The following is a 227,634-nucleotide window of genomic DNA, read 5'->3' as shown; positions in this document are numbered from 1 at the left end:
CGCCAGCAGCGCCGGTCCGAAGGGATCGGCGAGGATCTCAACACGTCCACGACCTGGATCAGGGCTTCGGGAACGGCAGCGCCGGTCCGAAGGGATCGGCGAGGATCTCAACATCGAACGTAACCCGGTACCGCACCGCCGGGGCGACGGCAGCGCCGGTCCGAAGGGATCGGCGAGGATCTCAACATCGAACGTAACCCGGTACCGCACCGCCGGGGCGACGGCAGCGCCGGTCCGAAGGGATCGGCGAGGATCTCAACACGGCCGAGGCCACGTTGTCGGTTGAACATGTCCCGGGCAGCGCCGGTCCGAAGGGATCGGCGAGGATCTCAACCCATTCGAAGCCGTGCGCGCTAAACGCTGCACCGAGGCAGCGCCGGTCCGAAGGGATCGGCGAGGATCTCAACAAGGGGCGCGGCCCGATCCAGATCACGGGACGCCACGCAGCGCCGGTCCGAAGGGATCGGCGAGGATCTCAACCGCGAGAAGTACGACGTGCTGCGGCTCAAGGCCATGCAGCGCCGGTCCGAAGGGATCGGCGAGGATCTCAACAACTGGTCGAGGCGCATCGGCTGCACCACGCTGTGCAGCGCCGGTCCGAAGGGATCGGCGAGGATCTCAACATGGGCGTGAACCGGCGCAGCGGACTAGCGACAAGCAGCGCCGGTCCGAAGGGATCGGCGAGGATCTCAACGGGTTCGGCAGCTTCGACATTGACGTGCCCAACGCGGCAGCGCCGGTCCGAAGGGATCGGCGAGGATCTCAACACCGAAGCACTGTCACCCGTCGCGATCGAAAACCAGCAGCGCCGGTCCGAAGGGATCGGCGAGGATCTCAACGCGTGCGTGCCTTGCGTGCGGTCACCTCGGACCATGCAGCGCCGGTCCGAAGGGATCGGCGAGGATCTCAACTACCGGGCCCGGTCTCGTGCTCGTGCTGTCGCCGAGGCAGCGCCGGTCCGAAGGGATCGGCGAGGATCTCAACCGCCGTCGTCGGCAGCGGTGCGGCGACCGCGCGATAGCAGCGCCGGTCCGAAGGGATCGGCGAGGATCTCAACACGGTGGCGACCCAGTCTGATCCGGAGCTGGTTGAGCAGCGCCGGTCCGAAGGGATCGGCGAGGATCTCAACTCAGGGCGAGGGCGAGATACTGGTGGGCGCCGCCGCAGCGCCGGTCCGAAGGGATCGGCGAGGATCAACATGAATCCCGCTGCACCGCTTAACACCCGAGCCCAGGCAGCGCCGGTCCGAAGGGATCGGCGAGGATCTCAACTCCGCCCGGGCATCGACCGACCTGAGCTCTCACCCGCGCAGCGCCGGTCCGAAGGGATCGGCGAGGATCTCAACGCCTAGCGAGCACTCACAGACCCCGATAGCGCGGTGCAGCGCCGGTCCGAAGGGATCGGCGAGGATCTCAACGTGTCCGAGTGGGGTGATGGGCGGATCACCACCGGCAGCGCCGGTCCGAAGGGATCGGCGAGGATCTCAACCCATAAGCGGGTGGCGAACCATCGCGGGACCCCGCAGCAGCGCCGGTCCGAAGGGATCGGCGAGGATCTCAACACGCGCAACCTGTTCGGCCGCACTGACTGAGAGGTGGCAGCGCCGGTCCCAAGGGATCGGCGAGGATCTCAACCGGTGCTCCGTACAACGGCCGCGCTGGTCGTGACCGCAGCGCCGGTCCGAAGGGATCGGCGAGGATCTCAACACGGGCGCCGGCGCGAATGGGAAGTCGGTCTTCATGCAGCGCCGGTCCGAAGGGATCGGCAGGATCTCAACGTCGAGCAGGTCGAGGAAATGGACTGGTCGTGGGAGCAGCGCCGGTCCGAAGGGATCGGCGAGGATCTCAGCTGAGAGGAGGTGGTGCCGAGTGAACCGCAAGCAGGGCAGCGCCGGTCCGAAGAGTTCGGCGAGGATCTCAACGGGACGGTCGACAACGACTACATCGCTGCGACGCCTGCAGCGCCGGTCCGAAAGGATCGGCGAGGATCTCAACCCCTGCTGTGCTACGAGTCCGACAATGCGGTCAGGCAGCGCCGGGCCGAAGGGATCGGCGAGGATCTCAACCCAGAGTTAGGTATCGAGCTTCCCGCCGAGCCCGTGCAGCGCCGGTCCGAAGGGATCGGCGAGGATCTCAACGACCAGGACACCCACCAGTACAAGAACCAGGTCACGCAGCGCCGGTCCGAAGGGGTCGGCGAGGATCTCAACGACTACGTCGGCGCGGTCACCGATCCCGAAGACCCAGCAGCGCCGGTCCGAAGGGATCGGCGAGGATCTCAACCGGATCGAGGTCGCGGCAGGCGCGCTGCTCTTCCGCAGCGCCGGTCCGAAGGGATCGGCGAGGATCTCAACTGTGGTCGATCGTTGGCGCGCTGGCCCCGACATCGCAGCGCCGGTCCGAAGGGACCGGCGAGGATCTCAACGTCTACGTTTTCGGCGACGCCTTCAACGGCAGCGAGGCAGCGTCGGTCCGAAGGAATCGGCGAGGATCTCAACACGAAGCGAGCGTGAGCGCGACCAGTTCGGGCACGTCGGCACCGCTGCCCATCACCATCGCCTCGGTGAACTTCGGTTCGCCGAGGCGGTCTTGTGCTTGCTGTTCGATGCGGAGGGCGTCCGGGTTGGCGCGGTCCGCTGACCCGCGCACCCGGTTCGCCGCGCCGAGTAGTTGGGTTGCCTGGGCGTCGTTGCCGGAGCACTGGGCGAAGTTTGCGATGCCGACGATGACCTGCGCGGTCAGTGCCGCGTAGTCGGCGGCGGTCGCCGCGTCGTAGGCCGCGCGAAGGTGCGTGCGGGCGTCCGTTGGCTGCTCGGCCAGGTAGCCGAGTTGGAGGTGAACTGTCGCGGTGACGTTGGGCAGTGCGGCGTCGTCGCCGAGCAGCGTCTCGGCGAGCTTGAGTTGCTCCCGTGCCACTGCTGAATCCCCTTGCCAGCGCGCCAGCTCCGCGCGAGTTAACGCGACCTCAGCGAGTGCGGTCGGCCAGCCCGTCACTTCAGCGCGACGCTGTGCGTCGTCGAGAGCGGCCGCGCTTGCTTCCTGCGCGCCTAGCGACCAGTGCAGCCGTGCTTGGTGGAGACGCATGCCGACGATGTCTTCGGTCGCGCCGATTTCCGTGATCGCGGCAATCGCCTCATCGAAAAGGTCACGCGCAGTGCCGAATTCGCCGCGTAGTGTGGCGCGGCTAGCCAGTTCGGACAGGGCGAAGGACATTCCCCAGCGTTCGCCGAGGTCACGGAATTCGGCGAGGGCTTTCGTGAGATACGGCTCGACCGATGCGTCATCGTGGCCGAGCACCGTGCGCATCTTGCCTAGTTGGAGCCGGGCAAGCGCGCGCACCCACGGATCATCATCGGCGAGAACAGCTTCGAACGCGGGAAGGAATTCGTCGGGGCCAGCGAGCATGCGCTCAAGCGCGGGAACGAAACTCAACGCTGGATGTCCGCCGCGCCCAGCGGTATTCGCTTCGTTGGCTCGTCGAATCCACTCCGCGACCTGCTGCGCGTCATTGCGCCCCGACGTCATGAAGTGCACTACGAGGCCATAAACTGTTGCTGCCGTGCGATTTTCGACTTTCACCCCGTCAGCAGTTCGCGCAGCCGCCAACACCAGGTCCGTGCCCATCGACTTATACCCCGCGAGCCACCAGTACCACCCCGCAGCGGCGGCCAGTTCCAGTGACGCGGTGGCGTCGCCGGAAGCGAGCGCCCCGCGCATCGCGGCCGTGATGTTGTCGTGGTCGGCGGCGAGGATGCGAAGCCATTCGAGCTGCTCAGCGCGACGAAGGTGAGGTTCGGCGCTCGCGGCCAGCTCGGTGAAATACGCGAGGTGGGCGGCCCGCGCTGACTCGGCCGCCCCCGATTCGACCAGCTTGTCGGCCGCATACTGCCTGATGGTTTCAAGCATGCGGAAGCGTTGGGTGTCGGTCGCGACGACTAACAGCGACTTGTCTGTCAGTGCGGTGAGCAGGTCGAGCACCTCCCATTGCTCAACGTCGCCCGTGACGCAAACCCGTTCTGCCGCTTCAACACTCGCGCTCCCAGCGAAAACGGAAAGTCGACTCAGCACCGTGCGTTCGGCGTCGGAAAGTAGTTCCCAACTCCAATCGACAACCGCGCGCAACGTGCGATGCTGCGCGATCGCGGTGCGACTGCCGCCGGTGAGCAGGCGGAAGCGGTCATCGAGGCGGTTGGCGAGCTGGTCGAGCGACATCGTCCGCAGGCGTGCTGCCGCGAGTTCGATGGCGAGCGGGATGCCGTCGAGCGCACGGCAAACGCGTTCAGCCGTTGCGAGATCCGCTCCGGCGATAGCACCACCGACGGCAGCGGCGCGGTCGCGCAACAGGGCGACGGCGGCAGACAGCTCAAGCGGCCGCACCCGCCACAGTGCCTCGCCCGTAATGCCAAGCGGCTCACGGCTTGTCGCGAGAATGCGCACGCGTGGACACTCACCGAGGATCCGATGCGCGAACGAAGCGGCGGCGTCGATCACGTGCTCGCAGTTGTCCAGCACCAACAGCGTTTCGCGTTCGCGCAATGCGGCGATGAGCCGATCAAGCGGGTCAGTATTCTCACCGCCCGCATGCAGTGAGTCGCGCAAACCGATTGCGGCAAGGGCAGATTGGGCGATTTCGCGGACGATATCGCTAACCGCCCGACTTTGCGCACCTGGACCCACATGTGCGTCAGCGACCACTCGCGACCCCCTCACTGCCGTGAGCTCAACCAACCACGCGCCCTCGGGTAGGTCAGCCAACATCGTGTGCGCGGTCTCCACCGCGAGCCGCGTCTTGCCCGACCCGCCCGAGCCAGTCAGTGTCGTGAGGCGATTACGCGCGATCAACTCACGCACTACCGCGATATCGGTTTCCTTGCCGACGTAACTCGCCAGTTCAGTCCGCAGATTCGTCGTCCGCTCCTGCGGTCGACCACCAACTTCGCCACGCAAAAACGCCACATGCAGGTCCGACAGTTCCGCCGACGGGTCGACGCCAAGCTCGTCGGCCAGTGCTTCGCGGGCGGTCTGATACACCGTAAGCGCCTCGGCCCCGCGCCCAGCGGCGGCGAGTGCGCGCATCAGCGAAGCGACGAGCCGCTCGCGAACGGGGTGCCGCGCAACCAATTCCGTTAGCTCAACGACCAATTCGGCACCGCGACCCAATCGCGTCTCCACCTCGAACCGATCTTCGAGCGCGGCCAAGTGCAGATTTTCGAATCGGGTGACAACCGCGTCGATGAGTTCGTTCTCGCCGAGCCCCTGCAACGGCGTGCCGCGCCACAACGCGCACGCCTCGCCCAAGAGTTGCGCCAGCCGGACGTCGTCAGCACCTCGCGCGGCGTCAAGTAACTGCTCAAAACGCGAAGCGTCGACGGAGGCGGCGTCGATGGCGAGCCGATATCCGCCGGCGGAAACGTCGACTGACCCGTCCGGCAGCACCCGCCGCAACCGCGAAACCAGCGCTTGCAACGCGTTCGCCGCGTCGGCAGGCGGCTCTTCGCCCCAAATCCAATCGACCAGCTTCGCCTTGCTGACCGCGCGACCAGGTTCGAGCGCCAACGCGACAAGCAGCGCGCGCAGGCGAGCACCGGGCAGCGCTATCAGTTCACCGTCGACATTGCGGATTTCCAGCGGCCCAAGCATCGCGATCTGCATTGACATATTGTGCCGCGCTAACTATCTGACCGCACGCCCCAATATTCGCGCGACGGGGGAATGGGTTGTGGCCCAGCGGTTATGCGCTGAGCGCGCGCTATCAGCGACCACATCAGCACGATGTCAGCTCGCTGTCAGCGCGGCCAGCGAAAGTAGTGACATCAACAACGGCAGCGGCCACGAACGGACCGCCCGCCACCGACTCACGAAGAGGAGCACCCCATGTTCACCACCCCCGCCGCCCAGCCCGTCGCCGTCGCCGTCGATGTGCTCTCCGCCGAAGTCACCGTGGTCGCCTCGCACCGCGACACCGCGACCGTGCAGATCAACCCCGCCGACCCGAGCAAGAAGGGCGACGCGAAGGCTGCCGAGCAGACCACCGTCGACTTCACCGCGGGCACCCTGACGGTGACCACGCCGAAGAGTTGGCGCACGCACACCCCGTTCGGCGGCAACCCGTCGATCGAGGTGATCATCGAGGTGCCGTCGGGCTCGTCGCTGACCGCCGACGCGGGCGTTGGCAAGTTCGTTGCCCACGGCGAACTCGGCGATGCCCAGCTGACCATCGCGCTCGGCGACATCATCATCGACCGGCCGCTTGGCTCGGTGACGGCGAAGACCGCCAAGGGCGACATCCGCGTCAACGAAGCGAGCCGAGGCGAACTGCGCTTGGAGACCAACGTTGGCGAGATTGAGGTTGGGGTGAACCCCGGCAGCACGGTGCGCGTCGATGCGAACGCGGTGGTTGGCACCGTGACCAACGAACTGACCCCGGTGGTCTCGCTGCAGGGCGACGTCGTGACGGTCAATGCGCGAAACTCCTACGGCAACATCGTTATTCGCCACACCGCGAAGATCTAGCGGCAAAAACAACGCCCTGGTTCGAACAATTCGAACCAGGGCGTCGTTGTCGATTACCTAACCTTTGATCAGCTGCGGGGTGTCGTCCTCAGCGGAGTCGGTAGGCCGAGCCGGATCGTCGAGCACAACCTCGATCGCATCATCCATCGCCCCGTGCCCACCGTGCGGGTTAGCCGACCGGTTGGGCAGCAGTACCGCCATCGCGACAACGATCAGCGCGAGCACCGCCGAAACGAGGAAGGCCAGCTTCATGCCGTCGAGCGTCGCGATTTCGCGACCGACCCCATCGGCGATCAGCGACTTCGTGTGCGCCGACATGACCGTGACGACAAGCGCGGTACCGAACGCGGCAGCGACCTGCTGCAATGTGCCGAGCATCGAGCTGCCATGCGAGTACAGGTTCATCGGCAGCGCGCCAAGACCCAGCGTGAACACCGGCGTGAAGGCCGCGGCGAGCGAGACCATCAGCAGGATGTGCAGTGCGAGCAGGATCCAGTACGGCATGGTGAGCGAGATCTGGGTGAACCCGAACAGCGATGCCGCGATGCCGATCGAACCGGGAATCACCAGCGCACGACCACCGAAACGGTCGAACAGTTTGCCGACCGTCGGGCCAAGCAGACCCATCGCGAGGCCACCGGGCATCACGAGCAGACCCGTCTCCAACGCCGAAAGGCCACGCAGGTTCTGCAGGTACAGCGGCAGCAGAATCATCGAACCCATCATCGCGAGGAACGCGATGGACATGAGCACGAGCGACTTGGTGTAGGTGCCAACGAGCAGCACCCGCAGGTCGAGCAGGGGGCTGCCATCGCGCTGCAGGAACAGCTGACGCACCGCGAAAATGGCGATCAGTGCGACACCACCAGCGACGATGAGCGAAGCGATGAGGTAATCGCCGCCAGCGAATTCGCTGAGGCCGTAAACGAGCCCACCGAAACCAAGCGCGGCGAGGGCGACGCTGGGTAGGTCGAGCACGCTGGGCTGCGGTTCACCGACGTTCTTGAGCTCACGCAGACCGAGCCAGGTGACAATGCCAGCGATCGGCAACATGACGACAAACAGCAGTCGCCACGAGTCGATGACGGACAGGTTGATCTGCAGGATCAGGCCAGAAATCACCGGTCCCATCGCGGGGGCGACCGAGATCGCGAGCGTGACGTTGCCCATCACGCGACCACGGTCGGATTCGGCGACAACCGTCATGAGGGTGGTCATGAGCAGCGGCATCATGACGGCGGTGCCACCGGCCTGGATAACGCGACCGATGAGCAGCACAGCGAACGTGGGCGCGAGCGCGGAAATGATCGTGCCCGCGATGAACACCCCCATCGCGGTGGCATACGCCTGCCGCGTTGTGACGCGCTGCAAGAACCAGCCCGTTGTGGGGATGATCGCGGCCATCGTGAGCATGAACGCGGTCGAAACCCATTGTGCGGCAAGCTCAGTGACGTGGAACGAGGTCATCAAACGCGGGATCGCGTTGATCATGATGGTCTCGTTGAGGATCACGACGAAGGTCGCGAGGACGAGGACCCGAACGACAGGTGGTGTCCGGCCCTTCGTCGGTTTTGAGCCGAGGTCGGCTGGCATCGGGTTACCTCCATAGGCGGAAAATCGGATTTAGTTTCGTGAGCCACCTGAGTAGACGAAGCTGAACCGTCTAACTCACCGGGCGTCGACGAGTATTCCGCTCACCTCTGACATAAATCGCGGCATTTTCCTGCCGTAGCCATTTCTACGGTCGACAAGATCGCCAGGTGGGGCCAGGTAAAGGCTCGCGCAAATAGCTAATAGTGATGCTGATCACACATGATTAAGTTGCTGCGAGAACCTGTTCCGCGACCGGCGCGACCGGAACACTCTCCCGTCGCCCAGCGCGGTACAACCACTGCATCGCCGCCAGCCCAACAAGCGCGAGCAAGCCGCTCACGATGCTCGCCGCCAGACCGGGCGGTCGCCACGTGACGACGAGTTCGGCGTTGTGGGTGCCGGGCGGAATGTCGAACGCGACGAACGTGTCGGCGACCATCCGAACGGGAATCTCGTCGCCGCCCAGCGTCGCGCGATAGCCGGGCCAGGCGAGACGCGAAAGCACAACGCGCCCACCGGTTCCCGACGAAACAACCGCACGGTTAGTGAGCCCGGCGTCCGACATCACTGTCGCGTGCACCCCGGACTCATGCGCGATGAGGTCGTCGCGCACCGGCAGCGGCAGTACACGCTCAAGCACCCAGATCTGCTGCTCGTGGCCTGGATAGTCGACGAAACGCCAGCCCATCGGAGCCGGGTGATGGCCGGCATCCGGGAACAGTGATCGTTGCAGCACCACCCGATCGAGCCGCATCAGGTCGACAATCGGGGTATCGGTCGTCTTGGCGTGAGCGAACGCGCGCTGATACGCCTCGGGGCACGTACCGCCAGCCCAATCCATGCACAACAGGCCAGCGAACGCCGCGTGCCCGACGGGGGTGTAGCCGTTCACGTACTGCAAGCCCATGTTCTTCGCGTAACTGCCAACCGCGATCGAGCCGTACGCACCCGACAGCGTGCGCTGGTCGGCAGGGATCGCGACCCGGTCGGCTAACTGAAGCGTGCGGCCGGGGAACTCGGGGAACGCGGCCTTCATCTCCGACCGTCGTTCCGGGAATTGGTACGAAAGGGGAGTGGGCGGCGCGCTAACAACCTGCGCGAACGCGATGGGCAGTGTGGCGGCGATGGTCAACGCCGCGGCCGCGATAGTGCCGCGCGTGCGCGCGAGCCACACGGCAGCCGCGCCAAGCCCCGCGACGAACGCGACGGCGACGAGGTGCCACTCAAGTCGGTCCGGCGCTGCCGACGCCGAGCGAACGAACAGCAACCCAAGCAGCGTCGCAACGGCCCAGTACCGACGGCGACTAGGCGCGAACGTCCCGAATCGACTGATGAGCACGCAGACAAGCACCAACAGCGCGATAGCGACCATCGGCAACACCCGCGCTGGCCAGCGCAGCGGCCCAATCGCTCCCGGCCCGGCGGTCCACATCAGCGCGGCAGCGCCGAAGATCGCGATCCCACTCCACTCGCGGCATTGCTTCACCGCAGCACGCCAATCGATGAAGGCAAGCGCGGGGATGACAAACCAGGCAACGTAGACCATCGGCAGCGGCTGCACATGTCCCCACCAGGCGGTAAAGGCGGGCAACGTGCTTGGGAGGCTCGCGTTGAGCGACTCCGACCACCCGACGGTGAGGAATGGATCGTTGTGCACGGTCGACACGTCGCCACGCCACGTCGCCTGCGACGAAAGCAGGATCGGCAGGTTCGCGATCATCGACGCGCAAACCGCGAGCAACGCGACGCCACCAACGCGCGCGACAACCTCGACGCGACGCTGGTAGAGGTACTCGCCAACCAACACCGCGGCGATCATGAGGCCGGATTCGACTGCGGGGAACGCGTATTGGATCGTGAGCGCCAGGTAAAGGAAGACGAAAAGCGGAATTGGTCCACTGCGTCCGCGTGCGTAAAGCACAGCCGATGCCCACGCGTGCACGAGCCACGCGGTGCCGGTCATCGAGGTGAACCAACTCGCGGTGTCGAAGAACAAAAACCACCCGCTGAACGGGAACGCGACGCCAGCGACGGCGGCCCAGTGCGCACGCGCGCCGTAGGCGAGGCAGATGCGGTAGACGCCGAGCGCGGCGATGATCGAGAACACCAGTTTGACCAGCGTCGCGTAGAGCGCGATGTTGTCGAACGAGGGCGCGAGCACGTAAACGAGCAGCTGGGCCGGGTTGTAGAGCCCGGCTTCTTCCAGGCTGTAATTGCCTGCCATCCACTCCCACGGCACCATCGCGGGGAAGCGGCCAGCGCGCAGTTCGGCACCGAGTAGCTGCCACATCGGCGCGTACTGAGCTTCGGTGTCGTCGGTGTAGAAATGGCGCGAATTGCCAAGCAGGACAGCCACATACCCCGCGATCACCGTACCGACGACGATGCCCGCCCACTTCATCGTCGCGCTACGCGGCTTTGCGCCCACACTTGTCCACACGAGCGCGGGAGCATAGGCCATCGAAGTGAATCGGACAATACGGGCGAATGGATGTGCGGCCAACTCGAACCCCCTGCGCGAATCGACATTTGGCGCATGAGGTTACCGCTGGGGTCTGACAGGTTGTTGGGGAGTCGAAGATTCGCCCGATTAATGGACGTTTGTCCAGCTCAGCCATAGTTAGCTGGGGTTGATCTTTGTTGATAGTCTGGCCGAGTCCCGGCGCCCCTTCGAGAGAGCACGTTATGCAGTTCGAGATCGTCGAGCGAGACGAAACCTGGGTGGCCGGCCTTCCCGTCCGCAGCCCGCGACGGGCGCTTGGCGAGTTGCGTGATCGCGACCTCGAAGCGGCGTGGTCGGCGGTCCTGCATCAGGAACTAGCTGGCCCCCTTGCCAGCGTGTACACCGACTACAGCACTGAACTCGGCACGTACAACACCCAGATCGTTGGCTACCAGTGCGCCTCGCTCGACGAGGTCACGCGCGGCCATCTCGCTGCCCGGCTGCCCAAGGGCACCTTCGCGCGCTTTTCTTCGATCGGCAACTTCCCGCAGGTGATGACTGATTTGTGGACGCAGATCGCCTACGCCGAGGAACACGGCCAGATCAAGCGCACCTTCACTGGCGACTTCGAGTGCTACCCGCACGCCTACAAAATCGATCTGTACCTGGCGGTCGACGCGCGATGAGCTATTCGATCGTGGTGCGCGATGCCGCGCTGTACGCGGGTCTTGTTGTGCCGAAGGTGCACCCGAGTTTCAAGGTCAGCAACAGCGAGCTCATCGAGTTCCTCAAAGATCGGCTCACCGACCGCGACGACGCTGGCGACGGCCCGCTGCACACCGTCTACGTGCCCGATTCGGCCGGTAATTGGACCGCGTTGATCGCGCGCGAGTTCGATCGTCCCGAACTCGCGCCGGTCGGCGACCTGCTTGTTCGGGTGCCTCGCGGGCTGTACGCGCGCTTTGTGCCTAATGGCGACTACCACGACCCGGTCGAAGACGTGTGGGCTCAGGTCGACGACGCGACGATGTCGGGCGAGATCGCACGCGCGTTCCGCGAGGAGATCGAGGTCTGGCATGGGCGCGAATCGGTCGAGCTGTTCGTCTCGATTTCGGCAGATAGCTAGCAGTTAGCTGGTTAAGTACCGATCGGTCGGGATGAATTGCGTTCGCCTGCTCTTACCTATTCTGACCTGCGGTTATTTCACCTCCGCCGGAATGTTTCCGGAAAAGTAGCCACTGCTCTGGCCTAAACCCCGCTGATGGCGGATACTTCACCAGTCGGTATCGGCAAGGTCGGTGGCCACGCGCAGGCGTGGCGCACGGAGTAGGAACGCGATGGCTGTGGGATCGGCGTGCACCGGCGATTGGTTGCGGCGGGTTCACCGTCGCGCGCCCCGAGTTGGACAACAGTGGGGCGTGGCCAGTGCGTGAGGGCGAAGCAGCACCAGATAGCGCGCACGCGGTAGTGCTCGATCCGGCTCAGGTCGACGATGCGGCGATGTTGCGGCGCCTGTTGGCCAGCCCTGGCGTCACCAGCACCGACCTCCGGCCGGGAATGCGGGCCGAACTCGCCCGACTTGTCGGCGCGCCGGACGACGATCCCGCCGCCGACCGCTGGGTCTACTACCCGTGGCGCCGCGCCGTTGTCGCGATCGTCGGCCGTACCCAATTCCAAGCTATTCGCTCCGACCGCAACCGCAACAAACTCACCGCGGCCGAACAGCAGCGCCTCGCGAGCCGAACCATTGGTGTTGTTGGGCAAAGCGTGGGGCACTCGATCGCCTACACGCTGGCACTGGAAAGTGTCTGTGGCCGTTTGCGATTGGCGGATTTCGACGACATCGAGCTGTCGAACCTCAACCGCGTGCCCGGCGGGTTGTTCGACGTTGGACTCAACAAGTGTGTTGTCACCGCGCGCAGGATCGCCGAGCTCGATCCCTATCTCCCCGTTGAGATTTGGTCGGAGGGCGTCAGCGCGGACACCGTCGATGAATTTGTCGCTGACCTGGATCTTGTTGTTGAGGAATGCGATTCGCTCGACATCAAGTTCGCCGTCCGCGAAGCTGCCCGAAGGCACGCGCTGCCGCTGGTGATGGAAACAACCGACCGCGGCCTCATCGACATCGAGCGCTTCGATCTTGAACCAACGCGCGAACCGTTCCACGGCCTGCTCGGCGCGACAACCGGCGCTATGCTCGCCGACCTGAGCACCCGCGAAAAGGCCCCGCATGTGATGCGCATTCTCGATCCTGAGCAACTGTCAGCGCGCATGGCGGCGAGCCTCGCCGAAATCGACGAAACCATCACCACCTGGCCGCAATTGGGCAGTGACGTGCAGTTGGGCGCGGCACTTGTCACCTCGGCGGTCCGGCGCATCGGGCTCGGGCAGAAGCTGAGTTCAGGTCGAACGCGCGTCGACCTGGACGCCGTGCTCGATCACGTCGTCGAACCCAACATCGAAACCGACAGTGTCGAACTCGCCTTCGTGAATGACGAGGTAGTCGACAGCACGGCCGTCGCCGACGCGCCAACGGCCATCGTCGCCTGCGCGAACCGCGCCCCCTCGGGCGGCAACGCGCAACCGTGGACTATCACGGCCACCGACGACGCCTTCCACATCGAACTCGACCCATCGCGCACCACCGACATGGACGTGCGGTTGCGTGGCAGCGCGGTCGCCGTCGGTGCCGCGCTGCATAACGCGCGCGCCGCCGCAGCCGCGTTTGGCCTGGTCGGCGAACCGGTCTTCACCACTGACGGCCCGCATCGACTCACCGCGACCATCCGCTGGGCACCCGGCGCGGACGAGGCATTGGCCGCCGACTACCCACGCGCACTCGCACGCACCACAAACCGACACCTCGGCACGCACCAAGACCTCCCGGCCGACGTGCTCCCCGAGCTCGCAAAAGCAGCTGGTGACCAGCCCCTTTACGCGATTACCGCGCGACAAGCGATCGACCGTGCCGCCGTGCTCCTCGGCGAAAGCGACCGCGTCCGCTACCTCACGCCGCGCCTGCACGAGCAGCTCTACACCGAACTGCGCTGGCTAGGTGAAGACGCGAGCACCGGCATCGACGTGCGGTCATTCGAGCTGGCTCCCGACGAGCTAGCGAAGCTGCGCGTCGGTCGACGAAGCGACGTCATGGCCCACCTTCGCCAGTGGGGCGCTGGCAACGCGCTTGGCGAAGCCACCCGCGACCGGGTGCGCGCGAGTTCGGCGCTCGTCGCGATCGGCGTCACCGCGCGTTCCGGCGAGCGTCCCGACCTGGTTGATTACGCCCACGCGGGCGCCGCGGTCGAGCGAGTGTGGCTGCGTGCGGAGTCGCTTGGGCTCGCCGTCCAACCGGTGTCGCCGGTGTTCCTCTACGCCGACCCGACCGATTTGCCCATCATTTCTTCCGAATTCGCGGATACACTTGGCGACAGTCAAAGGAGTTTCGCAGACGTACTCGGGTTCGATGCGGATCAGAATGTGGCCTTGGTTCTTCGACTGAGCTACGCCGCCGTCGCGAGCGTTCGCAGTCGACGGTTGAGTGCCCGGCGGTAGGAACGACGGATAGCGCGGATCGGAGAAATGGTGCCTCGGCAGACGCTCGACTCATTGGTGACCTCGGTTGCCTCCGAGTTGATGGGCGTCGACGCGACGACGATGGTCGCTGCTACGCAGCGGGTGCTCGCCGCGTTGGTTGAACATTTCGATGTTGATGTCAGCTACCTGCGCCACACCGATCGGGAGCGGCGCGCCACCGTGCTGGTCGCCGAGTGGCCGCCACGGGAAGACATTCCCGACCCCGATCCGCTGGCTGTCGTCGAGTTCGAAACCGCTGATTCGGTGTTTCGCGCGTTGGAATACGCCACCGAGCCGTTGGTCGTGCGTCCAGATACTGACAGCGCCGACTACCAGGAGACCATCCGCAAATCGTCGGGCATTCCTGAAGTGGCGATGGCGTGCGTTCCGCTGGTTTCGCGAGGGGAATCGACCGGTGTGCTCGGCTTCGTCAAGATGGGCGACCGGGTGTGGACCAGTCGCGAACTCAATGTTCTCAAGGCCATCGCGGCACTGTTTGCCCAGCTCCAGGCCCGTGTCGTTGCCGAAGAGAAGCTGCGCTACATCGCTCTGCACGACGACCTCACCAGCCTAGCTAACCGTCGCGCGCTGCTGGAATACATGGAACGTCGGCTCGAAGCGGGCAAGCCGGGACCGGTCGCGACGTTCTTCCTCGACCTTGATCGGCTCAAAGCGCTCAACGATTTCCTCGGCCACAGCGCCGGCGACAACTTCATTCAAACCCTCGCACGCAGGCTCGAAACCAACCTTGAGCCCAACGACATGATCGCCCGCCTTGGTGGCGACGAGTTCGTGATTGTCCCCGCTGCCCCGATGGACGCCGTCGCCGCCGAACTTGAGGCGACGCGCATTCAGCAATTCATCGGCCGTCGCGTTTCGGTCGGGCAAGAGTCGGTGAGCCGTGGGGTGAGTGTTGGTGTTGCCCTTGGCATTCCAGGGCAGACGTCGGTCTCCGACGTGCTGCGTCGCGCAGACCACGCCCTGCTTTCCGCGAAATCCGGTGGCGGCAACGGGGTCGCGGTCTTCACCGATGCCATGCGCGCGCAGTTCGAACTGCAAGATGACGTCGAATTGAACTTGCGCAGTGCGGTTTCCGACGGTTCGCTCGTGCTGCACTACCAGCCCGAGGTCGACCTGCGCACCGGTCGCATCGTCGCGCTGGAAGCCCTTGTGCGCTGGCAACATCCGACGCGCGGATTGCTGCCGCCCGGTGCGTTCGTCTCGGTCGCCGAAGCAACCAACCTCGCTGGCGAACTTGGTCGCTGGGTAATCCGTTCTGCCTGTTCGCAATTCGCGGAGTGGCGGCAACGCGGGCTGGCGTCGAACGTGGTGATGCGGATCAACGTGTCGCCGGTGCAGTTGGTGAGTGCCGATTTCGTTGAGCGCATTGAAGACGTGCTTCACCTGTTCGGTATTGACGGCAGTTCGATCTGCTTGGAAATCACCGAACATGTTGTCGTGCAAGACCTTGTGCGCACGCGGCTCACCTTGCGTGGGCTCAAACGGATGGGCGTGCAGATCGCCATCGACGACTTCGGCACCGGCTACAGCTCGCTTTCCCACCTCAAAGCGCTGCCCGTCGACGCGGTGAAAATCGACCGTGGATTCGTGCAGAGTCTCGGCGACAGCAACGACGACCTCGCGATCGTGAAGTCCATCATCGGGTTGGCCGGGTCGTTCGGACTTGGTGTGGTCGGCGAGGGCGTTGAGACGGCGATGGCCGCGCGCACGCTCGTCGGGCTTGGTTGTTATCGCGCACAAGGCTTTTTGATCGCGCGGCCCATGCCCGCCGCCGATGTAGAAGTGCAGTTGCGTGAAGGTCGGATTCCGCTCGACTTAGACCTGCCGCGCGCGGGTCGTGGCGTGGCGCCGAGCTGACGAGGACATGCCAGCCCGTGAGTGGATGCTGGTAGAGACCCTCGTTGAGGATCTCGCGCCAACGCTTGTCGCGACCGGAGCCGACCCCAAAGAATGGTTGCCGGTCAGTCGGTGGCGGCGCGAATTTGGTCCGCGTACCTGCGCCGCCTTGGTCGATGCCGTGCAGCGCTGCCGCAGAACGGGCGAACAGGTGCGGATCGAAACTGATAAGGCGCTGGTACTTGCGGTACCGGTGATCTGCGCGTTCGGCGACGTACACGGCGTCGAAGTGTGGTGCGGCACTGACGATGTCGTCCCGCCGCGTCGTCAGGTTGCGGCCTGGGATTGGCAGGCGAACTCCGAATTGGCTTACCACGGACCAGGTTTAGAAGAGCTTGTCTTCGCGCGGGAACCCGAGCTAGTCGAAGTGGTGCGCACGCCGCCCGATGCGTTCGGCAGGATGGTCCGCTTCGACGGGCGCGTCGAGTACTTGGCGGTGGCGACGAGACTGGTCGACGGCGCGCGGTGGCAGGGCGAGGTCGACATGCGTGGCGACGATGACGTGGTCCGCCACTTTCAGATGGTCACGCGTGCGGTGCCCGCTCAACAGCGGGTCACCGCACTGATGCACGCCATTCCTGAACGGACACAGCCAGATCCGCTGCCCGACCCTGACATCGTGATGCTGCGCGCGGTTTCGCAGACCAGTGGTGTTGGGGTTGGGCTGGTCGAGTTGTCGTCGGCGCTGATTTACGAGTGGGCTGGCGAACCGCCACCGCCGTTGGATCGGTGGGCGGTCGAGCGACCGTGGGTCGACCCCGACGACCTCGCCGAATTGCGCGCTGCCTGCGCTGAGCTGGTCGACCGGCCCGGCGCGGTGCACCGCCTCGCGCTGCGGGTGCGCTTCGGCGCGGGCGATGTGATGGTTGCCGAGGCCGAGTTGGCGGCGACGACGTCGGGGCATGGGCTGTTGCGGGTGTGGTCGAGTCAGGCTGGTTAGTCGGGTCTTTCGCCGCTGTTCACGTCGCGTTGTCCGTGCTGGTTCCGTCGGTAACCCGGACGGGGAAACGATCGGGAAGTGCGCATCGTGCAGCTCGCCAACTTTTACGGCCCGCGCTCAGGTGGGCTGCGTACGGCGCTGCATCACCTCGGCGAGGGATACGTCGCGGCCGGGCATGAGGTGGTGCTGATCGTGCCGGGGGCACGTCGGTCAGAGGAAGTACTGCCCAGCGGCGCGCTGCGAATTACTTTGCCCGCTTTGTCGATTCCCTGGACCGGCGGTTATCGCGCGGCGGACCCTCGTCGCGTTGCCGACGCTTTGCGTGGGCTCGCGCCGGACGTGCTTGAGGTTTCCGACCGACTGACGCTTCGCGGATTCGGTCGATGGGCCTCTCGACGTGGCGTGACCAGCGTGATGATTTCGCACGAACGCCTCGACCGGCTGCTTGGCCAATTCCTCCCGCGACCCGCGGCGCGGCACTGTGCTGACATCGCCAATCGTCGGACCGCGACCGACTACGACATGGTCGTCTGCACAACGGAATTCGCGCGCGCGGAGTTCGAACGCATCGGCGCTGGCAACGTGGAACTTGTCCCGCTCGGCGTTGACCTCGACCTGTTCAGTCCACGTCAACGCGACACCGAACTGCGCGCTGACCTTGGCGTCGACGGGTATCCGCTGCTTGTGCACTGCGGCAGGTTGTCGGTGGAGAAGCGGGTCGATCGCAGCATCGAGGCGGTGGGCGCGCTGTCGCGGGCGGGGATGCCGACGCGGCTTGTTGTCGCCGGTGACGGGCCGCGTCGCGATGCCTTGGAACGTCGCGCGAAGACGTTGCCGACGCTGCCAGGTGGGATGCCCGCTGTGCATTTCACGGGGTTCATTAGCGACCGGGCGATGGTCGCGAAACTGCTTGCCACCGCGGATGTTTCGCTGGCGCCCGGCCCGCACGAGACGTTCGGGCTTGCCGCGTTGGAAGCGCTTGCCGCGGGGACGCCGGTGGTGGCGAGCCGGTCGTCCGCGCTGGCCGACATCGTCACGGCCGAATGCGGCGCGATCGCCGCCGACCGTCCGCGTGCCTTCGCGCAGGCCGTCACCGACGTGCTCGCCATGCCGACTATTGGCCGACGTCGCGCGGCACGGACCCGCGCGGAACAGTTCACCTGGCCGCGCGCGGTCGAGGGGATGCTCGCGGTACTTGGCCGCTAGGTCCTACTCCGCAACCGCCTCGCACACCGTCGCCCCGGTGAGCGTCGGTTCACATCCCGGCGCGCGTGGCGTTCCGTTCAAATGCACGTCAAGCACGCGCGCACCCGGACCCTCGGCACCCAAGCGGTCGTGCTCGTTCACCAATTTGCATGACCCGAGCGACAGACAGCCGCAGCCGATGCACCCAGTCAGGTTGTCGCGCAAGCGAATCAGTTGCGTGATGCGCTCATCGAGCTCAGTCCGCCACACCGACGACAGGGTTTCCCAATCGCGGCGGGTAGGTGTTCGACCTTCGGGCAGACGTTCCAGCGCACCGCGAATCTCGCTGAGCGGGATGCCAACTCGCTGGGAGATGCGGATGAACGCGACGCGGCGCAGCGTCTCGCGCGAGTAGCGGCGTTGATTGCCACTCGTTCGACGACTCGTTATGAGACCTTCGCGTTCGTAGAAGTGCAACGCGGAGACTGCAACTCCACTACGCTCGGAAAGCTGCCCGGGGGTCAGCTCCTTAGTTTGCCAGTCGGCCGCCGTCATCTTCGCTCCTCCCGCGTGAACCTAAATAATACTTGAGGTTTTGCCTGGATGGCGGCTGAACGGGAAAATCTGTGAATAACCACTACGGTTCTCGCATGGGAACACGCCCTGCCGTCACCTCCGAAGTCGGCGCGTTGCGCACGGTGTTGCTGCACCGCCCCGGCGACGAGTTGCGCCGCCTCACCCCGCGCAACAACGATCAGCTGCTCTTCGACGCCATCCCGTGGGTCGAACGCGCCCAAGCCGAGCACGACGCGTTCGCCGACGTGCTTACCGCGCGCGGCGTTGAAGTGCTGTTGCTTGCCGATCTGCTCACCGAAACCTTGACGGCAAGCGGTGCCGCGCGCATTCAAGGTATTGCCGCCGCCGTCGATGCCCGTCGACTTGGCCACGATCTGGCCGACCAACTCGCCGCCGAACTGCGCAAGATTCCCGCCGCCGACCTCGCCGACGTGCTGATGGCAGGCATGACCTTCGACGAGCTGCCGTTCGGGCCCGACTCCACCTCGCTGGTACGCAGGATGCACCACGGCGGTGACTTTGTGATTGACCCCCTGCCCAACCTGCTTTTCACTCGCGATTCTTCGGTGTGGATCGGGCCCAAAGTCGCCATTACCTCCCTCGCGCTGCCCGCTCGCAGTCGCGAAACCTCACTTACCGATTTGGTGTATGCCTTCCATCCTCGCTTTTTAGGGGTGCGTCGCGCATACGAATCCCATACCGCGCCCATCGAAGGCGGCGACGTGTTGCTGCTTTCGCCAGGCGTTGTGGCCGTTGGCGTTGGCGAGCGAACGCGACCGGCGGGCGCGGAAGCGTTGGCGCGCAGTCTCTTTGACGATGGACTCGCTCACACGGTGCTCGTTGTGCCGATCGCGCAGAACCGCGCGACAATGCACCTGGACACGGTATGCACGATGGTCGACACCGACGCTGTCGTGATGTACCCGGGTGTGCGAGACAGCTTGCAAGCGTTCACGATTCGCCGACCAGAAGGCTTCGACGGGCGCTTCGACCGCACGTCGCTCAGCATCACCGGACCCGAACCGTTCCTCCCCGCCGCGGCGAAAGCGATGGGCATCGACGAGCTGCGCGTCATCGACACCGGCCGCGACGGACCGGCCGCCGAACGCGAGCAGTGGGACGACGGCAACAACACGCTCGCCCTTGCGCCGGGCGTCGTCGTCGCTTATGAACGCAATGAGATGACCAACGCGCGGCTAGCCGACGCGGGCATTGAGGTTGTCACGATCAGCGGCTCGGAATTGGGTTCCGGCCGCGGCGGACCTCGCTGTATGTCGTGCCCGCTAGCCAGAGATGAGGTGTGATGTTCCACGTTGAGTTGTCGGCAGGCTCGACTCAGCCGCCGTATGAGCAACTGCGGATGGCGGTGATTGTGCAGGTCAGGGCGGGCACGCTCACCGCTGGCACGAAGATTCCGACCGTGCGCGCCTTGGCCGCGCAGCTGGGGATCGCGCCGAACACGGTCGCGCGGGCGTATCGGGAGCTCGAAGCCGACGGTGTGCTCGAAACGCGCGGACGGCAGGGTTCATTCATCGCGTCAACGGGCGACCCCACCCGCGACATCGCGGCGCGCGCGGCATCGGCCTATCTCGTGACGACACGCCATCTCGGCATCGACGACGAAACCGCGGTTGAGCTGGTGCGCGCCGCGCTTTAACGCCAGCTCGGCAGCCAGAGATGGTCTTGCCAGTTGCCTGGCGTGATCGCCTGGCCGGTCAGGATCGGCCACAGCCACACGAAGTTGGCGACAACGAGACCAAGGTAGATGCTCACGATGAGCAGGCCGAGGGCGTAGCGCTCGTTCACCGGCGCTGGCAGATACGCGCCATTCGGGCCGCGTGGAACGCCAGGTGGGCGCGCTGGGCCGAGGATGTCGCCGAGAATCAGCGCGATGCCCATCACAAGGAATGGCGCGAGGACGACGGCGTAGAAGAAGTACATCTGCCGGTCGAGGGTCAGGAACCACGGCAGCAGCCCAGCGCCGTAGCCGACCAGGATCGCCGCGTACCGCCAGTCGTGGCGAACGACCGAACGCCACAGCATCCAGCCCAACGCGGGGAACGCGAGCCACCAGATCGCGGGGGTGCCGATGGCCATTACGGCTTTCACACATTGCGCTTGTGAACAGCCACTCGCGCCGTCGGCGTAGTAGTAAAGCATCGGGCGCAGGCCCATCGGCCACGTCCACGGCTTCGATTCCCACGGGTGATGGTTGCCCGCTGAGTTGGTGAGACTGGAGTGGAAGGCCAGCGTCTCGCTTTGGTAGTACCAGAGCGAACGCAGCGCGTCGGGCAGGAACGAGAAGGTGCCGCCGGTACCGATCGTGCGACCCACCGAGTAGCGATAAACGCCGTCCTCGCTGGCGAACCAGGCCCAGTAGCTGCCCAAATAGACCAGGATCGGGATCACAACCAGCGCGTACAGCGCGGGCCCGACGTCGCGCACGAACGTGCCGACCCACGGCCGTTTCACGCCGTAAGTCCTGCGCGCGCTCACGTCGAATGCCACGCTCATCAAGCCGAAAAACACGATGTAGTACAGGCCAGACCACTTAGTTCCACACGCCAAACCGAGCAGCACGCCAGCGCCGAAGCGCCACCAGCGCACGCCAAGTCGCGGTCCCCATTGCGAAAGCGCGGTGCGGCCTGCGGCGTCGGCGCGCGCGAGTCGTTCGCGCACCTGGTCGCGGTCGACGATCAAACAGCCGAAGGCGGCCGTGACGAGCAACGCCATGAAGATATCGAGCATGCCGATGCGCGACGAGACGAACGTCAGGCCGTCGCAGATCAGCAGCAGGCCAGCGAACGCGCCGATGAGCGTTGAGCGGGCCATGCGACGCACGATGCGCACCACGATCAGCACAAGAATCGTGCCCGCCAACGCCGCGCTGGCTCGCCAACCCCAGGCGTTGTAACCGAAAATCGCCTCGCTGAACGCGATGAACACCTTGCCGATCGGCGGATGCACAACAAGCCCGTAGCCGGGGTTGTCTTCGATCCAGCCGCCGGTCACCATCTGCCACGCCTGCGGCGCGTAATGCTTTTCGTCGAAAACAGGCGTGCGCGCGTCGGTTGGGTAGTTGAGCATCATGAAGCGCGTGACAGCGGCGATCGCGGTGATGACGGCGGTGACGAGCCAGCCGCGCGCTCGGTCAGCAGGGCCGAAATCAGGGCTGGGGCGCAGCGGGGCAGGGGAGACCAGCCGACGCTGCGGGCGCGTTTCGGTCACCGGGATCACGCCCCGATCGTAGGCGGTGGAATGCGGCATCTCTCGCTCGCCCGACACTGTCACCCCCTGGTTCGACCGCCTGACACAATAGTGCGATGTTGGTCTTGGCGGCTACACCCATGGGCGAGATCGGCGACGCGTCGCAACGACTGCGCGACGCGCTCGGTTCAGCCGACGTTGTCGCGGCGGAAGACACGCGGCGCACCCGGTCGCTGGCGAAGGCGCTCGGCGTCGAGATCACCGGGAAAGTGGTCAGCTTCTACGACCACGTCGAGGCGGCGCGTCTGCCCGGTTTGCTTGATGATCTTGCCGAGGGTAAAACCGTACTGTTGGTGACCGACGCTGGTATGCCGTCAGTGAGTGACCCCGGCTATCGCTTGGTGGCCGCTGCGGTGGAACGCGACCTGCCGGTCACGTGCCTGCCCGGCCCGTCGGCCGTCACGACGGCATTGGCCCTGTCCGGCCTGCCGGTTGAACGTTTCTGCTTCGACGGTTTCGCCCCGCGTAAGGGCGGCCAACGTCGAGAGTGGTTGCGCACCTTGGCAACTGAGCCACGCGCTGCCGTTTTCTTTGAAGCACCGCATCGCCTTGCTGACTGCTTGGCCGACGCCGTCACCGTTTTGGGGCCGAACCGTCGCGCTGCGGTCTGCCGCGAACTCACCAAGACATACGAGGAAATCAAGCGCGGCACGTTGGCCGAACTGGCTGAATGGGCCGTCGAAGGCGCGCGTGGCGAGATCACCGTGGTTCTCGAAGGCGCGCAACCGGTTTCGGCCGACCCCGCCGACCTGGTTGGCGAGGTTGAGGACCTTGTCGAAAAGGGAATGCGCTTGAAAGACGCATCCGCCCACGTGGCGAATGCCAACGGGACATCCCGAAACGACCTGTACGACGCGGTTTTGGCGGCGCGTTCAGCCGAATAAAAAAGCGGCGCACGAATGATCGTGCGCCGCTTCGTTATTCAGACGCTCAGTCCTTAGGAACCACGTAGCGCGGGAAAACCGGTTCCGGTGCAGGAAGATCGGTGCCCGCGACCAACGGGGTCGGGATGTCGGCGAAGGTGGTTGCCTTGGTGCCGAGCAGGTCGAGGATCTTCGCCGACGACGACGGCATGACCGGCTGGGTCAGGATCGCAACAACGCGAACCACTTCCAACGTCACGTAGAGCACCGTGGCCATGCGGGCAAGGTCTTCGGGCGTGCCCGACTTACGCAGGGCCCACGGTGCGTTGGCGGAGAAGTAACGGTTGGTTTCGCCGAGGGTCAGCCAGATCGCTTCCAACGCCAAATGCAGCTGCTGGGCGTCGAAATCAGCGCGAACCCGGTCGAGCAGGCCGTACGCGCGGTCGAGCAAAGCCTGGTCGTCGGCGGTGAACTCGCCCGGCGTCGGCACCTTCGCGTCGCAGTTCTTATTGACCATCGTCAAACTGCGCTGGACCAGGTTGCCGAATTCGTTGGCGAGGTCGGCGTTGATGCGACCGATGATGGCGTCGTTGTTGTAGTTGCCATCCTGGCCGTAGGAGATCTCGCGCAGCAGGAAGAAGCGCAGCTGATCAAGGCCGAACGTCTCCGCCAACTCAAGCGGGTCAACGATATTGCCCGTCGACTTCGAAATCTTCTCGCCGTTGTTGTACAGGAAGCCATGCACGAAAACCCGTTTCGGCAATTCGATCCCGGCCGACATCAGGAACGCGGGCCAGTACACGGCGTGGAAGCGCGTGATGTCCTTGCCAATGATGTGCACATCAGCGGGCCAAAACTTGGCGAACTGTTCGGAATCGGTGTCCGGGAAGCCAGCGCCGGTGAGGTAGTTGGTGAGCGCGTCGACCCACACGTACATCACGTGATCGGGCTCGCCGGGCACCGGAACACCCCAGTCGAACGTGGTGCGCGAGATCGACAGATCCTTCAGCCCAGCCTTGACGTAGCTGACGATCTCATTGCGTCGCGTCGCGGGCGCGATGAAGTCGGGCTGCGACTCAAACAGTTCGAGCAGCTTGTCCTGGTAAGCCGAGAGCTTGAAGAAGTAGTTCGACTCCTCGGTCCAGGTGACCGGGGTTTGGGTGTCGGTCGAAACCCGGGTGCCGTCGGCGAGGACGGTGGTTTCCTCGTCGGTGTAGAACGCCTCGTCGCGCACTGAATACCAACCCGAGTAGTTGCCCAGGTAGATGTCGCCCGCTTCGAGCATCCGGTTCCACAGCGCGACCGACGCGGCCTTGTGGTCTTCGTCGGTGGTGCGGATGAAGCGGTCGTGTGAGATGTCGAGCGCCTTGTCCATCGCCTCGAACACCGCCGAGTTGCGCGCGGCGAGTTCGGCGACGGGAATGCCTTCGTTCGCGGCGGTCTGCTGCATCTTTTGGCCGTGCTCGTCGGTGCCCGTCATGAAGAACACGTCGTAGCCGTCGAGTCGCTTGAATCGAGCAAGCGCGTCGGTCGAGATGTACTCGTACGCGTGCCCGATATGCGGCGCACCGTTGGGGTACGCGATGGCGGTCGTGATGTAGAAGGCGGGCGCCTCAGCGCCGTCAGAGGATGCGCTCACAACTGCCCCTCGCTGGCGCTCGGCGCAGTCGTGACCGCAGATGCGGCTGTGCCCATTGATCGCTCGCTTCGCTCGCTCATGATGCGAACTACTGTAATCGGCGTGGCAAACACAAATCGTCCGGCTCCGCCCCTTCCGACGCCGCTCGCACCGCTGATCGACGCGCATACCCACCTTGACGCGTGCGGCGCGACCGATGCCGCATCGGTGAGCGCGATTCTCGACCGCGCGAACCAGGCGGGCGTTGGACAGGTGGTCACCATCGCCGACGACCTCGCCGCAGCGCAGTTCGCCGTGCGGGCGGCCAACTGGGACGACCGCGTCTACGCGGCCGTCGCGCTGCACCCAACCCGCGCGAACGCCCTCGACGACAAGGCCAAAGCCGAACTCGAATACCTCGCGACCGACCCGCGCGTTGTCGCGATCGGCGAAACTGGCCTCGACTACTACTGGCCCGGCAAACTCGACGGTTGCGCCGACATCGAAACCCAAATCGACGGCTTCCGCTGGCACATCGACCTCGCCAAACGCGTCCGCAAACCGCTGATGATCCACAATCGCGAAGCCGACCACGACCTACTCACCGTGCTGCTCGACGAAGGCGCGCCCGACACGGTGATCTTCCACTGCTTCTCCTCGGACGCGACGATGGCCGAAGCGTGCGTCGCCGAGGGGTACGTGCTGAGCTTCTCAGGAACGGTCAGTTTCAAAAACTCCCATGAGCTGCGCGAAGCCGCGAAACTCGTGCCCGACGATCAGATCTTGGTCGAAACCGACGCGCCCTTTTTGACGCCGCATCCCTATCGCGGCGCGCCGAACGAGTCGTACTGCCTGCCCTATACCGTGCGCGCGCTCGCTGAGGCACGCGAACAGGACCCGCAGGAACTCGCCGACATCACCGCCGCCAACGCGCGCAGGCTTTATCGAATTCGCTAGTCGTCAAGACCGATTTACGGCCGTTTTTCGGCCGACGTGATCGATGACACCCGCCGCCGCCAGGTCGTTATCTACCTGCGGCGGCGTCATTGAATCGTGATGTTTATTCCCGCTGATCGGGACCACGACTGTTGCCTGACGCGGATCTGGTCGTTATCTTCCTGTAATCATGTCGGCTATTTCGCGGATCAACTCGTCTCGCTCACCGCTGCTCTACGCGGCGGTGGCAGCCATGTTGCTGGTCCTGATCGCGGGCGGCGCGATGGCGATCGTCAACCACAAGACCGTCGTGTTGCTCATTGACGGCGAGCGCACCGAGTTCTCGACGATGGCACGCGACGTGAAGTCGGTGCTGCGCGACGCTGGCCACCCCATCGCCGACCGCGACAAGGTGGTTCCCGCCGCGAGTACCAAGGTTGCCGATGGTGCGACCATCACGCTCAATCGCGGCAAGGAAATCACCGTCACGGTCGACGGTCAGCCGCGCAAGGTCTGGACAACCGGCGTCACCGCGGGCGACGCGCTCGCCGCGTTGAGCATCCCCGCCGATACCCATGTCGTGCCGACGCGCACCGAGAAGCTCCCGCTCACCGGTGCCGCGCTGAACGTGGTCAGCCCGCGCACGGTGAGCCTCGTCGACGGTGTCGCGTCGCCCGTCGACCTGCGCATCGCCGCCCCGACCGTTGGCGAGTTTCTGAGCGCGGCAGGCATCATCCTCAAGGATCAAGACTTCGCGACGCCTGCGGTTTCGACGCCGCTCACCGACGGCATGAAGGTGGCCGTCACTCGCCAGCGCACCGAAAACCGTACGGAGACACTGCCTCTCGACCCCACCGAGCAGATCATCGAAGATCCAACGCTCAACATGAGTCGGACCATCGTGGAAAACCCGGGCGCGCCCGGCGTGCACAACGTGACGTTCGCGGTCACGTTGGTGAACGGCGTCGAAGACACTCGGGTCCAGATCGGCTCGACCGTGCTCACCCCGGCCCAGCCGAAAACCGTACGTAAGGGCGCTAAGCCGGGCACCGAAGTGCCGCCGGTGCGCGATGGTTCGACCTGGGACGCGCTCGCGCAATGCGAGTCGACGGGCAACTGGTCGATCAATACCGGAAACGGCTATTACGGCGGCATTCAGTTCGATCAGAGCACGTGGGAACGTCAGGGCGGCACCCGCTACGCGCCGCGCGCCGACCTCGCTACCCGCGAAGAACAGATCGCCATCGCTGAGGTCACCCGCGCTCGCCAAGGTTGGGGTGCGTGGCCCGCATGCACCGGCCGGCTCGGGCTCAGTTAATCCGTCGCGCTTAGCCCGCGCGACGGCATCGCCTCCGCGCTGACAAGTTGGGCAACTGTCCAGCAACAGGTAGTCTCGGCCGCGCAACGCAACCGAGACCCGGAGGGCTACGCACGAATGCCTAAGACTTTCAATCGCATCGCAACCGGGATGGCGCTCACCGCGGCCGCTCTGGTTACCGCGACCCACGCCACCGCTTCCGCAGCGCCAGGCGCGGTGATCGCCACCGAAGCAAAGCCTGCTGGCTGGCACGGGATGTCGCGCGGGTCGGTCATCGAATACACGACGACTGATTCGGCTGGCGTCGAACGTCCGGTGTCGGGCGCGCTGTTCCTCCCCGAGGGCGACGCGCCGGCAACCGGCTGGCCCGTCATCGCCTATGACCACGGCACCCTCGGCTCAGGCACCGGCTGCGGTGGCCAGGCTGATCCGGACGATGCGCCGCTGCCGGTCAACCGGGCCGCTGAAGATGAGCTGATCAAGCGGTTCGTTGACCAGGGTTACGCCGTCGTCGCACCCGACTACCTCGGTCTCGGCCGTTTCGACACCGGCCCGCACCCCTACCTTGAGGTGCGAAGCGAAGCCACAGCCACCATCGACCTCGTGCGCGCCGCCCGTGCCGCCAACCCGGACCTGTCGCGCACGTGGACGGCACTCGGTGCCTCGCAGGGCGGCCACGCCGCGCTCAGCACCGCGTCCGTGCAACAGAGCTACGCCCCCGAACTCGACTTCCGTGGCACTGCCGCCGTCGATCCGGCCTCCGACGTTGAGAAGGCACTCCCGCTGCTTGGTCCCGGCATCCCCGCCATCGAGGGCACCGGCGCGATCACCGGCTTCATCGTGAGCATCCTTGCCGGCCTGCGCGAAACCCATCCCGAGGCCGAGGTTGACAGCTACCTCACGCCGCTTGGCCGCGAGGTGCTCGACGCCGCTGGCAGCCAGTGCATCGACGATCAGGTCAAGGCCCTCAACGGCATTGGCTTCGGCGACCTGTTGGCTCGCCCGCTGTCTGACGGCCCGCTGCGCGGCGCGCTCAACGAGTACATGACGCTGCCGACGTCCGGCTACGACAAGCCAATCCTGTTGCTAGTCAACGCGACTGACGCCGTTGTGCCTTCGCCGTTGCACGCCGCTCTCATCGCCCAGTTCGCCGCGGGCAATGTCGACTTCGATACCGTCGTCGGCTTTGGTCAGCACACCACGCTCGACGACAACATGTGGTCGGCGCTTGACGCGTTCATCGAACGAGTCAATGTGGCGGAGCCGCAGCGCTGATCCGTCGGGATCTCGCCGCAAGAACAACTACACTCGCCAGACAATCCGTTGCCTGGCGAAAGAAAAGGCCGTTGTCGAAGAACTCCCTGCGCGTTGGTTTAGTCGCGACTGTCGCGGCCATCAGCTTGCTCGGCGCCGGGGTCGCACCCGCCGCCGGGCAAGAGCCTGGATCGGTCATTAGCGCGCAAGCTCGGCCCGCTGGCTGGCACGGCATGGATCGCGGGTCGGTTGTCGAGTACTGGACAACCGACTCGGCGGGCAACGCCCAACCGGCAAGCGGCTCGCTGTTTCTCCCCGCAGGCGATGCGCCAGCCACGGGCTGGCCGATCATCGCCTACGACCACGGCACAAGCGGGTCGGGCATGCACTGCGGCGGCCAGGCCGATCCCGAACTCGCGCCGCTGCCCATGATGCGCGCGGCCGAGGATCGACTCATCAAGCGCATGGTCGACGCCGGTTATGCCGTCGTCGCGCCCGACTACCTCGGCCTTGGCCGTTTCGACACGGGCCCGCATCCCTACCTTGAGGTGCGAAGCGAGGCGACAGCGACCATCGACCTAGTGCGCGCTGCCCGGGCAGCCAACGGCGACCTTTCGCGCACGTGGAGCGTCACCGGCGTCTCGCAGGGCGGTCACGCCGCGCTCAGCACGGCGTCCGTGCAGGCCAGCTACGCGCCGGAACTCGATTTCCGAGGCACCGCGACCATCGACCCCGCCTCAGACGTCGAAAAGATCCTGCCCCTCATCGGCCCGAGCATGCCCAAGCTTGAGGTGTTCGCGTCGGCGACCTCGTTCGTCGTCAGCATCTTGGCTGGCCTGCGCGCGGTGAACCCCGACGCCAACGTCGACTCCTACCTCACCCCGCGCGGCAAGGAAATCGTCGACGCGGGCGCGACCCAGTGCATCGACGAACTGCTGACGATCGGCAAGGGCCTCGCGCCCGCCGACATTCTCGCCCGTCCGCTTGAGGGCCTGCGCGGCCCGCTCGCCGACTACATGATGTTGCCAACGACGGGCTATCGCGACCCGGTTTTCCTGTCGATCAACGTCGCCGACACGATCGTCCCGTCCCCGCTGCACGCCGCGCTCGTCGCGCAGCTTGGGCTGGGCGGCGTCGACCAGCAGGTCGTGCTCGGCAACGGTCAGCACGGCTCGGTTTCGCCCGACCAGCTCGCTGCCTTCGACGGCTTCCTCGCGCGCATCAACGCGGCACCGCCGCAGCGCTGACACGTCGCACGCGCGTCGATTGGTAGGTTCTAGCGGTGTCCGAACCTGAGATTCCCGCTCGCGGAAGCGCCGCGCTACTCGGTCCCACCGAGGTGCGCACGCTCGCCGAACGCTTTGGCGTCCGCCCGACCAAACAGCTCGGACAGAACTTCGTCCACGACGCCAACACCGTGCGCCGGATCGTTTCGGCGGCAGGAGTTGGCAGCGCCGACACCGTGCTTGAGGTTGGTCCTGGCCTCGGTTCGCTGACGCTCGCGTTGCTCGACGTTGTCGACCAGGTGATCGCGGTTGAGATCGACCCAGTGCTGGCGAACTATCTGCCCGAAACCGTCGGTGACCGCGCACCCGAGCTCGCCGACCGGCTCAAGGTTGTCGAAGCCGACGCGCTGCGCGTGCGTCCCGATCAGCTGCCCGCCGAGCCGACCGCGCTCGTCGCGAACCTGCCCTACAACGTCGCGGTGCCGGTGTTGTTGCACCTGCTTGGGTCGTTGCCGAGCATCAAGGTTTCGCTTGTCATGGTGCAGCTTGAGGTCGCTGACCGGCTCGCCGCCCAACCTGGCAGCAAGGTCTATGGCGTGCCGAGCGTGAAGGCCGGTTTCTTTGGTCGCGTCCGCAAAGCGGGAAACGTTGGGACGCAAGTCTTTTGGCCCGTTCCGCGAGTCGAGTCCGGTCTGGTTCGCATTGATCGGTACGAAGAACCGCCATGGTCGATGGATGACGACCACCGCAGGCGCGTCTTCGCGGTGATCGACGCCGCCTTCGCGCAGCGGCGCAAAACCCTGCGCGCGGCCCTGTCGGGGTGGGCTGGTTCGCCTGCCGAAGCCGAACGACGACTGGTCGCCGCGGGCATCGACCCAACCGCGCGCGGTGAAACGTTGGATACGGCGGCTTATGTCCGCCTGGCCGCCCAGGCCAACTAAACGCGAAAACGGGACCGGCGTACCGGTCCCGTTTCGGGTTTGTAGACCTCAAGCCAGCGCGTAACCGGCTTCGTCGACGGCAGCCGCGACGTCGGCGTCGGCAATCGGCGCGTCGGCGGTGACTTCGACGCGACCGCTCGCCAGATCGACATTCACGCTGGTGACGCCGTCGATCTTGCCGATTTCCTCGGCGACCGAGCTGACGCAGTGGCCGCAGGTCATGCCGGTGACGGTGTAGGTGTTCGTGCTTGCTGTTGCCATGAGCCGACTCCTTCGCTGATACGTCCGGGGGGTATCCCCGTTGGAAATGAAGGTACCCCCCGAGGGTATTTGGTGCAACCCTTAGTGACGCGAAGATTTCCGTCAGATGTCAGAGCCACCCATTACGCTTGGTGATCGTGCTGTCAGTAGTGCCCAGCCCGGTCGTCGTGCGCGCCCCTTCGAAGGTGAATTTGCATCTCGGAGTCGGTGACCTGCGCCCTGACGGCTATCACGACCTCACCACCGTGTTCCAGGCGCTCTCGCTTGCCGACGAAGTCAAACTCGCGCCATCGAGCTCGCTCACGGTTCGCGTCACCGGCGAAGGCGCTGCCGACGTGCCGACCGACCGCAGCAACCTCGTTTCCAAAGCGGCCGTTCGACTCGCGCACCTCGCCGGTCGCGCTCCGCTCGTCGAAATCGCCATCAACAAGGGCATTCCCGTCGCTGGCGGGATGGCGGGTGGCAGTGCCGACGCCGCCGCCGCGCTCGTCGGCCTCAACGAACTGTGGGACCTCGGCATGAGCCGCGACGAGCTGTCGAAGGTGGGTGCCGAGCTCGGTAGCGACGTCCCGTTCGCGCTGCACGGCGGCACCGCGCTTGGTACCGGCCGCGGCGAACGGCTGCTTCCTGTGTTGTCGCGCAACACCTTTCACTGGGTGCTCGCCTTCGCGAAAACCGGCTTGTCCACTCCGACGGTTTTCGCAGAACTCGACCGGCTTCGCGCCGAAGGCCACCCGCCACGCCTGAACGACCCGCAAAAACTCATGCAGGCACTCGCGGGCGGCGACCCACGCGTCCTCGCGCCGCTGCTCGGCAACGACCTCCAAGCCGCCGCGCTCTCGCTTCGCCCCGAACTTCGTCGCACGTTGCGCGCGGGCACCGAAGCGGGCGCACTCGCTGGCCTCGTTTCCGGCTCCGGCCCAACGTGCGCGTTCCTCTGTGAGAGCGAAACCGCCGCCATCGCCGTTGCCGCCGAGTTAGCGGGCGCGGGCGTTTCCCGCAGCGTGCGCACCGCGAGCGGGCCGGTGCCCGGGGCACGTGTCGTTGAGCGTGAGTAGGCTCGTACGGCCATAGATCCACGCGGAAGGCGGCAGCTACCCATATGTCCAACCTGATCAACCTCGAACAGGTCTCCAAAAGCTTCGGTATCAAACCGCTGCTTGATGACGTTTCGCTCGGCGTACACGCGGGGGAGCGGATCGGGGTTGTCGGCCTCAACGGTGGTGGCAAGACCACCCTGCTTGAGGTGCTGACCGGCCTTGAGCCGCCCGACAAGGGCCGCGTGAGTCGGGTCGGTGGGCTGCGGATGGCCGTCGTGACCCAGCGTGGCGTGCTGCCCGACGACGCGACCGTTGGCGATGTCGTGCTCGCCGGGTTGTCTGATGACCTGTCAACGGTCGACATCGCCGAACATGAGTGGGCCGCCGACTCGCGCGTGCGCTCGATCCTCGAAGGCATCGGCATCGCCGGCCTCGGCCTCGATACCTCGGTCACCAACCTGTCCGGTGGCGAACGCCGACGCGTCGCGCTGGCCGCAGCGCTGGTTCGCGATCTCGACCTGCTCGTCCTCGACGAGCCGACCAACCACCTCGACATCGAAGGCGTGCAGTGGCTGGCCAACCACCTCGTCGCGCGTCGGACCGCGCTCGTCGTCGTGACCCACGATCGCTGGTTCCTCGACACCGTCGCGACCCGCACGTGGGAAGTCATCGGCGGCAAGGTCGAGGTTTACGAGGGCGGCTACGGCGACTGGATCTTCGCCCGCGCCGAACGTGCCAGGCAGGCTGACGCGTCCGAAGCGCGTCGGGCCAACCTCGCGCGCAAGGAACTCGCCTGGCTGCGTCGTGGCGCGAAAGCCCGCACGTCGAAGCCGCGCTACCGCGTTGAAGCCGCCGAAGCGCTAATCGCCGACGTACCGCCGCCACGCGACGCGGTGTCGCTCGCAGCGTTCGCCCGCAAGCGGCTCGGTCGCGTTGTCATTGAACTGGAAGACGCGTCGCTGTCGACGCCGGACGGTCGGCAACTTGTCGGCGACCTCACCTGGCGACTCGCTCCGGGCGAACGTGTTGGCCTTGTCGGCGTGAACGGCTCGGGCAAGACAACGCTGTTGCGCGCTCTCGCCGGCGCTGCCGAACCGACCACCGGCAAGCGGATTCAAGGTCAGACCGTCCAAATCGGTTGGCTGCGACAGGAACTCGACGATCTGCCGACCGATCTGCGCGTACTCGAAGCCGTGCAGCAGGTCGCGCAGCGAATCATGTTGGGCGACAAGGAAATCTCGGCAGGTCAGCTTGCCGAGCGCCTCGGCTTCACCCCTGCCCGTCAGCGCACGCCGGTCGGCGACCTGTCCGGTGGCGAGCGTCGTCGCTTGCAGCTCACTCGCATCCTGATGGCCGAACCCAACGTGCTGCTGCTCGACGAGCCGACCAACGACCTCGACATCGACACCCTGCAACAACTCGAGGACCTGCTCGACAACTGGGCTGGCACGCTCGTTGTGATCAGTCACGATCGCTACCTCGTCGAACGAATCTGCGATTCAACCTGGGCGCTTTTCGGCGACGGCAAACTCACCAACCTGCCCGGCGGCATCGACTCCTACCTGGCCAAACGCGCCCAACTCGCCACCCCGACGGTGAAGTCGGGGGTGAAAACTGGTGCGGCGCAATCAGATTCGGCAACCCGCCGCGCGGCGCAAAAGGAACTGTCGAAGCTGGAACGTTCGATCGCCAAGCTCGACGAGCGCGAAGCCAAACTGCACGCCGCGCTCGCCGAAGCGGCAACCGACCCCGACAAGCTGGTCAAACTCGGCGGCGAACTCAAAGCCGTTGTGGCCGAGAAAGAAGCGGCCGAGGAGCGGTGGCTTGAACTTGCTGAAGATCAGTAGCTATTAGGTAGCGGTTTCGCGCCCGTCAACAACAACGGGCAGGCAGGTGCGCACGAAGTCGGCGCCGAACTCGGTCAAGATGATCGACCGGTAGCTGACCTTCGTGCCAAAACCTGAGCGCTTCAACGCTTCTCGCACCGGTTCCTGCGCTTCGATGAGCTGGTACCGGTGCGGGTTGCTCACCGGTTCGCGCGTGAATTCGACCAGGCCAAGCCGTCGTAGGTTCGGCAGATACTGCGGCACCCGGTTCGGGAAGCGAAGGCCAGCGTGCTCGCCGATCAGCGTGAGGCCCGAGATCAGGCGCTCGCCGCCGAAGGCGCGTTGACGGCCGGTGCGCACGTCGATCGACGGCTGCGGCCCGTCGATGTGCAGAAAGCGCAGGATGCGAGCCTCGTCGGGGGTGATTTCGGCGAGGATGCCCGCATACGCCGGATGCGTATCGGGTTGGCTCGCATGCGTGCTCGCCGATAGTCGCAACAGTTGCGCGCCCTGCTCGCGCAACGTTGGCAAGTTCTGATCGCCGGAATGTTGCTGCGCCGTTGGTGGTAGGCCGAGCGCGTGCCGAAGTCGGTCGCGCACTTCAGTTTCGGCTTCAGCTAGCACTTCGTTAGGTGGGGTGCCCGCGAGCGTTCCGCGTAGCACCGTGACAGTGACGCCTAAGGCCGTATCGACTGTCCACAACGTAACCCCGGTTGCCGCGGTGAAGGCGACGCGTGCCACTCCGGTAGCCGCGCGCACCCCCATCGCCGGGGTGACATTCCGCCGCTCAGCGACGGTTTCGGGCAGTGGAACCGTATGTCGTACGACCTCCGTAGAAGGAGGGGGTTCGTCTACATCCATGTGGTTGCTACTCCCGTTCCGAAGACCAGAATATGAGCGTAGCCCGCGATGAGACCTAGCGCGCCGCCATGGACAAAAAGCAACCATTCATCTTGTTTGATTGCCGATCGCAGCATGTCGACGAAGTCATGCGGCGAAAGTTGCGACATTTGCCGGGCGATGAATTCATTGACTTGCAGACCCTGTTGCCGATTGAACTGCGGATCGGCGAACGCAAGCGGCGCGATCGTCATCGCCTCGGCGGTGAGCGTGGATTGCAGCGAATTGTATTCGCGGGCGCCGAGCATCAGTTTCACGGCGGGACGGGCGGGGCCAAGCGCACGGTCGGCGGCCGGGCGCATGGTGTCTTCCAGCATTTGTAATGTGCGATCCGAGCGCGGCCCGTTGAGCAATTCGTCGCCGATATTGGCGATGGTGAGCACCTCGGTCGAAACGAGTTGGGCGTAGCCCGCGGTAATTTCGTTCTGGCGCTTCATCAGCAAACCGCGCCGCCACGGGCACCACCACTTCGCTTCGGCGGGCGCGAAGATCATCGTGAGGCCGACCCAGTTCACGACCCAGCCAATCACGATGCCGCCCAAGGGAAGTACGACCATCGGCGACAGGCTCGTCATGTGCAGCGCGGCGACGAGCAAGAGCCCGCACGGTGCGCCGAAGTAGAAGCCGAAGTTCTGCATGAACCGAAGTTCCTTGGCCCCCAACACTTGAAAGAGCTGGTTGAGCAGCTGCGGTCGCGCCTGGAAGTAGCGGATGACCATCTGCTTGACGTCGATGAGCTGGTCGATGTTGGCACCAAGTTCGACGGTGAGGTCGCGCAGGATTTCGGGCAGTTGCGAGCGAACACGCTCGTGCACCATCTCGCGAACCTGGGTGGGCAGGTTGTACCAAAGCTGTGGATGTTCGCGTCGCAGAATGACTTCAACGATGTCGCGGATCTGGCCGTCGGCGACGCCAGCGAGATGTTCGGCCAGTTTTTCCGGGTCGAGTTCGCGGTAGAAATCCGAGACGCTGCCGAGTTTGGCGAGACCCTTATCCACGGCGATGCTCGCCATTTTGTCGGCGCGCGAAGGAACGATGCCCTGCCAGCCGATGCGACCGTCGTAGCTGAGCAAGGGCAGCACTTGGATGCGCTTGGGCAGGAACGGGTAGATCGTGCGCAGGCCGGGAAGTCGAACGCCGTGAAACTTGATGGGCTGGAACAACATCAAGATGCCGGTCCAGTTGGTTATGTAACCGATCACCCCTGTGAAAAGAGGAATGGTCACAATTTCGAGCAGGAGTGTCGGATGGAGACCGAACACACTTTCTAACACGACACCCTCCTGCCGATGACCAGTGCGCCGCATCACTGGTATCTGTAAAAAATTAGCACCCCCGCGGCGAGGTGACCCTACTGTGAGCTAGGGAACTAGGTCCATTCGCAGTGTGGGGGAGCACAATGTAGTGTCTGAGACATCAGTCACAGAGGTGTCTTCCGATGGCGTACTGGCATCGGCTTATCGCAATGATGATCAACGACACTTGGTGACCGATCACAAACCGAGCCAGGTTCGACCGCGGTGGAGCAGGGGTTCATCCGGGCACTAATCTGTGGGCGCGCGATCGTGCACACGCTGAGGGACTTCGGAGTAAGACGTGACAGACGACAGGACCGGACAGGATCTGGCCCGTGCCGGTAACCGCGCCGTCGAGCGCAGCTCGGATGTCGAGCAGCGCCAGATCAGCAACGAAGCCAGGCTCATTCGCGGAGTTTTCCGCGCCGCCGGGCTCGCCGCTGGCACCGCGGTGCGCGGCAGTCAGTGGGCCGTTGGCACCACCTACGAAGTCACCAAGGAGTTGGCGCAAGCCGCCCTCGATGGCGAGTCATCAGCCGACATCGCCGAACGCACTGGCAACGCGCTGCGGTCCATCGCGCGCAGCGCCCTTGGCGTCACCGAGGGTTCGGTGCGCGAGATCGTCAGCTACGTGCCGACCCCGAATGGGTCTACGCAGCAAGCTATTACGGTTGGCCCGTACCTGCGTTCGGCAAGCACCGAAGACCTGCGCAGGCGCGGCGACGCGTTGCTCGCGCGGTCGGCGGATGTGTACTTCACCGAAGACGTGCACCCGGCCTACGACCGCATCCTCGATGAGATCGCGCCCGACGAAGCGCGGATTCTGCGGTTCATGTCGCTCAACGGTCCGCAACCGTCGGTGGACGTGCGTACTAACCGTCCGCTCGGCATCGGCTCGGAGCTCGTCCAAGGCGACCTCACCTCGGTGCCCGAACAGGCGGGTGTGCGCTACCCCGACCGTGCCCGCTCCTATCTGATCAACCTCAACCGCCTCGGCCTGCTGCTCACCTCCGACGACCCGGTCGTGCTCAGTCGTTACATGGTCCTTGAGGTGCAGCCGGTAGTCGAGACCGCGCTCAAGAAGGCCGGTCGCGCGCCCAAGATCGTGCGTAAGAGCTTGCGGCTGTCGGAGTTCGGCGAGGACTTCTGCCGTACCTGCTTCACGATCGGGAGCTAACCCTCAGCAGCGTTGACACCAGGTCACGACCCGGTTTCGGCAGTACTAGCGATCTGATACAGATCGGCCGATGTGGCCGATTCGGTGGGATCGTTAAGGCATGGAGCCAGGCTCGGGACTGCCCAACGTGCACGTCGACGACGTTGTCGTGCCCGCTAGGCGCGGTCACGTGCCGGTGTTTCCCGGCGACGACACGCCACTTGTCGCCGGGCACGCGATGGGGGAGGACCAGATGGCCGACGTGCCACCTGTCGAAGGTGACGACTACGCCGACGACTTCGCGCCCGAAGAAACGGCAACCGCGCTGCCACCGGACGATCCCGACGACGCCACCGCGATCCGCAGGCTCAAATACCGCTACCTACGCACACTCGACACCAAATCTTGGGATGAATTCGCCGAAACGCTGATCCCCGAAGCGACAGCTACCTACAGCGAATATCTGCAATTCGAATCGCGCGACGCTTTCTTAGCTTTCCTACGCAATACCCTTGGGCCGCATGTGATTACCGAGCATCGCTGCGATCACCCGGAGATCGACATCGACGGCGACACCGCGACCGGCACCTGGTACCTGGCCGACACCGTGATTATCCCCGAGCACAACATGTGCCTACGCGGTGCCGCGTTCTACACCGACCACTACGTGCGCTGCGACGACGGCCACTGGCGCATCGCCCACACCGGCTACGAGCGCACCTACGAGGTTGTGCTTTCGCTGAGCGACCTGCCGAGTTTGCGGGTGACCGCGAGTCGGTGGGGCATGATCGCCCAGGAAAACCACATCTCGTCGGTGCGACGCGATCCTGGTCCCGAAGCTGAGTCTGCTTAGTCGGCGGTCGCGACCAGCGGTTCGAGCGTCAGGTTCGGGTGTTCCTTCTCGATGTACTGCAAGCGCCACTTGTCGCTGAACAGGGCCAAGATCGCGCCGTCGGTGCGGGTGAACACCTCGACGCCACGCTGTCGGTCGAGTTCGGCGGCCGACTCGGCGTCGGTGCGTCGCGCCAGCGAGTAGCCGAGGAAATCAAGCTGCGTTTCGACGTTGAATTCGCCCTGCATGCGGGCGGTGACAACCTCGAACTGCATCGGACCAACCGCGGCGAGCACCGGCGACTGCTCGCCACGCGCGTCGTTGCGCAACACCTGCACGACACCTTCGGAATCGAGCTGGTCGATGGCCTTGCGGAACTGCTTGTACTTGCCCGCGCTCTGGGCACGCAGCGTCGCGAAATGCTCGGGCGCGAAGCTCGGGATCGGCGGGTACTCGACCTTTTTGTCGACGAAGAGCGTGTGGCCGGGCGCGAGGGCGGTCGCGTTGACCAGGCCAACGACGTCGCCAGGGTAGGCGGTATCGACGGTGGTTCGTTCGCGACCGAACACCGTGAGCGCGTACTTGGTCGCGAACGGGCGACCGGTTTGCGCGTGCGTCACAACCATGCCGCGCTCGAATTCGCCCGAAACAATGCGCATGAACGCGAGCCGGTCGCGGTGGGCGGTGTCCATACCAGCCTGGACCTTGAAGATCACCGCGCTGAACGGGTCGGCGGTCTCGCGTTCCTTGCCGTTCACATCGGCACGCGAACCGGGCGCGGGCGCGAGCTCAACGAGCGTTTCGAGCAGCTGACGAACGCCGAAGTTGAGCATGGCCGACGCGTAGATCACCGGCGAGGTCTGGCCAGCGAGGAACAGTTCCTGGTCGTGGTCCTGGCCGGTCGCCGAGAGCAGTTCGCTTTCCTCGGCCGCGGTCGTCCATGCCTCGGCTTCGCGTTCGAACGCCTCGTCGGGGGTTAGCGATTCCTCGGGGGCGATGGTCGCGCCACCAGCGGTTCGGGTGAAGTGGATGTACTCCTCGGCCGCACCTTCGGCACCGCGACGCAGCAGCCCACGGAAATCGCCAGCAATACCGACCGGCAGGAACAGCGGCGTCGGCGTGAGACCGATGCGCTCGCTGATCTCGTCGAGCAGCTCAAGCGGTGCCTGACCTGGGCGGTCCCACTTGTTGATGACGGTGATGACCGGGATACCGCGATGGCGACACACCTGGAACAGCTTCAGCGTCTGCGGCTCAAGACCCTTCGCGGCGTCGATGAGCATGACCGCGGCGTCGACAGCGGTGAGCACGCGGTAAGTGTCTTCGGAGAAATCGGAGTGACCAGGGGTATCGACAAGATTGATGACATTGTCGATATCGGAGCCAGCGGCCCGATAATTGAATTGCAGCGCGGTGGAGCTCACCGAAATACCGCGCGCTTTTTCCATCTCCATCCAGTCCGAGACCGTCGACTTACGACCGGCCTTTCCGTGGATAGCGCCCGCCTCCGAGATCATCCGCGCGTGCAACGCCAGTGCCTCGGTGAGCGTCGACTTACCCGCGTCAGGGTGCGAGATCACCGCGAAAGTGCGCCTACGCGCGACTTCGGCGGGCAGTCCGCGTGGGGTGGGCGCGGAGCCGCCTTCGGGGACTGAAGCCTCGGTCAACACAGGGCCTTTCTGGGGGCGGTCGGGACACGCACGGCGTGAGTTAGCCAGCCTTTTCAGGGTAGTCGGCTTGCCAGATGAGCCTGCATCAGGCCCGCGCTGGCCGGGTAGGCCGGTTTTTTCCGGCTCGGCGGATGCGGTATGGTTGGCGGGTTGTCTCGGCGAGGGTGAGTTTCTCGACCTGCTGCGGAAAGCTTTTTCGCACGGTCCGAATTACTAACCGTGATCGACGCGGCTCGGCCTTTATGGGTCGTCCTCGTTCGTTCTTCGTCCGACGAGTAGACCAACCAGACCTGCCGCAGGTGCGATTGTTTCGCTGCCACGCGGGTTGACCCATGAAACCAGCCGGAAGAGCCGTAGGAGCGCATTCGTTATGTCCGACGTCAACCTGATCGAAGCCACTCCCCGCACCGAGTTCGGCAAGGGTGCCGCTCGCCGCACCCGTCGCGATGGCAACGTCCCCGCCGTGCTGTACGGGCACCAGAGTGAGCCCCAGCACCTCGCGCTCGACGCTCGTGCGTTCGCCGCGATCCTGCGTGCCCACGGCACCAACGCCGTGCTCAACCTGGTCATCGACGGCCAGCAGCAGCTCGCGATGACCAAGTCGGTTGTGGTGCACCCCATCCGCCGCTACATCGAGCACGCTGACCTGCTCATCATCAAGCGTGGCGAGCGCGTCACCACCGACGTGAACGTCGTCGTCGTTGGCGATGCCGCCGCGGGCACCCTGGTCACCCAGGAAGCCAACACCATCTCCATCGAGGCCGAGGCGCTGCACGTGCCCGAGACCATCAACGTGCTGGTCGAAGGCATCGAGGCTGGCACCCAGATCCTCGCGAGCGACCTGCAGCTGCCCGAGGGTGTCGCCCTCGGTGGCGACCCGGAGGCGCTGATCGTCAACGTCATCGCCGCGCCTTCGGCTGCCGCGATGGACGAAGAGGGCGAAGGCACCGCCGCTGACGCCGTCACCGCTGAGACCGCTCCCGAGTCTGAGTAAGACTCGTCCGGATTCATGACTGAATCCATTGGGCCCGCGCTCGTTGTCGGACTGGGTAACCCCGGCCCCGAATACGAGCGCACCCGCCACAATGTGGGCTTCCTGGTCGCCGACGTGCTCGCGCAGCGCGTCGGCGGCCGTTTTGCCATTCACAAGAAATCGGGTGCCGACCTGGTTGAAGCCCGGTTCAACGGGCGGCACGTGCTCATCGCCAAGCCGCGCACGTACATGAACCTCTCGGGCAAGCCCGTTGCCGCACTGGCGAAGTTCTTCTCGGTGCCTGCCACCTCGATCGTGGTTGTCCACGACGAGCTTGACCTCGACTTCGGCGTGGTGAAGCTCAAGCAGGGTGGCGGCGAAGGTGGGCACAACGGCTTGCGATCGATCTCACAAGCGTTGACTACCAAGGACTATCAGCGTGCGCGGGTGGGCATCAGCCGCCCACCAGGCCGCCAAGACCCCGCTGATTACGTGCTCAAGCCGTTTTCCGGGCCGGAGCGCAAAGAAGTTCCGGTGATCGCCGAACAGGCCGCAGACGCGGTGGAACTGCTGTTGCAGCTGGGCCTTGAAGGCGCGCAGAACCGGCTGCACTGAATGCATCACCGCGTCGGTTTTCCGCCGACGCGGTGATGCTTTTTTTGAGCTATCGCAAGTGCATCGCGGTTGCCGCACGTCGCAATTTGCCTGACGAGGTCTTAGGCAATGCGCCCGGCCCAAGCACCGCGACGGTGCGTGGGCGGACACCTACTTCGGAAAACACCCCGTGCACGATGTCTTTTTCCATCCGCCGTACCTCGTCGGAGTCCTCGTACTCGGCGGATTCGACTACTACGGCGAAACTTTCGCGCTTATCGCCCGCGTCGAGCCGCACCGCGACCGCGTTGCCCGGCCGTACCCCTCGCACGCGCAGCGCGGCGCGTTCGATGTCGGTGGGGTAGATGTTGCGCCCGCCCATGATGATCACGTCTTTGCGCCTGCCGCACACGACGACCAGGCCCTCTTCGGTGAAGTAACCAAGGTCGCCGGTGTCGAGCCAGCCTTGCTCGTCTTGTGCGGAAAGGAAGCCGTCGACGGTCACGTAGCCGGAAGTGACCGCCCGACCGCGTAATTCGATGATGCCGACCGAACGGACGGGCAACGGCTGACGTTCGTCGTCGACGATGCGGCCTTCAAGATCGTCGACGAGGTAGCCGAGCGTGGGGAGCTTGCGCGCGTTGGCTGGCCCGTCGACAGGAACAGGCACCGCTTTGCCAACGGCTTCGAGCAGGTCGGCGTCGACCACGTCGACCACCGTGCCCTGGCCAGGATCGGGGATCGACACGGCGAGGGTGGTTTCGGCCATGCCGTACACCGGGGTGAGCGCCATCGCGCTGAGTCCGAACGGCTTTCCTGCTTCGGCTAGTTCGGCCATCGTGTCGGGATCGACCGGTTCCGCGCCGTTCCACATGTACCGCACACTCGACAGGTCGATGTTCGGCGATTCCGCTTGCCGCAGCCGACGGGCAAGCAGCGAGTACGCGAAATTCGGTGCGGCAGTGACAGTTCCGCGATATTTGCTGATGAGCTCAGCCCACAGCAGGGGGCGCGCGAGGAAGTCGAGCGGCGTGACGCAGACGACCTCGGCCCCGAATTGCATTGGGACAGCGAGGAACCCGACCATACCCATGTCGTGGAACAGGGGCAGCCAGCTGACCATGACGTCGTCGTCAAGGGAGAACTTGACCCGGTTGAACATGGCGGCGGCGTTGGTATAGAAGTTCCCATGCGTGACGCGCACCGCCTTGGGCGAGCCGGTTGACCCAGAGGTCAACTGCTGCAACGCGATATCGCTTTCGGTGGTGGAAAGTGGATCGGTGTCGACACCCGCTGCCAACTCCTCGATGCGCACAACCCGGATGCCGCGCTCACGCAAAACCGGTTCCGCCGCGTCAAAAGGTGCGCCGAGCACAACGGCGTCGGCTTCGATCATCCGCAGGACAGTTTCGGTATCGCGCACCCAGACCGCGAGATCGGTGCGCGGGGTTGGCTGGTGCAACATCGTGATGGCCGCGCCGCGCATCCAAATGGCCTGACAGACCGGCGCGATGTCGACCGGCAGACCGGCCAGCACGCCAACCGCGTCGCCGTGGCCGATGCCAGCCGCCGCTAGCCCGCCGGACATACGGCGGGCGAGCTGATGGATTTCCCCCCAGGTGTGCCGGACCGGCGCATCTGGTTCTCCGGTGACCAAACCCCGCGCACAAGGCGGCGTGGACAACGCGGTGGCAAACATTTCGTCGGTGAACCTGCTCAACGTCGGACCCCTTTGCGCCAACGATCAGTTACGGCCGTGCTCCGAACATGCTCCGAACAATCCCGCCCTACCTGCCCCGGTGTTGACCCCTAATTACCTTGGCGAAATGCTGCGCTCGACGATGAGGGCGGTCCCTATGGTTTACCCGATGCCACCGACAAAGCCTGCATCAGTGTCGCAGTCACGGCCCTGACCTGGGCCGAAACGGACGAGCGGGTGCGTAAATGGGCCATGACAACAACTGTCGTTGACTCGACAACGAATTAGCCGCGCACGGCTCACATTGATGCTGGCGGAATTGACTTCGCGCAACGAAGTATTTCGGTGAGCGCGGCGATGAAACGGTCAATATCGCCATGCGACACGAAATAGTGCGGCGACGCGCGTAGGACCGACGACAATCCGCGCGCGCTCATGTCGAGCAACGTCGAACTGGCGTGACTCACCGTGACGGTCACCGCATCGTCGCGCAGGCGGTCGCGCAACGCTTCGGGGTCCTGGCCAGCGACCGTGAACGACACGATGCCGCTGTTGTCGACACCTTGGTCGCGCACGGTCACGCCATCGACCTCACGCAGTCGCGCGCGTAGGTAAGCCGCCCGGTCAGCGACGGCCGCGTACACCTGCTCGGGACCCAAGTCGAGCAGGTACCGCACGGCAGCGCCCAGCCCAAGGCGCGCGGCAACCGAAGACTCCCAAAACTCGAATCGGGTTGCGTCCGGCGCGAGTTCGTATTCGGTCGGGCTGACCCATGCCGCGCTGTGCAGGTCGAGCCGACCGGGCTCGAACGCGGTCGCGTCGCGGACGTAGAGGAAACCGGTGCCTCGCGGCCCACGCAACCACTTGCGTCCGGTCGCCGACATCGCGTCGACGCCCAGCGCGGCCATGTCGATGGGCAACTGCCCGATCGACTGGCACGCGTCAAGGAGGACGAGCGCGCCAACTTTGTGCGCCAATTCGGTGGCGGCGGCGACGGGATTCACCAGTCCGCCGTTTGTTGGCGCGTGTTGCAGTGACACGACCCGAACCCGGTCGTCGAGCAGGTCGGCAAGGGCAGCCAGATTCAGTGCCCCGGTGGGGTCACTGGGAATGTGCTCGACTGTCGCGCCGGTCGCCCGCGCGCGTTGCAGCGCCGCGATCGCGTTGCTCGCGTAGTCGACACCGGAGATGAGGATGCGATCGCCGGGTCGCAGCGGGATCGAGTAAAAGAAATCCCCCCATGACCTGCTCGCACTGTCGCTGAGCGCGATGGTGTCGGCCGTCGCGCCGATCAGGGTGGCGATATCGGCTTTCACCGCGTCCAGTTCGGCGAGCCGTTCGTTTGCCGCACGATAGCCGCCGACGGTCGCTTCGCTGCGCAGGTGAGCGATGACGGTTTCGGTAACCACGTTCGGCGGCAGGGACGAACCGGCGCTGTCGAGGAAGATTTTGTGGTCGTCGAGGCCGGGGGTTTCGGCGCGCACGGCCGCTAGGTCGATCATGGGGTTCCACCCTAATCCGAAAGCTTGTTCGCCATTTCGTCACTTTTTCTGTCGGTGGGTCTCGCTACTCTGGATGGATATCGTCGGCAGCACCCAGCGCGCGGAGGTTGGCATGGCAATCATCATGGAGCGTTCTTCGCGGCCCAAAGGTGGCCTCGACCAGGGGGAACTCACATCGCGGGCAGCTGCGGAAGCCTACGTTGGCGGGGTGTGTTTCAAACTCGGGCCACCTCGGCTGATCGGTGCCGAACTGGAATGGCTCACCGCCGATCGCACGGGCGCGCGTCCCTCACTAGCCACCATCGTCGCCGCGCTCGGGCCACACGCTCCCGCTTCTCTCGCGCCGGCTTCGCCCGCGCAACCACTGCCCGGTGGTTCGGTCGTCACCATCGAACCGGGTGGTCAGATCGAACTTTCCAGCGCTCCCTTCGCTGATCCAGCCCTCTTGACCGCGCGTTTGCGTGCGGATGCCGCGCGGTTGCGCGATCTGCTCGCCGTTGCTGGAATCGGCATGATCGCCGCTCCCGCCGACGCCGAACGCGCACCTCAGCGCGTGCTTGACCTGCCGCGATACGCGGCGATGGAACGCCATTTCGCTGGCATCGGACCCTTCGGCGCGCTCATGATGTGCAACACCGCGGCCACGCAGGTCAGCATCGACGCGGGTGCCGATCCGCGCGAGGTACGCGCCCGGTGGACCGCGCTGTATGTGGTCGGGCCCGCGCTCATCGCGGCGTTCGCCTGCTCGCCGAGGTTGCACGGTGCCCCGGCGGGCGAATGGGCGTCACAGCGCATGCGCACGTGGTTGCGGCTGGATCCGGCCCGCACGCGGCCGCCCGTCGCCGATTGGGCCGACCCCATCACCGCGTACGCGCACTGGGCGCTCGACGTGCCACTGCTGTGTGTGCGATGTACCGAGGAAAGTGCCGACTGGTCACCGCCCGCCGGTGCAACCTTCGCCGATTGGCTCTCCGGAGCGCTCGACGACGAGGTGGGTCGCAGGCCAACCCAGGCCGATCTCGACTACCACCTCACCACCCTCTTTCCGCCGGTCAGGGCTTCTGGTCACCTTGAGGTTCGTTACCTCGACACCCAGCCGGGCGAGAATTTCGACATCCCGATTCACCTTTTCGACGCGCTGATGTCGTCGCCGGACACGGTTTCGGCAGCAACGACGGTTGCCAGTCCGGTCGCCGGTCAGTGGCTTGACGCCGCTCATCATGGGCTTCGCGTGCCCGAGTTGCGCAGGGTTGCCACCGACCTGTTCGAGCTGGCGTCCGACAACGCGCGCACCGCCGAAGCGGCAACGCGGCTACAGGAATTCGCACGTCAATGCCGCGCTGCGGGCCGTGGAGCGTATCGCGGCAGTTAAGCGCGCGTGTTCTCGAATTACCTTGTCGCCCAACAGTATTCGGAGACCTACCGTGACCCTGTCCGCTCCCGCCGACCACACGTCGCGCGAACAACTACGCGCCCGCATCGCCGAGGTGCTTGCCCGGGCTCGGGCCCGTACCCACACGCTCACCGATGCCGTCGACACGAATGAGCTTGTCGCCCAACATTCGCCACTCATGAGCCCGCTCGTGTGGGACCTCGCGCATATCGGCAATCAGGAAGAACTGTGGTTGGTGCGCGACGTTGGCGGTCGCGAAGCGGTGCGCGCCGACATCGACGAGCTTTACGACGCGTTCAAGCACGCGCGCGTGAACCGGCCCGCGCTGCCCCTGCTCGATCCGGGCCAAGCGCGCGGCTACGTGGGCGCCGTGCGCGAAAAGGTGTGGGACGTGCTCGAATCCGCATCGTTCGATGGCGGTCCGCTGCTCGCGAACGGGTTCGCGTTCGGGATGATCGCCCAGCACGAGCAGCAGCACGACGAGACCATGCTCGCCACGCATCAGCTACGCGTGGGCGCGCCCGCGCTGTCGGCGCCGGCACCCCCCAGCGCGGTTGTCGCCGCCAGCGGCGAGGTGCGCGTGCCCGCTGGCGAGTTCACGATGGGCACCTCAGCCGACCCGTGGGCGCTCGACAATGAGCGGCCCGCGCACCCGGTTTTTGTTGACGCGTTCGCGATCGACGTCGCGCCCATCACCAATGAGCAGTACGTCGCGTTCATCGCCGACGGCGGCTACGACCGGCCCGAACTGTGGTCCGAACGTGGTTGGGCGCATCGGGTCGAAGCGGGGCTCACGGCCCCGCAATTCTGGGAACGCGACACCGATGGTGCGTGGTATCGAAGGGCTTTTGGCGTCCGAACGCCGTTGGCACCGAAGCAGCCGGTGGTGCACGTGTGCTGGTTTGAAGCCGAAGCCTATGCGAACTGGGCGCACAAACGGTTGCCCACTGAGGCAGAGTGGGAGAAGGCCGCGCGCTACGACCCGGCAACCGGCACGTCGCGGCGGTACCCGTGGGGTGAAGACGACCCCAGCCCGCGCACCGCGAACCTGGGTCAACGTCATCTAGAACCGGCCGAGGTCGGCGCGTACCCCGAAGGTGCTTCGGCGCTTGGCGTTCAGCAGCTGATCGGCGACGTGTGGGAGTGGTGCTCAAGCGGTTTCGACGCCTACCCCGGCTTCCGCGCGTTCCCGTACCGCGAGTACTCGGAGGTTTTCTTCGGCGGCGACTACCGCATGCTGCGCGGAGGTTCGTTCGGCACCGACGCGGTGGCGTGCCGTGGCACGTTCCGCAACTGGGACCACCCCATCCGCCGCCAGATCTTCGCCGGTTTCCGCTTGGCCCGCGACCTGGGTCCGGATGAACTATGAAGCTAGCCAATGCTTCTCGATCAAGGACGAGGTGTCGCTAGATGTGTCGACACCTCGGGTACATCGGCCCACCTCATGCCGTCGGCGAACTGCTCGTGCGCGGCCCGCATTCGCTTGTCGTTCAATCGTTTACGCCCCTTGAAATGCGCGGGGGCGGCACGATCAACGCCGACGGATTCGGGGTCGCCTGGTGGCGAAATGCCGACGTCGGCATTGGACATGAGCGCGCGGCCGTCACCGCCTATCGCAATCCCGCGCCAATCTGGACCGACCCTGCCGTGGAAGAGGTGCTGCCACAACTGGAATCGCGTTCGGTAGTCGCTGCGGTGCGGTCGGCGACGGTCGGTATGCCGCTGTCGCGCGAAGCGTGCGCGCCGTTCACCGACGACCATTGGGCGTTCAGCCACAACGGTGTCGTCCCCGATTGGCGGGTGCACCTGCCCGCCGCCCAAGCCTCGCTCGACGACCAGTTCGCCGTTTACGGGCAGTCGGCGATGCTGTTCGACCTCACCACACTCACCGACTCGGCCGCGCTGTGGTGGCTGCTGCGAGGGCTGCTCGCCGCGATTACGCCCGACGGACCGATCACGTCCCCGGCACAGGCGCTCGCCGTGCTCACCGACGCGGTCATCCAGGTCGCGCCCAGTTCGCGACTAAACCTGTTGCTAGGCAATGGCTCCGAGCTGTGGGCAACCACTTGCTACCACTCGCTGTCGGTGCTTGTCGCCGACGACTACACCGTCATCGCCTCCGAACCGTTCGACGCCGACCCCCGTTGGCAAGCCGTCCCCGATCGTCACTTGGTTGTCGCCACTCCCGGCGCGGCCACGATTACCTCACTAGACAGTTCAGTCACCGAAAGGGTTGTTTCATGACAGCGCCGCTGTTGGATATTCACCTGACCGACGACGACCTCACCATCGGCCTGCGCACCGACGCCCTCAGTGGTCTCACCGCAACGCCAAAGACCTTGCCGCCCAAGTGGTTCTACGACGCACGCGGCAGCGAACTGTTCGAGCAAATCACGTTGCTACCCGAGTACTACCCGACGCGCACCGAACGGGCACTGCTCGCGCGCGTCGCTGACGAGATCGCGACGGCCGCGCATCCCGAAGTCCTCGTTGAGCTCGGCTCGGGTTCGGCCGTGAAAACCCGACTGCTGCTTGACGCGCTTACCGCCGAGGGTTCGCTGAAAACCTATGTGCCCCAGGATGTTTCCGCATCCGCGTTGCGCGCGGCGGCGGCCGAGATTGCCGAAGAATACCCGCAGCTAGGCGTACACGGTGTGGTCAGCGACTTCACCGACACCCTGCACAACCTGCCGCGCGGGGGCCGTCGCATGATCGCCTTCCTCGGCGGCACCATCGGCAACCTCGTCCCCACTGAGCGCGCGGAGTTTCTCGCTGGCATCAACGAGGTACTTGAACCGGGCGAGCTGCTGCTGCTTGGGGCGGGCCTCGTGATCGACCCTGCGGTCCTCGTCCCCGCCTACGACGACGCGCAAGGCGTGACCGCCGAGTTCAACCGCAACGTCCTGCATGTGCTCAACGGCAGGTTGGGTGCCAACTTCCACCCCGAGCAGTTTGAGCACGTCGCGCACTGGGACGCCGAGAACTCCTGGATCGAAATGCGGTTGCGCGCGACCGCGCCGATGACGGTGACCGTCGCTGAACTCGGACTCACCGTGACCTTCGCCGAAGGCGAGGAGATGCGCACCGAGATTTCGGCGAAGTTCACCCGGGACGGACTAGGTGCCGAGTTGGCCCAGGCGGGCTTCGCGCTCACTGACACCTGGACCGACCCCGACGAGCGGTTCGCCCTGTTCCTCGCCCAGCGACGTTAAAGGTCGAGATCGTCGGCGTGGTACTCGCCTGAGATCAGGTTCTCGTCGCCTTCGAGGTCTTGTTCCACGCCTTCTTCGCCGTTGAGGTCGTAGCCGTAGCGGTCGTCGAAGAGGTCGCCGTCGACGGCCCCTTCGCCGCGCACGCTCATCGCCGCCACCTCGGCAGGACGCTCGTCCTGCTCAAGCGCGGCGTGGGCGGCACCGCGTTCGGTCCACTCCTCGCTGACTTCCTTATTGATGCCGAGGAAGCCATTGGCGTCGGCTTCGTGATCGCGGATCACGTAGTCACGCGGCGGGTCTTCGACGAAACGCTCGTATTCGACGATGTCATTGGCCTGGTCGTCATCGCCCATGTCGAAGTCAAGAGGTTCACGGCTCATACGTTCCAGTATTCGCCTCGCGGCCGATCTGTGCAGGCAGGCACGCGCGAGCCTACTGGTCGGTGGTCGGCACGACCGGGGTGTCGTAGAACCACACGCGAAACGCGATCGCCGCCAGCATCGCGACGAGCGCGGCTAACGCGGCCCAACCGCCGAGTGGCTCGCCGCGCTTGCGCCCATAAAGCCCGAAACCGATCCCGACTGGGCCGAACAGGATCGGGAAGAAAACAAGCGCGATGCCCGCGCACACGAACCCGACCGTCGCCCAGATTTGCCGACCCGACGTCGCGGCTTGGCCGTCGTCAGGGAGAGCGGGTGCGGGCAGGTCGTAGGAGACGCCGGGACGGCCGGTTGGGTCGGTGGGCTCTTCGGGCTCGGCCGGGGCGTCACTCGACGGGATCCCATCGGCGGGACCGCCGTAGGAAAGCGCGGGACGTTCCGCGCGACCGGTCGGGGTTTTGTCCTGCACTAGATCGGGGTGGTCACGCGCTAAATCGAAGATATTGCCGAGCGCGGTAGGGTCGTCGGCGCTGGTCCCGGTGGCTTTGGGCTTGGCCTTGGACTTGGCGGGTTCAGCGGACTCCTTGCGCTCGTCGTCAAAGACCGACCTGCGCGGCTCATCGTCATCGAAGTTGATATCGAGATCGCCCTCCGACTCAGCGACGGCCTCAAACACCGGTTCCGAAGGTTCCGATGGCGAATCCTCGGCATCCTGGGCTGCCGACTTGTCCCCGCGTCGCGGTGGCAACCGCACCGCATCCGGCGGCTCCTGTCCAGGAACAGGCGGAATGTGCGGATCCGACGCGTCACCACTCATGTTTCCCAGTATCGCCGGGATTGAGCAACACGCCAGTAACCGTGCGTCAGGAGGCGTAGGTGTCTAACGAGACGGGGACCCACGCGCCAGCCCGGCGCTGATCAACCCGGTGTTGATAAAAGCGGCGAGGCCGCGCCCAAACTGGGCACGGCCTCGACAAAACGGCAGGAAATTACGCGTTGCCGTTGAAAAGCTGTGTGACAGAACCGTTTTCGAAGACCTCGCGGATGGTGCGGGCCAGCAGCGGCGCGATCGACAGCACCGTCAGCGTGGGGAACTTCTTGTCCTCGCTGATGGGCAGGGTGTTGGTGACGACAACTTCCTTGGCACCGCACGCGGCGAGGCGCTCGGCGGCAGGGTCGGAAAGCACGCCGTGGGTGGCGGCGATAACGACGTCGCCCGCGCCAGCTTCCTTGAGGACCTTGACCGCGCCCGCGATGGTGCCGCCGGTGTCGATCATGTCGTCGATCAGGATGCAGGTACGACCAGCGACGTCACCGACAACGCGGTTGGAGACAACCTGGTTGGGCACGAGCGGGTCGCGGGTCTTGTGGATGAACGCCAGCGGCGTGCCACCGAGCGAGTCGGCCCACTTCTCAGCGACCTTCACGCGGCCCGCGTCGGGAGAGACGACGGCGAGGTTGTCGGAGGCGTAGTTGGTGCGGATGTACTCCGACAGCTGCACGAGCGCGTGCATGTGATCGACGGGGCCATCGAAGAAGCCCTGGATCTGGTCGGTGTGCAGGTCGACGGTGATGATGCGGTCGGCACCGGCGGTCTTGAGCAGGTCGGCGACGAGACGAGCCGAAATGGGCTCGCGGCCACGGTGCTTCTTGTCCTGGCGCGCGTACGGGTAGAACGGCAGCACGGCGGTGATGCGCTTGGCCGACCCGCGCTTGAGCGCGTCGATCATGATGAGCTGTTCCATCAGCCACTGGTTGAGCGGCGCGGGGAAGCTCTGCAGCACGAAGGCGTCGGAACCACGGACCGACTCCTCGAAGCGAACGAAAATCTCGCCGTTGGCGAACTCACGCGCGGTCTGCGGCGTGATGTCGACGTCGAGTTCCTTGGCGACCTGCTCGGCAAGCTCGGTGTGTGACCGACCCGCGAAGAGCATCAAGTTCTTCTGGTTGTCGATCGAGAACGCGGTCACTGCTGGTTGCCATCCTTTTGCTCGATTGTCATATCTGACGTCTCGTTTGCCGCGATGGCTTCCGCCGCCGCGATTGCCGCAGCGGTTCCTGGACGGTTGCGCTGCACCCAGTTCTCAATAATGCGCTGTGGCCCACCAGACACCGCGAGTGCACCCGGTGGAACGCTTCTGCGCAGTACAGTACCCGCACCCGAATAGGCGCCGTCACCCACGGTGACCGGGGCGATGAACATGGTGTCGCAACCAGTTTTCACATGCGAACCGACCACAGTGTGGTGCTTAGTGACGCCGTCATAGTTCACAAAAACGCTCGACGCGCCGATGTTGCTGTACTCGCCGATCGTCGCGTCGCCGACATACGTCAGATGCGGAACCTTCGTGTGCGCGCCGATCGATGCGTTCTTCGTTTCAACGAATGTGCCGATTTTGCCTTCGTCGCCTAAGACAGTGCCCGGGCGCAGGTAGGCGAACGGGCCGACGGATGCGCCGTCGCCGATGCGCGCGCCAGTGCCGTGCGTGCGAATAACGCTCGCGCCGGCACCAACCGCGACGTCAGTGAGGGTCGTATCAGGCCCGATTTCGGCGTCTTCGCCAATCTCGGTTGTCCCGAACAGTTGCGTGCCCGGGCGCAAAACCGCGTCGCGACTGATCCGCACGCTCGCGTCGATCCAGGTCGTCGCCGGGTCGATGATCGTGACGCCGTTGCGCATGTGTCGTTCGAGGATGTAGCGGTTGAGCGTCGCGCCTGCCTCGGCGAGCTGCACACGGTCGTTGACCCCGGTGACCTTGTTCGAGTCGACAAGTCGCGCGCCGTGGACCGGATGCCCGGCCTCACGCGCGAGCTTCAACACGTCGGTGAGGTAGAGCTCGTGCTGGGCGTTCGCGGTGGAAAGTCGCTTGATCATCGTGCGAAGCACGGTCGCGTCGAAGGCGTAAACACCCGAGTTGACCTCGGTAATGCGGGCCTGTTCGGGTGTCGCGTCGGCATGTTCGACGATTTCGGCGACCGAACCGTCGTCGTCGCGCACGATGCGGCCGTAACCGTTGGCGTCGTCGGGAACGAAGGTCAACACGGTGACAGCGGGCCGGTCGGCGTAGCTGCGATGTTCGTCGAGCAGCGCGGCGAGGGTGTGCCCGTCGAGGAGCGGCACGTCGGCTGAGGTGACGAGCAGGTCGCCGGTGAAGTCGTCAGGGAGCGCGGTGAGCGCGCATTGCACGGCGTGGCCGGTGCCCAACTGTTGATCTTGAACCGCGCAGTCGATCTCGCGCGCCAACTTCTTCGCGACCTCGCCAACAGCGGATTCGACCTTCTCGCGGTCGTGGCCGACCACGGTGATCAGGTGCGCGGGGTCAATTTCGTCAGCGGCGTGCAGCGCGTGCGAAAGCATCGAACGCCCAGCCAGCGGGTGCAGTACCTTCGGCGTCTTCGATCGCATCCGGGTGCCTGCCCCGGCTGCGAGAACAACGACGGCAGTCTGCGGAGGCATGGATCTCCCGGGTTCGGTCGGTCGATGGTGTGCCCGTGTGCTCCGCCGCCAGGACTCGAACCTGAACTATCTGAACCAAAATCAGAGGTGCTGCCATTACACTACGGCGGATCGCGACACCAGTGGACCGCGGAAGTCCACCACTGTGCTAGGGCACACGGGTGATCCTCGCACACGATGGCGTCGGATGCCCAATCACCCCGGCCGCCTGTCGTGTCCGGCTGTCGTATGCACGCCGATCCGGCCTTGTTAGCCTTCCACACGCACGCGCCTCTTTCGCGAGCACATCGCACAACATGACCGGGCTGAACGCATAGAGCGGGGGAGCGTGTGACTTCTGGGGAGACCAAACCGTCTCGGACGCGCATGACGGGCACGCAGCGCAGGCAGCAGCTGATCGAGATTGGGCGCGCGCTTTTCGCCGAGCGCGGCTACGACGCGACGTCGATCGAGGAGATCGCGCAGCGCGCGCAAGTGTCAAAACCGGTGGTGTATGAGCACTTCGGCGGGAAAGAGGGGCTTTACGCCGTCGTCGTCGACCGTGAGATGTCGATGCTGTTGGAAATGGTCACGTCCTCGCTGACCCAGAATCGGTCGCGCGTGCGGTTGGAGCAGGTCGCCCTCGCTCTGCTCACCTACATCGAAGAACGCACTGACGGTTTCCGCATCCTGGTCCGCGACCAACCGGTGACGAACTCCGATGGTCGCTACTCAAGTCTGCTCAACGAGGCCGTGAACCAGGTCGCGCACCTGCTCGCCGGTGATTTCGGTCGACGTGATTTCGACACCAGCCTCGCCCCGCTGTACGCACAGGCGCTCGTTGGCATGGTTTCCACGACAGCCACCTGGTGGCTCGACGAGCGCACCCCGCCAAAAGAGGTGGTCGCTGCCCATCTGGTGAATCTGTGTTGGAACGGTTTGTCGCATCTGGAAGCCGAACCGGGGCTCAGCTCCGAATGGAATGGGAAGAGTGAGCGGGCGTGAGGTCGGTGCGAGAAGTCCGCGAGAAGCTAAGGGCCACAACGTTGCAAGTGGTAGCCGGGTGATAGCGCCTTTCGCAGACCGAATGCAGGATTCGGCTGCCTAATGTGGCGCTGATGGTACGGTTCTCCCATCCTTTTGGGTGCTGCCGGGCTGTATGTCGAACAAACTTCGGGATGTCGGTTTACTTCAGGATGGCTGGATTATTGGATGACAGGCGGATCTGATGGCTAGGCAAGCGCGCGCGGAGATCACCCGCGACTCCGTCCTTGCTGGCGCTGCCGATGTCTTTCTCCGACTCGGTTACGCGAACGCGAGTTTGAGCGAAATCATCTCGCAGTCCAATGTGACCAAGGGGGCCTTGTACTTTCACTTTGGGTCGAAGGAAGAGCTCGCGCGGGCGGTGGTTGACCAGGGCAACGAGTGACTCATCGGTGCGTGCCAGGGTTTCTTCGACAATCGGGTGCCCGCGCTTGAGGCGTGCATCGGCATCACCTATGTGGTCGCTGACCTGTCGATGAACGACGCGATGGTCGGCGCGATGCTCAAGCTCACGCATCAGATCGGCGACTACCGGGGTGCCCAGGGCGACAACATCGCCAAAGTTTGGGGCGAAACCTATCGGTTGCTGGCCGAGCGCGCGATCGCGCAGGGCGACCTCGACTCCGAGCTCGATGCCGACGTCGTTGGCATCCTGCTTCAGCAGCTCACCGCGGGCGTGCACATCGTCGCTGTTGGCACTGAGACGATGGACCAGATGGCGACGCGCATGGAGCGGGCCTGGTATTTCCTGCTTCCCTCGCTTGTTCCGCCGGAGAAGCTGTCGTATTTCCGCGAGTTCGCCGCGCGCCGGTTGCGGCGCTACGTCGTTACCTAGGCTCGCGCAACATCGCTCGGCAAAGCCGCTCGGGATTTTCTGTCGGTGCGCACGACTAGACTCGTCGCCAGACTCGCCGAACATCCCGTCTGCGTCCAGGAGCGTGCTTTGTCGACCGTGTCGTCCCCCCCAAAACCGCCGCTCGCAGGGCTGGCAGAGGTTGCCGGTCGCGATGCCGCGCTGCGTACCGTCGCTGATCTTGTTGGTAAGGCTGGGGTCGAGCTAGTCGCGCCGTCGGCGGCACGCCCGTTTGTCGCCGACACTATCGCCGCGCATCGTCCGCTTGTCGTCGTCACGGCTACCGGTCGTGAGGCCGACGATCTCGCGACCGAACTCACCGACATGCTCGGCAAGTCGGTCGCGCTTTTCCCGTCATGGGAAACGCTGCCGCACGAACGGCTGTCTCCGGGTGCCGACACGGTCGGCAAGCGCCTTGAGGTGCTGCGTCGCCTCGCCCACCCCGAAGACCCGGTTTATCCCGACCCGCTGCGTGTCGTCGTCACGACCGTTCGGTCGCTGATGCAGCCCATGACGGCAGGGTTGGGCGATGTCGAGCCCATCGTGCTGCGCGTCGGTGCGGAGTCCGATTTCGACGAATTGCTTACGCGCCTAGTCGAATTCGCGTATCAGCGCGTCGACATGGTTGGCAAGCGCGGTGAGTTCGCGGTGCGCGGCGGCATCCTCGACCTGTTCCCGCCAACGGCAAGCCACCCGGTTCGCATTGAGTTTTGGGGCGACGAGGTCAGCGAGATTCGTGAGTTCTCGGTGGCCGATCAGCGGTCGATCGCCGACCACGAGGTGAAGCAGGTGGTCGCGCAGCCATGTCGCGAACTGCTGCTCACCGAACCGGTACGCGAACGGGCAACCGCCGCCGCTGCCGAACATGCCGCCGACGCCGCGCTCGTTGAAATGCTCGACAAGATCGCCGAAGGCATCCCGGTCGACGGCATGGAAGCGCTGCTCCCGGTGCTCGCCCCGGGCACGATGAGCCTGCTCACCGAGGCGTTGCCCGAAGGCACCACGCTCCTGCTGTGCGATCCGGAGAAAATCCGCACCCGCGCTGCCGACCTGGTTCGCACCGGCGAAGAGTTCCTTGAAGCGTCGTGGACGGCGGCGTCGTTCGGCAGTGAAGCCCCACTTGGCGCGAACGGCCTCGACCTCGCCGCGTCCGGTTATCGCGGTCTCGCCGAACTGCACGCCAGCGCCGATCAGCGCGGGCTGCCGTGGTGGACGATGAGCCCGTTCGCCTCCGGCGATCCGGTCGAAGTGGTGTTGGGCATCCAGCCCGGACCTACCGCGCGCGGTAATGAGGAGCAGGTCGCGACCATTTTCGCGTCGCTGCGCGCGCACGTCACCTCCGGTGGAACGGCCGCGATCGTCGTCACCGGGCATGGCACGGCCGCGCGCATTATGGAACGTCTCGGCGACGCCGATGTGCCCGCCGCGCTGGTTGCTGAGGGGGTCGCGCCGGAGCCGGGCATCGTCGCTGTCATGTGCGGTTCGCTGCACGACGGGCTCATTTTCGATGAATCGGGCCTGGTCATCGTCGCCGAATCCGACCTCACCGGCAACCGCGTCACCTCCCCAGGCGACGGCCGCAAGTTGCCAGCCAAGCGCCGCAACCAGGTCGATCCGCTCGCGCTCACCTCGGGCGACATGGTGGTCCATGACCAGCACGGCATTGGCCGGTTCGTTGAAATGATCGAGCGCACCATTGGCGGTGCGCGGCGTGAATATCTGGTCATCGAGTACGCGCCGAGCAAGCGCGGTCAGCCGGGCGACCGTCTTTTCGTGCCGATGGAGTCGCTCGACCAGCTTTCGCGTTACGTCGGTGGTGAGATGCCGAGCCTGTCGAAGCTCGGCGGTTCGGACTGGACCAACACAAAACGCAAGGCGCGCAAGGCGGTTCGTGAGATCGCTGGCGAACTCGTTCAGCTGTACGCGGCTCGTCAAGCCGCGCCCGGTCACGCGTTCGCGCCCGATACGCCGTGGCAGCAGGAGATGGAAGACGCGTTCGCGTTCACCGAAACCGACGACCAGATGACGGCCATTACCGAGGTCAAGGCCGACATGGAGAAGGCCGTTCCGATGGACCGCGTCGTCTGTGGCGACGTTGGTTACGGCAAAACCGAGATCGCGGTACGCGCCGCGTTCAAGGCGGTGCAGGACGGCAAGCAGGTCGCGGTACTTGTGCCGACAACTCTTCTCGCACAACAGCATTTGCAGACTTTCGCCGACCGCGTCGCTGGCTTCCCGGTCACGGTGAAGGGGCTTTCGCGGTTTACCGATCCGGCTGAGGTGAAGGAAATTCTGGCCGGGCTTGCCGACGGCAGCGTCGATATCGTGGTCGGCACCCACCGCCTGCTCACCAAATCGGTGCGCTGGAAAGACCTTGGGCTTGTTGTTGTCGATGAGGAACAGCGCTTCGGTGTCGAACACAAGGAGCACATCAAGGCGCTGCGTACCCACGTCGATGTGCTCACCATGTCGGCAACGCCCATCCCGCGCACCTTGGAAATGAGCCTGGCAGGCATTCGCGAGATGTCGACCATCCTCACCCCGCCCGAAGAGCGTCACCCTGTGCTCACCTATGTCGGCGCCTACAACGACAAGCAGGCCACCGCCGCGATTCGCCGTGAACTTATGCGCGACGGTCAGGTTTTCTACGTACACAACCGGGTGTCGTCAATCGACAAGGCCGCCAAGCATATTCGCGACCTCGTGCCTGAGGCGCGCGTCGCGGTCGCGCACGGGCAGATGAACGAGGAAGCGCTCGAACGCACCGTCGAGGGGTTCTGGAAGCGCGAATTCGACGTGCTCGTGTGCACCACGATCATCGAGACTGGCCTCGATATCTCCAACGCCAACACCCTCATCGTGGAACGTGCTGATTCCCTTGGTCTTTCGCAGCTGCACCAGTTGCGTGGGCGTGTCGGTCGTTCGCGCGAACGTGGTTATGCCTACTTCCTGTACCCGCCGGAGAAGCCGCTCACCGAGACGGCGTACGACCGTCTCGCCACGATCGCGCAAAACTCCGACCTGGGCGCTGGCATGGCGGTCGCGATGAAGGACTTGGAGATTCGTGGTGCGGGCAACGTGCTCGGTGCCGAACAATCCGGCCACGTCGCTGGCGTCGGCTTCGACCTTTATGTGCGGCTTGTCGGTGAGGCGGTCGAGGCCTATCGCGCGGCTGCCGACGGTAAGCCGGTCGTCACTGAAGAGGTTAAGGAGGTTCGCATCGACCTGCCCGTCGACGCGCACATCCCACCCGACTACATCGCAAGCGACCGCCTGCGCCTTGAGGCGTATCGCAAACTCGCTGCGGCGCAGGATGATTCGCAGCTCGCCGCGGTCATCGAAGAGCTTGTCGACCGCTACGGTGCGCCGCCGGTCGAGGTCGAGCGGCTCGTCGCGGTGGCCAAGCTGCGTCTACTCGCTCGCGAATACGGCATCACCGAGATCGTTGTCGCCGGGGCTGGCGTGAAGATTGGGCCGTTCATGAATCTGCCCGATTCCAAGCAGTTGCGGCTTAACCGCCTCTATCCCAGCTCCACGTACCGCCCAACCACCGGACTGGTGCAGGTGCCGCTGCCACGCGTCGCCGACAGTGTCGGTGCCGACCGAGTACGCGACATCGACGCGCTGCAATTCGTCGCCGACCTGCTGCTCGCCCTTGATGGCAAGCCGCAGGGCTCGGTCGACCTGTCTGCTCCGGTGGTGGCCCCGACGGTGGCGCGATGAAAGACGAACTCCCCGACCCCGATACCGCGCAGGTGGCGGCCAGTTTGGCCAGCGCGGTCGACGTGATGGACCGGATGTGGCGCTTCGGCGGCTGGGAAATCACCCAGACGCACGACTCGCTTCGCCCGTATTTGCTTGAGGAAACCTACGAATTGCTTGACGCGATTCAGTCGGGGGACACCGAGACCATCAAGGAAGAACTCGGCGACCTGCTCTTGCAGGTACTTTTCCACTCGCGCATCGCCGAGGAGGCAGGCGAGTTCACCGTCGACGATGTCGCCGCCGCGCTCGTTGACAAGTTGGTGCACCGCAGTCCGCACCTGCTCGCCGACGAGCCAGCACCCGAAGTCCCGTTCGCCGAAAAGCTCGCCGCGCAGGAAAAGGCATGGGAGACACGCAAATCCGCCGAGAAGTCGCGGCGCTCGTGTCTCGACGGCATCGCGATGGCGCAGCCCGCGTTGGCGCTCGCGGAGAAGGTCATCGCGCGGGCCAGTCTGGCTGGGCTGCCCGGCGAATTGATCCCTGCCGACCTTCGCCACGTTGAGTTGGGCGGTCCCGACAGCGCTGAGGAACGCCTACGCAAAGCCACGCTGTCGTTCGCGTCCGTGATCGCCGCCGCCGAGGACGCCGCCGAAGCCGATCGCGGCCAACGCGACCCGCTCACCGCCGCCGACTGGCACAAGTACTGGCCCGCCACTTCCGAGTAATCGCGGGCAATGTCAATGCGCGCGTGCGGTAGTGCGAACTAAACTCGAATGCGAGCTAAGGACTTCGACAGCGAACGATCTTCTTGAGGTGACGTGATGGCAACTGAGGTCGAACATCCCGAGCTTGCGGTGCTGCCGGAGTGGCCGGTCGAGACGATCGCTGTTTTGGTCACCACCGACCCTGCCCCGCATGCGATTCCCGTTTCGTGGCCGGTGCGCGCTGGTGATCATCGAATCCTGTTGAGCCTCAGGTCAAATCGCGGTTCGCTCGCCCGGCTTCGCGTGCAGCCTGAGGTTGCGTTGCTCATTCTTGGCGGCGGCGATGTGGCGTTGTGCGCGCGTGGCCGGGCGAAGGTTATCGCTGAGCAAATGCCGACGGCGCAAGAGTATGCGGCGGTGCAAATCGACGTGGATGTCATCGACGATCACCGTCAGGGGGCCTTCGCCGTGGCTGCGGGGATTCAACGCGAAGTACTCGACGATAGCGAGTTGCTCGCACTGCGAGAACGGGTCGCAACCTTGCGATCTTGGACGTAAGTTACTTCACAGCACACCATTTCAGTCAGAACAGAAGGGTTCTCATGAGCGTCACACTCGCTAAGGGCGGCAACGTCTCGCTGTCGAAGCAGACCGATCACCTCACCAAGGTTTCGGTCGGGCTCGGCTGGGATGTGCGGACTACCACCGGTGCTGAGCACGACCTCGACGCCAGCGCGTTGGCGACTGGCCCCAACCTCAAGGTGCTGTCGGACCAGCACTTCATTTTCTACAACAACCTGCTCTCGCCCGAGGGCACCATCGAGCACACCGGCGACAACCTCACCGGTGAGGGCGACGGCGACGACGAGACCATCAACGTCGACCTGGTCGCTACGCCCCCGTCGATCACCAACATCTTCTTCCCGGTTTCGATTCACGACGCGGTGGCGCGTGGACAGTCGTTCGGGCAGATCCGCAACGCCTACATTCGGGTCACCGACTCGAACACCGGCGTTGAGCTCGCGCGCTACGACCTGTCCGAAGACGCGTCGACCGAGACCGCGATGGTGTTCGGCGAGCTGTACCGCCACGGCAACGAGTGGAAGTTCCGTGCCATCGGCCAGGGTTACGCGTCGGGTCTTGAAGGCATCGCGCGCGACTATGGCGTGCGGATCTAGGTCCCCGCTAAGTCCCGGCAGCAACAGATTCGGGTGTGCTGAGCGCGGCGGCGTTGTCGATGAGGGCGAAGTATTTGCGCAGCATCAACAACGCGGTCGCGGCTAGGCCGAGCGTGAGGCCCCACCACACTCCTGCCGGACCAAGATTCAGCGGGAACGCGAACAGCAGCGCGGCGGGCAGGCCAACGGCCCAGTAGCCGACAAGCGAGAGTCGCAGCCCCGTTGTTGTGCGTTTGAGGCCGCGGAGTAGTCCGGTACCGATGTTTTGCGCGGCGTCGAAGAACTGCAACACGATGCCGATCTTTAAGAGCGTGTAGGCGATATTTTCGGTGCTGGAATCGGTCGGGTTCAGGAAGGGTGCGAGCACGAATCCCGGTGCCGCCCAATATAAAACGCCGGTCACTAGCGTGATTGCGCCAGCGAAGGCGAGCGCGAGCCACGCGACGACGCGAGCTTCGGTGAAATCGCGTCGCGCGACGTGACGGCTCACCAAGATCGAAGCCCCGTGCGACAACCCGATCGCGAGCTGGAACACGATATAGATCACCTGGTAAACCACGTTGTGGGCGGCGAGCGCGGCAGGGCCGAAACTGCCCATCACCAGGGCGAGCACGGAGAACATCCCGGCTTCCGAACCGTAGGTGAGGGCGATCGGGGTGCCGAGCCGGACCTCGTCGATCAGGGTTTTGCGGGTCAACGGCCACGGCGTTGTCGGCAACGTCCGGCCGAGGAGTGGGTCATGATGGACCATCGCCCACAGGACCGCGCAGGTCACCGCGAAAACGAGCGAAGTCGCGATGCCGATACCGGTGAGGCCGCACGCGGGCAAGCCCAGCCAACCTTGGATAAAGGCAAGGGCAAGAACAAGATTCAGCGCGACCGAGCCCAGCGTGACGAGCAGCAGCGCCTGCGGTTTACGCATTCCGACCGAATACTGCCGCAGCACTTGGAACCACAGACACGGCAGTAGGCCGGGTGCGAGTGCGATCATCATCGGGCGTGCCGCGTCGAAAACGGCGGCGTCCTGGCCGAGCCAGGGGAGTAGCCAGCCGAGCCCGATGAGAACAGCGCCGCCGATCAGGGCGGCGAACGTGGCGATCACGAACGCCGCGCGCACGACGCCGCGCACGTCTTCGTCGGCCCGCACGCCACGCCGCTCGGCGTCACTCACGACGCTGGCGACCTGATTTCCACTGCCGGTGATCAGCCCAACGCACATCGTGCGGATTTGGTTGAACAGCACCAGTGCGAGGCCGCCGGCCGCGACTTCATCGACGCCGAGCGTGCCCATGAGCGCGAGATTGGTCGTCGAAACGGCGACTTGCGCGAGTTGGGTGAGCGCGATCGGTGCCGCTAGTCGACTGAGCGCGCCCGCTTCGATGCGCACGCTCATCCCGTGACCACTAGTCGACTGAGCGCGCTCACTTCGATCCGCATGCTCACCCCTCGACTACTAGCCGACTGAGCGCGCGCGCGTCGATGCGCACGCTCATCCCATGACCGCTAGTCAACTGCGAGCGCTCGCGTCGTTCCGCACGCTTATCCCTTGACGTCGTCTGGCACGAGCGGCGCGCATCCTTGGTCGCAGGCGAGGACGGTTGCGCTAGCGGCTCGGTTTCGCTGCGTGCGTGGCTGGGCTGAAACCCGGGGAGTCGGTGCGCGCGCTGGCTTTTCACTCCGCCGGGACCAGGTCGGCGCGGTTACTTGGTGCGTACTGGCGCAACAGTGCGCTGACCTCGGCTTCCATGCCAGGGTCGAGCAGGTCGTGCGCGCCCATCCACTCGTCGTCGAAAACGGTGTCGAGGTACTTCTCGCCGCCGTCGCAGACGATCGTGACGACCGTTGAGCCAGGCGGAAATTCGGCAAGTCGCTCCAGTGCGACGTGCACCGAACCGCCAGCCGATCCGCCAAGCAATAGGCCGTGGGTGCGGGCGATCGCGCGTGCTGTCGCGAACGCGTCGACATCGGACACCTTCACGCCCTCGTCAAGCAGGGTGTAGTCGACCGCCGTGCCGATCGTCGCGCCCGGCGGCGTGCCGGTGCCCGATTGCCAGTACGGACCACCCGGCCCGCCAAAGGCGATCGACCCGACGGGCTCAACGCCGATCACGCGGGCCGGTCGACCAAGGTCGGCGAGCCTGCGCGCCGTGCCGAACAGGGAACCGCCGGTGCCCACGGCAGAGACGAGGATGTCGACTCGGTCGAGGTCGGCCAGCAGTTCGTCGGCGACCGCGTAGTAGCCGACGGCGTTGGCCGGGTTGTTGTGCTGCTCGGTGAAGTACGCGTCGGGGCGGGCGGCGGCCATCGCTTCGGCGAGGTCTTCGCGTGCGGACGTGGCGAGGTCGTCGCCTGCGGCGTCGTCGCCGACGAAAACGAGCGTCGCGCCGAGCGCCCGCATCGCGCGGAGTTTGTCCTTGCACGCGTGATTGTCGACGACGGCGGTGAAGCGGTACCCGCGCTCTGCGGCGACGACGGCGAGGCCCAAACCGGTGTTGCCGGAAGTGGATTCGATGATGTGGCCGCCAGGCCGGAGTAGCCCGCGTTCCTCAGCGTCGAGCACCATCGAGCGGGCCATCCGGATCTTCGCCGCACCGGTGGGGTTGTGCTGCTCAAGTTTGAGTAGCAGGCGGGTGCCGGTGTCGGTGGTTGCGAGCTCGAAAACCGGGGTGCGGCCGATCAGATCCGTCACGCGCGTGACGAGAGTCATGAACGTCATCCTTTGTCGAGGGTCCAGGCGAGACCGTGAGTGGTGTTGTGCAGCACGACTTTTGGTGGAATTGGCAGCTCGTGAAACGACGACTCGTTCGAATCCATTTGGTAGCCAGCGGTATTGGGGTAGATGAGCAGGTCGCCGACCTTCGCACGGCGGGGGAGCGGGATGCGGCGGCGGCTTAGTAGGTCGGATTCGAGACACGTTGCCGCGCCGACCGTCGTCGGGGTGGATTCGCCTGCTTCCGGCGGCCACAGCGTTGGGTCAGGCAGATATTCGCTGTTGAACCACTGTTCGGACAGGCTCAGGCTTGTCCCGTCGACGGTGATGATGTCGTAAGGGCCGGTTGGGGTTTCGCGGGTTTTTGTGCCCTGGACGCGGAAAACGGAACAGCCCGCTTGGTCCAGCAACGCGCGGCCCGGTTCGATCGCGAGTTGAATCTTGTTGCGTCGCAGGACCGATGCGAGTTCGTCGGCTATCTCCCGCAGCATCACCGGGCCTGGTTTGGCGCAGTGGTACGGGTACGAGTCGTTGAGCGCGGGGGCAGACCCGTGGAACCATGCGTCGGAGTACTCGTCGCGAAACCGGTTCCACGCGTCGGCGGGCACGTAGTCGACTGCGAACCCGCCGCCGATGGAGACCAGATCAGCGCGATGGCCTGCTGCTTGGGCGCAGAGGCACCAGTCGATCGCGTGACGGGCGAGCGTGATGCGTGGTGCGGCGTCGTAACCGCCGAGATGAAAACTGAAGCCGCGCAACGATATTGGTCCGGCCAGGGGCAGGTTGGCGACGGCCCGCGTGACTTCCTCGTCGGTCATCCCGAACCGACTGACCACCCCGTCGGGCAGCAGTCGCAGTACGACAGACACCGGCTGGTCGACGCTCGCCCGCTCACTAAGCGCACGAACTCGCGCTAACTCATCGAGCCCATCGATAGCGACCGTCGCACCATGTCGGGCGGCAAGCCAGAGCAACTCATCCGACTTACTCGGCCCGGTCACCATGATGTTCGCCCCACGCACCCCACCGGCGAGCGCGCCGACGAACTCGCCAACACTCGCGACATCGACCCCGGCCCCAGCCTCCGCACAGGCCCTTACGACGCACGCGCCTTTGTTGGCTTTCTTCCCGAAGTAGATGACCCCGTCGACCCCGGAGGCTTGAAACGCGTCGTGAAACCCCCGCACATTAGCGCTGATCTGCTCGGGATAGAGCACGTGATAGGGACCGCCGAGTACGTGGGCGATTTCGCGCGGAAGTTGAGATGCGAGAAACGCACTCGCCCAATCACTTTGATGCGACGGCATCGATGGCGCAATGTGCGTCGCCCGGTCGACTGGGGCTCCCGCCTTGATCCGCTCAGGCGCTACCGCCACGCCGCGCCCCTTTCACTGACATCGCCGCGCCTCACTCCCACAGCGCGACCTCCTGCCCACGCCCCTCAGCGATCGCCCGCGCGGCCAACGCGTGCGCAACGGCAATGTCGGTCAACACAATTCCGCTGTTGTAGAGGAAAATCTTCTCGTCCTCCGACCGCCGCCCCACCGCCGATCGCGTCAACACCTGCGGCAATTCGGCGTCGACCGCCCGCAATGTCCCATCTGGACCGGCCATGTCCGTCCCGGTCAAGCGCATCTGCGCCTCGCTCGTCGCGATCACCCGGTCCGCGTCGACCAACGTCGAAGGGGCGAGCCCATATCCGACGAGCACGCACACCGAACCCGGCGCGAGGTCGCGCGATTCGATGGCGACTTCGGTCCCCGGACCTGCCGTCGCGAGCACAACGTCGGCCGTGCGGGCCGCCGCGTATGGGTCGTCGACCTCGGTCAGCAGCGCGTGCGGGGAGTCGTCGGCGAGGTGTTCGTGAACAGCCGCCAGGCCGTCGGCGTGCGTCCCGTACACCATCAACTTCCGCAGCTGCGGGTTCGCGGAAAGCAAGTGTGGCAACGCGTTTCGGCCCTGGGTGCCGGTCCCAATCAGTAACACGCTTTCCGCGCCACGTCGCACCGTCTCGCGGACTAGCAGCGCCGAAACGGCGGGCGTGCGCAACGCGCCGACCCGCGAGCAGTCCATCAGCGCGATCGGTGCGCCGGTGGTGTCGTCGTAGAGCGTGATGGTCGTGTAGTACCGCTTGGTGCTGCGGTCATGACTCGGGTCGAACTTGTAGGAGGTCTTCATCGCGACAACGCGCCGTCGCCCGTCGCGGCCCAACATGGCGTACGAAACCGAATTGCCGCCGGGGTCAGCGACACTCAGCTTGCGCGGGCTATCCGACTCACCCGAGGCGAACGCGAGATACGCCTCTTCAACGGCACGTACCACGTCGGCCGGGCTGATCGGCACGTCGGCCAGATCACTACGTGACAGCACCCGCAATGCGGGGCTGCGGTCACGGCTGCTCATGTCCTCGTTCATCGGCGTTACCCCAGTCCGGCCTGCCGTCGGTGGACGACCGGAACGGCGCGACCACCCGCTGCCCATACCCATTCTCATTCGCCTCGGCACCGCGCCGACGACGTTCGGGCAACCGGATATTGACGCGTTTGAGCCAGCGATCGGTGCCGTCATAGCGCGCGCGGAACGGGACGCGCCCGTGGACGGCGACGTCATTGTCAAGCAAAAGCACCTGACCGGGCTTGAGCGCGGGTGCTCTTCGCACGCGCGCGAGTTCGTCGCCAAGGCGCGAGTAGGCGCGCAGGAAGTCGGGTTGCGCGTCGTCGAGCGGCGTGTAAGCGGGGTCGTATCGCAAGGTGAGACAACCACTTTCGTCAGTCCACAGCGTCGGGCAAGGAGGTGGGCGCGAGAAGTCACCGGCTCCGTAGGAGATGTCCGGCAGGATCGGCACGACCGGTTTGTGCAGGATGTCGAAGTCGTCGCCCAGTTCCACTTCACGCACCGACGAAATCGTGGTCGCGACCCGATCGGGGTTGCGTAAGCACGCGAGCAGCAACAGATTCGCGCGGGCGGGATGAAACGCGTCCTCGGTGTGCGGCGCGAGTAGGACGGAACTGCTCGCGCCCGACTGTTCGTCCTCGTGACCGGCGGCGGGCACGATGTTGTTCACCAGCCGACCCGCCTGTTGCCCGTGCCAGCCGAACGGTTCACCGACGCAGCGGGCGAGGATTAGCAGCATCACGTCGACGACGCGCGCGGCGGGGTCGCCCGTTTGCGCCGCCTGCCAGCTCGCCGGTGTCGGCGCGAATTCCTGAGCATCGCAAGGGAATCCGTCGACAACAACCGCGCCCGATGCTGTCATTGGCACCCGCACAACATCACGCAGGTCGGCGGATAACTCCCGGACGTAGGCATCGAGAAGGTCGATGTGGCTGCCGTCACGTGATAGCGAGCAGATTTCCTTCGCGGCCACCCGTAGTCGCGCAGCGTCGGTAGCCGGAATAGCCCGCCGTTCTAGCTCGCTCAACCGTCGCGAATCTGGTTCGACGACAACACTTTCCACGAACGTCCCTTCCACGCACCGGTGAGACCCTGGGGTGAATCCGAACTCGATGAGCGAAGGTACTGCGTGGAACCACATTAGGCAAGACTTACCTAACGTGTCGGCCAAGAAATAGCGGAATCCGATAACCGAAATTTCTACCCCACGGTGTCGTACCGCGCTAAGCCGGGTTCGGCTTGTAACAGATCGCGATCTTGTTCCGAACAAGTCTGGTTGGCCAGCAACAGATTTCAGGAGAACGACGTAATGGAAGCTCCACACACACTCGACGCGGCGCCGTTGCCGGTGACGACGAGCGCGGTCGGGTCCGCACTGCCGAGTCGCAAGTGGATACTCGCGTTGGTTCTCGGCCTCGTCGTCATCCTGTCCGCGAGCGCGGGCACTATCGGCATCGCCTACTGGCTAATGCAGCCAAACGACGTCGCTTTCGCGATCGGCAGCTGCGTTGACGACGACACCGCGCCGGTCGAACGTGATTGCGCGGAACCGAACGCGATCTATCGGGTGACCGCGCGTGAGCGAGCGCAAGCCCCAACCGAACTCAGCTGTGTGAAACACGCAAACGCGACGCGCGCGGTCATCCAGCCGCTCGCTCACGGCAAGTCCGACATAGCGCTTTGCCTCACCCCGACCCGCGCGAATACCACCGATGCCGGAATGTTGACGGTCAACGACTGCGTCACAGTGCAAGAGCAAGGCCAGAAACTCTGGCGAGTCGACTGCGCGAAAGCTGATGTGCGTCGAGTCGTTGGGATCGAGAAACGAGAGAAGTTGCCGGTGAATGACGGTGCGTGCCGAGCCAGCACGACCGCGCGTCAGGCGTTCGCGCAAACATCGCTTGGTGGCCGCGCGATCGTGTTCTGTACGGTTTCGGCTCATCCGTCCTCGCGCGTCGAGGACGCGGAACCGGGTGACTGTTTCGACGCCGCGATCTTCGCGAAAACCTCCTGTGCCTCACCAACAGCGATGTACCGCGTGCTCGATGTGCGGCGCGAGTACTCGGAGCCAGCCAAGCCAATGTGCGCTTCGGTGCCCAACGCCACCGCATCCTTCGCGAGCTCAAGCGAGATCACCGACCTCAAGATCGTCAGCTGCCTAGGACCCGCCCAGCTCAATCACATTGGCTACGCGAACGTGGGAGCGTGCGTCACGGGACTTGAGCGCGCCGGCGACACAATCGACATCACGCTCGTTGACTGCGCTGACCCGGCGGCCGACGGCGTCGTTTCCGAGATCCATGCCGTCCACGAAGCCGAGTGTCCAAGAGGATTCGGTTCGTCCGCGCGCTTTAGCCGATCCGAGAAAACTGGTCCCGCGCTGTCGGTCTGCATCGCTGCGCGCTAGCCTGACCAGCCCAAACGCAAGCTCTTATGATCGATCTGGATCATAGAGACGTGCCTGGGACAAAGATCGGCGTGCTCGCCGTAGTAGCGATGACGGTGCTGCTCGGCGGATGTGGGGGCGGGGTCGACATTCCCGACGACATGCCGCCTGGGCCCGGCGTCCCGTTGCCCGCGATCAACATCGACGCGCCGGGTCGCGCGGCAACCCAGTTAAGCGATTGGGCCGACCAACAATCCGAGGAAGTCGGCGTCGACCCCGTCGCCCTTGAGGCTTACGGCTACGCCGCCGCCGTCATGGCAAGGGCTGAGCCCGAATGTGGCATCGCGTGGACAACCATCGCGGGCATCGCCAGCGTCGAAAGCGCGCACGGCACCCATCGCGGCGCGAACCTCAACAGCGACGGCACCGTTCGCCCCGCCATCATCGGCGTCCCCCTCGACGGAACCAAGGGCAACGCCGTCATCCGCGACACCGACGGCGGCAAACTCGACAACGACAAAGTCTTCGACCGAGCCGTTGGCCCACTGCAATTCATCCCCGAAACGTGGAAACGCTGGGGTGTCGACGCCAACGGCGACGGCAACATCGACCCGCAAAGCATCGACGACGCCGCCCTCACCGCCGCCCGCTACCTCTGCGCGCGCGGCGGCAACCTCACCTCACCCGACGGCTGGCAACGAGCCCTGCTCGCCTACAACCAATCCAACAAATACATGCACGTCGTACGGGATCGCGCCGCGATCTACAGCATTGGCCAACGCGTGTAGTTCGGTCAGGCCCGGAGTGCCGGTTACTCAGCAGTCGTCGAAGACGATAGGCTCAGCCACGCACGGACCATCCCGTGAGACCTACCGTGCCTTCCGTCGTAAGGAGTCGTTTTCGTGGCCATTATCGAACAGGTCGGAGCGCGCGAGATTCTCGATTCGCGCGGCAACCCCACTGTCGAGGTCGAGATCGCCCTCGACGACGGCACGCTGAGCCGCGCTGATGTGCCTTCGGGCGCGTCCACTGGCGAGCATGAGGCCGTCGAGTTGCGTGACGGCGATGAGCGATACAACGGCAAGGGCGTGCTCAAGGCCGTCGAAGCCGTTCTCGACGAGATCGCCCCGGCCATCATCGGCCTCGACGCCGTCGAACAGCGCACTGTCGACCAGGTGCTACTCGATCTTGATGGCACCCCCGATAAGTCGCGCCTCGGTGCCAACGCGCTGCTTGGCACGTCGCTCGCGGTGGCTCGCGCCGCCGCTGAATCGTCGGGCCTTGAACTGTTCCGCTACCTCGGCGGTCCGAACGCGCACGTGCTTCCCGTGCCGATGATGAACATCCTCAACGGTGGCGCGCACGCCGACACCGGTGTTGACGTGCAGGAATTCATGGTCGCCCCGATCGGCGCGCAGACCTTCCGCGAGTCGCTTCGCTGGGGTGCCGAGGTGTACCACGCGCTGAAGTCGGTGCTCAAGAGCAAGGGCCTGTCCACCGGTCTTGGCGATGAGGGTGGTTTCGCGCCCGACGTCGCTGGCACCAAGGAAGCGCTCGACCTGATCAGCGTCGCGATCGAGAAGGCCGGCTACAAGCTGGGCACCGACATCGCGCTCGCCCTCGACGTCGCCGCCACCGAGTTCTACACCCCCGGTGTTGGTTACAAGTTCGAAGGCAAGGTCCGCAGCGACGCCGAGATGGGCGCGTTCTACGCCGAGCTGCTCGACGCGTACCCGCTCGTTTCGATCGAAGACCCGCTTGCCGAAGACGACTGGGATGGCTGGGTCGCACTCACCGACCTGATCGGCGAAAAGGTGCAGCTTGTTGGCGACGACCTGTTCGTCACCAACCCTGAGCGCCTCGAAGAGGGCATCGCCAAGGGCGCGGCCAACGCGCTGCTGGTGAAGGTGAACCAGATCGGCACGCTCACCGAGACCCTCGACGCGGTCGACCTCGCGCACCGCAACGGCTACCGCACGATGATGTCGCACCGCAGTGGCGAAACCGAAGACACCACCATCGCCGACCTCGCCGTCGCCGTTGGTTCGGGCCAGATCAAGACCGGCGCGCCCGCTCGTTCCGAGCGTGTCGCCAAGTACAACCAGCTGCTGCGCATCGAAGACGCGCTCGGCGACGCGGGCACCTACGCGGGCGACGTCGCGTTCCCGCGCTTCACCCACGATTACTAAAGGGTAGCGTCGCAAAAGTAAGGCAGCGGTGAGATGAGGCGGTAGGCGATGACCGATCGACGTGCGCGTGGCAGCAGTCCCAACAGACGCGACACCCGCCGCACGTCGCGGTCAGCGCGTTCTCGACCGCCTCATCTCGACGCGCCGGGTCCGTCAGCGACCCGGACAACGCGTCGTCGGCCAACAAGCGGTCCGGCTAAGAAGAAGCCGCGCACCCAGTTGGCCCGCAACGAGCACACGATTCTTGGGCTTTCCACCGGTAAAGCGGTCATTTTGGCCGCCGTGCTGTGTGGGTTGGCGCTCACGCTCGCGGTGCCAACGCGCACCTATTTCAGTCAGCGCGCCGAGGCTGTCGCCTTGGCAACTCAGCGCACCGAACTCGAAGCCGACTTAGCCGCGTTGCGCGATCGCCGTGCGCAACAACAGGATCCGGCCTACATCCGTTCGGAAGCCCGTGATCGACTTCGGTTGGTCATGCCCGGCGAAACTCCCTACATCGTGCAGGTTCCCGGCATCGAAGCACCGACGCCGCCGCCGATGAGTACCCGTCGTCCCGCGCCCGACCCCTGGTACACCGACCTGTGGCGCAGCATTTCCGAACCCGTCCAGGAAGGACAACGGTGACCGCACCCTCGCAGCGCGATCTCGACATCATCGCTAAGCAACTCGGCCGTGAGCCGCGTGGCGTGCTCGCCGTTGCTTATCACACCCCCGACGGCCTGCCCGCTGTGGTGAAAACCGCGCCCCGGCTGCCCGACGGCACGCCGTTCCCCACGCTGTACTACCTGACTGATCCCCGGCTCACCGCTGAGGCGTCGCGGCAGGAGTCGGCGGGGGTGATGCGCGAGATGACTGAGCGGCTCGCCAATGATCCCGAAATCGCGGCCGCGTACCGGGCCGCGCATGAGAGCTACCTCGCTGAGCGCAATGAAATCGAGTCGCTTGGCACCGATTTCACCGGCGGCGGTATGCCTGACCGGGTGAAATGCCTGCACGTGCTGATCGCGCATTCGCTCGCGAAGGGTCCTGGTGTTAACCCGTTTGGCGACGAGGCCGTCGCGCTTGCGGCGGACGCTGGGCTGCGCGGCACGGCGATTCCGGCCGACTGGCCTTCTTCTGTTTCGGCCGAAGAATGAGCGAGCGCGTCGCCGCTATTGACTGCGGTACTAACTCGATTCGCCTGCTGATCGCGGATGTCGATGCTGCCGGTGCGCTCACCGACGTGGTTCGTGAGATGCGGGTCGTGCGGTTGGGGCAAGGTGTCGACGCGACTGGCAAGTTCGCGCCGGAAGCGCTTGAGCGCACGCGGGTCGCGCTTGCTGATTACGTGGAAACCATGCTGTCGCTTGGGGTTTCGCGTGTACGGATGGTCGCGACGTCGGCCACCCGTGACGCGTCGAATCGCGATGTGTTCTTCGACATGACGCGCGAACTGCTTGGTCGCGTGGTGCCGGGAGCGGTCGCCGAGGTGATTTCCGGCGACGAGGAAGCACGACTGTCCTTCGCTGGCGCGGTTGGTGAATTGCCCGCTGCGGCAGGGCCTTTCGTTGTCGTTGACCTGGGTGGTGGTTCGACCGAACTCGTCGTTGGTGACGCCAAGGGCGTGACGGCCGCCTACTCCGCCGACATCGGCTGCGTGCGGATCACCGAGCGCTGCCTGCCGTCGAACCCGCCGACACCCGAAGAGGTCGCTGCGGCAAGAGAATTCGCTGTTTCGCGACTCGACGAAGCCTTCGCGCACGTCCCCGTTGCTGGGGTGAAGACCTGGGTCGGCGTGGCAGGCACGATGACGACGATCGCCGCCGTCGCCATCGACCTCCCCGAATACGACTCCGAGCAGGTACACCTGACCGAACTGAATCTTCCTGCGGTACACCAGGTTTGCGACCGCTTGATCGCGATGACCCACGCCGAACGCGCCGCCCTCGGCCCCATGCACCCGGGCCGAGTCGACGTGATCGGCGGCGGCGCGGTGATCACCGAGGTTTTGGCCGACGAACTGGCACGCCGCGCGGGCATCGACTCCCTGATCGTGAGCGAGCACGACATCTTGGACGGAATCGCCCTGTCGATCGTGCGCTAGGGGCGTTCAGGTAGCCCCGGGTCTGGCCGTCGAACATGCCCGTCGGGCGCACGTCTAAACCCTGGTTTAGGCGTCCGCGCTGGTTTTCCCACGCGATCGCGGCGGCCAATTCCGCTAGCTGCAACGTTTCTCCCCTTTGCGTCGATGTCTGTTCGCTCGGAAGCCTTTCGAGCCCCGTCTGAACGCACGCCCGCGGCGGTCGGACAGGTGTGTTCCCCCGCTCACAACACCTTTCGGGTCGAGTGATGGCGGCGGAATCAATACACTGGGTGGAGATAGATCGCGCGGATTGGGCGCGCGAGGATGGGGGAGAGGTGACAAACGACGGTCCCGGGGGTCGGCGACCCGACGAGTCGCAGGGTTCCGATGGTGCGCAAGGTGCGTGGTGGACGCAGTCGCGCGAAACGCATGGCAACACCGATCCAACGGTGCATGCGCGCCCGTCAGACCCGTATTACGGGCAGGTGCCGCCGCCCCAGCAGGCGTGGAGTCAGCCTTCGTGGCAGCAGCCGCAGTACGTGCCGCCGCAGCCGCAGTACGCGATGCCGCCACGTCCGCCGATGCCGCCGCGTCGGTCGTCCAACACCACGCCGGTCCTGGTTGTTGTCGGAGCGCTAGTTGCGGTTGTTGTACTTGGTGTCGTCGCGCTTGTCGCGGTGAACGCAGGCGGCGAGGACGAAACCCCCTTGGCAGCAACAACTTCCGTCGCACCCACTACGACGACGTCGCTGACGACCACCAAGGCCGCGCCGACAACGACTAAGGCGTTCGACCCAACCACGCTCGACAGTGCGGCAACCGACACCACCCCGCTCACCGTCGCCGCGCTGCTCCCGCAGACCTACACCGACGCTAAAGGCATCGTGTACACGCGCAAAGCGAGTGGTGAGCATGGATGCACGATGAAAAGTCACTCCGACAACATCAATACCGCGCTCACCAAGAACGGGTGCGTCACCAACATCACCGGCTCCTACATCGACAAAGACGAACACATCCTTGTCTCGGTGAACGTGCTTGTCTTCCCCGATCGCGCGTCGGCCCGCGCCGCCTACGACGCGCTCGACGGCCCGATTCAGGACTGGGGAATCTGGTGTCCAACAACCGGTTTGGGGTCAACCACTTGCGACGGCGACCTACGTAAGGCGACGCACAGCCAGTGGTCAACGGTCGACCACCGCTACTTCACCCAGGCAACCGGCGTGTACATCGATTTGTCGAAGGACAACTCGCTGCTTGAGTGGTGCAGCGCGGGCGCGAAGGCGGCTTCGTCGAAGGCGGGACCGAGCAACTACGCGCGGTAACTCCTACGCGGAGGAAACGATGTTCGAGCATCGTTCATACCGTGTTGCCGTTGCGACCGAGTCGCGTTCCCGTGCGGGCGGCACCGTTTCGGCATGGCTTCTTCGCTGTCTCGGCGCACGCTGTTTCGTGCCTCCGCCCTTGGACTTGTCGTGTCGCCCGCGCTCGCCGCGTGCGGAAGCAACGACGGACCCGGTCTCGTTCGTGCACGGCCGAAGCTCACCCACGGTGTCGCTGTCGGTGATCCGCGCAGTGATGGGGCGCTGATCTGGGCGCGGTCCGACCAGCCCGCGACGCTGGTTGTTGAAACGTCGGCGACCGAGTCGTTCCGGGACGTGAAGCGATTCACCGGGCCGCTGCTCACGCCGGAGTCCGACGGCACCGGTCGCGTGCGGGTCAACGGGTTGCCCGCCGGGCAGGTTGTTCACTACCGCGTGCACCTTGAAGGTGATGGTGGGGCGAACTCCGAGCCGGTCACCGGCGTTTTTCGGACGGCACCTACCGCGGCCGCCGACATCAACCTTGTCTGGTCGGGCGACGTCGCTGGCCAGGGTTTCGGGATCAACCCCGACGTTGGCGGAATGCGCGTGTTCAAGGCGATGGCGGCGCGCGACCCGCACCTGTTCCTGCATTCCGGCGACGCTATTTACGCCGACAACGCGATCAAGGAATCGGTGACGCTGCCTGATGGTCGCGTGTGGCGCAACGTGACGGCGGAGGCGAAGAACGCGCCCGCCGAAACGCTGGACCAGTTCCGTGGCAACTACGCCTACAACCTCACTGACGACAACTACCGCGCGTTCAATTCCACTGTGGCGCAAGTGGTTCAGTGGGACGACCACGAGACGACGAACAACTGGTCCCCGGGTGGTACGGTCGCGGCGGAAAAGGGTTACCGCGAGCGCAGCATGGACGTGCTCGCGGCGCGGTCATGGCAGGCGTTCCACGAGTGGATGCCGTTGGAGACCAAGGAAGCGGTCGACGGTCGGTTGTATCGCAAGATCTCCTACGGGCCGCTGCTCGACGTGTTTGTTCTCGATATGCGCGCGTACAAGGATGCCAACAACGCGAACAACGGCCCGGCTGGTTCGATCTTCGGTGCGGCCCAAACCCGTTGGCTCACTGAGGGATTGCGCACTTCGACCGCGACATGGAAGATCGTCGCCGCAGACCTGCCTCTTGGCGTTGTCGTGCCGGACGGCAAAACCGCGTTCGAAGGTCCGGCTAACGCGGCTCCCGGCGCACCGTCAGGCCGGGAAACCGAAGTGGCGCAGGTGCTTTCGTCGATTAAGGCCAACAAGGTGCGCAACGTCGTGTGGCTCACCGCGGACGTGCACTACACGGCGGCCCACCGCTACGCGCCCGAGCGGGCCACCTTCACCGACTTCGACGAGTTCTGGGAGTTCGTCTCCGGCCCACTGAACGCGGGCGCGTTCGGCCCGAACGACCTAGACCCGACCTTCGGCCCAGAAGCGGTATTCGTGCACGCGCCGCCGGCCCCAAACACGAGCCCCCTCGACCTGGAATTTCAGCATTTCGGCGAGGTCCGCATCGACGGCAAGACATCGGAACTGACGGTGAACCTGTGCGATGCGACGGGGAAGGTGCTGTTCGCGAAGAAGTTGGAGCCTAAGAGGTGATACGCCTGTGGGCTAGCGGTAATCACACCCAGCCCAGCTCCATGGACAGGCTGCTCGAACGACCCTAGAGGTGCGGGCCGGCGGTGGGCGCCGTGAATGTGCGGCCCAGCAAAGCGTTGACGTCGAGGGTTTGCAGGTGTCGGCGAACCCGTTCCGCGAATAAGGGCGCCTGCGCCGATTTGAGCTTGTCGGGCAGTCCGACGCTGCGGTCCCCACCGCGTGTGAGGTGGTAGACGAGCTGTTCGCCGACAACCTCACGCACCACATGCGGCATCGCGGTGTCGACATGCTCGAAGAACTCGTCAGCGGTGTAGATCTCGTACGGAACGTCGCCAAGCTGCGTGAAGTCTTTACCATTATTGGTCAACAGGATGTCTGCATTGCAGTGGACTGCGGCGCAGTGAACATGCGCATCACCTGGATCCGGGTAGGTCACGGCGCGGTCGATTGTGTATCCGGTGACTCGTCCCGTCTTGAACGAGTTTTCGAGCCGCCGACGAATCCCACCCACCTGTGCGTCATCGAGAAGCGGATGATTCTTGCGGAAGTGGTAGTGGAACTCCGCCATAACGTCATCGGACCACAGCACTTCGAACATTTCATTGCCCGGGTTGAGGTATAGCAGCGCCAGCCAATCCCTGAGTGTGCGGGAGTACAGAACGTTGGCGTCCACGAAGACGCTGGCGACCCACCCGCTTGTCATGGCGGACATCGTACAAGCGGGTGGACAGCCCGAACGGCCCCAACGGAATTTGGCCCGCGCTGCTAGTCGGTCAGACCGAGCTGATCCTCGATTGCGCGCAATGCGTCGAAGGACTCTCGCTGGTCGGCGCGTTGTATATCCCGATGCGCCAGCACATCGGCGGTCTTCAGTCGGGTGTGCGAACCAACCTTGTGCGCGGGAATTTCCCCTGCGCTGATCAGCTTCATCAGTGTCGGGCGTGAGATCCCGAGCATCCGTCCGGCGACTGTCGTCGTCACCTCGTTCGGAACACTGCCGACCGTGACAGTGCAACCACGGGCGACGAGATCGAGAACTTGCGATACCAGCGCGGTGAGCTGTGCGGGCATCTCTACTGATGCGCCCGTGTCCAGGCTGACGGTAATCCCGGCGTTGCCGTGCGCCGAATGAGTGCTGCCAGCATTCTCCACGTGCGCAAGAAAAGCCCGGGCTTGCGTAGCTTCGTCTTCGCTGATCGACAGCACGGCTTTGTCATCGCGAATAAAGGAGGTGCTCATGTCTCCGAACTCCCCTCGGTCTCTCGGGTGTACCTACACCCAACGCTATCTCCTTACACTTATAAGTGCAAGGAAATAGCGTCGCGACACGATCGTCGGGGAAGTTGTTTGGCCGACGGCTAGCGGTGCTTGCACCCAGGGCAGCAGCATGGGCGGCGCTGGCCTTCTTCCAGCCCCTCCTGGGGGCGGCGGGCGCGGCTAGCGGCGTGATGTCTTCCCACGCCGCTAGCGCGACCGGGTTGCCAAGGAGTGCGTGGCCCGGTCAGCTGGGTTCAGGCAGCTTGCAGTTGTCGACCTTCGGGTTGACGCCCGCGTAGTTGAGTGGGCCCGCGATGACGGTTACCGCGATGGTGCCCAGCGTCGCGCAATTCTGCTCGCGCTCGGTGTAATAACCGCGCTGACCTGCGGCGAGGATGCCGATCAGCAACCAGACAAGCACGATGGTTGATGCGATGCGGGGAGTGTTGTTCGACATTGTTGTTCCCCTTGTCCTGCGGAAGCTACGCATGATCAGTAGTAGTGCTTACGGCCGGCGATGGGGCGTCCGACCGCACCGGCCACTGCCAGCGCGAGGCCGACGACGAGCAGGATCACGCCGACCGTGTTGAGGATGGGAATGCCGAAAACGAGTCCGGCTATGAGCAAGATCGCGCCAAAAAGAATCACGAGAGATCACCTAGTTCGATATTGCGGTTGCGGATGCCGGTGGGCACCCACAGTGATGGGGTGCCCGCTATTCCCACGTCGAAACAGGGTGCGGCCCGAATGGCGCCCGAGTGTGACCACGCTCGCTGGCCCCCAGTACCTCGAATTGGTTGTTGCGCAGGCCTAGTCAGTCACGAGTCCGCGAACCGCGGCAGCGACGGCGGGGGAGTCCTTGGCCAGAATCTTGGAATGGTTGCTTGCCACCTTCGCGCTGATCGTGACGTTCGGGTTGTGCGCGATGATGGGGTCGAGAACCGTTCTGCCCGACTCCATTTCGCCTTTCTCGCTGCCGAGGCTGTCGCCGGTTGCCAAGACGAACCGCACCGGGTGAGATGCCCGTTCCAGCACCGCCACGCTGGCAGCCGCGATCTCGTTCAGCTCGATATTGACCTCGGCATGCTGGGCCGCGCTCATTCGTGCTGCCATCCCGAACGGGCGAACGAACGGGAGCAGGAACCGCATTTTGTGGAACAGCTTGCGAATCCGCTCGGCGCTTTCCTCGCGGGTCAGGCCGAACGGGAATGAATCGACGGTCACCAGTCCGGTGACACGGTCGGGGTTGCGGTCGGCCCAGTGCCAGCCGAGGACACCGCCGTACGACCAGCCAACGAGGATGACCGGCCCGTCAACACCGCGCGCCGCGAGCACGGCATCGATGTCGCGCAGGCACGCTTCGAAGGAGTAGTCGGCGGACTGCTTGGACTTGCCGCGAGCGCGTTCGTCGAAGCGAATGTGGCGGTATCCGGGTCCCAGGTCGGCGACCACCTTCTTCCAGTGCGAAAGGTCGGCGTAGGCGCCGTTGAGGTAGACAACCGGCTGACCAGCGCCGCCGGTGTCGGTCACGTAGAGGGCGGTGTCGTCGACGTCGACCATGCCGGTCCAAGTCGAAGGGGCAGTTGAGCTTTCGTTTTTCGTCATGGGAGAACTATCAGCGCCCAACCTGACACCGCCCTGACGGCGACCTGACACGGGTTCTGGTTCCCAGAACGCAATTGCGGCTTTACGGCGCCGAAATATCGCGGCGCGACGCTAGGACCGTTGGTAAATCGATTGATCAACGGCTCGGAGGCAGCACCGGTGGAGATTTTCGTCAACGGATTATTCGTGCCGGTGCACGACGGGGCCGAACCGTATCGGGGGTATCTGATCGCGGCTGACGGCGTCGTCGTCGACACCGGCGCGGGCACCCCGGACATTCCAGCCCAAGCCACCGTCGTCGACCTTGCGGGAAAGTTGGTTGTCCCCGGTTTCGTCTCCGCGCACAGTCACCTGTGGCAGTCGGTTTTTCGCGGAATCGCCGATGGCTGTTCAACGTACGGCTGGATCGCCCAACTACATCAACGCTTCGGGGCGCGCTTCACCGAAGCCGACATGTACGCGTTCACCATGCACGGCGGCCGAGATCTCCTGCGGCACGGCATCACCACTGTCTGCAATCACACGCACAACTTCGGGTCTGGCGCGGAAGGCCAATGGCGAGCGGCGCTCGACCTGCCGATGCGAACTGTGTACGCGCACAGTCCAACTCACTCCGCAACGGCAGCCGAACGGCTCGCGGGAATCGAGTGGTTCCAGGAAACAACCGCCACTGTCGACGACCAACGCATCCTCGCGCGTTCCTACAACACAACGTGGCCGATGAGCGCGCCGGAGATGCGCAAGGAATCGGCACTGCTCGCCGAATACGGCATCGGCCAACACCTGCACTACCTTGAGGACCCCACCGTCATCGAACGACAGCGAGCGGAATTCCCGCTGCTGCTCGACACCGGTCGGGTCACCAGCGACACCGTGTTCGCCCACTTCATCCACACCACCCCCGAGATCGTCGCCGAAGCGGGCAAGCGGGGTGCGGCGATGGTCTGGAATCCGCTCTCCAACGGCCGACTCGGCTCGGGCATCCCCGATATCGCCGCGTATCAAGCGGCGGGAGTGCGGGTCGGGCTCGGCGTCGACGGCCAGGCCAGCGCCGACGTCGCCGATCCGTTCCAGAACATGCGCACCGGGCTGTACCTACTACGCGGCCTCGCTAAGAACGCCGGCGTGCTGAGCAGCCGCGACATCCTGCGCATGCACACGCTCGGCAGTGCCGAAGCGCTCGGCGTCGCGTCGCGGGTCGGCAGTTTGGAGCCGGGCAAGTTCGCCGACTTCGTTGTGCTCGACCCCGACCGCCCAAGCACCGGACCGCTCGCCGATGACGTTTACGCGCACACCGTGCTCGCACTGTCGGCGGCCAATGTCGTCGATGTCCGCGTCGGTGGGCACAGCGTGTCGACCGGGCTGTTCGACACCCCCGACACCGGCGATGCCCATGAGCGAGTCGCGCGGCTTCGCGCCGCGCTTTGAGTCAAATCTCATCGAAAACCCTTGGAGCTCAATCTATGTCAACCACTGAATCGATCGACCGGCTGCGCACCGACCTTGGCGCGATCGACCACTCAACCGACGCGCGCAAGCTGCGCAGCAAGAGCCGCGACCGCTTCGCCCAGAGTCCCGTTCTGCGCGACCTGCTGCGTGGCCGCAATGCCGAAATCTTCATCGCGCCCCAAACCAAAGACGAACTGCGCATCGCGGTAGCGGCGTGTGCGCGTCATCGGATCCCCATCACGGTGCGCGGCGCGGGTTCTGGTCAGTTCGGCCAGGGCGTTCCGCTGTCGGGCGGCGCGGTGATCGACGTGACCGCGCTAACCGGTGTCATCGGCTGGGCCGGTGCTGGCAAGGCGGTCCCGCGCACGGTCCGCGCGCTGACCGGCACCGTTGTCGCCGACATCGACGCCGAAATCCGACCTTCGGGTTGGGAATTGCGCATGCACCCGTCAACCGCGCAGCAGGCAACCATCGGCGGCTACATCGCGGGCGGCCACGCGGGAATCGGCAGCTGCCAGTGGGGGATTCTGCGCGACACCGGCAACATCACCGCGCTCGAAGTGATGACGGTGGAAGAACAACCGCGCCTGATCGAACTGCGTGGCCGCGACGTGAACACCGTGCATCACGCCTACGGTGCCAACGGCATCATCACCGAGGTCGAACTGCCGGTCACGCCCGCGTGGGAGTGGCACGAACTAGTTATCTCGTTCCCCGAGTTCGAGCAGGCGGCGCGCTTCTCGGTCGACATCTGCAACAGCGACGGAGTGCTCAAAAAGGTCGTCTCCCCGCACGCGCATCCGCTCCCGCAGTACTTCCCCGACTTCGCCGGGATGGTGCCAGACGGGCAGGCGATGGTGTTGCTGATGGCGGCGGTGCAGTCGGTGCCCAACGTCGAAGATCTAGTGCACGCCAATGGCGGCCAGATCCGCTACCGCTGCCTTGAGGGCAAGGGCACCTATGGCGCACCGCTGTATGAGTTCACCTGGGGGCATTCGATGATGCACTACCAGCGTCTCAACAAGAAGCTGATCGGTCTGCTCGCGCTGTATCCGCAGCAGGACTTGTACGAGGCGATCGTGCGCATCCACCGCGATTTCGCCGACCTGGGCCCAGTCCACCTGGAAATGAAGCGGATCGACGGTGACCTTTCTTGCCAGGGCTCACCGGTTTTCGAGTTCGAAAGCCAAGAGCAACTGGCCGACATCACCGAAAAGCTCCAGCGCGCAGGACTTTTCATCGCCAACACCCACACCCCAGTGCTCGGCGCGAGCGGCATGAAGCCGTGGGGGCCGAAAGAAGCTGCCTTCAAACGCGAATTCGATCCCTACGGCCTGCTTGCCCAGGGCAAGGCCGACGACGTTGTCACCGACGACATCACCACCTCAACCGCGCTGCCTAACAGCGGCTGGTCCTACCGCCTCAGCAACTGAGAAGGGCACCATCATGAAACTCAACCGCCGCCACGCCCTGCGCTTGACCGGCTGTGCCGGTGCCGCCGCCGCACTCGCCGCCTGCGCGCCAGCAGCATCGCGCTCCAGCTCAACCAGCAATTCCCTTGCGATGCAACTTGGTTGGATCAAGAACGTCCAATTCGCCGGCGAGTACCTCGCCCAGGAAAACGGCCACTACCGCGACGCTGGCCTCACCGTCGACCTCCTCGCTGGTGGTGCCGCGGGAACAAGCACCGAAGCGGGCATCGACACCGGCAAAGCGTGGGTCGGCACATCGACGCCGCAGAAGGTCGCCGCCGCGGTGGAACGTGGTGTGCCCGTTCGCATTATCGGCGCGACGCTGTCGTCGAGTCCGGCCTGCATCACCTCGCCCGAGGGCAAGCCGCTGCGGTCGCCGCGCGATCTCGTTGGCAAGCGCGTCGGCGTCGCCGACAACAACGTGCCGACGTTCGAAGCCATGCTCACCGCCAACGGCGTCGAGCCGTCCTCAGTACAGGTGATTCCGGTGCAGTTTGACCCGTCTCCGCTGGTCAACGGGGAGGTCGACGCGTGGTCGGGGTTCACGACGAACGAGCCGGTTTCGTTGCGTGCCAAGGGGTTTTCCACGTACTCGTTCCTTTACAGCGATTTCGGAATGCGAATGTGCGCGCAGGTGTTCGTGGTGTCAACCCAGTCGCTGGCCGACGACCGCGCCAAGTGCAAGTCGTTCCTCACTGCCGAGATCAAGGGCTGGAAAGACGCCATCGCCGACCCTGACCGCGCGGTCACGTTGACGGTGCAGAAATATGGCGTCGACCAGAAACTCAACCCCACCCAGCAACGCGCGCTACTCGACGCCACGCTGCCCTTGATCCAGACCCCCGACACCCGTCGCGACGGCCTGTTCACCATCTCGCCGAGCCTCATCGCCGATACCGTAAAAACGTTGGGCCGCACCGGTTCTAAGGTCACCGCTGCCGACCTCTTCGACACTTCGATCCTCACCGAGCTTTACGCCGAGAACCCGAGCCTGCGATGAGCGGCATCGAAATAAACTCGCTGACAAAGACTTTCACCACAGGAAAGCGCTCAGTTGACGCGTTGGTTGATGTTGACCTGTCGAGCAAGCAAGGCGAATTTTTGTCTTTGCTCGGACCTTCGGGCTGCGGCAAGTCGACCATCTTGCGCATCCTCGCCGGACTAGACACGCCCACGTCGGGTTCGGCGCTGGTCAACGGCCGCACCCCGCAGCAGTTGCGCACCGAACACGAGCTTGGCATCGCGTTCCAGGATTCGGCTTTGCTGCCGTGGCGCAGCGTGCGGGCCAATATCGCGCTGCCGTTGCAGGTCGCGGGGATGCCGGTCGACAACGCGGTGATCGATGGGTTGATCGAGTTGGTCGGTCTGACGGGGTTCGAAGCGGCGAAGCCCGCGCAGCTCTCCGGCGGTATGCGCCAACGTGTTTCGATCGCGCGTGCGCTGGTTGTCCGTCCCTCGGTCCTGCTGCTTGACGAACCCTTCGGTGCGCTCGACGACATGACCCGGCAGCGGCTCAACCTCGAACTCCTACGGATCTGGACCGAAAAACCGGCGACCACCCTCATGGTCACGCACGGGATCGGCGAGGCGGTATTCCTGTCGGACACGGTCGCGGTGATGTCGGCGCGGCCTGGTCGCGTGATCGAGGTCGTCGACATCGACCTGCCACGTCCCCGCATGCCCGAAATGCAGCGGACCCCGGAATTCCACGCGTTGCACGATCACCTGTCGGGACTACTCTTCGGCGAACGGAAGTCGGCATGAAAGGTGTTGCCAGTCTTCGCGGGCCGATTGCGCTGGTCGTGGCCTGGGCGCTGGCCGGGCTGTGGACGCAAGCCGTCCCGACGCCGTGGGCGGTGCTCACCTCGATCGCGCACGACGGATTCGCGCTCTATAGCCCGAACCTGTCGATTACCGCGTGGGGTGCGCTGCAAGGTTTCGCGTTTGGCAATCTCGCCGCCATCGCGGTCGCTCTCGCGGTCGCGGTGTTTCCGCGCACCGAACCGCTTGCCGCGCAGCTTGCGGTAATCAGCTACTGCATCCCGCTGTTGGCGCTCGGACCGATCGTGCTCGTTGTGTTCGGCGGGCGCACGCCGACGGTGTTCCTCGCCGCGGTATCGGTGTTCTTCACCTCGATGATCGGCACGCTGACCGGCCTGAAGTCGGCCAACCGTACGAGCATCGAGCTGATCAACGCCTACGGCGGAAAAGGCTGGCAGCGACTGATTCGCGTGCAGATTCCGGCCGCTTTGCCCGCGATGGCCGCCGCGTTGCAGATCGCCGCCCCCGCAGCCGTGCTCGGCGCGATCCTCGGCGAGTACCTGGGCGGCGTTGATAGTGGGATCGGAGTGGCGCTGACCGCGGCGCAGTCTTCCTACGACCTACCGCGTACGTGGGGAATGGCGCTGGCCGCCGGATTGCTCGCTGGTGCAGGGTATTTCGCCGCGTCGTTATCGGGGAAGGTCGTGCAGTCGACGTTGTACGGGCCGGGCGCGATCAGCCAAGGAGTCGAATCATGAAGAGCCTCTTGGCTTTCCTCGGTTCCGTCGCGTTGGCGACAGTGCTGGTGCTCGCTGGCTGGGTTGGCTTCCTCGCCGCGTTCCCGCAAATCGGGCCACGGATCGGACAGACCCCGATGGACGTATGGACTTACCTCTTCGCGAGCAAGCCCATCCACCGCGAGCAGATTATCGACGGGCTGGCCATCACCCTGTGCGACGCCGGGCTGGGCTTCGTCGTCGGCATGGTCATGGCGGTCGCCGGTGCGGCAGCGGTGCTGCTTTCGCGCGAATTCGAACGCGGCGTGGTACCCGTTGCGACCTTGCTGCGGTCAATTCCGCTGGTCACGCTCGCCCCGATCCTTGTCGCGACGTTTGGCCGTGGTCAACTGATGGTCGCGGTCACCGGCGCGCTGGTTGTTTTCTTCCCGGCGTTCGTCACGATTGTCGCCGGGTTGCGTGGGGCGCCGCAGCAGAGTTTGGACCTGGTTCGGGCCTACGGTGGCAGCGAGGCGCTGGCGCTGCGGATGGTCGCGCTTCCTGCCGCGCTGCCCGCGTTGTTCGCCGCGGTGCGAATCTCGGTGCCTGGCGCGCTTATTGGCGCGTTGATCGCCGAATGGTTGGGCACCGGAAAAGGTTTGGGCTCGAGCATGCTGCGGGCGATTCCGCGCTATGACTACCCGCAGCTGTGGGCGTCGATCGCGGTGGTCGCGGCGGCATCGATCGTGTTGTACACGCTGGTGGGGGCGGTCGAAAAGGTCGTCGCGCAACACTTCGCCGACCCAGCACTAACCTGATGAGCACGAATTCGCAGGAGGTACGCGTGCCACCGAGGCCGACTATGCGCGACATCGCGCGCGCCGCCGGTGTCTCGCCGTCGGCGGTGTCGTTGGCGCTCAGCGGAAAAGGTCGGCTGGAGGACAGCACCCGCGCCCGCATCCTTGCCACCGCGACCGAGCTCGGCTACCGGATCAACCGGGAAGCCCGCGCGTTGCGCACCGGGCGGACCATGATGATCGGGCTGGTCACGTCGCTCGTGGCCGACCAGGTCGATGACCAGGAATCCCGACTCGACTGGTACACCCGTACCGCATTGGCGGCCACAGGCGAATGCTTTCGACACGGCTATTCGCTGGTGCTCGTCCCGCCGCTTGGCGGCCAAGATCAGGTGCACGAACTCGCCGCTGACGGCGTGCTCATCATCGACCCCGACCCCACCGACGGCATCGTCGAATCGGCAACCGCGCGCGGTCTTGCGGTAGTGACGATCGGCGGATACGCACCGCCACCAGCCAGCTCGGTCGCCCTCGACCGCGATGCCGCCGTCGCGGTCGCGATGGAGCACGTGCTCGGAGCGGGTGCCCGCACGCCCGCGCTGCTAGTCGACGAGAGCGGTCGACAGAGCGCGGCGGCAACGCGGGAAGCCTTCGAACGCTGGTGCCCGACCGCGCACAAGCAGACGATCGTCGGCACCGTCGACTTTGCGCACGGCGGTGGCCGAACGCGCCTCGCAACCCAAGCGTGTGTGCGCCTGCTCACCGAGCACCCCGAGGTCGACGCGATCTACGCGCCACTCGATTCGATCGCCGCTGGCTGCGTAACCGCGGCCCGCGAACTGGGCCGCACCATCGGCACCGACCTGCATTTGATCACCTCGGAAGGCAGCATCGCCCGCGACAACGACCCCCCACTCCCGGCGATCGACACCCGACGCGAAGAACAGGCGGCGGCAGCGGTGCGCATGCTGGTGAGCGCGTTGGAGACCGGAACGCGCCCACCGAACGAGATGTTCCGCCCGGGTTTGATTGTGCGCTAGTGGGCGCCATCGCCAATCATTGCTCGGGGTGCGTTCGTATCGGAAACGGGAGTGCGGTTAGCGGGAGCGACGGCCGCCGCCCTTGTCTGTTACGCCGGGATGGCCCGTCGAAGCTTTCGTAATCCAGATCGTGCGCACTTCGTCGTCAATGGCGTACCAGATACGACCACCACCAGTCACCTCGTATTGCCACTGTTCAAGTTCAACCTCGCCGAACTTGACGACTCGCAGATTCGCCTTCAACTGGTGCTGCCGGTGCGGATTCGCCATGCTACGTGGGTCCGCCGTGATGTCCATCCACGCACGATCCAGCGCTTCAATCACGCTGCGCTGCAATTCAATCCATCCGCGTGCCGCCTGAGTGTTCTGCGCGATGACTCGCCACGGTTTCGGTCGTGGCAATTCGTCACCGCGCTTTACCGCGTTCACTCCGCCGCCTTAGGTCGGCCGATCTCCCCGTGGTTTGTGCGCTCGAAGGGTCCGCTCAGTTCGCGGACGAGCGCGGGATCAGTGTAGATCTGCGCGGTGTGTTTCCACGCGACCAGGTTGCGCTGAAACGGCAGGTAGAAGCCCGTGTCCGCGCCCGCGACGAGGTCGTCGAGCAGCTCGCGTACGGCCTCGGTCCGATGCTCCGCGGGCAGCCAAGTGAGCCAGGGAAGTTCTTCGGCGAACACCTCCTCGGCCATCTGCCGATTTGCCTTCGCCACCAGGGCGAGCGACCGAGCGGCGATCCTCAGCGCACCATCCATCGCCTGATAGCGTTCATCTCGTATCAGCACCACGTTCTCGGCATCGCGCCGTTCGAGCGTTACATCGGAATCGGCCAACAGCGGAAAGACCGACGTCTGTTTACGGATGAGCTCACTGAACGGTAGCGACTTCATGACCCGAGCATACGCCTAGTGCTGAACTATTTCAGTACCCGATGAGATTAGTTGCTCCGGAAGCGAAGGTCCGGCCACGGCGGGCGGCGCAGAATCGCCAGCGCCGCAATGACTCCGGTGAGTAAACCGATCCATTCGCCGAGTTGCGCGATGCGGTTGGAGTCCATCGCGGGCGTCCACTGTGCACGCCCTTCGTGGACCACGAATAGCCCGATGGCGCGAGGTTGCCGCAGGAGACCACCACGGCGCGAGACAGTGATGACGGTCGCCCCAGCCGCCGTCTCGATCGGCTCCCCGAACACCACAGGCTGCTCGACCACCAGCTGTTCAAGGCGATCCCTGATCGTCATTGCGTCCCCGCATCGTCGTCCGACAGTGCCGTCGAAGATACGCGCTTTGCGCGCTCACGGTCGGCTTGGCAAGTGCCTCAATCGGACTCGACCCGACTCTTGGCGGACTTTGCGAACCTCCCGTTCGGTCCGACGACAGCCCAGAATAGGTAGCTTCGCTACCGTGGTCGGCGCGGTAGTCATCGAAACCGGCGCGTAGCCCGCTGCTTGAGTCGGCTATGCGATAGGCGGCACGTCGCGCGAATCGTGAGCTGACCCGCATCGGAAGACGTGCTCAGAGCCAGTGTCCCCGTTCGCTCATCGAGCAGGCCAGGTAGAGGTCGACGCGGTCGCGGGCGGTGGACAGGTCGCGACCGGTCAGCCCTTCGATGCGCTGAATTCGGTAGTGGAGGGTGCTGACGTGGATGTGCAGGGCGCTGGCAGTGGTTCGCCAGGCGCCGTTGGATTCCAGGAAAGCGTGCAGGGTGGGGAGTAGATCGGTGCCGTGGTCAGTGTCGTAGTCGGTCAGCGGGCCGAGTAAGCGGTTGCGGTAGGCGGTGCGCACTTCGCCAGGGACACCGGCGAGCAGCAGCAGGTGGGAGTCGAGTTCGCGAGCGGTGACCAGCGCTAGTCGGCGAGGGCTGTCGCTGGCCAGTTGGGCGGCGTGGCGGGACTCGGCGAGGGCGCTGGCTAGCGCGGTGGGTCCTTCAGCAGTTGCGCTGAGCCCGAACGCGATTCGGCCGCCGAGGGCCGCGGGTTCCAGCTCGATCAGGCGGGTGCGTAGGAGTTCGGCGAGGTGGGTCTCGGTGAGGTCGGGGCCTGTCGTTGCGAAAACCGTCAGGCCGTCCTCGCCGCCGGCGATCACGGCACGACTGTCGGGGGCGGTGTCGAGGACGCTTTCGATCAGGTCGGCGGCGAGGTCCCACGGTCGGACCATTCCGCTGGTTGTTGCGGTGAGGACGAGCAGCGGGCGGGTGGGGTCGACGCGTGCGGCGCGCAGGCGGGCGCTCACCGAGTCGGCGGCCGCGCCCCGGTCGATCAGGTCGACCAGCTCGGTGTGCAAGTGCTGTTCGGTGCGTCGGCGTTCGTCGCGGCGCGCGCCCCCAAGCGCGAGCAGTTGGGCTGTTTGCTCGGCGGATTCGCCTTCGAGGTCGCCGGTGAGTTCGCCCCGGACTACGAGATGGCCCGCGCCCTGACTGCGTCGGCCGATCGGGTACATGGTGTAACCGTCAACAACCGCGGGCAGGCGGTCGGCTCGGTGTGCTGCCGCAGAAAGGGCGAATCTGGTTGTCGCGGAAAGGGTTTCACTGGACCCAGCGAGTACCCGGCCCGCTGGTGAGAGCGCCCAGCATTCCCGTCCGATGTCGGTTCCGAGCATGACGACGAGTCCGCCGAGGTCGGCACCCTCGACCAAGGCCTGCACCAGACGTCGATGCCGACCGAGCACTTCGGCGAGCTGGCGTCCCCGCTCCTTGTTCAAGCGCTCGATCACGGTGCGCGACAAGACGCTGTAGCTGAGCGCGGCGGGCGCGGCGAGCACGGGAACGCCGTGCGCGGCACAGGCACGCACGAGCGCGGGCGGGACGTGGCCGAGCAGGATGTCGCCCGCGACCAGCGCTGCCGCCCCGCCGGCGGCGAGCGACGCGGCGAAGGTCTCGCAGTCGGCATCGGTGCGATACCAACCCTCGCTGGTCAACACCACCTCACCACCAGTCAGGTAGGCGGCGGGCTCAAGGAGATCGGTGGTGTAGACCCAGCGGACTTCGCGGTCGAGCTCGGCACCCGGGGTCAGCAGGGTCAGGCCGAGCTGCTCCAGCGTCAACAAATCGGACACGCGCACGAAACAAATCTCCTCGGTACTCGAACGATCGTAGGAAGACGGTCGCCCAATCTGCCTCGTATTCGCACATCTTGACCCTATTCTGCCAGGTCACTCAGCTGATCTACTGAATGGACCGCGCGGACATCTTTCCTACGAATCATTGAAGGGGGCTTCTCATGGCCCGACCACCTTCCCTGCTCGGCAAGTTCGCCGATAGCGCTCGCGCGGCAACGACCGTGGAGACCGCAGGCATCGAACCCATCCCCGAACAGCAGCGGCGCGGCGGCCCGAGTGCCTCGTTCACGCTCTGGTTCAGCTCCAATGTTCAGTTCTCCAGCCTCAGTGCGGGCATGCTCGCCACCGCCGCCTTCGGATTGGGTTGGGCGCAGGCCATGCTCGCGATCACGATCGGCAGCGCCATCGGCGCGGCCGCGATCGGGATCACCTCAACCTTCGGCCCGCGCACCGGTGTCGGGCTGCTCGTGCAGACCCGGGGACCGCTGGGATACGTCGGCGCGATCGCGCCCGCCGCGCTGGTGTTCCTGAAAGCATGCGCGTGGTTCGCGGTCAACTCGGTGCTCGGCACCTTCGCCGTGCAGACCTTGCTTGGCAGCGGTTTCGCGGCCGCGTTCGCGATCGTCACCATCGCCCAGATTGTCATCGCCCTAGTCGGTTACAGCTTCATCCACATCGTGCAGAAGGCGATGGCGGTGGTGTTGCCGGTGCTGTTCATCGGCGTTTCGGTGTACGGCTTCACCCAAAGCGACCTCGGCGCGGGCTTCGATGCCGACAAGGCCGGAGCGCTCGGTCTGGCTGGCGCCTTCGCGCTAACGGTCGCCGTGCACGCCTCGCGCGCGCTGAGCTTCTCTACCTACGCCGCCGACTACACCCGGTACATGCCCGCCGACACCTCCGCGCGGCGGCTGTTCACCTACGCGTTCATCGGGACCATGCTCGGTTCGGTGTGGATCGGCGGACTCGGCGCCGCCATCGGCACGATCGCTTTCGTTGGCACCCCGACCGACCTGGTCACCGAAGTGCTGCCCAGTGTCCTCGCGGCCATTACCATGCTGGCCCTTGGCATTTCGACCGTCACGTCCAGCTGTTTGGACTGCTATTCCGGAGCTTTGGCCTGGCTGACGGCCGGTGTCCGGATGACGCGCTGGCAGGCTGTCCTCGTTGTCGGTTCGATCGGCGCTGTCCTGGGTTGGGTCACCGGCCAGGGCAACTACTGGGAGTCGTTCCAGAACTTCCTGATCCTGCTTGGCAACTGGATCGCGCCCTGGTTGGCCATCGTGCTCGTCGACCACTTCCTGACGCGTGGACCCGCCCGACCCCCGACGCGCATCGGTCCCGGATTCGTCGCCTGGCTACTCGGCATACTCGTCGCCGTGCCGTTCATGAGCCAGCCCGGTGTGTTCGTCGGCCCGATCGCCGAACACTGGCCGCCTCTCGGCGCGTCAGCCGCACTTGTCGCCTTCCTGACGGCAGGCCTCGTCCACTCTGTGCTGACGCGGACATCGCGCGCCAGCACCGCAACCGCACTCACCCCATCGAAGGAGATCCCCGCATGAGCACCGCCGGTTCGACAACCACGCTGAGCGAGACCGACCGCGCCCGCCTCGACCTTGCCGTCGCGGTTGCCCGCCGCTCCCGCGAGCACGGCAACCACCCATTCGGCGCGCTCCTGACGGGTCCCGACGGGGTTGTGTTGCTTGAGGCCGAGAACACCGTCACCACCGAACGGGACGCCACCGGCCACGCCGAAACCAACCTGGTGCGGCTGTCGAGCGCCGCTTACGACGCCGACTTCCTGCGCACCTGCACCCTTTACACCAGCACCGAGCCTTGCGCGATGTGCGCGGGCGCGATCTATTGGGCTGGTATCGGCCGCGTCGTCTACGCCCTAGGTGAGGACGAACTGCTCGCCCTCACCGGCGCGAACCCGGAGAATCCGACAATGGCACTGCCGTGCCGAACCGTTTTCGCGGCAGGTCAACGCGACCTGCCCGTCCTCGGACCCGTTGACCTCCCGGAGGCACGGGATGTGCACGACGGGTTCTGGGTCTAACCCAGGTCAGGACTTTCGGCCAGCCCCCGTCCAGTACCAAACGCCTCGGCCAGGGAGTTATCGGCGCTCGTGTCCACCGCGCCCATGGATTGAGTGACACCTAAATCACGGCGGAGTTCCGCGAAATCGCTCGCGTTGTACTGACTTCCGTGGTCGCCATGGAAGACCGCACCGGCTAGCTGTTGCGGTCAGTGGGCTATCTCGTTGTCGATCTGGGTTGCGATCGCTGGCCATGGCAGCGCAGGCGGGACGAAGGTGGACCAGTATTCGCAGGCCGATCTTGTGGCGCGGCTGACACCGAGTTCGCTGACGCTGGGCGATACGTTGGTGAGAAGTCGGCGGATAGTGCCGCCGCGTCCGCGTGGGCCGGGGCGGACCCCTTGTCCGATCACAAGGGCTGCGGTGCGCACCGCGTCCAGGGTATTCGGTGCCAGCGATGAGCGTCGCCCATGGACGTTCATGAGCCAGTCGCAACGATGTCGTGCCCACCGGAGGCGTTCTAGGCCGGAGCCGATGTCAGTGACGAGGTGATCGGGGTTGGTGGCGTTCCAGAGCAGGACGATGTCGCTGATTTCCATGCCTGCGTGCTCGATGTGGAGGGTGATTCCGTTAACTGGTCCGCGTTGCCACACCTGGGTTTGTCCGGTGATGCGGAGGTGGCGTGCGTGTAGCCCGATCGCGCCGAGTATGCCAATCCAGCTATCGAGGTGGGTGGCGTGATCGGTGATATTGCGGATGCGGCTGACCTGGGCGATGTTGACGAATGAGGTGAGGAATCCGTCGGCGAGTTGGCCGCTCGGTGTGCGATCGCCGGTGAATCGCACGACGGGCTGGGCGAGGAAACCTTCGCGCAGCATGATCGGCTGGTTGTCTTTGAGATAGGGGTCGGCGGCTTGGATGGCCGAGATGGTGAAGTCGGTGTCGCGTCCGCAGGCCAGCGGGAGAGGGGTCGCGCGGGCTATTCCGTGGCTGTTGAAGGCGGCCTCAAGGCAGCCAAGTAGCTCGATCCAATCAACGGCTCGTCTGGGTGGGGCATAAAGTGTTGCGGCACAACGCGATTCGATGTCTAGTTGCATTTCGTGGCGATGGATGATCCAGCGGTCGCCGAGCGCGCGGCGCAATGCGTGGACCAGATGGTCGGCGTGATTCACAGGTTGGCCAATGTGGTGAAGTGCTGGGCTGGGTCGAAGCGGGTGAGCCCGATCGCTTGAACTGCGGTGGGTTTGAGGCTGGCTGCGGATGTGATGGCGTCGGCTAGTCGTCGGGCGGCTTGGTCATCGTCAGCGTCGGGGTCGGTGAGCGCGATGCTTCCGGTGTCCGGGCACAGGGCCGCGTCGGCGCAGGTGCCGGTTCGCCAGGTGAGCGCGGCGATGGGGGTTCCGGTGCGCATGGATTCGCCGAGGGTGGCCACGCCTGCCTCGATGTAGGTGCGTGAGCAGGTGTAAACGTAGGTCGCGGCGCGTGCGAAGGCGTCGGTTTTGGCCGCGCCGCCGAGTTCGCCCACCATGCGGACGTGGTCGGCGCGAAAGAGCGCGGCGTGGTGCTCGACGTAGTCGTCGTCGAAGATCGGGCCGACGATATCGATCGTGCGGCCGAGGAGCGCGGCGGCCATGATCGCGAGGTGGGGAGCCTTGTCTCGATCGATTCGGCCTACCCACACCAGGTCGCGTCCGGCTCGTGGGGCTGGTTCGGATTCGTGGAAGCCGAATTGGACCGAAAGCGTTTGGATCGGATTGTGCGCCGCGTAACGGGCGACCATTTCCGGTGAGTAGCAGTACAAGCGAGACATTCGCCCGTCGAATGCCTCGTCGGTGTGAGTGAAGTCGGGGTTGTGTTGGAAGGTCGCGATCTGGGTGCTGAGGGTGTCTGCGACGTCACGCCAGGCTTGGCGGGATGGGTACTCGTGGCCGGCGATGAGCAGGTCGTACTTCGTGGCTCGTAGTTCGCGTGCCGCTAGCGAGTTCGGGGCGATGGCCTCAAGGCGGGGCGTGCGGATGGTCCACGTGTCGGCGAGTTCGCGTCGCCACGCGGGACCGATGAGGTGAACATCGGCACCCGCGCGGCGCGCACCAACGGCACACGCCCACAGCCAGCGTTCTATCCCGCCGTACCCGAGCGGGGGAAACAGGTAGTTACTGGGGAAGTCGCATATTCCGACAAGCATCGGTTGGCCTCATGACTCGGTGGTGCCGTCGGCGTTGATCTTCGCGAACCCGGTGAAGGGGACGAGGACCTGCGGAATCGTCACCGATCCGTCCTGGTTCTGGAACTGTTCAAGGATCGCTGCGACTGTGCGGCCGATCGGTAGCGCTGAGCCGTTGAGGGTGGCGGCGAGTTCCTTCTTGCCGTCCTTGTCCTTGACACGGATTGCGGCGCGGCGGGCTTGGAAGGTGCCGCAGTCCGAGCAGGAGCTGATCTCTCGGTAGGTGTTCTGGCTGGGGAGCCAGACCTCGATGTCGTAGGTGAAGGTGGCGGAGAAGCCGAGGTCGCCCGCGGCGAGCTTGACGACGCGGTAGGCGAGCCCGAGTTCGCGCAGGCAGGTTTCCGCGTGGTCGAGCATCAGGTCGAGACGTTCGCGCGACTCGGCCGCGCGCACGATCTGAACCAACTCGACTTTATGGAATTGGTGCTGGCGCAGGATTCCTCGGGTGTCGCGGCCGTAGGACCCGGCTTCGGAACGGAAGCACGGGGTCCAGGCGGTGTAGCGGTAGGGCAGCGCTTCGGCGGGCAGGATCTCGTCGGCGTGGAGGTTGGTGAGCGGGACTTCCCCGGTGGGGATGAGGAACAGTTCTTTGTCCGCGAGGCTGGTGCGGAACAAGTCATCCTCGAACTTGGGCAGTTGCCCCGTGCCGGTCATCGTTGTTCGGTTCACCAGGTTGGGTACCGAAATCTCTTGGTACCCATGCCGATTGATGTGCAGGGCGAGGAAGTAGGTGGCTAGGGCGCGTTCGAGCGCGGCCCCGGCTCCCTTCGTGACGCTGAAACGCGACCCGGACAGCTTCACCGCACGGGGGAAGTCGAAGATTCCCATCGCCTCGCCCAGGTCGACGTGATCGCGAGCCTGGAACGCGAACGCGGGCGGGTTGCCGTGTCGGCGGATCTCGACATTGAACGCCTCGTCGGTTCCGTCGGGGGCGTCGTCGGCGGGGAAGTTCGGGATGGTGAGCAGGACCTCGCGCAGTTCGGCCTCTGCCTGGGTCTGTTCGGCCTCGACGGTGTGGAGCTGGGCGTTGAGGCCACGCGATCGCTCGCGCACCGTCGAGGTGTCGGCTCCGGTCTTGGCGAGTTTGGCGAATTCGTTCGACAGCTTCTTGGATTCGGCACGCAGGTCGTCGGCCGTCTTGATTACGCGGTTTCGGCGTTGGAACAGTTTATCGATGAGACCGAGGTCGAGGCAGTAGCCACGGCGCGCGAGGCGGTTAACCGCCACCTGGCCGAGGTCGAGTAGGGCGCGTGCGTCATGCATGGGGAGCCTTTCTGCTGGTGGGGATCTGGACAGCGATCTGGGGTGGGAAGGCGCCAAGGTCGACGCGCCAGTTCTCGCCAATCTCGCGGTTTTCAAGCTGCCCGATGAGCCGCGTGGTCAGGCAGCGGAGTTCGTGATCGCCTATCGCAACCGGAACGAGTCCGGCTGCCGCTGGGAAGAAGACATCCGCCAGCGTGGCGTTCGGGTGGCGGCGCGTCCACTGAATTACCGAGACCAACAATCCATGGGCGACAACCAGACGCGGGCCAGACCAGTCCAGGGCTGTGTTCAGTCCGTGCATCATCCGAAGGATGCCGGACCGTTGCGATTCTTGTGCGTTGGGTGGAACCTGGTCTGGACCATGTTCGGCTAGCCAGATGGCGTACTCGGTGAAGTCCGCGCCCTCGAACACCCCGTAGTCCAGTTCCGCGAGAAGCGGTTGCTCAAGCAGGGTCGTTGTCGTGGGAGTGAGCCGTTCAGCGGTGTGTCGGCATCGGTGAAACGGGCTTGTCATCGCCGATTTAAAGGTGGCCGTTGGTAATTCGTTGCGGGCTGTTTGGCAGGCACGCAGGCCCTCGCTGGTCAGTGGTACTTCGACGGCAGGATCGCCGTTGAGCCGGAACTCCACGCTGTAGGTGGTCGGTGCATGTCGTAGCAAGTATGTGGTCATCGATCTAGGCCAATACCGTTGTGCCAGAGAGGATTTCATCGGTGAGTGCGGGGAAGCTAGCGAGTGTCTCGTGGATGAGTTCGTTAACCTCGGCGGCTTCGACCGCTCCGGTCGTTCGGATGAGAATGCGCCACGGCCGATCCAGGCGTTGTCCTGTCGCGCTGACCATGTGGACCTCGGCGTAGTTGCCGCTCACCTCGTGCAGTCGTTGCGCGAGCCGTCGAGCGGCGACGTTGTAGAGCTTGCCGACGTGATACACCGGGTTCTTGCCGTTGGCACCCTCGACGTTCATCGGCCGCAGTGGTGTGATGAGTCCGTTGACGCGGTTGCCGCGCCCGACGACGCCCTCGTCACCGGATTCGATGGAGCTGCCGGTGTAGGTGAGGTAAAGCTCGTCGCGGTCGGGGATATCGCGGGTGTTGATTCGGAACCGGACGGGCACATCCGGCATCGCGGTGAGGGCGAGCTGGTGGCATTCGGCGAGCACGGCTTCCTTATTGGCGAGGTAGGCCATGCGGTTGGGGACGTGCGCGCACTTTTGTGGCACGCAGGCGACGATGTCGACTTCCTCGGGCGTGCTGTAGCCCATGATCTTCACGTCCGAGCCGCACCACGGATTGGCCAGCGTGAACGGGCTTGTGGAGGAGAAATGATCGGCGACGGTACGGGCGAACTGCTCGAAGGGGCTGTCGGGGGCCCAGCCGGTGCCGAGGGAGGTGTCGTTGGAGAGGCGCACTCGGTGTTCGCGCAGGTCCATGATGCTGTTGGGGTTGAACCATTTGACGCGGTCGGGTGTTTCGGTGTCGACGTGGACCGCGCCGGGGCTGGAATTGCTGGTGACATTGAGTCGGATATCGAGGTGGCCGTCCAGTTCGGGCAGGCGCTCGTGGAAGAAGCCGCGCACAGTGTCTTCGATGATGTCGTCGACGGGAATGGTGCGTCCAGCGCACGAGCGGGCCGCTCGGCCATTGACTAGAACGCGCACGGGATCGATCATTCGGCCCGAGCCGTAGCGCACTTCGCTGGCTCCGCCGAGTAGCGCCAACTTGTCGAAGTTGTGGTGCAGGACGGCACCGAAGTCGTCGAGAGTGACGCGGCTGTAGACCCGCGACAATACCTCGGCGAGGTGGTCGGCCAGCGTGTCGGGATGCCCGAGACCCTTACGCTCGACGATATTGGTCGAGGTTGGCGCGGGGATCTGTGGCTCCCAGTCGATGGTGCAATCGTCGATTTTGGTTCTGATGTGCGGCATCGTGACTCCCCAGATGTGGAACTGCTCGGCGCTGGCGATGCCCGCCCCGAGGGTGGCTGTGAACCCAGCATCCCGGGCAAAACCACTGGTCGGAAGTGGTTGGCTGTGGACAAACTGGTTGTCCACAGCCGAAATCGCCAGTTGTGGGATGCTGGGTTGGACGGAAGGGGACGTGGTGAGTGTCGAATTCGGGGAAGGTCTCGCAGCGCGAGTCGCCGCGGTGCGGCATGATGCGCGGGTTCCGAGCATGACGGTCGCGGTCGCCGAGGCCGATACATTGCTTGGCCAGGCGTCGGCGGGCTACGCCGACGTGGAGAACTCGATTGCGGCCACGCCCGAGGTGCCGTATCGAATTGGGTCGATCACCAAGACATTCACAGCGGCCACCGTATTGATACTCGCCGAAGAGGGAGCTGTTCGGCTTGTCGATACGGTCGACCGATTCATTCCAGGGACGCCCTTCGGCGATGTCACCATCGCATCGCTACTTTCGCACTCAAGTGGTTTGCAGCGCGAAGCTCCCCTTGATATGTGGGAAACTATGCAGGGGCCGAATTCGGCTGGTCTACGCTCCGCGTTCGTCGACGTGGAACTAATTGCGCGACTGGGAGAGCGGTGGCACTACTCGAATCTCGGCTACGCCGTTCTCGGACAGATTATCGAGACGGTGACGGCGCAGCCTTTCGAGAGCGTCATCGAGCACCGGCTCTTGACGCCGCTGAAGCTCGGGCGCACCACATGGAGTGCACCTTCCGACGCCGCTGTCGGCTACCGCCTCGATCCGCATGGCGGCGGTGTGCATCGAGAGCCGGTGATGGACCAGGGCGCGATTGGCGCGGGCGGTCAGCTGTGGTCGACAGCTGGCGACCTGCTGGTATGGGGCGCAGCGCTGCTGGGAGCAAACTCAAATGTCCTGTCGCACTCTGTTATTGACCAGATGCACACCTTGCAGGTAATGGTCGATCCTCACGAATGGACGCGTGGCTGGGGTCTCGGATTGATCCTTGAGCGTTGTGATGAGCGGATTCTTGCTGGACACACCGGGTCTATGCCGGGGTTCCAGTCGGCATTGCAGCTGGACAGGGTGAACCAGCTCGTCGTCGTCGCGCTGGCCAACGCGACCCGGGGTGTCGATCTCTGCGGCTTCGCGACATCCGTCTTGCTCGACATCCCGGTGGAAGATCCGATGCTCCTGGACGGCGGGTACCCGCTACCGTGTCCACCCGAAGTTCAAGCGATTCTTGGCAGTTGGTGGTCTGAGTCGGATGAGACGATCTTCGGCTGGGGAGGCAACGCGCTACATGCGCATCTTGCCAGTGATCCGGGCCGCACCAGCACGACATTCGTAGCGCTGGGAAACGGGCGCTATCGGGCTGATATCGGCCGATTGCGAGGCGAGGTCTTGGTGATCTCGGAGTCAGCCCAAGGTGTCGAAGTACATTGGGCTACTTATCCATTCACTCGTGTGCCGCGATGAGCGCCGTCACGCGGACGGCCGCTTCCTCGGCTGCGTGACAGCGTGAACCAGCGAGCTGTGTTTCGACTCCTCTGAATAGGTCGAGAACTCTCGATGAGACAGGGCCTGCGTTAAGGCCGTCGATCGCACCGTCAACGCTGTTGGCTGCGGCGTCGGGTTCGTCGAGCTCGATTTTTGCGGCGGCGTGCTCAAGTTGCCAAATGGTCCGATTCCGCAGGAAGGCATCCGGGCTAGCCGCGTGCTGCTCGGAGAACGCTTCGATGGCACGGTCGGGCGAGCCGAGGTCGAGCATGCATGAGCCGCGATGCCCAGCTAGCGCGGCGGCATCGAAAACGTTGAGCCACAAAGGGTCTGGAGTGTCTTCGCGGTGCCTGCCAAGCTCGCTCTCGGCTTCGATGAGCATGTGGGCGCACAGCTCGGACTCGCCGAGTCGAGCATGGGCGCGCGCGGCCATGGTGGCAACGAAGGCGGATAGGCGGCGGTTGCCGCTTCGTCGAGCCCAGGCAAGCGCGCCGTACGCTTGCGCGACGCCGGTTGATGCATCCCCGTGCCAGGTGGTCATGAAGGCGGCGTTGGGGCCACCGATGAACGCAACGAGCTCGATCGCATTGGCTTGCTGGGCATTACGTCGCGCCTCGGTGAATGCCTTGTCCGCTGCAGTGGTATTGCCTCGATCGAAGAGCATCCACCCGGCTAGCTGATAAGCCTCAGCAACACCTCGGCGTAGATCATTTCGGAGGTCGGCCGGGTGGCGCTCCATCGCAATCGACGACGCCGACCGCGCGCCAGCGATCAACTTCTTCGTCTGTCCAGCGGACATCGTGTGGTCGGCGGCTCGGACGTCAGCGGTGAGCTGACGAAGCGTTCGACCGACGGTTTCCGGGTCTACGTCGCCCGACACCGGCGTGGTGGCAATGATGGCGGTAAACGGTTCAGCTAGCCGGATCAGTCGGCCGTCGGCGTTGAGCGCTTGATCGAGGAGGATGACGGTATCGCGGTGGGCACGCCGTTCGGCCCGCTCGATCCGTGCCAGGAGGTCATGGCTGATATTTACCAGCGGAGCGAGCTGGCGAAGCGACAATGCCGCTGCTGTCCGCCGGGCGCGCAGCTCGACTCCGAACCGCTGCTCGGCGGTGCGGTGTGGTGCGACGCGTCCCCTAGGCGTGGCCATGGGCCCAGTATCGCTCATGATTCTGAAATGCTCACTGGCACTGGACTGTATGTGCGCGCTGAACTTGAGCAGGCACCCTATCGCCGGGGTCGGGTCGCAACTCGCTCTACCAGAGTGGTGTTGCCCAGTCACTCCTTGAGTACTGAAACGATCGACAGGTCGACACCTTTCGCCTTCAGTAGTCGGTCCTGCCTGCCAAGGTTCACCTGGGTGAACGTGAACAGGCTGGTCGCGTTAATGGCCTCTTTCTCCTTCGCCATAACAACCACAACCTTCTTCGGTTTGCTTACCAGGACGGCCGCCGCGACTCCTGTTGCCAGATCGATGCTGGCACCTGAAAGACCTGCCACCGTACTGGCCCACGCGACAGGCTTATCGGGAGTTCGTCCCCAGTAGAGGACCGATGGCCGCACGCCCACCATCACGTGTTCCTCGGTGAAGTCCGTGTACTTGTCCCGGATTACCTTCTCCAGCGTTGGAAAGCCAACCAGCCGGTAGAGGGTCATGCGCGTCTCGGTGCTCGGTTTGCGTGCCACGTCTTCTATCTAGGGGTGGGCTGAGGGTCTGTCAAGGTTGAGCTCAACGAGCCCCGCAGAGGCACGGAGCCGAGCTTGATGACTGGGCCGATGGGCGGATACGGGTCGAGCTAGCCGACGATGACGTGCCGGTCGTCGAAGTCGTCAAGGCGGGGTTCGGCGCCATGGCCGGACAGAAACTCGCGCAAGTCGGCGATGGATGCCAATGCGGCGGAAGCCGCCCGCCCCGGCTGCGACTACTCCGGTGGTTGAGCTTCCGTCGAATGTGGTGCCGCTGTTTGGTCGTCGGTTTGGTTAGTGGAGAGTGACCGGTAGCTCCTCGGACTGAGGCTCAGCACCTTCGATCCACTTGAGCTTTGCAACGATCTGCGAGGGTAAGCCCATGTGGAAACCGGCTGTCCACCTGATCTTTTGAAAGGGCGGAAGATCAAACGCGGCACGGCTTTCGCGATAGACGGATTGCTCCCATTCACCAAGGTCGACCTGAAGCTCGTTTGCAGTTGTCGCACCACTCTTGTTCTCGACTACGACGTATGTGCGCTCTTTTCCGCGATAGTCGACCTCGCGCTCAACGTGTAGTCGGGGCATTGCGTGTTCTCCCTTTCGGACCACAGCGGGCGAGCTGAGCCCCAACTTGCTGATGTCGCTCTCGACTGCATCTCGCACTTTGTATGCCAGGTCGTTGAGATCGGCGTAAACGCCAAGCAGCCCTTTGCCCTGGAGCTCCTCACGAAAATTTTGCAGGCGAGTGAGCTCGGCTGGACTCGTACGGCGGTCAATGGGTTCATCGGAAAACCAGACGTGTACGGGCTTGCCGGTCGCAGCGGCGCGTTCGATCTCTTCAGCTGTGCCAGAAACGGCGTTGTCTGTTTCCTGGCCGAGCTTCGAATCGAAGAGCGCAATCACGATGTCGGCATCGTCAACGAGCTGGGAGTTGATAACACTTTGCCCGCCGGAAGCGCTTAGCGTTGGAACCGCGTCGGTCTTCCAAAATCGGGGCAGCAGTACGGTCTGCGCGTTCTCCGCTCGAGACCCGTTCCAGCCGTATAGCGCGTTCTTGACAGCTTTGACCTCGGGGGAGGTGTCGCCGGGGGAGGAGAATCATGACCTTGAGCACATTCGCCGCGAATGACATGGATCGGATTGTGCCACTGACCTCCGACAAGCCCGGCCAAACCACCCCCGCGCCGGGTGGTGCCAGGGTGGCGACCGCCGCTTTGCGCCGTGACCTGCGGCGAGACTCGCCTACCTGCGGTGAAAGAGTGCCCCCAGTCGGACTCGAACCGACACTGTGCGGGTGTGATTTTCCGACTTTCGTCACGTCCGATTACGTTCGGGTAATTCCGTAATTGTCTTGTCGCACAACACGTTTCGGGACGGTTCCTGTCCGGTAGCGTTCGTGACGAATTGGCAAGATTTGGGGGCGTTTATGTCCTGAAAGTGTCCGGCAAGTCGCCATGTCGAGGCCGTTGCCCGTCGAATATCGGCCGGTGCAAAAAACCACCTGACTGCCGCGAGTTGGGTTGCAATCCGTTGAATCTCGTTGATTCCCGTTGATTTTCGGTGAATAAACGGTGACCGAAAATTCAGCCATCGAGCCACTGAATGGCAAGCCAGCGGAGCTGGCGCGGCAGCCTTCCCTATGGACCGCTCGCGCATTGCTCGGCCACGTCGCCGCTGCACCAACGTCCAAGCGGGCAATCAGTGGTTACTGCGGTCAACGCTGGTCGGCGCGGCGGGGGTAACCACTGCCGTAACAGCAGTGGTTACCCGTTGTCTCGCGTCGGGATCTGGAAGCAGCTCGTCGTCGGCGGTAAGGGTCAACGAGTCGGCGGGGTCGCCATCGCTGCGGGCGGGGTGATCGTCGGGCAGCTCGTAGCGGTGCAGGCGAACGGCCGCGCCGTTGGTGATCGTGTCGCGGTGCGGGTCGGGTAGCCCTAGCCGCTTGGCGTACCGACCGATCGCGTGATCATGCTCGGCGACGAGGTGGTCGCGGATTGCCTCACGGGCAGGTCGCGCGATCCGGCGGGCCACTACGCGCCCCGATGCCAGCGAGCGTTAGCGGCGTATTGGTGGCGTGCGGACTTCGGCGCGGGCAGCTCGTCGGCGGTGAGCTTGAGCGACCCGACCAGCCTCGCGAGTTGGGCACGCGCTAGGCGAAGCTCAGTCATCGCGGGGTTGAGTTTGCCGCTGTCGGTGAGCACCTGCTCGGCCGCAGTTTCCAAGCGGGCAATGTCGTTGGCCGTGGCTTCGACGAGCGCGAGAATGGCGAGGTCGCGCTGGTCGAGTTCGATGCCGTCGCCTAGGTCGCGCCGGATCGAGTCGACCAGCGTCGCGCCAGGCGTGCGGCGGTTGCGTGGTGGCATATCGTCCCCTGACCTGGTCGTTTCCTACGTGTCATGCAATGCGCGGAATGGTTGGCGCTATGCAGATCCGCCCAAGTGACTAATCAGTCCTGGGTGGACCCCCACCCTCGGAGCAGCTGACCTACTGGCCAGGTGCTCCGTTGGTGGGTCTGATCGGTGTTGGTTAGAGCGTTTCGGGGTGCGTCGCGGCGTATTCGCGCGCCTGACGCTCGGCATCGGCGGCGGTGTAGGCCGCGCACAACTCCTTTGCGCGGGTGAGCGTGTTGAGCTGGAGGGTTGTCGTGGTGGCAAGGCGAAGCCAGCGACCACCGCGTTGCCCACCGACTGGCGCGCTCATGTACCGACCGGCGTTGAGAATGTCGACGGACTCGTCACGGACATAGAACAGCGCTTGAGTGACGCCGGTCGGTGACCCGTAATGCATCCACGGCAGTACCCCGAGGCAACCGACACTGCCCGAGCCGCCCAGCTGGCCAACGATGGCGTCGTTGATTCGGTCGAGCACTTGGCGATGCTTGGGCAGCGCGATCCATGCCGCGATCGCTTCGTCGCCAAGGTCGAGAACCTGCTCGGCTTGAGTGTCGGGGGTGATCCATTGCGCCGCGGCTTGAATGCCCGCGACAGCGTCGTTGAAGGCCGGGCGCAACGACTCAATGATTTGGTCAGCCGCGCTGTCGTTGAGCGTCTTTTTGAACTGGCGGGCCAGGTCACTGGCTGCTCTGGCTTTGAGTTCGGCGACGTTGACGACCGGCTGCGCGCGGGCTTCGTCGAGCAGCTTGCTCGCGTTGGCCGCTGTCATCGTGCCGTTGCGGATCTGCGAGCCAATGTCGACAGTCTCGCGATCCCACGCCGTAACCGCGTCGAGAGTTGCGAGGATCGACGTTAGCGACGCGGGGACGTTGCCCCCGGCTTGCTTGACGTCGTCGACGAATCGGCGGCAATCCTGCTCGTTCAGGTATGCGCTCATCGGCGTTGGTCCTCTCGCGTTGGTTGCCAATGTGGCGGGTAGATGTGCGGCGGTTCGGCTAGGCGGAGCTGGCCGGACCCGGTGATTATTTCTCCCCGCCGCACCCGTTCGAGGAAGTCGACGCCGGACTCGTCATGCTCATCGGCGGGCGTTGCGTCGCCAGGTGCGCCGGTTGCTGGGCGTGGCATTAGACAGCCCAGTTGGCGGGGTAGCCGCTGCTGCGGTCGCCGGCGCGGCGCGGTTCGGCCGTGGTGGTGGTTGGGTCGCCGGCGCGCTTGGCGGCGGGCTCGTCGAGGTTGCCGTGAACTTCAGCAAGGAATGTCGCCAACCCGGGGGCATCGAGTGCGGCGACGTAACGAACAGCGATGTCGCGCGCGAGCTGCTCGTCAATGGCCAACCCCGCAAGGTCGGGAGCATCGGGGCGCTCGGGCAGCTCGTTAGCGGTCGGGGCGGCGGGTCGTTTGGTTGGGCTCGTCATGCTGGTCGGTCCTTTCGGGCGTCGGCGTAGGCGGCGACAGTCGCAGAGTTGAAGCACCAATCGCGCCCAACCTTGCGCCCGTCGAGATCGGTGACGATGCGGCGAACGTGGCGGGTGCTGACACCTAATGCCCGTGCCGCTTCGGCCGTTCCGATCTGATCTGAGGATGAGCGCGCGGCGGGCTCGGGCTGTCCGCGTACGGACTCGGTGACGGCGGCGGCTTCGCGGGCCAGGCGTAGCCGCCTGTAGGCGCGGCGCACCGCGTCGGGGATAGGTGCGCCCGTGCGCTGCCTGGCGGTGATCAGTTCGCGCACCGCGAGCAGCGTCACGTCAATGTCGGCCAGCGTCAGCGGCTCACCTGCGGGTGTGCTCATCGCCCGACCGTGGGGGTGCAGTCGCGTGAACGCCTACCCCGACCGCTTGGTGCAGTTGCGGCGAGCGGTCGAGCAGGTGTGGGGATGGCGGTGGCCACGCGATGGCTTTGCGGTAGCGGCGGGCCAGGCGGTAGCGGTTGCGGTCGTCGCGGGTGATGGTGCGGTCGGATAAGAGTCCGGTGATCGCGTCGTCGATCCCGCGCTGTAGCTCGGCCATGATCACGGCGCGCAGCTGTGCCTGCCTGATTGGCCCGTACAGCGCTAGGGCGTGGACAACAGCCCGACGTGTGGCTTTGTCGGCGGTGACGGTCTCAGCCATGCCAGCACCGCCGGATGACGCGGGCCATACGCTGGGGCAGGCGAGTGTCAGGCCGGGAATTGTCACGGTGACGTTTTCCGGCGTGGTGCTCGTCGAGTGCGCCCAACGTTGCCAGGGTGAGCGCGTTGTCAATCTGGGCGTCGGTGAGTCCTCGGGCGCGCAGTAGCGGGGTGGCCGCGTGTGCTGCTCGGGCCATCTCGTCGACGATCGCGGCGAAGCGCTCGGCGGTGATGGTGGGGGCGTTCATGCGGCGTTCTCCTTCCTTGGGGGTCGCCCGACCGGTCGGGCAGGCGCTGGGTAAACCGTTGCGCCCCAGACTCCTTGGGGCTTGTCCTGTTCGGCAGCGGCATCGCTGCACGCGACCTGGACCCGACACTGGCCGCATACGCGGATGGCAGCGGCGTGGCGGAACTCGCGGTCGTCGGGGTCTTCGCGGATCTCGTCATGCTCGGCGTCGAAGAACGGGGCCATCCCGGCGCACGCGGCACCGGTGAGGCGTTCGTCGACGAGTGCGGCCAGCGGTGAGCGGGGGCGTCGGGTGGCGGTCACCGTGTGCGCTCCTGGTTGAGGGTGCGTGCTCGCGCGCGCGTAGGGGCCTTTTTCGCGTGGGCCTCAACTCCACAACCTCGCAGGTCGCGGGCGGTTGAGGGGGTCAACCCCTCAACCTCGCTGCTCGTGGGCTCAACCGGTCGGAAAATGGCGTCGGGTGCGCGCACGAAACGCCCGCGGCGAGTTGGTTGCAGTTGCCCGCGTCGGCAAGCCGCGGTGAGCAACGCGAGCGCCTGGCCCTCGTTGATCCCCAGCTCGGTGGCGAGCATCGCGGGCGTCGTCGCGCCGACGTTGAGCACGAAGCCCACGGCCAGGGTGACCGCGCGATCGTCGACGCTCATGACGTGGCGTCCAGTTCGTGTGCAGGGCACCGTTTTTCGTCGGGGTGGTGGTCGGCCACCCGGTTGCGGCATTGAGTGCCTAGGGCCGTTTCCGCGCCGCATGTGCGCAGTAGCGAGCGATGCCGTTGGCGCGGTCGTTGCGGTTGCGGTTGCGGCAGCTCAGGGAAGGCGTCGATGGTCTGGCAGGTGCTCATGCGGCACCGTCCTCGGCGAAGTCGAAGCTCGCTTCGTTGGCGGGCTTGTCGACGCAATCGGGGTGGATGCCAGCGGCGGCGGCGATGGGCCCAAGTTCGTAGCCGCACACGTCACACGTCACGTCGGGGTGACGCCCTGGCGGGTCGAATTGGGCCACGTTCTCGCCAGTGGGGCCCGTAAACGTGGGCTGGCCCAACTGGCCCGACTGTGCAGTTGGGCCAACAGGGTCGCTTGCATTTGCGCTGGTCGCGCCCAGTTGGGCCAGTGGGGCCAGTGGGGCCACGTCTACGCGCGTAGGCCCGACTGGTTGGCGGGGGTGGCCCGACTGGTCGACAGCCGGTAGCGACCAGTGCGAGACGCGCGGGAATCCAGCGCTCGTGTAGACGACTCCGAGCTTTTGCGCGGCGCGCTTGAGCGTGCGCTCAGATATTCCGGCCTTCTTCGCTTCGGCCTTCACGTCACGCGCGGGGGCGCTGCCGTTCTCGGTGAGGTAGTCCTCTAGCCACGCTTGCGCTTCGGCGCGCTCGCTACCGTCGCGCTCGGTATCGGGGTTGCGCAGCACATCGCCCACGGTCCGATCCGATGTGCCGATAATCGAGAACTTCGCGACCTCGGCGGTACTGCCTGAGTCGGTGGTGACCGCTTGGGATTCAATGCGGTAGATCAGCGCGAGGTCCTCCTGGCCCATCGAGTTCTTTTCCTGCGACATGATCCGGTCGCCCGCGTCGGACTCGGGATCTTTAGCGAAGCCGAACACCGCGCGCGCGAGCTCGCCGAAGGCAGACGAACCGTTGATGCCCGCGACGACGTCACCGTTGCCGGTCTTGCGTAGGTGAGCGATGCCGATCACGAGTCCGTCGATGCGGTCGGCGAGGTGTGCCCACGGTTCGAGCAGTTCGCGCACCTCGTTGTTGCGGTTGATGTCGACCTTGCCGCCCAACGTCGACATGAGCGGGTCGACGACAACGACGCGTACCCGGTGCGCGACGAGCTGGCGCGCGAGGTCGTCGACATGCTCGGCGGTTAAACGCGAGGCTTTGCCATCGGATTGCACCTCAGGGAAGAACACGCGTGTTAGATCCGCGCCAGCGGCGCGCAGCGAGGGTTTCACTACGTAGGTGAGCGATTCCTCGGCGGCGATGTAGGCGACGTTGACGGGCGAACCGTGCCAGCATCCGGCGAGGCTGCCATTTGATGCTTGCGCGGCGAACCAGCGGCCAGCGGTGGACTTGCCCGCGCCCGGTCGCCCAGCGAAGAGCGCGAGCGTGCCGACGGCGATGCGGCCATGTCCGTCGTAGGTCCATCCCCACGTTGGCACGTCGTCGGCGATCTCAGCGAAGGCGACCAGTCGCACCGAATGGGCGGGCCGCGCATCAGCGAGGGTCACGAGCGCGGCGACGGAATGCCCGGCGGTGATGTGGTCGGCTAAGTCTTTGCCGTCCTTGGCTTTGGCAACGGTCACCGATGCCGCGATGGGGCCAAGGTGTTTGGCGACGGCGTTAGCGCGCTCGCGGCCTGGCTCGTCGTCGTCGGCCACGATGACCACGGGCCGACCTGCCAGGGGTTGCCAATCAGCCTTGCCGGGTGAAGTTTTCGCGCCCGTTGCTTGCGAAACAGCATGTGCGCCAACGGTTTGCGCGGCGCGTACGTCCTTCTCGCCTTCGACGACATAGACGACGGTCGCGCGATCGGCGGGCAGCTTGTCCGCTCCGAACAGTGTGCGGTCGGCCTTGTTGCCATCGTGGGAGAATCTGCGCTCGTCGTCAGCGCTGTAGTAACGAACGACTTTGCGGCCACCGGGGTAGGTGTAGGTCGTGCGCGGCTTATCGAACAGATCGGCCATCCTGAGGCCAATCGCGGCGAGCACTTCGGCAACGTCGCCGTTGTGGCAGTTGAGCAAAACGCCATCGGGGTAGCGGCGGAACGTCGTTCCCCGGTCGGCGCTGCTGTGCCCCGGTGTTGATGCGCTGCCGTGGTCGCCCTTGTCGTCGACGGTGCAACCCGCTTCGCGTAGCGCGTCGACCACGCGGGCGTAGGCGCTGCCCGGTCCGGTTGCCCTAGGCTGAGCCATAGGTGAAGCTCCTTGCGTTTCGAGGAAAACGCCCCCGGTCGAGCTCGGTCGATCCGGGGGCGTTCTCGTTGTCGGAGTTAGTGCTCGGGTGTCGGGGTGTCGTGCGTTAGGTCGGGGGTTGTGGTTGGCCGATCGCGTTGGCGATGACGTCCAGCAGCTCGGCCACGGCAGCGCGGCGCGTCGAGTGCCCGACCGTGGTTATCCAGCGGGCTTGCTCGTCGCCGGGCAGACGCCAGCTGGCGAACCACCGGCGCGCGGTCAGCACGCCGTCGTGGTCGTCGCGTTCGGCGACGACCACGCCGATGCGCTGGCCTGAGTCCAGGGCCACGCGGTAGGCGCTGGGCCGCTCGTCCGGACGCGGGTAAGGCGCGACCGATGGCACGCGAATGAGGCGGGTCACCGATTGCCGTCCTCGGCCAGGTCGACGCGCTGGCGGATCTCGTGAGCGATGACGCTGGCGAGTAGGTAGAGCGTCGGGGCACCGATACCGGCGAACACAAGGGCGTTGGCGATCACGGGCGCTCCTGCTCGTCGACGACAGCCAGGATCGCGCTCACGTCAGCGTCGAGTTCGGCGAGCTGGCGGGCGTTCTCGTCGTCGGCCAGGTGCTCGCGGTCCTGCTCAGCTGCGACTGCGGCGGACGTATTGGAGATGGCCACGCCAGCGCGGCGCGCAGCGTCGTCGAGGTAAACCAACGCTCGTTGCCAAGCCGCGGGCGCGGGCATCGCCCGGATTTCGTCAAGTGCGGCGTCGAGATCCGGCAATGCGCCGATCTGAATCACCAAGCTGAGCTGCTGCCCGTACCGGCGGTGAAGCACGTCGAGCCACTCGTCGAGCGTTGCGCGCATGGGGTGCATCGTCAGCCCGACCAGTTGCGCAAACGCCCAAACGAAGTCGTCGCGTTCGTCGTTGCTCATCGCTGCACCTGCTCGGTGTCGTCGAGCTGGCGCGCGTTGTCGGCGGCCAGGTGCTCGCGTGCCCGTTCGGCCAGCTCAATCGGGTGCAGATCGGCCAAACCAACGGACTCGTTGTCTTCGATGCCATCGACGTGCACGACGGCGAGCAGGTGCGAGAACGTCGCGGGCTCAAAGCCCACGTAGCCGTCTTCGTCTTCGTGGAGCAGGGCGAAACGCTCACCGTGGTGAGGGATTCGGGGCGTTTCGAGTTGGTGCGTGCTGCCGTCGCTGCCGAAGAAGGGCCACGCGACCGGCAGCCCTAGACGGCGTTGAAGATCCGCGGCCAACTCAATCAGCGGCTTGCCGGTGAGTTCTGAGACCTGGGCGAAGTGGGTCATGGTGACCGGGTACTCACCGGTGAGGATGGCGCGGGCGCGTTCGACAGGTTCGCCGATGCGAGCGGCCCAGGTGGCGAGGTCAACGAGGGCCAGGGCGAGTGCCATGTACAGCGTTCGTGCCGCTTCGCGGTTGACCGGGACGGGGGTAGGATTCATAACTGATCTCTCTGATTTGGTGTCGGACTGGTCGATTGGCCCGTGAGCAGTTACCGCTGCTCGCGGGCCGTTTTCATTGGCGGGGGACATCAGGCCGCGCCCTGTTCGGCGCGCTCGATGAACTCGGCGATGGCGTCGGATGAGATGAGGCGACGACCGGCGACCTTGACGGATCGCAACTTGCCCTCGTTCATGAGGATGTAGACCGTCGACCTGCCGATACCGAGCTGCTCGGCAGCGGCGGGGATGGAGTGCAAGCGGTTCTGCTGTGGAGACATTCGAGCCTCTTTCGTATGAGTGACGAAGCATTTGCGCCATTCGTCGGTATCCATACGAGTTCTACCGGCGTCGGATGGAAAACGCAAGACATTGGACTAACGTCGTATCCATGACGACATGGGATGTTGAACTTGCAGCCCGAGTAGGCGGAGCGGTTAGGGCCTTACGCGAGGGCCATCAGCCGAAGTTGTCGGCGGCGAAGCTTGCGGAGGCCACGGAGCGATGCGGGTACGCGCTAACAAAGGCTCAGATCAGCGACCTGGAGCTGGGGAGGAAGAAGACCGTCACCGTTCCTGAGGTGATCGCGCTTGCGCTTGCGCTCAATGTCTCGCCCGTGCAGCTGCTCTACCCGGCATTACCAGACGGCGAGGTGGAGGTGTGGCCCGGGCATAAAACGCGCTCGATCCTTGCGACACAATGGTTTTCGGGCGAGATAATCGCGTCTGAAGCGAGTGACTACCCTAACGATGCCACGCCCGAGCGCCAAGTGTCGGAGCGGGTGGGAGTCGATCCGATAGTGCGCTCACGCGAGCTTGAGCGGTATCGGCACCGAGTCCTGAGCCTGGCGACGAGCATGGCTGAATATGACCTTGAGAGTGCGCGTAGGCGCGGAGACCCGGCGGCGATCGACGTTGCTAAGACACTTCTCGCCACTTACCGCGAAGTCGACAAGCAAGTGCGCGACTTCGTCGTGCAGGAGATGGCCGCGATGATGACAGCCGGGATGGATGTGCGTCCCGACGAGGGCATCGACGAGCTGTACCTGGAGGCGATGAAGAGAGCGAAGGGCGACGATGCCTAGGCAGCGCATGGCCCCCGGCATGTGGGGCAAAATCACCGTGCGTTGCGAGGGCGGTATGTACATCGCGATGGCGCGCGTACGCGACTGTGACGGGCAGCGACGCAAAGCCGAACGCAACGGCGCGAGCGAAGAGGCTGCCCGCACAGCGCTACTGGCGCATCTACGCGAGCGGACCGCGCCCGTGGTCGGGACGCTGGTCACGGAGAGGACCACGCTCGGCGAACTGTTCGACACCTACATCAGCAGTGCGCGCGTGTCGGAGCAATCGCGAGACCAATACACCAATGTGTGGAACCTGCACGGACGCAAGCAGATTGGCGCATTGCGCGTTCGCGAGTTTCCGGCGTCACGCGCGGACGCGCTGCTTGTCGGGATTGCCCGCGAGCGCGCCGCGACGGCCAAGACGTTGCGCACCGTCCTATCTGGCATGTTCAAGCTCGCGGTGCGCGCCGACGTGATTCCGACGAATCCCGTTCGAGAGGTGGACCTTGCGCGCGCGACCGCGCCAACGCCGGGGCTGCGACGGGGACCGCGTGCGCTCACGTCGAGTGAGTTCGCGACCTTGCGCGCTGCTGTCGTCGAGTACGCCAGGGTTACCGTGCCAGGCCGCAACGGACCTCCGCCGGGGCGGTTGCTGCCCGCGTTCCTCGACCTACTCCTGGCGACAGGTGGACGCCCGGATGAAGTGCTCGCGCTGCGGTGGTGTGACGTCGACCTGCTCGCCGATCCACCAACGCTCACGTTGTCGGGCACGCTCATTGACCACGGCCGGATCAAAGGCAGGCCGCTGCATCGGCAGGCGTACCGCAAGGGCGGGGCGGGCGATCACACCTTGCTCTTGCCGACTACGGCGGTCGACTCGCTGGCGGCGCTGATCAGCGAGTCGGGGCCGGGTGGTCCCACGCCGAACGCGCCGGTTTTCGCCAACCGTGACGGCGGATGGATGAGCTTGGCGAACATGCGCCGATGCTTGCGCGAAGCGCGGTCAGAGGGCATGGAGTGGGTGAAGTTTCGGTCGATTCGGCCGACCGTGGCGACGGCGGTTCGTGACGCGCTCGGCCCAGAGCACGCACAGGCGCAGCTCTCGCACGCGCGACTGTCGACCACCGAAGCGCACTACCTAGAGCGACGGACGACCGGCCCCGATGCACGGGCAGCGCTGGAGCGGTTCGCGGGTGCGCGAGAATGAATGTGTCCGGAAAGTGTCCAGTTTCGGTGCTGCCGCGCTGATTTGGTCGGGCCGTCCGTGGCATTTCCGCTGGTAGGGAGTGCCCCCAGTCGGACTCGAACCGACACTGTGCGGATTTTAAGTCCGCTGCCTCTGCCAATTGGGCTATGGGGGCGTGCCCGGACAGCGTAGCGAACAGTACGGGTGTACCGGAATCGAGTTCGCTGTCTGGGGTCGAAAGTCCTTACGGGGTGGGCGGGGTCGCGTTCTCGGTCTCGTTGCGGCGGCCCAGGATCGAGTGCCTACGACCGTAGGCGAAATAGATCACGAAGCCCAGTGCCATCCAGATCAGGAAGCGGATCCACGTTTCCACCGACAGGTTCACCATCAGCCAGAGGCACGAAAGGACGGCGAGGATCGGGAGCAGCGGCACCCACGGGACGCGGAAGCCGCGCGGCAGGTCGGGGCGGGTGCGACGCAGCACGATCACGCCGATCGACACAAGCACGAACGCGAAAAGCGTGCCGATGTTGACCATTTCCTCAAGCGTGCCGAAGTTGACGAAGCCAGCCAGGAAGCAGCACACAACGCCGACGATGACGGTGATGCGCACCGGCGTGCCACGCGAACCGGTGTGGGCGAGCCAGCGCGGCATGAGCCCGTCGCGCGACATCGCGAACAGCACGCGCGTCTGACCGAGGAACAACACCATAACGACCGTGGTCAAACCGGCAAGAGCGCCAATCGAAATCACGTTCTTCGCCCAGTCGACACCGTGAATCGCGAACGCGGTCGCCAACGTTGCGTTGTCACCAGCGAGATCGGTGTACGGCACCATGCCGGTGAGCACAACCGAGACAGCAACGTAAAGCACGGTCACGATCAACAGCGACCCGAGAATGCCACGCGGAACAGCCTTTTGCGGGTTGCGCGTTTCTTCGGCGGCGGTGGCGACAACGTCGAAACCAATAAACGCGAAGAACACCAGGCTGGCCGCGGCGAGCAGGCCGTACCAACCGAAGTTGCTGTTACCCGCGCCGGTGACGAAGGAGAACAGCGACTGATGCAACCCGCTCTCATCACCCGACTTACCCGGCTGTGACGGCGGAATGTAGGGGCTCAGATTCGACGCCTTGAAATACGTAATACCAAGGACAACAACAAGAGCGACGACAGCCAACTTAATCGCGACCGCGATCGCCGACACCCGCGACGACAATTTCGTGCCAAGCGCAAGCAAAATGGTGAGCACGGCGATCAGGCTCACCGCGCCCCAGTCGAAACTAATCGACCCGAAATGCACGATGGCGGAATCGAATCCGAACACGGTGCCCAGATACTGCGACCACCCCTTCGCAACCACAGCGGCGGCGAGGGTGAATTCCAGGATGAGGTCCCAGCCGATGATCCACGCGACTAGCTCGCCGAACGTGGCGTACGAGTAGGTGTAAGCGCTACCGGCAACCGGGACCGTCGATGCGAATTCCGCATAACAGAGCGCGGTAAGTCCACACGCGACCGCGGCGAAAACGAAGGCGAGCGATACCGACGGGCCGGCAACGTTGCCCGCCGTGCGGGCGGTGAGGGTGAAAATACCCGCGCCAACCACGACCGCGACACCGAAAATCGTCAAGTCCCACGCGGTGAGGTCTTTACGAAGTTTCGAATCAGGTTCGTCGGTGTCGAGGATGGATTGTTCCACCGATTTGGTGCGGAACAATCCGTTGGGGATCGCCACAGCATTTCTCCTTCTCGTTAGTGCACGCCGGGCATGTGGCGTTTGATCCAAGGGGCGATAGCGACCATGACAAGGCCAACGACAACCGCCGCCGCGCCAAGGACACCAAAGTAAGCAACCTCGTCATCGGGGCTGTAGAAGCGGGCGAGTGTGCCCGCCATCGACGTGCCGATGCCGACGGAGAAGAAATACAGGGCCATCATCTGCGACCGAAACGCGACGGGCGCGAGCTGCGTTGTCACGGCCAGTCCGATGGGCGAAAGCAGCAGTTCCGAGATAGCGAAGCCACCGAGAATCGCGAAGACGGCCAAGACGGGAACGGTTTTGCCATCAAAGCCAGCGAGTAAGGCGAAGAGCCAAAATGCCGCGCCCATGCCGATCACGCCAAAGGCGAATTTGATGGGCGTGCTCGGCGCGCGATTGCCGAGCTTGTCCCACATGACCGCGAACAGCGGCGACAGCGCGATAATCCACACCGGTTCGACCGAACCGATCCAGCTCGCGGGCGCTTCCCAACCGAAGATGCGCCAATCGACGCGTTCATCGGAATACACCGCGAGCAGGGTGAAAATCTGCTGGAAAAGCGACCAGAACACCGCGTTGGCGAGGAAAAGCGGAATGAACGCGCGCACCCGGGTGCGTTCGACGCGCGTGACTTTGGTGCTCGTGAGCATGACCGCGAAATAGGCGACCGATGCGAGCGCGATAACGATGGTTGTCGCGTCGGGCAGGTTTTCCAGCGTGAGCAGGTGCGTAGCGATCGCGACAACAACGGCGACGACGGCGATCGCGGCACCGATAAGCACCTGAATGAGTGCCTGTCGCGTGATCGGGTTAGACACCGAACGACCGTGGTCGCCGAGGTTGCGACGGAAAACAACGTACTGGGTCAGCCCGATGCCCATACCGACCGCGGCGACGCCGAAGCCCGCGTGGAAACCCCACTCACGTTGCAGCAGTCCCGTGAGGAGCGGGCCGGTGAACGCGCCCAAATTGATGCCCAGGTAGAAGAGCGTGAAGCCGCCGTCGATGCGCGGGTCGTCTTTGGGATAAAGCGTGCCGAGCAACGACGACGCGTTCGCTTTCAACCCGCCGCTGCCCAGCGCGACAAGTACGAGCCCAACACCAACGCCAGCGAGATCGGGGATGACCGCGAGCGCGATGTGCCCGGCCATGACGACAACGCCGCCGTAAAGGACGGTTTTCTCCATGCCTAGCAGCCGGTCGGCTACCCAGCCGCCAAGCACGGTCGACAGGTAAACGAGGCCGCCGTACGCGCCGACGATGCCGATCGCGGTGCTCTGCTCAAGCCCGAGGCCACCTTCGGTGGTCGAGTAATACAGGTAATAGCCCAGGATGGTGAGCATGCCGTAGAACGAGAACCGCTCCCACAGCTCTACGCCGAAGAGATTCGTCAGCCCGATTGGCTGGCCGAATAGTGTGCGCTCTCGTGACATGCGCAAGACAATCGCACGTCCTTACGGTGTACAGCAAATTTCCAGCGTGGTAGGTTTTCGTGCCGCAGAACCGCGAGCGCGTCTAGGCTGTGCATCGATGTTCATTGCCGAGGTCACGGTGCCGGTGCCACCCGCGACTGCCTTCGCGACGTTGGCTGACGGCTGGCTGTATGCCAGTTGGGTGGTCGGCGCTTCGCATATTGGCAAGGTCGACCCCGACTGGCCCGCTGTCGGCAGCCGCATTCACTATCGCTTCGGCCTGTGGCCGGTGCTCATCAGCGACACCACGGTCGTCGTCGCCGTCGACCCGCCGCATCATTTGGAACTCGAAGCGCGCCTCTGGTCGATCGGCTCGGCGTCGATTTTGCTCACCCTTGCCGAGAACAAACCGGGGCACACAACGATTCGGATGATCGAGCGCGCCGAGCGCGGCATCGCGCAACTCATCCCCGGTCAGGCACAGGATTTACTGTTCTCGGCGCGCAATCAGGAATCACTCGAACGCCTCGCTGGCCTTATCACCGCGCGCGCGGAAAGTCGCTGACGCCGCTCGCCGCCGAACGTGAGTGTCGACGGCGAGGCTCGCGCGAGTTAGCGCGGGAGGTAGCTCGAACCGCTGATGCGCGCGGTTCCGGTGTCGCCGTCGACGGAACCGCCGCTGGGGCCAACGCCCGAGCCGAAGTCGGCGTCGACCGAGCCGGACATGCTGCCCGTGCCACTGCCCGAACTGCTGCCCAGGTCGAGGGTGGCCGAGCCGCTTGGCAGGATGTCCCAGTCGATGCCGGGGAACGCGCTCGCTGATCCAGCGCCGATGATCGCGGTTGCTGCGGCGAACGCGACTACCGCGGCGGTTGTGCGAATGGACATGGAAATACCTCCGAAAGTCTTAGACGACTTACGTACGGTATCTGAAAGACGTGTATTTCATACCGAATCGGGCATTCATTGCCCGCCGCGCTGACCAACTTCCATTTGCACGCGATAGCGGTCGGCCCGATACCAACTGTGCGTTTGCTCAATCGGCAGTTCGCCGCTAAACGAGACGCGGTCGAAATGCAGAACGGGCGCGCCTTTTTTCACGCCAAGCAGTGCGGCGATCCCGCCTTCGGCGGCCTGGGCGTCGACGGTTTGCACGGCCCGTTCGATCGGCCTGCCGTAGCGCTCGGCGGTGGTCCGATAAATCGAACCCGTCAGATCGTGGGCGATGAGCTCGGGCAACAACTCTGGGTTGAACCACGCGTCGTCGACGCTGATCGGTTCCTCGTCGGCCAAGCGCAGCCTGCGCACGTGATAAGCGTTGGCGCCCTGGGGAAGTCGAAGCGACCGTGCAGTCGCCTCCGGTGCCTGCGCGATCTCGGCGACGAGCACCAGCGTGGTCGGATGATGACCGAGCGCGCGCATTTCCTCAGTGAACGATGCCAAATGCAACCGCGATTGGACTGGCCGATGCGCGACGAACGTGCCCTTGCCGCGCACGCGAACGAGGTAGCCCTCATTGACCAGCTGGCCAACCGCCTCGCGCACGGTAATCCGACTCACGCCGTACTCGGCCATCAAATTGCGCTCGCTGGTGAGCAATTCGCCAGGTTGCAGCTCTTGCGTACACTTTTGCAGCAGGATCGCGCGCAGTTGTTCGTGCTTAGGTACCGCGCTGTCGCGAAGCGGTGCGGGCATCGGCACGGTTCCTTACCCCTGGTACTGACTGGTTATGTCCGGTACCGAGAATACGCGACATCACCGGGCACGCCTAGCGGCTTTGCGACTCAGCGGTAGGCCTCGCACGCGGTGCGCGCTAGATCTTTGCTCGCGTTGTAGCTGTCGATGACGCTGTTGAGCTGATCGGTTGGCGCGCGACGTTGCAGTGCGTCAGCGAGCTTGGTGTTCTCGGTCGAATACGCGCGCAGCTCGGTCGCGATGTTGGGCAAGACATCGGCGGTGATTTTCGCGTCAAGGTCAGTACCGTTGGCGCGCATGGTCGTCACCGCGGCGTCGGCCTTGGTGTCGGCATCGGCAGCGCCGTCGTTGCTCGCGTCGATGTAGGCGTTGAACGAGCGAACGGAACTGGTGTTGACCGTGCGCAACGTGTTGCACGCGGTGACCGTCGCTAAGTCGACGGCAGCGGCACGCGACGCCGACGCCGCGGCAGAGACTGTCGATTTATAGGACGACAGGTCCGTCTGGTTGGCTTCCGCCACCCCATCGACCTGACTTGTACACCCGACCAACGCGCCAGCCGTGACAGCTGCGAGCGCGGCGACGAGTCCGACCCGATCCAGAAGCGGCATATACGTAACGTAGCGCGTCGTCATTGCACTGCGATATCAACAACCAATCGAGGCGGGTTGTTCAGCGTGCTGACCGCGAACGCGGGTCGGTCGGCATTCAGTCCGATGAACGACTGCGTTGTGCCTTCGTAGACGGTGTGGCGGTACACGCCGGTGACGGTCGGCGCGCTTGGATCGGTGACCGGGTCGGGGCCTTCATACGGTGCGACGACGGCGTCGAACGGGTAAACCGATCCGAGGATGCGCACTTCCAAAATCGAGCTGCCAGCGACGTCGATCTGCCTGCCGCTGCCGTCTTGGGTCGCGGCGTCGGTGTAGGCGACCTGCCAGCCTGGTGTGCCCTTTCCCGCGAGGTCGAAGACGACCCGGTCGTAACCGGTCCCGCTGCCGATGCGGATGCCGGTGAGACTCAGCGCCGCGCCCGGGGACGCTTCGCCTGCCTTCGGCGTGTTGTCGGATGGCGGTTGGGGATTGGCGTCGGCGAAGTGCGGGGGAGTCGACGTTGGCGCGGCCGACGTGACGGGCGATGACCGCGGCGCGGCGACCGGGTTCGCATCGTCGGTCCCGCAGCCCGACAGCAACACCACACCGGCGGCGACCAGCGACGACACAACAAGCTTGCGCATCTGCCGATGGTAGCCAGCCCAATTGCGTTCAGGCGCTAAGTAACTGGGTGCGTGTCCTGCCTTAACGTGGGCGCGATGGGTCGATGACGACACGCCCGCAACGATCTAGCACACTTGTCTGGTGGACAGTGTCGATGACGTACTCACCCGACTGCGGCGATATCCAGACGTTGAGGCGGTCAACCTGTACGCCGTCGACGCCGCCGACCGGCTGATCCTCGACACCGCCGCCGACGCTATCGCCGCTGCCGGTAGCGGTGAGATTGCGGTGATCGGCGACGCGTACGGCGCGTTGACGCTGGGGGTTGACGCGATGCGGGCGTCGCAGCAGGACGCGACCAGCCAGCGGACCGGCGGTTTGTCGCCGACAGACTTGGCCCGTCCGCCGCGCGTGCGCGTGCATCAGGACCTGCTCACCGGGGAACTCGCGCTGGCGGCGAACGCGCGCGAACTCGGTCGCGACGGCTCCTACGCTTCGCACGACCTCGGCCCCGAGCTGCTGACCGGCGCGAAGGTGGTGCTGCTGCGGATGCCGCGCATGCTCGCTGGACTCGCCGAAATCGCCGACGCCATCGCGCGCTACGCGTCGCCGGACGTGGTCGTTTTCGCTGGCGGCCGTGACAAGTACCTGACGCCGACGATGAATGACGTGCTCGCGCAATCGTTTTCGCATGTTCAGGCAGGCCGCGGTCGGCAGAAGTCGCGGGTGATCGTCGCGAGTTCGCCGCTGCCCGTTGCGGATTCGCAGTTCCCGGTCAGCGAGCGGCTGGCGGAAATCGACGGCGACGTTGTCGCTTACGGTGCCGCGTTCTCCGGTGCTCGACTAGACATCGGCACTCGATTCCTGCTTGAACACCTCGACCGCATGGCACCCGACGCTGCCGAAGCGATCGACTTGGGTTGTGGCACGGGCATTCTCGCGACCGCTCTCGCGAAGTCGCGGCCGGGTATCCAGGTGATCGGCACTGACCAGTCGGCCGCCGCTGTCGCGTCCGCGCGCGCGACCGCTGAGGCGAACGGGGTAGGCGACCGCGTGCGCGTTGTCCGCGACGACGCGATGTCGTCGGCGGCCGACAGCAGCGCCGACCTCGTCCTGTGCAACCCGCCGTTTCATGTCGGTGCCGCGGTGCACACTGGGTCGGCAATCAAGATGTTCGCCCAAGCCGGTCGCGTGCTGCGGCCCGGCGGCGAACTGTGGACCGTGTACAACTCGCACCTCAACTATCGCGGCATCGTCGCGCAGTTGGTTGGCCCGACGGACGTGATCGGGCGGAACAAGAAATTCACCGTCACGCGGTCGGTTCGCGAGCCACGTTCGCGGTAGAGTCCGATTTGTCCGAAGGTTTGGGGAACTTCGTTTGGCGCGGGCGCGTTAAACATGGCAAGTCACCCCAACTCCTTGTACGGCGACAGACCTAGGAAGGCGCACGGTGCGTACCTCATCGAATCCGGTGTTCAAGAACCTCCCTAAGCAGGAGGGGGTCGGCCCCGGCGGCTACGCGAACTTCGGTTCGGGCGCGGCGGGTGCTGGGCAATTTGGTCAGCAGCAGTACGGGCAGCAGCCCTACAACCAGCAGCAATACGGTCAGCAGCCGTATCAGCAGCAGGCCGTCGAACGGGCGATGACCATCGACGACGTTGTCACCAAGACGGGCATCACGCTCGCGGTGCTCACCGTCTCGGCCATCATCTCGTTCGCGCTTTCGTCGGCGAACCCGGGCCTTGCCGGTCCGTTCGTCATCGGCGGTGGCCTTGTTGGCCTGGTGCTCGTGCTCATCGCGAGCTTCGGCAACAAGATGGACCGGCCGGCGATCGTGCTCGGCTACGCCGTCGCTGAGGGCCTGTTCCTCGGCGCGCTTTCGCTGATGTTCACCGACGTCACCTTCGGCGGTGTTGGCGGTAGCGCCCTGATCGGCCAGGCGGTGCTTGGCACGTTCGGCGTGTTCTTCGGCATGCTCGTCGTGTACAAAACCGGCGCGATCCGCGTCACGCCGCGCTTCACTCGCATGATCCTCGGCGCGATGGTCGGCGTGCTCGTGCTGATGGTCGGCAACATCATCGCCAGCTTCTTCATGGATGGCGGCTTGGGTCTGCGCGACGGTGGCGCGCTCGCGATCGTGTTCAGCCTCGTGTGCATCGCGATCGCCGCGTTCAGCTTCCTGCTCGACTTCGACGCGGCCGACCAGCTCATCCGCGCCCAGGCCCCGGAAAAGGCCGCGTGGGGCGTCGCCCTCGGCCTCACCGTCACCCTGGTGTGGCTCTACGTCGAGATCTTGCGCCTGCTGAGCTACTTCCAGCGCGATTGAGAGACCAACAGCAGTAGCTAACAAAAGTGGCTCCCACCTCTCGGTGGGAGCCACTTTGGTATTTCGCGAGGCCCGGGCTAGCTCAAGCGCTCGATCACCAGCGCCATGCCCTGGCCGCCGCCAACGCACATCGTCTCCACACCGAACTGCTTGTCGTAGGTCTGGAGGTTGTTGATCAGCGTGGTCGTGATGCGCGCGCCGGTCATACCGAACGGGTGGCCAAGCGCGATCGCGCCGCCCGACACGTTCAGCTTGTCCTCGTCGATCTTGAGTTCACGCGCCGAACCGAGCACCTGCACGGCGAAGGCTTCGTTGATTTCGAACAGGTCGATGTCGTCGACCGACTTGCCCGCGAGCGCGAGCGCACGGCGAACGGCTTCGATCGGGCCGAGGCCCATGATCTCGGGCGACAGGCCCGAAACGCCGGTCGAAACGATGCGCGCGAGCGGGGTGAGGCCCAGTTCCTTGGCCTTGGTGTCGCTCATGATGACGAGCGCGGCGGCACCATCGTTGAGCGGGCAGCAGTTACCAGCGGTGACGGTGCCGTCGGGACGGAACACCGGCTTGAGGCCGGAAACGGCTTCGTAGGTGACGCCAGCGCGCGGGCCGTCGTCCTTGCTGATGACGGTGCCGTCGGGCAGGGTGACCGGCGAGATCTCGCGCTCGAAGAAACCAGCGGCGATCGCGGCTTCGGCACGGTTCTGCGAACGGACGCCCCAGCGGTCCTGGTCTTCGCGGCTGATGCCGGTGAGCGAGGCGACGTTCTCGGCGGTCTGGCCCATCGCGATGTAGGCGTCGGGGACGAGGCCGTTCAGTCGCGGGTCGGTCCACACGCCAGCGCCACCCTGGGCGTTTTCGACGGTGCGGGCTTCGGCGTCGGCGAAGATCGGGTTCTTGGTGTCGGGCGAGCTGTCGGCCGAGCCCTTCACGTAACGCGAAACGGTCTCGACACCGGCCGAGATGAAGACGTCGCCTTCGCCAGCCTTGATCGCGTGGAACGCCATGCGGGTGGTCTGCAGCGACGACGCACAGTAGCGGTGCACGGTGGTGCCGGGCACGGTGTCGAGGCCGAGCTGCACCGCGAGGATACGACCCATGTTGAAGCCGCCTTCGCCGGCGGGGGAGCCGGTGCCCAGAATGATGTCGTCGATCTGGGTGGGGTCGAGCTCGGGCACCTTGGCCAGCGCGGCGGCGACCATCTGGGTGGTGAGGTCATCGGGGCGCATGCCAGCGAGCGAGCCCTTCATGGCACGGCCGATCGGCGAGCGGGCGGTTGAGACGATGACGGCCTCGGGCATGAGGACTCCTTTTCAATGGCATACGCGAACGGCCGTTCACTTGTGCCGTTCGCCTTCGAATCTACGGCTCACGATCGGTGACGGGAAGACCAGGTTGCTCACACACCGCGGCGATGAGCACCGGCAACAATTGAGCAGCCGCGAGTTCGTAGCCCGCGGCAGAGGGATGGAAGCCGTCGCCAGCGAACAGCGTCTCTGGCGCTGACCGGAATTCGTTAGCGACAAGCGCCGATCCGAGCGGCACCGAGACACCGCCAGCGACGCCCGTCGCCATCGCCTGCGCCTTGGCGAGGCGCACACTCCAGTTCGCGACAACCGTGCGCAACGGTTGGCCGATCGCGCGGACCGTGCCCAGGTTGGGGCAGGTCCCGACAACAACGACGGCGTCGGCTTCGCGCAACCGGGACACGGCGGCGGCAAGCCTTCGTGCGGAGGCGCGGATCGAATGCTTCTTGGTGATGTCGTTCGCGCCGACGAGAATCACCGCGACATCCGGCGGCGGCCCTGCGATAAACATCGCGTCTACCTGCCCCGACAAGCCCTTCGACGTCGCGCCCGGGATCGCCTTAGTGCTCAAACGCACGCGCAGTCCGGTCGCGTCGGCAAGCCCGCGCGTGAGTCGAACGCCCGGTACCTCAGCTGCGGTTTTGCAGCCGAGCCCGGCGGCGGTTGAGTCGCCGAAGATCATCAGATGCAGGTCGGTTGGCACGCCTGGGCGATACGGCACGGGACCGTCAGCGAACGGCGCGTAGACGCCGTCGGCCTCGGGCGGCTTCGACGTGTCGCGCCCGATCGCCACCCGCGCGGCGGCGGCCTGTGCCATCAACAGCCGGTAGGTGGCCCACGACACCGTGCCCGCGCTCGACCCGGCGAGCACCGTGGTGACCCCTGCGACGGCCGCCGTACGCAGGCCAGGATTTCGCATGAGACAACGAAAGCAGGCGAGACGGCTCACATCAACCGACCAGGCCGTGCTGCCGAGCAAACGTTCTGCGACGATGTAGGGCATGCGCATCGCGGACCACGTAGTCGACCTGATCGGAAACACGCCCCTTGTTCGGCTGAACTCGGTCGTCGGCCCGAACGCTGGCTTGGTCGCGGCCAAGGTCGAATACCTCAACCCCGGCGGCAGCTCGAAAGACCGCATCGCGGTCAAGATGATCGACGCCGCCGAGAAGGACGGCCTGCTCAAGCCGGGCGGCACCATCGTCGAGCCCACGTCGGGCAACACCGGCGTCGGCCTCGCGCTCGTCGCTCAGCAGCGCGGCTACAACTGCGTTTTCGTGTGCCCGGACAAGGTCAGCGAGGACAAGCGCAACGTGCTGCGCGCCTACGGTGCCGAAGTTGTCGTGTGCCCGACCGCGGTCCCGCCGGAGCACCCCGACAGCTACTACAACGTCTCCGACCGCCTCGTCCGCGAGATTGATGGCGCGTGGAAGCCGAACCAGTACTCGAACCCCGGCGGCCCCGACAGCCACTACGAGACCACCGGTCCCGAGATTTGGCGCGACACCGAGGGCAAGGTCACCCACTTCGTCGCTGGCGTTGGCACCGGCGGCACCATCTCCGGCACCGGCCGCTACCTCAAGGAAGTTTCCGGCGGCAAGGTCAAGATCATCGGCGCTGACCCGGAAGGCTCGGTTTACTCGGGCGGCACCGGGCGGCCGTACCTGGTCGAAGGTGTCGGCGAGGACTTCTGGCCGTCGGCTTACGACGCGTCGATCCCCGACGAGATCATTGCCGTTTCGGATGCTGATTCGTTCGAAATGACTCGCCGTCTAGCCCGTGAAGAGGGCCTGCTCGTCGGCGGATCGTGCGGCATGGCCGTCGTCGCCGCCCTTGAGGTCGCGCGTCGCGACCCTGACGCGGTCGTCGTTGTGTTGCTGCCCGACGGTGGTCGCGGCTACCTGTCGAAGATCTTCAACGACAAGTGGATGAGCTCCTACGGCTTCCTCACCTCGCCGCTTGAGTCTGGCCCCGAGCCGCTCGTCGGCGACATCCTGCGCGGCAAGTCGGGCGAGCTGCCCGACCTCGTCCACACTCACCCGTCGGAAACCCTGCGCGACGCGATCGAGATTCTGCGCGAGTACGGCGTTTCGCAGATGCCCGTCGTCGGCGCTGAGCCGCCGATCATGGCCGGTGAGGTCGCGGGCAGCGTCACCGAGCGCGACCTGCTTTCGGCCGTGTTCGAAGGCCGTGCGGCGCTTACGGATTCGGTCGCTCAGCACATGAGCCCGTCGTTCCCGCTGATCGGTTCGGGCGAACCGCTTTCGGCGGCAACCAAGGCGCTGTCGGATACCGACGCGCTCATGGTGGTTGACGACGGAAAGCCCGTTGGCGTGATTACCCGTCACGACCTGCTTGGATTCATCAGTACCGGAAGCTAATTCGCTTCCTTGCGGTTGCGTGAACCTTGCGCTCGGAGCAGTCTGAGCTGGTATAACCGAAGTCGAGACAACTTTCGGCAAACCAGCGCTTCGAGCGTAAGGGGTCCGCAGTGAACGTCGTCGAGCCTGCTTTTACCGTGCTTGGGCTCAATCCGGTGTTGCCCGCCGCCGCTGGTTTCCTCGCACACGATCAAGTGGTCAGGTCGTTGCGGTCGCCGCTCGCTCCGTTGTTCGGTCGCCTTGCGGCAGCACTACTTTGGGGCTGCGGCGGGGTCGCGACCCTCACGGTGATGGGTGTTTCCGCCAGTGTCACCGTGCCGATCGCGCTCACCGTGCTCGTCGTCGTCGCGTCCATGCTCGCGCTAGGTTTTTCGGCCGGACTCATCCGCGCTCAGCCCGTCTGTGAACGGGCCGAGCTCAGCGGTTGAGTTAGCGGAAGGCGTTCGCGTCGGTGAGCGCCTTGCCGAGGACCAACTGATGCACCTCCGCGGTGCCTTCGTAGGTGAGCACCGATTCGAGGTTGTTCGCGTGTCGCAGCACCGGGTAGTCGAGGGTAATTCCGTTGGCGCCCAACAGGGTTCGGCATTCCCGTGCGATAGCGATGGCTTCGCGGGTGCTGTTTAACTTCCCCGCGCTGATCTGTTCGTTGCTGATCTCGTGCCGGTCCTTGAGGCGGCCAAGTTGGATCGCGAGCAACTGGCCCTTGCCAAGCTCAAGTGCCATGTCGGCGAGCTTGGCCTGCGTGAGTTGGTATGCGGCAAGCGGCTTGTCGAACACCTCGCGGCTGCGCACGTAATCGATGGTTGTCGTAAGACAATCGCGCGCGGCACCGAGCGCGCCGAAGATGATGCCGAAGCGCGCTTCGCTCAAACACGCCAAAGGTGAACTGAGACCGCGTGATTCGGGAAGAACGGCATCGGCAGGCAGGCGCACGTCATCGAAATCCAGTGCGGCCGTGATGGATGCGCGCAGCGACAGTTTGCGGTCGATCTCGCGTGCGGAGAATCCGGGGGTGTTGGTCGGCACGACGAAGCCGCGCACGCGAGGCTTGTCGCTGCCTGGCTCGTCGGCATACGCCCACACAACGGCGACGTCGGCCACAGATCCGTTGGTAATCCACATCTTTGACCCGTTGAGCACCCAGTCGTCACCATCGCGACGGGCCCGCGTTCGCATGCCGCCGGGGTTGGAGCCGAAGTCGGGTTCGGTCAACCCGAAACAGCCGATCAGTTCGCCCGCCGCCATCCTCGGCAGGTACTGCTGCTTTTGTTCCTCCGACCCGAAAAGCCAGATCGCGGTCATCGCGAGCGAGCCCTGCACCGAAACCATGCTGCGCACGCCGGAGTCGATCGCCTCAAGCTCTTGGCAGGCAAGGCCGTAGGCCGTCGCCGACGCGCCAGCACAGCCGTATCCTTCGAGGTGCATGCCGAGCAGGCCAAGTTTGCCCAGTTCAGGCGCGATTTCGCGGGCAGGGAACGTGCCAGTTTCGAACCACTCGCTGATGTGCGGGCGCAGCCGTCGTTCTCCGAAACGCGCGACCGTATCGCGAATTTCCCGTTCTTCTGCCGACAACAGCGAATCGATACCGAACAACTCTTCGACACTCCACATGCCGGTCAGCCTAACGATGCCGAATACCCCTGCGCAGCGACATGAAACCGGCCATCTAGTCTGGAGATTATGAGTGAGCTGGGATTCTCAACCAGGGCCGTCCACGCCGGATATGAACCTGATCCTCAGACCGGCGCGGTGAACGTGCCGATCTACGCGAGCTCGACCTTCGCCCAAGATGGCGTCGGCGGCATGCGCGGCGGTTACGAATACGCGCGCACCGGCAACCCAACGCGCACCGCGCTGGAAGCCAACCTCGCCGCCCTCGAATTGGGCGACTACGGTCGCGCCTTCGCCTCTGGCATGGCCGCGACCGACTGTGCGTTGCGCGCGTTGCTGCGCCCGGGCGACCACCTCGTGATCCCCGACGACGCCTACGGCGGCACGTTCCGCCTGATCGACAAGGTGTTCTCGCAGTGGGGCATCGAGCATTCGCCGGCGCACATCGCCGACCTCGACGCGGTTCGCGCGGCCATTCGCCCGAACACCAAGCTGATCTGGATCGAAACCCCCACCAACCCGCTGCTGAGCATCGGCGACATCTCCGCGCTTGCCGAGATCGCCCACGAAGCTGGTGCGAAGCTGGTTGTCGACAACACCTTCGCCACCCCGTACCTGCAGCAGCCGCTCACCCTGGGCGCTGACATCGTGCTGCATTCGACGACTAAGTACCTCGGCGGTCACTCCGACGTCGTCGGCGGCGCGCTGATCACCAACGACGCCGAACTCGACAAGGCCTTCGGCTTCTTGCAGAACGGCGCGGGCGCGGTGCCCGGCCCGTTCGACGCCTACCTGACCATGCGCGGCATCAAGACCCTCGCGGTCCGGATGGAACGTCACTGCGACAACGCCCAGGTGATCGCCGAATTCCTCGAAGGCCATCCGGCGATTTCGGAAGTGATCTACCCCGGCCTGCCGAGCCACCCCGGTTACGAGGTCGCCCAGAAGCAGATGCGTCGCGGCGGCGGCATGATCTCGGTTCGCCTTGCTGGCGGACGCGAAGCGGCATTGAAGTTCTGCTCGCGCACCGAGATCTTCACCCTCGCCGAATCGCTTGGTGGCGTTGAGTCGCTGATCGAACATCCCGGCGCGATGACGCACGCGAGCACCGAAGGTTCGGAACTGGAAGTTCCCGCCGACCTCGTTCGCCTGTCAGTGGGGATCGAAGACATCGCCGACTTGCTGGCCGACGTCGAACAAGCCCTGATCTGAGCAGGGAAAACTAGCAGATGAAACAACGGCCGCATCCGAGCTTCGGATGCGGCCGTTTGTGTTTGAGCTCAGTCGAGAACTCAGCCGTGGTAAGGCTCAGCGCTGACCAGCGTGACCTTCATGACCGAGCCGTTGGGCAGCGGGTACTGCCGGGTCTCGCCCACCTTGGCGTCGATCAGCGCGGAACCGAGCGGGGAGTTCGGCGAGTAGGTCTCCAGGTTGGAGCCGACAACGCCCTCTTCGCGCGTGGCGATGAGGAAGGTCTCGGTGTCGCCTTCGTCGCCGTCGTAGTAAACCGTGACAACCGAACCCGGCAGCGCGACGCCCGACTTGGTCGGCGCGACGCCAACCTTGGCGTTGTTGAGCAGCTCCTGAAGCTGGCGAATACGCGCTTCCTGCTGACCCTGCTCTTCACGCGCGGCGTGGTAGCCACCGTTTTCCTTGAGGTCGCCCTCTTCGCGACGCTCGTTGATCTCGGCGGCAATGACCGGACGATTGGCGATGAGCGCGTCGAGCTCGCCCTTGAGCCTGTCGTGCGACTCCTGGGTAAGCCAGGTCACATTCTCGGTCATCTCGATCACTCCCTAGTAGTTGTTCCCGGCGCGCCGGGATTGCGGAGACGCGCTCGCGAAGTGCGAAGAGCACCGGTATGCGCGCACGCCCAAGACCGCCAACGATGCGCTAGGGGGGTGAACCCATAAACAGTCGACGAAAGTCGACATCGCTGGCCGTCAATGCAGCAAACACGGCTCCGAACCCCGGAACCGTGTTTGAGGCCATTTTAGCATGTCTAGCAAAAATGCAGGTCAGGCTAGGCGGGGCTGGTTCGCAGGTAGTCGGGGACGTGTGCGGAGCAGCCGTAGATATCGCCTGCCGCTGGCCTAGACGATGCCTTGACGATGGTGTCTACCTGCACCGTACCCGCGTTGCCGCCGGAGATGAGCACCTCGCGCCTGCCGACTTCGACGGCATCGGCGTCCATCGCGCGAACGAAGCACACAACCGCCTGTTCGGGATGATCGCGCGTGACCTTCATCTTGATGGCGATGGTCGAATCGTCGACGACGGTGTAGCCGAGCTGTTCGGTCTCGATCGACTTCGGCCCGTATTTTTGGTAGCCGAGAAACGCGACACCCGCGCCCGCCGCGAGTACCGCCGCACCGACCAAAACCGCCGTTGTCCGCCGACGCACCGGTGTACGCGTGCCGTATCGGTCGGCGTGTCGCGCTTGGGCGGTGGTTGCGTCCGGTTCGGGGGTGGTCATCGGTGTCTCGCTCACGGGGGTGGTCGGAACAAACTGGGGGTCGGATGGAACTATAGGGAACGTGATGGATGCAAGCGGCCTGCGCCTCATGGCGGTGCACGCCCACCCCGATGACGAGTCGAGCAAGGGCGCGGCCACCATGGCCCGTTACGCCGATGAGGGCGTCGATGTCCTCGTTGTCACGCTGACCGGCGGTGAACGCGGCAGCATTTTGAACCCCGCGATGGACATTCCCGGCATCGCCGACCGGATTCAGGACGTTCGCCGCGAGGAAATGGCCGCCGCCGCAGCAGCGCTCGGGGTGCGTCAGCATTGGCTCGGCTTCATCGACTCGGGCCTGCCCGAAGGCGATCCGCTGCCGCCGCTGCCGGAAGGGTGCTTCGCGCTTGTCCCGCTCGAAGAGGCAGTCGAAGCGCTGGTCAAGGTGATCCGCGAGTTCAAACCGCAGGTCATGACCACCTACGACGAAAACGGTGGCTACCCGCACCCCGACCACATCCGCTGCCACGAGGTGTCGATGGCCGCGTTCGAAGCGGCTGGCGACCCGGACGCGTTCCCCGACGCTGGCCCGCCGTGGACGGTGTCGAAGATTTACTACGACCACGGTTTCTCGCTCAAGCGCCTAGAGACCTTCGCCGACGAATACGCGCGCATCGGCGAACCGTTCCCGCTGCAAGAATGGCTCGACCGGATGCGCGAATACAAGCGCGGCGACGCGTGGCATCGCGTCACCACCCAGGTCGAAGCGTCGAAATATTTCCCCCAGCGTGACGACGCCCTGCGCGCGCACGCCACCCAGATCGATCCCAACGGCGCGTTCTTCGCGATCCCGTTGGAGCTGCAACAACGGCTTTGGCCGACTGAGGAGTTCGAATTGGCTAAGACGCGGGTGTCCACCGCTGTCCCCGAGACCGACCTGTTCGCGGGTATCGAAAGCGATAAGCGGTGATTATCGAACTGCTCGCCCAGACCGGCGGCACGCCCACCGGCCCGGAATTCGGCAAGGCGTCGCCGTTCGGTCTGTTGCTCGTGCTGATCTTGCTCGCGGGCACGGTGCTGCTGGTGATCTCGATGAACAAGCACCTGAAGAACCTGCCCGAATCGTTCGAACCGGCGCATCCGGAAGCGGATCAGGCGGCTGACGAGGGAACTGATCCGGGCGCGGTCACGCTGGACGAGACCGATCCACCAGCGAAGTCGGCTTAACTTCCTACGCGATCGGGTCGCAGCAGGTCGGTGACAAGTTCGCCGACCAGGTCGCGTGCGGCGACCGCGTGTTCGGCGACCGACCGCGACGACCCACTCGCATTGTGTTCGATCACCGAATTCATCAATCCGAACAGCGCGACGAGGGTGCGTACGGCTGCGCGGCGTTCAGCGGAAGTCATTGCGGGTTCGGCGAGTGTCACACCTGCTATGTCGTCGCAGGTGGGTGCGGTGTTTCAGGCGACCTACCAGTCGATCAGGTCGAGTTCGGCGAGTCGTCGGAACACCATCATCGAACCGGGTGCCACGTGGTCCATGGCGGCGTACTCGCTGACGGTGAAATAGCGGAATTCGGCGATTTCGCCCGTGGCTGTCGGTTCACCGGTGAGGTCGGCGCGAAAACAGGTCATGTGCAGGCCGGTGTTTTTGCCGTGGCCGTACGCTTCGGCTTCGAAAATCCCGAATTCGGCGACGTCAGCTAGGCCGACACCGAGTTCTTCCTCGATTTCGCGATGCAATGCCTGCAATGGGGTTTCGCCCGGATCGATCTTGCCGCCAGCCATGTAGAACACGTCTTTGCCTTCTGGGCGGGTCTGAATGAGCCTGCGGTCGCGGATGTGGGCGAGAGCGGCGGTGTGGATCATGGTCTTACTTTAGGGAGCGACGCGCACGTGTTCGCGGTGAAATGCACCGCCGGATTTGTGCGCGTCGTCTCAATTGTCGGCCCTATGGTGGTGCGATTTCGGTTCGCGACGTGTCTTTCAATTCGACGCCCGACCGGCCAAGTGCCCGCGCACCGGCGACGAGACCGGCGACGACTTTCGCCGCATCGGCGTAGCCAAGGCCGCCGGGCGGGCGGATGTTGGAGACGCAGTTGCGGTCGGCGTCGGTGCGGCCGGGGCGCGGGAGGTGGGTCAGATAGATGCCGAGGCTGTCGGCGACCGAGAGGCCGGGGCGTTCGCCGATGATCACGAGCACCGTCTCGACGCCCATCGCGTCGGCGATGTGGTCGCCGAGCGCCACGCGTGCCTGGGTCGCGATGACCGAGGGAGCGAGTGTGAAGGTCGGGGCGAGCGCCGCCGTGAGCGCGTCGAGCAGGTCGGGACCGTGCGTCGCGAGCGCGAACGGGGAGAGTCCGTCGGCGAGCACGAAACCGATGTCGGCGCTTGCCTTCTCGATGCCCGACAGGTCGGCTGGTTCGCGACCGAGGTCGGGGCGGCGCAGGTACTCGGCCCGCGACGTCGCCTTGCTCGTGACCGTGACCGTGACCGGCTTGGCGTAGCCGCGTCGGGTGAGTTCGTCGATCAGTGCGGCGGTGTCGAGGGGCAGATGCACCGCGTCGCGTGCGGCGGCGTGCGCGGCGCGTTGGGCGAGCACCTCGCCGGTCGGCAGCGCGTCGCCGACACGGCCGAGGCCGATGCGGGCCTGGGTGGTGCGGCGCAGGTCCTGCCAGAAGTCGAGCGGCTGGCCCGGCTCGACGGGCTTCGGCTGGGTCATCGCGTCCCTCCTGGCGTACGGGTGTCAAGGATGACTATGGCTGTTGGGCAATCGAATTGGAGCGTGGCGCTGGCTACTCGCCGGACCAACGACGACACGCGTGTGGGGCCACGTGACCCCGACGCGCGCTTGGGCGAGGCGGCGCTCATCGCGGCCCGGCGAGCGCGCGCAACGGGGACTGCGGTGCGGCGACCTGACGCAGCCGACCATCGGACTCAAGCATGCCGAGTCCGTCGAGCCACGCCTCGAACTCGGGTGCTGGCTTGCGTCCCAACAGCTTTCGCGCATACAGGGCGTCGTGGAAGGACAGGCTTTGGTAGCCGAGCATCACGTCGTCTGCACCCGGCACCGTGATCACGAACGCGCATCCGGCGACGCCAAGCAGTGTGAGGAGCGTGTCCATGTCGTCGGCGTCAGCCTCGGCGTGGTTGGTGTAGCACACGTCGACGCCCATCGGCAGGCCGAGCAGCTTCCCGCAGAAGTGGTCTTCGAGGCCAGCGCGAATGATCTGCTTGCCGTCGTAGAGGTATTCGGGGCCGATAAACCCAACGACCGTATTAACCAGCAACGGATTGAATTGCCGCGCAACGGCATACGCGCGCGTTTCGAGCGTCTGTTGGTCGACCGGTTTCCCGCCGACCCCCCAGTGCGCGTTCGCGCTCAACGCCGAGCCCTGTCCGGTTTCGAAGTACATCACGTTGTCGCCGACGGTTCCGCGCTTGAGCGAGCGCCCGGCCTCGTTTCCTTCATTCAGTAGCGAAAGGTTAACGCCGAAGCCAGCATTCGCGGCTTGGGTTCCGGCGATCGACTGGAAAACCAGGTCGACCGGCGCGCCCGCTTCGATCAGTCCGATCGTTGTCGTGATGTGGGACAGCACGCACGACTGTGTCGGAATGTCGAAGCGCACGCGCAGTTCGTCGAGCAGGTGAAGCAGGTCGGCAGTCGCTCGTGGGGAGTCGGTTGCCGGGTTGATGCCGATCACGGCGTCGCCAGCGCCGAGCAGCAGCCCGTCGAGGGTGGCCGCCGCGATGCCGCGCGGGTCGTCGGTTGGGTGGTTCGGTTGCAGGCGCGTGCTCAGTCGACCGGGTAGCCCGATCGTCGTGCGGAATGCGGACGTGACCTCGATCGCGGCGGCGACGGCGATCAGGTCCTGATTGCGCATGATCTTGCTGACCGCGGCGACCATCTCCGGGGTGAGTCCGGGCGCGAGCGCGGCGAAGGTGCCGGCAGCGTCCGGGCCGCTCGCGACGGTGAGTAGCCAGTCGCGGAAGTCGCCGACGGTGAGGCTCGCGACGGGCGCGAACGCGGCAGGATCATGGCTGTCGACAATCAGCCGCGTGACCTCGTCAGATTCGTAGGGCACCACAACTTCGGTGAGAAACCGCGCCAACGGCACCTCGGCGAGCGCCCACTGTGCGGCGGCACGCTCAGCGTCGGTGGCCGCCGCACACCCGGCGAGCTCGTCGCCCGACCGCAGCGGCGTCGCCTTGGCCATCAGCTCGACAAGCCCGTCGAACGTATACGCCGTCGCACCAATAGTGCTGCGATACACCGTCATTCGAGCTCCTTTTCCGCTTTGGCAAGTGCGGCGAACTCCTCATCGGGCGAGTTCGCAACCAAATGCTTGCGACTGTAAAGACCGAAGTAGGCGAGGAAGGCGCAGAACACGCCTAGCGTCCAGAGTGCGGCCTTCGGGTCGACGATGAACGTCGCGACCACCGAAATCGCGGCGATGACCAGCGCGAATCCGGTCGTGACGATGCCGCCGGGCGTGCGGTACGGGCGAGCCATGCCGGGCTCACGCACGCGCAACACGATGTGGCTGACCATCATCAAGACGTAGCTCACTGCCGCGCCGAACACGGCCATGTTCAGCAGCATCGCGCCTTCGCCGGTGAGCGAGAGCCCGAAACCGATCACGCCAGGAACGATCAACGCGAGCATCGGGGCCTTGCGCGAGTTGGTGACCGAAAGGCTCGTCGGCAGGTAGCCCGCGCGCGAGAGGGCGAAGGTCTGGCGCGAGTATGCGTAAACGATGGAGAAGAAGCTCGCGACCAGTCCGGCGAGCCCGATGTAGTTGACGACCTTCGCCGCGCCGCTGTCGCCGAGCGCTTCGACGAGCGGGTTGCCCGACGATGACGCCGCGTCCGCACCAAGCGCGCCGGTGACGAGGAACAGCACAACCGCGCCGGTGACGATCAGCAGCAGCATCGCGACAATGATGCCTTTGGGCACATTCTTCTCGGGCTCGCTCGCTTCCTCGGCGGCGAGCGGCACGCCCTCAACCGCGAGGAAGAACCAGATCGCGAACGGAATCGCAGCCCAAATGCCCAGGTAGCCGAAGGGGAGGAAGCTCGAAGCGCCTGCGGCGTCGGTGGGGGCGATGTTAGTGAGGTTGCTGACGTCGAACTTGCCGAGCGCGGCGACCGCGAAGATGAGCAGGCCGACGAGCGCGATCGCGGTGATTACGAACATCGCCTTGAGTGCTTCGCCCGCGCCCGCGAGGTGTACGCCGATGAACAGCGCGTACACGGCCAGATACACCCACCAGCCGTCGGTGATGCCGAATAGGTTCAGCGATTCGACGTAGGCGCCGATAAACGTGGCGATCGCGGCGGGCGCGATGGCGTATTCGATGAGAATGGCTGTGCCCGTTGCGAATCCACCCAACGGTCCGAGCGCGCGGCGCGCGAAGGTGTAGCCGCCGCCCGCGGTGGGCAATGCCGACGACAGTTCGGCCATGCCGAGCACCATCGCGAGGTACATGGCCGCGACGACGACGCTCGCGATCAGCAGTCCGCCAAACCCGCCTTCGGCAAGACCGAAGTTCCAGCCGGAGAAGTCGCCGGAGATCACGTAGCTCACGCCCAGGCCCGCGAGCAGCACCCAGCCAGCCGACCCGGACCTCAGGGTCCGTTTAGCGAGGTATTCGTCGTTGCCGGGTGGAGGTGATACTTCGGTGCTCATCGCGGTCACTCTTCTCATGGGTCTGGCATTTCCTGATGAAGTGACAATGCGGGTTCACTGTTACGCGCAGGGGTCCGTGAGGTCATGTTCGGTTACATGTCGCACATATTTGTAACGCTGAGTGGATTGGTGCTAAGCACCGGGGAAACTACTGGGCTACCGAGTCGCCCGTGATGGGTGGGTGGGCAGCTAGTTCCTCAACCTCGCGGTCGGTGAATAGGCGTGAGCGGATCAGGAAGCGCACGCCGCGCGGGACTTCCAACGAGAAGCCCCCGCCGCGACCTGCCACCACGTCCACCGTCAGATGCGTGTGTTTCCAGTACTCGAACTGGTCGGCACTCATCCAAAACGGGGTGTCGCCCGACAAGGTGCCAAGCAGCACATCAGCGCGACCAACGCGAAACTCGCCGCGCGAGTAGCACATTGGCGAACTGCCGTCGCAGCACCCGCCGGACTGATGGAACATCACCGGGCCGTGTTGGGCGACCAGCTCGCGCAAGAGCGCTTCGGCGGCCTCGGTGAGTTCGACCCGTTCAACCATCAGAAGAAGCCGAGCTTGTTCGGTGAGTAGCTGACAAGCAGGTTCTTCGTCTGCTGGTAATGCTCAAGCATCATCTTGTGGTTTTCGCGCCCGATGCCCGACTTCTTGTAGCCGCCGAACGCCGCGTGCGCCGGGTAGGCGTGGTAGCAGTTGGTCCACACGCGGCCAGCCTTGATGCCGCGACCGAGGCGGTAGGCGGCGTTGATGTCGCGGGTCCAGACACCAGCGCCGAGGCCGTAGAGCGTGTCGTTGGCGAGTTCGAGTGCCTGGTCAACGGTGTCGAACGTGGTGACCGCGACGACAGGGCCGAAAATCTCTTCCTGGAAAATCCGCATGTCGTTGGTGCCTTGGAAGATCGTCGGCTCGACGTAGTAGCCGTCAGCGAGGTCGTCGACCGCGCGCACGCCGCCGCCCGTAAGTACTTGCGCCCCTTCCTTTTTCCCAATGTCGATGTAGGAAAGGATCTTCTCGAACTGGTCGTTACTGGCCTGCGCGCCGATCATCGTCGCCTCGTCGAGCGGGTTGCCGCTCACGATCGCGCGGGTGCGTTCGAGGCAGCGCGCCATGAATTCGTCGTAGATGTCAGCTTGAATCAGCGCGCGCGACGGACAGGTGCACACCTCGCCCTGGTTGAGCGCGAACATGACAAAGCCTTCAATTGCCTTGTCCAAGAAGTCGTCATCGGCCGCCATCACGTCGGACAGGAAGATGTTGGGGCTCTTGCCGCCCAATTCGAGGGTGACCGGCACGATGTTCTCGCTCGCGTACTGCATGATCAGGCGACCCGTCGTCGTTTCGCCTGTAAACGCCACCTTCGCGACGCGCGGACTCGACGCGAGCGGCTTGCCAGCTTCGGCGCCAAAACCGTTGATCACGTTCAGCACGCCGGGTGGCAGCAGATCCGCGATCAGCTCAATGACTTTCATGATCGACGCGGGCGTCTGCTCGGCGGGCTTGAGCACAACCGCGTTGCCTGCCGCGAGCGCGGGCGCGAGCTTCCACGTTGCCATCAAGATCGGGAAGTTCCACGGAATGATCTGGGCGACAACGCCAAGCGGTTCGTGGAAGTGGTACGCGACGGTGTCACCGTCGAGCTGGCTGATCCCGCCCTCCTGGGCGCGCAGGACACCGGCGAAGTAGCGGAAGTGGTCGATGGCCAGCGGCAGGTCGGCGGCGATCGTTTCGCGTACCGGTTTGCCGTTGTCCCAGGTCTCGGCGACGGCGAGCGGTTCGAGATTGGCTTCGATGCGGTCGGCGATGCGGTTGAGAATGTTGGCACGCTCGGTTGGTGACGTCGCGCCCCACGCGTCGGCGGCGCGGTGGGCGGCGTCGAGCGCCAGTTCCACATCGGCGGCCGTCGAGCGCGCGATCTCGCAGAACACTTGCCCGTCAACCGGCGAGGGGTTGCCGAAATACTGACCCTCCACCGGCGGCACCCATTTGCCGTCGATGAAATTGTCGTATCGCGGTGCGTAACTGACGATGCTGCCCTCGGCACCCGGCTTGGCGTAGATCATGAGTGACTCGCTCCTCGCATCAGCAAATGGTGATACAGGTCACTATCCTCTTTCGCGCGCATGGCCGGTTCGTTTCCGAGAACAAACCGCGCCGACATGATGTTGCGTGCGCGCCAATGGGATCTGCGTCACAGGGGTGCGATCATCAACCGATGTTTACCTTCACCAGCAGTGATGGCACCGTCATCCATGTGCACGAGTGGCTGCCCGCGGGCGAGCCGATTGGCGTTGTTCAGCTCGCGCACGGCATGGGCGAGCACGCGCAGCGCTACGGTCATCTCGCCGCGCGCCTCGCTGAGCTTGGTTACGCCGTCTACGCCGACGACCATCGCGGACACGGCCACAGCATCGTCGGGACGCCGGGTGAGCTTGGCGAAAACGGCTGGAACCTGCTTGTTGAGGACGAGGTTGCCCTCACAAAGCTGTTGCGCGACAAGCACTCTGAGCTGCCGGTCGTGCTGATGGGCCACAGCCTCGGCTCGTTCGCCGTGCAGCAGTATCTGCTCGATCATTCCGACCTCGTTGACGCGGCGGTGCTGTGCGGAACCACCGCTGTCGACCAGCTTTTCGGGCTCATCGCCGCATTCGACGGCGACCTGCTTGACTTCTTCAACGCCCGCTTCCAGCCAACGCGCACTGACGCCGACTGGATCAGCCGCGACGAAGCCCAGGTCGACGCCTACCTAGCCGACCCGTGGTGCGGCTTCGCGATCGACGACGCGAACATGGGCTTGCTCGCGGCAACGGCAGCCGAGCGCTTAGCGAAACCGACGACCGTACGCCACGACCTGCCGCTGTACGTGATGGTCGGCGACCAGTGCGCCCTCAACGACGGGCTGCGATTGTCGGACGAACTGGTCGCTCGCTACCGCGAGGCGGGCCTGACCGACATCACGTACCGCACGTACGAGGGCGCGCGCCACGAGGTCCTCAACGAAACCAACCGCGAGGAAACCGAAACCGACCTGATCGAGTGGATCACGCGCGCTCAGTAGGACCATCGCTCATGGTTTGAGCACGTAGCGGCCGCGCGTCCCGCCTTTCGCCGTTGCCACGTGGGCTTGGGCTGCCTCGGTCAGCGGCAACACCGCATGCACGCGGGCAGGCAGCCGACCGGCTGCCGCCCAGGTGAGCAGCTCGGCGAGCCGCGCGCTGTTCGCTTGCACCATCAGCGTGTTTACCGTGATTCCGCGCTCAGGCTCGGGCGTCAGGTTGGGTCGAACGCCGACGAAGGTTCCGCCGTCGCGTACCGGGGTCAAACTCCACGCCTGCTGCGATGTGGTGTCGACTACGGCATCCCAACCGGACTCGGCTTCGGTGCGGAAGTCGGCACCGAGGCCACGCACGAACGGTTCGTCTTCGGCGCGAGCGAGTCCGGTGACCTGCCAGCCACGGTCGGCTGCCAGCGCAACCACGTTCGCGCCGATCGCGCCGGCGGCACCCGTCACCAGCAGGCGGTTGCCGTCGGCGGGCGCGTCACCGAGCAGATCGACGATCTGTGCCGCGCTCAATCCGCTGAGCGGCACCGTCGACGCCGCGACCAGATCGAGTTCGTCAGGGACAACGGCGACGTCGGCAGCGGGCACGACGAGTTGTTCGGCGTAGGTGCCGAAGTCGCGGTCGAAACCGAGGACCACGCCCGCAACCCGGGTTCCCACAGCCAGTTCAACGCCCGGACCCGCCGCGTCAACGACGCCCGCGAAGTCCCAGCCGATACCGGTGTGCGACGGCTGGTTGATCATGCCCATCTGGTGGAAGAACCCGCTGACTACGCCGAGATCGGTGGGGTTGACCGGCGCGGCGGCGACAGCGACCCGAACCTCGCCGGGCCCGGGCTCGACGACCGGCAGCTCGATGATCTCGATCGAATCGGGTCCGCTCGGGTTACGGACAACTGCCGCGCGGAAAGTGTTGTCGTTACTCATCGTTCGTTCCTCCGTTAGCTTTGCTCTCTGATGTGGTCAACAGTGCGCCCCGAGTTTTGGAACGAACTTGGAGCGGACTTGGAAGGGCCAGGCTCTATTTGACGGCGGCTGCCGCATGCGCCATCGCGGTGTAACCGGCGTCGCTGGGGTGCAGGTGATCGCCGGAGTCGAAGGCTGCCGCCAGTCGTTGCGGGGCGTCCGGATCGGCCAGTGCGGTGTCGAAGTCGATGACCGCGTCATATTCGCCGGAGGTGCGGATCCAGTGATTCACACTTTGGCGCTTGGCTTCGGCCTCGGCCGAGTAGTACGGCGAGCCCTGCATGGGCAGCAGCGTCGCGCCGATCACACGTAGGCCTCGTGAGCGGGCCTGGGCGATGAGGTCGCGGTGGCCAGCGATCAGTTCGTCGGCCGATACGGGAGCGGGCGGCTCGCCGACCTCGGGTGCACCGGCGCTGAGTCCAATGTCGTTGATGCCTTCGAGGATGATGACGGTGGAGATGCCCGGCTGGGTCAGCACGTCCTGAGCGAATCGCCGCCGCGCGCTTTCCCCAAGCCAACTGGAATCAACGTTGACCCGATTGCCACCAATGCCCAGGTTCACCACCGCCCGTGGATTGCCTTGTGCGGCAAGGAGTTCGGCGAGTTCATCAGGAAAGCGGTGGTTGGTGTCGGCGGTCGACCCGACCCCGTCGGTGATCGAGTCGCCGAACGTGACGATTCCAGAGGTTCGCGGCGCCACACCGGCGACTTCGACCCGGGAGAGGTAGTACCAGGCCTGGGTGGTCTCGGTGAAGGCCGCACCATCGGTGTTGTCGCGGTGGTCGCCGACGGCACGGTAGGAGGTTTCGATGGCCTGGGAGTGCTGGGTGGCCGGTCCCGTCGCCTCGGCGATGTGGAGGCTGACGGTCAGCGCATCAAACGGCGCGAGCGGAAACAGGATCGGGTCGGTCAGCAGATCGGTGCCCGGTTGGATGTCAACGGACCCGGCGTTGCCGAAGGTCAACGGACGCAAAGTGTTCGGCACAATCGCGGCGTCGGACGCGCTGCGGGCAATGCTCGCGCCGGTGATCCGCAGCGGTGCGGTGCCATGACGATTGGACAGCTGAATCCGGGCAGCGACACCGCCTTCCGTCACGCGAACCACTTGGCGCAGTGTGTGATTCGAGAAGCCACCGTCTGACCAGTTCGGGGCCGGGAACTTGTCCGCTCGGTATAGCGAGGTCGCCCAGGCGGCGGACCACCCGGGTGGGGCCGGCGGCGTGTCGGCGGTCGCCCCGGTTGTCGGCAGCATGAGCAGGGCAACCAGCGCGAGCGCGGACAACAGGCTGGCAATGGCATGGGTGCGGAAACGCACGGCGGAATCCGTTCTGCGGTAGGTGGTATTAGGCCGCGTAAGCGGTGCGGACTTCGGCGGCGAACGCGTAGTCGCGCTGCCAATCCGGGCCTGTCGGGGCAAGGACAACCCGCTCAACCCCGGCAGCCTCGTACGCGGCTAGCTCATCGGCGGCCAGTCGGGGATCGGTGGACAACGCCGGTGCGACGACGGTGATCGCGGGCGTCGGCCGGTTGTGCTGCTCGGCAAGGTCGCGCAACTCGCCAACCAGGGTGGGCAGCTTGTCGATGCCCGGGTTGATCGGCATCCACGCGTCGCCGTAGGCGGCAGCTCGCCGCCGTGCCCGAGCACTGTTGCCCGCGATCAGAATGGGCGGAACCGGCGCGCCCGGTGTCAGGGCCACTTCAAGGCCATCTTCCAGTGTCGTCGGCTTCCCAGCGACCAGGTCCGGCAAAACGGCTAGCGAGCGATCGGTGCGAGCCCCGCGCTCCGCGAATGGCACGCCCGCGGCCCGCCAGCCGATGTCGCCGTGGGCAGGGTTGCCGGTGCCTACGCCCAGCAGCACTCGCCCGCCCGACAGCTGTTGCAGGGTGCCGATTTCCTTGGCAGCCCACGCGACCGGCCGCAGTGCAAGCAGCATCGCGCCAAATCCGACGCGTAGCTGGTCGGTCACCGCCGCGGCGGTAGCGAGCGCGATCGTGCTGTCGAGCATGGGCTGGCTCGCGATGAGATGGTCGGTGGCCCAAACAGATTCGAGCCCATAGCTTTCGGCTGCCCGTGCGCTCGCCCGCACGTCACCGGCTCCCGACATAGCGACATCCGGCCCGGATGTGGGAAGAAATACGCCGATCTGAACAGTCACCGGTTTGCCTCCGACTTTCTCTAACGATTGATGCAGGACCAACGTTAAGGCGCCCGAGTGAGCGTTCCAATGCGTGATTCACTCAAGTCCATGCCCGAAACGCGCACAGGGCGGTGGGCAGGTCTGCGGGTCACCACCTCGTCATGTTGTGGCGCACTACTGTTGATAGGTGTGAACCAGTTGAGTAGCGCCACGTCGCCCTACCTGCGTCAACATGCCGATAACCCGGTTGACTGGCAGGAGTGGGGGCCCGCGGCGCTTGCCGAAGCCGAGGCGCGCGACGTGCCGATTCTGCTGTCGGTTGGATACGCGTCGTGCCACTGGTGTCACGTCATGGCGCACGAATCGTTCGAGGACCCGGCCACCGCCGAGCAGATGAACGCCAACTTCGTGTGCGTGAAGGTCGACCGGGAAGAGCGACCTGACCTCGACGCGGTCTACATGAACGCCACCGTCGCGATGACCGGCCAGGGCGGCTGGCCGATGACATGTTTCCTCACACCCGACGGCGCCCCGTTCTACTGCGGCACCTACTACCCGAAGGAACCGCGCGGCGGAATGCCGTCGTTTACGCAGCTGTTGAGCGCGATCAGCGACACGTGGCGCACGCGACGCGCTGACGTCGACCAAGCTGCCGCCCAAGTCACCGAAGCACTGCGGTCGCAGTCGACCGGGCTGCCCGACGGCGAATTACCGCTCACCGCAGAGCTTTTGGACGCCGCCGTGCTGTCGATCGCGGGCGATGAGGACCGCGTCAACGGCGGATTCGGTGGCGCACCGAAGTTTCCGCCGTCCGCGCTGCTGGAAGGGCTGCTTCGCCAGTGGGAACGCACTGGCGACAAGGCGATTTTCGACGTTGTCGATCGCACCGCTGAGGCGATGGCGCGCGGCGGAATCTACGACCAACTGCGTGGCGGATTCGCGCGGTACGCCGTCGACCAGACGTGGCTCGTCCCGCATTTCGAAAAGATGCTCTACGACAACGCGCTGCTGTTGCGCACCTACGGGCACCTCGCGCGCCGAACCGAGCGCGGCCCGCTTGAGTCGCTGCCGCATCGCGTCGCGCGTGAGACCGTCGAGTTCCTCCTTGCCGACTTGCTCACTGCCGAAGGCGCTTTCGCGTCCGCGCTCGACGCGGACACCGTCGTCGATGGGCACAGCGAAGAAGGCGCGACGTACGTGTGGACGCAACCGCAACTTGTCGACGAACTCGGCCCGCTCGACGGCATGTGGGCCGCCGATGCGTTCGTTGTGACGCCCAAGGGCAACTTCGAACACGGCACCTCGGTGCTCACTCGACACAGCGACCCCGTCGACGTCGAACAGTCCGAACGGTTCGAACGGTTGCGCGCGCGGTTGCTTGAGGTGCGTGCCGACCGGCCGCAGCCCGCGCGCGACGACAAGGTCGTCACCGCATGGAACGGGATGGCGATCACCGCGCTCGCGGAAAGTGGTGCGGCACTTGGTGAGTCGACGTGGATCGACGCCGCCGCGCGTGCCGCTCGATTCCTACTCGACACGCATGTCGTCGATGGTCGACTGCGGCGCGCGTCGCTCGGCGGTGTCGTCGGGGCCGGCGCGGGCGTGCTTGAGGACTACGCGTGGCTGACGGTCGGATTGCTGGCCGTCTACCAGGCGACCGGGGACGGCGAATGGCTCAGTGCCGCACAGGAATTGCTCGACACCGCGATCGCGCACTTCGCCGACCCCGACCAGCCCGGTAGTTGGTTCGACACGGCCGACGACGCGGAAACGTTGGTCGCACGACCGCGCGACCCCATCGACGGGGCAACGCCGTCGGGGGCGTCGGTGCTCGCGGAGGCGCTGTTGACCGCTGCGGCGGCGAGCGCCCCGGACAAGGCTCTTGCCTACCGTGATCTTGCCGATCGCACGTTGGCACGCGCGGCGGTGCTGTTGGCGCGTGTGCCGCGTCAGGCCGGGCACTGGCTCGCGGTGAGCGAGGCGTGGTTGCGTGGCCCGTACCAGGTCGCGATTGCCACCGAAGACGTGGACACGGCAGCCGAATTGCTCAGCGCCGCACGCGAATCCGCACCCGGCGGCTCGCTGATCCTGGCCGCCAGCCCCGATTCAGCGCCGCTGCTGGCCGACCGTCCGACCGTCGACGGTCAACCGGCCGCGTACGTGTGCCGAGGTTCGGTATGCGACCTGCCGGTCACTACGGCAACGGAACTTGCTGCCGCACTTGCCATTTAGCCGCACGGCGCTGTTGCCAGGGCAGGCTTAATGACCTTCGGCGGGTTTCCGCTTGTCTGTCCACGTGCGAATCCGGCCAGCCAAACCGCGCAGGCGCAGGTCCTTGTAGCGCACCCAATGCGAGCGTTCCTCCGGGTCTGCCGCGTGAACAACGCTCTCGCTCACCAAGATTCGGCTCGGCACCTTCTTCGCGACGGCGGTCAGTCGCGCTGCCTCGTTGACCGCGTCGCCAATCACGGTGAACTCAAGGCGCGTGTCCGAACCGACGTCGCCAGCGAAAACGTGACCACGCGCCACGCCGATGCCGATGTCGAGCTCGCCATGTGACACCACGTCGTCGCGAATCTGTCGGGCCGCGCGCAGCGCCGGGGTCGCGTTGTCTTCGAGTGCCAGCGGTGCGCCGAAAATGCACAGCGCGGCGTCGCCAGCGAACTTGTTCACCAGCCCACCGTTGGTTTCAGTCGCTTCGACGACGATCGCGAGAAGCCGGTTCAGCTTGCTCACGAATTCCTCGGGTTCCATCTCCGCCGACAGCGCGACCGAGCCCGTGACGTCAACGAACAGCGCCGAGACAACGCGCACGTCGCCGGTGAGTGCCGTCGTACCAGCGAGCGCGCGTTCGGCGACCTCAGAGCCAACGTGCTTGCCGAACACATCCTCGGTGCGCATCCGCTCGCGCAGCGTGGCGGCCAGCTCGTTGACCGAATGCTGCAACCGACCGATTTCGCTGGTACTCCCGACCGTCACGCGCACGTCGAGTTCCCCGACGGTAATGCGGTCAAGTGCCCGATACATCGCGCGCATCGGCGACGCGACCGACCGCGCGAGCAGCCAGGTGGCGAGCGCGCCAACAAGGAACGCGATGACTGAAAACAGCAGTGCGGCGCGAACCCGGTCGCTTGCGGGAATCGAGGCATCCGACAACACGACGATCACGATCAACCCTGGGAGCGCGGCCGACACCGCCCAGGTCATGACGACGCGAACCAACACCGTCGACGTGGGATGCACGACCGGGCCGAGCACCCCGACAAGCACCGGCACCGCAGGTCGGACCAGCTGATCGAGGATCAGATAAATTGTCGCCGCCGATTCCAGCCCGCCCAGCGTGAAGCCAGCGGTGAGCACCCAAACGTGGTGGTAATCGGTGTAGTGGTTGACCAGCCAGACGGTGAGCAGCACGCCGGGAATCCACAGCAACACCGCACGTATCGTGATCGCCGCAGGCAGCCGCAACATTCGCGTTGCTTCGACCGGCGTTGGTTTGCGCCCATCGTCGAGCCAGCGCAGATAGCGTCTTCGGTCGTAGATCGCCATCGCGACCCCGACGGTCAACGCGACAGCGGGGTAGATCAGCATCAGTTTAACGGCGTGGTTCCAGTTGTCACCGAGCTGACTGAACACCCCGCCCGCCGACGCGATCAAGAAAATCGCGAGAAGCCCAACCGCGTTCGCGCCGATGACAACAAGCGCGAGCCCGAAGTAGGAGTTCAACGCCCAGCGCATGAGCCGCGTCATCGCGCCTCACCGCAGAAGGCGAGGTGCGGGTTGTCGACGCTGACAGGGAACACGGTTATCGAGCATAGGAGCCGACGGTGACAACTCCGCTGATCCGCGCCGGTCAGCCGAGCACAACGAGCCAGATCGCGACGTAATGGCACAGCGCGGCGACAACGGTGGCGGCGTGGAAGAACTCGTGATGCCCGAAGTCGGTCCAGGGATTCGGCCATTTGGTCGCATAGAGGACGGCCCCGACGCTGTAGATCACGCCGCCGATGGCGAGCAGCACCATCGGTACAACGCCGACGTTGTGCAGCAGTGACGCCGCGACCGGCACGATCGCCCACCCGAGCAGCAGATATAGCGGCACCCCGACCCAGCGCGGCGCGGTCGGCCACAGCACCTTCAATGCGATCCCGGCTAGCGCCCCGATCCACACGACAACCAGCAGCGTGACACCCGTTTTCCCGGGAAGCCCAAGTAGCGCGAACGGCGTGTAACTGCCCGCGATGAAGGCGAAGATCATCGAATGGTCAGCGCGTTTCATCCGCACGCGCGTCGCGACGCTTTGCCAGGTAATGCGGTGATAAATCGCGCTGACGCCGAACAACGCGCAGATACTCACCCCGTAGACGAGCGTCGCCCACCCGGCGCGCGCCGAAACCGTGAAGCTCACCGCGACGAGCACCGCGACAGCGATCGCCGCGATCCCCACCGCCCAGGTGTGAATCCACCCGCGAAAACGCGGTTTGCCAACCAGCTCCGATACCGCGAGTACTGCCTCCACCGAAACCTCCCGACCAGTAACCTACGGTACCGTAGGTTTGCGTCTAACGATACGGCATCGGTATGGCTGGCCGCCGCAAAGCTGGCTATCGCACGAGGCGGAGGCGGTGAATTAGCTGGGCGGTCGGAGTCAGCTCACATCCGCGCGTAAGGTGCTTGGCGTGGAGTTCCTGGGTCGGGTGCGTGGTTTGCCGTACCGCATCTACGAGTCCAGACTGTCGCGACAGCTGGCCGGTAAGCAGCACCCGCGACATGTCGCGGTGATGTGTGATGGCAATCGCCGGTGGGCGCGTGAAAACGGGTTCACCGATGTGAGTCACGGACATCGCGTCGGCGCGCTCAAAATCGCCGAGCTAGTTGGTTGGTGCGCTGACGCTGGCGTTGAGATGGTCACCGTTTACCTTCTCTCGACCGAAAACCTGCGGCGCGACCCCGAAGAGTTGGAAACGCTCTTCGAAGTCATCACCGACGTTGTCGAGGAACTGTCGGCACCGGAACAGAATTGGAGCGTCCGCATCGTCGGGTCGCTCGAAGGCTTCCCGGAGCTCATCGCCAAGCGATTGCGCGTTGCCGCCGAACGCACCGATGGTCGCGACGGCGTGCACGTCAATGTGGCTGTCGGGTACGGCGGTCGGCAGGAAATCGCCGACGCGGTGCGTTCGCTGGTGCGTCAAGAAGTCGCTGCGGGGGAGTCGGGCGAAGATCTGGTGCAGGCGATCACCGTTGACGCGATCGGTCAGCACCTCTACACCTCGGGTCAGCCCGATCCCGACCTTGTCATCAGAACCTCTGGGGAACAACGACTTTCGGGCTTCCTGTTGTGGCAGAGCGCCTATTCCGAGATTTGGTTCACCGAGGCATATTGGCCGGAGTTCCGGCGCGTCGACTTCCTGCGCGCACTGCGTGATTTCGCCGCACGGCACCGCCGGTTTGGCGTCTGAACGAACTTGTCGGACCCTGCGGCTAAGCTCCCGCACATCGACACAACAGCCAGCTCGACTACACATGCAGGGGTGCGCGGTGGGAGTTTCGGTGGTTCGGAAATGCGCTGTCTTGGTGCTCGCGTTGGGTGCTGTCGTCGCGACGATCGTCGGGTGTGGGGTCGATAAGCCAGCGCCGCCTCGAATCACGCCGCCGAGCAGTACGCAAGCGGCAGCGGGTCCAGTGTTTGGGTATCGCACGGAAAACGAGCTGGTGCTCGTGCGAGGCAGCGAAACCTTCCGTGCCGCAGGCGGTTTCGGGTATTCGCCAGCACCGGTCACGTTTACTCGCGACGGTCAATTCGCGTTCTCGGTGGAAGGCGCATCGAAAACCCTTGTCTCCATTGGGGTTCGCGACGGAGCTGTCTCGCGCATCGGATGTGGTTGCGCCGATGCGGTCGCGCTACGCGACTCGGTGCTCGCTTGGTGGCGCGAACCGGGCCAAATCATGACCTTCGACCTTGCGGGCACCACCCCGCCCGTGGTCGACCGCGAAATCGAGCTGCCCGCGTCACCCAGCCCGCTCACCGGCGGTGCCTTCGACGGCGCGCGGCTTGTCGCGGCGAATGACCGTTCGCTGCTACTCGCCCGCGTCGAGTCGCGTGGATTGTGGTGGGAGAAAAGCCATTTGTACGCGATCGGCCCCGACGCGGTGCTTCCGCTCGGCCGCGTACCGGGCATCGACGCGCAACTAGCCGCCGCCGCTGGTCCCGACGGGCACACCTTCGTTTTGGCTGGCATCACGGCACGTAGCGCCTCCTGCGGCACCGGCCATGTCGCGACTATCGACACCGAAACCAACGAGGTCGCCTCCTTGCCCGCACTGCCCGGCGAATGCTCAGCCGCGTACCGTCCGCGCTGGGGCGCCGACGGCAACATCACCGTGTCCACCCGCAAATGGGCCGATGCGACGAACTCGCCCGCCCAGGTCGACCGGCTACGCTTCGCCGCCCAGGGCTGGGCACCGGTTGGCGAACAACCCGTTGTCGACCGACTCGCGCGCGGGCAGGAATCAGTCGCCGAAGTGGTCGCTGGCGAACCAACCGAAATACGTTCCACCCCAACGGGAGTGCTCTACATCGAACGCGATGGCACCCGAACCGAACTCGCTCAAGCGGTGGTCTCGCTAGGGTCGCCTGCGGGGGCTTAAAGCTTGCGCAGGCGCAGCCGGTTGATGGTGTGGTCGGAATCCTTGCGCAACACCAAGGTCGCGCGTGGTCGCGTCGGCAGGATGTTTTCCACCAGGTTCGGCCGGTTGGTCGAGTTCCAGATGTCGCGGGCCGCCTCGGTGGCCTGCTGATCGGAAAAGCCCGAGTAGTGGTGGAAGTGCGCGTCCGGGTCGGCGAAGCCGGTCTTGCGTAGCGCCAAAAAGCGCTGCACGTACCAGTTTTCGATGTCTTCGATCCGGGCGTCGACGTAGATGGAGAAGTCGAACAGATCCGAAACCATCAGGCGCGGACCAGTCTGCAGCACGTTCAATCCCTCAACGATGAGAATGTCGGGCTGGTTCACGCAGTGTTTGGCGTCGGGCACGATGTCATAGGAGATATGTGAATAAACCGGCGCGCACACTTCAGGCGCACCCGATTTCACCTCGGTCACGAAGCGCAGCAGCTTGCGGCGATCGTAGCTCTCGGGGAACCCCTTGCGGTGCATGATGCCGCGTCGCGTCAATTCCGCTGTGGGATAAAGGAATCCGTCGGTGGTGATCAGGTCGACGCGGGGGTGATGGTCCCAGCGGGCAAGTAGTGCCTGCAGCACGCGCGCGGTTGTCGACTTGCCAACCGCCACACTGCCCGCGACGCCAATCACGAACGGCACTTGCTTGTCGGGGTGCTTCTCGCCGAGGAAGGTGGCGGTCGCGGCGAACAGTCGCTGGCGGGCGGCTACCTGGAGGTGGATCAACCGGGCAAGTGGCAGATAAACCTCGGCCACTTCTTCCAGGTCGATCTGCTCGCCAAGGCCACGCAGGCCGGTGAGTTCCTCCTCGGTCAGCACCAGTGGCGTCGACTTACGCAGGGTGCGCCACTGCTTGCGGTCGAACTCCACATACGGGCTGGGTTCGCTAACCCGTGCCACTTACTCGACACCTCGTCCGGGGCGACACCTACAGCTCTGCAACTCTGACCGCATAGCGAGATTGTGCTCCGTATCGGCCATCCGCGCGCAATGGGGGGTTTGCCTACTGGTCGGTAACAAAGATCGGCTCCCGTGCGCTCACGCATGCGGCTAATCTGGCCGGGTGCATGCACTGGTCTCGGAATACCTGCGGCTCGGACTAGCTTTCGACCGGCTCGAAGAGGGTTTTGTCGACGCCTACACCGGCGACCCGCAACTGCGGCGCGAAGTAGAGAGCGCCCCGAAACCCGATCCGAAGCTGTTGGCGAGTCGTGCGGCGAGTCTGCGCGCTGACCTCCCGAGCGCGGGCCTTTCGCCGCGCCGCACGGAGTTCCTTGACGCCCATTTGGTAGCGATGGAGTGCTCGGCGCGCAAGTTCGCTGGCGAGGAAATCGGCTTCATCGACGAGGTCCGCGCCTATTTCGACGTCGACATCGCCCCCGGAAACCCCGACGACTACGCCGATGCGCATCGCAAAATGGACGAGGTGCTTGGCGGTTCAGGTCCGCTGGCCGAGCGCGTCGTCGCTTACCGCAAGGCCGACGAGATCCCGCCGGAGAAGCTGCAGGCCGCTGTCGATGCGTTTTCCAGCGCGCTGCGTGAACGGGTGCGCGACCGCTACCCGCTGCCGGACCACGAACACGTCACCTATGAGGTGGTTGGCGACAAGCCGTGGTCGGGGTTCAACTACTACCTTGGCAATTTCGAGTCGCGGGTGGCGATCAATTCCGACCTCAAGCAGCACATGGCGCATTTGCCGTCGCTGATCGCGCACGAGTCATACCCGGGCCATCACACCGAGCACTGCCGAAAAGAGGCTGGGCTGGTCGCCGCGGGCGAGGCCGAGCAGACACTGTTTTTGGTGAACACCCCGCAGTGCCTCATGGCCGAAGGGCTCGCTGACCTCGCACTTTCGTCGATCATCGGGCCAGGCTGGGGCACGTGGGCGCAGGAGATCTACGCCGATCTCGGGTTGCGCTTCGACGGCGAACGCGCCGAACGCTTCGCCGCTGCTTCGGCGCAGTTGTTGAGTGTGCGCCAAGACGCGGCGCTGCTGCTGCACGACCAGCATCGCACCGAAGACGAGGTCGCGGCGTTTTTGCAGCGGTGGAGCCTGGCGACGCCGGAACGCGCGCGTCAGTCGCTGCGCTTTCTTTCGTCACCACTGTGGCGGGCCTACATCAGCACCTACGTCGAGGGTTATCGCCTGCTTGGTGGCTGGCTCGACAAGGCAGCCGACGACGGCGAGCGCATCGACCGTTTTGGCCGCTTGCTCGACGAGCCGCTGACGCCAGGTGCGCTACGTAAGTTGTTGTGACACTTCCTAATTCACATGATGATGGCGCAGCCGCCCGGGTTGAATAGGTTGCACAGCCAGTAGTTCAGCTGCAACAGCAACGCTTCGATCGGGTTCGACGGCGCGACTACTGGGGTGACGGGCATGATCGGTCCTCCTCGAATAGCGGATAAAAGCGAAATCAAGTGTGTGATCGCTCACATCCGCTGCGGTGTTACCTCAGCTGCGGTAATTGGCGCTGAGCCCCCCGCACAGTAGCGGTTTCGTGCCCAATAGACTGAGCGTCGTGACGCAGACGACCGCTTCGGTGAATACCCAGTCTCTCGGTGAGCTCGATCCCGAGTTGGCCGCCGCGATGGCGGGCGAACTCGCCCGCGAACGCGACACCCTCGAGATGATCGCTTCGGAGAACTTCGTGCCGCGCGCGGTCCTGCAGGCCCAGGGCAGCGTGCTTACCAACAAGTACGCCGAGGGCTACCCGGGCCGTCGCTACTACGGTGGTTGCGAAGCTGTCGACGTGGTCGAGACGCTTGCTCGCGACCGCGCGAAGGAGCTGTTCGGCGCGGAATTCGCCAACGTTCAGCCGCACTCGGGCGCGCAAGCCAACGCCGCTGTGCTGATGGCGCTGATGAACCCGGGCGAGACGCTGCTCGGCCTCGACCTTGCCCACGGTGGTCACCTCACCCACGGCATGCGCTTGAACTTCTCGGGCAAGCTGTATGACGTGCACTCCTACGGGGTGTCGAAGGAAGACCACCGCATCGACATGGACGAGGTGCGCGACATCGCGCTCAAGGCCAAGCCGAAGGTGATCGTCGCTGGTTGGTCGGCCTACCCGCGTCACCAGGACTTCGCGCGCTTCCGCGAGATCGCTGACGAGGTCGGCGCTTACCTGTGGGTCGACATGGCCCACTTCGCCGGCCTTGTTGCCGCTGGCCTGCACCCGTCGCCGGTGCCGTACGCCGACGTTGTCTCTTCGACCGTGCACAAGACTCTCGGTGGCCCGCGCTCCGGCCTGATCCTGGCCAAGCAGGAGTTCGCGAAGAAGCTCAACTCGGCGGTTTTCCCCGGTCAGCAGGGCGGCCCGCTCATGCACGTGATCGCCGCCAAGGCTGCCGCGTTCAAGATCGCCGCGACGGATGAGTTCAAGGACCGTCAGGCCCGCACGCTGTCGGGCGCGCGCATCCTCGCTGAGCGTCTCACCGGTGCTGACGTGCAGGGTAAGGGCGTTTCGGTGCTCACCGGCGGCACCGACGTGCACCTCGTGCTCGTCGACCTGCGCAATTCCGAACTCGACGGTCAGCAGGCCGAAGACGTGCTGCATGAGGTTGGCATCACCGTCAACCGCAACGCGGTGCCGTTCGACCCGCGCCCGCCGATGGTCACCTCCGGCCTGCGTATCGGCACTGCCGCGCTCGCGACCCGTGGTTTCGGCGATGCCGAATTCACCGAGGTCGCCGACATCATCGCCGCCGCGCTCGCTGGTACTTCCGATGTGGAGACGCTGCGCGGTCGGGTTTCGCGCCTCGCGCAGAGCGTTCCGCTGTACCAGGGCCTCGAAGATTGGCGACTGCTGGGCTAGCCGCTCAAAGCTCGCGGCGACGGGTTCCGGCATTGGTGTCGGAGCCCGTCGTTTTGTCTTTCGCGCGCGAAGTGAAGTGTTCGTTTGTCGGAAAGCACAAAATTCGGGCGAAAGGTATCCGGGAGTACTGATCAGTAGCAAGGTCAGTGCATGGAGTATCGACGCGAGCTCGCGCGTGAGACCGGCGGCTCGATCTACGCGTTCGAACTGCTTACCGAAGCTGAAGCCGCGCAATTAGTCGCGATGTTTCGGACAGCGCGGCAAAACGAGAAGGACGGGCTGGCCTCGGCCATCACCGCGGCGATTACCGCGATGCCCGCACCTTTGCGACGGATAACGCGCCGTCTGCTTTTCGGGGTCGAGTCATGATCGAGTCCGACCTTGAAGCACAGACGCAACTTGTTGTGCTCGCGCGCACGTTGCAGGTGCACCCGCGCGCGATCGCGCCCTTGAGTCGCCTTGGTGCCGACCACCTTTCGGCCCTGCAACGGCACTTGCTTTCGGCGCTGCACGCCGAGCACGCGGACACCTTTCGCCGCTTGGCCCCGCTTGTCCCGATCTTCCCGCTGGGCCTTGGCGTGAGCCTTTTTGAGCGAGTTGTGCCGCCCGTTCTCGCCGCCCGACTCCTTGGCACGATCGGTAATCGGTATCCGCAGAAACTCGCGCAAGCGCTGTGCGCGATCGACACCATTTACGCATGCGACGGTGCCCCATACCTCGACCCCGACACGTTCGCTGGCGTGATGCGTTACGGGACGGCGAAGCCCATCGCCGACATCATCAACGAATTGCTACGTCGCCGGGACTATTTGACCGCCGCTCGATTTTTGTCATCGATTTCCGATCCGATCGTTGACGAGTTGGAACGCAGCGTGCTCGATGACGCGGGACTGATGTTCACCGGCGCTTACGCCTACCCCGCGCATCGGCTGAGTTACATCATTCGGGTCCTCATCGATGGGCCAAATAATCGCATTCCAGGCTTTATTCATGCGACGCTAGTCGGCTCGGGCGAATTGCAGCACGCCAATTTGGCGATTCTGTGCAAAGTGGAACCTGACGTGACTGTGCGACTCGGTGAGTACCTTTTTGGGCGCGGCTCCGTCCAGGCGGTGGGGCGTTACGTGCTCAACGTCGTGCACCGCAACGCGGGTGCCACGCTACTTACCGTCGCAGGCCGTCTGAACCCCGCCGGGCTTTGGGGACTGTCGGGCAACCCGCAAATGCAGAACCCGGATGTGCTTGCGCGCCTTGTGCATTCGCTGCGCGGACGGAATGAGCCAGAGCCGTGGCGCGGGTTGTTCGCATTGGCGAGCCGAACCACCGCGCCCGCGCGGCACCACCTCGCCGAAGCGCTCGTCGCTCTTGACGAGGCAACCATCGCGGCGTTGCCAGCGCACGCGACCGACGCCGACGCGTGGTCGCCGCTTTTCCAGTTGCTGTCGAACGCGAACGCGCGCGGTCAGTCGCGTGTTGCCGCGATCTGGTCGCGGTTGTCGCCGGAATGGCAGGCGAGCATCGAACGCCACGTGCGCGAACACCGCTACGACACCCGCCTGAGCCGCATCACCAGCGCACTGACTCCGATCAGCCCGGACGAGGTCTTCTTCCGCCGCCGCCAACGGGTGCGTCAGCGCGGCGACGACGGACTGCCCGCGTGGTGAGTTAAACGCATGAACCGCCAGCGGGTCCTTGGGCGAAAGGGCGTCACGACCTAGGCTCGTCCCATGACCGATGAGCCGAAATTGCCCGATAACGATGTGACGCTCGTTCGCCAGTTCTTCGGGGCGCTCGAACTGGGCCTTGTCGACGAAGCGCTTGATCTGCTTGCCGACGACATCGTCTGGAAAAACACCGGGCTCCCGACACTGTCGGGCAAACCTCAGGTGGCCAAGGTGCTGCGTGCCCTCAACAAGCCGCAGTTCGGGTTCGGTGTCGACATCCACCACATCGCCGGGCACGACGGCGTTGTGCTTACCGATCGCACCGACTACCTCAGCGTTGGCCCGATCCGTACCGGGTTCTGGGTGTCGGGCACGTTCCACATCGCCAACACCCATATCACCCTGTGGGACGACCATTTCAGCATGGGCAACTTCACCGCTGGCGTCTTCAAGGGCATCGTCAACGCCATCATCAAGCGCTAACCGGTTATTTGCGCAGGTAGTCCAGGTAAGTTGGCCGCAGCACCTCGGCCAACTTGCCGTCACCGGCATGGATGTAGTCGTCAAGCATCGGCACGACGTACTTGATGTCGGCTTCGCTTTCGCCAACGTCGCCCGCTTCGGCTTCGGCGGCGGGAATGGCTTTGAGTAGCTGCCAGAGGAACTTCAGGTCGCCGTGGCGCACCGCCTTGCGTACCGCAAGATCGTGCAGCTGCTTCGAGGTGAGCGAGTCCAGATCCTGGTCATCGGCCATGCCGCGACTCTAGCTCAGCAGTATTTACTGCGAATTCACGGACACGTCCTCTCGTCCCGCAGCGCGCGCGCCGAATCGCCGGTAGCGTCGAAGCTGCGGGCCGCGTCGGAGTGGCTCGTACGGGAGGTCCGAAACCGTGACTGAGTTACTCAGTACGAGAGGGCCGGCACCCGGCCCTCGTGGCGGTTGAGTTCACCCTCAACTTCCTGAGGACGGACCGGTCCAGCGAGATCGTTCGCGTGGTGTCGCGCGAACAACTAAGGAGCCAACCGTGACTGATGCACGCTCCGTTTCCGCCGCGATGCACACGGCTCAGCACTCCCCGGCCACATTCGTTGTCGACACTTCGGTGCTGCTCTCCGATCCGTGGGCCGTCACCCGCTTCGGCGCCAACCAGGTGGTCTTACCGCTGGTCGTAATCAGCGAACTTGAGGCAAAACGCCACCACCACGAACTGGGTTGGTTCGCCCGCGAAGCCCTGCGCATGCTCGACGACCTGCGCGTTCGCCACGGCAGGCTCGATCAGCCGCTGCCGATTGGCACTGAGGGTGGCACTTTGCAGGTGGAGCTCAATCACACTGATCCCGCGCTGCTGCCCGCTGGGTTCCGCACCGACAACAACGATGCGCGCATCCTCGCGTGCGCGTTGAACTTCGCGGCCGAGGGCCGCTCGGTTGTGTTGGTTTCCAAAGACATTCCGCTGCGGGTCAAGGCGAGCGCGGTCGGGTTGCAGGCCGACGAGTACCACGCGCAGGATGTGGTCACCTCGGGGTGGACGGGCATGGTCGAACTCGACGTGGCCCGCGAACAGATCGACCAGCTCTTCACCGAGTCGATCATCGACTTGGAAAGCGCGCGAGAGTTGCCGTGCCACACCGGCATTCGGCTCCTTGGCGGCAGCTCAAGCGCACTTGGTCGCGTCACGCCCGACAAGCGCGTCCAATTGGTCAGGGAGCGTGAGGCTTTCGGCCTGCACGGTCGTTCGGCTGAACAGCGCATCGCCCTCGACCTGCTGCTCGACGAATCCATCGGCATCGTGTCGATGGGCGGACGGGCTGGTACGGGCAAGTCGGCACTGGCGCTTACTGCCGGGCTGGAAGCGGTCCTTGAACGGCGCACGCAGCGCAAGGTTGTCGTTTTCCGGCCGCTCTACGCGGTTGGCGGCCAGGAACTCGGCTACCTGCCCGGCTCGGAAAGCGAGAAGATGGGCCCGTGGGCTCAGGCGGTGTTCGACACCCTCGACGGCCTCGCTAGCCGCGAGGTGATGGAGGAAGTTCTCGCGCGCGACATGCTCGAAGTGCTTCCGCTCACCCACATCCGTGGCCGCTCGCTGCACGATTCGTTCGTGATCGTCGACGAGGCGCAGTCGCTTGAGCGCAACGTTCTGCTCACGGTGTTGAGTCGACTTGGCACGGGTTCGCGGGTGGTGCTCACCCACGACGTCGCCCAGCGCGACAACCTGCGCGTAGGCCGTCACGACGGTGTCGCCGCGGTGATCGAAAAGCTCAAGGGTCACCCGCTTTTCGCCCACATCACGCTCACCCGAAGCGAGCGGTCGCCCATCGCGGCGCTGGTCACCGAGATGTTGGAGGAATACGGTCCTTCGGCGTAGCTCGGAGCGTAAATAAAGGGGTCTGGCAACCTTGTTGCGATCGCTGTTTATCCCGGTGCCTAGTGGGTAATATCCACGAAGCTACCTCTAGCAACGGCTCGGCGAATTTCGGTTTGTCGGGCCGTTGCTAGTTCCGATTTCGGCCAGCTCGACTCGGAGGATGGACATGACCCACTTCGCTCGATCACGCGCTTTGGCCACCGGCGTCGCGGTTATCGCGGCTGCCGGCTTGCTGCTCACCGCCTGTTCAGACGACGATTCAAGCAGCGACAACGTCACCGCGAGCGCAACGTCAGCGCTCAGCGTCACCGCAACCCCCGACACCAGCGCCCCGTCCACGTCGGCAACAGCGGCAGGCGATTCAACAACGATCCTCACCCCCACCGGGGAAATCGCCGTTTCCGGCGAGATCTACAAGAAGTACACCGCGTTCGGCGGCACAACCAGCCCGCTCGGCAACCCCACCGGCCCGCAGGAAAACGGCCCCAACGGCGGCCTTTACCAAGACTTCGACGGCGGTGCCATCTACTGGTCGTCGGCAACGGGTGCCCACGTTGTCTGGGGCGACATCCGCGAAGCGTGGGATGCCGACGGCGGCGTCAACGGCACGCTTGGCTACCCGACGTCGGACGAGAAGGACATCACCGGCGGCAAACAGAGCGATTTTGAGGGCGGCACGATCACGTGGGTCAACGGGCAAACCACAGTCACGCCCAAATAATTCTGTCAATCCGCCCAGCGTGGGGGCCTTATCTATGGGGATGGTCCCCGCGCTTGGGCGCGACCGGCTAGTTTGTCGGGCGTGCAGAAAACTTTGACCGACCGCGAACTGCTCAGCGAACTGGCTCCCGTGGTGGAAACCAACCTCGCTCGCCACATTGAGGTGGCCGAGGGCTGGCAGCCGCACGACCTGGTGCCGTGGGCCGATGGACGCAACTTCGAATTCATGGGTGGCACCGACTGGTCGCCTGAGCAGTCGCAGCTCAGCGAAACCGCTGCGCTCGCGCTCACGGTCAGCGTGCTTGTCGCCGACAATCTGCCGTCCTACCACCGTGAGCTGGGCAAGTACCTGCGCACGGGCCCGTGGTGGCGCTGGGTTGGTCGGTGGACGGCCGAGGAGAACCGCCACGAGATCCTCATCCGCAACTACCTGATGGTGTCGCGTTCGGTCGACCCCGTCGCCCTGGAACGCGCGCGCATGTCGCACATGGTCGCCGGGTTCAACCGCCCGTCGTTGCACCTCATCGACGTGCTCGTCGCGTCGGCGTTCGAAGAGGCCGCCGCCGCGGTCCGGCATCGCAACACCGCCGCGCTCGGCGAGAACGCCTACGTCACCGCCATCGCCAACAAGCTCGCCGCCGACGACGAGCTGCAGGCGGAGTTCTTCGCCGACCTCGTTGCCGCCGCGCTCGACCTGGTGCCCGACCAGGCGCTGCGCGCGATCGCCGATCAGGTCGCCGCCTTCAAGGTGCCCTTCGTCGAGCTGCCGGGCGGCGGTTCGAGCGACACCGCGCTGGCTGCGGCGGGCATTTACGACCCGGCACGTGAAGGCGAACTCGTTTTCGCGCCACTGTTGAAGCGCTGGAACGTTTTTGGTCGCACTGACCTGGGCGAAGCTGGCGAGGCCGCGCGCGCGGAGCTGACGCAATACCACTAAGACTCACCTTTACAGCGGCGGCCGGACTGAGTTCGGCCGCCGCTTTTGGTTATTCGGCGACCTTCGCCATCGCTAGCACGTCGAGCTTCGCGTCGAGGTCGGCGAGTGAGATTTTGTCGGGAACAAGACCTCGATCGATCACCGTTTGGCGAATCGTCTTGCGTTCGCGCAGCGCCTCTTTCGCAACAGCAGCGGCTTCTTCGTAGCCGATCGCGGAATTGAGCGGAGTCACGATCGACGGTGACGATTCCGCGAGGTCGCGCAGATGCGCTTCGTTGGCGACGAGCCCGGTGATGCACTTGTCCGCGAAGAGTCGAGAGACGTTGGCTAACAGTCGAATTGACTCCAGGATGTTGCGCGCCATCACCGGGATGTAGACGTTGAGTTCGAACGCACCGCTCGCTCCGCCGAACGCGACGGCGGCGTCGTTGCCGATCACCTGCACCGCGACCTGCGTAACCGCCTCGGGCAGCACCGGATTCACCTTGCCCGGCATGATCGAGCTGCCTGGTTGCAGATCGGGCAGTTGGAGTTCGCCGAGCCCGGTGAGCGGACCCGAACCCATCCAGCGAATGTCGTTCGCGATCTTGGTGAGACTCACCGCGATAGTGCGCAACGCCCCCGATGCTTCGACCAGTCCGTCGCGCGCGGCTTGCGCTTCGAAGTGATCTTCGGCTTCCCGTAGCGCGTCAATGCCGGTGGCGCGCACCAACTCCGCGACGACGAGCGCGCCGAAATTGTCCGGCGCGTTGAGGCCGGTTCCGACGGCGGTGCCGCCGATCGGCAGCTCGCCGAGGCGGGGGAGCGTCGCCATGATGCGTTCAATGCCAGCCGCGATCTGGCGGGTGTAACCGCCGAACTCCTGACCGAGCGTCACCGGGACGGCGTCCATGAGATGCGTGCGGCCCGACTTCACCACCGAACGCCACTGAGTCGCCTTGTCCTGCAACGCGAGTCGAAGGTGGTCGAGCGCCGGGACGAGTTCGGTGATGACCGCTTCGGTTGCGGCAAGGTGCGTCGCGGTGGGGAAGGTGTCATTCGACGACTGCGACATGTTGACGTCGTCGTTGGGGTGCACGGTGACGCCGTTGCGTGCGGCGATCGACGCGATCACCTCGTTGGCGTTCATATTCGAACTCGTGCCAGAACCGGTTTGAAAAACGTCGATCGGGAACTGGTCATCATGCTGACCATTTGCGATTTCGGTAGCGGCGGCGATGATCGCGTCGGCGCGCACCGGATCGAGCAACCCAAGGTCCTTGTTGACCTGGGCCGCAGCGGCTTTCAACAGTCCGAGCGCGCGAATCTGCGAACGCTCAAGTCCGCGCCCACTGATCGGAAAGTTCTCCACCGCACGCTGGGTTTGCGCACGCCAGAGCGCGTCAACTGGGACGCGAACCTCACCCATAGTGTCGTGTTCGATGCGGAAGTCAGCAGCCATGAACCCACCCTAGGACGCGCACGCGGCCGATGGGCTGGCCCGCGCCGGAGGGAAATCCCACTGGGAGACCGGGAATAGCGCGACTATTCGTCGTCGGTCGGCCAGACCTCGCGGACACTCGACTCGAAAGCTTTCGCCTGTTCACGACCAGCGACAGCCGCCGCTTTCGCATGCGTCGGGTCGAGGGTGTTGGGGCCAATCGCGTGCAGCGACGCCGCGTCCGGGCTCACTACCGTGACGCGTGCGTGCCCGAGCTCATGCAGTTGCGCTGGTAAGCGAGCCGCGCGGCGCGGGGCCAGCGTCACGGGCGCGAGGGCGACAACGCGGTCGTAGCCCTTGGCGAGATTGAGATTGACTGGCGAGCGCACGCCGCCGTCGATGTATTCGACCCCATCAACCAGCGAGGGCGGCCACACGAACGGAATCGCACAACTGGCCGTGACGGCTTCGGCGAGCGTGGCATGTGAGTCGTTGTTGAAGATTTTCAACGCGCCCGTTTTCGCGTTGACCGCCGTAATCCACAGCGGGCGTTTCGGCCACGCGGTCTCAGGCAAACGCGACGAAACCGCGGCAAGTCGCGCGACCGGGTCAGCAACGTAAACCCCAGCCGCGTGCTTAGCGACTCGTCGCGCCGCGCTTTCGGGACTGCGCGCGGTTTTCACCAGATAGATCCACTCGGCGACGCGCTTCATCGAAATTCGCGCCGGAATCTCATCGCTGCGCGGCATCATTTGCCGCGCGTAGAGCTCCTCGGTCGACAGGGTGCTGCGGATTTGCGCCCCGACAACCGCGCCAGCGGAGGTGCCGATCACCAGGTCCGCGTTGCGCAGGTCGATGCCGTGCTCCCGCAGACCGGCGATCATGCCGGTTTCCCACGCGATACCGGTGATACCGCCACTGCCAAGGACAAGAGCGGTGCTGGGCGTTGCCATACATTAACTATATGGACGCCCAGCCCCAGATCACGGCAGCGGCGGGTTGGCGTTGTCGTCGCCGTCGAAGTCGACCGACGAGTACTCGCGCAGCTTCTCCAAGCGGTGGTAGGCGTCGATCATGCGGACCGTGCCCGACTTCGACCGCATCACGATCGACTGGGTCGACGCGCCGCCACCGTAGTAGCGAACGCCGCGCAGCAGGTCGCCGTCGGTGACGCCGGTCGCGCAGAAGAACACGTTCTCGCCCGAGACGAGGTCGGTGGTCGACAGCACGCGGTCGAGGTCGTGACCAGCGTCGATGGCCTTCTGACGCTCTTCTTCGTCCTTCGGGGCCAGCTTGCCCTGTAGCTCGCCACCGAGGCAGCGCAGCGCGGCGGCGGCGATGATGCCTTCCGGCGTGCCGCCGATGCCGACGAGGATGTCGACGCCCGAGTCGGGGCGTGCCGCCGCGATCGCGCCAGCGACGTCACCGTCGGAGATCAGCCGGATACGCGCGCCCGCTTCACGGGATTCGCGGATGAGGTCGGCGTGGCGCGGGCGGTCGAGAATGCAAACCGTCAGGTCCGAAACCGACAGGTTCTTCGCCTTGGCGACGCTGCGGATGTTGTCGCCGATGGGCGCGTTGATGTCGATCGAACCGGCGGCGTCGGGGCCAACGGCGATCTTGTGCATGTAAAACACGGCCGACGGGTCGAACATCGCGCCGCGCTCCGCGACCGCGAGCACCGAGATCGCGCCGGGCGAGCCCTTCGACATCAGCGTGGTGCCGTCGACCGGGTCAACGGCGAAGTCGACCTCGGGGCCGGTGCCGTCGCCAACCAGTTCACCGTTGTAAAGCATCGGGGCTTCGTCTTTTTCGCCCTCGCCGATGACGACGATGCCCTTCATCGAAACCGAGCTCACGAGTTGACGCATGGCGTCGACGGCGGCGCCGTCGCCACCTTCCTTGTCGCCACGGCCGACCCAACGGCCACTCGCCATCGCACCTGCCTCGGTGACGCGGACCAGCTCGAGTGCGAGGTTGCGATCGGGTGCCTCGCGGCGGCTGGGGGCGGGCGATGCTGCCGTCATTGCGGGATGCCTCCTTGGCGTCGGTGTACGCCGTAATTGTCGCATTAGAACCTGCACGCTCGTGCAGCACCCAGCGACCCATTCTCAGGTCACAATGGGCCCGAGTGGATACTGGTAGCCGTGGCACAGACCAAGCACCGCATCTTCAACGACTACCGCGACTTGTTCTGGTCGTTGATTCCGCTGGTGCTGATCGCGGTCGTGCTCGCGGGCGCGGCAAGCCAGTGCTCGGTCGCGACCAGTGGACCGACGCAGGGACAGATCCCGCGTTTCGACGTGACGACCGCGCTGAAAGCCGACGCGCGCAGCTTGCCGTTCGCGATCCGCAATCCTTCGCTGCCGGAAGGCTGGGTGTCGAACTCGGGTAGCCGCGAAGTTGTTGGCGGCGGCCAAGCCGTAACGACGGTTGGTTATCTGACCCCGCAGACCACGTACCTGCGCTTTAGCCAGACCGGCGCGACCGAGGAAGTGCTCGGCAGGCACGTGCTTGGCTCGCGCTACGCGAACGGCTCGGTCGACATCGACGGGCACAAGTGGAACGTCTACTCCGAGCCTGGCAGCGAAGCGGCGTGGATCACCGACTTCAACGGCACGCGCGTGCTCATCACCGGCGCTGGCAATGACGCCGCGTTCCGCACACTGGCGAAGGCCGTCGGTGCGGCGCAGCCGCTGCCCAAGTCCTAATACGTCCAGCCGCGATTGGGTAACCCGGTCGCCAGCGCGAGCGAAGACTCCGGCTCGACCTTCCCCTGCGCGAGCAGTGCGAACGGGTCCATTTCGCGTTTCAGCGCGGCTTCGTTCGCGCCCCACGGCTTCATCCCGCCCGCCCCGAGCAGCGGAGTGTGCGGATTGGCGACCGAAACGCCAAGCGCTTCGAGCCGTTCGGTGGCGCGTTCTAGGTGCGCCTTGCTGACGAAGTCGATGATCGGCGAACCCTGTGCGGACAGCCGACCACCGACGCGCTTGAGCTCCACCTTCAGCGGACCGAGGTCAGCGCAGTCGCGATGTACCGCGGCAAGCGACTGGTAGAGGCGATCGGGTGGGAACAAGCCCATGAGCCCGACGAGTTCGGGATTGTGGCGCTGATAGCGGGAAAGTGAATGGCCCCAGGTGAATTCGTAAAGGGGCGAGCCGTAGCAGCCTTTGCCTTCGCGGCAGCGGTAACGCAGGGTGCCGCCGGTTGCGGCGATGAGGTCGACGACATTGGGCACCGACTGCACAGCGACAAGCGCGAGCACCATCGAATCGCCGTCGGGAACAAGATCGGCAAGCTCGGGCAGGTAGCGCGGCAGCGGATGTGCTTGCGGCGAAATCACTTTCGTGAGCAGGCCGTCGCTGTTGCCGAGGTCGACCGAAAACCGCAGGGCCTGTTCGAAAGTCGGGAACGAGACAACCAGTTCGTGCCACTCCCACGCGGGCGCGACGGGCAATTCGACCTCGGTGATGATGCCGTTCGCGCCAAACGCGTGCTGCACCGCGGTGACAGCCGCGCCGCGCAGTTCGACAAGTCGCGGCTGTTCTTCGACGGTCATCACCTCGATCGCGGTGATGTTGCCGGTATCGCGCAAGATGCCCCACTGGCAGCTGCCGACCCCGGCGTGACCGCCCGCGATGTAGCCGCCGATCGTCGCGTGTTGCGCTGACGACGGATGCATTCGCAATTCCCACCCGGACCGGCGCAGGTGCGCGTCGATGTCGCTGACGATCGTGCCCGTCCGCGCGCGCACGCTGGTTGGCAACGCGCGGGATTTGTCGGCCCAGTCGACGATGCCGGTGATGGCGGCGACGTCGATGACCGCGCCGCCCGACAGCGGCACACCCTGCCCGAACTGTCCCGACCCCGCGCCACGCACGGTGATCGGCACACGCGCCCGCGCGCAGGCACCGACGGCCACGGCGAGTTCGTCTTTGGTTCGTGGCGCGATGAAGATCTCGGCATTGCGCCCGCGCAACACTTCGCGCAGCATCGGACTTTCGGCGAACCGGTCGCGACTCTTTCCGCGAAGTCGACGCGCGTCAGTCGACGACGCGATCGCGCCGAGGTCGGCGCGGACCCGCGCGATGGCGTCGGCGTTAGCGGAAGAAGGTGGCACGTATCGAGAGTGCGCGACGCGCGTTTCGGCCGAGTAAACCGAGTGCTCGCGGCGTGTGAAACCTACTCCGCCGGCTCCGCGTCGGACCGAGCCAACGCGTCTTCAACTCGACGTTGCGCACCCGCGAGGTGCTGTTCACAGCGGGTTGCCAACGCCTCGCCGCGCTCCCACAGCGCGAGGGAATCGTCGAGGTCGAGGCCGCCCTGTTCGAGCATCTTGACGACGTTCACCAGTTCGTCGCGGGCACGTTCATAGCCGAACGTCGCGATTTCGGCGAGCGTATCGGCGGGATTTCCGGCGGGGTCGGTCAACGCTAGGTCCTCTTCTCTTGAACTGGCTCAGCTGGTTTCTGCGTGATGCGTTGCGCGCCCAGCGCGGCGGCGGTGACCGCACCGTCGGCGACGCGGATGCGCAATTGGCTGCCAGCGGGGGAGTCGTCAATCGAGCGAACGACGTGGCGCTCGGGTCCGGCGACGCGCTGCACGACAGCGTAACCACGGGCAAGGGTCGCGGCTGGGCCGACAGCGGTGAGCTTTTCGCGCAGGTGTCGGGTGGCGGTTTCTTGGGTGCGAAGCATGCGCTCGACGTCGCGGCGGGCGGTGAGGCGCAGGCGTTCGACCTCATCGTGACGATGCGTGAGCTCGCGCAATGGATCGGCAAGCACCGGTCGCGACCGCAACTGCGTGACAACGCTGAGCTCGCGGCGCACCCAGCCGCGCAGCGCGGCGGCCGACCGCGCGCGCCACTCGGCGACGGCCGCGCTTTCGGCGGCGGCGTCGGGGACGATGCGTTTCGCCGCGTCGGTTGGAGTTGCCGCGCGCAGGTCAGCGACCAGATCGAGCAGCGGATTGTCCGGCTCGTGGCCGATCGCGCTTACGACCGGGGTGCGTGCGTTCGACACCGCGCGGCACAGCGCTTCGTCGGAAAACGGCAGGAGATCCTCAGTGCTGCCGCCGCCACGGGCGAGCACGATCACGTCGACGTGCGGGTTGCGGTCGAGGTCGGCCAGCGCGGTGAGCATTTGCGGCACTGCGGTTGGTCCCTGCACAGCGGTGTTGCGAATCTCGAAACATACTGCGGGCCAACGACTTTGGGCCACACTCAGGACATCGCGTTCAGCGGCGCTCGCGCGACCAGTGATGAGTCCGATCGTGCCGGGCAGGAACGGCAGTGGCTGTTTACGTCGGGCGTCGAAGAGTCCTTCGGCCGCGAGAAGCGCCTTGAGCCGTTCGATACGCGCGAGCAATTCGCCAATGCCAACGGGCCGAATCTCGGTGACCCGCAACGACAATGACCCGCGACCAGTGAAGTACTGCAACTTGCCGAAGACAACAACGCGACTGCCCTCGGTGAGAGGAATGGGGCTGTGGCGCAACAGGTCTGGATCGCACGTGAGCTGCAGTGACATGTCGGCCGACGTGTCGCGCAATACCAAAAACGCGGTACGCGTGCCGGGGCGGGAAGTGATCTGCGTGAGCTGACCTTCCACCCACACGCTGCCGAGACGGTCGATCCATTGCGAAACCTTGAGCGCGATCGACCGCACCGGCCACGGCTGCTCAGCCGAAGACCCGGGTGCGGGCGCGGCGGTTGCGGGTCCGTCAGCAGTCATAGGTCAGGTATACGCGGAGGGTCCGACAAAGAGAAAACGGCCGCGACCCTGCGCGGGTCACGGCCGTGAAAGCGTGGTTTTACTTGGCCTGGACCGTCGCGATGCGGTTGGTGAGCATCGTGACGAACGGCGCGCGGTCGCGAGTCTGCTGCTCGAACGCGAGCAACTGACCCAGCTCTTCCAGCGTGAGCATGCGCAGCCGTGCGCGCAGCTGGGCCAGCGTCATCGCGGGGTAGTCGTAGCGAATGGCGACCTCGGGAGCTTCCGGCGCTTCGTCGGCAGGCTCTTCGGCGGCCTCTTCTTCGGCGGCCTTTTCTTCGGAGGTTGCTTCGAGGACAAGCACCGACGCGGGAACGGCGTGACCGTTGGTCGCCGGGATTGGTGCCTCGTCGAAGAGATCGAAGCGGCTCGCGTTGGCGTTCGACACGGGCGCGGCAGGCGCGGAGGTGGCGGCGTCGTCGTCGAAGGTCGCCCACTCGGGCTGTTCTTGCGTGCCAGCGCCGATGCGCTCGAACACCTCGTCGCCCTTGAGCGCGAGGCTCGTGACGAACTGCTGCACGTGCATCGTCGTCTGGAGCACCCGGCTCAGCGCGGTGATCGGGAAATTGACCGCGACGATGGGTAGTCGGCGGGTCTCTTCAATCGCATAGACAGCGGCCCCAGCGGCTACCCGGGCCAGGAACGGAGGTCGGAACATGTACACAGCGTGCCGCAACTCGGCTGTGATGGATAGGGCAAGCGTGCGCCTGTGTGACGTGCGCCGCTTTACGGTTAGGTGACGTCGCCTTGCTACCGCGCCTGAGCGCCCGCGATCACGCACGTAAGCTTGGGCCCATGACCTCGGCAATTCCCTTGGACGTCGGCATCGCGCGTTCGGCGGGCGCGCCCATTCCCGGTGGCAAACGCGTGCTGCTCGCCGAGCCGCGCGGTTACTGCGCCGGTGTCGATCGCGCGGTGGAAACCGTCGAGCAGGCGCTCGTCAAACATGGTGCGCCCGTTTATGTTCGCAAGGAAATCGTGCACAACCGCCACGTCGTCGAGACGCTACGCGAGCGCGGCGTGATCTTCGTCGACGACAACGACGAGGTACCCGAGGGCGCGCTCGTCGTGTTTTCCGCGCACGGTGTCGCGCCGACGGTGCACGAAACGGCGGCCGCCCGCAATCTGCGCACGATCGACGCAACCTGTCCGCTCGTCACCAAGGTCCATCAGGAAGCCAAGCGGTTCGCACGCGACGACTTCGACATCCTGCTCATCGGGCACGAAGGCCACGAGGAAGTTGAAGGCACCGCGGGCGAAGCGCCGCAGCATGTGCAGGTAGTTGACGGGCCCGAATCGGTCGCGAGCGTCACCGTGCGCGACCCCGAGAAGGTCATTTGGCTTTCGCAGACCACGCTGTCGGTCGACGAAACGATGGCCACCGTCGAAGCGCTGCGCGAGCGGTTTCCCGCGCTACAAGACCCGCCATCGGACGACATTTGTTACGCCACGTCCAACCGGCAAACCGCCGTCAAGGCGATGGCACCGGAGTGCGATTTGGTGATCGTTGTTGGCTCGCGCAACTCGTCGAACTCGGTGCGACTTGTTGAGGTCGCGCTCGGCGCGGGTGCGGGTGCCGCGCAGTTGGTGGACTACGCGCGCGAGATCGACCCGGCGTGGCTGGTCGGTGCGACCACGGTTGGCGTCACCTCGGGTGCGTCGGTGCCGGAGATTCTGGTCGAAGGGGTGCTTGAGCTGCTTGCTGAGCATGGGTTCGGCGAGGTTCGGCCGGTCACGACGGCGAACGAAACACTGGTTTTCTCGCTGCCGCGCGAGGTGCGGGCCGCTCGCGGCAAGTAGCGCCGCATAACGACGAAGCGCCCCCGGATGCAATTCCGGGGGCGCTTGTCGTTGTGATTCGTGGGCGGTCGTCGCTTGAGCCGCCGCGTCGATGTCGGTTTAGACCGCGTCCGGGCGTCGGCGTTCCGTGCGCGATGAGTCGGCGCGGTCGCGGTAGCGCACGGCAGGCTGCGGGTGACCCTGAGCCTGGGCGTTCGCGTCGGTCCGCCTGCGCGGGGGAACGCGCGCGGGCTCGGGTTCGCGCGGTGCCGCGGCGTTGCGCGTTGGTCGACCCGTGCGGGCAGGTGCGGGCTTGCGCTCGGTCTTGCCGCGATCGTTTTTGCGCGGGTCGCCCTTGCGTGCCTCGTTCTTGCGGTCAGCGGCAGGGCCACGTTTGTCGGCGGGACGGCCGCGACCGGTTGGTGCCGCCATCACCTCGGTCGCGGGGTCGGTGACTGAAGCCGGGCGTGCCGATCCGCGCTTGCGTGCGGTAGCAGGCTCGGACTGGGCAGGCCGACTACGGCCGGGTTTGCGTTCGGTTCGACGTGCCGTCGCGCGTTCGCTCGGTTGGCGACTTGTAGGCGCGACAGCGGGGCCGCGGCGGTACACCGCGATGCGTCCCGCACCGATCGCGAGCACGAGCACGGTCGCGAGCATCATGGTCGGGAAGCGCTCAACCAGCGGAAGGATCAGCGTCGTGAGGATGTCTTTAAGCGACGTCGACACCTTGCCAACCAACAACTGACACGCGATCGGCACCGCGACGAACAGCAGCAGCGGCGGGGTGACCATCGTCGAGAAAATCCCACGGAACCGCACCGCGCATACCGCGAGCACGCAACCGATGACGTACAGCGCGGAGACCGTGCCAGTGGGGTAGGTCTCGCCCCCGAGACCGTCAATGAGAACGCCCAGCAGCGTGGCACCAGCGGCCAGCGCGACAGCGGCCCAGGCGGGGATGCCGGGGACCGAGGGCACGATTGAACGTTGCGGCGCGGGCACCCGGGTACGCGCTCGTTGGGAAGCAGCCACCCTAAGACACTAACCGCACATCGCTGTCGAGGGCGCTACGGCACGGAGAACTCAGACCCGATCACCGACCACCAATCCGGGGACAGGGCGTGGCCGCGTATTGGTGGAACGGATAGTGATGGGCGCGGAATCGCCGATCCCCAAGTCGTGCATCTTGCGCGCGCTGACCATTACCCGCGACTCGAGCGAACCGACCGTCGAGTTGAAAGCGTCAACGGCCTTACCAAGATTCACGCCGAGGCCATCAAGGTGTTCGGCCACTTTGCCAATTCGCGTATAGAGCTCCTTACCTAATTGTTGGACCGTTGCCATGTCGCGGGAAAGGGCTTCCTGTCGCCAGCTGAACGCGACCGTGCGCAAAAGCGCGATCAGCGTGGTTGGAGTTGCGAGGATCACGTTGCGACCGAACGCGTACTCAAGCAGGCCCGCGTCGGTGGTGACCGCGGCGTCGAGGAACGGGTCGCCGGGAACAAAAAGAACAACAAATTCAGGCGAAGGATCGAAAGCGGTCCAATAAGCCTTACTTGCCAGCTGGTCGACATGAGCGCGCAGTTGTTTAGCGTGTTGGACGAGCAGTTGCGCGCGTTTACCTTCGACGTCGGTTGTCGCGGCATCGAGATAAGCGGTAAACGGGACCTTCGCATCGACGACGATGTGGCGACCGCCTGCAAGATTGACGACGAGGTCCGGCCGACTCGCGCCAAGCCCGTCGACGCCAGCGCGGTGCACCCGGGTGTCGAAATCGCAGTGCTTGGTCATCCCCGCGAGTTCGACAACGCGCTCCAACTGAATCTCGCCCCATCGCCCGCGGACCTGCGGTGCGCGCAGGGCAGCGACGAGTTGGGCGGTTTGGTCTTGCAGTCGGTGTGAGGTGGTTTGCATTCCCGCGACTTGTTCACGCAGGCCCGAGTACGCGTCGACGCGGTCGTGCTCAACCTTGGTGATGTGGCTTTCCAGCGCGCCGACGGCATCGCGCAACGGACCGACCATCGCCGCGACGGCGCTCGAATGTCGACGCGCGGCGTCTTCGTTCGCTGCCTGTAGTGACTGCTCAAGCAAACGCTGCCCCTCACTAGCGGCAGACAGCCGCGCTTCAGCGGCGGCAACTCGCGTACCGGCCCGGGCGGAATGGCTTAACCAGCCAAGACCGAAGCCTGCGAGGAGAGCTAGGACGAGCGCGACGAGCATCGAAGCGGTCATGGTTGCGATGATGCACGAACGGTCCGACAAGTTCTCGGCTCCCTCCCAACATCGGGGCAACATCGGGGCAACTCGCCGCACGGCACGCCGCAAGATCAAGCCGACAACCCCGGATCGATTGGTTTCTGTCGGTGGTCTCGCCTACGGTTCGCGGCATGCGGATCCTGCACACCTCCGACTGGCACATCGGGCGCACCTTTCACGGTGTTGACCTGCTGGCCGATCAGGCGCGCGCGCTCGCATCGATTGCCGAATTGGTGGTCAGCGAGTCGGTCGACGTGGTTGTCATCCCCGGCGACGTTTACGACAGATCCATTCCCAGCGCCGACGCGATCGCGGTGTGCGAGCGGGGTTTCGAAGCCATCAGCGCCGCTGGCGCAACGCTGGTTGTCACCTCGGGCAATCACGATTCGCCAACGCGCCTAGGCGCGGGCGCGCGGTTCGCGGCAGCGGGCGGCCTGCATTTACGCACCCGTGTCGGCCAGGTAGCTGAGCCGGTTGTGCTCGCCGATTCGCATGGTGAAGTGGCCTTTTACGGGATCCCGTACTTGGAGCCCGAGCTGGCGCGTGCGGAACTGGCTGTGCCGCAGGCACGTTCGCATGCCGATATTCTTGACGCGGCAATGAGCCTCGTTCGCGCTGATCTCGCCGCGCGCGGTGGGGTGCGTTCGGTTGTGCTCGCGCACGCGTTCGTTGTCGGTGGGGAGGCAACCGGATCTGAACGATCGATTTCGGTCGGCGGGGTTGAAACGGTGTCGATGTCGGCGTTTAATGGGATCGACTACGTGGCGCTTGGGCATCTGCATTCGCCGCAGAAGCTGTCAGAGTCGGTGCGGTACAGCGGTTCTCCGCTCCCGTACTCGTTTGGGGAGAATTCGCATCGCAAGGCCGTGTGGATTGTTGACCTTGAAGCCGATGGGCTCGCCAAGGTTACGAGACATGATCTGCCGACAGTGCGTGGTCTGAGTCGGCTAACTGGGACGCTCGAAGAGCTACTTACGGGGATTCAATTCGCTTGTGCGCAGGACGATTACGTCTCTGCCACGTTGACCGACCAGTCACGCCCGGTCGATCCAATGCGCAAATTACAAGAACGTTTTCCGCACGCGGTCCACGTGGAATGGCAACGGCCAGACGGCGTGGGCGAACTGAACTATCGCGAACGTGTGCACGGTCGCCGCGACACCGAGATCGCGGCGAGCTTCTTGACCGATGTCCGGGGGACACCAACCGAGGGGGAGATGTCATGGGTTCAGCAGGCGCTCGCGGCGGCGGTCAGCGAGAACGAGCGGGTTCGGCCGGTTGCCGAACCAGTCGTCTCGGAGTCCGAACAGGTGGAGTTGAGCGCGTGATCGGGGTGCGCGCATGAAGCTGCATCGGTTGGAGATGACGGCGTTCGGTCCGTTCGCCGCGCCGACAGTCATCGATTTCGATGCGCTCGGTGCCGACGGACTTTTCCTGCTGCACGGGCAGACTGGCGCGGGCAAGACCACCGTTTTGGACGCGATCGCGTTCGCGCTGTACGGGCGAGTTCCGGGCGCGCGCAACGAGAGTCGGCGGTTGCATTCCGACCATGCCGATGTCGACACCGTTCCCCGCGTTGTCGTTGAAGCAACGCTCGGTGGTCGTAGGTTGCGGCTCACCCGTAGTCCCGCGCATACGCGACCCAGTTCGCGCGATGCAACGAAACTGCGGGAGATCCAAGCCAAGGGCACGCTCGAATGGCTCGACGGTTCGGGCGAGAACCTGTCGCGGCTTACCGATATTGGCGAGGAAATCCTGCGCCTGCTTGGCATGAGCGCCGACCAGTTCTTCCAGGTCGTGCTGCTCCCGCAAGGCGACTTCGCGCGCTTCCTTCGTGCCGACAACGAGGAGCGCGAGACCCTGCTCGAAAAGCTCTTCGACACCCAACGTTTCGCGAGTGCCGAGGTCTGGCTCAGTGAGCATCGAAAAGCGGTGCAGCGCAAGCTTGAAGAGAGCGTGCAGGGCATTAACCGGCTCATCACCAAGGTCGGCATGGCAGGCGGGTTCGGCGGCGCGGAGTCGGTCGCTGAGCAAGACCCGGTTGGTTGGTCGCAAGAGTTGCTTGGCACCGCACGCGAGGAACTCGCGGCATCGTCACTGGAAGTTGAAGCGCGCCAACAAGAATCGAAGGTCACCCGGTCCGAGGCCGAGGAAGCGCGTCGTGTCGCCGATCTGCATGCGCGGATGCGCGCTGCTACTGCCGACCTAGTCGAGTATGAGGCGGGTGCGAATCAGCGCGCCGCTTTGCGCGTCGAACTAGAGCAGGCCCGTCGCGCGGAACCGGTCGCGCACGCGATCGACGAGGCGCGAACAGCGGTGGTGGCGCTGCGGCGTGCGTCATCGGCGACCGAAGGCGCGGCTGGCCAGTTGGCGAAGCTGTTGTGCGCGCCTGGTGCAACCGAAGTAGTTGGCGTCGCCGAGGTACTCCGCGAGGCCGTCGACGACGAGGCTTCGGTTGAAGCGGAGGTGGTCGCGCGAGGGTTAATTGCGCACCCGGAGCTCGATTCTGTTTTGAATGCTGTTCTCGGACAATGGAATTCGTTTGTTGGTGTGCTTGGGGAAGCAAATGCGGACGCGCAGACCGCGCAACGCGTAGCTAACGAGCGAGCAGCGGCCGAGGCGGAGGTGGGCAAGCTAAGCGCCCGGATGTCGGCCGTCGCGGCGCGGCAGGAGGCATTGCCCGCTGCGTTGGCGAGCGCGGAGGAACAACTGCGCGAGGCCACCGACGCGTCGGCCGCGTTGTCCGGGTTGCGCAACGAGCTGACCCGGTTGCAAGGTGCCGCGGCTGCCGCAGTCGAATTGTCCCGAGCGCGAAGCAGTTTGGATCGTGAACAGGATGCGTTCGCTGCGGCGAGGTCGAAATACCTCGATGCACGCGAACGCGTACAAGATCTGCGTGAACGTCGACTCGCTGGGATGGCGGCTGAACTTGCAGCAGGCCTGGTCGATGCGACCCCGTGCTCGGTCTGTGGTTCCGCTCAGCATCCCCAGCCCGCGCAGCCGACCGAAGACGCGGTGTCGAAGGAAGAGGAAGCGGCTGCCGCGAAGGTAGAGCAGGCGGCTGAGCGCACTCGTGACACTATTGCCGAGCGAATTGGTCTGCTGGAGCGGGAGATTGAAGCCCTAGTCGCGCGCGGTGGCGACGCGGACCCGGTCAGCCTTGCTGCGTCGGTTCGCACCGCGACGGCCCAGTTCGAGGATGCCGACGAGGCAGCACGCCGCGTGCCCGCCGCCACGGCAACTGTCGACAGACTGCGCGCGGAGGAGGCACAGCTCAGCGACCAGGCCCGCGAGCTCGCGACGCAACACAGTCACGCGACCACCACTATCGCGGCAGCCGTAAACCGGTTGGCTGAACTCACCGAGCGGTTACGCGAGGTAGCGGGTAGCGACGGCACAGTCGCAGCCCGAACAGCGCGCGTATCGGCCCTGATTGAGATGGCGAATGCGACGCGCGCGGCTCGACAAACCGAGGTCACGGCCCGCGACGCGGTCCGCCAGATCACCACGCGTGTTGAACGTTTGGCCGATGCCGCGTCGATCGGTCCCGCTGTTGCCGGACATCGAACCGACACCGCCGCAGGTTCTGGCACAGGGCAGCCCGTAGCTGCCGAGAGCCACGCCAGCGCTGCCGCTGTTGCAGGACGTCTAACCGACACCGCCGCAGACTCTGGCACACCGGAGCCCGCTGCTGCCGAAGACGGTGCCGACCCGGGCGCCGCTGTTGCCGGACGTGTAACCGACACCGTTGCAGGCTCTGGTACAGGGCAGGCCGCTGCTGCCGAGGACGGCACCGGCGCGGCCGCTGTTGCCCCACGTGTAACCGACACCGCCGCAGGCTCTGGCGCAGGGCAGCCCGCGGCTGCCGAGGGCGTGGCCGGTGCCGCCGCTGTTGACGCCGCCGGGCGCCTCACGGACGCTGCCGCTCTTGCCGCCACCGGCGCTGCCCACGGCGGCGATGGTGCCGACGGTGCGGCAGACGACCGCGCCGCTGCTGGTGGTTCCTCGGGGAACCTCGCCGATGCCGCTGCTCGCTCACGGGGCGATCGCGCCGGATCGCACGTCTCGCCGGAGCACGGTACCGAAACTTCCGCACCTGCCGTTACGGCAACGAGTCAACCTGGGCACCAACAAGATTCGCGCGCCAACCCGGTTGTTGACCGCGATGAGGTCGCGATCCTCACTTCCTACGCTCAAGCGGTCAAGCTCGTTGCGCGCGACGCTCAACGGCAAACCTCCATCGAAAATGAGCTCACCCAAGCTGATCGGGCGGGTGCCCACGCTCGCGCTGTCCTCGCCGAGCCCGCCATTGTTGCCGCCGCCGAGCAGCCGCCCGCCGATGTTGCTGAGCTGGAGCAACGTTTCGCTGCCGCGCAACAAGCGCTCACTGCCGCTGCCAGTCGACATTCAGCCGCGCAGACGCGGGTCAATGAGCTCGAGCAACTCAGCGCCCAACTCTGGGGCGAGCTAGAGCGCGTCGCGCCAGCTCGCCGCGAGTTCAGTGAACTGGCTGGACTAGCCGAGGTTGTCGCTGGGCGCGGCGAGAACAATCGGCGAATGTCGTTGCGCTCGTACGTGCTTGCCGCAAGGCTCGAAGAGGTTGCGGTCGCGGGCTCGCTGCGATTGCGTCGCATGTCGGGCGGTCGGTACGAGTTCGTGCACTCCGACAAGGCTGGCAAGCACGGCCGGCGCGGCGGGCTCGGTATCGACGTACGCGACGACTACACCGGGGCCGTGCGCTCGGCGAAAACCTTGTCGGGAGGCGAGACGTTCATGGCGTCGCTCGCGCTTGCGCTTGGGCTCGCCGACGTCGTCGCGGCCGAGTCCGGCGGGTTGCGGCTCGACACCCTGTTCATCGACGAGGGCTTCGGCAGTCTCGACGCCGACACCCTCGATGCGGTGATGGGCGTCCTCGACGAGCTGCGCGAAGGCGGCCGGGTGGTCGGCGTAGTGAGTCACGTCGACGAGATGCGCCAACGCATCCCGACCCGACTACACGTGATCCGGGGCCGCGACGGCTCCCAGGTGAAGACCGTCGTCGGCTGACACCTCGGGGACCGCGTCGAAGCCCGGTAACCAGCCGTCGAGGTACGGGATCATCAGCCCGATCAGGGGCCCGATCCCGAACGCGTACACAAGCGTGCCAACCCCGACGCTGCCGCCAAGGAGCCAGCCGGTCGCGAGTACCGACACCTCGATCGCGGTCCGCACCGCCCATACCGGTCGGCCGGTGCGCGCGACCAGTCCAGTCATCAGTCCATCGCGCGGCCCTGGTCCCATGCCCGCGCCTATGTAAAGCACGGTCGCGACCGCGTTCAACACCACGGCCACCACCATCGCGGTGATCCGAACCCAAAGCGTTTCCGTGGTGGGCAGCAGTCGCAGACCGGCGTCGACGGCAACCGCGATCACCACGACATTGCTCACCGTCCCAAGCCCGGGCCGCTGCCGCAGCGGAATCCACGCGAGCAGCACCGCGATTCCGACGACAGCCGTGACCGCCCCAAAACTCAACGGCACGTGCGCGGCAACGCCTTGGTGAAACACGTCCCACGGATCAAGCCCGAGCCCAGCTCGAATCATCACCGCCATCGAGGTGCCGTACAGCCAGAGGCCGACATAGAGCGCAAGGAGGCGACGAACAAGCATGCACCCAGCATCCAGCAAGACTGGCCCGCTCAAAAGTGCCACTTACGCAATACTGGACTGCAAGGTAATGGCCGGATAGGCCAGCCATCCCACCTCACTCCGCCCGCTCATGGGCGAGTAACCACCGCTTCGCATCCAATCCCCACCGGAATCCGCCCAGCGCGCCACCAATGCGCACCACCCGATGGCATGGAACAAACAACGCCGCAGCATTCCGCGCGCACGCGTTCGCCGCCGCCCGGGTGGCTGCGGGTCGACCAGCCACCGCTGCGAACTCCGTGTACGTAACCGGTTCGCCCGCAGGCACTTTCCGCAACACGTCCCAAGCGTGGCTGAGGAATTCGCCTGAACGCTGGCGGACCGGGATTGCGTCGATCGCGGTCAGATCGCCTGAGTGGTAGTCGGCTATCGCGCGAGTGACCGCCCCGAGCGAATCACGTTGGCGCACTTCGGAAGGTCGCAGGGAAGCGTGGATCAGGCCGGTCAACAGTGCGGCATCGGCGGTCCAACCTGAGGCGAGCACCGCCCCGTCCGCGTCGACGACAGCGGTGAACGGCCCAATCGGCGTTGCCGCAGTCGCGAAGTCGGCGTGAATGTTCTTGTCACTCATTGGTTTTCCTCTCGGGGAAGCAGCGCGGTACGCCAAAGGTGCATGGAAAGATAGGAACGCCACGGTGCGAACCGAGCGGTGTCGCGCAGGTCGACGCCCGCGAGCTCAGCACCGCGACGCACGACAAGGTCGGTGTCGAGCAGGATGTCGGGATCGGCGACGGCCCGCATCGTCACGTAGTCGGCCGTCCACGGCCCAACCCCGCGCAACGCGAGCAACTCAGCCCGCAGCTCAGCAGCGGGTCGAGCGGCATGAATAACAAGCGACCCGTCCGCGAGCGCCCGCGCGGCCTCAACGATCGCGTCAATGCGCCGAGCAGGCCCAACGAGCACCTCCCGCCCCCGCTCCGCGATCACCGCCGCAGTCGGAAACAGTCGCAACCCGTTTGCCGCCACTTGGTCAGTGCTCAAGGTTCCTCCGCCATGCGCCAGTGCCGCACTGTCCCCGCCGCGCTCGCCGCTCCCGCCGCGCTCGTCGGCCAGCGCCGCCCTGCCCACGTCGCTCCTACCGCGCTCGTCCTCCAGAGCTCTCTTGTCCACGTGACGCACCCCGCGCTCACGCACCCGACCGGCCAGAGCCTGGGTGCCACCCGCACCAGAGTCGGTGGCTACCACCGCAAGGTCACCTTCACCGACCCGGCTCTGCAATCCACGGCCCACCGGCACCCCCAACGCCCCAACCAACCTGGCCGTATGCGTCGACGCCGCCCGCACCGAAATCTGCTGACCAATCATTGTGCGCAGCAACAACTCCGACCCGTCAACGCTGCCCGGCACGCGAATCCCCGGGCTCATGCCTAGCACCTCGTCAACGCCAAGCGGGTCAGCGTCCAAGTCGAGCAAGTGCCGCACTCGCGCGACGACCGGTGCGAGGTCGCGCATGTCGACCAACGACAGTTCCGCCCGCACATGCCCGGGCGCGAAACTCAGCGCGATGACCGCGTGGCCGTGCGGCGTAGCGAGTGCGCGCCGGTAAACGCCGTCTTCGAATGTCTCCATGCCGGCAACGGTGTGCGAGGAGAGAAACCAGGTTAGCCACGCGACGTCGAGCGGTTCGCGATACGGCAGCCGCAACGTCAGCACTCCGGGCGTCACGATGTCTGACCTTGGGCCGGTTCGGGTTTCGGTGCGCAACACCGTCGGCGTGACGGCGAAAACCTCGCGCACGGTGTCGTTGAATTGCCGAATGCTGGCGAAGCCTGCCGCGAAGGCGATGTCGCTCATCGGCATTGACGTCGTCTGAATCAACAAACGTGCGGTGTGCGCGCGATGCGCACGTGCCAACGCGAGCGGGCCCGCGCCTAGTTCCGTAGTCAGCACGCGGGTCAGCTGACGTGACGAGTACCCGAGCGCAGCGGCCAATCCGGGGACCCCATCGCGCTCAATCGCCCCGTCGCCGATGAGTCGCATGGCGCGGGCGGCCAGGTCGGCACGCACATTCCACAGCGGCGACCCGGGCGCGGCGTCGGGCAAACACCGTCGGCACGCCCGATACCCAGCCTGCTGCGCGGCTGCGGCCGTCGGCAAAAACGACACATTCGCGCGCTTAGGCGTGATCGCCGGGCACGACGGTCGACAGTAAATCCCCGTCGTGCGCACCGCAGTAATGAACTGTCCATCGAAGCGGGCGTCACGCGTCGACACCGCGCGGTAGCAGCGCTCAAAGTCCAATGCGGTGGTGGTCATGACTCCACAGTGGCACCGGCGAGAACTAAACGCTAGCGGAAATCAGCCATCGCTTAGCAGCACCGATTCTGCGGATTTCGCTCCGCTTCGGCATACCGTTCACGCCAGTAGTCGCGTTCAGACGGCACCTCCGCATTGGGATGCGCACGCCGCAAATGCGCCACGTATCGCTGATAATCCTCGCCGCCATTAATCGCGCTGTACCAGCGAGCAACCCCGCGTAACCCGGCTAAAACGCCGCGAACGGCCGACCCGAATCCGGGCCGACCGTTCACCGAAGAACTACTCACGAAACGGGCACCTTATCGGGCTTCGTCCCGTCGAGCGCGTCCCACTCGGCCTGAATCTTCTTTTCCTCAGCGGTCGCGATGAATCCGCTTGGCGCGAAGATCTTCGACGGCTGCTCGGGCGCCTCGGTGCTCGACACCGTGCCGGTCCGCAGTGCCTTGATGCAGACGAGCGCGCCGACAACAATCACGACAAGCACCAACACCGCGAACACGATCGACAGCGTGCCCTGGATGAAGGTGTTGCGAATCGCGGTTTCGACCTGCTCGGGCGTCTTTGCCGTCAAACAGCCCTTGCCCGCGTCCTTAGCCGCGACGCAGAGACTGTGCTGCTTCCAGTACCCCAGCTTCGGGTCGGCGGAGAAGATCTTTTGCCACGACGCGGTCATCGTGACGGTCACGTCCCACACCAAGCCGATGCCCGGAATCCACGCGTACTTCCACTGCCCGCGCTTGACGATGATGACAAGCACAACCGTCAGCGCGATCGCGGCGAGCAGTTGATTCGCGATGCCGAACAACGGGTAGAGCGCGTTGATGCCGCCGAACGGATCGTTGACGCCCATCAGCAGCACGCTGCCCCAACCAGCGACAACAACCAACGAGGCGACCCACGCGCCAACCCGCCACGACGGGTCCTTGAACTTCTTGAATCCGCCACCGAGGTTGCTCACGGCGTCGGAAACGAGGAACCGCGCGACACGCGTACCGGCGTCGATCGTGGTCAGGATGAACAGCGCTTCGAACATGATCGCGAAGTGGTACCAGAACGCCTTCATCGACGCGCCGCCGAGGAACTCCGAGAACACCTGCGAGATACCGACGGCCAGCGTCGGCGCGCCGCCGGTGCGGGAGATGATCGACTTCTCACCGACGTCGGCGGCCGCGTCAGCGAACAGCGCGGGCGTCGCGGGCGGTCCGGAGAGACCAAGCGAATTGGTGTATGCGGCAGCCTTTTCCGGGGTTCCGCCGGTGAGGCCGAGCGGTGCGTTCATGCCGAAGTACAGGTGTTGGTCGATGATCGACGCGGTGATGATCGCCATCACCGCGACAAACGACTCCATCAGCATGCCGCCGTACCCGATCATGCGGGCGTTGGATTCTTTGGCTAGCAACTTCGGCGTCGTCCCCGACGAGACGAGCGCGTGGAAGCCCGAAAGCGCACCACAGGCGATGGTGATGAACAAGAACGGGAACAGGCTGCCCGCGAACGCGGGACCGGTGCCGGTGTGCGCGAATTCCGAAACCGCGGGGGCCTTGAGGACCGGTGCCGTGATCAAAATTCCGGCTGCGAGCAGGGCGATCGTGCCGATCTTCATGAATGTCGACAGGTAGTCGCGAGGTGCGAGCAGCAACCAGACCGGCAGGACCGACGCGATGAAGCCATACCCGATCAGGCACCAGGCGATCGTGACGCGCGACAGCGTGAACCACTCGACGCCCCACTCGGTTTCGGAGACCCAACCGCCGCCAACGATGGCAGCGAGCAGCAAAACGATGCCGATCGCCGACACTTCCCCAACGCGACCTGGGCGCAGGTAACGCAGGTAGACGCCCATAAACAGGGCGATCGGAACAGTCATCGCGATCGAGAAAACGCCCCACGGGCTTTCGCCAAGCGCGTTGACGACAACGAGCGCGAGCACCGCGAGCAGGATCGTCATGATCACCAAGATCGCGACAATCGCGGCGATGCCGCCGACAACGCCGAATTCGTCGCGGGCCATCTGACCGAGGCTGCGTCCACGTCGCCGGGTCGATGCCCACAGCACCAAGTAGTCCTGAACGGCACCGGCGAAAACGACGCCGACGACGATCCAGATCGTGCCCGGCAGGTAGCCCATCTGGGCGGCGAGGACCGGGCCGACGAGCGGGCCAGCGCCCGCGATCGCGGCGAAGTGATGCCCGTAGAGCACCCGCCGGTCCATCGGCATGAAGTCTTTGCCGTTTTCATAGATCTCGGCGGGCGTGGCGACGTCGTCGCGCGGTTTAGTGATCTTCCATTCGATGTAGCGGGCGTAGAACCGGTACGCAATGATGTATGTACATACAGCCGCGATCACGATCCAGACGGCGTTCACTGATTCGCCGCGCGCGAGCGCCAAAATCGCCCACGCCACCGCGCCGAGCGCGCCGATTCCAGCGAAAATCAGCTTCTTCGCCGGGGTAATCGGCGTGCGGTCTACCACCCCGACCGGAGGTAAGTCCGGGTCGGTGCGGAGATATTCGATTGTCGCCATTGACTCTCCTGAAACACGCGCGACCTGCGGTGTCAAGTGTGACCCGCAGAACAACTACGAAAAAGGTAGCCGACGTTTCGCGCGTGTCGGAGCCAGATTCTCAGGTTCTGCCTAACTTGAAATTTTGTTCATGTTTAGTTCGGTGCGTAGGTACCGAAACTCCAGAGGTTGCCTTCGGGGTCGGCCGCGGTGAAGCCGCGTGAGCCGTAGTCCTCGTCGCGCAGGTCGCGGACGATCCGCGCGCCCGCTTGCGTGGCACGGGCGTACAGCTCGTCGGGTTTGGCGGTCACGAGATAGATCGACGCGCCGCCCGTCGGACGTTTGCCGAACTCGCTTTCGTCGCGTCCGGATGAGCCGAACATGATGCCGCCGCCTTCGGGCCAACGCAGTTCACCGTGTTCGACGACGCTCTCGTCGTCGGGTCGGGCGTAGACGGCGATTTCTTCGAAGCCGAACGTGGACTTGAGGTAGGCGCTCACGGCGCGTGCATCGGCGAAGGCGAGACACGGCCAGACTGCTGTGGTTGCTGTTGTTGTAGTCATGCCTCTAGCCTCGTCCGGTCAAGGGGCCGTCGTCTTGGACGGATGGAACCTCTTCGGCGAGCCACGCGGTTGGGGAAACGCCTGCGAACGCGAGGAAGTCGCGGTTGAGGTGGGCCTGGTCGTAATACCCGCACGCCGCCGCGATCTGGGCGATCGAAACATAAGACGGGGTCGCGGTGAGCAGTTGTTTTGCCCGGTCGAAGCGGATTACACGCGCTGCGGTTTTCGGGCTTGTCCCGAATTCGGCGGTGAAGCGACGGGTGAGGTGTTGCCGGGTCCAGCCGATGTGGTTGGCCAGGTCGGTGATGGACGCGGTGCCGTCGGTTCGCGTCAAAGTGGCCCACGCCCAAGCTAATTCGGGGCTAACGAGCTGATCGCGGATTGCCTTTTCTCGCAAGACGCGATCGCAGGCGGCGAACCGGCTTTGCCAATCATGGTGTGACTGGATCGAATCCGCGAGTTGGGCACCGAGAAGTTCGGTGCCCTCAACGGACTGATTCCACAGTTCCGCAGCTGGCATCCCGAACAGCAGTCGACTCCCAAGTGGGGTGAGCGAAATGGCAACGCCCTCTTGATAACCCGTGTGTTCGATGAGTGCGGGTGTTGCCTGCAATCCGCTGACCACGCAGCGATAGGCGGCGGGCGACTGGCGCGGGTCGGTCTGAGCGATCACGTCGATCGGCGGACCAATCGCGACGATGAAAGTGAGGTGACGCGACGGCAGCCCGCGATGCACTCCGGGTGCGAAGCCAGCGAGCCGGTAGCCAAGGTAGCCGTCGACGAACCCGGCGAGTTCGGGCGCGGGTTTCGCCGACACCACTTCCGTAGTCGCCATAATCCAACGCTACGCCTGTTATCGAACGGTGATCTTCCGCACTTGCCGGGCGATGGCGTGGGGAAACCCGTGTTCAGCCGGTTACCGTTGCGCCTTCGCAGTTTCTGCTAGGAGGTGTCATGCGACGGGTTCAGTACGAGCGCAGCGGTTCGAATGAGACGCTTGCCGTCGTTTCGGCCGAGGTCCCGGTACCGGGTGTTGGCGAACTGTTGGTGCGGGTCGAAGCCATCGGGGTCAACCTGTCGGCGATCCGGCGCATCAACGCCGAAACCCCGCAGGAATTGCGTGCTGAAGTGGCGGGCGAGGTCGTCGCGGTTGGTGACGCGGTCGACGGATACGCGTCCGGTTACCGCGTTGTCGGGTTGAGCACCACCGACGCCTACGCCGAGTACGTGCTGCTTTCGGCCGACCAGGCTTCCGCGATTCCCGATGGCGCTTCGGCCGTCGACGCGGTCGCGATGATGCGCAGCGGGCTTGTCGCGTTGGGCGCGCTCGACACGGCAATGCCGCTTGACGGCGAAACCGCGCTGGTCACCGCAGCTGCTGGCGGTGTCGGCCATCTCGCGGTCCAGTTGGCGCGGGTGCGCGGCGCTTCGTGGGTGGTCGGCGCGGTTTCTGACGCGGCCAAGGCCGACTTCGTGCGCGAACTCGGCGCTGACGAGGTCTACACCTACGCCGAACTTCGCTGCGGCAAGCAGGCCGATTACGCACTCGACGGCGCTGGCGAACTCGCGGGCACGATCGCCGCGCTCGCCGAGGGTGGCCGCGCGGTCACCTACGCGACTGGCACGGGTCTGCTCGACACCGACGACCTGCTTTCCGGCGGCAAGACGCTGACCGGTTTCCGCATCGGCCGCCTCGCCCAACGCGACCCGGCCCGCTACGAAGACCTGCGCCAGGAGGTGTGGCAGTTCTACGCATCGGGCCTGCTGCACCCGGTCGTGCACGCCGAATTCCCGTTGACCGAAGCCGCCGCCGCCCACGCGCTGGTCGAGCAGCGCGCCAACCTGGGCAAGGTCGTGCTGGTCCCTTGATCCCGACCGCGTAGTATCTGATCCTCGTGAGCCTCACCCTCGGAATCGTCGGCCTGCCCAACGTTGGAAAGTCGACGCTGTTCAACGCGTTGACCAAGAACGACGTCCTGGCCGCGAACTACCCGTTCGCGACCATTGAGCCCAACGTCGGCGTTGTTCCGCTGCCCGACCCTCGGCTCGACAAGCTCGCCGAGATCTTCGGTTCGGAGCGGATCGTGCCCGCTGTGGTGTCGTTTGTTGACATCGCGGGCATCGTCAAGGGCGCGTCCGAAGGTGCTGGCCTTGGCAACAAGTTCCTCGCCAACATTCGTGAGGCCGACGCGATTTGCCAGGTCGTTCGCGTGTTCGCTGACGACGACGTGATTCACGTCGACGGTCGTGTCGACGCCGCCGCCGACATTGAGGTCATCGAGACCGAGCTGATTCTGGCCGACCTGCAGACCTTGGAAAAGGCGATCCCGCGCCTGGAAAAGGAAGCCAAGGTCAAGAAGGATCGCAAGCCGCTGCTCGACGCCGCGAAGGTGGCCGAGGGTTTCCTCAATGACGGTGTGACGCTGTTCGCTGCTGGTTCCAAGGTCGACGCCGAGACATTGCGCGAGCTGTCGCTGCTGACGATCAAGCCCTTCCTTTACGTGTTCAACGCCGACGAATCGGTGCTCACCGACGAGGCCAAGGTCGCCGAGCTGCGTGCGGCGGTTGCCCCCGCTGACGCAGTTTTCCTTGACGCGAAGGTCGAAGCGGAACTGCTTGAACTCGACGACGAGTCGGCGCTGGAACTGCTTGAGTCGATCGGCCAGACCGAACCGGGCCTGCACGCGTTGGCCCGCGCTGGCTTCCACACCCTCGGCCTCCAGACGTACCTGACGGCTGGGCCGAAGGAAGCGCGCGCGTGGACAATCCACCAGGGCGACACGGCCCCGAAGGCGGCAGGCGTGATCCACACCGACTTCGAACGCGGCTTCATCAAGGCCGAACTGGTGGCCTTCGACGACTTGGTCGCCGCGGGCTCAATGGCGGCAGCAAAGGCGGCAGGCAAGGTCCGCATGGAGGGCAAGGATTACGTGATGGCCGACGGCGACGTAGTGGAGTTTAGATTTAACGTCTAGCGTTATTGACGCGCCCCGTTATATACTGGTCGTATGATCAGATCATTCGGGAGTAAGGACACCGAACGCATCTGGCGCGAGCAGTACGTCAAGGGCGTTGATCGAGCCGTGCAGCGAGCGTCTCTGCGAGAGCTTGAGCTGGTCCATGCCGCGAAGGACGTCGATGACCTTCGGATTCCGCCGGGGAACCGGTTGGAGAAGTTGGTCGGCGACCGGCGCGGACAGCACAGCATCCGCGTGAACGCGCAGGGGCGGATCTGCTTCGTCTGGAGAGAAGGAGGTGCCGAAGATGTCGAACTCGTCGACGACCACTGAGATGGACCTGATCGAGCCGATCCATCCGGGAGAGATCCTGATGGAGGATTTCATCAACGGTTTCGGGATCACGCAGAACAAGCTGGCCGTATCGATCGGCGTGCCGCCGCGTCGGATCAACGAGATCGTGCACGGCAAGCGCGGGATCACCGCGGACACTGCGATCCGGCTGGCGCGGTACTTCGGGACATCCGAGGAGCTCTGGATGAACCTGCAGTCGAACTACGAGCTGCGGATCGAGCGACGTGTACTGGGGGGCAAGATCGCCGGGATCTCCCCGCTCGTCGTCGCATGACAGGTGCTGGGCCCTACGTGCCGAACGAGTTGCTGTCGCGGCTCGTGGGTCACCGGATGTACTCGGTTGAGTTCGTGCTCAACGACTACCTGCAGCTCAGGTTCGATGGTGAGCCGGGAGGTCCAGGGCCAATCGTGCTGAACTGCTATGTCTGGCCGACGGTGACAGTCGATGGCAGAGTCTGGCGTGAGTCCGAGCTGGGGTATGCAGATTTGTTGCGACGGTTGGTGCCCGGCGCGGTGGTTGCGACCCACGAAGCGACGGGCTCAGGCATTCACATCGTCTTGGACACGGGCTCGGTGGGCATCCATCCGAAGCTGGACGAGGTGTACACCGAAGTAGCCGAGCTGAGGGGATTCGCTGACGGCGCATGGATGGTCTGGCGACCCGGCGAGGAGAGTTTCGAGGACCTGGCCTGACGATGACTCTGCACCGAACGGGAGCCCTCGGGAGCAGACGTTTCCAAGTGCGGCGACGTAGTGGAGTTCCGCTTCAACGTGTGATCGGTCTGCCGGTGAGCGAGATCGCTGAGCCCAGCCTTGTTCCGGAATTGCTTGTCTCCGATCTCCGCCGCAGCCTTGAATTCTGGTGCGGCTTGTGCGGTTTCACCATCGCCTATCGTCGGCCAGCTGAGGGTTTCGCCTACATCACGCTGGGCGGCGCGCACCTGATGCTTGAGGAACGTGGCGTCGGGCGTAACTGGTTGACCGGAGACCTGCAGGTCCCATTTGGGCGCGGCATCAACTTTCAGATCGGTGTAGCGGCGTTGGAGCCAATCCTTGCCGCTCTCCGCGACGATTCTTGGCCGCTTTATCTTGAGCCCGAAGTTAAGTGGTACCGCGTCGCGGAGGCGACGGAAGTTGGCGTCCGCCAGTTCCTCGTCGCAGACCCCGACGGCTACCTCGTCCGATTCCAGACATCAGCGGGCACCCGCCGACTCGACGGTTAAGACTTCGCGGCCGCTTGAAGCTCGGGCACTATGGGTCGGTGGCTTCTATTCAGACTCTGAGCGACGCCGATCGGCGCGTGATCGCGCGGTGGGCGATTGCCTGTGCCGAGCGAGTGCTTCCGTTGTTCCACGCCGATGCTGATGCGTCGCGCGCGATCGAGGACGCGGTTGCGCGCACACAGGCGTACGGCGGAGGGCAGGGGGGCACAGCCGACGCGATCGCCAAGCGGATGGTTGCGGTGAAGGCAGCCGGTGCTGCGACCACGCCTGCAGGCGCTGCGGCGGCGAGGTCTATCGCTCAGGCCGCCGCAGTCCCACACATGGCAGCACACGCGTTGGGCGCGGCAGCCTATGCGATAAAGGCTGTGTCGCTTGCCAATCTGGCCCAACCCGACCTGGTGAGCAACGAAATAACTTGGCAGCTGGCGGAATTAACTGAGGCCGAGCGGGCGGTTCTGCGCCAACTTCCCGCTCTCGGCGCGAGCTCGTCGGGCCCACTCGGCCCAGGCCTGCTGGCAAACGGCATCCTCGGCTCGACGATCCGCGAAATTCAGACCCGCATTGCATGATTAACCCGGCGACTCGCTTCGCCGGTTTGGCCACACCGTGCGCGATGTGCGGATCTGACGGGCGGCGTAAGACGGTCAGCGGCGGAACGCGAGGGCCGCGTGCGAACGGGCTGTCGCCGTCGCAGGGCGACCCGTCCTCGCTACTTCCGTGAAACCCGCCGCCGCGAAAATCGCCGATAGTTCTGCCGGAGGCCAGCGGTAAGCCGTTGTTACCTTGTGCGCGAAGGGTTCGCATACTTCTCCGTCGAAGAATCCAACCACCAGCGGGGCCGACGGGCGCAATACGCGGGCGATCTCTCCCACGATCAACGGCAGTGTTTCCGGCGGCTCGTGGATAAGCGAGTACCACGCCAAAGCGCCTGCTACCGAAGCGGATTCGTGCGGCAAAGCGTGCAACGTGCCCTGCGTGTACGCAACGTCGGGGTAGGTCGCCTGGGCATGCGCGACGAACGTGTCTACCAAATCGATTCCGCGCGCGTCCAAGCCCGCATCAACCAACACCTTCGTGAAATGTCCCGGCCCACAACCTAAGTCGAGAACCGGGCCATCAACGCCCAAGTTGGCCAGCACAAACCCCACATCATCGGGGTGCAAAAACTCAACTGTTCCGCACGCCTCCACGTACGCCGACGTCAGTGCGCGGTACGAACTCGCAACCGATTCCACCTAGCTAACGGTAAACGTCGCGAACCCCGGCGTCTCCGGGCCGCCCGATGCCGACGTCAACATCAGCCCAACTGTCCCAGCGCCCGTCGTCAACGTCGCGGCTGGCGGGAAGCCGTTCAGGCCCGGTCCCAACTGCGCGTAGCCCGTCGCGCCCGTCGTGATGTTCCACCACCGCACGTGCGACTGCGGATAACAGCCCCAGCCACGCGCATTCGCGCCCGTGATCACGACCGAACCCGGTTCAACAAAGACCACAGCGCAACGGCCAGGGAACGCGTCGAAGCTCCCGTTCGGGTTGCCGAAGGGGGCCGGATTGATTTGGAACGGCATCACCGCTGGATCGGCGACGGCAACACCCGATCCGCCCGCTAGCCCCAACGCCAAACTGATACCGATCACACATCGTTGAACGAAAAGCTTCACGCGTAACTCCTTAGCAGGGGAAACTGGATGTGCCCGATCGTAGTCGCACGCACCGACAACCTGCGGTAACGCGGCTGCATGAACTGGTCGCTTGCCCATAATTATGGGGGATCTGTTGTGATCACTGTAATAACGGACAAATTTTGCGCGACACTAACGCGAAGGATGAATACTGCGCTTTGGCAGTGATTTTCGAGAGTGGGTTAGCAGATGATTCGTGTACGAACTGCGATGGTCGGCGTCGCGTTGACTGCCGGATTGCTTGGCGCGGCCGCGCCCGCCTACGCGGCACCGGCGCCTGGATCGGGTTCGGCTGCCGGGTCGGCGGAGTTGGCGGTTGGGTCGGCAGCGGGTTCGGCGGGAGCGAGCGTCGGCTCAGCCGCAGCGAGCACGGGTTCGGTGGCAGGCTCAGCGGAAGCGGCGAACGGGCCAGCGCAACTGTGGTTCACCTGGCAAGCCTCTCGCTTCGCCCAAAACCTGGTTCAGTTCCTGCTTTCGGTGCCGCGCAACCAGTACTAAGCCTGTTTGCACGCCTGTTCCCAGCGTTCGGCGGCCCAGTCGCGCACTTCGCCGCTGACCGCCAACGCTGGGAGCAAAAGCGCGAAAACGATGCCGAGTAGCGTCAATCGCACCAAAAATCGCAGCTCGCCAAGCGCACGAAAAAGCACGGGCAGCACGCAAATTCCGGCCGCGACGCCAAGCGCGATAGCGGCGACCTGATGTTCGGGCCCGGCAATCAACGCCGCGCACACCCCGAAACAGAGTCCGAGCACGAGCCCACCGACGCCGATGAAGTAATTGCTCCAGGAAAGCCAGCTCGGACGGCCTGACCGATGAGTGACCACGGCCGCGAGCCTAGCGCCGGATCAGGACTCGCGAGGTGGTCTCGGCCAGGGATTATCCTCGATCTGCTCAACTGACTGATTCAACTTTCGTATCAATCTGCTGAGTTCGGCGACGTCGTCGTCGGCCCAATCCGCAAGAACGCGACCAAAACTCGCGCGCCGTTGCCGTCGATCGGCGACGAGCGCGGCGCGGCCATCTTCGGTCGCCTTGATTTTGCGCGCGACGCCGCCAGCCGGGTCGGGCACCCGTTCGACCAGATCTTGCTTGAGCATCGCCCCGACTTGCCGGTTGATCGTTGAGATATCGAGCTGAAACGCCTCCGACAGCTCGCGCAGGCTCAGCGGCTCACCCAGGTCGAGGCGGGTGAGGATGAGGAACGCCGAGCGGTCGAGCAGGTATCCGGGCAGCCGACGGGCGGTGTTGGGGAAGTGGCGGCCAATCAGGTTCAGCTCGAAGACCAGGTCGGAGAAGGCTGCGTCGGCGGATTCGGACATGTGCCAACTATGTCGCGGGAATCACGCGAAATTCAACTTTGTGCAATATGCACACGATGTGTAGCGTGCACATCCGTGTCTGTACTAGATGCCGACGTCACGCCGGCCACCCAAAAAACCCGGCGCATCGCGCCCGGCGCGCTGATCGCGGTGCTGAGCACGGTCGGCGTTGTTGTCTCGCTGATGCAGACGTTGGTCATCCCGATCATTCCGTCGCTGCCAAGCCTGCTGAACACGTCAGCATCGAACGCGTCGTGGGTCGTCACGGCGACGCTGCTCGCCTCGGCGGTGTTCACGCCGATCTCAGGCCGCCTCGGTGACATGTTCGGCAAGCGCCGCATGCTCGTCATCAGCCTCGGCTTCATGATTGTCGGCTCGGTGATCGCCGCGAGCTTCTCGTCGCTGATCCCGGAACTCATCGGCCGGTCACTACAGGGCGCTGCGTTCGGCGCGATCCCGCTCGGCATCAGCATCATGCGCGACGAATTGCCAACTGAGCGAGTGGGTTCGGCGATGGCCGTGATGAGCGCGACCCTGGGCGTCGGTGGCGCGATCGGCATGCCGTTCGCCGCGGTGATCGCCCAAAACGCGGACTGGCACATGCTGTTCTGGACAGCCGCTGGAATGGGCCTCATCTGCGCGACGCTGGTCTTCATCTTCGTTCCTGAGTCGCCGGTGCGCACGCCGTCGCGCTTCGATTTCGGCGGCGCGATTGGTCTCGCGATCGCGCTGTTGTCGCTGCTCATCGGCATCACCAAGGGTGCCGATTGGGGCTGGGGTAGCTCGTCGATCCTCGGCCTTTTCGGGCTTTCGCTCGTCACGTTCCTCGCCTGGGGTGCCTACGAATTGCGGCAGAAGTCTCCGCTAATCGACCTGCGCGTTTCGGCCCGTCCGCGTGTGCTTTTCACCAACCTCGCGTCCATCGCAGTCGGTTTCGCGCTGTATGGCATGTCGCTGACGTTCCCGCAGCTGCTCATGGCACCTAAGGCGACCGGGTACGGCTTCGGCCTTTCGATGGTCGTCGCTGGGCTCGCGATGGCACCGACTGGCCTGGTGATGATGCTGCTTTCGCCCATGTCGGCGAAGCTTTCGGCCCGCAAGGGCCCCAAGGTCACGCTCGCGCTTGGCTCGGCCGTGATCGCGATCGGTTATCTCGTCGCGGTGGTGCTGATGGACAGCGTTTGGCAGATCATGCTGTCGGCGATCATTGTCGCCGGTGGTGTTGGCCTCGCGTACGCGGCAATGCCCGCGCTGATCATGGGCGCGGTCCCGCTCAGCGAAACCGGCGCGGCCAACGGGTTGAACTCGCTGATGCGCTCGATCGGTACGTCGACATCGTCGGCGGTGATGGGCGTCGTGCTCGCGCACATGACGATGCAACTCGGCACGCACATGCTGCCCACTCGCGAGGCGTTCCACACCGCGTTCTTCATCGCGATGGCCGGTGCGATCGCGGCGATCGCGTTCACCGCGTGTATCCCTATGGGCAAGAAGCAGACTCAGGGCTAAAGGCGACCAAGGTGGGGTCTCGGCGCGATCGTGAGGTCGCGCTGAGACTGTGCATCGTCATCCGGGTTACCGCGCCCGTAACCGGATCGCGCAGCACAGCGACCTGATTGTCGAGGTCGTGCACGGTTTCCGGCGTCGTCGCCCACATCGCGGCCCACTCGGGCGCGGCTTCGCATCGCGCGACGATGTCGGCGATGCGTTTGCGCGGTGCGGTGCCAGGGCTCATCACGCGAAAGCCGTACAGGCACATATGTACCTGCGGCGCCCATTCGACGAGCACTTCTTTGGCGCGCGGATCGAGAAACATCCACTCCAGCAACGAGATTCCGGGTGCTAGCCCCGGAAACCACTGGCGCCACGCGGAATTGGTCGCGAGAATCTCGTAGGTTGGGTACCGCTGCAAGCTGGCTGGGTGCCGCATTCCGTCGATGAGCGCGCGATCAGCGGGACGCACCTGGGCTTCGGCCGTCGGTTCATAGCGATGCGACAGCGACAGCGACAGTAGATGTTCGCGGAAAAGTTCCGGCACAGCGAGCGCGTCAAAGAGCGCGGTAAGCGCCTCCAAAGTTGGTGTGCGCGTTCCTTGTTCGATTTTTTGAATCAGCGCGGGCGAAATGCCAGCCTTCGCGCCAAGCTCGACCCGGGTGAGCGCGGCCGACTCCCGTTGTTCGCGCAGGTAGCGCGCGATGGGCGCACGGGGGTCTTCCACGAACGAGCCTGCTTTCGGTTAACTGGGACAAACTGGGACAGCCGTCTAGCTTGACCCACGATTAGCAGTTGAAGACACTTGGCGCAACCACGTGGCCGATGCCCGTGGCTTCCGGAACTTTTCCGGGTGCGGTGTGTTTCGGGGCGGCTCGCACGAGTTTCCCCCGGATGGCGCAGGGGTCCATCCGGTGGATTGCTCACCGCTTCGAAATTCACCGAAAAATTCTTTCGCCACCGGGGAACCGAACCCGCGCGAGATTCGTCTTATCAAGACAAAGGCCGAATTAGAGCGGGGGGAACATGACTGAGGTAATCGAAGCAAGTCGCCCACGGCTGGGTAGGTGGATCGCCGCGGGCACGGCGTTGCTCGCGACGCTCGCCACGGTCGCGGTCGGCATCGGGTGGTGGGCCGTCAACGACTCCGACCAGCGCTTTCCGGCGATCGAGAGCGAGTCGCTCGACCATCAGCAGGCCGCATTGGTCGAAGTGCTGCGTCGCGAACATGAACGTCCAGGTGCTGGCCCCAAATACGCCGAAGGTGTCACCGAGCCGTGGTGCGCCGACTTCGTGAGCTGGACCATGCGCGAAGCGGGCCGCCCACTAGCGAACCCGAATTCGGGTTCGTGGCGTATCCCCGGCGTGTACACGTTGCAGGAGTACTACCAGTCACTTGGTCGCTTCACGAGGCCCGATGTCGGCTATCGACCGCGCACCGGCGATGTCGTGCTGTACGGCCCTGGCAGTCCGATGGGTCAGCACACCAACATCGTCCTGCGCGCCGATGGCGACGAGATCACCACCATCGGCGGCAACGAACTAGGTCGCGTCCGGGTGCAGACCATCAAACCGGCGGAGATGGTCGACCTAGTTGGCTACGGCAGGTTCTAAAACCGTCCGGTACTGAAACCCATTGTCGCCCAAGCAAACTGCGCGTACTTCTGCTCGGCGACACGGTCAACGTGCCCGTACCATGGAGAACGCGGCGCCCGGCAGCGCCGTCGCCAACGCCCTCGTCCTGCTTCCCCCTCATCGGCAGGACGGGGGAGTTGTGTGGCACTTCGCGCGTCACGCCGCTCTGACGGTCACGTACCGTGATGGACGTCCAAGCGAAGGTGAAGGGTTTCGGGAAACTTATGCGACCGTTCGAAGAGCATCCCGGTGGCCAGGACTGGCTTGAATACGAAGAGTTCGGTGAGCGGTTCATCGCTTACGCGGTCACCGAGGAACGCATCGTCGCCGCTGTTTCAGGGATGACGGGCCGTGGCGTTTCGATCGGGCCGTTCTCGCTGGGCCCTGCTGGGTTGGCTGGATTTTCGGCCGAAGGTGCACTCGGCACGCCCATCGTGAAGCGCGAACCTGGCGCTGAGCTGGCGTTTGTCGTCAAAATTCCACTTACGCTCGCGGTCGAAATCTCGCTAGGTGGGCGCAGGTTGCGCGTTGCCGCCGTCGTCGAGATTTCGCTGACGCTGCGTCCGCGCACCGCGCAACCGCTGCTTGTCGTCATCGACGTCGCGCCGGTCACCGCTAGGGACGTCAGCTTCACCCTGCGCGCTGAAGCCGTCGAAGCGGCGTGGGAGATGCTGCTCGATCCCATCGCTGGCCTCGTCAAGCGCGAGGTTGCCACCCGCGTCAACGGCATCATTTCCGATCCGAAGTTCCGCGCGGAACGGGTCTTCGATATCGAAGCCATCCTCGACGGCTACCGTTCGCCGCACCGCAACGACACGATTTTCGACTGGATCGACCACCGAGACATGGGCGCGCGGTTTTTCCAACGCATCGTCACCGTCGACCGGGTACACAGCGTGCTCGGGCAATTAGGCGGTCGCCCGATCGAAATCGGTCCGCTCGCCGAAGGGCCGCGCGGCGCGGCGACCGTCACGGTGTCGGGCGCGATCGGACAACCGCGCATCTTCGATCGCGGCGGCGACCTCGGTGAGCTGCGGGTTTTCGACGTGGTTGTGCCAGTCGGGCTGGACATCACCGTCGACGTACTCAAAGCCAACAAATACCGCGCCGACCTTGAAGTGCCGCTTATCCTCACCGCGCGGGCGGCCGAACCGCTGCAGATCGTGATCGACGTGCCGCCGCCGACGGCAGAAGAGATCCAGTTGCTTTTCACCGCGACGGGTTTGCGCGCGCGAACCCTCGCTCGACTAGCCGGCATTCGGAAGCAGATCGCCGCGCAGGTCGTCGCGGTTGTCACTACCGAACTGGCCGATCCAGCTGGTCGAACCATCGACGTTGGCGCTGCCATCGACGAGGCGACGTAACCTTCATTTGAGGTTCAGATGTTACGTGTGGTTCGCGGGCGTTCTCGGTAGCCCGTGATGCAATGACAAGACGTTCGTGATTCCCGTTGCCATACGAAGGAGTCCCACGATGCGTCCTGTTTCAGTGTCTCGCCGTGAGTTTTTCGGTGTCGCGGCGGCGGTGGCTGGTGCCGTTGGATTAGGCGCGGCGGCCAGCCCGCGCGCATCGGCCCAATCTTTCGGCACCCTTGTCGATTACGCGGGTGGAGTGCCGTCAGCGGCTGCCATTCGAGCGGCCGGTCACGTTGGCGTCATCCGCTACGTTTCCGATCGAAGGCCGGGCGCGGAGTGGATGGAAGGCAAACCGCTGCGGCCCGCCGAAGTCGCGGATTTGCAGAACGAAGGGCTCACGATCGTGTCGAACTACCAGTTCGGCAAGGGCGAGACATCGGATTGGCGCGAGGGTTACGAGGGCGGGTTGCGGCACGCCGAACGCGGACTCGCGCTGCATCGCGCGGCGGGCGGACCGGATTCCGCTCCGATTTACGCATCGATCGACGACAACCCGAGCGGCGACGAATTCGATCAGCTCATCGTCCCGTATTTGCAGGGCTGGGAGTCGGTGATTGGCGCTGACCGAGTTGGCGTGTACGCGAACAGCCCGACGATCGACTGGGCCGTCGCCGCAGGCGTTGGTTCGTGGTTCTGGCAACACAATTGGGGAACGCCACGCGGTGAAGTGAACGCCGATGCGCAACTGCACCAGTTCGAGATCGACAAGCGCAGCATCGACGGCGTTGGCGTTGACGTGAATAACGCGCTCGCCGAGTACTACGGCCAGTGGTGAGCTAGCCCGAAACCAAAGTGAGCCCGTCTCCGCAAGTCGCGGAGACGGGCTCATTGGTTTCTAGGTTTAGACGGTGAAGAAGCCAAGCGTCGGCGCGAACGAGCAGGTGCGCGGCGCGGCGTCTTCGGCCTGGGTCGTCAATGAACCTGCGATGACGGCGACAACGCGGCCCGGGCCGGTGTTAACGACCGCTGACAGCGTGGCGGGGCCGCCGGGGTTGATCTGCGCTTCGTCGGTGAGGTTCGAAACGCCCGATGCGCGCGTGTCGAGGTTGAGCCACTGCACCGTCATCGGCGAAGCCTGTTGTGCGGCAGGTGCTTTCGTGCCAAGGGCGGTGAAGACGAAGCCCGCCTGGCCCGCCGGAACGCCGGGCGGCGGCAGCTGAGCCGGGCCGGGGACCGCGAGTGCGGTGCCAACTGAATCCGCACCAGCGCCAATGCAGTCTTTGCCGATGGTCGGGTACAGGAACTGGGCAATGACCGGCCCGTCCTGCGGAATGTCCGGGCCGCCACCGCCACTGCCGTCGAGGAAGGTGATGATCTTTTCGAGCGTGGCTTTGATCGCGGGCGGCAAGCCAACGGTCGCGAGCAGGATGCGGGCCTGGTCGAGCAGCGCGGTCTGCGGGCCAGCGACATCGGCGGGACCAGCGACAAGTCCGACGACGGCGGGCGCGAACGCGGCGAGCGCGTCGATCGGGACGCCCTCGGGAACCATGGGCACACTGATGGCCGTGCCCACGGGGGTGGGCGCTGCGTTGGTCGATGCGGGAATGGCGAGCATGGCGCTCGCCGCGACGGCGAGTGCGGTTGTCGCGATCCGCGATCCTCGGCTACGAAGCACTGGTGTTGCCGTCCTTACCTCGGGGGTGCGATATGGAAACGTCGCGTGCGGCCAAGATGTCGGGGTCACTCTAGGGACCGTCCCGTTAGCTTGTACAGCCGACCCATCACGTGCGGGCCCGTCCGACGACGCTAACCCCGCCGCGTGTGACGGGTGGGGATGTAGATGCAACTGTGACCGGTGGTGTCGGAGGGGAACAGGGTCGAACAGCAGAGCGAAATGCCGCAATTTAAGCTCGTTTCGTGAATCGACACCTCCGCTTGGCCATCGCGCTGCTCGGGTTGTCCGTGTGCGCTCGGTTGGGCTGGATGATGTTCGCGCGCAACGGTCTCAACGTGGTCGACCTGCATGTGTATGTCGATGGTTCAGCGTCGTTGTTGACCGAGCATCTTTACGACTTCACCTATGCGGAAAAGACCCCGGATTTCCCGCTGCCGTTCACCTACCCGCCGTTCGCCGCGCTTGTCTTTTACCCCTTGCATTTTCTGCCGTTCACGGTGGTGGCCTACGGCTGGTTTTTCGCGACGGTTGCCGCGCTCTACGGCGTGATTCGCATCAGCTTCGAACTGCTGCTTGGCGCGGAGAAGTCAGCGCGCACCGAATGGATCGCGGCGGCGATCGGCTGGACCGCGGTCGCCCTGTGGCTCGAACCGGTACGGACAACGATCGACTACGGCCAAGTGAACGTGTTCCTTGTGCTTGGCGCGATGCTCGCTGTCCGTAGTTCGCGGTGGTGGATTTCGGGCACGCTCGTTGGCGTGATCGCGGGGATCAAGCTCACGCCCGCGATTACCGGGCTGTATTTCGTCGCGCGTCGACGTTGGGCGACGGTCATCTGGTCAGCAGTAGCGTTCGGCCTGACGGTCGCCGTGAGCTTCCTCGTGAACGCGGGTGCGGCGAAAACCTACTTCGGCACCCTGCTCGGCGACGCCGATCGCATTGGCCCGGTTGGCTCGGTGTGGAACCAGTCGTGGCGTGGCGCGGTGAGTCGAATTCTCGGCCACGATGTGCAGTCGGGTCCGTGGTGGCTGCTTGGCGTCGCGATCGCTGGCGGGTTGTGCTTCGCCGCGTGGCGAACGCTCGCTGCCGACGACCGCATCGGCACGTTGATCCTCGTGCAGCTATTCGGCCTGATGGTGTCGCCGATTTCGTGGTCGCATCACTGGGTCTGGTTGATCCCGACCATCCTGTGGCTGCTGTATGGGCCACTGCGCGGGGTGGCGATCGCGCGCGGGTTCGCGGCGTTTTGGCTGATCACGATGCTGATTGGGGTGCCGTGGGTGCTGTCGTTCGCACAGCCGACGATCTGGGAAATCCCGCGACCGTTGCCGTATGCGCTGGCTGGTGCTGTCGACGTGATCGGGGTAATCGTGATGTTGTCGTGGCTGATTTGGCACGGGCACCATGTCAAGCGCACGGGAGTGCAGGCGGCCTAACCGCCAACGATCTCGTCGATCCGGTGCGCGAGCGCGATGTCTTTGCTCGTCACGCCGCCCGCGCTGTGGGTGCTAAGTACGAAACGCAGTGTGCGCCAACGAATGTCGATGTCGGGATGATGATCGGCCGCCTCTGCCGCGTCGGCGATCTGGCGCACAAAGTCGATGCCGTCGAGGAAACTTGGCGCGCTCACCGTGCGGCTGATCGATGACGTTCCTTCGCGCTCCCACCTTGGCAGCGTGGCGAGAGCGATGGTGAGTTCAGGCGCTGACATCACCGGGGTGTCCATAACTCGGTTGTACGCCGACTGTGGGCATGGCGCATCGCCCCGGGTGCGAACGTCAGGCCGCGCGCGCCTTCTTCAAGGCTTTTTTGAGATCTTTACCGCACATTCCAGCGGACTCGGCCTTCTTCATTCGCATAATCACAACGGGGCATTTCAGGCATCGTGTCTGCTTTCTGCAGCACTTCTTCTTGGGTTTGAGGCCGGATACGTTCTTAGCTTTCACCTTGCCCACGCGAGTTAGCTTATCCTAAGTACCGCGAATGTCCACGGCGGCCCGGAGGCGGTAGCGCATGTGTAACCACGCAGGGCCTCGAGGGCATTCGCCATGTAAGCAGCCTGACACGTGAGCGTCGCAGCGCAACCGGTAGCCTGTAACAGGCCGCGATACCTCTGTGCCGCGCCAAATACACCAACTTCAGGAGGATTGAGGCGTGTCGTCTACACGCGATTTTCGCAACGTCGCCATCGTGGCCCACGTCGACCACGGCAAGACGACGCTGGTCGACGCCATGCTTCGTCAGTCGGGCGCGTTCGCTGAGCGAGCCGAACTGGTCGACCGAGTCATGGACTCCGGTGACCTCGAGCGCGAGAAGGGCATCACCATTCTCGCGAAGAACACCGCTGTGCATCGTCACCACCCCGACGGCTCCGTCACCGTCATCAATGTGATCGACACCCCCGGCCACGCCGACTTCGGTGGCGAGGTCGAACGCGGCCTTTCCATGGTCGACGGTGTCGTGCTGCTCGTCGACGCGTCCGAGGGCCCGCTTCCTCAGACCCGCTTCGTGCTGCGCAAGGCGCTTGCCGCCAAGCTGCCGGTGATCCTGGTCGTCAACAAGACCGACCGCCCCGACGCCCGCATCGAAGAAGTTGTCGAGGAGTCGCACGACCTGCTGCTCGACCTCGCCTCCGACCTCGACGACGAGGCCGCCGAAGCCGCCGAACTCGCGCTCGACCTGCCCGTGCTCTACGCATCGGGCCGTGAAGGCAAGGCGTCGAAGGAGCGTCCCGAGAACGGCCAAGCGCCCGACGCGGAGAACCTCGACGCGCTGTTCGACGTGCTGATGGAGAACATCCCCGCGCCCAAGGGCAACGCCGATGCTCCGCTGCAGGCGCACGTCACCAACCTCGACGCGTCGGCCTTCCTTGGCCGTCTCGCCCTGGTTCGTATCCACAACGGCGAGCTGCGCAAGGGGCAGAACGTCACCTGGATCAACGCCGATGGCGCCAAGCAGGTCAAGATCACCGAGCTGCTGCAGACCGTTGGCGTTGAGCGTCAGCCGGGCGAGGTTGCTGTCGCTGGCGACATCGTCGCTATCGCTGGTATCCCCGACATCATGATCGGCGACACCCTCGCCGACCTGGAGAACCCGGTCGCGCTGCCGCGCATCACCGTCGACGAGCCCGCCATCTCGGTGGTCATCGGCACCAACACGTCGCCGCTGGTCGGTCGCGTGCAGGGCCACAAGCTCACCGCTCGCATGCTCAAGTCGCGCCTCGATCAGGAGCTCATCGGCAACGTGTCGCTGCGCGTCCTCGACATCGGCCGTCCCGATGCGTGGGAGGTGCAGGGTCGTGGCGAACTCGCCCTGTCGATCCTCGTTGAGCAGATGCGTCGTGAGGGTTTCGAGCTCACCGTCGGCAAGCCGCAGGTGGTTACCCGCCAGGTCGACGGCAAGGTCCACGAGCCGTTCGAAGAGCTCACCATCGACTGCCCCGATGAGTACCTGGGCGCTGTCACCCAGCTCCTCGCCGCTCGCAAGGGCAAGATGGTCCAGATGAGCAACCACGCCGCTGGCTGGGTGCGCATGGAGTTCATCGTGCCGTCGCGTGGCCTGATCGGCTTCCGCACGCTGTTCATGACCGACACGCGAGGCACCGGTATCGCCAACGCCGTCTCCCACGGTTACGCGCCGTGGGCCGGTGAGATCCGTGGCCGCCACACCGGTTCGCTTGTCTCCGACCGCGCTGGCACCGTCACCCCGTTCGCGATGATCCAGCTGGCCGACCGTGGTCAGTTCTTCGTCGAGCCGGGCGCTGACACGTACGAGGGCATGGTCGTTGGCATCAACCCGCGTGCCGAGGACCTCGACATCAACGTGACCCGCGAGAAGAAGCTGACGAACATGCGCAGCGCCACCGCGGACACGTTCGAAACGATGGCCAAGCCGTTGCAGCTCGACCTTGAGCTCGCGATGGAGTTCTGCACCGAAGACGAATGCGTCGAGGTCACCCCCGAGGTGGTTCGCGTACGCAAGGTCGTGCTTGGTGCGAACGAGCGTGCGCGCGACCTGTCGCGTCGCAAGGCACGCGACAAAGCAGTATCGGGTAGCTAGTACGTCGCAGTAGATGGGTGTCGGTTGGACCATGGTCTGACCGGCACCCATTTCGCTGCCCAGAGGCCAACCGGCGGTTGGTGAAGGGGTTCGGTAGTGTGCCTAGGGTGAGTTCGGGGTGGCGCGCGAAGTGGCGCGTGATGACGTTAGCGACGATCGCCTCGACGGTGGTCGTGGCTGGCTGCACGGCGAATCCGCCACCGCCCATCGAGAGCACCGACTCACCGAAAACCACGCTCGCCAAGCCGGGCAAGAACACCATTTTCGTCGGCATTGACGACATCGGGATTGGGTTCAATCCGCATCTGGTCGCTGATCAGTCCCCGGCGACCAGCGCGGTTTCCTCGATGGTCCTGCCGAGCCCGTTCCGCCCGGTCCCGAGCCCCGGCAAGCCCGGTTTTGTCGACTGGGTGCCCGACGCGTCGCTGATCACCGCCGCCGACGTGACGGCCCAAGAGCCGTTCACCATCACCTACACCCTGCGTAACCAGGCGAACTGGTCTGATGGTGCGCCGATTGCCGCCGAAGATTTCCGCTTCCTCTGGCAGCAGATGATCACCCAGCCTGGCGTCGTTGATCCCGCTGGGTATCGGCTCATCACCGATGTCGCGTCATCGGGCGGCGGCAAAACCGTCACGGTCACGTTGTCGCAGCCGTATCCGGCGTGGCGTGAATTGTTCACGAATCTGCTTCCCTCACATTTGGTGAAGGATTCGCCTGGCGGCTTCGCGAGTGGGCTCGTCGATCGAATTCCGGTGTCCGGCGGCGCATTTACGATCAAGTCCGTCGACCGTGGCCGCGACGAGATTGTCCTCGAACGCAACGATCGCTTCTGGGATACACCAGCCGCGCCTGATCAGGTGTTGCTGCGACGTGGCGGAACGCCGTCGCAGTTGGCCGAATCGCTGCGCACCGGCGATGCGCAAATGGCGCTCGTTCACGGTGGCGTCGCGACGCAGGCGCAGCTCGCCGCGATCCCGTCGGTGCGGACAACGATCATGCCGCAGGCACGCGAATTGCAGTTGACACTCAACGGGCGCGCGGGCGACCTCGCCGACGTCCGGGTGCGTAAAGCTGTTCTCTCCCTTCTTGATCCGGCGCTGCTCGCCACTGTCGGCGCGCAGACGGGCGGGTGGGTCGAACCGGCGCGCGCGCAGGTGTTGCCGCCGTCGAGCCCCGGTTACGTGCCAACCGCGCCGCCGCGTCCGTCGACTGAGGAAGCGTTCGCGCTGCTCGCCGAAGCCGGTTTTGGCCGCGCGCCGGAAGCACCCGCGACCGGTTCGGCGACATCGCCCGCACCGCGACCACGTTCGCTCGCGCGCAACGGCAAGAGCCTCGCGGTGCGCATTGGCGCGGTGACCGGTGACGCGACGTCGCTCGCGGTCGCCAATACCGCCGCTGACCAGCTGCGCAGCGCGGGCATCGACGCGACAGTGCGCGGCTTACCCGCCGAAGAGCTGTACGGCAAAGCGCTCACGGAGTCGACCGTCGACGCGATCGTCGGCTGGCAGCTCGCTGGAGACGATCCCGCGACCGTGCTCGCCTCTCGATACGGTTGTGCCCCAGTCGAATTGGCAGGCGCGACCAACGAGGCAAATGCGGCTGTCGAGGCATATCGCAAGGCACCAAGCAACTTTGGCGGGGTCTGCGATCCGGCATTGCAGCCCGCGATTGGTGAAGCGTTGCGCGGCAACGAAGTTGGCAAGATCATTGCCGAAGCCGAGCCGAAACTGTGGGATCTGGCGACGGTGCTGCCCATCATGCAAGACAATGTCGTCGCCGCCGCTGGCCCCCGTGTTGACGGTGTTTCGCTCGCGGGCGCGATCCAGATCGGCATCTTCGGCGATGCCGCGCAGTGGCGGAGGATTCCATGACCGAGACCGGCGGATTGCTGCTCGTTCACGCTCACCCCGACGACGAGTCGATCACCACCGGCGGCACCATCGCGCACTATCGCAAGCAGGGCGTTCCGGTCACCGTTGTCACGTGCACGCTTGGCGAAGAGGGCGAGGTGATCGGCGAGCGCTGGGCCGGGCTAGTCGCTGATCAGGCGAACCAACTTGGCGGTTACCGAATCAGCGAACTTACCGCTGCCCTTGACGCGGTCGGCGTCGCAAGCCCGAATTTCCTTGGGGGAGCGGGTAAGTGGCGTGATTCGGGGATGGCCGGTACGCCGTCGGCAGCGAATCCGCGCGCGTTCGTGAACGCGGGCGACGAGCCGATCGACGCGCTGACCGAAGTGATCTTGACGCTGAAGCCACAGGTCGTTGTCACCTACGACCCCAATGGCGGCTACGGCCACCCCGACCACATCCGCGCGCACGAGATCACCGTCGCCGCGCTTGAGCGCGCCGCCGAACGTGGCTTTGACGTGCCGAAGTTCTACTGGACGGTGTTCGACCGCGATGTCCTGCGCGAGCATGTCGCCGCGCTCGTCCGTCGGACCGTCGACGAGCTGCCGGGCGCGCTTCCCGACGGCTGGTTGCTGCCGGTCGACGCGCTTGTCGACTACATCTCGACCGACGCCGCGACCGCCGTGATCGACGTTTCCGACGTTGTCGGTGCGAAACGCGCTGCCCTGCGCGCGCACGCGACCCAGGTGACGGTCGCGCCGAGCGGGCGCGAATACGCGCTGTCGAACAACATCGCGCTGCCCATCATGCCGGTGGAACACTTCGTGCTCGCGCGGGGAAAGCGTGGCGCGACGGGCGCTGACGGGCTCGAACACGACCTCTTCGCCGGACTCGACTAACCGCGCCCGCCCAGCCTGCCCGAAGCCGCGCGTCCAGCCCGGTACCGTGCCGATGTTGGAGTTCACCACAGTGGCAGGGGTGTCGGCGTGGAGTCGGAAGACGCGGGGTACCGCAAATCGCTAGGCAAGCGTCAGTTGATGATGATCGCCATCGGCGGCGCTATTGGTACGGGCTTGTTTTTGAGTACGGGCGGGCGGCTCGCGAAAGCGGGGCCTTCGTTGTGGGTGGTTTATGCGATTTGCGGCGTTTTCGTCTTCTTCATCTTGCGTGCTCTTGGCGAATTGGTTTTGCACCGCCCTACGTCGGGGTCGTTCGTCTCCTACGCACATGAATTTCTAGGCGAGCGAGCGGCTTTCGTCGCCGGCTGGATGTATTTCCTCAACTGGGCGATGACCGGGATCGCCGATTCAACGGCTATCGCGCTCTATTTTCAATACTGGCAACCGATGACAGTTGTTCCCCAGTGGGTACTCGCGTTTCTCGCGCTGATTATTGTGCTGGTTGTCAATCTGATTAGCGTCAAAGCCTTTGGTGAGTTGGAGTTTTGGGCCGCACTGGTGAAGGTCACCGCGCTGAGCGCGTTCCTCATCGTCGGCACGGTATTTCTGCTCGGCCGCTTCAAGATTGAAGGGGAGCCGACTGGCGTGCAAATGGTGCGTGACAGCGGCGGCTTCTTCCCGACCGGCATCTTGCCGCTGGTCACGGTCACGTCGGGCGTTGTATTCGCTTACGCGGCAGTCGAATTGGTTGGCACTGCGGCAGGTGAGACGAAGGACCCAGAGAAGATCATGCCGAAGGCGATCGATTCGGTGATCGCGCGCATCGCGGTGTTCTACGTGGGTTCGCTTGTGTTGCTTGGTCTTTTGTTGCCCTACACGTCTTATCGAGAAGGTGAGAGCCCGTTCGTCACGTTCTTCACCGCGCTCGGGGTACCGAGTATTGGGTCACTGATGAACGTCGTCGTGCTCACCGCCGCGTTCTCCAGTTTGAATGCCGGGTTGTATTCGACCGGGCGCATTCTGCGGTCGATGGCGGTGCGCGGAAGCGCCCCAACGTTTACCGCGCGGATGAGTGGACATGGCGTTCCCTACGGCGGCATCCTGCTGACGTTCGGCGTCGCGATGATTGGCGTTGTCCTGAATGGCGTGGTGCCGGAACAAGCGTTTGAGATCGTGCTGAACATGGCTTCGCTTGGCATTCTTTCGTCGTGGGCAACGATTATTCTCTGCCAGTTGAAGATGTATCGCCTATCCAAGCGCGGCGTCCTTGTTCGACCGAAATTCCGACTGATGGGCACCCCGTACACGAGTTACGCCACGCTGGCGTTCCTGCTCAGCGTTGTCGTGCTCATGGTCTTCGATAAGCCCGTCGGGACGTGGACCGTCGCGAGTCTCGTGTTGATCATTCCCGCGCTCATGATCGGCTGGCACTTCGCCCGACCTCGCGTGCTTGCCGACCAAGCGCACGACGCCGACGAACGCGCCGAATAGACTCCACGCTCATGGTGACCGAGTCCGTTGAAAAACCCACCGCTGGCGGTCGGTTCGCGCCGGTCCTTACTGCCCTGATCGTGGTAGCGCTGCTGTTCGACGCGCTCCTCACGTTGTCGCTCGAAGTGCTTTTCCTGCCGCTGTATATCGGCACTGTCGCGTTCCCGATCACCGCGCTACTGGCGGGTCCGATCAATATCGCCCTGGTTTACGGCATGGAATCGGTGACGAGCCGCTTAGGTTTCCTGTTCGCCCCGATCGGCGTGTGGGCGCTCGGTTTCCTCATCGCCGCGTCGCGCGGACCGGGCGGCGACCGGATGCTCGCCAGCGACGGCAGCACCCTCCTGCTGCTCGCTTGCGGCGTGCTGTTCCCCGCCGGGTACGTGTATTTCCGGGCGAACTCCGGCGCTTTGCGCTAACCCGGAAATGCCAGGGGACACTTCCTCGATCAAGGCGCGAGCCTGGGGGAGTGGCAGGTCGACGACCGAATAGGCCTTTTTGCCTGCCGCCGTTGCCGCGACGACTGTCGCCAAACCGACTCTGCGCTGCCAGAAGGACTGCTTAATGGTCCAGCCGATAATGCCGTCGGCTTCCAGACAGTCGCGGTGGCGGTTCAAGCTGCCTTTGCTCGTGATCAACCATGTCGGGCCGTCGGTGCCAGCCAGCACGCGGTGGCCGAGACCGCGGTACTGATCACGAGCTAACACGGTCGACAGCCCGGCGAAGATCGCGAGAACTGCCCAGATGGCCAGGGGCAGATGGTGGCCGGTGAGGACGTAGAGCAGCGCGAGGCCAGCGAGGATCTCGACGGGAATCGCGGCGTGGGTGTAGCGCCGACGTCGGGCTGCGGGGCCGTGCGGGATCAGTGGGATCGTGCCGAGGGTCTCACCGGTGATCAGCAGGTCGTCGGCGGTGATTTCGGGGCGAATTGTCTTGACGCTCTTGCTGTTTCGTGCGCGCCGGGTCCGCAGCAATTCGTCCAGCGTTCGCTCCGCCGCGATGCGCGGGGCCTGCGGCAGGATCTTCTGCTGCGGGTTCTCACCGGTCATGATCATCGACAGCTGTGCCGCGCCCGCCGCACGCAACAGCAACGGCTCGCTCAGTGTCGCGCCGCGAAAACGGGCGAGGTCCAAGGTGATCTGTCGTGTGGTGAACAGGCCGTAGCGCAGGTGCAGTGTGCTTCCGTTGTCGACTACGCGCAGGCCAAACCACGTTGCCAGGTACTGCGCGCACGCCGCGATGCTCACCAGCAGCAAGGACAGCAGTGCTACGCCGGAGACGATCAGCACGACGATCGGGAGCCGATCGTCGCCAACGTGGCGAACCGCATCTGATTCGAAAATCAGATCAGCGGCGCCGAATTGGGCGCCGAAGCCGACAAGCGGCGCGGCGAAGGCCAGCCCCGTGAGCGACAGCGGCGCGTATCGCACCCACGCGGGTCGCCAGTGCGCGATTTCGCGTTCGATGCTTGCGTCTGCAACTGGTTCGGGGGTTGATGTATGTGCAAGCAATTGGTTGCGGAGTGCTGGCACATCATCACGGTCGAGCGCGTCGAGTTTGAACGCGTCGTCTTTGCTCTTTTCCGTGCCCGTCCCGACCTCGACAACGGCGAGGCCGAGCAGTCGGTGCCAGAGGTCGGCCTGCACATCAACGGACCGAATACGTGAACGTGGAATCGAAAGTGTCTTTCGCGCAAGCAGACCCGAGCACAGCTGAACCTGCTCACCGTCAATGCGGTACGTGGTGGTGAACCAGCGTGTCGCGCCGAAACCGGCCACGACAGCGAGCGGAATCAAGCTCCAGAGCGGGTTGCCACGCGAAGTGCCGATGATCACCGAACCGAGCAAGACCGGGATGTACTTGATGACCTCGGTGACCGGGTAAACGAGCAGCATTCGGGGGTCTAGTCGCTGCCAGCCGGTGTCGTTCACGTCGCGTCGCCTCGGGTTTGCGCGGCGACGTCGGCCACTTTGGTGACCACGTCTTCGGCGACCGGCAGATCGAGGGCGCTGATGCGCACCGCGCCCGCCGACGACGCGGTAGTGACAGTGACGGTCGCTAGCCCGAGGATCCGCTCGATCGGCCCGCGTTCGGTATCGACGGTTTGCACCCGCGACATAGGCGCGACGCGCGACTCCTGGTCGAACCAGCCGACGCGCGTGTAGACGGCGTCATCGGTGATTTCCCACCGATGCACCGCGTAGCGCCAGAGCGGAATGACAACGATGGCGACGGCCGCGACCAGGAGCCACACGCCAGCGCCGAACGCTTGCCACCCGCGATGCCGCGAGTCGATCAGCGTCCACGCCAGCAACGCGACCACCGCGATCACCACGCCGATCGAATTCTGCGCTGCCCACAGGACGCGCGCTTTCGGGCTAGGTCGCCAAGCTGGCTCGGCCAAGATGGAAGAACGCGACATCACGCCATGATCGCAGCCGTACGAGCCGAATTGGGGTCGCACGGGAATACCGGTGACCGATCAGCGGGTTGTCGTGCTCGTGCGACCCGCACGGGGCCGACTGACATTCGGGAGAGAAGTAGCGCATGATCGAACGCGTGACCGACTTGCCGCAGCCGAGTGTTCCGCGTCCCGCGCCCAGTCCCGCAGCGATGCGGCGAGCGCTGCGGCGTGCACGTGATGGTGTCACCCTCAATGTCGACGAGGCGACGGTGTTGCTGCACGCGACCGGCGACGATCTTGCCGATTTGTGTGCAAGCGCCGCGCGGGTTCGCGACGCCGGATTGGAGTCGGCGGGTCGGCCTAACACGATCAGCTACTCGCGCAATGTCTTTATCCCGCTCACGAAGTTGTGCCGCGACAAGTGCCATTACTGCACGTTCGTCACGGTGCCGGGCAAGCTGCGCGCGGCTGGGCACGGGATGTTCCTTGAGCCGGACGAGGTGCTGGAAATCGCGCGACAGGGCGCGGCGCTCGGTTGCAAGGAAGCGCTGTTCACCCTCGGTGACCGGCCAGAAGACCGTTGGCCCGAGGCCGCGCAATGGCTTGACGAGCGCGGTTACGACTCCACTCTCGACTACCTGCGTGCCGTTTCGATTCTCGTACTCGAAGAAACCGGGCTGCTCCCGCATCTGAACCCCGGCGTGATGAGTTGGGCCGAGATAGCGCGACTCAAGCCGGTCGCGCAGTCGATGGGCATGATGCTCGAAACCACGTCGACGCGGCTGTTCACCGAGAAGGGCCAGTGCCATTACGGCAGCCCCGACAAGGACCCGGCCGTGCGGCTGCGTGCGATCACCGACGCTGGTCGCCTTTCGGTTCCCTACACCACCGGCATCCTGGTTGGTATTGGTGAAACGCTGACTGAGCGTGCCGAGTCGATCATGGCGATTCGCAAGCTGCACAGAGAGTTTGGGCATATCCAAGAAGTGATCGTGCAGAACTTCCGCGCCAAGGACGACACCGCGATGCGCGATGTCCCCGACGCTGGCGTTGAGGAGTTCCTCGCGACGGTCGCGGTCACCCGCCTGCTGCTTGGGCCGGACGTGCCAGTGCAGGCGCCGCCGAACCTGGTGTCGGAGCGCGATTGTCGAGCGTTGATCGACGCGGGTATCGACGACTGGGGTGGCGTCTCGCCGGTCACCGTCGACCATGTGAATCCCGAGCGACCGTGGCCCAACCTCGACACATTGCGCGACATCACCGCGGCCGCCGGGTACACGCTCGTTGAGCGCACATCAGCGCATCCGAAATACGTTCGCGCTGGTCATCCGTGGATTGACCCGCGCATCGGCGCGCACGTCGACGCGCTCACCGATCCAGCGACCGGGCTGGCTCGCGCCGATGCGCTGCCGGTCGGGTTGCCGTGGCAGGAGCCGGACGAGTCGTGGGAATCGGCTGGTCGCGTTGACCTGAATACGTCGATCGACACCGACGGCCGCAACACCGAAAGCCGCAGCGATTCCGGGCTCGGTCAGGAAGTTGTTGGCGCGTTCGGTGACTGGGAAACGGTGCGCGAGCACGCGCGCGACTTGGCGGTCGTGGAGAAGCTCGACGCCGATGTTCTTGGTGCGCTGCGAGCGGCAGAGAAAGACCCGGCCGGGCTCACCGACGACCAGTATCACGCCCTCGCCACGGCAGATGGTCCGGCAATGGAAGCTGTTGCCGCCCTTGCTGATTCGCTGCGCAAAGAGGTGAACGGCGACGACGTGACCTACGTCGTGAACCGCAATATCAACTTCACCAACATCTGCTACACCGGTTGCCGCTTCTGCGCGTTCGCTCAGCGCAAGGGCGACGCCGACGCGTTCACCCTCAGCACCGACGAGGTCGCCGATCGGGCATGGGAAGCGCACGTCGACGGCGCGACCGAGATTTGCATGCAGGGTGGAATCGACCCCGAACTGCCGGTTACCGGTTACGCCGATCTGGTGCGCGCGATCAAGGCCCGCGTGCCATCGATGCATGTGCATGCATTCTCTCCGATGGAGATTGTGAACGGGGCGTCGCGCGGCGGTCAGTCGATTCGCGACTGGCTTTCGGCATTGAAGGAAGCGGGCCTCGGCTCGATTCCCGGCACGGCTGCCGAAATCCTCGACGACGAAGTGCGCTGGGTGCTCACCAAGGGCAAGCTGCCGACGTCGGCGTGGATTGAGGTCATCACGACCGCGCATGAGCTGGGCATTCCGTCGAGTTCGACGATGATGTACGGCCACGTCGACAACCCGCGTCACTGGGTCGCGCACCTGCGCGTGCTGCGCGAAATTCAGGATCAGACGGGCGGTTTCACCGAGTTCGTCCCGCTGCCCTTCGTCCACCAGAGCGCACCGCTGTACCTGGCGGGCGCGGCCCGCCCCGGCCCGACCAACCGCGACAACCGCGCGGTCCACGCCCTTGCCCGCATCATGCTGCACCGCCGTATCGACAACATCCAGACCAGTTGGGTGAAGTTGGGCACGCTCGGCACGCAGGCGATGCTGACCGGCGGCGCGAACGACCTGGGCGGCACGTTGATGGAAGAAACCATCAGCCGGATGGCCGGTTCGCAGCACGGTTCGGCAAAGACGGTCGCCGAACTGACCGAGATCGCCGCCGGAATCAACCGCCCGGTACGCGAGCGGACGACGACCTACGGTGCCGTCGAGCACATCCCGCGCGCGTTGCCCCTGACCGTCAGCTGATCGTTGTTCCTGCCCACGGGCGCGCGGCTGCCCCAGCTCTCCCAGGAAAGCGAGCTAGCAGATGCGCTCGGGACTTAGGTGAGGCTGGGGCCGGGGTAATGTGAGGGTTCGGGATAGGGTTTGGGGGCGGAGTAGCCCCCGCAGGTGTGGACAGACTAGGAGAGCGGCAGTGCCGTACATCATCGCTGAACCGTGCGTTGACGTGAAGGACAAGGCGTGCATCGAAGAATGCCCCGTGGATTGCATCTACGAGGGTGGCCGCATGCTCTACATCCAGCCCGACGAGTGCGTTGACTGTGGTGCGTGCGAGCCGGTGTGCCCCGTCGAAGCCATCTTCTACGAAGACGACACCCCAGATCAGTGGAGCGGCTACATCAGCGCCAACGTCGACTTCTTCAACGAGCTGGGCTCGCCCGGCGGCGCGACCAAGGTTGGCGTCGTCGATTACGACCCCGCCTTCATCAAGGCGCTGCCCCCCATGGCCGAAGAGTGAGCGGTAGCTCTACTCGCACGCGGGTCAGCAGCCTGCTCCCGGACTTTCCCTGGGACACCATCGCCTCGGTGAAAACCAAGGCGGCCGCGCATCCGGGCGGGCTCGTCGACCTTTCGGTTGGCACGCCCGTCGATCCGGTTGACCCGCTGATTCAGGCCGTGCTGTCATCGGTCGCCGCCGTTCCCGGCTACCCAACAACGCACGGCACGCCCGAACTCCGTGCCGCAGCTGTCGCCGCGATGGCGCGTCGCTTCGGGATAACCGGGGTCGACGAGGCCGCGGTGCTGCCGGTGATCGGCACCAAGGAACTCATCGCCGGGTTGCCTCGACTGCTCGGTCTCGGGTCGAACGACCTCGTTGTCATCCCCGAAATCGCTTATCCCACTTACGAAGTGGGCGCGTTGCTCGCTGGCGCGAAGCCGTGGCGAGCCGACGGGCTCACCCAGATCGGGCCGCAGAATCCGGCGCTGATCTTCGTGAACTCGCCGTCGAACCCCACCGGCAAGGTGCTGCCGATCGAACACCTGCGCAAGGTGGTCGCGTTCGCGCGCGAGCGTGGCGCGATCGTCGCGTCGGACGAGTGCTACCTGGGGCTGACCTGGGAAGGCGAAGCGGTGTCGATCCTCGACCCGCGCGTTTCCGACGGCGACCACACTGGCCTGCTCGCCATCCACTCGCTGAGCAAGACGTCGAATCTCGCAAGCTACCGCGCCGGTTTCGTCGCCGGTGACCCTGAGCTGGTCGCGGAACTGCTTGAGGTGCGCAAGCATTCGGGCATGATGCTGCCGTTGCCGATCCAGGCGGCGATGACGGCCGCGCTCAGCGACGACGAGCACGAAAACACGCAGCGGGAGCGGTATCGCGCGCGCCGCGAGGTGCTGCGAAATGCCTTGGAAGCGGCAGGTTTTCGTATCGATTTCTCCGAAGCTGGCCTCTACCTGTGGGCTACGCGCGGGGAAGCGTGCCGCTACACCCTCGACTGGCTCGCCGACCGTGGCATCCTCGCCGCGCCCGGCGATTTCTACGGTCCGCGCTCGCCGGAGCACGTGCGCATCGCACTCACGGCGACCGATGAGCGCATCGCCGAAGCGGCTCGTCGACTCGCTTAGTTCTCGTCGATCGGGTGCCGGACGCCGGTGCCCGACCGACGATTTCGGATAGGGTCGCGAGCGGGACGGCAGGCTTGACAGCTCGGCACGGAGGGCACATGAACGGGGTGGACGTCGGGGTCGGCGCGGTTTTCGCGGGCTATCGCATTGAGCGGCTGCTCGGTCGGGGCGGCATGGGCACGGTGTATTTGGCCGCGCACCCACGGTTGCCGCGTTCGGTCGCGCTGAAGCTGCTCAATCGGGAGTTGTTCACCGACAACGACATTCGCGGCCGGTTTGAGCGCGAAGCGGACGTGTCAGCACGGCTTGACCATCCGAATATCGTCGCCGTGCTCGATCGTGGTGTCGACGACGGGCTGATGTGGATTTCGATGCAGTACGTCGACGGCCAAGACGCGTCGGTGTTTCGCGGAACCGCGCTGCCGCCGGAACGCGCGCTCGACATCATCAGTCAGACCGCCGAGGCGCTTGATTACGCTCACGAACGCGACGTGCTGCACCGCGACGTGAAGCCGGCCAACATTCTGTTGACACCCATGCGCGGTGGTGGCGATCGGGCGCTGCTCACCGACTTTGGGATCGCGCGGCTGCGCGGCGACGCACGTCAGCTCACGCGCACCGGCGATTTCCTCGCGACGTTGGCTTACGCTTCGCCAGAACAACTTTCGGGCGTCCCTGTCGATCATCGTTCGGATCAGTACTCGTTGGCGTGCACTCTTTTCACGCTCCTGACGGGCGAAAGTCCGTTCCCCGCAACGAATCCGGGCCAGGTTGTCGCCGCGCACCTGACGAAGCCGGCACCTGCGGCCAGTGCTGTCACTCCGGTTTCGCCTGCCTTTGATGCTGTTTTGGCGCGGGCGTTGGCGAAGGATCCCGCCGAAAGATTCGACAGCTGTGCGGAATTCGCGTACGCGGCTCGGTATGCGCTCGGGAGTGGGTCTTCGGCACAGCCGCAGTGGAAGGGTACGTCGGAGGGAGTTGTTGGCGGGACTGTGTCCGCTTCGCAGCGTCCGGCGACGTCGGCCGACGCAGCTGCCCGGTCTGGAACTGCGCCGCACGTGCTCGCCGATCCCGGTGTCCACGGACTGCCCGGAGTGAACGGTGCCCCGAGCGACCCCGCCGCGCCCACGCTGGTTTCCGCACCCGGTCATGCGGTGCGCGAGCCAGCGCAACAGTCGGGCACCGTGTGGCCCACGCCAGCTGCTTTCGGGGCGTCCGGGCCCGTCGGGGCAACGATGGCGTTCGCGGCGCCCGTTACGGATCATGCGTTGTCCCAGCCCGCGCAGCCGGTCACCGCGACCGTTTCTTCGCGCTGGCGACTGCTCGCGGTCTCGCTGCTTGTCCTTGCGATGGTCGCGGGAATCGGCGTTGTCGGAGTTGGCGCGGTGTACTGGAAGTTCATTCGCCCAACGCGGTACGCACCGCCATCGTGGGGTGAGCATGCGGCCGTGCAGGCGGCGTATCCATCGATTCTGCCCGCGAATCCCAACGTAGCGGGATGGTCCGGGCTCACGTGCACGCGCACGGGTTCGCTCATCGTCGCGCCCGGTGATCCGGCTCCCGTTCGCCAGCTGACCTGCACCGACAACACCGGCGTGACCAGCTGGTTTACCGAATATCCAACCGTCGCCGACGCCGACGCGTACCTGAATCGGCACGGCAACACCGACCCGACAACGACGCGCGAAACCTCGGCGCGCGGGGTTACGGTCAGCGCGTGGCGGCCGAAGCCGGGCGAGCCGTTCGCGCTGGCGTTCCGGTCGTCGAATACGCCGGTTGTTGTTGAACTGGCGAAGCCGGACACCGCGTTCGAGGCGATGTACGTGAACTGGGTGCTGGCCGCCCCGTTCTGAGGTCACGTTGCGCGGCCGCGTGCTGAAACCCTAAATCAGCGGCAGTGCCTTCTCTTCACGTCGCCGCATGTCGGCCAGGGTCGCGTTGAACGGGAAATTGCGGATCACGCGCGGCATCCTGCCCCACACGAAACCCGTTGCCGCGAGGAGGCGGTTTAAGCGACGTTCGTCGCGTGCGGTCCACACCAGCCCCATTTCGTCCCGAATGTGTTGGGGGAGAAGGCCAGTCGTGAACCAGCGGTGGAACGGGCCGAAGACCGCACGCAACGGCAGTGGCAGCATTCGCAAGTCCATGAGGTCGGCGAAGTACGCGGCCATCGTGTCGTCGATGCTGGTCAGGGCCAGGTTTTTGGCCCAATACTCGGCGAAAGCGGCGCGGTCGGCCGGCCACATTTCCGGCTTCACCTGCAACGTCGTGCCGAGCCGTTCGGCGTACGCGTAGAAGATGTCGGCGGTGTCTTCCTCGACCGGGCCGTACATGCGCTCCATCACGTCGAGCGAACCCCAGTACAGGCAGGCGGCGACCCACAGTTGCAGGTTGGGGTCAAAAGCGTTGTAGCGCACCGGACTTTCTGGCGTGGAGTGCACGTATTTGTGCGCGTTGCCGATCGCGCGACGGTACGCGGCGCGGTCGCCGGGCGTGCCCATCAGCGCGACCGACAGGTAGGTAAGCGTGGTGCGCGTGCGCTTCACCGGGTGGCGCATGATGCTGCCGCTCTCCACCTTCGATTCGATGACGCCGTAGCCGACAGGTGCGAGACTGAGTTGCATAATCACGTTCGCGGTCGCGCCATAGAAGGCGGCGGCACCGTCGATGTAGTCACGAATGTCGAACTCGGTGGCGGCGATGGTCATGACGACCCCATTCTCATCGTTGAGAGAGTTATACATGAAATGTCTCATCAGTTCGCCGATGGTGTCAATGGAACGGCCGGATCGGCACGGGTTTAGCGTTGACGAATGTCCTTCGGTCCGCCGCTGCTGCTCGCCTCGTTGAATCCGGCTGCCGTCGCCGCTGGTGACGACATCCCCAACGCCGTCACGATCGACGGAACCACCTTGTCGCGCAGCGATTTACTCGGTGCGGCTACCTCGGTTGCCGAGCGGGTCGCGCGGGCGAAACGCGTCGCGGTGCTTGCCGAGCCGACCATGTCGACGGTGCTCGCGGTTGTCGGCTGCCTGATCGCGGGCGTGACTGTCGTGCCGGTTCCGCCGGACGCGGGCAAGGTGGAACGCGAACACATCCTCACCGATTCGGGCGCGCAAGCGTGGCTCGGTGCGGCGCCCGAGGGCACTGGGCTGCCGGCGATTCCCGTGCGACAGCACGCGCGGTCGTGGCACCGCTATCCCGAACCACCTTCGGGCACAACAGCTTTCATTCTCTACACGTCCGGCACGACCGGTCTGCCGAAGGGCGTGATGCTCTCGCGTGGCGCGATCGCTGCTGGCCTGGACGCGCTCGCCGACGCATGGGCGTGGACGCGCAAAGATGTCCTCGTGCACGGACTTCCGCTCTTCCACGTGCACGGACTGATCCTCGGCGTGCTCGGCCCCCTGCGTTTCGGCAGCCCGGTGATTCACACGGGCAAACCGACGCCGCGGGCGTACGCCGAAGCGAACGGCACGATGTATTTCGGCGTCCCGACGGTGTGGTCGCGGATCGTCGAAGAACCAACGTACGCAACGGCTTTGAGCTCGGCGCGACTGCTGGTGTCGGGCAGCGCGCCGCTGCCGGTGCCCGTGTTCGAGAAGTTGGTCGAACTGACTGGGCAAGCGCCGGTCGAGCGCTACGGGATGAGCGAAACCATGATCACGTTGTCGACCCGCGCCGACGGCGAACGCCGCCCCGGCTGGGTCGGCACACCCGTCGCGGGCGTCGAGACGCGCCTGCGCGACGAAAACGATGAGCCCGTGCCGCACGACGGCGAGAGCATCGGCGGTCTGCAGGTGCGCGGCCCGATGCTGTTCGACGGCTACCTGAACCGCCCGGACGCGACCGACATGACCGCCGACGGCTGGTTCCGCACCGGCGACGTCGCGGTGATCGACCCCGCTGGTTTCCACCGCATCGTCGGCCGCGAATCCGTCGATTTGATCAAGTCGGGCGGCTACCGAGTGGGCGCGGGCGAGATCGAGACGGTCCTGCTCGGCCACCCCGCAGTAGCTGAGGTAGCGGTAGTCGGCCTGCCCGACGACGACTTGGGCCAGCGCATCACCGCGTTCGTGGTGGCCCGTGAGGAGTCGCCCGACTTAGCGCAGGCCCTGATTGACCATGTGGCCAAACAACTTTCGGTACACAAGCGCCCGCGCGAGGTGCGCTTGGTAGCCGAACTCCCACGCAATGCGATGGGGAAGGTGCAGAAGAAGTTGTTGGGGTAGTTAGCGGCACCGGCGATAGATGGCGCTGCGATGCCCCACGTCGATGTCGAGGATCGCCAGGCGCCCATCGTGGATCTCATACACGGCCCGATAGTTGCCTGATCGAATCCGGAACTGGCCAGCTATCCCAGAGAGCGGCTTCACAGCGTTTTGCGGCGCGTACGGATCGTCGCCGTGGGCCAACCACCTGTTCAGTCCTTCGAGGCGGATTCCGGTCCAGCGTGAGCGCTTCCATCGGTCGCCCTTCCACCGCTGCAATGACGAAGAACAAGGTCGGGTCACTCGAACAACGGCGCCGACGGCGACTACTGGGAAGGTGCAATTATCGCGCCTAACCACCCACGATATGCGTCAACTTCTCCGGGTTGCGCACGCAGTAGAACGCGGTGATCTTGTCGTCGGTCACCTCGATCGCGGTCACCTGGTCGAGCGTGCCGTTGATCGTTGCCGTCACCGCGGGCATGCCGTTGTAGATGCCGAAAGACATGCCCATCTCGCCCATTGTGCCGCCCTTGCGCAGTAGGCCGATCATCAGGCGCGCGACCTTGTCGGGGCCGAATACCGGTCTGCGGACCGCGTTCACCACGCCGCCACCGTCGCCGATGAAGACAACGCCGGGTGCGAGGAGGTCCATGAGAGCGGACACGTCGCCAGTCGCCGCCGCCAAGGCGAAACGTTCAACGATCGGGGCGGCTTCGGCTGGCGAGACCACCGTTTTGGGGCGACTCGCGTGCACGCGGACACGCGCGCGGTGGTTGATCTGGCGTACCGCCTGCTCGGATTTGTCTACGGCAGTAGCGATTTCGGGGTAGTCGAAGGCGAACACCTCGCGCAGGACGAATACGGCGCGCTGGATTGGGGTGAGCGTTTCGAGGACGAGCAGCATCGCCGTCGTCACGGCTTCGCCGGTGAGCACGTGGTCGGCGGCGTCGGGCGCGGTCGCCAATGGTTCGGGCAACCACGGGCCGACGTAATCCTCGCGGCGCCGGGCGGGGGAGCGCAGCAGGGTGAGTGCCTGTCGCGTGACGATTTGGGCCAGGTACGCGCGCGGGTTGTCGACTGTCGCCGGGTCGACCTTGCGCCAGCGCAGGTAGCTTTCGCTCAGGACGTCATCGGCGTCGCTTGCCGAGCCGAGGATCTCGTACGCGATCGAGAACAACAGGGGACGGTTATAGGTGAAAACGGTTGTCTGGTCGGTCATTTCGCTGCCTGTGGTCCGGGCAGCCAGTAGCTCTTGCCGGTGCGTGCCGCCCGCAGCGCATACCGCGTGACCTGCTCCTTGACGTAAGCCGCGACCGGTCCGCGGAACGACAGCGGCAACGGGCGATCATCGGAGCGACATGCCTGCTGCACCGCGTCGTGGCGACCAAGGCTGAAGCCCTGTCCCACATATCCCATCGAATAGGGTTGCGGCGCACGGTCTTTGAGCATGCGGGCGAGTGTATCGACCGCGTGTGCCGACTGCGGTCCAGCGGTCGCGCACGCCATCCGCTGACCCGCGACAGCCGCGCAGTCGCCAATCACGAAAACGCGTTCGTCGGTCACGCTACGCAACATCGGGTCGACGAGCGCTTGGCCAACTTCGTTGACCGCGAGGTCACTGCGGGCGACCAGGTCGGGAACCGCGCCGAAGCTAGCCCACAGGGTGAGGTCGGAAGTGTGGTAGCGAGCGCCGACTCGCACTTTGCCGTCGGTCACTTCCTCGACCCGGCCTTCGACTACCTCCACCCCAAGCCGGTCGAGCACCTTGCGCACACGCTTGCGTCCGCCCGCTGAGAGGCTGGGCCCAATTTCCTCGCCTACCAGGCGGATTCGCAGATCTGGGTAGGTTTCGGCAATCTCGCTCGCCGTTTCGATGCCGGTGAGTCCGGCACCGATCACGGTCACGGTCGCGCCTGCTGGCAGCGACGGCAGCGCGTGGCGAGCTTCTTCCGCGCCAGCCCACGTAGCGATCGGGATCGCACCCGGGAGCGGCCGTGCGGTGCTACCGACGGCGACGAACAGATAGTCGAACGGGAGGTCGCCGTCGGCGAGCGCGACCACCCTTTCGCCGATCGACGTCACCTCGCCGACGCGCAAGGCCGCCGTTTGGGGCAGCATTGTCGCGAGCGGAATAGCGGCGGTCGCGGTGCCCGCGGTGTGCTGATGCAGTCGGACGCGCTCAATAAAGTCGGGGCTCGGATTGACGACCGTGACGGTCGCGTCCGGGATCTTGCGTGCGATTCGGTTGGCCGCGCCCGTGCCCGCGTAACCCGCGCCGATGATGACGATCCGCATTTTCGCCTCCTGTGAGAGTGGTCGAAAATGAGATGCGCGTCGGCGCGGGTTTGTGACGGTGACCCCGATCACATGGCTAGTTCGCGTGCAAAGCCGCGTTCAGCTCGATGCCCGTTCCCTTGCGATTGACGACCTGCACCGCGCCGGTCGTCGAGTTGCGGCGGAACAACAGGTTCGGCTGACCTGCGAGCTCGACGGCCTTGACGACCGTGCCGTCGGGCAGCGTGACCTTCGTGCCCTCGGTCACGTACAGGCCGGCTTCGACAACGCAATCGTCGCCAAGGGGGAAGCCGAGGCCCGAGTTCGCGCCAAGCAGCGAGCGCTCGCCAATCGAAATCACCTGCTTGCCGCCGCCGGACAGGGTGCCCATGATCGACGCGCCGCCGCCGACGTCGGAGCCGTCCCCAACCAGCACACCAGCGGAAATGCGGCCCTCAACCATCGAGTTGCCCAGGGTGCCCGCGTTGAAGTTCACGAAACCCTCGTGCATCACGGTGGTGCCCGAAGCGAGGTGCGCGCCGAGGCGAACGCGGTCGGCGTCGGCGATGCGCACACCCGACGGCACGACGTAATCGACCATGCGCGGGAACTTGTCGATGCTGTAGACCGTCACCGGACCACGCGCCTTCAACTTCGCGCGAGTGAGCTCGAAGCCGTCGACAGCGCACGGGCCGAAGTTGGTCCACACCACATTGGTGAGCAGGCCGAACTGGCCGTCGAGGCTCAGGCCGTGCGGCTGAACGAGGCGGTGCGAAAGCAGGTGCAGGCGCAGGTAGACGTCGTGCGCGTCGATCGGCGCGGCAGCCAGATCGGCGATCGTGGTGCGCACGGCGATCGTCTCAACGCCACGCGCGGCGTCGACACCAACCAGCTCAGCAAGCTCGGCACCGATGTCGGCCCCTTCGAGGCGCTTGGTGCCGGTTTCGGCGAATTCGCCCAGCTCAGGGGTGGGAAACCAGGTGTCGAGGACGGTGCCGTCCGGGGTGACGTTGGCGATACCGACTGCGGAAGCTCCGTTAGTACTCACGCCCCTCATCTTATTTAGCCGCTCGCTGACCCGGTGAGGGCGGTCGTCCTACGACTAGGCTTGTCATGGTGACTCTCGATTTGCGTGCCGACCCCATTCAGTTGACCGCCGCCCTCGTTGACGTGCCAAGCGTTTCGCGGGACGAAGCCAAGATCGCCGATCTGGTCGAGCAAGCATTGCGAGAGCAAACATCCGGGTTCGAAATTCTGCGGCACGGTAACGTGGTGCTCGCCCGCACCAATCGCGGTCTGCCGACGCGCGTGATTCTCGCTGGCCACCTCGACACCGTGCCGATCGCCGACAACGTGCCCAGCAGGCCTGACGAGGTCAACGGCGAATCGGTGCTTTTCGGCTGCGGAACCGTCGACATGAAATCCGGCGACGCGGTGTTCCTGCATTTGGCGGCAACGATCGCCGACCCGGTTGCCGACCTGACGCTCATCTTCTACGACGGCGAGGAAATCGCCGCCGAATTCAACGGCCTCGCCCACATTGAGCGTGACCTGCCCGAGTGGCTCGACGGCGACCTCGCCATCCTTGGCGAACCATCGGGTGGCTGGATCGAAGCGGGCTGCCAGGGCACGCTGCGAGTGCGGCTCACCACCTCCGGCGTCCGCGCGCATTCGGCGCGAGCGTGGTTGGGCGAGAACGCCATTCACGAGCTAGCCCCGATCCTCGCGCGGCTCGCCGCCTACGAAGCGCGCGAAGTCGACATCGACGGTTGCGTCTACCGCGAGGGCCTGTCGGCGGTGCGCGTGTCGGGTGGGGTCGCTGGCAACGTCGTGCCGGACGTCGCCGAAGTCGACGTGAACTTCCGCTTCGCGCCCGACCGCACCGTCGAGCAGGCGATCGAACACGTCCGCGAGGTGGTCGACGGGCTCGACCTCACCTTCGAAGTCACCGACAGCTCACCCGGCGCGCTGCCCGGCCTCACCGCGCCGGCCGCCCGCACGCTCATCGACTCGGTCAACGCCCACGGCGGTGGGGGCGTGCGCGCGAAATACGGCTGGACCGACGTTTCCCGCTTCGCCGCACGTGGCATCCCCGCGGTGAACTTCGGCCCCGGCGACCCGAACCTCGCCCACAAACGCGACGAACACGTTCCGCTCAGCCAAATCACCGCGGTTACCGCGATGCTGCGCACGTACCTGACGACATCGGCCTAATACGATCAACGGCATGTCATCCGATGCCGCTGACGATCGGGCCGCCAAGGCCAAGCCGCAAACGCAGTTTCGCGGTCCGGTGCTCTTTCGCCGCGACCGCGAACCTGGCGTCCGAACCGCTGACCGCAACCTGCTTGACACTCGTCAAGACAGCGAATGGGTCCACAGCGACCCGTGGCGGGTCCTGCGCATTCAAGCCGAATTCGTTGAAGGATTTGGCGCGCTCGCCGAGGTCCCGCGCGCGGTCACGGTGTTCGGTTCCGCACGCACACCGCGTGATTCGGCCGAGTACGCGGCGGGCGTCGACATCGGAAAAGCGCTGGCCACCGAGGGCTTCGCGGTCATCACCGGCGGCGGACCAGGCGCGATGGAAGCCGCCAACCGCGGCGCTGTCGAAGCCAACGGTTTCTCGATCGGCCTCGGCATCGAATTGCCGTTCGAACAAAGCCTCAACGACTGGGTCGACCTCGGCATCAACTTCCGTTACTTCTTCGTACGCAAGACCATGTTCGTGAAGTACTCACAGGCATTCGTGTGTCTGCCCGGCGGGTTCGGGACACTCGACGAGCTGTTCGAAGCGCTCACGCTCGTGCAAACCAAGAAGATCACGCGCTTCCCGATCATCCTTTTCGGCACCGAGTTTTGGGGCGGTCTGCTTACCTGGATTCGTGGAACCCTCGTTGACTCCGGCAAGATCTCGCCCGAAGACCTCGATTTGCTTCATGTGACCGACGACGTCAACGAGGTCGTGAACATCATCGTGCACGCGGCAAGTGAACGCGCGGGCATAGACCAACTCGGTGTTGAGGACAGGTAGTGGCTTTTTCCGTTTGTGTTTACTGCTCGGCAAGCACGACCGATCCCGCGTTGCTCGAATTGGCTGCCGAAGTTGGCGCTGAAATCGGGCGACGCGGGTGGACGCTCGTTTCCGGCGGCGGCCGGGTTTCGATGATGGGGGCGCTCGCGAGCTCGGCGCGCGCGAACGGCGGGTACACGATCGGGGTGATTCCGCGTCATCTGATGACGGCGGAAGTGCCCGACCATGATGCTGGCGAACTGCTCGTCACCAACAACATGGGCGAACGCAAAGCGCTCATGACCAAGTACGCCGACGCGTTCCTCGCGCTGCCCGGCGGCATCGGCACGTTGGAAGAACTGTTCGAAACGTGGACCGGCGGTTACCTGGGTGAACACTCGAAACCTGTTGTGGTGCTTGACCATGACGGTTTCTACGACGGGCTGTTCACCTGGCTCGATGAACTATACGAACGCGGTTTCGTCACGACGCGGGCGCGCGATCGGATCAGTGTCGCGCGCGATGTCGCGACGGCGTTAGACGCGCTCACGCCGATTCGCGCGATCTAGGGGAGAGGTCGCAATGAGCACTGTGAGTATTTTTGACCTGGCAAAAGCGTTGCCGGGCATGGCTTTTGACTCGCCGTCGATGGCACGTAACGCGCTTGGGTTGTTGATCAGGTCGAAGGACAAGGCGTCGATTGGGCGCGCGTTTCAGCGGGTCGCGCATCGTCATCCCGACCGGGTTTTCTTGCGCTTCGAAGGCGACGCGTACACCTATCGTGCGGCCAACGGCATCGTAAATCGTTACGCCGCAGTGCTTTCCGAGCGCGGTGTCCGGCGCGGCGACGTGGTTGGCGTGCTGATGACGAACCGGCCCGAAACGCTGTTCGTCGTGCTTGCCGCGCTCAAGCTCGGCGCGCCCGTCGGCTTGCTGAATCACAATCAGCGCGGCGACGTGCTCGCGCACAGTCTCAGCCTGCTCGACAGTGTGCTCAACGTGGTTGGCGCGGAATGTGCGGAAGCGCTTGACTCGCTGCCGAGTGCGCCCGAGTCGGTGCTCGCCGCCGAGGAACTGGCCGAATTAGCCCGTCGTGCAACAGAAGCCGATCCTGCGGTTTGCGCGGAAGTGACGGCAGGGGAGCGCGCTTTCCTGATCTTCACCTCCGGCACAACCGGGCTGCCGAAGGCCAGCGTGATGACACATCAGCGCTGGCTCAAGAGCATGGCCGGGCTGGGTGGCGCGGGAATTCGCTTGCGTAGCAACGACTCTCTGTACTGCTGCCTGCCGCTCTATCACAACAACGCGCTCACGGTCGCGCTGTCGGCGGTGCTTGCCGGCGAGTGCACCTACGTGCTTGGTCGGAAGTTCTCGGCGTCGCGGTTTTGGGACGACATCGCCCGCGAACGCGCGACCGCGTTCATCTACATCGGCGAACTATGCCGCTACCTGCTCAACCAGCCGGTCGTGCCCGCTGAGCGAGGCAACACGGTTCGGCTCGCCATCGGCAACGGACTGCGGCCCGAACTGTGGGACGAGTTCCGCAGTCGGTTCGGTATTGGTCGCGTCGCCGAGTTCTACGGGTCGAGCGAAGCGCCGCTGGCGTTTGTGAACGCGTTCGGCGTCGACCGGACGGCGGGTGTCGGCATCCTGCCGTACGCGGTGGTCGACTACGACCCCGACACCGGCAAGCCGCTTCGAGGACGTGACGGGAAACTGCGGCGGGTGCGGTCGGGCGGTGTTGGGCTGCTGCTCGCGAAGATCACCTCGCTGACCCCGTTCGACGGCTACACCGACGGTGCCGCGTCCGAGGCGAAACTCGTGCGCGACGCGTTCCGTACCGGCGACTGCTGGTTCGACACCGGCGACCTCGTCCGCGACCAGCACTGGTTCCACATCGCGTTCGTCGACCGGCTCGGCGACACCTTCCGCTGGAAGGGCGAGAACGTGGCGACCACCGAGGTGGAAGGCGCGCTCGGTCGACATCCCGACCTCGCGCAGACCGTCGTCTACGGCGTTGACGTGCCAGGCACCGATGGCAAAGCGGGCATGGCGGCGGTGACATTGACCGAAGGCGCGACCTTCGACGGTCAGGCGGTCGCCGAAACCGTCTACGAGAACTTGCCGATTTACGCGATCCCGTTGTTCATCCGCGTTGTTGACGAGGTTGAGCAGACGTCGACGTTCAAGAGTCGCAAGGCCGACCTGCGCAAGCAGGCGTACGACTGCGACAACCTGTACGTGTTGGCTGGTCGCACCGGCGGTTACGTCCCCGCGTACCCCGACTACGTCGCCGACGTCGCGGCTGGGCGCGCGCCTCGATAGTCGGGGTAGCCAACGGGTCGAGCCGGACACGCCCGCTGACGTACAGTCGGACCTATGTTCAGTTCGTCGCCCGACCCGGCTAGCACGCTCTGTGGCAGGCCGGTAGCGACGGATCGGGCCCTCGTGATGGCCATCGTCAACCGCACGCCAGACTCGTTTTACGACCGAGGTGCCACGTTCACCGACGAAGCCGCGATGGAACGGGTGCGGCGCGCGGTCGACGAAGGCGCTGACCTCGTCGATATTGGCGGCGTGAAGGCCGGGCCCGGCGTTGTTGTCGACGCGGCCGAGGAAACGCGAAGGGTCGTGCCGTTCGTCGCGGCGATTCGCGCGAAGTTTCCCGACCTGTTGATCAGTGTGGACACCTGGCGTAGCGACGTAGCGGCCTCCGCCGTCGCCGAGGGTGCCGAGCTCATCAACGACACGTGGGCTGGCGCAGACCCCGACCTCGTGCACGTGGCCGCCGAAACCGGTGTCGGCATCGTGTGCAGCCACACCGGCGGAGCCGTGCCGCGGACCCGTCCGCATCGAGTTCGCTACGCCGACGTGGTCGGCGAAGTGACCCAAACTCTCGTCGAAGCTGCCGAAAAAGCTGCGGCCGCGGGGGTGCGGAGCGACGGGATCGTGATCGATCCCACCCACGATTTCGGAAAAAACACCCATCACGGGCTCGCCTTGTTGCGGGGAATCGACGGGCTTGTTAAAACCGGATGGCCAGTGCTGATGGCACTGAGCAACAAGGATTTTATCGGGGAGACTTTAGGAGTAGGCCTCACCGAAAGAGTCGAGGGCACCCTTGCGGCCACCGCGTGGTCGGCGGCCGCGGGGGCACGAATCTTCCGGGTGCACGAAGTCGCCGAAACCCGACGAGTCGTGGACATGACGGCCGCCATCCAGGGCATCCGGCCCCCCGCACGAACCCTGCGAGGTCTGGCATGAAAATCCAACACGAGCCCAGCTGGGCTGAAACGCACACGTGGGACACCCCGGACTGGGCGGTGCGCGACCTGGTCGCGGCCAAAGCTGGACGCACCGTTTCGGTGGTGCTGCCCGCGCTGAATGAGCAAGAAACCGTCGCCGACGTGGTCGCGAGCATTCGACCATTGCTCGGGACTTTGGTTGATGAGTTGATCGTGGTCGATTCCGGCTCTACCGACGCCACCGTTGAGCGCGCCCGCGCTGCCGGTGCGCAGGTGGTGAGCCGCGAGGAGGCTGTTCCTGAGCTGCCTCCGCTGCCGGGCAAGGGGGAGGTCCTGTGGCGGTCGCTGGCGTGTACGTCGGGCGATCTGATCGCGTTCGTCGACTCCGACCTCATCGACCCCGACCCGGAGTTCGTGCCGAAGCTGCTCGGCCCGCTGCTGCTGACCCCGGGCGCGCACCTATCGAAGGCGTACTACCGTCGGCCGCTGCGGCAAGGCGAGAGCGTTGACGCGAACGGTGGTGGACGCGTCACCGAACTGGTCGCGCGCCCACTCCTGGCCGCGCTGCGCCCTGAACTGTCGCAGGTGTTGCAGCCGCTCGGCGGCGAATACGCGGGCACCCGCGAACTGCTCACGGCCGTCCCGTTCGCGCCGGGCTACGGGGTGGAAATCGGCTTGTTGCTCGACACCTACGACGCGTTCGGCATGAGCGCGATCACCCAGGTAAATCTGGGCGTCCGCACCCACCGCAACCGCCCACTGTCGGATTTGGGCGTAATGAGCCGCCAGATCTTGGGCACGGCCCTCGGCCGCGCGGGCGTATCCGACAGCGGCGCCCCCCTGATGCAGTTCCCGTTGGTCAACGACGAGTTCGTCGCCCAGTCGACAGAAGTGTCCTTAGCGGACCGCCCCCCGATGAACACATTGCGCGCACAGCGAGTGGCTGCATAGCGGTATAGTTCGCCAGTTCTGGCGAACTATCTTGGGGGAATTGCACTGTGAGTGTCGAGTGTGGGCACTGCGGTGCGTACCCGGCCGCTGACGTCGACTTCGCGTATTTCACTGGTCTCGTGTTGTGGCATGCGTCCGTGAACGTGTCTGGACCGTTTTGCCGCGACTGCGGACTGCATGTCTACCGCCGGGTCACCGTTTACGCGGCGTGGTTCGGTTGGTGGACGGTAGTTGGGTTGATCACCAACGTGGCGGGTTTCGTGATCCACGCGCGAAACAGACGACGCGTCGCTGAGCTGCCTACTCCCAGCTACTACGGGTGGCGTGCCCCGATGGACCCAGGCAGACCGCTGCTGCGTCGGCTTGGTGCGGTCGGCTTCTTGATCCCGTTCGCCATCGCCGCCAACATCTTCGTGCAGCTCTATCTGAGCGACGCGCGGGAGATCGAGCAGTCGATGAGCACGGTGACCTCTGGTCAGTGTGTCGGGCAGATCGAAGTCGGCTGGTGGTTTGACCGTGAGAAGCGGTGGCAGCAAGTGCGCTGCGCTGACCCCGCCGCTGCGGGCCGTGTGCTGCTGAAGGTCCATCACTCGCCGCGCGCGGCGGACTGTGCTGGGTTGCCGACGACGATCTTCACCCACACCGAAGAGACATTCACGCTGTGCGTTGGACCGATTAAGTAGCCCTCAACCGTGGATCGGGCCCGTTCCGGTGCTCAGTGGCGTGCCTGGGCGGGTTGAGCGGGTCGCTAAAATTTGGGCCAAGATCGAGATTGCGGTTTCTTCTGGGGTGTGTGCCCCGATGTCCAACCCGAGGGGACTGTGGATTTTAGCCAGATCTGTTGCGGTACAACCTGTTTCGATTAGGCGGGTAGTGCGGTCCTCGGTTGCTCTGCGAGAACCTAAGGCCCCGAGGAAAGCCAGGGCGGGGGCCGCGAGTGCCGCCTTCAGCAACGGCACGTCGAATTTCGTGTCGTGGGTGAGGACGCAAACCACCGTGCGGGCGTCGATTCGGCCTGCCGCCTGTTCCGCTTCGAAATAGCGGTGTGGCCAGTCGACAACCACCTCCGCCGCTGACGGGAAACGGGCTGTGCTGGTGAAGGTTTCGCGGGCATCGACCACGGTCACGTGGTAGCCGATCGCGGTGGCCGCTGCCGCTAGCGCGCGGGCGAAGTCGTTACTTCCCGCCAGAATCATGCGGGCCGGGGCAGCGAAAACCTGAACGAAGGTACGTGGGCGGTCGGCAAGTGCCGGGGTGCAGTCCTGTGCGCCAACCAAACCGTTGCGGCCCGTTGCCAATTGGGCTCTGACATCAGCATCGAGTCCATGCCACGGCTCATTCACGTTGGGGTCGAACAGTTTTCGCTGCGGATCATCGGTGAGTGTTGTCGCGAAGGCGATGGGCGCTCGCGCGGCAAGGGAGGCGCGCAATGACATCAGCAGCGGAAGGTCAACGGCGGCAAGGCGTTCGGTGAAGACCTCAATCTCGCCCCCACACGGCAACCCGACCGCGAACTCATCACCGGCGGCGAACCGTTCGGCGCTCGCGACCCCATCGGCAAGCACCTGCCCGGCAGTAGCTAAGACGGCGGCTTCAACGCACCCGCCAGAAAGCGAACCAAGCACGCGTCCCGACGCGGTCAACGCCATCGCCGACCCCGTCTCGCGCGGCCCAGCCCCGGTGCGATCAACAACGCGAGCCAGCGCGACGGGCCCGTCAGCGAGCGCGGCAATCAGCTCGTCCAGAATCGCTCGCATCGCCTCACCTTCCACTCGCCCTGTTCGTCCAGCCTAGTTAGGTCGAACGGAGCGCGCGCGGCGGCGGTTAGTCCAGAATCTCGCGCTGCTGCAACTGACCGGGCAGCGCACCCGTGCGGAAGAACTCGCCGAAGATCTTCGCCGCGCTCTCGGCCGTGAAGACCTCTTCGGGGTAAACGTAGGTGTCGTCGTCGCCGTGCGGCACGTACACCGTGGGCAGCCCTAGTCGGCTACCCGTGTGGCCAAGGGTGAAGCGACGGACCAGGTGGTCGACGATCATGCGCAGCTGGATCGTCATCGCGTCGGCCGAACCCACGCAGCGCAGCGCGAAATCGCCGCGTGCCGCGCTGATCGTGGTTGTGACCTCGGTCGCCGCCATCGGCTCGGGCAGCACGGTGAGGTCGAGCGCGTAGCGCTGACGACCGTCCATGCGGCGCAGCGGGCGCAGAAAGCTATCGACGTCCTCGTGCGGGCCGATGAAAACCTTCAACCGGTCGCTATAGGTGACGCGATGGGTGGTGAGGATACTGTCGGGGACGACCGATTCCGGGTGGTAGTCGGGCACGGGCTGTGGACTGGGGGAGCCCATCGCGCTGACCGGCATAACCCGGCACGCGCCTGCCTCGGGTGATGAGAACATGTGCTGCTCACCTACTCACATTCGGTTACTCGCTAGCAATCTATCCATCGCACCAGCTTTGTGATTCATAACAATAGCGTGAGCCAGATCACAAAGCACGCCCGGATTAGAACTTACTATGGCCGAACCCGGGCCGTAGCCAACCTTGGGTCGGTTTCGTGGCGATATACCGGAGTGAGTAGGTCGGCATCGACGGGTTCTCCAGTGGTGCGGTCGTACCGCACCGCGATGAGAACCGAGAACAAATGGGTGGCGGCTCGCTCGTGCAGCGTCGACAACCGGGTGGCTAGCAATCGGATCGCACCCAACGACCCGGGCGGATGGAGCCCGTCGATCAACATGATGGTGCCGCGCCGGTCGGGGCGGGGGAGCCGCGCGAGATAGGCGATGTCGTGCGGTTCACCGCCTCCTGGGCGGTAAACGCGCCGGGCGGCGCGATCTTCGATCCCACGCCGCGTGTCGCCAGCGCGCGTGATGGTGCGACGCAAGCGCGGGTCAGCGACGACGAGCTGACGCAGACTCGGCGACAGCTCGGGCCCCGCCAGAATCACCAGCCCGTCGCGATTGAGATCAATGGGGCGACCAGGGAGGAAGGTCTCGACGGAAGCGGCAAAACCCAACTGGCGCAACAACTCCGCCATCCGCTGGGCAGCAGCGGGGTCGGGAGCGCCAAGCAGCCTGCCCGCGCGCACCTCAGGTGCGACAACGGTCAACGAACCATGTCCAAAGAACAACCCCTCGGGAACGGGCCCCTGGGTGCTGACCTGATGGATGCGCGCACGCGAAAGGCCCGCTGCCGCACCGATCTTCGCGAACGTCCAGCCCTCGGCATGGAGTTCACGAATCACAGCGCGGCGGATGCGCGTTAGTTCATTGATGGTCTGCTGGGCAGCCGCCACCCCATCGGTGGCTGCCTTCAGTCTTTCGACCTTGTCCTCGATCGCGAAAACTCGTGCCACGTCATCGGCCGACATGGGGGAAGTCTAGACAGCTAGATACTGTTCTGTGTCTACATCGCTTGACATTGAACAGTTCTAGGCGGCAAGGGCTATAAACAACCAGGCGTTTTGCCGAAAGAATTTACGTGGCGTCAATGTCGATCGGCGGGCGCTCGTTGCGCTCAAGCGGCTTCGGCGACTTCGATAGCGAAGGGCCGCCGGGCATTCCACTGTTGGTCCCGAAGAGCTGCTGCGGATCAGGCACCGACTTTTCCAGGTCGCGCAACACCGAATCGTCGCCGCCGAGAAGATGTTTGGTGACGGCGGCACGCGGCGTCATCGACCGAAGCTCGTTGAGCTGAGCCAGCGGTTTGCGCAGGTCGTCGAACTCTGGGCCCATTTCCTGCTTGAGCTGAGCGGTTGCCCCGCTCGCGTAGTCGCGGACCTGACGAAGCGACTGCGTTGTCCAGCGCACGGCACCGGGCAGCCGCTCGGGGCCGAGGATAACGAGGGCGGCGACGAGCAGGATCATCATCTCGCTCCAGCCGATGTTGCTGAACACGGATCTAGGTTACCTGCTCGGCATCGTCGCAGCTCAGTCGGGATTCAGTCAGATTCCAATGTCACCGGAACGTCCACCTGACGGCCATCGCGGATCAACGCGACATTCACCGTCTGCCCGATCTTGTGCTGCTGCACAGCGACGACCAGTTCGTCGGGTCCGGTGACTTCACGGTCGCCCACCTTGACGATCACGTCGCCTTCAACGATGCCCGCCTTGGCCGCAGGACCGCCCGCCGCCACGTCGGCGACGGCAGCGCCGCTCATGACCTCGTTCGCGACGGTCTTGGTTCGCGTGCTGAGCCCGATCTGCGCGTGGTGCATCTGGCCGTCGCGGATGAGCGTCTGGGCGACATTGGTCATCACGTCGACCGGAATCGCGAAGCCAAGACCAACCGAACCGCCGGTCTCGGACCGAATCGCGGAGTTGATCCCGACGAGGCGACCCTTCATGTCGACGAGCGCGCCACCGGAGTTACCCGGGTTGATGGCCGCGTCGGTCTGGACGGCGTCGATGACGGCGTTGGTGTCGCTGCCTTCGCCCGCGAGCTTGACCGGCCGATGCAGCGCCGAAACGATGCCTGAGGTGACGGTCTTGGACAGGCCGAGCGGCGAGCCGATGGCGAGTACGTCGTCGCCAACCTGGACGTCGCTCGACTTGCCGAGGGTGATCACCGACAGGTTCTTGACGTCGACCTTGAGCACAGCCAGGTCGGTCTTGGGGTCGCGCCCAACGATCTGTGCGGGCACGCGAGTGCCGTCGGAGAACTGGACCTGAATCGCGGCCTTGTTCGACTTGTCGGTCGCCGCCATCGAAACCACATGGTTGTTGGTGACGATGTAGCCCTGACCGTCGATCACCACGCCCGAACCGGTCGCGCCGTTGTCGCCGACGGTGACGCGAATCGACACCACCGAAGGCAGGACCGCGTTCGCGACGGCAGCGATCTGGCTGTGCGGCTGCTCGGTGTCAGCGGTCTGGTTCAGCGTGACCTTGCGCGAGGTGAGCACCGACGCCGTTTCTGCGGTAATCCGGCCAACAAGGCCGCCAACAAGGCCGACGCCGAGCGCGATTACCGCGAGCAGCGCGAGCGCCTTAGGCGCGACGCGAGAGCCGAAAAGGACTTCGCGCGCGGTGAGCTTGGGAGCGTCCGGCGCACGCGTGACCGTTTCCGAGCCGACAGCGGGAGCACCGAGACGAGCACCGGCGGACGGGTCGCGCCACGGATCGGCCGGGCCAGCGACGACGGGGCCCGGCTCGGCGGAACCGGGTTCGCGCTGCAAGCTGTCGGGCGCGTCGGCGGGACGACCAAATGCTTCGGCGAGCACGCCATCGGGCGGGCGATGCGAGGTGAGACCGGCATCGTCGGCGGCACCGCCACGCGACTCATGCGGCGCGAACGACCCACTTTGGCCCTGCGGACGCCGGAAAGCGTGCGAGGTGTGGGAGTCGATGTGGGGTCGGTACACCGGGCGCGGGTCGAGCGTCGGCGCGTCCGACGGTCGCAGATTCCCCCGGTCGGCTGCCGAATCCTGCTGGTCTGGCCGTTGCTCGGAGTGGCCGGAATTCGTCGATTCGCCTGTCACGCCCGAAACTCTACTTGCGCCGCCACGTTGTCCACCGGGTCGCGGTGAAGGAATCGGTCAAAAAGCCAAGAATCGCCTCGTTGCGCCGGGGTGGCTCGGGGCTGTTTTGCGGCAGTTCCGCGAGCGGAATGCGGGTGAGACTGTCGTGCAATCCGCGCGGCACGTCGACGCCAGCCTGGGCGGCACGACGGAGTGCGATACGCGCGGTCTGCTGCGCGTCGACCTCGTAGGCGCACTCAGGACACAGCGAAATGTGTTGGGCCGCACGGAGATAGGCATTCATCCGCAACTCGCCATCGACGTAGGCGGCGACTGCTTCGCTGGCGAGATGCTCGGTTGGCTGAAAGCGCGGACGGCCATGCGACGCGTTGGGATCCACGCTCATACGAAATTCATCCTTCCGGCCGATACCTGCCATCGCGCCTTCCGGCGCTGAGGACAGCATCACCGGGCGAGCGCGTCAGCGGAATACCGCTGTTGAACTCCATTATGCGCAAGGTAGTCGCGCAGTGCCTGTCGCCCGCGATGGATGCGGCTGCGAACAGTGCCAAGTTTCACCCCGAGGGTGGCACCGATCTCCTCGTACGACAGTCCTTCGATGTCACACAAAACAACGGCGGCACGGAATTCGGGCGCTAGTGAATCGAGCGCTTTTTGCAGGTCAGGGTCGAGCGTTGAGTCGTGGTAGGCATCTTCGGGCGTTGGGCCTTCGGCGGGGACGCGGTCGTAATCTTCGGGCAGCGCTTCCATGCGGATGCGGTTGCGGCGACGGACCATGTCGAGGAACAGGTTGGTTGTGATGCGGTGCAACCAACCTTCGAACGTGCCTGCCTGGTAGCTCTGGAGTGAGCGGAAGACACGGATGAAGGTGTCTTGGGTGAGGTCGTCGGCGTCTTGGGCATCGCCGGAGAGACGGTAGGCAAGGCGGTAAACGCGGTCGGCGTGCTCGCGGACGAGCTCGTCCCAGGAAGGCATGTCGGCGCGGTCGCCAGTGGCGTCAAAGATCGCGGTACCGGTGAGTTCTTCGTCGATCCGCTCGATCGAACCGTTGTCCATCTCGATGGGACACCTCCTACTCGGGGCCCGCCAGGATTCACCGGGCCCTACCGTTGAGCAACCAGCAACTTTGTGTGGTTGTTCCCGGCATTCGGTCCCGCCTTGTCGGCCGACCTTGCTGGTCTTGCTTGAGGCCAACTATTTCCTGTGCTGATATGGGCCAGATATGGAGATCCTGAGCGGCACCTAAGAAAAAATGTCGTCCATCACCCTATCGGGTGCCAGCTCCGCGAAACTAGCAGTACAGGGGCTCTCGTGACACTTCTGCAAACATCTGGCAATCTTGCGGCAATCGCCGAATCGGACACTTCGCTGAATACACAAACACATCGGGTGGCATAGCCTCATGACCGTGGCATCGAACGTGGAGCGGAATCTGGCCTATGTGGAAGGGTCCGTCGGCGAGGACGACGTCCTCTTCGACGCGCGGGAACGAGCCACCGAGTTGGGTGCCAATCCGGTGCCGCCCTCGGTCGGCGCGATGCTGTCGATGGTGGCTCGGATGGTCGACGCGCGCGCTGTCGTCGAGGTGGGCACCGGTGCTGGCGTGAGCGGACTGTGGCTGCTCGACGGCATGCGCGAAGACGGCACCCTCACCACGATCGACTCCGAACCTGAGCATCAACGCGCGGCGAAGGAAGCATTCCGACAAGGTGAGATCGCCCCGTCACGCACGCGGCTAATCAACGGCCGCGCACTCGACGTGCTCCCGCGACTAGCCGACGGCTCCTACGACCTGGTTTTTGTCGACGCTGGCCCGCTTGAGCACCTGCATTACGTGGAACAGGGCGTGCGACTGCTGCGGCCCGGCGGCGTCTTCATCCTCAACAATGCCCTGCTGAGCGGGCGCGTGCCCGACCCCGAACACCGCGACCCGGCAACGATGGCCGTGCGCTACGCAACGCGCGCGATCGCGGAAAACCCCGAGCTCACCAGTGTGCTTATCCCCATCGGGGACGGGCTGCTGTGCGCGACGCGCGAGTAGTCAGCCGACCCAAATCCCCTTGCCAACGGTCACAACGCCGCCGTTGCTGACCGCGAAGCGCTGCCGGTCGCGGTCAAGGTCGACACCGATGATCTCGCCCTCGCCAACAACCACGTTCTTATCCAGAATGGCGTGCCGAACCACAGCGCCACGCCCAATCCGCACGCCGGGCATCAGCACGCTGCCCTCAACGGTCGCGCCGTCGTCGATCATCACGTTGGAACTGAGCACCGAATTACGCACGGTCGCTGCCGACAGAATCGAACCCGCGCCGACGATCGACTCCTGCGCGAGCCCACCTTGCGCGAATTTGGCGGGCGGCAGATTTTCGGCCGCTCCGCGAATCGGCCAGTGCTTGTTGTAGAGGTTAAACACCGGGTGCACTGAAACGAGGTCCATGTGCGCGTCGTAGAAGGCGTCGATCGTGCCGACGTCACGCCAGTAACCGCGGTCGCGGTCGGTCGCGCCGGGCACCTCGTTGTCGGCGAAGTCGTAGACCGAAGCCTGCCCGCGCGCGACTAGCGCGGGGATGATGTCGCCGCCCATGTCGTGGTCGGAATCGGAATTGGCGGCGTCGGCGCGAATCGCATCGACAAGCACGCGCGTGGTGAAGACGTAGTTGCCCATCGACGCGAACGTGACGTTGGGATCATCCGGTGTGCCGGGCGGGTGCATCGGCTTTTCCAAAAACTGGGTGATGCGACCGGACTCGTCGGAATCGATGCAGCCGAACGCGCTGGCTTCGCTGCGCGGCACCCGAATGCCCGCGACGGTGACACCAGCGCCGGACGCGATATGACTCGCGACCATCTGCTCGGGGTCCATCCGATACACGTGATCGGCACCGAAAACGACGATGTAGTCGGGATCTTCGTCGTAAATCAGGTTGAGCGACTGCATCACGGCGTCGGCGCTACCGGTGTACCAACGCGGTCCGAGCCGCTGTTGCGCGGGCACTGGCGTGATGTATTCACCGGTGAAACCCGAGAGTCGCCACGTTTGCGAGATGTGGCGATCGAGGGAATGCGACTTGTATTGCGTGAGCACACACAGTCGCAAATAGCCCGCGTTGACTAAGTTGCTCAACACGAAATCGATGAGCCGATACGCACCCCCAAATGGCACCGCGGGCTTTGCCCGGTCGGCTGTGAGCGGAAACAGTCGTTTACCCTCGCCACCGGCGAGCACGATCCCAAGTACGTGCGGCTGGCTCCTCACCCTGTCAAAGTACCGCGCGCGGGCGCTTACGGTGGCCCGACGGAACCCGAGGGTCTAATTTGGACCAGTGAGTGATGGGATCCATGTCGCGATGCTGACCCGGGAGTATCCGCCTGAGGTGTATGGCGGTGCGGGCGTACACGTCACCGAACTCACGAACCGACTCCGCGACCTGTGTGCTGTCGACGTGCACTGCATGGGCGCTCCCCGCAACGGTGCGACCGTCCATCGCCCTGATCCCGAGCTGTACGCCGCCAATGCCGCGTTGCAAATGATGTCGGCGCAGTTGCGCATGGCGGACGCGGTGGGCGACGCGCAGGTTGTGCATTCGCACACCTGGTACGCCGGGCTTGCTGGACACCTCGCCGGGCTGCTG

At 64.9% G+C, this 227,634-nt stretch carries 220 protein-coding genes, 2 tRNA genes, 5 pseudogenes and 2 CRISPR repeat arrays (2 of these 229 only partly in view); of the genes and pseudogenes, 107 read left to right on the top strand and 120 right to left on the bottom strand.

All coding sequences use genetic code 11. The features are described from left to right. Window positions 1-1,706: a CRISPR direct-repeat array (repeat unit 37 nt; unit sequence GCAGCGCCGGTCCGAAGGGATCGGCGAGGATCTCAAC) (it extends 2,240 nt beyond the left edge of the window). Between the two features lie 105 nt (window positions 1,707-1,811). Beyond that, a CRISPR array of direct repeats spans window positions 1,812-2,497; the repeat unit is 37 nt; unit sequence GCAGCGCCGGTCCGAAGGGATCGGCGAGGATCTCAAC. A gap of 11 nt (window positions 2,498-2,508) precedes the next feature. After that, entirely contained in the window at window positions 2,509-2,751 is a 243-nt protein-coding gene (locus tag IEX78_RS24205) for a hypothetical protein (protein ID WP_229683860.1), read from the top strand. Window positions 2,752-3,878: 1,127 nt separating this feature from the next. On the opposite strand, the pseudogene IEX78_RS24890 reads toward IEX78_RS24205, so the two are convergent. Then, a pseudogene (locus tag IEX78_RS24890) lies at window positions 3,879-5,639 on the bottom strand (AfsR/SARP family transcriptional regulator); the annotation flags it as partial. 234 nt (window positions 5,640-5,873) lie between these two features. Here IEX78_RS24890 and IEX78_RS10330 point away from each other — a divergent pair. Continuing rightward, on the top strand, window positions 5,874-6,512 hold the full coding sequence (locus tag IEX78_RS10330; protein ID WP_188828694.1) for a DUF4097 family beta strand repeat-containing protein: 639 nt from the start codon (window positions 5,874-5,876) through the stop codon (window positions 6,510-6,512). A 57-nt stretch (window positions 6,513-6,569) separates the two neighbouring features. Here the strand turns inward: IEX78_RS10330 and IEX78_RS10325 are convergent, their stop codons facing one another. Both IEX78_RS10325 and IEX78_RS10320 read right to left on the bottom strand, forming a co-directional pair. Beyond that, entirely contained in the window at window positions 6,570-8,105 is a 1,536-nt protein-coding gene (locus IEX78_RS10325) for an MDR family MFS transporter (protein WP_188828693.1), read from the bottom strand. A gap of 223 nt (window positions 8,106-8,328) precedes the next feature. After that, on the bottom strand, window positions 8,329-10,566 hold the full coding sequence (locus IEX78_RS10320) for a putative glycosyltransferase family protein (RefSeq protein WP_373291558.1): 2,238 nt from the start codon (window positions 10,564-10,566) through the stop codon (window positions 8,329-8,331). Between the two features lie 224 nt (window positions 10,567-10,790). Between IEX78_RS10320 and IEX78_RS10315 the strand changes: the two genes are divergently transcribed. The 6 genes from IEX78_RS10315 to IEX78_RS10290 all read left to right on the top strand — a co-directional run bounded on the left by IEX78_RS10315 (window position 10,791) and on the right by IEX78_RS10290 (window position 18,184). Beyond that, complete coding sequence (locus IEX78_RS10315) at window positions 10,791-11,234, top strand: GyrI-like domain-containing protein (protein ID WP_188828692.1); 444 nt, start codon at window positions 10,791-10,793, stop codon at window positions 11,232-11,234. Beyond that, window positions 11,231-11,674, top strand: coding sequence for an AraC family transcriptional regulator (locus IEX78_RS10310; protein ID WP_188828691.1), 444 nt, complete (start codon window positions 11,231-11,233; stop codon window positions 11,672-11,674). Before IEX78_RS10315 ends, IEX78_RS10310 begins: the two co-directional genes overlap by 4 nt. Window positions 11,675-11,973: 299 nt before the next feature. After that, window positions 11,974-14,100, top strand: a complete 2,127-nt coding sequence (locus tag IEX78_RS10305; protein ID WP_188829502.1) for an Rv1355c family protein — start codon at window positions 11,974-11,976, stop codon at window positions 14,098-14,100. Between the two features lie 27 nt (window positions 14,101-14,127). Continuing rightward, the gene (locus IEX78_RS10300) at window positions 14,128-15,999 is read left to right on the top strand and encodes a putative bifunctional diguanylate cyclase/phosphodiesterase (protein WP_188828690.1); all 1,872 of its coding nucleotides are present in this window, start codon (window positions 14,128-14,130) and stop codon (window positions 15,997-15,999) included. A 7-nt stretch (window positions 16,000-16,006) separates the two neighbouring features. Further along, window positions 16,007-16,978: a GAF domain-containing protein gene (locus tag IEX78_RS10295; RefSeq protein WP_188828689.1), complete on the top strand. Its 972-nt coding sequence runs from the start codon at window positions 16,007-16,009 to the stop codon at window positions 16,976-16,978. A gap of 78 nt (window positions 16,979-17,056) precedes the next feature. After that, window positions 17,057-18,184 (top strand): glycosyltransferase, encoded by a 1,128-nt coding sequence (locus tag IEX78_RS10290; protein ID WP_188828688.1) that lies wholly within the window; start codon window positions 17,057-17,059, stop codon window positions 18,182-18,184. 3 nt (window positions 18,185-18,187) lie between these two features. On the opposite strand, the gene soxR is transcribed toward IEX78_RS10290, so the two are convergent. Further along, the gene (gene soxR / locus IEX78_RS10285) at window positions 18,188-18,718 is read right to left on the bottom strand and encodes a redox-sensitive transcriptional activator SoxR (protein ID WP_188828687.1); all 531 of its coding nucleotides are present in this window, start codon (window positions 18,716-18,718) and stop codon (window positions 18,188-18,190) included. Between the two features lie 95 nt (window positions 18,719-18,813). Here soxR and arcA point away from each other — a divergent pair, with 95 nt between their 5' ends. Together arcA and IEX78_RS10275 are read left to right on the top strand one after the other, a co-directional pair. Next, window positions 18,814-20,043 (top strand): arginine deiminase, encoded by a 1,230-nt coding sequence (gene arcA, locus IEX78_RS10280; protein WP_188828686.1) that lies wholly within the window; start codon window positions 18,814-18,816, stop codon window positions 20,041-20,043. Continuing rightward, on the top strand, window positions 20,043-20,396 hold the full coding sequence (locus IEX78_RS10275) for a GntR family transcriptional regulator (RefSeq protein WP_188828685.1): 354 nt from the start codon (window positions 20,043-20,045) through the stop codon (window positions 20,394-20,396). Before arcA ends, IEX78_RS10275 begins: the two co-directional genes overlap by 1 nt. On the opposite strand, the gene IEX78_RS10270 is transcribed toward IEX78_RS10275, so the two are convergent. Further along, window positions 20,393-21,976, bottom strand: coding sequence for a dolichyl-phosphate-mannose--protein mannosyltransferase (locus IEX78_RS10270; protein ID WP_373291557.1), 1,584 nt, complete (start codon window positions 21,974-21,976; stop codon window positions 20,393-20,395). The two genes, IEX78_RS10275 and IEX78_RS10270, sit on opposite strands and share 4 nt — an antisense overlap. A gap of 86 nt (window positions 21,977-22,062) precedes the next feature. On the opposite strand from IEX78_RS10270, the gene rsmI reads away from it, so the two are divergent. Next, a complete protein-coding gene (rsmI, locus tag IEX78_RS10265) occupies window positions 22,063-22,890 on the top strand; it encodes a 16S rRNA (cytidine(1402)-2'-O)-methyltransferase (protein ID WP_188828684.1) in 828 nt (275 codons plus the stop codon). A 46-nt stretch (window positions 22,891-22,936) separates the two neighbouring features. Here rsmI and metG read toward each other — a convergent pair whose 3' ends face one another. After that, entirely contained in the window at window positions 22,937-24,508 is a 1,572-nt protein-coding gene (gene metG / locus IEX78_RS10260) for a methionine--tRNA ligase (protein ID WP_188828683.1), read from the bottom strand. Between the two features lie 81 nt (window positions 24,509-24,589). On the opposite strand from metG, the gene IEX78_RS10255 reads away from it, so the two are divergent. The 5 genes from IEX78_RS10255 (at window position 24,590) to rsmA (ending at window position 30,162) form a co-directional block, all read left to right on the top strand. Next, on the top strand, window positions 24,590-25,444 hold the full coding sequence (locus IEX78_RS10255; RefSeq protein ID WP_188828682.1) for a TatD family hydrolase: 855 nt from the start codon (window positions 24,590-24,592) through the stop codon (window positions 25,442-25,444). A 169-nt stretch (window positions 25,445-25,613) separates the two neighbouring features. Beyond that, window positions 25,614-26,741: a resuscitation-promoting factor gene (locus IEX78_RS10250; protein ID WP_188828681.1), complete on the top strand. Its 1,128-nt coding sequence runs from the start codon at window positions 25,614-25,616 to the stop codon at window positions 26,739-26,741. A gap of 117 nt (window positions 26,742-26,858) precedes the next feature. Continuing rightward, window positions 26,859-28,016 carry a lipase family protein gene (locus IEX78_RS10245; RefSeq protein ID WP_188828680.1) on the top strand — a complete coding sequence of 386 codons (1,158 nt, stop codon included), beginning with the start codon at window positions 26,859-26,861 and terminating at the stop codon, window positions 28,014-28,016. Between the two features lie 71 nt (window positions 28,017-28,087). After that, window positions 28,088-29,242 (top strand): lipase family protein, encoded by a 1,155-nt coding sequence (locus IEX78_RS10240; protein ID WP_188828679.1) that lies wholly within the window; start codon window positions 28,088-28,090, stop codon window positions 29,240-29,242. 35 nt (window positions 29,243-29,277) lie between these two features. Beyond that, window positions 29,278-30,162 carry a 16S rRNA (adenine(1518)-N(6)/adenine(1519)-N(6))-dimethyltransferase RsmA gene (gene rsmA, locus IEX78_RS10235; RefSeq protein ID WP_188828678.1) on the top strand — a complete coding sequence of 295 codons (885 nt, stop codon included), beginning with the start codon at window positions 29,278-29,280 and terminating at the stop codon, window positions 30,160-30,162. A 48-nt stretch (window positions 30,163-30,210) separates the two neighbouring features. On the opposite strand, the gene IEX78_RS10230 is transcribed toward rsmA, so the two are convergent. After that, the gene (locus IEX78_RS10230) at window positions 30,211-30,423 is read right to left on the bottom strand and encodes a copper ion binding protein (RefSeq protein WP_188828677.1); all 213 of its coding nucleotides are present in this window, start codon (window positions 30,421-30,423) and stop codon (window positions 30,211-30,213) included. Between the two features lie 137 nt (window positions 30,424-30,560). On the opposite strand from IEX78_RS10230, the gene IEX78_RS10225 reads away from it, so the two are divergent. Continuing rightward, on the top strand, window positions 30,561-31,481 hold the full coding sequence (locus tag IEX78_RS10225) for a 4-(cytidine 5'-diphospho)-2-C-methyl-D-erythritol kinase (protein ID WP_188828676.1): 921 nt from the start codon (window positions 30,561-30,563) through the stop codon (window positions 31,479-31,481). 44 nt (window positions 31,482-31,525) lie between these two features. Next, window positions 31,526-33,310: an ABC-F family ATP-binding cassette domain-containing protein gene (locus IEX78_RS10220; RefSeq protein WP_188828675.1), complete on the top strand. Its 1,785-nt coding sequence runs from the start codon at window positions 31,526-31,528 to the stop codon at window positions 33,308-33,310. Between the two features lie 3 nt (window positions 33,311-33,313). Here IEX78_RS10220 and IEX78_RS10215 read toward each other — a convergent pair whose 3' ends face one another. After that, window positions 33,314-34,150 (bottom strand): Abi-alpha family protein, encoded by an 837-nt coding sequence (locus tag IEX78_RS10215; protein ID WP_188828674.1) that lies wholly within the window; start codon window positions 34,148-34,150, stop codon window positions 33,314-33,316. Continuing rightward, on the bottom strand, window positions 34,141-35,391 hold the full coding sequence (locus IEX78_RS10210; protein ID WP_229683856.1) for a DUF445 domain-containing protein: 1,251 nt from the start codon (window positions 35,389-35,391) through the stop codon (window positions 34,141-34,143). The genes IEX78_RS10215 and IEX78_RS10210 overlap by 10 nt, the downstream gene beginning before the upstream one ends. 394 nt (window positions 35,392-35,785) lie before the next feature. Between IEX78_RS10210 and IEX78_RS24185 the strand changes: the two genes are divergently transcribed. Together IEX78_RS24185 and IEX78_RS10200 are read left to right on the top strand one after the other, a co-directional pair. After that, window positions 35,786-36,661, top strand: coding sequence for an Abi-alpha family protein (locus IEX78_RS24185; RefSeq protein WP_229683855.1), 876 nt, complete (start codon window positions 35,786-35,788; stop codon window positions 36,659-36,661). 217 nt (window positions 36,662-36,878) lie between these two features. Then, entirely contained in the window at window positions 36,879-37,493 is a 615-nt protein-coding gene (locus IEX78_RS10200) for a nuclear transport factor 2 family protein (protein WP_373291593.1), read from the top strand. On the opposite strand, the gene IEX78_RS10195 is transcribed toward IEX78_RS10200, so the two are convergent. After that, a complete protein-coding gene (locus tag IEX78_RS10195; RefSeq protein WP_188828672.1) occupies window positions 37,490-39,142 on the bottom strand; it encodes a peptide chain release factor 3 in 1,653 nt (550 codons plus the stop codon). The two genes, IEX78_RS10200 and IEX78_RS10195, sit on opposite strands and share 4 nt — an antisense overlap. Window positions 39,143-39,512: 370 nt before the next feature. On the opposite strand from IEX78_RS10195, the gene IEX78_RS10190 reads away from it, so the two are divergent. Then, a complete protein-coding gene (locus IEX78_RS10190) occupies window positions 39,513-40,136 on the top strand; it encodes a 50S ribosomal protein L25/general stress protein Ctc (RefSeq protein WP_188828671.1) in 624 nt (207 codons plus the stop codon). Window positions 40,137-40,151: 15 nt separating this feature from the next. Continuing rightward, window positions 40,152-40,730 (top strand): aminoacyl-tRNA hydrolase, encoded by a 579-nt coding sequence (pth, locus tag IEX78_RS10185; RefSeq protein WP_188828670.1) that lies wholly within the window; start codon window positions 40,152-40,154, stop codon window positions 40,728-40,730. Between the two features lie 49 nt (window positions 40,731-40,779). Here the strand turns inward: pth and IEX78_RS10180 are convergent, their stop codons facing one another. Together IEX78_RS10180 and IEX78_RS10175 are read right to left on the bottom strand one after the other, a co-directional pair. Continuing rightward, window positions 40,780-42,429 (bottom strand): fatty acyl-AMP ligase, encoded by a 1,650-nt coding sequence (locus IEX78_RS10180; protein WP_188828669.1) that lies wholly within the window; start codon window positions 42,427-42,429, stop codon window positions 40,780-40,782. Window positions 42,430-42,707: 278 nt separating this feature from the next. Then, entirely contained in the window at window positions 42,708-43,910 is a 1,203-nt protein-coding gene (locus IEX78_RS10175) for an aminotransferase class V-fold PLP-dependent enzyme (RefSeq protein ID WP_188828668.1), read from the bottom strand. A gap of 112 nt (window positions 43,911-44,022) precedes the next feature. Between IEX78_RS10175 and egtA the strand changes: the two genes are divergently transcribed. The 4 genes from egtA to egtD are packed head-to-tail and all read left to right on the top strand — an operon-like array spanning window position 44,023 to window position 48,515. Next, window positions 44,023-45,282: an ergothioneine biosynthesis glutamate--cysteine ligase EgtA gene (gene egtA / locus IEX78_RS10170; protein WP_188828667.1), complete on the top strand. Its 1,260-nt coding sequence runs from the start codon at window positions 44,023-44,025 to the stop codon at window positions 45,280-45,282. Between the two features lie 52 nt (window positions 45,283-45,334). Further along, complete coding sequence (gene egtB, locus IEX78_RS10165) at window positions 45,335-46,672, top strand: ergothioneine biosynthesis protein EgtB (protein ID WP_188828666.1); 1,338 nt, start codon at window positions 45,335-45,337, stop codon at window positions 46,670-46,672. 41 nt (window positions 46,673-46,713) lie between these two features. Next, window positions 46,714-47,547 carry an ergothioneine biosynthesis protein EgtC gene (gene egtC, locus IEX78_RS10160; protein ID WP_188828665.1) on the top strand — a complete coding sequence of 278 codons (834 nt, stop codon included), beginning with the start codon at window positions 46,714-46,716 and terminating at the stop codon, window positions 47,545-47,547. After that, entirely contained in the window at window positions 47,544-48,515 is a 972-nt protein-coding gene (gene egtD / locus IEX78_RS10155) for an L-histidine N(alpha)-methyltransferase (protein ID WP_188828664.1), read from the top strand. Before egtC ends, egtD begins: the two co-directional genes overlap by 4 nt. Here the strand turns inward: egtD and IEX78_RS10150 are convergent. The 5 genes from IEX78_RS10150 to IEX78_RS10130 all read right to left on the bottom strand — a co-directional run bounded on the left by IEX78_RS10150 (window position 48,512) and on the right by IEX78_RS10130 (window position 52,463). Further along, the gene (locus tag IEX78_RS10150; RefSeq protein WP_188828663.1) at window positions 48,512-48,895 is read right to left on the bottom strand and encodes a hypothetical protein; all 384 of its coding nucleotides are present in this window, start codon (window positions 48,893-48,895) and stop codon (window positions 48,512-48,514) included. The genes egtD and IEX78_RS10150 overlap by 4 nt on opposite strands. 52 nt (window positions 48,896-48,947) lie before the next feature. Further along, window positions 48,948-49,712: a hypothetical protein gene (locus IEX78_RS10145; protein ID WP_188828662.1), complete on the bottom strand. Its 765-nt coding sequence runs from the start codon at window positions 49,710-49,712 to the stop codon at window positions 48,948-48,950. 172 nt (window positions 49,713-49,884) lie between these two features. After that, window positions 49,885-50,865, bottom strand: a complete 981-nt coding sequence (locus IEX78_RS10140; RefSeq protein WP_188828661.1) for a ribose-phosphate diphosphokinase — start codon at window positions 50,863-50,865, stop codon at window positions 49,885-49,887. Then, window positions 50,862-52,352 (bottom strand): bifunctional UDP-N-acetylglucosamine diphosphorylase/glucosamine-1-phosphate N-acetyltransferase GlmU, encoded by a 1,491-nt coding sequence (glmU, locus tag IEX78_RS10135; protein ID WP_188828660.1) that lies wholly within the window; start codon window positions 52,350-52,352, stop codon window positions 50,862-50,864. Before glmU ends, IEX78_RS10140 begins: the two co-directional genes overlap by 4 nt. A gap of 40 nt (window positions 52,353-52,392) precedes the next feature. Next, window positions 52,393-52,463, bottom strand: a tRNA-Gln gene (locus tag IEX78_RS10130). Between the two features lie 255 nt (window positions 52,464-52,718). Between IEX78_RS10130 and IEX78_RS10125 the strand changes: the two genes are divergently transcribed. The 6 genes and pseudogenes from IEX78_RS10125 to IEX78_RS10100 all read left to right on the top strand — a co-directional run bounded on the left by IEX78_RS10125 (window position 52,719) and on the right by IEX78_RS10100 (window position 59,815). Then, entirely contained in the window at window positions 52,719-53,336 is a 618-nt protein-coding gene (locus IEX78_RS10125) for a TetR/AcrR family transcriptional regulator (protein WP_188828659.1), read from the top strand. 223 nt (window positions 53,337-53,559) lie between these two features. Further along, a pseudogene (locus tag IEX78_RS10120) lies at window positions 53,560-54,210 on the top strand (TetR family transcriptional regulator). A gap of 117 nt (window positions 54,211-54,327) precedes the next feature. Next, complete coding sequence (mfd, locus tag IEX78_RS10115; protein ID WP_188828658.1) at window positions 54,328-57,951, top strand: transcription-repair coupling factor; 3,624 nt, start codon at window positions 54,328-54,330, stop codon at window positions 57,949-57,951. Next, on the top strand, window positions 57,948-58,658 hold the full coding sequence (locus IEX78_RS10110; RefSeq protein ID WP_188828657.1) for a nucleoside triphosphate pyrophosphohydrolase: 711 nt from the start codon (window positions 57,948-57,950) through the stop codon (window positions 58,656-58,658). Before mfd ends, IEX78_RS10110 begins: the two co-directional genes overlap by 4 nt. A 96-nt stretch (window positions 58,659-58,754) precedes the next feature. Continuing rightward, window positions 58,755-59,195 carry a hypothetical protein gene (locus IEX78_RS10105; protein ID WP_188828656.1) on the top strand — a complete coding sequence of 147 codons (441 nt, stop codon included), beginning with the start codon at window positions 58,755-58,757 and terminating at the stop codon, window positions 59,193-59,195. 44 nt (window positions 59,196-59,239) lie between these two features. Next, window positions 59,240-59,815, top strand: coding sequence for a TerD family protein (locus IEX78_RS10100; RefSeq protein ID WP_188828655.1), 576 nt, complete (start codon window positions 59,240-59,242; stop codon window positions 59,813-59,815). Window positions 59,816-59,822: 7 nt separating this feature from the next. Here the strand turns inward: IEX78_RS10100 and IEX78_RS10095 are convergent, their stop codons facing one another. The 5 genes from IEX78_RS10095 to IEX78_RS10075 form a co-directional block, all read right to left on the bottom strand. Then, window positions 59,823-61,208, bottom strand: coding sequence for an MATE family efflux transporter (locus tag IEX78_RS10095; RefSeq protein ID WP_188828654.1), 1,386 nt, complete (start codon window positions 61,206-61,208; stop codon window positions 59,823-59,825). Window positions 61,209-61,487: 279 nt separating this feature from the next. Then, the gene (locus tag IEX78_RS10090) at window positions 61,488-62,522 is read right to left on the bottom strand and encodes a PLP-dependent cysteine synthase family protein (protein WP_188828653.1); all 1,035 of its coding nucleotides are present in this window, start codon (window positions 62,520-62,522) and stop codon (window positions 61,488-61,490) included. Window positions 62,523-62,527: 5 nt separating this feature from the next. Beyond that, window positions 62,528-63,901: an alanine racemase gene (locus IEX78_RS10085; protein WP_229683853.1), complete on the bottom strand. Its 1,374-nt coding sequence runs from the start codon at window positions 63,899-63,901 to the stop codon at window positions 62,528-62,530. A gap of 31 nt (window positions 63,902-63,932) precedes the next feature. After that, window positions 63,933-64,928 carry an ornithine cyclodeaminase family protein gene (locus IEX78_RS10080; RefSeq protein WP_229683852.1) on the bottom strand — a complete coding sequence of 332 codons (996 nt, stop codon included), beginning with the start codon at window positions 64,926-64,928 and terminating at the stop codon, window positions 63,933-63,935. After that, a complete protein-coding gene (locus tag IEX78_RS10075) occupies window positions 64,915-65,982 on the bottom strand; it encodes a TauD/TfdA family dioxygenase (RefSeq protein ID WP_229683851.1) in 1,068 nt (355 codons plus the stop codon). The genes IEX78_RS10080 and IEX78_RS10075 overlap by 14 nt, the downstream gene beginning before the upstream one ends. A gap of 246 nt (window positions 65,983-66,228) precedes the next feature. Here IEX78_RS10075 and IEX78_RS10070 point away from each other — a divergent pair, with 246 nt between their 5' ends. The 6 genes from IEX78_RS10070 (at window position 66,229) to IEX78_RS10045 (ending at window position 71,577) form a co-directional block, all read left to right on the top strand. Further along, window positions 66,229-67,326 (top strand): hypothetical protein, encoded by a 1,098-nt coding sequence (locus IEX78_RS10070; RefSeq protein WP_188828650.1) that lies wholly within the window; start codon window positions 66,229-66,231, stop codon window positions 67,324-67,326. An 89-nt stretch (window positions 67,327-67,415) separates the two neighbouring features. Beyond that, on the top strand, window positions 67,416-68,093 hold the full coding sequence (locus IEX78_RS10065) for a lytic transglycosylase domain-containing protein (RefSeq protein WP_229683983.1): 678 nt from the start codon (window positions 67,416-67,418) through the stop codon (window positions 68,091-68,093). A 114-nt stretch (window positions 68,094-68,207) separates the two neighbouring features. Then, a complete protein-coding gene (gene eno, locus IEX78_RS10060; RefSeq protein WP_188828648.1) occupies window positions 68,208-69,494 on the top strand; it encodes a phosphopyruvate hydratase in 1,287 nt (428 codons plus the stop codon). 48 nt (window positions 69,495-69,542) lie between these two features. Next, entirely contained in the window at window positions 69,543-70,118 is a 576-nt protein-coding gene (locus tag IEX78_RS10055) for an FtsB family cell division protein (protein WP_188828647.1), read from the top strand. Beyond that, complete coding sequence (locus IEX78_RS10050) at window positions 70,115-70,630, top strand: DUF501 domain-containing protein (protein WP_188828646.1); 516 nt, start codon at window positions 70,115-70,117, stop codon at window positions 70,628-70,630. Before IEX78_RS10055 ends, IEX78_RS10050 begins: the two co-directional genes overlap by 4 nt. Further along, entirely contained in the window at window positions 70,627-71,577 is a 951-nt protein-coding gene (locus IEX78_RS10045; protein WP_188828645.1) for a Ppx/GppA phosphatase family protein, read from the top strand. The genes IEX78_RS10050 and IEX78_RS10045 overlap by 4 nt, the downstream gene beginning before the upstream one ends. A gap of 25 nt (window positions 71,578-71,602) precedes the next feature. Here the strand turns inward: IEX78_RS10045 and IEX78_RS24180 are convergent. Continuing rightward, window positions 71,603-71,698 (bottom strand): annotated as a pseudogene (locus IEX78_RS24180) (carboxymuconolactone decarboxylase family protein); the annotation flags it as partial. Between the two features lie 193 nt (window positions 71,699-71,891). On the opposite strand from IEX78_RS24180, the gene IEX78_RS10040 reads away from it, so the two are divergent. Then, on the top strand, window positions 71,892-72,881 hold the full coding sequence (locus IEX78_RS10040; RefSeq protein WP_188828644.1) for a hypothetical protein: 990 nt from the start codon (window positions 71,892-71,894) through the stop codon (window positions 72,879-72,881). A gap of 93 nt (window positions 72,882-72,974) precedes the next feature. Continuing rightward, on the top strand, window positions 72,975-74,519 hold the full coding sequence (locus tag IEX78_RS10035; protein WP_188828643.1) for an alkaline phosphatase D family protein: 1,545 nt from the start codon (window positions 72,975-72,977) through the stop codon (window positions 74,517-74,519). A gap of 64 nt (window positions 74,520-74,583) precedes the next feature. Here the strand turns inward: IEX78_RS10035 and IEX78_RS10030 are convergent, their stop codons facing one another. The 6 genes and pseudogenes from IEX78_RS10030 to IEX78_RS10010 all read right to left on the bottom strand — a co-directional run bounded on the left by IEX78_RS10030 (window position 74,584) and on the right by IEX78_RS10010 (window position 77,381). Continuing rightward, window positions 74,584-75,222, bottom strand: coding sequence for a PIN domain-containing protein (locus IEX78_RS10030; RefSeq protein WP_188828642.1), 639 nt, complete (start codon window positions 75,220-75,222; stop codon window positions 74,584-74,586). A gap of 62 nt (window positions 75,223-75,284) precedes the next feature. Next, window positions 75,285-75,758, bottom strand: coding sequence for a helix-turn-helix domain-containing protein (locus tag IEX78_RS24175; protein ID WP_229683850.1), 474 nt, complete (start codon window positions 75,756-75,758; stop codon window positions 75,285-75,287). 119 nt (window positions 75,759-75,877) lie between these two features. Continuing rightward, a pseudogene (locus IEX78_RS24845) lies at window positions 75,878-76,011 on the bottom strand (YdeI/OmpD-associated family protein); the annotation flags it as partial. A gap of 9 nt (window positions 76,012-76,020) precedes the next feature. Then, the gene (locus IEX78_RS10020) at window positions 76,021-76,233 is read right to left on the bottom strand and encodes a hypothetical protein (RefSeq protein WP_188828641.1); all 213 of its coding nucleotides are present in this window, start codon (window positions 76,231-76,233) and stop codon (window positions 76,021-76,023) included. Window positions 76,234-76,268: 35 nt separating this feature from the next. Beyond that, on the bottom strand, window positions 76,269-76,424 hold the full coding sequence (locus IEX78_RS10015; protein WP_188828640.1) for a DUF6131 family protein: 156 nt from the start codon (window positions 76,422-76,424) through the stop codon (window positions 76,269-76,271). Between the two features lie 162 nt (window positions 76,425-76,586). Next, entirely contained in the window at window positions 76,587-77,381 is a 795-nt protein-coding gene (locus tag IEX78_RS10010) for an alpha/beta fold hydrolase (RefSeq protein WP_188828639.1), read from the bottom strand. 120 nt (window positions 77,382-77,501) lie between these two features. Between IEX78_RS10010 and IEX78_RS10005 the strand changes: the two genes are divergently transcribed. From IEX78_RS10005 to IEX78_RS09975, 7 genes are read left to right on the top strand one after another with little or no spacing between them, the layout of a single operon-like run. After that, window positions 77,502-78,809 (top strand): amidohydrolase family protein, encoded by a 1,308-nt coding sequence (locus tag IEX78_RS10005; protein WP_188828638.1) that lies wholly within the window; start codon window positions 77,502-77,504, stop codon window positions 78,807-78,809. Window positions 78,810-78,844: 35 nt separating this feature from the next. Then, window positions 78,845-80,263, top strand: a complete 1,419-nt coding sequence (locus IEX78_RS10000; RefSeq protein WP_188828637.1) for an FAD-binding oxidoreductase — start codon at window positions 78,845-78,847, stop codon at window positions 80,261-80,263. 13 nt (window positions 80,264-80,276) lie between these two features. Further along, window positions 80,277-81,302 (top strand): ABC transporter substrate-binding protein, encoded by a 1,026-nt coding sequence (locus IEX78_RS09995; protein WP_188828636.1) that lies wholly within the window; start codon window positions 80,277-80,279, stop codon window positions 81,300-81,302. Beyond that, window positions 81,299-82,066 (top strand): ABC transporter ATP-binding protein, encoded by a 768-nt coding sequence (locus IEX78_RS09990; RefSeq protein WP_188828635.1) that lies wholly within the window; start codon window positions 81,299-81,301, stop codon window positions 82,064-82,066. Before IEX78_RS09995 ends, IEX78_RS09990 begins: the two co-directional genes overlap by 4 nt. After that, complete coding sequence (locus IEX78_RS09985) at window positions 82,063-82,821, top strand: ABC transporter permease (protein WP_188828634.1); 759 nt, start codon at window positions 82,063-82,065, stop codon at window positions 82,819-82,821. The genes IEX78_RS09990 and IEX78_RS09985 overlap by 4 nt, the downstream gene beginning before the upstream one ends. Next, window positions 82,818-83,597 carry an ABC transporter permease gene (locus IEX78_RS09980; RefSeq protein ID WP_188828633.1) on the top strand — a complete coding sequence of 260 codons (780 nt, stop codon included), beginning with the start codon at window positions 82,818-82,820 and terminating at the stop codon, window positions 83,595-83,597. The genes IEX78_RS09985 and IEX78_RS09980 overlap by 4 nt, the downstream gene beginning before the upstream one ends. A 26-nt stretch (window positions 83,598-83,623) precedes the next feature. Continuing rightward, a complete protein-coding gene (locus IEX78_RS09975) occupies window positions 83,624-84,616 on the top strand; it encodes a LacI family DNA-binding transcriptional regulator (protein ID WP_188828632.1) in 993 nt (330 codons plus the stop codon). A gap of 57 nt (window positions 84,617-84,673) precedes the next feature. Here the strand turns inward: IEX78_RS09975 and IEX78_RS09970 are convergent, their stop codons facing one another. From IEX78_RS09970 to IEX78_RS09955, 4 genes are all read right to left on the bottom strand, one after another. Then, window positions 84,674-85,045: a hypothetical protein gene (locus tag IEX78_RS09970; protein ID WP_188828631.1), complete on the bottom strand. Its 372-nt coding sequence runs from the start codon at window positions 85,043-85,045 to the stop codon at window positions 84,674-84,676. Beyond that, window positions 85,042-85,500 (bottom strand): hypothetical protein, encoded by a 459-nt coding sequence (locus tag IEX78_RS09965; protein WP_188828630.1) that lies wholly within the window; start codon window positions 85,498-85,500, stop codon window positions 85,042-85,044. The genes IEX78_RS09970 and IEX78_RS09965 overlap by 4 nt, the downstream gene beginning before the upstream one ends. A gap of 47 nt (window positions 85,501-85,547) precedes the next feature. Beyond that, window positions 85,548-85,850, bottom strand: coding sequence for a hypothetical protein (locus IEX78_RS09960; RefSeq protein WP_188828629.1), 303 nt, complete (start codon window positions 85,848-85,850; stop codon window positions 85,548-85,550). 274 nt (window positions 85,851-86,124) lie between these two features. Continuing rightward, the gene (locus IEX78_RS09955) at window positions 86,125-87,669 is read right to left on the bottom strand and encodes a helix-turn-helix domain-containing protein (protein WP_188828628.1); all 1,545 of its coding nucleotides are present in this window, start codon (window positions 87,667-87,669) and stop codon (window positions 86,125-86,127) included. A 158-nt stretch (window positions 87,670-87,827) separates the two neighbouring features. Here IEX78_RS09955 and IEX78_RS09950 point away from each other — a divergent pair, with 158 nt between their 5' ends. Together IEX78_RS09950 and IEX78_RS09945 are read left to right on the top strand one after the other, a co-directional pair. Next, complete coding sequence (locus IEX78_RS09950; RefSeq protein WP_188828627.1) at window positions 87,828-89,225, top strand: purine-cytosine permease family protein; 1,398 nt, start codon at window positions 87,828-87,830, stop codon at window positions 89,223-89,225. Further along, window positions 89,222-89,722, top strand: a complete 501-nt coding sequence (locus IEX78_RS09945) for a nucleoside deaminase (protein WP_188828626.1) — start codon at window positions 89,222-89,224, stop codon at window positions 89,720-89,722. Before IEX78_RS09950 ends, IEX78_RS09945 begins: the two co-directional genes overlap by 4 nt. A 38-nt stretch (window positions 89,723-89,760) precedes the next feature. On the opposite strand, the pseudogene IEX78_RS24170 reads toward IEX78_RS09945, so the two are convergent. From IEX78_RS24170 to IEX78_RS09920, 6 genes and pseudogenes are all read right to left on the bottom strand, one after another. Beyond that, window positions 89,761-89,901 (bottom strand): annotated as a pseudogene (locus IEX78_RS24170) (IS3-like element IS3502 family transposase); the annotation flags it as partial. A gap of 9 nt (window positions 89,902-89,910) precedes the next feature. Then, window positions 89,911-90,873, bottom strand: a complete 963-nt coding sequence (locus tag IEX78_RS09940) for a hypothetical protein (RefSeq protein WP_229683849.1) — start codon at window positions 90,871-90,873, stop codon at window positions 89,911-89,913. Continuing rightward, window positions 90,870-91,886, bottom strand: a complete 1,017-nt coding sequence (locus tag IEX78_RS09935; RefSeq protein ID WP_188828625.1) for a glycosyltransferase family protein — start codon at window positions 91,884-91,886, stop codon at window positions 90,870-90,872. The genes IEX78_RS09940 and IEX78_RS09935 overlap by 4 nt, the downstream gene beginning before the upstream one ends. Window positions 91,887-91,895: 9 nt before the next feature. Beyond that, window positions 91,896-93,188 carry a serine--tRNA ligase gene (gene serS / locus IEX78_RS09930; protein ID WP_188828624.1) on the bottom strand — a complete coding sequence of 431 codons (1,293 nt, stop codon included), beginning with the start codon at window positions 93,186-93,188 and terminating at the stop codon, window positions 91,896-91,898. Beyond that, complete coding sequence (locus IEX78_RS09925) at window positions 93,181-93,858, bottom strand: histidine phosphatase family protein (RefSeq protein ID WP_268240890.1); 678 nt, start codon at window positions 93,856-93,858, stop codon at window positions 93,181-93,183. The genes serS and IEX78_RS09925 overlap by 8 nt, the downstream gene beginning before the upstream one ends. 4 nt (window positions 93,859-93,862) lie before the next feature. Continuing rightward, entirely contained in the window at window positions 93,863-95,110 is a 1,248-nt protein-coding gene (locus tag IEX78_RS09920; RefSeq protein ID WP_188828622.1) for a methionine adenosyltransferase, read from the bottom strand. Between IEX78_RS09920 and IEX78_RS09915 the strand changes: the two genes are divergently transcribed. Beyond that, a complete protein-coding gene (locus IEX78_RS09915) occupies window positions 95,073-96,587 on the top strand; it encodes a serine hydrolase domain-containing protein (protein ID WP_188828621.1) in 1,515 nt (504 codons plus the stop codon). The genes IEX78_RS09920 and IEX78_RS09915 overlap by 38 nt on opposite strands. Here IEX78_RS09915 and IEX78_RS09910 read toward each other — a convergent pair. From IEX78_RS09910 to IEX78_RS09830, 17 genes are all read right to left on the bottom strand, one after another. After that, entirely contained in the window at window positions 96,568-97,758 is a 1,191-nt protein-coding gene (locus IEX78_RS09910) for a helix-turn-helix domain-containing protein (RefSeq protein WP_188828620.1), read from the bottom strand. The two genes, IEX78_RS09915 and IEX78_RS09910, sit on opposite strands and share 20 nt — an antisense overlap. 128 nt (window positions 97,759-97,886) lie before the next feature. Further along, window positions 97,887-98,294 carry a hypothetical protein gene (locus tag IEX78_RS09905; protein WP_188828619.1) on the bottom strand — a complete coding sequence of 136 codons (408 nt, stop codon included), beginning with the start codon at window positions 98,292-98,294 and terminating at the stop codon, window positions 97,887-97,889. Window positions 98,295-98,588: 294 nt separating this feature from the next. Next, window positions 98,589-99,233 carry a DUF4062 domain-containing protein gene (locus tag IEX78_RS09900; protein WP_505806436.1) on the bottom strand — a complete coding sequence of 215 codons (645 nt, stop codon included), beginning with the start codon at window positions 99,231-99,233 and terminating at the stop codon, window positions 98,589-98,591. Window positions 99,234-99,995: 762 nt separating this feature from the next. Beyond that, window positions 99,996-100,328, bottom strand: coding sequence for a hypothetical protein (locus tag IEX78_RS09895; RefSeq protein WP_188828617.1), 333 nt, complete (start codon window positions 100,326-100,328; stop codon window positions 99,996-99,998). Next, on the bottom strand, window positions 100,328-100,660 hold the full coding sequence (locus IEX78_RS09890; RefSeq protein ID WP_188828616.1) for a hypothetical protein: 333 nt from the start codon (window positions 100,658-100,660) through the stop codon (window positions 100,328-100,330). The genes IEX78_RS09895 and IEX78_RS09890 overlap by 1 nt, the downstream gene beginning before the upstream one ends. A 163-nt stretch (window positions 100,661-100,823) precedes the next feature. Continuing rightward, window positions 100,824-101,627, bottom strand: coding sequence for a hypothetical protein (locus IEX78_RS09885; RefSeq protein WP_188828615.1), 804 nt, complete (start codon window positions 101,625-101,627; stop codon window positions 100,824-100,826). 187 nt (window positions 101,628-101,814) lie between these two features. Next, window positions 101,815-102,105: a hypothetical protein gene (locus IEX78_RS09880; protein ID WP_188828614.1), complete on the bottom strand. Its 291-nt coding sequence runs from the start codon at window positions 102,103-102,105 to the stop codon at window positions 101,815-101,817. Continuing rightward, window positions 102,102-102,479: a helix-turn-helix domain-containing protein gene (locus IEX78_RS09875; RefSeq protein WP_188828613.1), complete on the bottom strand. Its 378-nt coding sequence runs from the start codon at window positions 102,477-102,479 to the stop codon at window positions 102,102-102,104. The genes IEX78_RS09880 and IEX78_RS09875 overlap by 4 nt, the downstream gene beginning before the upstream one ends. Continuing rightward, window positions 102,460-102,798, bottom strand: coding sequence for a hypothetical protein (locus tag IEX78_RS09870; protein ID WP_188828612.1), 339 nt, complete (start codon window positions 102,796-102,798; stop codon window positions 102,460-102,462). Before IEX78_RS09870 ends, IEX78_RS09875 begins: the two co-directional genes overlap by 20 nt. After that, window positions 102,791-103,045, bottom strand: coding sequence for a hypothetical protein (locus IEX78_RS09865; protein ID WP_188828611.1), 255 nt, complete (start codon window positions 103,043-103,045; stop codon window positions 102,791-102,793). Before IEX78_RS09865 ends, IEX78_RS09870 begins: the two co-directional genes overlap by 8 nt. Beyond that, window positions 103,042-103,347 (bottom strand): WhiB family transcriptional regulator, encoded by a 306-nt coding sequence (locus IEX78_RS09860; protein WP_229683848.1) that lies wholly within the window; start codon window positions 103,345-103,347, stop codon window positions 103,042-103,044. The genes IEX78_RS09865 and IEX78_RS09860 overlap by 4 nt, the downstream gene beginning before the upstream one ends. Next, a complete protein-coding gene (locus IEX78_RS09855; RefSeq protein ID WP_188828610.1) occupies window positions 103,344-103,688 on the bottom strand; it encodes a hypothetical protein in 345 nt (114 codons plus the stop codon). Before IEX78_RS09855 ends, IEX78_RS09860 begins: the two co-directional genes overlap by 4 nt. Before the next feature lie 190 nt (window positions 103,689-103,878). Beyond that, window positions 103,879-105,954, bottom strand: coding sequence for an AAA family ATPase (locus IEX78_RS09850; RefSeq protein WP_229683847.1), 2,076 nt, complete (start codon window positions 105,952-105,954; stop codon window positions 103,879-103,881). A 106-nt stretch (window positions 105,955-106,060) separates the two neighbouring features. Further along, window positions 106,061-106,354, bottom strand: a complete 294-nt coding sequence (locus IEX78_RS09845) for a hypothetical protein (protein WP_188828609.1) — start codon at window positions 106,352-106,354, stop codon at window positions 106,061-106,063. Window positions 106,355-106,466: 112 nt separating this feature from the next. Beyond that, entirely contained in the window at window positions 106,467-106,871 is a 405-nt protein-coding gene (locus IEX78_RS09840; protein ID WP_188828608.1) for a hypothetical protein, read from the bottom strand. After that, window positions 106,868-107,404, bottom strand: a complete 537-nt coding sequence (locus tag IEX78_RS09835; RefSeq protein WP_188828607.1) for a hypothetical protein — start codon at window positions 107,402-107,404, stop codon at window positions 106,868-106,870. The genes IEX78_RS09840 and IEX78_RS09835 overlap by 4 nt, the downstream gene beginning before the upstream one ends. Window positions 107,405-107,493: 89 nt before the next feature. Further along, window positions 107,494-107,682, bottom strand: coding sequence for a helix-turn-helix domain-containing protein (locus tag IEX78_RS09830; RefSeq protein WP_188828606.1), 189 nt, complete (start codon window positions 107,680-107,682; stop codon window positions 107,494-107,496). A 110-nt stretch (window positions 107,683-107,792) separates the two neighbouring features. Here IEX78_RS09830 and IEX78_RS09825 point away from each other — a divergent pair, with 110 nt between their 5' ends. Both IEX78_RS09825 and IEX78_RS09820 read left to right on the top strand, forming a co-directional pair. After that, entirely contained in the window at window positions 107,793-108,485 is a 693-nt protein-coding gene (locus IEX78_RS09825) for a helix-turn-helix domain-containing protein (protein WP_188828605.1), read from the top strand. Further along, window positions 108,478-109,674: a tyrosine-type recombinase/integrase gene (locus IEX78_RS09820; protein ID WP_188828604.1), complete on the top strand. Its 1,197-nt coding sequence runs from the start codon at window positions 108,478-108,480 to the stop codon at window positions 109,672-109,674. Before IEX78_RS09825 ends, IEX78_RS09820 begins: the two co-directional genes overlap by 8 nt. 80 nt (window positions 109,675-109,754) lie before the next feature. Here IEX78_RS09820 and IEX78_RS09815 read toward each other — a convergent pair. The 3 genes from IEX78_RS09815 to IEX78_RS09805 all read right to left on the bottom strand — a co-directional run bounded on the left by IEX78_RS09815 (window position 109,755) and on the right by IEX78_RS09805 (window position 112,848). Then, window positions 109,755-109,828: transfer RNA gene (locus tag IEX78_RS09815), tRNA-Leu, on the bottom strand. A gap of 69 nt (window positions 109,829-109,897) precedes the next feature. Further along, window positions 109,898-111,391 carry an amino acid permease gene (locus IEX78_RS09810; protein WP_188828603.1) on the bottom strand — a complete coding sequence of 498 codons (1,494 nt, stop codon included), beginning with the start codon at window positions 111,389-111,391 and terminating at the stop codon, window positions 109,898-109,900. Between the two features lie 17 nt (window positions 111,392-111,408). Next, the gene (locus tag IEX78_RS09805; protein WP_188828602.1) at window positions 111,409-112,848 is read right to left on the bottom strand and encodes a peptide MFS transporter; all 1,440 of its coding nucleotides are present in this window, start codon (window positions 112,846-112,848) and stop codon (window positions 111,409-111,411) included. Window positions 112,849-112,945: 97 nt separating this feature from the next. On the opposite strand from IEX78_RS09805, the gene IEX78_RS09800 reads away from it, so the two are divergent. Next, complete coding sequence (locus IEX78_RS09800) at window positions 112,946-113,392, top strand: SRPBCC family protein (protein WP_188828601.1); 447 nt, start codon at window positions 112,946-112,948, stop codon at window positions 113,390-113,392. A gap of 47 nt (window positions 113,393-113,439) precedes the next feature. Here IEX78_RS09800 and IEX78_RS09795 read toward each other — a convergent pair whose 3' ends face one another. The 4 genes from IEX78_RS09795 to IEX78_RS09780 form a co-directional block, all read right to left on the bottom strand. After that, window positions 113,440-113,715, bottom strand: coding sequence for a hypothetical protein (locus IEX78_RS09795; protein WP_188828600.1), 276 nt, complete (start codon window positions 113,713-113,715; stop codon window positions 113,440-113,442). Window positions 113,716-113,790: 75 nt separating this feature from the next. Then, window positions 113,791-114,522, bottom strand: coding sequence for a GntR family transcriptional regulator (locus tag IEX78_RS09790; RefSeq protein WP_188828599.1), 732 nt, complete (start codon window positions 114,520-114,522; stop codon window positions 113,791-113,793). A gap of 89 nt (window positions 114,523-114,611) precedes the next feature. After that, window positions 114,612-115,133, bottom strand: a complete 522-nt coding sequence (locus tag IEX78_RS09785) for an Rv2240c family protein (protein ID WP_188828598.1) — start codon at window positions 115,131-115,133, stop codon at window positions 114,612-114,614. 20 nt (window positions 115,134-115,153) lie between these two features. Continuing rightward, window positions 115,154-115,759, bottom strand: coding sequence for an AMIN-like domain-containing (lipo)protein (locus tag IEX78_RS09780; protein ID WP_188828597.1), 606 nt, complete (start codon window positions 115,757-115,759; stop codon window positions 115,154-115,156). A 121-nt stretch (window positions 115,760-115,880) separates the two neighbouring features. Between IEX78_RS09780 and IEX78_RS09775 the strand changes: the two genes are divergently transcribed. Continuing rightward, window positions 115,881-117,083 (top strand): class I SAM-dependent methyltransferase, encoded by a 1,203-nt coding sequence (locus IEX78_RS09775; protein ID WP_188828596.1) that lies wholly within the window; start codon window positions 115,881-115,883, stop codon window positions 117,081-117,083. A 106-nt stretch (window positions 117,084-117,189) separates the two neighbouring features. Next, window positions 117,190-118,065, top strand: a complete 876-nt coding sequence (locus IEX78_RS09770; protein ID WP_188828595.1) for a Bax inhibitor-1/YccA family protein — start codon at window positions 117,190-117,192, stop codon at window positions 118,063-118,065. A 77-nt stretch (window positions 118,066-118,142) separates the two neighbouring features. Here IEX78_RS09770 and IEX78_RS09765 read toward each other — a convergent pair whose 3' ends face one another. Together IEX78_RS09765 and IEX78_RS09760 are read right to left on the bottom strand one after the other, a co-directional pair. Continuing rightward, on the bottom strand, window positions 118,143-119,363 hold the full coding sequence (locus tag IEX78_RS09765; protein ID WP_188828594.1) for an acetyl-CoA C-acetyltransferase: 1,221 nt from the start codon (window positions 119,361-119,363) through the stop codon (window positions 118,143-118,145). A 61-nt stretch (window positions 119,364-119,424) separates the two neighbouring features. Then, window positions 119,425-120,288: an SGNH/GDSL hydrolase family protein gene (locus tag IEX78_RS09760; RefSeq protein WP_188828593.1), complete on the bottom strand. Its 864-nt coding sequence runs from the start codon at window positions 120,286-120,288 to the stop codon at window positions 119,425-119,427. Between the two features lie 82 nt (window positions 120,289-120,370). On the opposite strand from IEX78_RS09760, the gene IEX78_RS09755 reads away from it, so the two are divergent. Beyond that, window positions 120,371-121,750, top strand: coding sequence for a cystathionine beta-synthase (locus IEX78_RS09755; RefSeq protein ID WP_188828592.1), 1,380 nt, complete (start codon window positions 120,371-120,373; stop codon window positions 121,748-121,750). Between the two features lie 110 nt (window positions 121,751-121,860). Beyond that, window positions 121,861-122,178 (top strand): hypothetical protein, encoded by a 318-nt coding sequence (locus tag IEX78_RS09750; RefSeq protein WP_188828591.1) that lies wholly within the window; start codon window positions 121,861-121,863, stop codon window positions 122,176-122,178. 1 nt (window position 122,179) lies between these two features. Here IEX78_RS09750 and IEX78_RS09745 read toward each other — a convergent pair whose 3' ends face one another. After that, complete coding sequence (locus IEX78_RS09745; RefSeq protein WP_188828590.1) at window positions 122,180-123,361, bottom strand: acyl-CoA dehydrogenase family protein; 1,182 nt, start codon at window positions 123,359-123,361, stop codon at window positions 122,180-122,182. Between the two features lie 69 nt (window positions 123,362-123,430). Between IEX78_RS09745 and IEX78_RS09740 the strand changes: the two genes are divergently transcribed. Then, the gene (locus IEX78_RS09740) at window positions 123,431-124,573 is read left to right on the top strand and encodes a cystathionine gamma-synthase (protein WP_188828589.1); all 1,143 of its coding nucleotides are present in this window, start codon (window positions 123,431-123,433) and stop codon (window positions 124,571-124,573) included. An 80-nt stretch (window positions 124,574-124,653) separates the two neighbouring features. Here the strand turns inward: IEX78_RS09740 and greA are convergent, their stop codons facing one another. Continuing rightward, the gene (greA, locus tag IEX78_RS09735; protein WP_188828588.1) at window positions 124,654-125,145 is read right to left on the bottom strand and encodes a transcription elongation factor GreA; all 492 of its coding nucleotides are present in this window, start codon (window positions 125,143-125,145) and stop codon (window positions 124,654-124,656) included. A gap of 239 nt (window positions 125,146-125,384) precedes the next feature. Continuing rightward, on the bottom strand, window positions 125,385-125,837 hold the full coding sequence (locus tag IEX78_RS09730) for a DUF4307 domain-containing protein (protein ID WP_188828587.1): 453 nt from the start codon (window positions 125,835-125,837) through the stop codon (window positions 125,385-125,387). 88 nt (window positions 125,838-125,925) lie between these two features. On the opposite strand from IEX78_RS09730, the gene mca reads away from it, so the two are divergent. Together mca and IEX78_RS09720 are read left to right on the top strand one after the other, a co-directional pair. Then, window positions 125,926-126,786: a mycothiol conjugate amidase Mca gene (mca, locus tag IEX78_RS09725; protein ID WP_188829493.1), complete on the top strand. Its 861-nt coding sequence runs from the start codon at window positions 125,926-125,928 to the stop codon at window positions 126,784-126,786. Continuing rightward, entirely contained in the window at window positions 126,783-127,043 is a 261-nt protein-coding gene (locus tag IEX78_RS09720) for a hypothetical protein (RefSeq protein ID WP_188828586.1), read from the top strand. Before mca ends, IEX78_RS09720 begins: the two co-directional genes overlap by 4 nt. Here IEX78_RS09720 and IEX78_RS09715 read toward each other — a convergent pair. The 7 genes from IEX78_RS09715 to adh all read right to left on the bottom strand — a co-directional run bounded on the left by IEX78_RS09715 (window position 127,040) and on the right by adh (window position 133,565). Next, window positions 127,040-127,225, bottom strand: a complete 186-nt coding sequence (locus tag IEX78_RS09715; protein ID WP_188828585.1) for a hypothetical protein — start codon at window positions 127,223-127,225, stop codon at window positions 127,040-127,042. The two genes, IEX78_RS09720 and IEX78_RS09715, sit on opposite strands and share 4 nt — an antisense overlap. Window positions 127,226-127,288: 63 nt before the next feature. Beyond that, a complete protein-coding gene (locus tag IEX78_RS09710; RefSeq protein WP_188828584.1) occupies window positions 127,289-127,687 on the bottom strand; it encodes an NUDIX hydrolase in 399 nt (132 codons plus the stop codon). Between the two features lie 82 nt (window positions 127,688-127,769). After that, a complete protein-coding gene (gene eutC, locus IEX78_RS09705; RefSeq protein WP_188828583.1) occupies window positions 127,770-128,540 on the bottom strand; it encodes an ethanolamine ammonia-lyase subunit EutC in 771 nt (256 codons plus the stop codon). A 145-nt stretch (window positions 128,541-128,685) separates the two neighbouring features. After that, window positions 128,686-130,098 carry an ethanolamine ammonia-lyase subunit EutB gene (locus IEX78_RS09700; protein ID WP_188828582.1) on the bottom strand — a complete coding sequence of 471 codons (1,413 nt, stop codon included), beginning with the start codon at window positions 130,096-130,098 and terminating at the stop codon, window positions 128,686-128,688. Beyond that, entirely contained in the window at window positions 130,095-131,507 is a 1,413-nt protein-coding gene (eat, locus tag IEX78_RS09695) for an ethanolamine permease (protein ID WP_188828581.1), read from the bottom strand. Before eat ends, IEX78_RS09700 begins: the two co-directional genes overlap by 4 nt. 148 nt (window positions 131,508-131,655) lie before the next feature. Continuing rightward, window positions 131,656-132,048 carry a DUF779 domain-containing protein gene (locus IEX78_RS09690; RefSeq protein ID WP_188828580.1) on the bottom strand — a complete coding sequence of 131 codons (393 nt, stop codon included), beginning with the start codon at window positions 132,046-132,048 and terminating at the stop codon, window positions 131,656-131,658. Further along, window positions 132,048-133,565, bottom strand: coding sequence for an aldehyde dehydrogenase (gene adh, locus IEX78_RS09685; protein ID WP_188828579.1), 1,518 nt, complete (start codon window positions 133,563-133,565; stop codon window positions 132,048-132,050). Before adh ends, IEX78_RS09690 begins: the two co-directional genes overlap by 1 nt. 152 nt (window positions 133,566-133,717) lie before the next feature. Between adh and IEX78_RS09680 the strand changes: the two genes are divergently transcribed. Continuing rightward, window positions 133,718-134,560, top strand: coding sequence for an alpha/beta fold hydrolase (locus IEX78_RS09680; protein WP_188828578.1), 843 nt, complete (start codon window positions 133,718-133,720; stop codon window positions 134,558-134,560). A 9-nt stretch (window positions 134,561-134,569) separates the two neighbouring features. Here IEX78_RS09680 and IEX78_RS09675 read toward each other — a convergent pair whose 3' ends face one another. From IEX78_RS09675 to IEX78_RS09665, 3 genes are all read right to left on the bottom strand, one after another. Further along, the gene (locus tag IEX78_RS09675) at window positions 134,570-135,490 is read right to left on the bottom strand and encodes an NADP-dependent oxidoreductase (protein WP_188828577.1); all 921 of its coding nucleotides are present in this window, start codon (window positions 135,488-135,490) and stop codon (window positions 134,570-134,572) included. 94 nt (window positions 135,491-135,584) lie between these two features. Continuing rightward, complete coding sequence (locus tag IEX78_RS09670; protein WP_229683846.1) at window positions 135,585-136,844, bottom strand: SGNH/GDSL hydrolase family protein; 1,260 nt, start codon at window positions 136,842-136,844, stop codon at window positions 135,585-135,587. Between the two features lie 28 nt (window positions 136,845-136,872). Continuing rightward, on the bottom strand, window positions 136,873-137,685 hold the full coding sequence (locus tag IEX78_RS09665) for an LLM class flavin-dependent oxidoreductase (RefSeq protein ID WP_188828576.1): 813 nt from the start codon (window positions 137,683-137,685) through the stop codon (window positions 136,873-136,875). Window positions 137,686-137,856: 171 nt separating this feature from the next. Between IEX78_RS09665 and IEX78_RS09660 the strand changes: the two genes are divergently transcribed. Further along, complete coding sequence (locus tag IEX78_RS09660; protein WP_229683845.1) at window positions 137,857-139,899, top strand: thioredoxin domain-containing protein; 2,043 nt, start codon at window positions 137,857-137,859, stop codon at window positions 139,897-139,899. Between the two features lie 27 nt (window positions 139,900-139,926). Here IEX78_RS09660 and IEX78_RS09655 read toward each other — a convergent pair whose 3' ends face one another. Next, the gene (locus IEX78_RS09655) at window positions 139,927-141,417 is read right to left on the bottom strand and encodes an adenylate/guanylate cyclase domain-containing protein (RefSeq protein ID WP_188828575.1); all 1,491 of its coding nucleotides are present in this window, start codon (window positions 141,415-141,417) and stop codon (window positions 139,927-139,929) included. 103 nt (window positions 141,418-141,520) lie between these two features. Next, complete coding sequence (trhA, locus tag IEX78_RS09650; RefSeq protein ID WP_188828574.1) at window positions 141,521-142,186, bottom strand: PAQR family membrane homeostasis protein TrhA; 666 nt, start codon at window positions 142,184-142,186, stop codon at window positions 141,521-141,523. A 151-nt stretch (window positions 142,187-142,337) separates the two neighbouring features. Between trhA and IEX78_RS09645 the strand changes: the two genes are divergently transcribed. Continuing rightward, on the top strand, window positions 142,338-143,126 hold the full coding sequence (locus tag IEX78_RS09645) for an isoprenyl transferase (protein ID WP_308426529.1): 789 nt from the start codon (window positions 142,338-142,340) through the stop codon (window positions 143,124-143,126). Between the two features lie 91 nt (window positions 143,127-143,217). After that, on the top strand, window positions 143,218-144,315 hold the full coding sequence (locus IEX78_RS09640; protein ID WP_188828572.1) for a hypothetical protein: 1,098 nt from the start codon (window positions 143,218-143,220) through the stop codon (window positions 144,313-144,315). Here the strand turns inward: IEX78_RS09640 and coaA are convergent. After that, entirely contained in the window at window positions 144,312-145,244 is a 933-nt protein-coding gene (gene coaA, locus IEX78_RS09635; protein ID WP_188828571.1) for a type I pantothenate kinase, read from the bottom strand. The two genes, IEX78_RS09640 and coaA, sit on opposite strands and share 4 nt — an antisense overlap. Before the next feature lie 163 nt (window positions 145,245-145,407). On the opposite strand from coaA, the gene IEX78_RS09630 reads away from it, so the two are divergent. The 5 genes from IEX78_RS09630 to IEX78_RS09610 all read left to right on the top strand — a co-directional run bounded on the left by IEX78_RS09630 (window position 145,408) and on the right by IEX78_RS09610 (window position 150,309). Further along, a complete protein-coding gene (locus IEX78_RS09630; protein ID WP_188828570.1) occupies window positions 145,408-146,601 on the top strand; it encodes a DUF885 domain-containing protein in 1,194 nt (397 codons plus the stop codon). A 265-nt stretch (window positions 146,602-146,866) separates the two neighbouring features. After that, on the top strand, window positions 146,867-148,162 hold the full coding sequence (glyA, locus tag IEX78_RS09625) for a serine hydroxymethyltransferase (RefSeq protein ID WP_188828569.1): 1,296 nt from the start codon (window positions 146,867-146,869) through the stop codon (window positions 148,160-148,162). Between the two features lie 150 nt (window positions 148,163-148,312). Then, window positions 148,313-148,531, top strand: coding sequence for a hypothetical protein (locus tag IEX78_RS09620; RefSeq protein ID WP_188828568.1), 219 nt, complete (start codon window positions 148,313-148,315; stop codon window positions 148,529-148,531). Next, window positions 148,528-149,826: a hypothetical protein gene (locus IEX78_RS09615; protein WP_188828567.1), complete on the top strand. Its 1,299-nt coding sequence runs from the start codon at window positions 148,528-148,530 to the stop codon at window positions 149,824-149,826. Before IEX78_RS09620 ends, IEX78_RS09615 begins: the two co-directional genes overlap by 4 nt. Before the next feature lie 63 nt (window positions 149,827-149,889). Next, window positions 149,890-150,309, top strand: a complete 420-nt coding sequence (locus tag IEX78_RS09610) for a limonene-1,2-epoxide hydrolase family protein (RefSeq protein WP_188828566.1) — start codon at window positions 149,890-149,892, stop codon at window positions 150,307-150,309. A gap of 4 nt (window positions 150,310-150,313) precedes the next feature. On the opposite strand, the gene IEX78_RS09605 is transcribed toward IEX78_RS09610, so the two are convergent. After that, the gene (locus tag IEX78_RS09605) at window positions 150,314-150,580 is read right to left on the bottom strand and encodes a hypothetical protein (protein WP_188828565.1); all 267 of its coding nucleotides are present in this window, start codon (window positions 150,578-150,580) and stop codon (window positions 150,314-150,316) included. A gap of 301 nt (window positions 150,581-150,881) precedes the next feature. On the opposite strand from IEX78_RS09605, the gene phoH2 reads away from it, so the two are divergent. The 3 genes from phoH2 to IEX78_RS09590 all read left to right on the top strand — a co-directional run bounded on the left by phoH2 (window position 150,882) and on the right by IEX78_RS09590 (window position 153,849). Continuing rightward, a complete protein-coding gene (gene phoH2, locus IEX78_RS09600; protein WP_229683981.1) occupies window positions 150,882-152,192 on the top strand; it encodes an RNA 5'-3' helicase PhoH2 in 1,311 nt (436 codons plus the stop codon). Window positions 152,193-152,358: 166 nt separating this feature from the next. Beyond that, the gene (locus tag IEX78_RS09595) at window positions 152,359-152,913 is read left to right on the top strand and encodes an LGFP repeat-containing protein (RefSeq protein WP_229683844.1); all 555 of its coding nucleotides are present in this window, start codon (window positions 152,359-152,361) and stop codon (window positions 152,911-152,913) included. Between the two features lie 81 nt (window positions 152,914-152,994). After that, the gene (locus IEX78_RS09590; RefSeq protein WP_229683843.1) at window positions 152,995-153,849 is read left to right on the top strand and encodes an acyl-ACP desaturase; all 855 of its coding nucleotides are present in this window, start codon (window positions 152,995-152,997) and stop codon (window positions 153,847-153,849) included. A 49-nt stretch (window positions 153,850-153,898) separates the two neighbouring features. On the opposite strand, the gene IEX78_RS09585 is transcribed toward IEX78_RS09590, so the two are convergent. The 3 genes from IEX78_RS09585 to glpX all read right to left on the bottom strand — a co-directional run bounded on the left by IEX78_RS09585 (window position 153,899) and on the right by glpX (window position 157,296). Continuing rightward, window positions 153,899-155,290 carry a class II fumarate hydratase gene (locus IEX78_RS09585; protein WP_188828562.1) on the bottom strand — a complete coding sequence of 464 codons (1,392 nt, stop codon included), beginning with the start codon at window positions 155,288-155,290 and terminating at the stop codon, window positions 153,899-153,901. 83 nt (window positions 155,291-155,373) lie between these two features. Then, window positions 155,374-156,222 (bottom strand): patatin-like phospholipase family protein, encoded by an 849-nt coding sequence (locus tag IEX78_RS09580; RefSeq protein WP_188828561.1) that lies wholly within the window; start codon window positions 156,220-156,222, stop codon window positions 155,374-155,376. Window positions 156,223-156,252: 30 nt separating this feature from the next. Continuing rightward, the gene (gene glpX, locus IEX78_RS09575) at window positions 156,253-157,296 is read right to left on the bottom strand and encodes a class II fructose-bisphosphatase (RefSeq protein WP_188828560.1); all 1,044 of its coding nucleotides are present in this window, start codon (window positions 157,294-157,296) and stop codon (window positions 156,253-156,255) included. 120 nt (window positions 157,297-157,416) lie between these two features. Between glpX and IEX78_RS09570 the strand changes: the two genes are divergently transcribed. Next, on the top strand, window positions 157,417-157,980 hold the full coding sequence (locus IEX78_RS09570) for a DUF4245 domain-containing protein (RefSeq protein ID WP_188828559.1): 564 nt from the start codon (window positions 157,417-157,419) through the stop codon (window positions 157,978-157,980). Here IEX78_RS09570 and IEX78_RS09565 read toward each other — a convergent pair. The 4 genes from IEX78_RS09565 to IEX78_RS09550 all read right to left on the bottom strand — a co-directional run bounded on the left by IEX78_RS09565 (window position 157,977) and on the right by IEX78_RS09550 (window position 161,698). After that, entirely contained in the window at window positions 157,977-159,389 is a 1,413-nt protein-coding gene (locus tag IEX78_RS09565; RefSeq protein WP_188828558.1) for an FAD-binding oxidoreductase, read from the bottom strand. The two genes, IEX78_RS09570 and IEX78_RS09565, sit on opposite strands and share 4 nt — an antisense overlap. A gap of 62 nt (window positions 159,390-159,451) precedes the next feature. Next, window positions 159,452-159,700, bottom strand: a complete 249-nt coding sequence (locus tag IEX78_RS09560) for an exodeoxyribonuclease VII small subunit (protein ID WP_188828557.1) — start codon at window positions 159,698-159,700, stop codon at window positions 159,452-159,454. Between the two features lie 2 nt (window positions 159,701-159,702). After that, on the bottom strand, window positions 159,703-161,001 hold the full coding sequence (gene xseA, locus IEX78_RS09555; protein ID WP_188828556.1) for an exodeoxyribonuclease VII large subunit: 1,299 nt from the start codon (window positions 160,999-161,001) through the stop codon (window positions 159,703-159,705). Between the two features lie 79 nt (window positions 161,002-161,080). Continuing rightward, the gene (locus IEX78_RS09550; RefSeq protein ID WP_188828555.1) at window positions 161,081-161,698 is read right to left on the bottom strand and encodes a lipid droplet-associated protein; all 618 of its coding nucleotides are present in this window, start codon (window positions 161,696-161,698) and stop codon (window positions 161,081-161,083) included. 137 nt (window positions 161,699-161,835) lie between these two features. On the opposite strand from IEX78_RS09550, the gene IEX78_RS09545 reads away from it, so the two are divergent. Continuing rightward, on the top strand, window positions 161,836-162,840 hold the full coding sequence (locus IEX78_RS09545; protein WP_188828554.1) for a 4-hydroxy-3-methylbut-2-enyl diphosphate reductase: 1,005 nt from the start codon (window positions 161,836-161,838) through the stop codon (window positions 162,838-162,840). A gap of 99 nt (window positions 162,841-162,939) precedes the next feature. Here IEX78_RS09545 and IEX78_RS09540 read toward each other — a convergent pair whose 3' ends face one another. Both IEX78_RS09540 and IEX78_RS09535 read right to left on the bottom strand, forming a co-directional pair. Then, the gene (locus IEX78_RS09540) at window positions 162,940-163,797 is read right to left on the bottom strand and encodes a DUF6542 domain-containing protein (RefSeq protein ID WP_229683842.1); all 858 of its coding nucleotides are present in this window, start codon (window positions 163,795-163,797) and stop codon (window positions 162,940-162,942) included. 105 nt (window positions 163,798-163,902) lie between these two features. Next, window positions 163,903-165,051, bottom strand: coding sequence for a DNA recombination protein RmuC (locus tag IEX78_RS09535; protein WP_188828552.1), 1,149 nt, complete (start codon window positions 165,049-165,051; stop codon window positions 163,903-163,905). 155 nt (window positions 165,052-165,206) lie between these two features. Here IEX78_RS09535 and IEX78_RS09530 point away from each other — a divergent pair, with 155 nt between their 5' ends. Both IEX78_RS09530 and IEX78_RS09525 read left to right on the top strand, forming a co-directional pair. Beyond that, a complete protein-coding gene (locus IEX78_RS09530) occupies window positions 165,207-166,403 on the top strand; it encodes an exonuclease SbcCD subunit D (RefSeq protein WP_188828551.1) in 1,197 nt (398 codons plus the stop codon). Between the two features lie 13 nt (window positions 166,404-166,416). Next, the gene (locus IEX78_RS09525) at window positions 166,417-170,121 is read left to right on the top strand and encodes an AAA family ATPase (RefSeq protein WP_188828550.1); all 3,705 of its coding nucleotides are present in this window, start codon (window positions 166,417-166,419) and stop codon (window positions 170,119-170,121) included. Here the strand turns inward: IEX78_RS09525 and yczE are convergent. The 7 genes from yczE to IEX78_RS09490 all read right to left on the bottom strand — a co-directional run bounded on the left by yczE (window position 170,068) and on the right by IEX78_RS09490 (window position 176,923). Continuing rightward, window positions 170,068-170,724, bottom strand: a complete 657-nt coding sequence (gene yczE, locus IEX78_RS09520) for a membrane protein YczE (protein WP_188828549.1) — start codon at window positions 170,722-170,724, stop codon at window positions 170,068-170,070. The genes IEX78_RS09525 and yczE overlap by 54 nt on opposite strands. 94 nt (window positions 170,725-170,818) lie before the next feature. Then, complete coding sequence (locus IEX78_RS09515) at window positions 170,819-171,334, bottom strand: methylated-DNA--[protein]-cysteine S-methyltransferase (RefSeq protein WP_188828548.1); 516 nt, start codon at window positions 171,332-171,334, stop codon at window positions 170,819-170,821. Further along, window positions 171,331-173,019, bottom strand: coding sequence for a DNA-3-methyladenine glycosylase 2 family protein (locus tag IEX78_RS09510; RefSeq protein ID WP_188828547.1), 1,689 nt, complete (start codon window positions 173,017-173,019; stop codon window positions 171,331-171,333). Before IEX78_RS09510 ends, IEX78_RS09515 begins: the two co-directional genes overlap by 4 nt. Window positions 173,020-173,072: 53 nt before the next feature. Beyond that, window positions 173,073-173,294, bottom strand: coding sequence for a YbdD/YjiX family protein (locus IEX78_RS24520; protein WP_188829489.1), 222 nt, complete (start codon window positions 173,292-173,294; stop codon window positions 173,073-173,075). 11 nt (window positions 173,295-173,305) lie between these two features. Continuing rightward, a complete protein-coding gene (locus tag IEX78_RS09500; RefSeq protein ID WP_188828546.1) occupies window positions 173,306-175,546 on the bottom strand; it encodes a carbon starvation CstA family protein in 2,241 nt (746 codons plus the stop codon). Window positions 175,547-175,680: 134 nt separating this feature from the next. After that, window positions 175,681-176,088, bottom strand: coding sequence for a VOC family protein (locus IEX78_RS09495; protein ID WP_188828545.1), 408 nt, complete (start codon window positions 176,086-176,088; stop codon window positions 175,681-175,683). A 4-nt stretch (window positions 176,089-176,092) separates the two neighbouring features. Then, window positions 176,093-176,923 carry a helix-turn-helix domain-containing protein gene (locus tag IEX78_RS09490; RefSeq protein WP_308426528.1) on the bottom strand — a complete coding sequence of 277 codons (831 nt, stop codon included), beginning with the start codon at window positions 176,921-176,923 and terminating at the stop codon, window positions 176,093-176,095. A gap of 119 nt (window positions 176,924-177,042) precedes the next feature. On the opposite strand from IEX78_RS09490, the gene IEX78_RS09485 reads away from it, so the two are divergent. From IEX78_RS09485 to IEX78_RS09455, 7 genes are all read left to right on the top strand, one after another. Beyond that, window positions 177,043-177,957, top strand: a complete 915-nt coding sequence (locus IEX78_RS09485) for a quinone oxidoreductase family protein (RefSeq protein ID WP_188828544.1) — start codon at window positions 177,043-177,045, stop codon at window positions 177,955-177,957. A gap of 26 nt (window positions 177,958-177,983) precedes the next feature. Continuing rightward, on the top strand, window positions 177,984-179,063 hold the full coding sequence (gene ychF, locus IEX78_RS09480) for a redox-regulated ATPase YchF (RefSeq protein WP_188828543.1): 1,080 nt from the start codon (window positions 177,984-177,986) through the stop codon (window positions 179,061-179,063). 33 nt (window positions 179,064-179,096) lie between these two features. Continuing rightward, complete coding sequence (locus IEX78_RS09475; RefSeq protein WP_188828542.1) at window positions 179,097-179,378, top strand: type II toxin-antitoxin system RelE/ParE family toxin; 282 nt, start codon at window positions 179,097-179,099, stop codon at window positions 179,376-179,378. Continuing rightward, window positions 179,353-179,673, top strand: coding sequence for a HigA family addiction module antitoxin (locus IEX78_RS09470; RefSeq protein ID WP_188828541.1), 321 nt, complete (start codon window positions 179,353-179,355; stop codon window positions 179,671-179,673). The genes IEX78_RS09475 and IEX78_RS09470 overlap by 26 nt, the downstream gene beginning before the upstream one ends. 17 nt (window positions 179,674-179,690) lie before the next feature. Beyond that, window positions 179,691-180,092, top strand: coding sequence for a hypothetical protein (locus IEX78_RS09465; RefSeq protein ID WP_229683841.1), 402 nt, complete (start codon window positions 179,691-179,693; stop codon window positions 180,090-180,092). Window positions 180,093-180,172: 80 nt separating this feature from the next. Beyond that, the gene (locus tag IEX78_RS09460) at window positions 180,173-180,622 is read left to right on the top strand and encodes a bleomycin resistance protein (RefSeq protein ID WP_229683840.1); all 450 of its coding nucleotides are present in this window, start codon (window positions 180,173-180,175) and stop codon (window positions 180,620-180,622) included. 38 nt (window positions 180,623-180,660) lie between these two features. Next, the gene (locus IEX78_RS09455) at window positions 180,661-181,191 is read left to right on the top strand and encodes a putative immunity protein (RefSeq protein WP_188828539.1); all 531 of its coding nucleotides are present in this window, start codon (window positions 180,661-180,663) and stop codon (window positions 181,189-181,191) included. 75 nt (window positions 181,192-181,266) lie between these two features. Here the strand turns inward: IEX78_RS09455 and IEX78_RS09450 are convergent, their stop codons facing one another. Both IEX78_RS09450 and IEX78_RS09445 read right to left on the bottom strand, forming a co-directional pair. Further along, window positions 181,267-181,857, bottom strand: a complete 591-nt coding sequence (locus IEX78_RS09450) for a class I SAM-dependent methyltransferase (protein WP_188828538.1) — start codon at window positions 181,855-181,857, stop codon at window positions 181,267-181,269. Further along, the gene (locus IEX78_RS09445; RefSeq protein WP_229683839.1) at window positions 181,858-182,280 is read right to left on the bottom strand and encodes a hypothetical protein; all 423 of its coding nucleotides are present in this window, start codon (window positions 182,278-182,280) and stop codon (window positions 181,858-181,860) included. A 210-nt stretch (window positions 182,281-182,490) separates the two neighbouring features. Between IEX78_RS09445 and IEX78_RS09440 the strand changes: the two genes are divergently transcribed. Then, entirely contained in the window at window positions 182,491-182,799 is a 309-nt protein-coding gene (locus IEX78_RS09440) for a hypothetical protein (protein ID WP_188828537.1), read from the top strand. Here the strand turns inward: IEX78_RS09440 and IEX78_RS09435 are convergent. Together IEX78_RS09435 and IEX78_RS09430 are read right to left on the bottom strand one after the other, a co-directional pair. After that, window positions 182,796-183,125, bottom strand: coding sequence for a hypothetical protein (locus IEX78_RS09435; RefSeq protein ID WP_188828536.1), 330 nt, complete (start codon window positions 183,123-183,125; stop codon window positions 182,796-182,798). The two genes, IEX78_RS09440 and IEX78_RS09435, sit on opposite strands and share 4 nt — an antisense overlap. 21 nt (window positions 183,126-183,146) lie before the next feature. Next, a complete protein-coding gene (locus IEX78_RS09430; protein ID WP_188828535.1) occupies window positions 183,147-183,620 on the bottom strand; it encodes a MarR family winged helix-turn-helix transcriptional regulator in 474 nt (157 codons plus the stop codon). Window positions 183,621-183,695: 75 nt separating this feature from the next. Between IEX78_RS09430 and IEX78_RS09425 the strand changes: the two genes are divergently transcribed. Continuing rightward, window positions 183,696-185,129 (top strand): MFS transporter, encoded by a 1,434-nt coding sequence (locus tag IEX78_RS09425; protein ID WP_373291553.1) that lies wholly within the window; start codon window positions 183,696-183,698, stop codon window positions 185,127-185,129. Here IEX78_RS09425 and IEX78_RS09420 read toward each other — a convergent pair. After that, on the bottom strand, window positions 185,101-185,838 hold the full coding sequence (locus IEX78_RS09420) for a helix-turn-helix domain-containing protein (RefSeq protein ID WP_188828533.1): 738 nt from the start codon (window positions 185,836-185,838) through the stop codon (window positions 185,101-185,103). The genes IEX78_RS09425 and IEX78_RS09420 overlap by 29 nt on opposite strands. A 299-nt stretch (window positions 185,839-186,137) precedes the next feature. On the opposite strand from IEX78_RS09420, the gene IEX78_RS09415 reads away from it, so the two are divergent. The 3 genes from IEX78_RS09415 to IEX78_RS09405 all read left to right on the top strand — a co-directional run bounded on the left by IEX78_RS09415 (window position 186,138) and on the right by IEX78_RS09405 (window position 188,936). Continuing rightward, window positions 186,138-186,725, top strand: coding sequence for a CHAP domain-containing protein (locus IEX78_RS09415; RefSeq protein WP_188828532.1), 588 nt, complete (start codon window positions 186,138-186,140; stop codon window positions 186,723-186,725). Between the two features lie 206 nt (window positions 186,726-186,931). Further along, a complete protein-coding gene (locus tag IEX78_RS09410) occupies window positions 186,932-188,110 on the top strand; it encodes a hypothetical protein (RefSeq protein WP_229683838.1) in 1,179 nt (392 codons plus the stop codon). A 109-nt stretch (window positions 188,111-188,219) separates the two neighbouring features. Continuing rightward, on the top strand, window positions 188,220-188,936 hold the full coding sequence (locus tag IEX78_RS09405) for a DUF1906 domain-containing protein (protein WP_188828531.1): 717 nt from the start codon (window positions 188,220-188,222) through the stop codon (window positions 188,934-188,936). A gap of 66 nt (window positions 188,937-189,002) precedes the next feature. Here IEX78_RS09405 and IEX78_RS09400 read toward each other — a convergent pair whose 3' ends face one another. Further along, window positions 189,003-189,776, bottom strand: a complete 774-nt coding sequence (locus IEX78_RS09400) for an Rv1157c family protein (RefSeq protein ID WP_188828530.1) — start codon at window positions 189,774-189,776, stop codon at window positions 189,003-189,005. A gap of 242 nt (window positions 189,777-190,018) precedes the next feature. Here IEX78_RS09400 and IEX78_RS09395 point away from each other — a divergent pair, with 242 nt between their 5' ends. Further along, window positions 190,019-191,212, top strand: a complete 1,194-nt coding sequence (locus IEX78_RS09395) for a mannosyltransferase (protein WP_188828529.1) — start codon at window positions 190,019-190,021, stop codon at window positions 191,210-191,212. On the opposite strand, the gene IEX78_RS09390 is transcribed toward IEX78_RS09395, so the two are convergent. Continuing rightward, entirely contained in the window at window positions 191,209-191,502 is a 294-nt protein-coding gene (locus IEX78_RS09390; protein WP_188828528.1) for a 4a-hydroxytetrahydrobiopterin dehydratase, read from the bottom strand. The genes IEX78_RS09395 and IEX78_RS09390 overlap by 4 nt on opposite strands. 52 nt (window positions 191,503-191,554) lie before the next feature. Further along, complete coding sequence (locus IEX78_RS09385) at window positions 191,555-191,731, bottom strand: hypothetical protein (protein WP_188828527.1); 177 nt, start codon at window positions 191,729-191,731, stop codon at window positions 191,555-191,557. A gap of 199 nt (window positions 191,732-191,930) precedes the next feature. On the opposite strand from IEX78_RS09385, the gene typA reads away from it, so the two are divergent. From typA to IEX78_RS09365, 4 genes are all read left to right on the top strand, one after another. After that, complete coding sequence (gene typA / locus IEX78_RS09380) at window positions 191,931-193,835, top strand: translational GTPase TypA (protein ID WP_188828526.1); 1,905 nt, start codon at window positions 191,931-191,933, stop codon at window positions 193,833-193,835. 140 nt (window positions 193,836-193,975) lie between these two features. Then, the gene (locus tag IEX78_RS09375) at window positions 193,976-195,709 is read left to right on the top strand and encodes an ABC transporter family substrate-binding protein (RefSeq protein ID WP_188829484.1); all 1,734 of its coding nucleotides are present in this window, start codon (window positions 193,976-193,978) and stop codon (window positions 195,707-195,709) included. Next, the gene (mshB, locus tag IEX78_RS09370) at window positions 195,706-196,587 is read left to right on the top strand and encodes an N-acetyl-1-D-myo-inositol-2-amino-2-deoxy-alpha-D-glucopyranoside deacetylase (protein WP_188828525.1); all 882 of its coding nucleotides are present in this window, start codon (window positions 195,706-195,708) and stop codon (window positions 196,585-196,587) included. The genes IEX78_RS09375 and mshB overlap by 4 nt, the downstream gene beginning before the upstream one ends. Window positions 196,588-196,725: 138 nt before the next feature. After that, a complete protein-coding gene (locus tag IEX78_RS09365; RefSeq protein WP_188829483.1) occupies window positions 196,726-198,078 on the top strand; it encodes an amino acid permease in 1,353 nt (450 codons plus the stop codon). A gap of 236 nt (window positions 198,079-198,314) precedes the next feature. Here IEX78_RS09365 and IEX78_RS09360 read toward each other — a convergent pair whose 3' ends face one another. After that, on the bottom strand, window positions 198,315-200,009 hold the full coding sequence (locus IEX78_RS09360; protein WP_229683837.1) for a PH domain-containing protein: 1,695 nt from the start codon (window positions 200,007-200,009) through the stop codon (window positions 198,315-198,317). Next, entirely contained in the window at window positions 200,006-200,500 is a 495-nt protein-coding gene (locus IEX78_RS09355; RefSeq protein ID WP_188828524.1) for a PH domain-containing protein, read from the bottom strand. The genes IEX78_RS09360 and IEX78_RS09355 overlap by 4 nt, the downstream gene beginning before the upstream one ends. A 125-nt stretch (window positions 200,501-200,625) precedes the next feature. On the opposite strand from IEX78_RS09355, the gene IEX78_RS09350 reads away from it, so the two are divergent. From IEX78_RS09350 to IEX78_RS09335, 4 genes are all read left to right on the top strand, one after another. After that, complete coding sequence (locus tag IEX78_RS09350; RefSeq protein ID WP_188828523.1) at window positions 200,626-203,220, top strand: bifunctional FO biosynthesis protein CofGH; 2,595 nt, start codon at window positions 200,626-200,628, stop codon at window positions 203,218-203,220. 169 nt (window positions 203,221-203,389) lie between these two features. Next, window positions 203,390-203,713 carry a ferredoxin gene (gene fdxA, locus IEX78_RS09345; RefSeq protein ID WP_188828522.1) on the top strand — a complete coding sequence of 108 codons (324 nt, stop codon included), beginning with the start codon at window positions 203,390-203,392 and terminating at the stop codon, window positions 203,711-203,713. Further along, window positions 203,710-204,822 (top strand): succinyldiaminopimelate transaminase, encoded by a 1,113-nt coding sequence (dapC, locus tag IEX78_RS09340; protein WP_188828521.1) that lies wholly within the window; start codon window positions 203,710-203,712, stop codon window positions 204,820-204,822. Before fdxA ends, dapC begins: the two co-directional genes overlap by 4 nt. A 98-nt stretch (window positions 204,823-204,920) precedes the next feature. After that, entirely contained in the window at window positions 204,921-206,675 is a 1,755-nt protein-coding gene (locus IEX78_RS09335; RefSeq protein WP_188828520.1) for a serine/threonine-protein kinase, read from the top strand. A 30-nt stretch (window positions 206,676-206,705) separates the two neighbouring features. Here the strand turns inward: IEX78_RS09335 and IEX78_RS09330 are convergent, their stop codons facing one another. Next, a complete protein-coding gene (locus IEX78_RS09330) occupies window positions 206,706-207,566 on the bottom strand; it encodes an oxygenase MpaB family protein (RefSeq protein ID WP_229683836.1) in 861 nt (286 codons plus the stop codon). Window positions 207,567-207,635: 69 nt separating this feature from the next. Here IEX78_RS09330 and IEX78_RS09325 point away from each other — a divergent pair, with 69 nt between their 5' ends. Beyond that, entirely contained in the window at window positions 207,636-209,054 is a 1,419-nt protein-coding gene (locus IEX78_RS09325; RefSeq protein WP_188828518.1) for an acyl-CoA synthetase, read from the top strand. Between the two features lie 331 nt (window positions 209,055-209,385). Here IEX78_RS09325 and IEX78_RS09320 read toward each other — a convergent pair whose 3' ends face one another. The 3 genes from IEX78_RS09320 to dapD form a co-directional block, all read right to left on the bottom strand. Then, complete coding sequence (locus tag IEX78_RS09320) at window positions 209,386-210,255, bottom strand: RNA polymerase sigma-70 factor (RefSeq protein ID WP_188828517.1); 870 nt, start codon at window positions 210,253-210,255, stop codon at window positions 209,386-209,388. Continuing rightward, complete coding sequence (locus tag IEX78_RS09315; protein WP_188828516.1) at window positions 210,252-211,331, bottom strand: NAD(P)/FAD-dependent oxidoreductase; 1,080 nt, start codon at window positions 211,329-211,331, stop codon at window positions 210,252-210,254. The genes IEX78_RS09320 and IEX78_RS09315 overlap by 4 nt, the downstream gene beginning before the upstream one ends. 76 nt (window positions 211,332-211,407) lie before the next feature. Continuing rightward, window positions 211,408-212,358 (bottom strand): 2,3,4,5-tetrahydropyridine-2,6-dicarboxylate N-succinyltransferase, encoded by a 951-nt coding sequence (gene dapD, locus IEX78_RS09310; protein ID WP_188828515.1) that lies wholly within the window; start codon window positions 212,356-212,358, stop codon window positions 211,408-211,410. Window positions 212,359-212,423: 65 nt separating this feature from the next. On the opposite strand from dapD, the gene dapE reads away from it, so the two are divergent. Genes dapE through IEX78_RS09275 form a run of 7 tightly spaced genes read left to right on the top strand, consistent with a single transcriptional unit; the run spans window position 212,424 to window position 219,199 of the window. Beyond that, a complete protein-coding gene (dapE, locus tag IEX78_RS09305; protein ID WP_188828514.1) occupies window positions 212,424-213,524 on the top strand; it encodes a succinyl-diaminopimelate desuccinylase in 1,101 nt (366 codons plus the stop codon). Window positions 213,525-213,537: 13 nt separating this feature from the next. Next, window positions 213,538-214,341, top strand: a complete 804-nt coding sequence (locus IEX78_RS09300) for an LOG family protein (RefSeq protein WP_188828513.1) — start codon at window positions 213,538-213,540, stop codon at window positions 214,339-214,341. Continuing rightward, window positions 214,341-214,889 (top strand): LOG family protein, encoded by a 549-nt coding sequence (locus tag IEX78_RS09295; RefSeq protein WP_188828512.1) that lies wholly within the window; start codon window positions 214,341-214,343, stop codon window positions 214,887-214,889. The genes IEX78_RS09300 and IEX78_RS09295 overlap by 1 nt, the downstream gene beginning before the upstream one ends. A 13-nt stretch (window positions 214,890-214,902) precedes the next feature. Then, entirely contained in the window at window positions 214,903-216,645 is a 1,743-nt protein-coding gene (locus IEX78_RS09290) for a long-chain-acyl-CoA synthetase (RefSeq protein ID WP_188828511.1), read from the top strand. Between the two features lie 54 nt (window positions 216,646-216,699). Beyond that, window positions 216,700-217,584, top strand: coding sequence for a dihydropteroate synthase (folP, locus tag IEX78_RS09285; protein WP_188828510.1), 885 nt, complete (start codon window positions 216,700-216,702; stop codon window positions 217,582-217,584). Beyond that, entirely contained in the window at window positions 217,581-218,516 is a 936-nt protein-coding gene (locus tag IEX78_RS09280) for a glucosyl-3-phosphoglycerate synthase (protein ID WP_188828509.1), read from the top strand. Before folP ends, IEX78_RS09280 begins: the two co-directional genes overlap by 4 nt. A gap of 47 nt (window positions 218,517-218,563) precedes the next feature. Beyond that, window positions 218,564-219,199 carry a hypothetical protein gene (locus IEX78_RS09275; protein WP_188828508.1) on the top strand — a complete coding sequence of 212 codons (636 nt, stop codon included), beginning with the start codon at window positions 218,564-218,566 and terminating at the stop codon, window positions 219,197-219,199. A 3-nt stretch (window positions 219,200-219,202) separates the two neighbouring features. On the opposite strand, the gene IEX78_RS09270 is transcribed toward IEX78_RS09275, so the two are convergent. The 7 genes from IEX78_RS09270 to sigE all read right to left on the bottom strand — a co-directional run bounded on the left by IEX78_RS09270 (window position 219,203) and on the right by sigE (window position 225,055). After that, the gene (locus IEX78_RS09270; protein WP_188828507.1) at window positions 219,203-220,273 is read right to left on the bottom strand and encodes an XdhC family protein; all 1,071 of its coding nucleotides are present in this window, start codon (window positions 220,271-220,273) and stop codon (window positions 219,203-219,205) included. A 67-nt stretch (window positions 220,274-220,340) separates the two neighbouring features. Beyond that, window positions 220,341-220,913: a hypothetical protein gene (locus IEX78_RS09265; RefSeq protein WP_188828506.1), complete on the bottom strand. Its 573-nt coding sequence runs from the start codon at window positions 220,911-220,913 to the stop codon at window positions 220,341-220,343. A gap of 116 nt (window positions 220,914-221,029) precedes the next feature. Continuing rightward, on the bottom strand, window positions 221,030-221,887 hold the full coding sequence (locus tag IEX78_RS09260) for a hypothetical protein (RefSeq protein WP_188828505.1): 858 nt from the start codon (window positions 221,885-221,887) through the stop codon (window positions 221,030-221,032). Between the two features lie 106 nt (window positions 221,888-221,993). Next, window positions 221,994-222,413 (bottom strand): Sec-independent protein translocase protein TatB, encoded by a 420-nt coding sequence (tatB, locus tag IEX78_RS09255; RefSeq protein WP_188828504.1) that lies wholly within the window; start codon window positions 222,411-222,413, stop codon window positions 221,994-221,996. Between the two features lie 44 nt (window positions 222,414-222,457). Next, a complete protein-coding gene (locus IEX78_RS09250; protein WP_188828503.1) occupies window positions 222,458-223,999 on the bottom strand; it encodes a S1C family serine protease in 1,542 nt (513 codons plus the stop codon). Between the two features lie 10 nt (window positions 224,000-224,009). After that, complete coding sequence (locus IEX78_RS09245; RefSeq protein ID WP_188828502.1) at window positions 224,010-224,384, bottom strand: hypothetical protein; 375 nt, start codon at window positions 224,382-224,384, stop codon at window positions 224,010-224,012. Window positions 224,385-224,443: 59 nt separating this feature from the next. Next, window positions 224,444-225,055 carry an RNA polymerase sigma factor SigE gene (sigE, locus tag IEX78_RS09240; protein WP_188828501.1) on the bottom strand — a complete coding sequence of 204 codons (612 nt, stop codon included), beginning with the start codon at window positions 225,053-225,055 and terminating at the stop codon, window positions 224,444-224,446. Window positions 225,056-225,401: 346 nt separating this feature from the next. On the opposite strand from sigE, the gene IEX78_RS09235 reads away from it, so the two are divergent. After that, window positions 225,402-226,040: an O-methyltransferase gene (locus IEX78_RS09235; protein ID WP_188828500.1), complete on the top strand. Its 639-nt coding sequence runs from the start codon at window positions 225,402-225,404 to the stop codon at window positions 226,038-226,040. Here IEX78_RS09235 and glgC read toward each other — a convergent pair whose 3' ends face one another. Continuing rightward, the gene (glgC, locus tag IEX78_RS09230) at window positions 226,041-227,258 is read right to left on the bottom strand and encodes a glucose-1-phosphate adenylyltransferase (RefSeq protein WP_188828499.1); all 1,218 of its coding nucleotides are present in this window, start codon (window positions 227,256-227,258) and stop codon (window positions 226,041-226,043) included. It abuts the gene before it with no gap. A 79-nt stretch (window positions 227,259-227,337) separates the two neighbouring features. Here glgC and glgA point away from each other — a divergent pair, with 79 nt between their 5' ends. Further along, window positions 227,338-227,634 carry the 5' portion of a glycogen synthase gene (gene glgA / locus IEX78_RS09225; RefSeq protein ID WP_188829482.1) on the top strand. It continues 858 nt past the right edge of the window, so only the first 297 of its 1,155 coding nucleotides appear in the window; the start codon lies at window positions 227,338-227,340; its stop codon lies beyond the right edge, outside the window.

It is taken from the genome of Nocardia camponoti (assembly GCF_014646135.1).
GTDB classification, from domain to species: Bacteria; Actinomycetota; Actinomycetes; order Mycobacteriales; family Mycobacteriaceae; genus Nocardia; species Nocardia camponoti.
The sequence above is the reverse complement of the archived record's forward strand: the minus strand, read 5'-3'. Positions and strand labels throughout refer to the sequence as shown.

What these genes read in the sequence shown, in the direction of transcription:
- IEX78_RS10330 (WP_188828694.1), top strand. Translation starts at nt 5,874, where the DNA reads ATGTTCACCACCCCCGCCGCCCAGCCCGTCGCCGTCGCCGTCGATGTG.
- IEX78_RS10325 (WP_188828693.1), bottom strand. Translation starts at nt 8,105, where the DNA reads ATGCCAGCCGACCTCGGCTCAAAACCGACGAAGGGCCGGACACCACCT.
- IEX78_RS10320 (WP_373291558.1), bottom strand. Translation starts at nt 10,566, where the DNA reads ATGGCCTATGCTCCCGCGCTCGTGTGGACAAGTGTGGGCGCAAAGCCG.
- IEX78_RS10315 (WP_188828692.1), top strand. Translation starts at nt 10,791, where the DNA reads ATGCAGTTCGAGATCGTCGAGCGAGACGAAACCTGGGTGGCCGGCCTT.
- IEX78_RS10310 (WP_188828691.1), top strand. Translation starts at nt 11,231, where the DNA reads ATGAGCTATTCGATCGTGGTGCGCGATGCCGCGCTGTACGCGGGTCTT.
- IEX78_RS10300 (WP_188828690.1), top strand. Translation starts at nt 14,128, where the DNA reads ATGGTGCCTCGGCAGACGCTCGACTCATTGGTGACCTCGGTTGCCTCC.
- IEX78_RS10295 (WP_188828689.1), top strand. Translation starts at nt 16,007, where the DNA reads ATGCCAGCCCGTGAGTGGATGCTGGTAGAGACCCTCGTTGAGGATCTC.
- soxR (WP_188828687.1), bottom strand. Translation starts at nt 18,718, where the DNA reads ATGACGGCGGCCGACTGGCAAACTAAGGAGCTGACCCCCGGGCAGCTT.
- arcA (WP_188828686.1), top strand. Translation starts at nt 18,814, where the DNA reads ATGGGAACACGCCCTGCCGTCACCTCCGAAGTCGGCGCGTTGCGCACG.
- IEX78_RS10275 (WP_188828685.1), top strand. Translation starts at nt 20,043, where the DNA reads ATGTTCCACGTTGAGTTGTCGGCAGGCTCGACTCAGCCGCCGTATGAG.
- rsmI (WP_188828684.1), top strand. Translation starts at nt 22,063, where the DNA reads ATGTTGGTCTTGGCGGCTACACCCATGGGCGAGATCGGCGACGCGTCG.
- IEX78_RS10255 (WP_188828682.1), top strand. Translation starts at nt 24,590, where the DNA reads ATGCGAACTACTGTAATCGGCGTGGCAAACACAAATCGTCCGGCTCCG.
- IEX78_RS10250 (WP_188828681.1), top strand. Translation starts at nt 25,614, where the DNA reads ATGTCGGCTATTTCGCGGATCAACTCGTCTCGCTCACCGCTGCTCTAC.
- IEX78_RS10245 (WP_188828680.1), top strand. Translation starts at nt 26,859, where the DNA reads ATGCCTAAGACTTTCAATCGCATCGCAACCGGGATGGCGCTCACCGCG.
- IEX78_RS10230 (WP_188828677.1), bottom strand. Translation starts at nt 30,423, where the DNA reads ATGGCAACAGCAAGCACGAACACCTACACCGTCACCGGCATGACCTGC.
- IEX78_RS10220 (WP_188828675.1), top strand. Translation starts at nt 31,526, where the DNA reads ATGTCCAACCTGATCAACCTCGAACAGGTCTCCAAAAGCTTCGGTATC.
- IEX78_RS10215 (WP_188828674.1), bottom strand. Translation starts at nt 34,150, where the DNA reads ATGGATGTAGACGAACCCCCTCCTTCTACGGAGGTCGTACGACATACG.
- IEX78_RS10200 (WP_373291593.1), top strand. Translation starts at nt 36,879, where the DNA reads ATGGGGGAGGACCAGATGGCCGACGTGCCACCTGTCGAAGGTGACGAC.
- IEX78_RS10190 (WP_188828671.1), top strand. Translation starts at nt 39,513, where the DNA reads ATGTCCGACGTCAACCTGATCGAAGCCACTCCCCGCACCGAGTTCGGC.
- pth (WP_188828670.1), top strand. Translation starts at nt 40,152, where the DNA reads ATGACTGAATCCATTGGGCCCGCGCTCGTTGTCGGACTGGGTAACCCC.
- IEX78_RS10175 (WP_188828668.1), bottom strand. Translation starts at nt 43,910, where the DNA reads ATGATCGACCTAGCGGCCGTGCGCGCCGAAACCCCCGGCCTCGACGAC.
- egtA (WP_188828667.1), top strand. Translation starts at nt 44,023, where the DNA reads ATGGCAATCATCATGGAGCGTTCTTCGCGGCCCAAAGGTGGCCTCGAC.
- egtC (WP_188828665.1), top strand. Translation starts at nt 46,714, where the DNA reads ATGTGTCGACACCTCGGGTACATCGGCCCACCTCATGCCGTCGGCGAA.
- egtD (WP_188828664.1), top strand. Translation starts at nt 47,544, where the DNA reads ATGACAGCGCCGCTGTTGGATATTCACCTGACCGACGACGACCTCACC.
- IEX78_RS10150 (WP_188828663.1), bottom strand. Translation starts at nt 48,895, where the DNA reads ATGAGCCGTGAACCTCTTGACTTCGACATGGGCGATGACGACCAGGCC.
- IEX78_RS10145 (WP_188828662.1), bottom strand. Translation starts at nt 49,712, where the DNA reads ATGAGTGGTGACGCGTCGGATCCGCACATTCCGCCTGTTCCTGGACAG.
- glmU (WP_188828660.1), bottom strand. Translation starts at nt 52,352, where the DNA reads ATGCCTCCGCAGACTGCCGTCGTTGTTCTCGCAGCCGGGGCAGGCACC.
- IEX78_RS10125 (WP_188828659.1), top strand. Translation starts at nt 52,719, where the DNA reads ATGACGGGCACGCAGCGCAGGCAGCAGCTGATCGAGATTGGGCGCGCG.
- IEX78_RS10110 (WP_188828657.1), top strand. Translation starts at nt 57,948, where the DNA reads ATGAAAGACGAACTCCCCGACCCCGATACCGCGCAGGTGGCGGCCAGT.
- IEX78_RS10105 (WP_188828656.1), top strand. Translation starts at nt 58,755, where the DNA reads ATGGCAACTGAGGTCGAACATCCCGAGCTTGCGGTGCTGCCGGAGTGG.
- IEX78_RS10100 (WP_188828655.1), top strand. Translation starts at nt 59,240, where the DNA reads ATGAGCGTCACACTCGCTAAGGGCGGCAACGTCTCGCTGTCGAAGCAG.
- IEX78_RS10095 (WP_188828654.1), bottom strand. Translation starts at nt 61,208, where the DNA reads ATGAGCGTGCGCATCGAAGCGGGCGCGCTCAGTCGACTAGCGGCACCG.
- IEX78_RS10090 (WP_188828653.1), bottom strand. Translation starts at nt 62,522, where the DNA reads ATGACTCTCGTCACGCGCGTGACGGATCTGATCGGCCGCACCCCGGTT.
- IEX78_RS10080 (WP_229683852.1), bottom strand. Translation starts at nt 64,928, where the DNA reads ATGAGCAGCCGTGACCGCAGCCCCGCATTGCGGGTGCTGTCACGTAGT.
- IEX78_RS10070 (WP_188828650.1), top strand. Translation starts at nt 66,229, where the DNA reads ATGGAAGCTCCACACACACTCGACGCGGCGCCGTTGCCGGTGACGACG.
- IEX78_RS10065 (WP_229683983.1), top strand. Translation starts at nt 67,416, where the DNA reads ATGACGGTGCTGCTCGGCGGATGTGGGGGCGGGGTCGACATTCCCGAC.
- IEX78_RS10055 (WP_188828647.1), top strand. Translation starts at nt 69,543, where the DNA reads ATGACCGATCGACGTGCGCGTGGCAGCAGTCCCAACAGACGCGACACC.
- IEX78_RS10045 (WP_188828645.1), top strand. Translation starts at nt 70,627, where the DNA reads ATGAGCGAGCGCGTCGCCGCTATTGACTGCGGTACTAACTCGATTCGC.
- IEX78_RS10035 (WP_188828643.1), top strand. Translation starts at nt 72,975, where the DNA reads ATGGCTTCTTCGCTGTCTCGGCGCACGCTGTTTCGTGCCTCCGCCCTT.
- IEX78_RS10030 (WP_188828642.1), bottom strand. Translation starts at nt 75,222, where the DNA reads ATGACAAGCGGGTGGGTCGCCAGCGTCTTCGTGGACGCCAACGTTCTG.
- IEX78_RS24175 (WP_229683850.1), bottom strand. Translation starts at nt 75,758, where the DNA reads ATGAGCACCTCCTTTATTCGCGATGACAAAGCCGTGCTGTCGATCAGC.
- IEX78_RS10020 (WP_188828641.1), bottom strand. Translation starts at nt 76,233, where the DNA reads ATGTCGAACAACACTCCCCGCATCGCATCAACCATCGTGCTTGTCTGG.
- IEX78_RS10010 (WP_188828639.1), bottom strand. Translation starts at nt 77,381, where the DNA reads ATGACGAAAAACGAAAGCTCAACTGCCCCTTCGACTTGGACCGGCATG.
- IEX78_RS10000 (WP_188828637.1), top strand. Translation starts at nt 78,845, where the DNA reads ATGTCAACCACTGAATCGATCGACCGGCTGCGCACCGACCTTGGCGCG.
- IEX78_RS09995 (WP_188828636.1), top strand. Translation starts at nt 80,277, where the DNA reads ATGAAACTCAACCGCCGCCACGCCCTGCGCTTGACCGGCTGTGCCGGT.
- IEX78_RS09990 (WP_188828635.1), top strand. Translation starts at nt 81,299, where the DNA reads ATGAGCGGCATCGAAATAAACTCGCTGACAAAGACTTTCACCACAGGA.
- IEX78_RS09985 (WP_188828634.1), top strand. Translation starts at nt 82,063, where the DNA reads ATGAAAGGTGTTGCCAGTCTTCGCGGGCCGATTGCGCTGGTCGTGGCC.
- IEX78_RS09980 (WP_188828633.1), top strand. Translation starts at nt 82,818, where the DNA reads ATGAAGAGCCTCTTGGCTTTCCTCGGTTCCGTCGCGTTGGCGACAGTG.
- IEX78_RS09965 (WP_188828630.1), bottom strand. Translation starts at nt 85,500, where the DNA reads ATGAAGTCGCTACCGTTCAGTGAGCTCATCCGTAAACAGACGTCGGTC.
- IEX78_RS09960 (WP_188828629.1), bottom strand. Translation starts at nt 85,850, where the DNA reads ATGACGATCAGGGATCGCCTTGAACAGCTGGTGGTCGAGCAGCCTGTG.
- IEX78_RS09950 (WP_188828627.1), top strand. Translation starts at nt 87,828, where the DNA reads ATGGCCCGACCACCTTCCCTGCTCGGCAAGTTCGCCGATAGCGCTCGC.
- IEX78_RS09945 (WP_188828626.1), top strand. Translation starts at nt 89,222, where the DNA reads ATGAGCACCGCCGGTTCGACAACCACGCTGAGCGAGACCGACCGCGCC.
- IEX78_RS09935 (WP_188828625.1), bottom strand. Translation starts at nt 91,886, where the DNA reads ATGCTTGTCGGAATATGCGACTTCCCCAGTAACTACCTGTTTCCCCCG.
- serS (WP_188828624.1), bottom strand. Translation starts at nt 93,188, where the DNA reads ATGCATGACGCACGCGCCCTACTCGACCTCGGCCAGGTGGCGGTTAAC.
- IEX78_RS09925 (WP_268240890.1), bottom strand. Translation starts at nt 93,858, where the DNA reads ATGACCACATACTTGCTACGACATGCACCGACCACCTACAGCGTGGAG.
- IEX78_RS09915 (WP_188828621.1), top strand. Translation starts at nt 95,073, where the DNA reads ATGGTGCAATCGTCGATTTTGGTTCTGATGTGCGGCATCGTGACTCCC.
- IEX78_RS09920 (WP_188828622.1), bottom strand. Translation starts at nt 95,110, where the DNA reads ATGCCGCACATCAGAACCAAAATCGACGATTGCACCATCGACTGGGAG.
- IEX78_RS09910 (WP_188828620.1), bottom strand. Translation starts at nt 97,758, where the DNA reads ATGGCCACGCCTAGGGGACGCGTCGCACCACACCGCACCGCCGAGCAG.
- IEX78_RS09890 (WP_188828616.1), bottom strand. Translation starts at nt 100,660, where the DNA reads ATGCCACCACGCAACCGCCGCACGCCTGGCGCGACGCTGGTCGACTCG.
- IEX78_RS09885 (WP_188828615.1), bottom strand. Translation starts at nt 101,627, where the DNA reads ATGAGCGCATACCTGAACGAGCAGGATTGCCGCCGATTCGTCGACGAC.
- IEX78_RS09880 (WP_188828614.1), bottom strand. Translation starts at nt 102,105, where the DNA reads ATGACGAGCCCAACCAAACGACCCGCCGCCCCGACCGCTAACGAGCTG.
- IEX78_RS09875 (WP_188828613.1), bottom strand. Translation starts at nt 102,479, where the DNA reads ATGAGCACACCCGCAGGTGAGCCGCTGACGCTGGCCGACATTGACGTG.
- IEX78_RS09870 (WP_188828612.1), bottom strand. Translation starts at nt 102,798, where the DNA reads ATGGCTGAGACCGTCACCGCCGACAAAGCCACACGTCGGGCTGTTGTC.
- IEX78_RS09865 (WP_188828611.1), bottom strand. Translation starts at nt 103,045, where the DNA reads ATGAACGCCCCCACCATCACCGCCGAGCGCTTCGCCGCGATCGTCGAC.
- IEX78_RS09855 (WP_188828610.1), bottom strand. Translation starts at nt 103,688, where the DNA reads ATGAGCGTCGACGATCGCGCGGTCACCCTGGCCGTGGGCTTCGTGCTC.
- IEX78_RS09850 (WP_229683847.1), bottom strand. Translation starts at nt 105,954, where the DNA reads ATGGCTCAGCCTAGGGCAACCGGACCGGGCAGCGCCTACGCCCGCGTG.
- IEX78_RS09840 (WP_188828608.1), bottom strand. Translation starts at nt 106,871, where the DNA reads ATGAGCAACGACGAACGCGACGACTTCGTTTGGGCGTTTGCGCAACTG.
- IEX78_RS09835 (WP_188828607.1), bottom strand. Translation starts at nt 107,404, where the DNA reads ATGAATCCTACCCCCGTCCCGGTCAACCGCGAAGCGGCACGAACGCTG.
- IEX78_RS09830 (WP_188828606.1), bottom strand. Translation starts at nt 107,682, where the DNA reads ATGTCTCCACAGCAGAACCGCTTGCACTCCATCCCCGCCGCTGCCGAG.
- IEX78_RS09825 (WP_188828605.1), top strand. Translation starts at nt 107,793, where the DNA reads ATGACGACATGGGATGTTGAACTTGCAGCCCGAGTAGGCGGAGCGGTT.
- IEX78_RS09820 (WP_188828604.1), top strand. Translation starts at nt 108,478, where the DNA reads ATGCCTAGGCAGCGCATGGCCCCCGGCATGTGGGGCAAAATCACCGTG.
- IEX78_RS09805 (WP_188828602.1), bottom strand. Translation starts at nt 112,848, where the DNA reads ATGTCACGAGAGCGCACACTATTCGGCCAGCCAATCGGGCTGACGAAT.
- IEX78_RS09800 (WP_188828601.1), top strand. Translation starts at nt 112,946, where the DNA reads ATGTTCATTGCCGAGGTCACGGTGCCGGTGCCACCCGCGACTGCCTTC.
- IEX78_RS09795 (WP_188828600.1), bottom strand. Translation starts at nt 113,715, where the DNA reads ATGTCCATTCGCACAACCGCCGCGGTAGTCGCGTTCGCCGCAGCAACC.
- IEX78_RS09790 (WP_188828599.1), bottom strand. Translation starts at nt 114,522, where the DNA reads ATGCCCGCACCGCTTCGCGACAGCGCGGTACCTAAGCACGAACAACTG.
- IEX78_RS09785 (WP_188828598.1), bottom strand. Translation starts at nt 115,133, where the DNA reads ATGCCGCTTCTGGATCGGGTCGGACTCGTCGCCGCGCTCGCAGCTGTC.
- IEX78_RS09780 (WP_188828597.1), bottom strand. Translation starts at nt 115,759, where the DNA reads ATGCGCAAGCTTGTTGTGTCGTCGCTGGTCGCCGCCGGTGTGGTGTTG.
- IEX78_RS09765 (WP_188828594.1), bottom strand. Translation starts at nt 119,363, where the DNA reads ATGCCCGAGGCCGTCATCGTCTCAACCGCCCGCTCGCCGATCGGCCGT.
- IEX78_RS09760 (WP_188828593.1), bottom strand. Translation starts at nt 120,288, where the DNA reads ATGCGAAATCCTGGCCTGCGTACGGCGGCCGTCGCAGGGGTCACCACG.
- IEX78_RS09755 (WP_188828592.1), top strand. Translation starts at nt 120,371, where the DNA reads ATGCGCATCGCGGACCACGTAGTCGACCTGATCGGAAACACGCCCCTT.
- IEX78_RS09745 (WP_188828590.1), bottom strand. Translation starts at nt 123,361, where the DNA reads ATGTGGAGTGTCGAAGAGTTGTTCGGTATCGATTCGCTGTTGTCGGCA.
- IEX78_RS09740 (WP_188828589.1), top strand. Translation starts at nt 123,431, where the DNA reads ATGAGTGAGCTGGGATTCTCAACCAGGGCCGTCCACGCCGGATATGAA.
- greA (WP_188828588.1), bottom strand. Translation starts at nt 125,145, where the DNA reads ATGACCGAGAATGTGACCTGGCTTACCCAGGAGTCGCACGACAGGCTC.
- IEX78_RS09730 (WP_188828587.1), bottom strand. Translation starts at nt 125,837, where the DNA reads ATGACCACCCCCGAACCGGACGCAACCACCGCCCAAGCGCGACACGCC.
- mca (WP_188829493.1), top strand. Translation starts at nt 125,926, where the DNA reads ATGGCGGTGCACGCCCACCCCGATGACGAGTCGAGCAAGGGCGCGGCC.
- IEX78_RS09715 (WP_188828585.1), bottom strand. Translation starts at nt 127,225, where the DNA reads ATGACTTCCGCTGAACGCCGCGCAGCCGTACGCACCCTCGTCGCGCTG.
- IEX78_RS09710 (WP_188828584.1), bottom strand. Translation starts at nt 127,687, where the DNA reads ATGATCCACACCGCCGCTCTCGCCCACATCCGCGACCGCAGGCTCATT.
- eutC (WP_188828583.1), bottom strand. Translation starts at nt 128,540, where the DNA reads ATGACCCAGCCGAAGCCCGTCGAGCCGGGCCAGCCGCTCGACTTCTGG.
- IEX78_RS09700 (WP_188828582.1), bottom strand. Translation starts at nt 130,098, where the DNA reads ATGACGGTGTATCGCAGCACTATTGGTGCGACGGCGTATACGTTCGAC.
- eat (WP_188828581.1), bottom strand. Translation starts at nt 131,507, where the DNA reads ATGAGCACCGAAGTATCACCTCCACCCGGCAACGACGAATACCTCGCT.
- IEX78_RS09690 (WP_188828580.1), bottom strand. Translation starts at nt 132,048, where the DNA reads ATGGTTGAACGGGTCGAACTCACCGAGGCCGCCGAAGCGCTCTTGCGC.
- adh (WP_188828579.1), bottom strand. Translation starts at nt 133,565, where the DNA reads ATGATCTACGCCAAGCCGGGTGCCGAGGGCAGCATCGTCAGTTACGCA.
- IEX78_RS09680 (WP_188828578.1), top strand. Translation starts at nt 133,718, where the DNA reads ATGTTTACCTTCACCAGCAGTGATGGCACCGTCATCCATGTGCACGAG.
- IEX78_RS09675 (WP_188828577.1), bottom strand. Translation starts at nt 135,490, where the DNA reads ATGAGTAACGACAACACTTTCCGCGCGGCAGTTGTCCGTAACCCGAGC.
- IEX78_RS09655 (WP_188828575.1), bottom strand. Translation starts at nt 141,417, where the DNA reads ATGACGCGGCTCATGCGCTGGGCGTTGAACTCCTACTTCGGGCTCGCG.
- IEX78_RS09620 (WP_188828568.1), top strand. Translation starts at nt 148,313, where the DNA reads ATGGAGTATCGACGCGAGCTCGCGCGTGAGACCGGCGGCTCGATCTAC.
- IEX78_RS09615 (WP_188828567.1), top strand. Translation starts at nt 148,528, where the DNA reads ATGATCGAGTCCGACCTTGAAGCACAGACGCAACTTGTTGTGCTCGCG.
- IEX78_RS09610 (WP_188828566.1), top strand. Translation starts at nt 149,890, where the DNA reads ATGACCGATGAGCCGAAATTGCCCGATAACGATGTGACGCTCGTTCGC.
- IEX78_RS09605 (WP_188828565.1), bottom strand. Translation starts at nt 150,580, where the DNA reads ATGGCCGATGACCAGGATCTGGACTCGCTCACCTCGAAGCAGCTGCAC.
- phoH2 (WP_229683981.1), top strand. Translation starts at nt 150,882, where the DNA reads ATGCACACGGCTCAGCACTCCCCGGCCACATTCGTTGTCGACACTTCG.
- IEX78_RS09595 (WP_229683844.1), top strand. Translation starts at nt 152,359, where the DNA reads ATGACCCACTTCGCTCGATCACGCGCTTTGGCCACCGGCGTCGCGGTT.
- IEX78_RS09585 (WP_188828562.1), bottom strand. Translation starts at nt 155,290, where the DNA reads ATGGCTGCTGACTTCCGCATCGAACACGACACTATGGGTGAGGTTCGC.
- IEX78_RS09580 (WP_188828561.1), bottom strand. Translation starts at nt 156,222, where the DNA reads ATGGCAACGCCCAGCACCGCTCTTGTCCTTGGCAGTGGCGGTATCACC.
- glpX (WP_188828560.1), bottom strand. Translation starts at nt 157,296, where the DNA reads ATGACGGCAGCATCGCCCGCCCCCAGCCGCCGCGAGGCACCCGATCGC.
- xseA (WP_188828556.1), bottom strand. Translation starts at nt 161,001, where the DNA reads ATGACTGCTGACGGACCCGCAACCGCCGCGCCCGCACCCGGGTCTTCG.
- IEX78_RS09550 (WP_188828555.1), bottom strand. Translation starts at nt 161,698, where the DNA reads ATGTTCCGACCTCCGTTCCTGGCCCGGGTAGCCGCTGGGGCCGCTGTC.
- IEX78_RS09545 (WP_188828554.1), top strand. Translation starts at nt 161,836, where the DNA reads ATGACCTCGGCAATTCCCTTGGACGTCGGCATCGCGCGTTCGGCGGGC.
- IEX78_RS09535 (WP_188828552.1), bottom strand. Translation starts at nt 165,051, where the DNA reads ATGACCGCTTCGATGCTCGTCGCGCTCGTCCTAGCTCTCCTCGCAGGC.
- IEX78_RS09530 (WP_188828551.1), top strand. Translation starts at nt 165,207, where the DNA reads ATGCGGATCCTGCACACCTCCGACTGGCACATCGGGCGCACCTTTCAC.
- IEX78_RS09525 (WP_188828550.1), top strand. Translation starts at nt 166,417, where the DNA reads ATGAAGCTGCATCGGTTGGAGATGACGGCGTTCGGTCCGTTCGCCGCG.
- yczE (WP_188828549.1), bottom strand. Translation starts at nt 170,724, where the DNA reads ATGCTTGTTCGTCGCCTCCTTGCGCTCTATGTCGGCCTCTGGCTGTAC.
- IEX78_RS09515 (WP_188828548.1), bottom strand. Translation starts at nt 171,334, where the DNA reads ATGAGTGACAAGAACATTCACGCCGACTTCGCGACTGCGGCAACGCCG.
- IEX78_RS09510 (WP_188828547.1), bottom strand. Translation starts at nt 173,019, where the DNA reads ATGACCACCACCGCATTGGACTTTGAGCGCTGCTACCGCGCGGTGTCG.
- IEX78_RS09500 (WP_188828546.1), bottom strand. Translation starts at nt 175,546, where the DNA reads ATGGCGACAATCGAATATCTCCGCACCGACCCGGACTTACCTCCGGTC.
- IEX78_RS09495 (WP_188828545.1), bottom strand. Translation starts at nt 176,088, where the DNA reads ATGACTACAACAACAGCAACCACAGCAGTCTGGCCGTGTCTCGCCTTC.
- IEX78_RS09490 (WP_308426528.1), bottom strand. Translation starts at nt 176,923, where the DNA reads ATGGCGACTACGGAAGTGGTGTCGGCGAAACCCGCGCCCGAACTCGCC.
- IEX78_RS09485 (WP_188828544.1), top strand. Translation starts at nt 177,043, where the DNA reads ATGCGACGGGTTCAGTACGAGCGCAGCGGTTCGAATGAGACGCTTGCC.
- IEX78_RS09475 (WP_188828542.1), top strand. Translation starts at nt 179,097, where the DNA reads ATGATCAGATCATTCGGGAGTAAGGACACCGAACGCATCTGGCGCGAG.
- IEX78_RS09470 (WP_188828541.1), top strand. Translation starts at nt 179,353, where the DNA reads ATGTCGAACTCGTCGACGACCACTGAGATGGACCTGATCGAGCCGATC.
- IEX78_RS09440 (WP_188828537.1), top strand. Translation starts at nt 182,491, where the DNA reads ATGATTCGTGTACGAACTGCGATGGTCGGCGTCGCGTTGACTGCCGGA.
- IEX78_RS09430 (WP_188828535.1), bottom strand. Translation starts at nt 183,620, where the DNA reads ATGTCCGAATCCGCCGACGCAGCCTTCTCCGACCTGGTCTTCGAGCTG.
- IEX78_RS09415 (WP_188828532.1), top strand. Translation starts at nt 186,138, where the DNA reads ATGACTGAGGTAATCGAAGCAAGTCGCCCACGGCTGGGTAGGTGGATC.
- IEX78_RS09410 (WP_229683838.1), top strand. Translation starts at nt 186,932, where the DNA reads ATGGACGTCCAAGCGAAGGTGAAGGGTTTCGGGAAACTTATGCGACCG.
- IEX78_RS09405 (WP_188828531.1), top strand. Translation starts at nt 188,220, where the DNA reads ATGCGTCCTGTTTCAGTGTCTCGCCGTGAGTTTTTCGGTGTCGCGGCG.
- IEX78_RS09390 (WP_188828528.1), bottom strand. Translation starts at nt 191,502, where the DNA reads ATGGACACCCCGGTGATGTCAGCGCCTGAACTCACCATCGCTCTCGCC.
- IEX78_RS09375 (WP_188829484.1), top strand. Translation starts at nt 193,976, where the DNA reads ATGACGTTAGCGACGATCGCCTCGACGGTGGTCGTGGCTGGCTGCACG.
- mshB (WP_188828525.1), top strand. Translation starts at nt 195,706, where the DNA reads ATGACCGAGACCGGCGGATTGCTGCTCGTTCACGCTCACCCCGACGAC.
- IEX78_RS09365 (WP_188829483.1), top strand. Translation starts at nt 196,726, where the DNA reads ATGATGATCGCCATCGGCGGCGCTATTGGTACGGGCTTGTTTTTGAGT.
- IEX78_RS09355 (WP_188828524.1), bottom strand. Translation starts at nt 200,500, where the DNA reads ATGTCGCGTTCTTCCATCTTGGCCGAGCCAGCTTGGCGACCTAGCCCG.
- IEX78_RS09350 (WP_188828523.1), top strand. Translation starts at nt 200,626, where the DNA reads ATGATCGAACGCGTGACCGACTTGCCGCAGCCGAGTGTTCCGCGTCCC.
- IEX78_RS09335 (WP_188828520.1), top strand. Translation starts at nt 204,921, where the DNA reads ATGAACGGGGTGGACGTCGGGGTCGGCGCGGTTTTCGCGGGCTATCGC.
- IEX78_RS09330 (WP_229683836.1), bottom strand. Translation starts at nt 207,566, where the DNA reads ATGTATAACTCTCTCAACGATGAGAATGGGGTCGTCATGACCATCGCC.
- IEX78_RS09325 (WP_188828518.1), top strand. Translation starts at nt 207,636, where the DNA reads ATGTCCTTCGGTCCGCCGCTGCTGCTCGCCTCGTTGAATCCGGCTGCC.
- IEX78_RS09320 (WP_188828517.1), bottom strand. Translation starts at nt 210,255, where the DNA reads ATGACCGACCAGACAACCGTTTTCACCTATAACCGTCCCCTGTTGTTC.
- IEX78_RS09315 (WP_188828516.1), bottom strand. Translation starts at nt 211,331, where the DNA reads ATGCGGATCGTCATCATCGGCGCGGGTTACGCGGGCACGGGCGCGGCC.
- dapE (WP_188828514.1), top strand. Translation starts at nt 212,424, where the DNA reads ATGGTGACTCTCGATTTGCGTGCCGACCCCATTCAGTTGACCGCCGCC.
- IEX78_RS09300 (WP_188828513.1), top strand. Translation starts at nt 213,538, where the DNA reads ATGTCATCCGATGCCGCTGACGATCGGGCCGCCAAGGCCAAGCCGCAA.
- IEX78_RS09290 (WP_188828511.1), top strand. Translation starts at nt 214,903, where the DNA reads ATGAGCACTGTGAGTATTTTTGACCTGGCAAAAGCGTTGCCGGGCATG.
- folP (WP_188828510.1), top strand. Translation starts at nt 216,700, where the DNA reads ATGTTCAGTTCGTCGCCCGACCCGGCTAGCACGCTCTGTGGCAGGCCG.
- IEX78_RS09280 (WP_188828509.1), top strand. Translation starts at nt 217,581, where the DNA reads ATGAAAATCCAACACGAGCCCAGCTGGGCTGAAACGCACACGTGGGAC.
- IEX78_RS09270 (WP_188828507.1), bottom strand. Translation starts at nt 220,273, where the DNA reads ATGCGAGCGATTCTGGACGAGCTGATTGCCGCGCTCGCTGACGGGCCC.
- IEX78_RS09265 (WP_188828506.1), bottom strand. Translation starts at nt 220,913, where the DNA reads ATGTTCTCATCACCCGAGGCAGGCGCGTGCCGGGTTATGCCGGTCAGC.
- IEX78_RS09260 (WP_188828505.1), bottom strand. Translation starts at nt 221,887, where the DNA reads ATGTCGGCCGATGACGTGGCACGAGTTTTCGCGATCGAGGACAAGGTC.
- IEX78_RS09245 (WP_188828502.1), bottom strand. Translation starts at nt 224,384, where the DNA reads ATGAGCGTGGATCCCAACGCGTCGCATGGCCGTCCGCGCTTTCAGCCA.
- sigE (WP_188828501.1), bottom strand. Translation starts at nt 225,055, where the DNA reads ATGGACAACGGTTCGATCGAGCGGATCGACGAAGAACTCACCGGTACC.
- IEX78_RS09235 (WP_188828500.1), top strand. Translation starts at nt 225,402, where the DNA reads ATGACCGTGGCATCGAACGTGGAGCGGAATCTGGCCTATGTGGAAGGG.